General features: G+C 74.3%; 203 protein-coding genes, 2 pseudogenes and 1 riboswitch (1 of these 206 cut by a window edge). Of the genes and pseudogenes, 94 read left to right on the top strand and 111 right to left on the bottom strand.

The features are described from left to right. Window positions 1-210: 210 nt before the first annotated feature. From BMY04_RS13920 to BMY04_RS13930, 3 genes are all read right to left on the bottom strand, one after another. Window positions 211-2217, bottom strand: a complete 2007-nt coding sequence (locus BMY04_RS13920; RefSeq protein WP_091182446.1) for a vWA domain-containing protein — start codon at window positions 2215-2217, stop codon at window positions 211-213. Between the two features lie 93 nt (window positions 2218-2310). After that, window positions 2311-4125, bottom strand: coding sequence for a DNA helicase RecQ (gene recQ / locus BMY04_RS13925; RefSeq protein ID WP_232506400.1), 1815 nt, complete (start codon window positions 4123-4125; stop codon window positions 2311-2313). Between the two features lie 145 nt (window positions 4126-4270). Continuing rightward, window positions 4271-5701 carry a sigma 54-interacting transcriptional regulator gene (locus BMY04_RS13930; RefSeq protein WP_091181824.1) on the bottom strand — a complete coding sequence of 477 codons (1431 nt, stop codon included), beginning with the start codon at window positions 5699-5701 and terminating at the stop codon, window positions 4271-4273. Between the two features lie 60 nt (window positions 5702-5761). On the opposite strand from BMY04_RS13930, the gene BMY04_RS13935 reads away from it, so the two are divergent. Beyond that, the gene (locus BMY04_RS13935) at window positions 5762-6520 is read left to right on the top strand and encodes an alpha/beta fold hydrolase (protein ID WP_170854144.1); all 759 of its coding nucleotides are present in this window, start codon (window positions 5762-5764) and stop codon (window positions 6518-6520) included. Window positions 6521-6588: 68 nt separating this feature from the next. After that, complete coding sequence (sepH, locus tag BMY04_RS13940) at window positions 6589-8241, top strand: septation protein SepH (RefSeq protein WP_091181832.1); 1653 nt, start codon at window positions 6589-6591, stop codon at window positions 8239-8241. A 27-nt stretch (window positions 8242-8268) separates the two neighbouring features. On the opposite strand, the gene BMY04_RS13945 is transcribed toward sepH, so the two are convergent. The 9 genes from BMY04_RS13945 to BMY04_RS13985 all read right to left on the bottom strand — a co-directional run bounded on the left by BMY04_RS13945 (window position 8269) and on the right by BMY04_RS13985 (window position 17520). Beyond that, the gene (locus BMY04_RS13945; RefSeq protein WP_091181835.1) at window positions 8269-9138 is read right to left on the bottom strand and encodes a sulfurtransferase; all 870 of its coding nucleotides are present in this window, start codon (window positions 9136-9138) and stop codon (window positions 8269-8271) included. Beyond that, entirely contained in the window at window positions 9135-9845 is a 711-nt protein-coding gene (locus BMY04_RS13950) for a thymidine kinase (protein WP_091181838.1), read from the bottom strand. Before BMY04_RS13950 ends, BMY04_RS13945 begins: the two co-directional genes overlap by 4 nt. A gap of 24 nt (window positions 9846-9869) precedes the next feature. Continuing rightward, the gene (locus BMY04_RS13955) at window positions 9870-10940 is read right to left on the bottom strand and encodes an isopenicillin N synthase family dioxygenase (RefSeq protein ID WP_091181841.1); all 1071 of its coding nucleotides are present in this window, start codon (window positions 10938-10940) and stop codon (window positions 9870-9872) included. 42 nt (window positions 10941-10982) lie between these two features. Next, window positions 10983-12098, bottom strand: coding sequence for an alkaline phosphatase family protein (locus BMY04_RS13960; protein WP_091181844.1), 1116 nt, complete (start codon window positions 12096-12098; stop codon window positions 10983-10985). 98 nt (window positions 12099-12196) lie between these two features. Further along, complete coding sequence (locus tag BMY04_RS13965; RefSeq protein ID WP_091181847.1) at window positions 12197-12775, bottom strand: DUF5998 family protein; 579 nt, start codon at window positions 12773-12775, stop codon at window positions 12197-12199. A gap of 58 nt (window positions 12776-12833) precedes the next feature. Then, entirely contained in the window at window positions 12834-13073 is a 240-nt protein-coding gene (locus tag BMY04_RS13970) for a hypothetical protein (protein WP_091181850.1), read from the bottom strand. A gap of 2 nt (window positions 13074-13075) precedes the next feature. Beyond that, window positions 13076-13600: a hypothetical protein gene (locus BMY04_RS13975; RefSeq protein ID WP_091181853.1), complete on the bottom strand. Its 525-nt coding sequence runs from the start codon at window positions 13598-13600 to the stop codon at window positions 13076-13078. A gap of 115 nt (window positions 13601-13715) precedes the next feature. Beyond that, window positions 13716-15458, bottom strand: coding sequence for a glycoside hydrolase domain-containing protein (locus tag BMY04_RS13980; protein ID WP_139209863.1), 1743 nt, complete (start codon window positions 15456-15458; stop codon window positions 13716-13718). A gap of 187 nt (window positions 15459-15645) precedes the next feature. Beyond that, entirely contained in the window at window positions 15646-17520 is a 1875-nt protein-coding gene (locus BMY04_RS13985; protein ID WP_139209864.1) for a SpoIVB peptidase S55 domain-containing protein, read from the bottom strand. A gap of 519 nt (window positions 17521-18039) precedes the next feature. Here BMY04_RS13985 and BMY04_RS13990 point away from each other — a divergent pair. Next, complete coding sequence (locus BMY04_RS13990) at window positions 18040-19164, top strand: CDP-glycerol glycerophosphotransferase family protein (protein ID WP_091181864.1); 1125 nt, start codon at window positions 18040-18042, stop codon at window positions 19162-19164. A gap of 9 nt (window positions 19165-19173) precedes the next feature. Here the strand turns inward: BMY04_RS13990 and BMY04_RS13995 are convergent, their stop codons facing one another. Next, on the bottom strand, window positions 19174-20004 hold the full coding sequence (locus BMY04_RS13995) for a hemerythrin domain-containing protein (protein WP_091181868.1): 831 nt from the start codon (window positions 20002-20004) through the stop codon (window positions 19174-19176). A 124-nt stretch (window positions 20005-20128) separates the two neighbouring features. Between BMY04_RS13995 and BMY04_RS14000 the strand changes: the two genes are divergently transcribed. From BMY04_RS14000 to BMY04_RS14010, 3 genes are all read left to right on the top strand, one after another. Then, window positions 20129-21163, top strand: coding sequence for a helix-turn-helix transcriptional regulator (locus BMY04_RS14000; protein WP_198410168.1), 1035 nt, complete (start codon window positions 20129-20131; stop codon window positions 21161-21163). A gap of 67 nt (window positions 21164-21230) precedes the next feature. Continuing rightward, window positions 21231-21680 (top strand): YybH family protein, encoded by a 450-nt coding sequence (locus BMY04_RS14005; protein ID WP_170854146.1) that lies wholly within the window; start codon window positions 21231-21233, stop codon window positions 21678-21680. 125 nt (window positions 21681-21805) lie between these two features. Next, complete coding sequence (locus tag BMY04_RS14010; RefSeq protein WP_091181879.1) at window positions 21806-23503, top strand: ATP-binding protein; 1698 nt, start codon at window positions 21806-21808, stop codon at window positions 23501-23503. Between the two features lie 286 nt (window positions 23504-23789). Here the strand turns inward: BMY04_RS14010 and BMY04_RS14015 are convergent, their stop codons facing one another. Then, window positions 23790-24215: a tetratricopeptide repeat protein gene (locus tag BMY04_RS14015; protein WP_091181882.1), complete on the bottom strand. Its 426-nt coding sequence runs from the start codon at window positions 24213-24215 to the stop codon at window positions 23790-23792. 103 nt (window positions 24216-24318) lie between these two features. Between BMY04_RS14015 and BMY04_RS14020 the strand changes: the two genes are divergently transcribed. After that, entirely contained in the window at window positions 24319-24981 is a 663-nt protein-coding gene (locus BMY04_RS14020) for a phosphotransferase (protein WP_170854147.1), read from the top strand. 22 nt (window positions 24982-25003) lie between these two features. Here BMY04_RS14020 and BMY04_RS14025 read toward each other — a convergent pair whose 3' ends face one another. Further along, window positions 25004-25573 carry a TetR/AcrR family transcriptional regulator gene (locus BMY04_RS14025; RefSeq protein ID WP_198410169.1) on the bottom strand — a complete coding sequence of 190 codons (570 nt, stop codon included), beginning with the start codon at window positions 25571-25573 and terminating at the stop codon, window positions 25004-25006. A 118-nt stretch (window positions 25574-25691) separates the two neighbouring features. On the opposite strand from BMY04_RS14025, the gene BMY04_RS14030 reads away from it, so the two are divergent. After that, window positions 25692-26855, top strand: a complete 1164-nt coding sequence (locus tag BMY04_RS14030) for an epoxide hydrolase family protein (RefSeq protein ID WP_091181892.1) — start codon at window positions 25692-25694, stop codon at window positions 26853-26855. Window positions 26856-26880: 25 nt separating this feature from the next. Here the strand turns inward: BMY04_RS14030 and BMY04_RS14035 are convergent, their stop codons facing one another. Continuing rightward, entirely contained in the window at window positions 26881-28815 is a 1935-nt protein-coding gene (locus BMY04_RS14035) for an FG-GAP-like repeat-containing protein (protein WP_170854148.1), read from the bottom strand. A gap of 154 nt (window positions 28816-28969) precedes the next feature. On the opposite strand from BMY04_RS14035, the gene BMY04_RS14040 reads away from it, so the two are divergent. Both BMY04_RS14040 and BMY04_RS14045 read left to right on the top strand, forming a co-directional pair. Further along, window positions 28970-29272 carry a helix-turn-helix domain-containing protein gene (locus BMY04_RS14040; protein WP_091182448.1) on the top strand — a complete coding sequence of 101 codons (303 nt, stop codon included), beginning with the start codon at window positions 28970-28972 and terminating at the stop codon, window positions 29270-29272. 4 nt (window positions 29273-29276) lie between these two features. Then, window positions 29277-30506, top strand: coding sequence for a type II toxin-antitoxin system HipA family toxin (locus tag BMY04_RS14045; RefSeq protein ID WP_091181901.1), 1230 nt, complete (start codon window positions 29277-29279; stop codon window positions 30504-30506). Window positions 30507-30540: 34 nt separating this feature from the next. Here the strand turns inward: BMY04_RS14045 and BMY04_RS14050 are convergent, their stop codons facing one another. From BMY04_RS14050 to BMY04_RS14085, 8 genes are all read right to left on the bottom strand, one after another. Beyond that, a complete protein-coding gene (locus BMY04_RS14050) occupies window positions 30541-30834 on the bottom strand; it encodes a putative quinol monooxygenase (RefSeq protein ID WP_091181906.1) in 294 nt (97 codons plus the stop codon). A 9-nt stretch (window positions 30835-30843) separates the two neighbouring features. Then, window positions 30844-32019: an LLM class flavin-dependent oxidoreductase gene (locus tag BMY04_RS14055; RefSeq protein ID WP_091181911.1), complete on the bottom strand. Its 1176-nt coding sequence runs from the start codon at window positions 32017-32019 to the stop codon at window positions 30844-30846. Then, the gene (locus BMY04_RS14060; protein ID WP_091181914.1) at window positions 32016-33728 is read right to left on the bottom strand and encodes a dipeptide ABC transporter ATP-binding protein; all 1713 of its coding nucleotides are present in this window, start codon (window positions 33726-33728) and stop codon (window positions 32016-32018) included. Before BMY04_RS14060 ends, BMY04_RS14055 begins: the two co-directional genes overlap by 4 nt. After that, entirely contained in the window at window positions 33725-34597 is an 873-nt protein-coding gene (locus BMY04_RS14065) for an ABC transporter permease (protein ID WP_091181917.1), read from the bottom strand. The genes BMY04_RS14060 and BMY04_RS14065 overlap by 4 nt, the downstream gene beginning before the upstream one ends. Further along, window positions 34594-35613: an ABC transporter permease gene (locus BMY04_RS14070; RefSeq protein ID WP_091181919.1), complete on the bottom strand. Its 1020-nt coding sequence runs from the start codon at window positions 35611-35613 to the stop codon at window positions 34594-34596. Before BMY04_RS14070 ends, BMY04_RS14065 begins: the two co-directional genes overlap by 4 nt. Further along, complete coding sequence (locus BMY04_RS14075) at window positions 35610-37223, bottom strand: ABC transporter substrate-binding protein (protein ID WP_091181923.1); 1614 nt, start codon at window positions 37221-37223, stop codon at window positions 35610-35612. The genes BMY04_RS14070 and BMY04_RS14075 overlap by 4 nt, the downstream gene beginning before the upstream one ends. A gap of 170 nt (window positions 37224-37393) precedes the next feature. After that, window positions 37394-38509 (bottom strand): LLM class flavin-dependent oxidoreductase, encoded by a 1116-nt coding sequence (locus BMY04_RS14080; protein WP_091181927.1) that lies wholly within the window; start codon window positions 38507-38509, stop codon window positions 37394-37396. 11 nt (window positions 38510-38520) lie between these two features. Next, window positions 38521-39648 carry an LLM class flavin-dependent oxidoreductase gene (locus BMY04_RS14085; protein ID WP_091181931.1) on the bottom strand — a complete coding sequence of 376 codons (1128 nt, stop codon included), beginning with the start codon at window positions 39646-39648 and terminating at the stop codon, window positions 38521-38523. 233 nt (window positions 39649-39881) lie between these two features. Further along, window positions 39882-39996: riboswitch (SAM riboswitch) on the bottom strand. 192 nt (window positions 39997-40188) lie between these two features. Here BMY04_RS14085 and BMY04_RS14090 point away from each other — a divergent pair. From BMY04_RS14090 to BMY04_RS14100, 3 genes are all read left to right on the top strand, one after another. After that, window positions 40189-40905, top strand: a complete 717-nt coding sequence (locus tag BMY04_RS14090; protein WP_139209866.1) for a TolB-like translocation protein — start codon at window positions 40189-40191, stop codon at window positions 40903-40905. 141 nt (window positions 40906-41046) lie between these two features. After that, the gene (locus BMY04_RS14095) at window positions 41047-41247 is read left to right on the top strand and encodes a TolB-like translocation protein (protein WP_091181938.1); all 201 of its coding nucleotides are present in this window, start codon (window positions 41047-41049) and stop codon (window positions 41245-41247) included. Window positions 41248-41354: 107 nt separating this feature from the next. Beyond that, window positions 41355-42131 carry an SDR family NAD(P)-dependent oxidoreductase gene (locus BMY04_RS14100; RefSeq protein ID WP_091181943.1) on the top strand — a complete coding sequence of 259 codons (777 nt, stop codon included), beginning with the start codon at window positions 41355-41357 and terminating at the stop codon, window positions 42129-42131. 12 nt (window positions 42132-42143) lie between these two features. On the opposite strand, the gene BMY04_RS14105 is transcribed toward BMY04_RS14100, so the two are convergent. Next, a complete protein-coding gene (locus BMY04_RS14105) occupies window positions 42144-42683 on the bottom strand; it encodes a TetR/AcrR family transcriptional regulator (RefSeq protein WP_091181946.1) in 540 nt (179 codons plus the stop codon). A 131-nt stretch (window positions 42684-42814) separates the two neighbouring features. Between BMY04_RS14105 and BMY04_RS14110 the strand changes: the two genes are divergently transcribed. Beyond that, entirely contained in the window at window positions 42815-43315 is a 501-nt protein-coding gene (locus tag BMY04_RS14110; protein ID WP_091181950.1) for a DUF3291 domain-containing protein, read from the top strand. Between the two features lies 1 nt (window position 43316). Here BMY04_RS14110 and BMY04_RS14115 read toward each other — a convergent pair whose 3' ends face one another. Beyond that, entirely contained in the window at window positions 43317-43907 is a 591-nt protein-coding gene (locus tag BMY04_RS14115) for a TetR/AcrR family transcriptional regulator (RefSeq protein ID WP_091181954.1), read from the bottom strand. A 61-nt stretch (window positions 43908-43968) separates the two neighbouring features. On the opposite strand from BMY04_RS14115, the gene BMY04_RS14120 reads away from it, so the two are divergent. Together BMY04_RS14120 and BMY04_RS14125 are read left to right on the top strand one after the other, a co-directional pair. Continuing rightward, complete coding sequence (locus tag BMY04_RS14120) at window positions 43969-44859, top strand: oxidoreductase (RefSeq protein ID WP_091181957.1); 891 nt, start codon at window positions 43969-43971, stop codon at window positions 44857-44859. Between the two features lie 44 nt (window positions 44860-44903). Beyond that, the gene (locus BMY04_RS14125; RefSeq protein WP_139209867.1) at window positions 44904-45455 is read left to right on the top strand and encodes a hypothetical protein; all 552 of its coding nucleotides are present in this window, start codon (window positions 44904-44906) and stop codon (window positions 45453-45455) included. Between the two features lie 86 nt (window positions 45456-45541). Here the strand turns inward: BMY04_RS14125 and BMY04_RS14130 are convergent, their stop codons facing one another. After that, window positions 45542-46252: a DUF2461 domain-containing protein gene (locus BMY04_RS14130; protein WP_198410170.1), complete on the bottom strand. Its 711-nt coding sequence runs from the start codon at window positions 46250-46252 to the stop codon at window positions 45542-45544. 363 nt (window positions 46253-46615) lie between these two features. On the opposite strand from BMY04_RS14130, the gene BMY04_RS14135 reads away from it, so the two are divergent. The 9 genes from BMY04_RS14135 (at window position 46616) to BMY04_RS14175 (ending at window position 54864) form a co-directional block, all read left to right on the top strand. Continuing rightward, window positions 46616-47389, top strand: coding sequence for an SDR family NAD(P)-dependent oxidoreductase (locus BMY04_RS14135; RefSeq protein ID WP_091181965.1), 774 nt, complete (start codon window positions 46616-46618; stop codon window positions 47387-47389). 123 nt (window positions 47390-47512) lie between these two features. Then, complete coding sequence (locus BMY04_RS14140) at window positions 47513-48088, top strand: TasA family protein (protein WP_198410171.1); 576 nt, start codon at window positions 47513-47515, stop codon at window positions 48086-48088. A gap of 2 nt (window positions 48089-48090) precedes the next feature. Further along, on the top strand, window positions 48091-49542 hold the full coding sequence (locus BMY04_RS14145; protein ID WP_091181971.1) for a LamG-like jellyroll fold domain-containing protein: 1452 nt from the start codon (window positions 48091-48093) through the stop codon (window positions 49540-49542). Between the two features lie 314 nt (window positions 49543-49856). Continuing rightward, entirely contained in the window at window positions 49857-50510 is a 654-nt protein-coding gene (locus tag BMY04_RS14150) for a hypothetical protein (protein WP_091181974.1), read from the top strand. Between the two features lie 224 nt (window positions 50511-50734). Next, window positions 50735-51373 carry a hypothetical protein gene (locus BMY04_RS14155; RefSeq protein ID WP_198410172.1) on the top strand — a complete coding sequence of 213 codons (639 nt, stop codon included), beginning with the start codon at window positions 50735-50737 and terminating at the stop codon, window positions 51371-51373. Between the two features lie 82 nt (window positions 51374-51455). Continuing rightward, the gene (locus BMY04_RS14160) at window positions 51456-51902 is read left to right on the top strand and encodes a hypothetical protein (RefSeq protein WP_232506402.1); all 447 of its coding nucleotides are present in this window, start codon (window positions 51456-51458) and stop codon (window positions 51900-51902) included. A gap of 42 nt (window positions 51903-51944) precedes the next feature. Continuing rightward, window positions 51945-52706 (top strand): helix-turn-helix transcriptional regulator, encoded by a 762-nt coding sequence (locus BMY04_RS14165; protein WP_091181979.1) that lies wholly within the window; start codon window positions 51945-51947, stop codon window positions 52704-52706. Between the two features lie 31 nt (window positions 52707-52737). Continuing rightward, on the top strand, window positions 52738-53127 hold the full coding sequence (locus tag BMY04_RS14170) for a DUF2750 domain-containing protein (protein WP_091181984.1): 390 nt from the start codon (window positions 52738-52740) through the stop codon (window positions 53125-53127). Between the two features lie 171 nt (window positions 53128-53298). Then, on the top strand, window positions 53299-54864 hold the full coding sequence (locus BMY04_RS14175) for a hypothetical protein (protein ID WP_091181988.1): 1566 nt from the start codon (window positions 53299-53301) through the stop codon (window positions 54862-54864). Between the two features lie 21 nt (window positions 54865-54885). On the opposite strand, the gene BMY04_RS14180 is transcribed toward BMY04_RS14175, so the two are convergent. Continuing rightward, the gene (locus tag BMY04_RS14180; RefSeq protein ID WP_091181991.1) at window positions 54886-56151 is read right to left on the bottom strand and encodes a serpin family protein; all 1266 of its coding nucleotides are present in this window, start codon (window positions 56149-56151) and stop codon (window positions 54886-54888) included. A gap of 49 nt (window positions 56152-56200) precedes the next feature. After that, on the bottom strand, window positions 56201-56638 hold the full coding sequence (locus tag BMY04_RS14185; protein WP_091181994.1) for a MarR family winged helix-turn-helix transcriptional regulator: 438 nt from the start codon (window positions 56636-56638) through the stop codon (window positions 56201-56203). 101 nt (window positions 56639-56739) lie between these two features. On the opposite strand from BMY04_RS14185, the gene BMY04_RS14190 reads away from it, so the two are divergent. Next, window positions 56740-57669, top strand: coding sequence for an alpha/beta hydrolase (locus BMY04_RS14190; RefSeq protein WP_091181997.1), 930 nt, complete (start codon window positions 56740-56742; stop codon window positions 57667-57669). Window positions 57670-57742: 73 nt separating this feature from the next. Here BMY04_RS14190 and BMY04_RS23610 read toward each other — a convergent pair. From BMY04_RS23610 to BMY04_RS14205, 4 genes and pseudogenes are all read right to left on the bottom strand, one after another. Continuing rightward, window positions 57743-58138 (bottom strand): annotated as a pseudogene (locus BMY04_RS23610) (zinc-binding dehydrogenase); the annotation flags it as partial. 274 nt (window positions 58139-58412) lie between these two features. Next, window positions 58413-58547, bottom strand: a pseudogene (locus BMY04_RS23700) (alcohol dehydrogenase catalytic domain-containing protein); the annotation flags it as partial. A gap of 451 nt (window positions 58548-58998) precedes the next feature. After that, complete coding sequence (locus BMY04_RS14200; RefSeq protein WP_091182002.1) at window positions 58999-59487, bottom strand: YbaK/EbsC family protein; 489 nt, start codon at window positions 59485-59487, stop codon at window positions 58999-59001. A 138-nt stretch (window positions 59488-59625) separates the two neighbouring features. Beyond that, the gene (locus BMY04_RS14205) at window positions 59626-60240 is read right to left on the bottom strand and encodes an NADPH-dependent F420 reductase (RefSeq protein WP_091182006.1); all 615 of its coding nucleotides are present in this window, start codon (window positions 60238-60240) and stop codon (window positions 59626-59628) included. Between the two features lie 84 nt (window positions 60241-60324). On the opposite strand from BMY04_RS14205, the gene BMY04_RS14210 reads away from it, so the two are divergent. Next, entirely contained in the window at window positions 60325-60927 is a 603-nt protein-coding gene (locus BMY04_RS14210; RefSeq protein ID WP_091182009.1) for a TetR/AcrR family transcriptional regulator, read from the top strand. Here the strand turns inward: BMY04_RS14210 and BMY04_RS14215 are convergent. The 5 genes from BMY04_RS14215 to BMY04_RS14235 all read right to left on the bottom strand — a co-directional run bounded on the left by BMY04_RS14215 (window position 60905) and on the right by BMY04_RS14235 (window position 66594). Next, window positions 60905-61351, bottom strand: a complete 447-nt coding sequence (locus tag BMY04_RS14215; protein WP_232506403.1) for an NUDIX hydrolase — start codon at window positions 61349-61351, stop codon at window positions 60905-60907. The genes BMY04_RS14210 and BMY04_RS14215 overlap by 23 nt on opposite strands. A gap of 51 nt (window positions 61352-61402) precedes the next feature. Continuing rightward, window positions 61403-62206, bottom strand: a complete 804-nt coding sequence (locus tag BMY04_RS14220) for a hypothetical protein (RefSeq protein WP_139209868.1) — start codon at window positions 62204-62206, stop codon at window positions 61403-61405. A gap of 40 nt (window positions 62207-62246) precedes the next feature. Then, window positions 62247-63248, bottom strand: a complete 1002-nt coding sequence (locus BMY04_RS14225) for a dioxygenase family protein (RefSeq protein ID WP_091182016.1) — start codon at window positions 63246-63248, stop codon at window positions 62247-62249. A 97-nt stretch (window positions 63249-63345) separates the two neighbouring features. Next, window positions 63346-66018: a GNAT family N-acetyltransferase gene (locus tag BMY04_RS14230; RefSeq protein ID WP_232506404.1), complete on the bottom strand. Its 2673-nt coding sequence runs from the start codon at window positions 66016-66018 to the stop codon at window positions 63346-63348. A 90-nt stretch (window positions 66019-66108) separates the two neighbouring features. Beyond that, window positions 66109-66594, bottom strand: coding sequence for a GNAT family N-acetyltransferase (locus BMY04_RS14235; protein ID WP_091182021.1), 486 nt, complete (start codon window positions 66592-66594; stop codon window positions 66109-66111). 59 nt (window positions 66595-66653) lie between these two features. Here BMY04_RS14235 and BMY04_RS14240 point away from each other — a divergent pair, with 59 nt between their 5' ends. Continuing rightward, window positions 66654-67499, top strand: coding sequence for a CHAD domain-containing protein (locus BMY04_RS14240; RefSeq protein WP_091182028.1), 846 nt, complete (start codon window positions 66654-66656; stop codon window positions 67497-67499). Here the strand turns inward: BMY04_RS14240 and BMY04_RS14245 are convergent. After that, entirely contained in the window at window positions 67474-69924 is a 2451-nt protein-coding gene (locus BMY04_RS14245) for a beta-mannosidase (RefSeq protein WP_198410173.1), read from the bottom strand. The genes BMY04_RS14240 and BMY04_RS14245 overlap by 26 nt on opposite strands. Window positions 69925-70058: 134 nt before the next feature. Continuing rightward, window positions 70059-71000, bottom strand: coding sequence for an SDR family oxidoreductase (locus tag BMY04_RS14250; RefSeq protein WP_091182034.1), 942 nt, complete (start codon window positions 70998-71000; stop codon window positions 70059-70061). 139 nt (window positions 71001-71139) lie between these two features. Between BMY04_RS14250 and BMY04_RS14255 the strand changes: the two genes are divergently transcribed. Beyond that, window positions 71140-71997 (top strand): helix-turn-helix transcriptional regulator, encoded by an 858-nt coding sequence (locus BMY04_RS14255; protein ID WP_232506405.1) that lies wholly within the window; start codon window positions 71140-71142, stop codon window positions 71995-71997. An 81-nt stretch (window positions 71998-72078) separates the two neighbouring features. Beyond that, a complete protein-coding gene (locus BMY04_RS14260) occupies window positions 72079-72537 on the top strand; it encodes an iron chaperone (protein WP_091182038.1) in 459 nt (152 codons plus the stop codon). Window positions 72538-72608: 71 nt separating this feature from the next. Here BMY04_RS14260 and BMY04_RS14265 read toward each other — a convergent pair whose 3' ends face one another. After that, window positions 72609-73229, bottom strand: coding sequence for a sigma-70 family RNA polymerase sigma factor (locus BMY04_RS14265; protein ID WP_091182041.1), 621 nt, complete (start codon window positions 73227-73229; stop codon window positions 72609-72611). 374 nt (window positions 73230-73603) lie between these two features. Next, complete coding sequence (locus tag BMY04_RS14270; RefSeq protein ID WP_198410174.1) at window positions 73604-74047, bottom strand: GNAT family N-acetyltransferase; 444 nt, start codon at window positions 74045-74047, stop codon at window positions 73604-73606. 151 nt (window positions 74048-74198) lie between these two features. Between BMY04_RS14270 and BMY04_RS14275 the strand changes: the two genes are divergently transcribed. From BMY04_RS14275 to BMY04_RS14305, 7 genes are all read left to right on the top strand, one after another. Further along, the gene (locus BMY04_RS14275) at window positions 74199-76676 is read left to right on the top strand and encodes a DNA gyrase/topoisomerase IV subunit A (protein ID WP_091182045.1); all 2478 of its coding nucleotides are present in this window, start codon (window positions 74199-74201) and stop codon (window positions 76674-76676) included. An 88-nt stretch (window positions 76677-76764) separates the two neighbouring features. Further along, the gene (locus BMY04_RS14280; protein ID WP_170854149.1) at window positions 76765-77670 is read left to right on the top strand and encodes an excalibur calcium-binding domain-containing protein; all 906 of its coding nucleotides are present in this window, start codon (window positions 76765-76767) and stop codon (window positions 77668-77670) included. 94 nt (window positions 77671-77764) lie between these two features. Next, window positions 77765-79450 carry a phospholipase D family protein gene (locus BMY04_RS14285; RefSeq protein WP_170854150.1) on the top strand — a complete coding sequence of 562 codons (1686 nt, stop codon included), beginning with the start codon at window positions 77765-77767 and terminating at the stop codon, window positions 79448-79450. Window positions 79451-79740: 290 nt separating this feature from the next. Continuing rightward, complete coding sequence (locus BMY04_RS14290) at window positions 79741-80241, top strand: beta-class carbonic anhydrase (RefSeq protein WP_232506406.1); 501 nt, start codon at window positions 79741-79743, stop codon at window positions 80239-80241. A gap of 39 nt (window positions 80242-80280) precedes the next feature. Further along, the gene (locus BMY04_RS14295) at window positions 80281-80886 is read left to right on the top strand and encodes a flavin reductase family protein (RefSeq protein WP_091182047.1); all 606 of its coding nucleotides are present in this window, start codon (window positions 80281-80283) and stop codon (window positions 80884-80886) included. Window positions 80887-80945: 59 nt separating this feature from the next. Beyond that, entirely contained in the window at window positions 80946-81893 is a 948-nt protein-coding gene (locus tag BMY04_RS14300) for a lipid kinase (protein ID WP_091182050.1), read from the top strand. A 94-nt stretch (window positions 81894-81987) separates the two neighbouring features. Then, on the top strand, window positions 81988-85170 hold the full coding sequence (locus BMY04_RS14305) for a hypothetical protein (RefSeq protein ID WP_091182053.1): 3183 nt from the start codon (window positions 81988-81990) through the stop codon (window positions 85168-85170). Between the two features lie 26 nt (window positions 85171-85196). Here the strand turns inward: BMY04_RS14305 and BMY04_RS14310 are convergent, their stop codons facing one another. Together BMY04_RS14310 and BMY04_RS14315 are read right to left on the bottom strand one after the other, a co-directional pair. Beyond that, window positions 85197-87017 carry a thiamine pyrophosphate-requiring protein gene (locus BMY04_RS14310; RefSeq protein WP_198410176.1) on the bottom strand — a complete coding sequence of 607 codons (1821 nt, stop codon included), beginning with the start codon at window positions 87015-87017 and terminating at the stop codon, window positions 85197-85199. Window positions 87018-87217: 200 nt separating this feature from the next. Continuing rightward, window positions 87218-89344: a DNA gyrase/topoisomerase IV subunit B gene (locus tag BMY04_RS14315; protein ID WP_170854151.1), complete on the bottom strand. Its 2127-nt coding sequence runs from the start codon at window positions 89342-89344 to the stop codon at window positions 87218-87220. A gap of 298 nt (window positions 89345-89642) precedes the next feature. Between BMY04_RS14315 and BMY04_RS14320 the strand changes: the two genes are divergently transcribed. From BMY04_RS14320 to BMY04_RS14345, 6 genes are all read left to right on the top strand, one after another. Beyond that, window positions 89643-89840: a DUF7455 domain-containing protein gene (locus BMY04_RS14320; protein ID WP_091182060.1), complete on the top strand. Its 198-nt coding sequence runs from the start codon at window positions 89643-89645 to the stop codon at window positions 89838-89840. A 146-nt stretch (window positions 89841-89986) separates the two neighbouring features. Beyond that, entirely contained in the window at window positions 89987-91771 is a 1785-nt protein-coding gene (locus BMY04_RS14325; protein WP_198410177.1) for a cellulase family glycosylhydrolase, read from the top strand. 1 nt (window position 91772) lies between these two features. Further along, window positions 91773-92522, top strand: coding sequence for a YqjF family protein (locus BMY04_RS14330; RefSeq protein ID WP_091182064.1), 750 nt, complete (start codon window positions 91773-91775; stop codon window positions 92520-92522). 79 nt (window positions 92523-92601) lie between these two features. Further along, complete coding sequence (locus BMY04_RS14335) at window positions 92602-93174, top strand: hypothetical protein (protein WP_139209870.1); 573 nt, start codon at window positions 92602-92604, stop codon at window positions 93172-93174. Between the two features lie 157 nt (window positions 93175-93331). Next, window positions 93332-94726, top strand: a complete 1395-nt coding sequence (locus BMY04_RS14340; RefSeq protein ID WP_091182070.1) for a D-arabinono-1,4-lactone oxidase — start codon at window positions 93332-93334, stop codon at window positions 94724-94726. A 52-nt stretch (window positions 94727-94778) separates the two neighbouring features. Beyond that, on the top strand, window positions 94779-95633 hold the full coding sequence (locus BMY04_RS14345; RefSeq protein ID WP_198410178.1) for a glycosyltransferase family 8 protein: 855 nt from the start codon (window positions 94779-94781) through the stop codon (window positions 95631-95633). 14 nt (window positions 95634-95647) lie between these two features. Here the strand turns inward: BMY04_RS14345 and BMY04_RS14350 are convergent, their stop codons facing one another. Next, window positions 95648-96136 carry a universal stress protein gene (locus BMY04_RS14350; RefSeq protein ID WP_091182073.1) on the bottom strand — a complete coding sequence of 163 codons (489 nt, stop codon included), beginning with the start codon at window positions 96134-96136 and terminating at the stop codon, window positions 95648-95650. A 170-nt stretch (window positions 96137-96306) separates the two neighbouring features. On the opposite strand from BMY04_RS14350, the gene BMY04_RS14355 reads away from it, so the two are divergent. Next, entirely contained in the window at window positions 96307-96768 is a 462-nt protein-coding gene (locus tag BMY04_RS14355; protein ID WP_091182076.1) for a pyridoxamine 5'-phosphate oxidase family protein, read from the top strand. A gap of 118 nt (window positions 96769-96886) precedes the next feature. Here the strand turns inward: BMY04_RS14355 and BMY04_RS14360 are convergent, their stop codons facing one another. Both BMY04_RS14360 and BMY04_RS14365 read right to left on the bottom strand, forming a co-directional pair. After that, entirely contained in the window at window positions 96887-97180 is a 294-nt protein-coding gene (locus BMY04_RS14360; RefSeq protein ID WP_091182080.1) for a hypothetical protein, read from the bottom strand. 53 nt (window positions 97181-97233) lie between these two features. Continuing rightward, window positions 97234-97998, bottom strand: a complete 765-nt coding sequence (locus BMY04_RS14365) for a TetR/AcrR family transcriptional regulator (RefSeq protein WP_091182083.1) — start codon at window positions 97996-97998, stop codon at window positions 97234-97236. A gap of 79 nt (window positions 97999-98077) precedes the next feature. Here BMY04_RS14365 and BMY04_RS14370 point away from each other — a divergent pair, with 79 nt between their 5' ends. Continuing rightward, window positions 98078-99562, top strand: coding sequence for an MFS transporter (locus BMY04_RS14370; RefSeq protein WP_091182087.1), 1485 nt, complete (start codon window positions 98078-98080; stop codon window positions 99560-99562). 12 nt (window positions 99563-99574) lie between these two features. On the opposite strand, the gene BMY04_RS14375 is transcribed toward BMY04_RS14370, so the two are convergent. Continuing rightward, a complete protein-coding gene (locus BMY04_RS14375) occupies window positions 99575-100354 on the bottom strand; it encodes an SDR family oxidoreductase (protein WP_091182092.1) in 780 nt (259 codons plus the stop codon). A 146-nt stretch (window positions 100355-100500) separates the two neighbouring features. Here BMY04_RS14375 and BMY04_RS14380 point away from each other — a divergent pair, with 146 nt between their 5' ends. Beyond that, complete coding sequence (locus tag BMY04_RS14380; protein WP_091182094.1) at window positions 100501-100935, top strand: pyridoxamine 5'-phosphate oxidase family protein; 435 nt, start codon at window positions 100501-100503, stop codon at window positions 100933-100935. Window positions 100936-100962: 27 nt separating this feature from the next. Here BMY04_RS14380 and BMY04_RS14385 read toward each other — a convergent pair whose 3' ends face one another. The 5 genes from BMY04_RS14385 to BMY04_RS14405 all read right to left on the bottom strand — a co-directional run bounded on the left by BMY04_RS14385 (window position 100963) and on the right by BMY04_RS14405 (window position 107380). Continuing rightward, complete coding sequence (locus tag BMY04_RS14385; RefSeq protein ID WP_170854152.1) at window positions 100963-101622, bottom strand: response regulator; 660 nt, start codon at window positions 101620-101622, stop codon at window positions 100963-100965. Further along, window positions 101619-103253: a sensor histidine kinase gene (locus BMY04_RS14390; protein ID WP_091182099.1), complete on the bottom strand. Its 1635-nt coding sequence runs from the start codon at window positions 103251-103253 to the stop codon at window positions 101619-101621. The genes BMY04_RS14385 and BMY04_RS14390 overlap by 4 nt, the downstream gene beginning before the upstream one ends. A 674-nt stretch (window positions 103254-103927) precedes the next feature. Next, window positions 103928-105097 (bottom strand): fumarylacetoacetate hydrolase family protein, encoded by a 1170-nt coding sequence (locus BMY04_RS14395; RefSeq protein ID WP_091182105.1) that lies wholly within the window; start codon window positions 105095-105097, stop codon window positions 103928-103930. Between the two features lie 150 nt (window positions 105098-105247). Then, complete coding sequence (locus BMY04_RS14400) at window positions 105248-105661, bottom strand: DUF1304 domain-containing protein (RefSeq protein WP_232506407.1); 414 nt, start codon at window positions 105659-105661, stop codon at window positions 105248-105250. Between the two features lie 42 nt (window positions 105662-105703). Next, window positions 105704-107380 carry a bifunctional 3'-5' exonuclease/DNA polymerase gene (locus BMY04_RS14405; protein WP_198410179.1) on the bottom strand — a complete coding sequence of 559 codons (1677 nt, stop codon included), beginning with the start codon at window positions 107378-107380 and terminating at the stop codon, window positions 105704-105706. A gap of 44 nt (window positions 107381-107424) precedes the next feature. Here BMY04_RS14405 and BMY04_RS14410 point away from each other — a divergent pair, with 44 nt between their 5' ends. Then, window positions 107425-107910, top strand: a complete 486-nt coding sequence (locus BMY04_RS14410; RefSeq protein ID WP_091182109.1) for a VOC family protein — start codon at window positions 107425-107427, stop codon at window positions 107908-107910. Between the two features lie 13 nt (window positions 107911-107923). Here BMY04_RS14410 and BMY04_RS14415 read toward each other — a convergent pair whose 3' ends face one another. Together BMY04_RS14415 and BMY04_RS14420 are read right to left on the bottom strand one after the other, a co-directional pair. Then, window positions 107924-108325, bottom strand: coding sequence for a DUF779 domain-containing protein (locus tag BMY04_RS14415; protein WP_091182112.1), 402 nt, complete (start codon window positions 108323-108325; stop codon window positions 107924-107926). Window positions 108326-108439: 114 nt separating this feature from the next. Next, window positions 108440-109153 carry a hypothetical protein gene (locus BMY04_RS14420; RefSeq protein ID WP_091182116.1) on the bottom strand — a complete coding sequence of 238 codons (714 nt, stop codon included), beginning with the start codon at window positions 109151-109153 and terminating at the stop codon, window positions 108440-108442. A gap of 53 nt (window positions 109154-109206) precedes the next feature. Between BMY04_RS14420 and BMY04_RS14425 the strand changes: the two genes are divergently transcribed. After that, a complete protein-coding gene (locus tag BMY04_RS14425) occupies window positions 109207-110109 on the top strand; it encodes a dihydrodipicolinate synthase family protein (protein WP_091182120.1) in 903 nt (300 codons plus the stop codon). Between the two features lie 263 nt (window positions 110110-110372). On the opposite strand, the gene aqpZ is transcribed toward BMY04_RS14425, so the two are convergent. Further along, on the bottom strand, window positions 110373-111155 hold the full coding sequence (gene aqpZ / locus BMY04_RS14430; protein ID WP_091182499.1) for an aquaporin Z: 783 nt from the start codon (window positions 111153-111155) through the stop codon (window positions 110373-110375). 277 nt (window positions 111156-111432) lie between these two features. On the opposite strand from aqpZ, the gene BMY04_RS14435 reads away from it, so the two are divergent. Further along, entirely contained in the window at window positions 111433-111816 is a 384-nt protein-coding gene (locus BMY04_RS14435) for a nuclear transport factor 2 family protein (RefSeq protein WP_091182124.1), read from the top strand. A 48-nt stretch (window positions 111817-111864) separates the two neighbouring features. On the opposite strand, the gene BMY04_RS14440 is transcribed toward BMY04_RS14435, so the two are convergent. Continuing rightward, complete coding sequence (locus tag BMY04_RS14440) at window positions 111865-113151, bottom strand: nickel-dependent lactate racemase family protein (RefSeq protein ID WP_091182127.1); 1287 nt, start codon at window positions 113149-113151, stop codon at window positions 111865-111867. Between the two features lie 149 nt (window positions 113152-113300). Between BMY04_RS14440 and BMY04_RS22815 the strand changes: the two genes are divergently transcribed. From BMY04_RS22815 to BMY04_RS14460, 4 genes are all read left to right on the top strand, one after another. Further along, window positions 113301-114404, top strand: a complete 1104-nt coding sequence (locus tag BMY04_RS22815; protein ID WP_091182130.1) for a WD40 repeat domain-containing protein — start codon at window positions 113301-113303, stop codon at window positions 114402-114404. A gap of 352 nt (window positions 114405-114756) precedes the next feature. Continuing rightward, window positions 114757-117630: a choice-of-anchor D domain-containing protein gene (locus BMY04_RS14450; protein ID WP_170854153.1), complete on the top strand. Its 2874-nt coding sequence runs from the start codon at window positions 114757-114759 to the stop codon at window positions 117628-117630. A gap of 410 nt (window positions 117631-118040) precedes the next feature. Continuing rightward, window positions 118041-118640, top strand: coding sequence for a response regulator transcription factor (locus BMY04_RS14455; RefSeq protein WP_170854154.1), 600 nt, complete (start codon window positions 118041-118043; stop codon window positions 118638-118640). Further along, window positions 118640-120019, top strand: a complete 1380-nt coding sequence (locus tag BMY04_RS14460; protein WP_232506421.1) for a sensor histidine kinase — start codon at window positions 118640-118642, stop codon at window positions 120017-120019. The genes BMY04_RS14455 and BMY04_RS14460 overlap by 1 nt, the downstream gene beginning before the upstream one ends. Before the next feature lie 16 nt (window positions 120020-120035). Here BMY04_RS14460 and BMY04_RS14465 read toward each other — a convergent pair whose 3' ends face one another. The 3 genes from BMY04_RS14465 to BMY04_RS14475 all read right to left on the bottom strand — a co-directional run bounded on the left by BMY04_RS14465 (window position 120036) and on the right by BMY04_RS14475 (window position 124639). Continuing rightward, a complete protein-coding gene (locus BMY04_RS14465) occupies window positions 120036-121742 on the bottom strand; it encodes a copper resistance CopC/CopD family protein (RefSeq protein ID WP_091182146.1) in 1707 nt (568 codons plus the stop codon). Between the two features lies 1 nt (window position 121743). Then, on the bottom strand, window positions 121744-122535 hold the full coding sequence (locus tag BMY04_RS14470; RefSeq protein WP_091182150.1) for a YcnI family copper-binding membrane protein: 792 nt from the start codon (window positions 122533-122535) through the stop codon (window positions 121744-121746). 169 nt (window positions 122536-122704) lie between these two features. Beyond that, window positions 122705-124639, bottom strand: a complete 1935-nt coding sequence (locus tag BMY04_RS14475) for a hypothetical protein (RefSeq protein WP_091182153.1) — start codon at window positions 124637-124639, stop codon at window positions 122705-122707. Between the two features lie 269 nt (window positions 124640-124908). Here BMY04_RS14475 and BMY04_RS14480 point away from each other — a divergent pair, with 269 nt between their 5' ends. From BMY04_RS14480 to BMY04_RS14510, 7 genes are all read left to right on the top strand, one after another. Then, window positions 124909-125307, top strand: a complete 399-nt coding sequence (locus BMY04_RS14480) for a response regulator (protein ID WP_091182157.1) — start codon at window positions 124909-124911, stop codon at window positions 125305-125307. A 187-nt stretch (window positions 125308-125494) separates the two neighbouring features. Continuing rightward, window positions 125495-127129 carry a multicopper oxidase family protein gene (locus tag BMY04_RS14485; RefSeq protein WP_091182160.1) on the top strand — a complete coding sequence of 545 codons (1635 nt, stop codon included), beginning with the start codon at window positions 125495-125497 and terminating at the stop codon, window positions 127127-127129. Window positions 127130-127133: 4 nt separating this feature from the next. Then, window positions 127134-127619 (top strand): signal peptidase I, encoded by a 486-nt coding sequence (gene lepB / locus BMY04_RS14490; RefSeq protein ID WP_091182163.1) that lies wholly within the window; start codon window positions 127134-127136, stop codon window positions 127617-127619. 31 nt (window positions 127620-127650) lie between these two features. Next, window positions 127651-128625 (top strand): hypothetical protein, encoded by a 975-nt coding sequence (locus tag BMY04_RS14495; protein ID WP_091182166.1) that lies wholly within the window; start codon window positions 127651-127653, stop codon window positions 128623-128625. 93 nt (window positions 128626-128718) lie between these two features. Then, window positions 128719-129384: a response regulator transcription factor gene (locus tag BMY04_RS14500; protein WP_091182171.1), complete on the top strand. Its 666-nt coding sequence runs from the start codon at window positions 128719-128721 to the stop codon at window positions 129382-129384. A 535-nt stretch (window positions 129385-129919) separates the two neighbouring features. Continuing rightward, complete coding sequence (locus tag BMY04_RS14505; RefSeq protein ID WP_091182173.1) at window positions 129920-130360, top strand: ester cyclase; 441 nt, start codon at window positions 129920-129922, stop codon at window positions 130358-130360. Window positions 130361-130882: 522 nt separating this feature from the next. Beyond that, complete coding sequence (locus BMY04_RS14510) at window positions 130883-132067, top strand: MFS transporter (protein ID WP_091182177.1); 1185 nt, start codon at window positions 130883-130885, stop codon at window positions 132065-132067. Window positions 132068-132348: 281 nt separating this feature from the next. Here the strand turns inward: BMY04_RS14510 and BMY04_RS14515 are convergent, their stop codons facing one another. The 3 genes from BMY04_RS14515 to BMY04_RS14525 all read right to left on the bottom strand — a co-directional run bounded on the left by BMY04_RS14515 (window position 132349) and on the right by BMY04_RS14525 (window position 136278). Next, entirely contained in the window at window positions 132349-133761 is a 1413-nt protein-coding gene (locus tag BMY04_RS14515; RefSeq protein WP_091182181.1) for an RNA polymerase sigma factor, read from the bottom strand. 634 nt (window positions 133762-134395) lie between these two features. After that, window positions 134396-134806 (bottom strand): universal stress protein, encoded by a 411-nt coding sequence (locus BMY04_RS14520; RefSeq protein ID WP_232506408.1) that lies wholly within the window; start codon window positions 134804-134806, stop codon window positions 134396-134398. Further along, window positions 134803-136278, bottom strand: a complete 1476-nt coding sequence (locus BMY04_RS14525) for a glutamate-cysteine ligase family protein (protein WP_091182185.1) — start codon at window positions 136276-136278, stop codon at window positions 134803-134805. Before BMY04_RS14525 ends, BMY04_RS14520 begins: the two co-directional genes overlap by 4 nt. 175 nt (window positions 136279-136453) lie before the next feature. Between BMY04_RS14525 and BMY04_RS14530 the strand changes: the two genes are divergently transcribed. Next, window positions 136454-138619, top strand: a complete 2166-nt coding sequence (locus tag BMY04_RS14530) for a S9 family peptidase (protein ID WP_269766226.1) — start codon at window positions 136454-136456, stop codon at window positions 138617-138619. Window positions 138620-138797: 178 nt separating this feature from the next. Continuing rightward, entirely contained in the window at window positions 138798-139748 is a 951-nt protein-coding gene (locus tag BMY04_RS14535; protein ID WP_091182192.1) for a sigma-70 family RNA polymerase sigma factor, read from the top strand. 368 nt (window positions 139749-140116) lie between these two features. On the opposite strand, the gene BMY04_RS14540 is transcribed toward BMY04_RS14535, so the two are convergent. From BMY04_RS14540 to BMY04_RS14560, 5 genes are all read right to left on the bottom strand, one after another. Further along, window positions 140117-140650 (bottom strand): TOPRIM nucleotidyl transferase/hydrolase domain-containing protein, encoded by a 534-nt coding sequence (locus BMY04_RS14540; protein WP_091182195.1) that lies wholly within the window; start codon window positions 140648-140650, stop codon window positions 140117-140119. Between the two features lie 13 nt (window positions 140651-140663). Continuing rightward, window positions 140664-141527: an acyl-CoA thioesterase gene (locus BMY04_RS14545; protein WP_091182199.1), complete on the bottom strand. Its 864-nt coding sequence runs from the start codon at window positions 141525-141527 to the stop codon at window positions 140664-140666. Between the two features lie 72 nt (window positions 141528-141599). Beyond that, on the bottom strand, window positions 141600-142490 hold the full coding sequence (locus BMY04_RS14550) for a proteasome assembly chaperone family protein (protein WP_091182504.1): 891 nt from the start codon (window positions 142488-142490) through the stop codon (window positions 141600-141602). A gap of 70 nt (window positions 142491-142560) precedes the next feature. Next, entirely contained in the window at window positions 142561-146484 is a 3924-nt protein-coding gene (hrpA, locus tag BMY04_RS14555; RefSeq protein ID WP_232506410.1) for an ATP-dependent RNA helicase HrpA, read from the bottom strand. A gap of 190 nt (window positions 146485-146674) precedes the next feature. After that, window positions 146675-147658 (bottom strand): T3SS (YopN, CesT) and YbjN peptide-binding chaperone 1, encoded by a 984-nt coding sequence (locus BMY04_RS14560; RefSeq protein WP_232506411.1) that lies wholly within the window; start codon window positions 147656-147658, stop codon window positions 146675-146677. A 200-nt stretch (window positions 147659-147858) separates the two neighbouring features. On the opposite strand from BMY04_RS14560, the gene BMY04_RS14565 reads away from it, so the two are divergent. The 4 genes from BMY04_RS14565 to BMY04_RS14580 all read left to right on the top strand — a co-directional run bounded on the left by BMY04_RS14565 (window position 147859) and on the right by BMY04_RS14580 (window position 151339). Further along, on the top strand, window positions 147859-149124 hold the full coding sequence (locus BMY04_RS14565; RefSeq protein WP_091182202.1) for a PrsW family intramembrane metalloprotease: 1266 nt from the start codon (window positions 147859-147861) through the stop codon (window positions 149122-149124). After that, the gene (locus BMY04_RS14570; RefSeq protein ID WP_091182204.1) at window positions 149108-150172 is read left to right on the top strand and encodes a molybdopterin-dependent oxidoreductase; all 1065 of its coding nucleotides are present in this window, start codon (window positions 149108-149110) and stop codon (window positions 150170-150172) included. The genes BMY04_RS14565 and BMY04_RS14570 overlap by 17 nt, the downstream gene beginning before the upstream one ends. Before the next feature lie 116 nt (window positions 150173-150288). Beyond that, window positions 150289-150891: a DJ-1/PfpI family protein gene (locus BMY04_RS14575; RefSeq protein WP_091182208.1), complete on the top strand. Its 603-nt coding sequence runs from the start codon at window positions 150289-150291 to the stop codon at window positions 150889-150891. Further along, a complete protein-coding gene (locus BMY04_RS14580; protein WP_170854155.1) occupies window positions 150881-151339 on the top strand; it encodes a MarR family winged helix-turn-helix transcriptional regulator in 459 nt (152 codons plus the stop codon). Before BMY04_RS14575 ends, BMY04_RS14580 begins: the two co-directional genes overlap by 11 nt. Window positions 151340-151355: 16 nt before the next feature. Here BMY04_RS14580 and BMY04_RS14585 read toward each other — a convergent pair whose 3' ends face one another. Then, window positions 151356-152246: an alpha/beta fold hydrolase gene (locus BMY04_RS14585; protein ID WP_091182212.1), complete on the bottom strand. Its 891-nt coding sequence runs from the start codon at window positions 152244-152246 to the stop codon at window positions 151356-151358. A 100-nt stretch (window positions 152247-152346) separates the two neighbouring features. Here BMY04_RS14585 and BMY04_RS14590 point away from each other — a divergent pair, with 100 nt between their 5' ends. Continuing rightward, window positions 152347-152712, top strand: a complete 366-nt coding sequence (locus tag BMY04_RS14590) for a VOC family protein (protein WP_091182214.1) — start codon at window positions 152347-152349, stop codon at window positions 152710-152712. On the opposite strand, the gene BMY04_RS23100 is transcribed toward BMY04_RS14590, so the two are convergent. The 5 genes from BMY04_RS23100 to BMY04_RS14610 form a co-directional block, all read right to left on the bottom strand. Continuing rightward, a complete protein-coding gene (locus tag BMY04_RS23100) occupies window positions 152697-152981 on the bottom strand; it encodes a hypothetical protein (protein WP_198410180.1) in 285 nt (94 codons plus the stop codon). The genes BMY04_RS14590 and BMY04_RS23100 overlap by 16 nt on opposite strands. Then, window positions 152981-153844: a serine hydrolase domain-containing protein gene (locus BMY04_RS14595; protein WP_198410181.1), complete on the bottom strand. Its 864-nt coding sequence runs from the start codon at window positions 153842-153844 to the stop codon at window positions 152981-152983. The genes BMY04_RS23100 and BMY04_RS14595 overlap by 1 nt, the downstream gene beginning before the upstream one ends. 120 nt (window positions 153845-153964) lie before the next feature. Beyond that, entirely contained in the window at window positions 153965-156850 is a 2886-nt protein-coding gene (locus tag BMY04_RS14600) for a vitamin B12-dependent ribonucleotide reductase (RefSeq protein WP_091182219.1), read from the bottom strand. Window positions 156851-157120: 270 nt separating this feature from the next. Further along, window positions 157121-157690: a transcriptional regulator NrdR gene (gene nrdR / locus BMY04_RS14605; protein ID WP_170854156.1), complete on the bottom strand. Its 570-nt coding sequence runs from the start codon at window positions 157688-157690 to the stop codon at window positions 157121-157123. Between the two features lie 409 nt (window positions 157691-158099). Next, complete coding sequence (locus BMY04_RS14610; RefSeq protein WP_198410182.1) at window positions 158100-158567, bottom strand: DUF2752 domain-containing protein; 468 nt, start codon at window positions 158565-158567, stop codon at window positions 158100-158102. A 91-nt stretch (window positions 158568-158658) separates the two neighbouring features. Here BMY04_RS14610 and BMY04_RS23105 point away from each other — a divergent pair, with 91 nt between their 5' ends. Next, the gene (locus BMY04_RS23105; RefSeq protein ID WP_198410183.1) at window positions 158659-159621 is read left to right on the top strand and encodes an RDD family protein; all 963 of its coding nucleotides are present in this window, start codon (window positions 158659-158661) and stop codon (window positions 159619-159621) included. A 28-nt stretch (window positions 159622-159649) separates the two neighbouring features. On the opposite strand, the gene BMY04_RS14620 is transcribed toward BMY04_RS23105, so the two are convergent. Next, window positions 159650-160057 (bottom strand): hypothetical protein, encoded by a 408-nt coding sequence (locus tag BMY04_RS14620; protein ID WP_091182225.1) that lies wholly within the window; start codon window positions 160055-160057, stop codon window positions 159650-159652. Window positions 160058-160439: 382 nt separating this feature from the next. On the opposite strand from BMY04_RS14620, the gene lexA reads away from it, so the two are divergent. Further along, complete coding sequence (gene lexA / locus BMY04_RS14625; RefSeq protein WP_091182521.1) at window positions 160440-161273, top strand: transcriptional repressor LexA; 834 nt, start codon at window positions 160440-160442, stop codon at window positions 161271-161273. A 121-nt stretch (window positions 161274-161394) separates the two neighbouring features. Here the strand turns inward: lexA and BMY04_RS14630 are convergent, their stop codons facing one another. Together BMY04_RS14630 and hflX are read right to left on the bottom strand one after the other, a co-directional pair. Next, window positions 161395-163359: an ATP-dependent DNA helicase gene (locus BMY04_RS14630; protein ID WP_091182524.1), complete on the bottom strand. Its 1965-nt coding sequence runs from the start codon at window positions 163357-163359 to the stop codon at window positions 161395-161397. 118 nt (window positions 163360-163477) lie between these two features. After that, window positions 163478-164998 (bottom strand): GTPase HflX, encoded by a 1521-nt coding sequence (gene hflX / locus BMY04_RS14635; RefSeq protein WP_091182527.1) that lies wholly within the window; start codon window positions 164996-164998, stop codon window positions 163478-163480. Between the two features lie 245 nt (window positions 164999-165243). Between hflX and BMY04_RS22820 the strand changes: the two genes are divergently transcribed. Then, entirely contained in the window at window positions 165244-165414 is a 171-nt protein-coding gene (locus BMY04_RS22820; RefSeq protein WP_170854157.1) for a hypothetical protein, read from the top strand. Between the two features lie 60 nt (window positions 165415-165474). On the opposite strand, the gene dapF is transcribed toward BMY04_RS22820, so the two are convergent. Both dapF and miaA read right to left on the bottom strand, forming a co-directional pair. Then, complete coding sequence (gene dapF / locus BMY04_RS14640) at window positions 165475-166299, bottom strand: diaminopimelate epimerase (protein WP_091182229.1); 825 nt, start codon at window positions 166297-166299, stop codon at window positions 165475-165477. Between the two features lie 48 nt (window positions 166300-166347). Further along, window positions 166348-167283, bottom strand: coding sequence for a tRNA (adenosine(37)-N6)-dimethylallyltransferase MiaA (miaA, locus tag BMY04_RS14645; protein WP_332452330.1), 936 nt, complete (start codon window positions 167281-167283; stop codon window positions 166348-166350). 43 nt (window positions 167284-167326) lie between these two features. Between miaA and BMY04_RS14650 the strand changes: the two genes are divergently transcribed. Next, a complete protein-coding gene (locus tag BMY04_RS14650; RefSeq protein ID WP_091182231.1) occupies window positions 167327-167563 on the top strand; it encodes an antitoxin in 237 nt (78 codons plus the stop codon). Window positions 167564-167645: 82 nt separating this feature from the next. On the opposite strand, the gene BMY04_RS14655 is transcribed toward BMY04_RS14650, so the two are convergent. Together BMY04_RS14655 and miaB are read right to left on the bottom strand one after the other, a co-directional pair. Continuing rightward, on the bottom strand, window positions 167646-169211 hold the full coding sequence (locus tag BMY04_RS14655; protein ID WP_091182234.1) for a hypothetical protein: 1566 nt from the start codon (window positions 169209-169211) through the stop codon (window positions 167646-167648). A 78-nt stretch (window positions 169212-169289) separates the two neighbouring features. Further along, window positions 169290-170858, bottom strand: coding sequence for a tRNA (N6-isopentenyl adenosine(37)-C2)-methylthiotransferase MiaB (gene miaB, locus BMY04_RS14660; RefSeq protein WP_091182236.1), 1569 nt, complete (start codon window positions 170856-170858; stop codon window positions 169290-169292). 42 nt (window positions 170859-170900) lie between these two features. Between miaB and BMY04_RS14665 the strand changes: the two genes are divergently transcribed. From BMY04_RS14665 to BMY04_RS14685, 5 genes are all read left to right on the top strand, one after another. Next, window positions 170901-171803, top strand: coding sequence for an aldose 1-epimerase family protein (locus BMY04_RS14665; RefSeq protein WP_091182239.1), 903 nt, complete (start codon window positions 170901-170903; stop codon window positions 171801-171803). 101 nt (window positions 171804-171904) lie between these two features. Next, window positions 171905-172714, top strand: coding sequence for an amino acid ABC transporter ATP-binding protein (locus BMY04_RS14670; protein WP_091182244.1), 810 nt, complete (start codon window positions 171905-171907; stop codon window positions 172712-172714). Between the two features lie 107 nt (window positions 172715-172821). Further along, window positions 172822-173679: a glutamate ABC transporter substrate-binding protein gene (locus BMY04_RS14675; RefSeq protein WP_232506412.1), complete on the top strand. Its 858-nt coding sequence runs from the start codon at window positions 172822-172824 to the stop codon at window positions 173677-173679. 88 nt (window positions 173680-173767) lie between these two features. Further along, window positions 173768-174457: an amino acid ABC transporter permease gene (locus BMY04_RS14680; RefSeq protein WP_091182249.1), complete on the top strand. Its 690-nt coding sequence runs from the start codon at window positions 173768-173770 to the stop codon at window positions 174455-174457. Continuing rightward, complete coding sequence (locus BMY04_RS14685; RefSeq protein WP_091182252.1) at window positions 174454-175368, top strand: amino acid ABC transporter permease; 915 nt, start codon at window positions 174454-174456, stop codon at window positions 175366-175368. The genes BMY04_RS14680 and BMY04_RS14685 overlap by 4 nt, the downstream gene beginning before the upstream one ends. Window positions 175369-175399: 31 nt before the next feature. Here the strand turns inward: BMY04_RS14685 and rny are convergent, their stop codons facing one another. The 3 genes from rny to recA all read right to left on the bottom strand — a co-directional run bounded on the left by rny (window position 175400) and on the right by recA (window position 179778). After that, on the bottom strand, window positions 175400-177067 hold the full coding sequence (gene rny / locus BMY04_RS14690) for a ribonuclease Y (RefSeq protein ID WP_091182255.1): 1668 nt from the start codon (window positions 177065-177067) through the stop codon (window positions 175400-175402). Window positions 177068-177470: 403 nt separating this feature from the next. After that, entirely contained in the window at window positions 177471-177914 is a 444-nt protein-coding gene (locus BMY04_RS23110; protein WP_198410184.1) for a regulatory protein RecX, read from the bottom strand. A gap of 817 nt (window positions 177915-178731) precedes the next feature. Continuing rightward, window positions 178732-179778 carry a recombinase RecA gene (recA, locus tag BMY04_RS14700; RefSeq protein WP_091182258.1) on the bottom strand — a complete coding sequence of 349 codons (1047 nt, stop codon included), beginning with the start codon at window positions 179776-179778 and terminating at the stop codon, window positions 178732-178734. A 332-nt stretch (window positions 179779-180110) separates the two neighbouring features. Here recA and BMY04_RS14705 point away from each other — a divergent pair, with 332 nt between their 5' ends. After that, window positions 180111-180695 (top strand): TIGR03086 family metal-binding protein, encoded by a 585-nt coding sequence (locus tag BMY04_RS14705; RefSeq protein ID WP_091182260.1) that lies wholly within the window; start codon window positions 180111-180113, stop codon window positions 180693-180695. Window positions 180696-180723: 28 nt separating this feature from the next. Here the strand turns inward: BMY04_RS14705 and BMY04_RS14710 are convergent, their stop codons facing one another. Further along, window positions 180724-180918 (bottom strand): DUF3046 domain-containing protein, encoded by a 195-nt coding sequence (locus BMY04_RS14710; protein WP_091182540.1) that lies wholly within the window; start codon window positions 180916-180918, stop codon window positions 180724-180726. Window positions 180919-181054: 136 nt separating this feature from the next. Here BMY04_RS14710 and BMY04_RS14715 point away from each other — a divergent pair, with 136 nt between their 5' ends. Continuing rightward, the gene (locus BMY04_RS14715) at window positions 181055-185809 is read left to right on the top strand and encodes an Lhr family ATP-dependent helicase (protein WP_091182263.1); all 4755 of its coding nucleotides are present in this window, start codon (window positions 181055-181057) and stop codon (window positions 185807-185809) included. A 75-nt stretch (window positions 185810-185884) separates the two neighbouring features. Here BMY04_RS14715 and BMY04_RS14720 read toward each other — a convergent pair whose 3' ends face one another. The 4 genes from BMY04_RS14720 to rimO all read right to left on the bottom strand — a co-directional run bounded on the left by BMY04_RS14720 (window position 185885) and on the right by rimO (window position 188861). Beyond that, the gene (locus BMY04_RS14720; protein WP_170854158.1) at window positions 185885-186202 is read right to left on the bottom strand and encodes a helix-turn-helix domain-containing protein; all 318 of its coding nucleotides are present in this window, start codon (window positions 186200-186202) and stop codon (window positions 185885-185887) included. A 72-nt stretch (window positions 186203-186274) separates the two neighbouring features. Next, the gene (locus tag BMY04_RS14725; RefSeq protein WP_091182266.1) at window positions 186275-186760 is read right to left on the bottom strand and encodes a CinA family protein; all 486 of its coding nucleotides are present in this window, start codon (window positions 186758-186760) and stop codon (window positions 186275-186277) included. Next, window positions 186757-187365 (bottom strand): CDP-diacylglycerol--glycerol-3-phosphate 3-phosphatidyltransferase, encoded by a 609-nt coding sequence (pgsA, locus tag BMY04_RS14730; RefSeq protein ID WP_091182269.1) that lies wholly within the window; start codon window positions 187363-187365, stop codon window positions 186757-186759. The genes BMY04_RS14725 and pgsA overlap by 4 nt, the downstream gene beginning before the upstream one ends. After that, complete coding sequence (gene rimO, locus BMY04_RS14735) at window positions 187362-188861, bottom strand: 30S ribosomal protein S12 methylthiotransferase RimO (protein ID WP_091182272.1); 1500 nt, start codon at window positions 188859-188861, stop codon at window positions 187362-187364. Before rimO ends, pgsA begins: the two co-directional genes overlap by 4 nt. Before the next feature lie 140 nt (window positions 188862-189001). Here rimO and BMY04_RS14740 point away from each other — a divergent pair, with 140 nt between their 5' ends. Further along, a complete protein-coding gene (locus BMY04_RS14740) occupies window positions 189002-189649 on the top strand; it encodes a DUF4232 domain-containing protein (RefSeq protein WP_091182274.1) in 648 nt (215 codons plus the stop codon). Between the two features lie 55 nt (window positions 189650-189704). On the opposite strand, the gene BMY04_RS14745 is transcribed toward BMY04_RS14740, so the two are convergent. Then, window positions 189705-192386: an FtsK/SpoIIIE family DNA translocase gene (locus tag BMY04_RS14745; RefSeq protein ID WP_091182277.1), complete on the bottom strand. Its 2682-nt coding sequence runs from the start codon at window positions 192384-192386 to the stop codon at window positions 189705-189707. 85 nt (window positions 192387-192471) lie between these two features. Next, entirely contained in the window at window positions 192472-193455 is a 984-nt protein-coding gene (locus BMY04_RS14750; RefSeq protein WP_091182281.1) for a thiamine-phosphate kinase, read from the bottom strand. A gap of 142 nt (window positions 193456-193597) precedes the next feature. Between BMY04_RS14750 and BMY04_RS14755 the strand changes: the two genes are divergently transcribed. Together BMY04_RS14755 and BMY04_RS23705 are read left to right on the top strand one after the other, a co-directional pair. Then, window positions 193598-193834: an Lrp/AsnC family transcriptional regulator gene (locus BMY04_RS14755; protein WP_091182285.1), complete on the top strand. Its 237-nt coding sequence runs from the start codon at window positions 193598-193600 to the stop codon at window positions 193832-193834. Between the two features lie 10 nt (window positions 193835-193844). Then, on the top strand, window positions 193845-194522 hold the full coding sequence (locus tag BMY04_RS23705; protein WP_408630464.1) for a DUF3515 domain-containing protein: 678 nt from the start codon (window positions 193845-193847) through the stop codon (window positions 194520-194522). Window positions 194523-194700: 178 nt separating this feature from the next. Here the strand turns inward: BMY04_RS23705 and BMY04_RS14765 are convergent, their stop codons facing one another. Then, window positions 194701-195879 (bottom strand): D-alanine--D-alanine ligase family protein, encoded by a 1179-nt coding sequence (locus BMY04_RS14765; RefSeq protein ID WP_091182288.1) that lies wholly within the window; start codon window positions 195877-195879, stop codon window positions 194701-194703. A 155-nt stretch (window positions 195880-196034) separates the two neighbouring features. Between BMY04_RS14765 and BMY04_RS14770 the strand changes: the two genes are divergently transcribed. The 3 genes from BMY04_RS14770 (at window position 196035) to BMY04_RS14780 (ending at window position 198706) form a co-directional block, all read left to right on the top strand. Beyond that, window positions 196035-197174: a trans-sulfuration enzyme family protein gene (locus BMY04_RS14770; protein WP_232506415.1), complete on the top strand. Its 1140-nt coding sequence runs from the start codon at window positions 196035-196037 to the stop codon at window positions 197172-197174. A gap of 132 nt (window positions 197175-197306) precedes the next feature. Further along, window positions 197307-197876: an RNA polymerase sigma factor gene (locus BMY04_RS14775; protein ID WP_091182296.1), complete on the top strand. Its 570-nt coding sequence runs from the start codon at window positions 197307-197309 to the stop codon at window positions 197874-197876. Further along, window positions 197873-198706 carry a hypothetical protein gene (locus BMY04_RS14780; RefSeq protein ID WP_091182299.1) on the top strand — a complete coding sequence of 278 codons (834 nt, stop codon included), beginning with the start codon at window positions 197873-197875 and terminating at the stop codon, window positions 198704-198706. Before BMY04_RS14775 ends, BMY04_RS14780 begins: the two co-directional genes overlap by 4 nt. Before the next feature lie 16 nt (window positions 198707-198722). Here the strand turns inward: BMY04_RS14780 and BMY04_RS14785 are convergent, their stop codons facing one another. Together BMY04_RS14785 and BMY04_RS14790 are read right to left on the bottom strand one after the other, a co-directional pair. Further along, window positions 198723-199697 (bottom strand): NAD(P)H-dependent glycerol-3-phosphate dehydrogenase, encoded by a 975-nt coding sequence (locus tag BMY04_RS14785; protein WP_091182552.1) that lies wholly within the window; start codon window positions 199695-199697, stop codon window positions 198723-198725. 11 nt (window positions 199698-199708) lie between these two features. Further along, window positions 199709-200395: a lysophospholipid acyltransferase family protein gene (locus BMY04_RS14790; RefSeq protein WP_198410198.1), complete on the bottom strand. Its 687-nt coding sequence runs from the start codon at window positions 200393-200395 to the stop codon at window positions 199709-199711. Between the two features lie 194 nt (window positions 200396-200589). Between BMY04_RS14790 and cofC the strand changes: the two genes are divergently transcribed. Continuing rightward, a complete protein-coding gene (cofC, locus tag BMY04_RS14795) occupies window positions 200590-201459 on the top strand; it encodes a 2-phospho-L-lactate guanylyltransferase (RefSeq protein ID WP_091182308.1) in 870 nt (289 codons plus the stop codon). Between the two features lie 9 nt (window positions 201460-201468). Here the strand turns inward: cofC and BMY04_RS14800 are convergent, their stop codons facing one another. The 3 genes from BMY04_RS14800 to leuC all read right to left on the bottom strand — a co-directional run bounded on the left by BMY04_RS14800 (window position 201469) and on the right by leuC (window position 204002). Then, window positions 201469-201765, bottom strand: a complete 297-nt coding sequence (locus tag BMY04_RS14800; RefSeq protein ID WP_091182311.1) for an HU family DNA-binding protein — start codon at window positions 201763-201765, stop codon at window positions 201469-201471. Between the two features lie 161 nt (window positions 201766-201926). Then, window positions 201927-202538 carry a 3-isopropylmalate dehydratase small subunit gene (leuD, locus tag BMY04_RS14805; protein WP_091182315.1) on the bottom strand — a complete coding sequence of 204 codons (612 nt, stop codon included), beginning with the start codon at window positions 202536-202538 and terminating at the stop codon, window positions 201927-201929. 30 nt (window positions 202539-202568) lie between these two features. After that, entirely contained in the window at window positions 202569-204002 is a 1434-nt protein-coding gene (gene leuC, locus BMY04_RS14810) for a 3-isopropylmalate dehydratase large subunit (protein ID WP_091182318.1), read from the bottom strand. 136 nt (window positions 204003-204138) lie between these two features. Here leuC and BMY04_RS14815 point away from each other — a divergent pair, with 136 nt between their 5' ends. Further along, window positions 204139-204864: an IclR family transcriptional regulator gene (locus BMY04_RS14815; protein ID WP_091073534.1), complete on the top strand. Its 726-nt coding sequence runs from the start codon at window positions 204139-204141 to the stop codon at window positions 204862-204864. A gap of 132 nt (window positions 204865-204996) precedes the next feature. Here BMY04_RS14815 and BMY04_RS14820 read toward each other — a convergent pair whose 3' ends face one another. After that, window positions 204997-206178 carry a S1C family serine protease gene (locus BMY04_RS14820; protein ID WP_091182321.1) on the bottom strand — a complete coding sequence of 394 codons (1182 nt, stop codon included), beginning with the start codon at window positions 206176-206178 and terminating at the stop codon, window positions 204997-204999. Window positions 206179-206284: 106 nt separating this feature from the next. Between BMY04_RS14820 and BMY04_RS14825 the strand changes: the two genes are divergently transcribed. Beyond that, on the top strand, window positions 206285-207343 hold the full coding sequence (locus BMY04_RS14825) for an App1 family protein phosphatidate phosphatase (RefSeq protein ID WP_198410185.1): 1059 nt from the start codon (window positions 206285-206287) through the stop codon (window positions 207341-207343). Window positions 207344-207395: 52 nt separating this feature from the next. On the opposite strand, the gene BMY04_RS14830 is transcribed toward BMY04_RS14825, so the two are convergent. The 8 genes from BMY04_RS14830 to BMY04_RS14865 form a co-directional block, all read right to left on the bottom strand. Continuing rightward, window positions 207396-208526, bottom strand: coding sequence for a Gfo/Idh/MocA family protein (locus tag BMY04_RS14830; RefSeq protein WP_232506416.1), 1131 nt, complete (start codon window positions 208524-208526; stop codon window positions 207396-207398). After that, window positions 208523-209302, bottom strand: coding sequence for a ThuA domain-containing protein (locus BMY04_RS14835; RefSeq protein WP_091182323.1), 780 nt, complete (start codon window positions 209300-209302; stop codon window positions 208523-208525). Before BMY04_RS14835 ends, BMY04_RS14830 begins: the two co-directional genes overlap by 4 nt. A 69-nt stretch (window positions 209303-209371) precedes the next feature. After that, the gene (locus BMY04_RS14840) at window positions 209372-210577 is read right to left on the bottom strand and encodes a hypothetical protein (protein ID WP_091182325.1); all 1206 of its coding nucleotides are present in this window, start codon (window positions 210575-210577) and stop codon (window positions 209372-209374) included. Then, window positions 210561-211463, bottom strand: coding sequence for a C39 family peptidase (locus tag BMY04_RS14845; protein WP_139209871.1), 903 nt, complete (start codon window positions 211461-211463; stop codon window positions 210561-210563). Before BMY04_RS14845 ends, BMY04_RS14840 begins: the two co-directional genes overlap by 17 nt. Before the next feature lie 130 nt (window positions 211464-211593). Next, window positions 211594-212391, bottom strand: a complete 798-nt coding sequence (locus tag BMY04_RS14850; protein WP_170854159.1) for an inositol monophosphatase family protein — start codon at window positions 212389-212391, stop codon at window positions 211594-211596. A 10-nt stretch (window positions 212392-212401) separates the two neighbouring features. After that, complete coding sequence (locus BMY04_RS14855) at window positions 212402-213403, bottom strand: ROK family protein (RefSeq protein ID WP_091182332.1); 1002 nt, start codon at window positions 213401-213403, stop codon at window positions 212402-212404. Between the two features lie 58 nt (window positions 213404-213461). Continuing rightward, window positions 213462-214691, bottom strand: a complete 1230-nt coding sequence (locus BMY04_RS14860; RefSeq protein ID WP_198410186.1) for a multidrug effflux MFS transporter — start codon at window positions 214689-214691, stop codon at window positions 213462-213464. A 103-nt stretch (window positions 214692-214794) separates the two neighbouring features. Continuing rightward, entirely contained in the window at window positions 214795-216372 is a 1578-nt protein-coding gene (locus BMY04_RS14865; protein ID WP_091182336.1) for an alpha-L-fucosidase, read from the bottom strand. Between the two features lie 88 nt (window positions 216373-216460). Between BMY04_RS14865 and BMY04_RS14870 the strand changes: the two genes are divergently transcribed. Further along, on the top strand, window positions 216461-217042 hold the full coding sequence (locus tag BMY04_RS14870; protein ID WP_091182338.1) for a TetR/AcrR family transcriptional regulator: 582 nt from the start codon (window positions 216461-216463) through the stop codon (window positions 217040-217042). 179 nt (window positions 217043-217221) lie between these two features. Continuing rightward, window positions 217222-218154 carry an NADP-dependent oxidoreductase gene (locus BMY04_RS14875; RefSeq protein ID WP_091182340.1) on the top strand — a complete coding sequence of 311 codons (933 nt, stop codon included), beginning with the start codon at window positions 217222-217224 and terminating at the stop codon, window positions 218152-218154. A gap of 84 nt (window positions 218155-218238) precedes the next feature. Here BMY04_RS14875 and BMY04_RS14880 read toward each other — a convergent pair whose 3' ends face one another. Continuing rightward, entirely contained in the window at window positions 218239-218910 is a 672-nt protein-coding gene (locus BMY04_RS14880; protein WP_091182342.1) for a DUF998 domain-containing protein, read from the bottom strand. 26 nt (window positions 218911-218936) lie between these two features. After that, window positions 218937-219590 carry a DUF998 domain-containing protein gene (locus BMY04_RS14885; RefSeq protein WP_170854160.1) on the bottom strand — a complete coding sequence of 218 codons (654 nt, stop codon included), beginning with the start codon at window positions 219588-219590 and terminating at the stop codon, window positions 218937-218939. Window positions 219591-219648: 58 nt separating this feature from the next. Here BMY04_RS14885 and BMY04_RS14890 point away from each other — a divergent pair, with 58 nt between their 5' ends. Next, on the top strand, window positions 219649-220125 hold the full coding sequence (locus BMY04_RS14890; protein ID WP_232506424.1) for a MarR family transcriptional regulator: 477 nt from the start codon (window positions 219649-219651) through the stop codon (window positions 220123-220125). 70 nt (window positions 220126-220195) lie between these two features. Beyond that, window positions 220196-220930, top strand: a complete 735-nt coding sequence (locus tag BMY04_RS14895; RefSeq protein ID WP_198410188.1) for an SDR family NAD(P)-dependent oxidoreductase — start codon at window positions 220196-220198, stop codon at window positions 220928-220930. Between the two features lie 56 nt (window positions 220931-220986). Here the strand turns inward: BMY04_RS14895 and BMY04_RS14900 are convergent, their stop codons facing one another. Both BMY04_RS14900 and BMY04_RS14905 read right to left on the bottom strand, forming a co-directional pair. Continuing rightward, entirely contained in the window at window positions 220987-221895 is a 909-nt protein-coding gene (locus BMY04_RS14900) for an NAD(P)-dependent oxidoreductase (protein WP_198410189.1), read from the bottom strand. Window positions 221896-221920: 25 nt separating this feature from the next. Then, a complete protein-coding gene (locus BMY04_RS14905; protein WP_091182345.1) occupies window positions 221921-223345 on the bottom strand; it encodes a four-carbon acid sugar kinase family protein in 1425 nt (474 codons plus the stop codon). Between the two features lie 390 nt (window positions 223346-223735). Here BMY04_RS14905 and BMY04_RS14910 point away from each other — a divergent pair, with 390 nt between their 5' ends. The 3 genes from BMY04_RS14910 to BMY04_RS14920 all read left to right on the top strand — a co-directional run bounded on the left by BMY04_RS14910 (window position 223736) and on the right by BMY04_RS14920 (window position 230164). After that, window positions 223736-226849 carry an ATP-binding protein gene (locus BMY04_RS14910; protein WP_170854161.1) on the top strand — a complete coding sequence of 1038 codons (3114 nt, stop codon included), beginning with the start codon at window positions 223736-223738 and terminating at the stop codon, window positions 226847-226849. 276 nt (window positions 226850-227125) lie between these two features. Further along, window positions 227126-227938, top strand: coding sequence for a hypothetical protein (locus BMY04_RS14915; RefSeq protein ID WP_091182351.1), 813 nt, complete (start codon window positions 227126-227128; stop codon window positions 227936-227938). Between the two features lie 114 nt (window positions 227939-228052). Beyond that, window positions 228053-230164 (top strand): MSCRAMM family protein, encoded by a 2112-nt coding sequence (locus tag BMY04_RS14920; RefSeq protein ID WP_091182353.1) that lies wholly within the window; start codon window positions 228053-228055, stop codon window positions 230162-230164. A gap of 127 nt (window positions 230165-230291) precedes the next feature. Here BMY04_RS14920 and BMY04_RS14925 read toward each other — a convergent pair whose 3' ends face one another. Continuing rightward, on the bottom strand, window positions 230292-230686 hold the 3' portion of the coding sequence (locus BMY04_RS14925) for an SDR family oxidoreductase (protein WP_091182355.1). The gene runs 337 nt beyond the window's last position; 395 of the gene's 732 nt are visible here — the last part of the coding sequence; the start codon falls outside the window, past its right edge; its stop codon occupies window positions 230292-230294.

A 230686-nucleotide genomic window follows, 5' to 3' on the forward strand; every position in this document is an offset into this window, starting at 1 on the left:
TCTCGTGGTCGCGCGGAACGCTGACCTCTTCGAGGCCCTTCGACAAGCTCAGGGAGCGTTCCAGGCTTCGACCGACCGCGGGGAACGGACGCTGCGAACGGAGACGCTCCCTGAGCTCGTCGAAGGGCCCGGAACGGGTCGGCGTCCTCCTGGATGAACGCCCACCTGGCTTCGTCCCGATCAGGGAGCGTTCGTGGCCCTCGACAGGCGTCAGCGGCGCCCGCGGCGCGCCTGCAGGTAGTCGCTCACGACGTACTCCCCCAGCCGGCCGATGTCGGGGGTGAAGACGCGTCCCCCGGCACGGCGCGCGATGGCGTCGACGAACCGGGCCAGGCCGGGGTCGTCGCCGAGCATGAACGTGTTGAGCGTGGCGCCGTAGCGGGCGAGCTCGTCGACCTGGGCGACCGTGGCCCGGATCGTCTCCGGGGTGCTCGGCCAGCGGAACGCCGCCCCGCCGTCACCGGTGAGGTGTGCGGTCGGCTCGCCGTCGGTCACCACCAGCACGACCGGCTCGGCGTCGGGGTGGCGGCGCAGGTGACGGGTGGCGAGCAGGAGCGCGTGCTGCAGGTTCGTGCCCTGGATCCACTCCGGCTCGGCCTCGGCCAGCTGCACCGGCGTGAGCCGGCGGGCGAGGCGGTTGAAGCCGATCACCTGCAGCGCGTCCTGGCGGAACCGGGTCTCGATGAGGTGGTTGAGCGCGAGCGCGGTCTGCTTCATCGGGCCCCAGCGCCCGTCCTGCACCATCGAGAAGGACAGGTCCACGCACAGCGCGACCACCGCGGTCGTGCGCCGCTCGGTCTCGGTGACCTCGAAGTCCTCGACGTCGAGGAGCATCCCGCCTCCGCCGCTCCCTGAACCTGTCGAAGAGCGCAGCGCCCGGCGGCGCAGCGAGTTGGCGACCGTCCGGCTCGCGTCGATCGGCAGCTCGTCGCCGAACACCCACGGCCGGGTCAGGCCGGTGGGCTCGTCGGCGGCCCCGGTGCGGTGGTCGGCGTGGTCGCCGTTGCCGCTGGCCGCCAGCTGGTCGAAGACCCGCTTGAGCGCGGACTGGCCCAGCCGGCGTACGGCGCGGGGCGTCAGGCGCATGCCGTCGTCGCCGCGGGTCAGGTAGCCCTGGGCCTCGAGCTCGCGCTCCAGGTCGCGCAGGGCCTGGAAGTCGCGCGCCGCTTCGTTGCCGAGGCGCTGCTCGAGCAGGTCCACGTCCACGTCGTCGAGGGTCGAGCCCCAGCCGGACTGCGACAGCTGCGCCTCCAGCGCCTCGAGGTCGGCCAGCTCGGCGACGGCCTGCACCGCCTCGGAGTAGCCGAGACCCTCGCCGCCGCCCCGCATGCCCGCGTCGGAACCACGGTCGAGACCCGGGCGCAGCGCGCGGAGGTTGTCGCCCAGCTGCGCCATCTCGCTGGCGAGGTCGGCGTCGGCCATGGCCTGCGCCATGAGCTGGCCGAGCTGCTCGCGCTGCTCCGGGCTGAGGGAGTTCATCATCCGCTGGGCCGCCGCCTGCCGGCGCGCGAGCGCGTCGATCAGCTCCTCGACCGTCTCCGGCTGCTCGGGGAAGAACTCTCCATGCTTGTCCATGAACTCGCGGAACGCGTCCGACGTGTCCTCGCTGCGGGCGTGCTTGGCCAGCAGCTGGTTGAGGTCGGCGAGCATGTCCTTGACCCGCTGCATGGCCTCGGGGTCGGGGCTCTCCAGAGCCTGCTTCATGCCCGCGAACTGCGCGTCGAGCACCTCGCGCTGCAGCATCTGCTTGATCTGCTCGTACGTCTGGCGCGCCTCGGGCGAGTGCCAGTCGTACGCGTCCAGCCCCCGCACCGCCCCGGCGACGTCGTCGGGCAGCGTGTCGAGCTCCATCTCGGCGAACCGCGCGTCGTCGCCCTCCTCGCCGGCCAGCGCCTCGCGCTCGGCGGCGAGCGCCTGGTCGAGGGCGGAGCGGACCTGGTCGAGGGTCCCGCCCAGGTCGCCGCGCCGGCGCGCGGCGTTGCGCATCTTGCGGATCTTCTCCGCCAGCCGGTCGAGCCCGCCGCGCCCGTCGAGGCCCTCGCGCAGCAGCTCGCGCAGCGAGTCGCGCACGTTGCCGGCCGAGAGCACGTCGGAACCGATCTTGTCGATCGCCGCCCGCACGTCGTACGGCGCGGCGAGCGGGTCCGGCCCGCCCCGCCACGGCCCGTACCGGAACCGTCCGTGCGGATCGCCTGGCTCGTACCGCTCAGCGCTCACGCGGTTCACCGTAGTCCCGCCCCCTAGCGCTCCCGGCTCTCACCGCCGAGCGGTAGGTTGCCGCGCCAGATCTGGCCGTCGCAGCGCGGCAACCTACCGCTCGGCGGAGGTCGGGGGCTGGTCGGCGACGACGTCGAGGATCGCGGCGCCCCAGCGCTCGAGCTTGTTCGCGCCGACGCCGGAGACGGCGCCGAGCGCCTCGAGGGACGTCGGGGCATCCGAGGCGATCTGGCGGAGCACCGAGTCGTGGAACACCACGTACGGCGGCACTCCGGCCTCCTTGGCGGACGCGGAGCGCCAGGCCCGCAGCCGCTCGAACACGGCCTCGGCAGGTCCGTCGAGGGCGACGGCCGCGGCGGCGACCGAGGACTTGCGCCGCCCCGACGACCGGGCGGTCTTCGGCGCCTCCCGGCGCAGGGCGACGGTGCGCTCGCCGCGCAGCACGGCCGTCGAGCCCGGCGTCAGCATCAGGGTGCCGTAGCCGTCGGCCACCCCGAGCAGCTGCTGCGCCAGGAGCTGGCGCACGACGCTGCGCCACTCGCCGGCGTCGAGCTCGGTGCCGATCCCGAAGACCGTGAGGTCGGTGTGGCCGAGCTGGGTGACCCGCTCGGTGGCCTGCCCCAGCAGGATGTCGACGACGTGGCCGGCGCCGTAGCGCTGCCGGCGGTCGGCGAGCCGCCACACGGCGGACAGCAGCTTCTGCGCGGGGACGGTCCCGTCCCAGGTCTGCGGCGGGCTGGTGCAGGTGTCGCAGTTCCCGCACGGCTCGGCGGCCTGGCCGAAGTAGGCGAGCAGCTGCACGCGGCGGCACTCGACGGTCTCGCAGAGCGCCAGCATCGCGTCGAGGTGCGCCGAGAGGCGTCGGCGGTGGGCCGCGTCGCCCTCGGAGGAGTCGATGAACTTGCGCTGGGAGACCACGTCAGCGAGGCCGTACGCCAGCCAGGCCGTGGCCGGGGCCCCGTCGCGGCCGGCGCGCCCGGTCTCCTGGTAGTAGCCCTCGACCGACTTCGGCAGGTCGAGGTGCGCGACGAAGCGGACGTCGGGCTTGTCGATGCCCATCCCGAACGCGATCGTCGCGACCATGACCAGCCCCGGCTCGCGCAGGAAGCGGCTCTGGTTGCGCGCGCGGACGCCCGCGTCGAGGCCGGCGTGGTACGGCAGCGCCGTGATCCCCTGCTGCTCGAGGAAGGCGGCGGTCTGCTCGACCGACTTGCGGGAGAGGCAGTAGACGATGCCGGCGTCGCCGGCGTGCTCGGTGCGCAGCAGCGTGAGCAGCTGCGTGCGCGGGTTGTCCTTGGCCACGATCCGGTACTCGATGTTCGGCCGGTCGAAGCTCGCGACGAACTGCGCCGCGTCGTCCAGACGGAGCCGGGTGACGATCTCGGCGGCCGTGGCGGCGGTGGCGGTCGCGGTGAGGGCGATCCGCGGCACGTCCGGCCACTGGTCGTGCAGCATCGCCAGGGCGAGGTAGTCGGGCCGGAAGTCGTGGCCCCACGAGGACACGCAGTGGGCTTCGTCGATCGCGAACAGCGAGATCTCCCCGCCCTTGAGGAGCCGCACGGTGTCGGCGACGTTGAGCCGCTCGGGGGCGAGGTAGAGCAGGTCCAGCGCACCGGCCAGGTAGGCGGCCTCGACCTCGCGGCGCTGGTCCAGGCTCTGCGAGGAGTTGAGGAACGCGGCCCGCACACCGAGGGCGGCGAGCGCGTCGACCTGGTCCTGCATCAGGGCGATGAGCGGCGAGACGACCACGCCCGTCCCCGGGCGGACCAGGGCCGGGACCTGGTAGCAGAGCGACTTGCCGCCGCCGGTCGGCATCAGCACCAGGGCGTCGCCGCCGGCGACCACCGTCTCGATGATCTCCGCCTGCTGGCCGCGGAACGCGTCGTAGCCGAACACCTCGCGCAGCACGTCCAGCGGCGCGCGGGCCGTGCCGGCGCCGGCCGGGCCGGTCGGCGGGCGATTCGGCAGGCCGGTCGAGGGCGCGGCGGCGGTGCTGGTGGAGGTCAGGGTCGGACTCGTTCCGGGTGCGGGCGGGTGCCGCCCGGTCGCAGGCTCAGGCGGCGCCGTACACGGTACGGCCGTCGACGGTCGCCTTCTCGATGCGACGCGTCAGGTGGAGCCCCTCGAGGACGAACTCGACGGCCGCGGCGACCTGGCCCCGCGAGGCGGAGTCGCCGTAGCCGAGGCGGTCCAGGACCTTGGCCAGCCCCGGGACCGTGCCCAGCTGGGACAGCACGTCGGAGGCGGGGACGAGCTCGCCGGTCTCGACGACCGCGCCCTCGGCGAACACCGACGTGAACCCGGTCAGGTCGAGCCCGGAGAGCCGCTCGCGGAACGTCGCGGCGATCGCCAGGCGCAGCAGGTGGTCGAGGACCGCGCGCTCGCGCCCCTCCTCGCCCATCTCGAACTCGACCTTGCCGAGCAGCGTGGGCAGCACGGGCGCGAGGTCGCAGACGCGGGCGACCGCGCCCGCGTCGCCGGTCTCCCCCGTCCGTGCCGCCCGCCGCAGCGCGGAGGCCGCGACGCCCTCAGCCGCCGCGATGGCGAAGCGGGCCGAGACGCCGGAGCGCTGGTCGACCGAGGACGACTCGCGCAGCAGGTGGACGAAGCGGGCCAGCACCTCGAGGAGGTGGTCGCCGACCTCGGCGACGACCTCGGCCTCCTGGCGCAGCAGCGCGACCTCGTCGGAGACCTCGGAGAGGTAGTGGGTGCGGATCTCGGCGCCGAAGCGGTCCTTCAGCGGCGTGATGATGCGCCCGCGGTTGGTGTAGTCCTCCGGGTTGGCCGTCGCGATGAGGAAGACGTCGAGCGGCAGCCGCAGCGAGTAGCCGCGCACCTGGATGTCGCGCTCCTCGAGCACGTTGAACAGCGCCACCTGGATGCGCTCGGCCAGGTCGGGCAGCTCGTTGAGCCCGAAGAGGCCGCGGTTGGTGCGCGGCACCAGTCCGTAGTGCACCGTCTCGGGGTCGCCGAGCGTGCGGCCCTGCGCGACCTTGACCGGGTCGACGTCGCCGATCAGGTCGCCGACGGAGGTGTCGGGCGTCGCGAGCTTCTCGGTGTAGCGGTCGTCGCGGTGGCGCCAGGCCACCGGCAGGTCGTCGCCGAGCTCGGCGAGCAGCGTGCGGCAGCGGACGCAGACGGGCGCGTACGGGTCGTCGTGGATCTCGCAGCCGGCGACCTCGGGGCTCCACTCGTCGAGCAGCGTCACGAGGGTGCGCATGATGCGGGTCTTGCCCTGGCCGCGCTCGCCGAGCAGCACCAGGTCGTGACCGGCGAGCAGGGCGGACTCCAGCTCGGGGATCACGGTGTCCTCGAGCCCGACGATGCCGGGGAACGCGTCCTCCCCGGCCCGCAGGCGGGACAGGAGGTTCGCCCGGAGCTCCTCGGCGACGCCGCGGCTCTCGTGGCCGGACGCGCGCAGCTGGCCGAGCGTGGCGGGCGCCGGGTGGCCGGCGGAGGACGGCTGGGAGGACGTCACGGTCATGGCTGGCAACCTACGACCGCGACGCAACTGCTCCGGGCTCCGCTCGTAGCATCCTGCCCCGTGAGCACGCCTCTGACCGCCCTCCTGCTGCACGGCGTCGGTTCGTCGTCCGACACCTGGTGGCGGGTGCGCGAGGACGTCGGCGACCTCGGCTGGGAGACGACGGCGCTCGACCTCGCGGGGCACGGCGACCGGCCGGTGCCCGCGAGCGGCCTGCGGACCGTCGCCGACCTGGCCGAGGACGTCTGGGCCCAGGTCGCGGACCAGCGCTTCGACGTGGTCGTCGGCCACTCGCTCGGAGCCGTCGTGGCCCTCGCGCTGGCCGCCGCCCACCCCGGCCTGGCCGGGCACGTCGTGGTCGTCGACCCGCCGGCGCTCGACGGCGCCCTCGACGTCGGCCAGGTGGCCGACGGCCTCGTCCACGACAGCGCCGCGGCCCTGGAGGACGCGGACGCCGTCGCCCGTGCGCTCGCCGCCGCCAACCCGCGCTGGTCGGGGCGCGACGTGGAGGGCGTCGTCGCGAACCGTCGCCGCTTCGACGTGGCCGTCGCCCGCTGGCTGCGGCACGAGCACTGGGACCTGCCCGCCCTCGTCGTGGACTGCCCCGTGCCGGTCAGCCTGGTCGTGGCCGACGGGCCGGAGACCGCGACGGTCGAGCCCGGGCGTACGCGGGTGCTGGCCGCGCTGGAGCCGTCTTGGGTCGTCGCCATCAAGGGCGGCCACGGCCTGCACCGCGACCGGCCGGCCCTGTTCCTGCGGGCGCTGCTCGAGCTCACCGAGCCGGGCGCGCCCGGCCTCCGCCCGGCGGGCGTCGCCTGACCGTCCCGGCGCCGTCTTGACGGTAGGTTGAGGCGGGGACGACGACCGGAGGGAGCGGGCGCAACGCGATGCGGACCGCGCGACTGGTGGGACCGACGGCCGACGGCACGTCGATGGTGCTGGTGACCGAGGACGGCGAGGAGCTGAGGGTTCCCGTCGACCCCGGCGACCCCGCCGTCCGCTCGGTGCTCGGGCAGCCTCCCGGCGACGCCCGCACCGACGACGCAGCGCCCGCCGGTGGGGACGGACCTCCGCCACCCGCCGCACCCGACCCCGTACGACGCCCGCCCCGCAGACGGGAGACGCCCCCGATGGACACCACCCTCAGCCCGCGCGACATCCAGGCCCGCATCCGCGGCGGGGAGTCGCTGGACGACCTCGTCGCCGGCTCCGGCATGGACGCCGACCGCGTCGAGCGCTTCGCCGCGCCGGTGCTCGCCGAGCGCGAGCACGTGGCCCTGACCGCCCTCGGCGCCTCGATCCGCCGGCGCGGCGAGAGCTCGGGGCACCGCCCGCTGCGGACGGTCGTCGGCGAGCGCCTGCTCGGGCAGGGCGTCGACGTGGACGACGTGGTCTGGGACGCGTGGAAGCGCGAGGACGGCCAGTGGCAGGTCAGCGCCGACTACGAGCTGCTCGAGCAGGAGCGGCACGCCGAGTTCCGCTACGACCCGCAGGGTCGCTTCTCCATGGCCGAGGACGACGACGCCCGCTGGCTCGCCGGCGAGCGCCCCTCCCCGGTCGCGGCCGTGATCGACCGCGACGACGAGCTCGCCCTCGTGCGCGCGACCAGCGGTCCCGGTGACGACGAGGACGCCGGCCGGGACGGCCGGACGAGCGACCGGGCCGACCACGAGGTCACCGAGCAGCTGGAGGTCAGCGAGGACCTGGTCGCGGTCCTCTCCGTGGTGCCGCCGGTCGAGCTCAGCGCCGAGGAGCTCGACGAGCTCGTCGCCCACGACCCGGAGTCCGACCTCGCCGCGGTCGCCCAGGACGCGACCCGAGCCTCGACCCAGGACGACGTCCCGGACGAGACCCGGGACGGGCCGCAGGACGAGGTCGCCGCACACCGGCGCGACGAGGGGGCCGAGCCCACCGTCGCCGTCGTGCGCCACCTGACCAGCGTCAGCGTGGAGGTGGAGGTCGACGCCGAGGGCGACCGCTCCGGCGAGGACGGCGACCCGGGACCCCGCTCGGCCCTGGACACGCTCTACGACATGCTCGGCGGCGACGGCTACGCCGAGGAGGGCACGCGCATCGGCTCGGGCCTGTCCGACGCGGCGGCGGTGCCCGTGGTGGACGAGCACGAGTTCGAGCCGCCGGCCACGGTGCAGGTGCCCGCCGAACCCGGCCCGGACGCCTCCGAGCAGGAGGACGGGAGCCAGGACGCCGGCGGATCGTCCGCGGAGGCCGATCAGCCCGAGGAGCGCGACGAGCGCACCGAGCCGACGCAGGTCGTGGCCCGGGACCTGCGGCGCACGTCCGCGCCCGCCGCTCCCGCCGTCCCGCAGCAGGACGACCTGCTCGACGTCGACGCCGACGCCGATGCCGTCACGGACCCCGGCGAGACCACGCACCACGACGCCGCGGACGCGCCGCCGGTGCCCGACGTCGACGAGCCGCTCATCCCCAGCCCGGGCGCCTCGCGCAAGCCGGGCCGGCGCAAGCGCGCGTCGGTGCCGAGCTGGGACGAGATCATGTTCGGCGGCCCCAAGCCCGGCTGACGCCGAGCCGGGCGGGGGCGCCGCGGGTCACCCGCGGCGCTGGACCGTCTCGTCGCCCTCCGCGCCCGTCGCCACCGCGCGCGTCGGGTCGCTGAGCCAGTCGCTCCACGAGCCGGGGTAGATCCGGCCGCCCTCCAGGCCGGCCGACTCGAGCGCCAGCAGCGCCTGCGCCGCGGTCACCCCGGAACCGCAGTAGAGGACCGGGGCGTCCACCCCCGCGAACGCCGCGGCGATCTCGGCGGCGGGGCGGAAGCGCGAGCGTTCGTCGAGCAGATCGGCCGCCGGGCGGTTCAGCGCGCCGGGGATGTGGCCGGCGACCGGGTCGAAGGGCTCGGTCTCCCCGCGGTACCGGTTCGCGGCGCGCACGTCGACCACCGGCGCGTCCAGGCCGGCGAGGATGTCCTCGGCCCAGACCCGCTCGCGCTGCCCCGGACGGGCGACGAACCTGCCCGGCGCGGCCACCACGACCGGGCCCGTCTCGACCGGCAGGCCCGCGGCGACCCAGCCGGCGTACCCGCCGTCGAGCACCCGGACGTCGGGGTGCCCGGCGTCGGTCAGCAGCCACCACAGCCGGGCGGCGTAGAGCGAGGTGGCCCCGTCGTACGCGACCACGGGCACGTCGCCGTCCACGCCGGCGGCCCGCATCACCGCCTGGAACGCGTCCGGGTCGGGCAGCCGGTGCCGCCCGCCGCCCGGACCGTGCGGCCCGGACAGCTCGGTCTCCAGGTCGACGAACACGGCTCCGGGCAGGTGCCCGGCCTCGTGCTCCGGGCGGCCGGGCGGCCCCGTCATGCTGCCGCGCACGTCGAGCAGCACGACCCGCCCCCCGCGCTCCAGCCGCGCGGCCAGCTCCTCCGGCTCCACCAGCACCCGGTCCCACGCCTCGTCCGTGCTCATTGCTGTCCCTCCCACCCCTCGGTCGTGCCGAACGGCAACGTCTCCGCCAGCCCCGCCTGCGCCGCCGACCGGGTCAGCCGGGCCCGGTGGTGGCGCCGGCACAGGACCTCGTACGCGACCACCGCGGCCTGCGCCACCGGTGCCGGCTCCTCGCCCCCGGGCTCGAGGTCGTGCAGCTGCTCGATGTCCCCGACCACGACCTGGTCGCCCTCGACGACCATCAGCCCGTCGACGGTGCGCGCGTTGTGGGTGGCGCGGCGCCCGCACCAGCACAGCGCCTCGACCTGCAGCACCTCCATCGAGTCGCACAGCTCGACGAGCCGCCGCGAGCCGGGGAAGAGGTGCGTCTGGAAGTCGGTGAGGATGCCCACGGCGAAGACGTCGACGTCGAGCTCGTCGACCAGCCGGGCGAGGTCGTCGACCTGGGCGGGGGTGTAGAACTGCGTCTCGTCGCAGACCACGTAGTCGATGCGGGCGCCCGCGCTCAGCTGGTCGACGACGTAGCCCCAGAAGCTGAAGGCCGGGTGCACCTCGACGGCCGGGCGCCGCAGCCCCAGGCGCGAGGAGATGATCGCCTCGCCCGCCCGGTCGCGGCTGGTGAACAGCCGCCCGCGCCGCCCGCCGGCGGTGTGCGTGTGGTCGATCTGCAGGGCCAGGGTGGACTTGCCGCAGTCCATGGGACCGGTGAAGTAGCGGAACGACGCCATCGTGGGTGGTGGCCCCGCGCCCCGTCAGCCCTGGGAGGCGAGCACCCGGGCCGCCTCCCGCACCGCCGAGGAGTTGATCCGGCCCTGGCGCGACCCGGCGAGCTTGGCGGCGATGTGGTCGCGCACGGTCACCGGCCCGTACGCCTCCCCCGCCTCGCCGCCCCACGCGCTGGCGTCGAGGTGGCTGGGCAGGGTCGCGACGACGGCGTCGACGTTGCCGTCGTGGAAGTAGGCGGCCGACCGGCGCCGCAGGATCCGCCCGTCGACCACCGGCGGCTTCACCCGGTGCAGCGTGGACGTCCAGCGGTCGTTCGTCAGGCGGGCGGTGAGGTCGCCGAGGTTGACCAGCAGCGCGTCGTCGGCCGGGCTGACGTCGTGCCAGCCCCCGTCGGGGTCGAGGACCTGGAGCCCGGCGACCTGGTCGGCCCAGAGCACGGTCACCAGCCCGAAGTCGGTGTGCTCCCCCATGCCCGTCAGCTCGCCGTCGAGGGTGACCTCGCCGGGCGGGAGGGCGTAGTTGTTCATGCGCAGCACGTCGATCGAGTGGTCGGTGAGCCGCGCGAAGAAGCCCGGCTCGAGGTCGAGCGCGGCCTCGAAGACGTCGAGCAGCGTACGGGCCACCCTGCCGGCCTCGGCGAAGTACGTCTCCACGCGCTCACGGAACCCGGGGACGTCGGGCCAGACGTTCAGCCCGTAGTCCGCCTCGTCCAGGTCGAGCCCGGCGAAGGAGCGCGCCTCGACGCCGACGTTGAAGGCCTCGAAGAAGTCGTTCATGCGCGTGGCCGGCTCGACGCCGAGGCTCAGGCTGAGCGACTCGCTCTTCGGGGCGGAGTAGCCGCGGTTGGCCGGCACCTTGTAGGCGAGCTTGTCGGCCGGCGGGAGGGCGAAGAAGTCGTCCATGGCGGCGGCGAGCCCGTCGACCGCCGACCGCGGCACGCCGTGGCCGAGGACCTGCACGAAGCCGACGCTGCTGCACGCCGCGTCGATCTCGCGCGCGACCCGGACCCGTGCCGCGCGGTCGCCGTCGCCCACCCAGGGGCTGATGTCGACGACCGGCACCGCGAACCCGCTGACCGTCCCGGCTGCCTCGCTCACGTCCTCATCCTCCCGTCGGCGGCGGCCCGTGCCGCTCCGTGCTCAGCGTCCGGTCGCGACCACCAGCGGGACGACCATCTCGGCCGCCGTCAGCGACGCGTGCATCCCGACCAGCTCCATCTCCTGCGGGAAGGTACGGGTCATGAACGCCCAGTCCCCGCTCGGGGCCGCGACGACGTCGCCGTAGCGCGGCAGCACCTCGTCCGACACCGGGCCGAACCAGCCCTCGTCGACCGCCTCGTCCCGGGTCCGCACCCAGGCGCCCGCGCCGAGGCGCGACCGCCACCGGCGCGCCACCGCGGCGGGGTCGTCGCGGTCGACGTACAGGTGCCGGAAGCGGGCCTCCCCCGTCACGACGGACACGCCGGCGGCGAGCTCGGGCTCGTCCTCGATGACCAGGCGCTGGTCGGTCGGGACGTCGACCATGCCGTGGTCGCCGGTCACCAGCAGGACGACGTCGCTGGGCAGCGCGTCGCGCAGCCGCGCGATCATCGCGTCGACCCGGGCCAGCTGCTCGCCCCAGGCCGCCGAGCCGCAGCCCTTCGCGTGCCCGGTGTGGTCGAGCTCGCGCTCGTAGGCGTAGACCAGGGTGCGCTGCCCCCGGCTCGCCGCGTCGGCCAGCAGGTCGATGCGCAGCTGGGTGTCCTTCTCCTGCGGGAAGGGCACGAAGTCGGGGCCGCGCAGGGCGGCCTGGGTCAGGCCGGTCCGGGCGAAGCGCTGCAGGCCGACCGAGGTGACCCTGACCCCGGCGGCGGCGGCGCGCTCGAACACGGTCGGGTGCGGCTGGTACGCCTCCGGCACGAGGTCGGACTCCCAGGTCAGCGCGTTGAGCACCTCGCCGGTCGTGGGGACCCGCGACGTGATGCCGACGACGCCGTGGCGCCCGGGCGGCAGGCCCGTCCCCAGGCTGGTGAGGCTGGTGGCGGTCGTCGCCGGCACGCCGGACGTCAGGTGGGTGGTCCCCAGGTGCCCGGCCAGCCAGGGCGCACGGTCGGCCGCGGCCTCGAGCAGCTGCCGGCCGAGGCCGTCGACGAGGAGCACCACGTAGCGGTTCGCGGCGGGCAGCCCGAGCACGTCGGCCTCGTAGCCGTCCACGCCCAGGTGGTGCCCGACCGAGGGCAGCAGGTCGGCGAGCGTCGAGCGCCCGTACGCGGGCACGAGCGGGCTCGGCCGGGCGGCCCCGGTGGCGGGTCGGGCGGCCTGGTCGGTGCCCTCGGGAGCGGCTCCGGGCTCTGCGGGAACCGTTCCCGGCGCCCTCACACCGCCGCCGCGCGCTGCAGCGTGGTGGAGAAGCGGACGAGCCGGGCCACGCGGTCGGAACCGTCGGCGGCCGCGCTCATGCGGACGGTGAGGTCGTCGCCGGCGAACGTCCCGGTGTAGCCGTGGTCGGCCTCGCACTGCGGGTCGTCGCAGCCGGCGGGCTCGAGGTCGACGCGGCGCACGCCGTCCCAGCCGACCGTCAGCCAGGTCTCGCCGACCTCGCCGGAGCCCGCGCGGTAGCGCTCGGGACGGGTGACGACGCGGGTGAGCACGACAGAGTTGATCTTCGACAGCGGCACCGACTCGGTGGACGACGCCGCGTACGTCCCGGTCGCCGGCGGCTCGGCGGGCTGGTCGTCGGTGTGGCCGACGACCAGGCGCGTCGGCGTCAGCGCGAGCACCGTGACGTGGCGGTGGATCTCGTCGTGGTCGAAGGTCGGCTCGTGGTGCACGACGAAGTCGAGGAGCTCCTCCTCGGCCACGGCGAGGGTGATCCCCTCCTCCACCAGCTCCGGGAAGTAACCGGTTGCGTCGATGTCGGCACGCAGGTCTTTCCGCGTGGAGCCCAGCCTCATGCCGTCATCCTGCCACGGGGCGCCGACCCGACCCCGCCACCGCAGGGACTGCTGCCGGTCATGGTCGCCGGGCCCGCCGCGCCCGGAGCCTCGCGCCCGCCCAGAGCGTCAGGCGCGCCACCAGGGCCAGGAGGAACAGCACCCCCACCACGAGCCGGACGCCGCGCCACGGCTGCTGCGACGGCCAGCCGCCGTCGCCGGCCACCGCGCGGGCGAGGTTGAAGAGGAGCCCGACGGTGAGCGTGACGGCCAGCGCGCCGTCCAGCCACCGGGCCGAGGGCGGATGTCGAGGCTCCACGGCTATCTCACCGAGCCCTGGAACTGCGCGTGGTCGCGGTCGGTGCCGAGCGCGACGTCGACCGCCACCGTGCCGCGGCTCTTCGCCGGAATGGTGAAGGTGTAGGTCCCGCTCGCCCTCGTGCGCGGCGCGACCGGGACCGCGACCGGCTTCCCGCCGGGGACCGGCGCGGCGGCCAGGTGCTGCGCGCCGTACGAGGCCTGGACGTCGACGGGCCCGTCGACCGGCTCGCCCGCCTTGTCGTCGACCTCGACGGTGAGCGTGGTGCGGTCGCCGGCGTTGGTGAACTGGGTGATCGTCACCTCGACGTCGTCGTCGTACTGGATGCTGTCGCCGATATTCGCGGCGTCGGCGGGCACGCTGACGCCGGCGCTCGGGCCGGGCGACGCCGACGCGGTCGACGGCGAGTCCGTGCCCACCGGCCCGGTCGGCGCCGACGAGGGCGCCGGGCTCGCCGGCCCACCGCAGGCGGCGAGCAGGAGGACGGCGGCGGTGAGCGTGCCCACGAGGCTGGCGTGCCTGGTCATCGGGTCCTTCGGTCAGGGGTCGGGCGAGGCAGCCTAGGCACGAGCGCCACCCCCGCCGGGCTCCGGAGGATCTTCCGACCCTCCGGAGCCGCGGACCCCGCGCAGCCGGAGCGCGTCAGGCGAGGCCGTCGTTCGTCGCGGTGCCGTGGCCCGGGTCGTTCAGCGCGCCGGTCCAGGTCCAGAGCTTGCCCGAGTCGTTCGCCTTGAACGCGACGGCGAGGCTGCCGCTCGGGAGCACCTTGAGCGAGGGGCTCGTCCCCGCCGCCATCCCGTCGAGCGTGGCCGTGCCGTTGCCCGTCGTGCTGGCGGAGCCGTTCCAGGTCCAGAGCTTGCCCGAGTCGTTCGCGTTGAACGCCACGGCGACCTTGCCGCCGGGAAGCACGGCGAGGGACGGGCTCGTCCCCGCCGCCATCCCGTCGAGCGTGGCCGTGCCGTCGCCGGCCGTGCCGGGCCGCCCCCTCCAGGTCCACAGCTTGCCCGAGTCGTTCGCGTTGAACGCCACGGCGAGGGTGCCGTCGGGCAGCACGCCGAGCGACGGGCTGGTGCCCTTGGCCATGCCGTCGAGGGTGGCCGTCCCGTGCCCGGTCGTGCCCGGGGTGCCGGTCCAGGTCCAGAGCTTGCCGCTGTCGTCGGCGTTGAACGCCACCGAGACCTCTCCGTCGGGCAGCACGGCCAGCGACGGGCTCGTGCCGGCCGCCATCCCGACGCCGGTCGCGGTGCCGTCCCCGGCCGTGCCGGGCTTGCCCTTCCAGACCCAGAGCTTGCCGCTCACGTCCGCGTTGAACGCCACGACGAGGTTCCCGTCGGGCAGCACCGCCAGCGACGGGCTCGTGCCGTCGGCCATCCCGTCGAGGGTCGCCGTGCCGTCACCGGCCGTGCCCGGCTGCCCCACCCAGGTCCACAGCTTGCCGCTGGCCGCGTGGAAGGCCACCGCGTAGCGGCCGTCGGGGAGGACCGCCACGGACGGCGAGGTCCCTGCGGCCATGCCGTCGTAGGTCGCGGTGCCCCCGCCCGCCGACCCGGTCGCTCCCGACCACGTCCAGAGCCGCCCGGTGCCGGCCGCCCGGAAGGCGACCGCCTGCGAACCCGCGCTGGTGAGGGCCAGGGCCGGAGAGCTCTTCGTGGTCGTCGTGCCGCCGCCCGCTCCGCCGCCGCTGCCGACGAGCTGGTTCTGCTTGGTGTCGACGTAGGCGGTGTCCGGGTCGATCGACACCCCGCAGGCGGTCACCGCCGCGCCCTGCGTGACGACGTAGCCCTGGGCCGGGTCGGGAGCGTCGGCGGACACCGACCGCCAGTAGACCTTGACGTCGGGCAGAGTGCCGCTGGAGAGGTCGGCGGACGCCAGCGGCGAGGGCAGCCCGGAGTAGACACCCGGCGTGTACCCGGCGGCGGCGATCCTCGCGGCCCAGGCGTTGATCCAGGAGACCATCTCCGTCCGCGTCACGCCCTTGTAGGTCCCGGTCTCGACGTCGAGGAAGAAGTCGGCCCCGTCGGGGTAGCCGACCGCGTCGGCGTCCTTGATGTTCTGCTGCGCCGTGCTCACCGCTGCAGAGGCGTCGTCGAACATCGCGCCGGTGCCGAAGCCCTGCTGCAGCACCGCCTGCATGCCGCTGCTCTTGAGCGCGGCGTAGGTCGTCTTCCAGTCCGTCGAGGTCTTGTTCGTGTAGAGCATCCCGAACGCGTAGCCCGCGTTCTTGAGGCAGGTCACGTCGGCCTTGGTCACCGCCGAGGACGAGTCGAAGCCCTTGGCCTTGTTGGCGACCGGGGCGGCCGACGCGGTCACGCTCGCCGTCACCCCGGTCAGGGCCATGGCGACCACCACCAGGCCGAGGAGCAGAGGACGTAGACGCTGGTGCACCAGGACTCCCGGGGGTGGGCGCCAGCGCCCGTCGGGCCGGCGGCGAGTTGGTTCGATGCATCATCGAACTAATGACCGCCCAGCGCAAGGGCCCTTGTGCGCCCGGTCCTCGCCGGTAGGGCCGGCGGCACGTGCCAGGCGCGGCTCCCCCGGTCGGAGGAGCCGCGCCCGTCGGGTCGACGCAGGGTCAGCGGATCTCGACGTCCAGCCCGCGTGCACCGGTGACGACCTCGGTCTGGCGCACGTCGCGGCTGGCGAGCGTGAGCGTGTCGCCCTTGCCGTCGCTGCCGTCGCTGCCGTCGCTGCCACCCTCGTCGTCGGAACCGGCCTGCAGCGCGACCAGCAGGTCGTCGTTGCGCGGAGCGGACTCGATGCTCTTGATCGTGGCGCTCAGGCTGCTGTCCTCGTCGGAGTCGCAGCTGTCGTCGAAGAGGCAGGAGCTGTCCTCGAGCCCCTGGCCGTCCAGGGACGCCCCGCCGTACACGGACAGGGTGGCCGGCAGGCCCTTGGCCGACTTCGGGACCTTGACCGTGGTGACCGTCTTGATCTTCTTCGAGCTCCGGTAGGGCTTGACCGTCGTGCGGACGGTGAGCTTCTTGCCGGCCTTCACCCGGACCGAGCCCTTGCTGGCCCAGGTCTTGCCGCCGTCGGTGGACACCTCGAGCTTCGACAGGCGCAGCTGGCGGAACGTCGTGGAGACCGTGGCGTCGTAGGTCACCGAGGTGATGCTGACGTGCTCCTCCTCGGTCTGCGCGAGCGCGTAGACGGCGTCGGCGAGCCCCAGGGCCGGGGAGATGGAGGCGTCGTCCTGGTCGGCCCACTTGTTGTTGCGGTGCACCGTGAACGGCTTGCCGCCGGCCCGCGTGCCGGTGACGGTCCATCCCTCGGTCACCCGGCCGTCGCCGACCTCGTCGAAGGTCGGGTCGAAGTTGGCCAGCAGCGCGTACGGGGTGAGGGCGGGCAGCAGGTCCCGGTCGACCACACCGGTGGTCCCCGTGCGAGAGCGACCGGTGTCGGCGTTGCGGACCGTGGTGGTGATCGGCGTCGTCGTGGGGGTCTGGGTCAGGTTCGCGCGGACGCCGCTGAGCCGGTCGGAGTCGACCACCCCGAACGAGCCACCCACGTTGGCCAGCTTGAAGGAGCCGAAGACGTCGTCCTGCACGATCGCGACGGCGTCCGCGTCGTTGGCGCCGTAGCGTGCCGGCCCGGCGAAGCTGTCGGGGTGCCCGTACGCGAGGGCCTGGTCGCCGCACACGTAGGTGGTGGTGCCGAACGAGGCGCTGGTGACGTCGCCGTAGGACTGGACCGAGGCGAAGTTGCCGCCCGGCACCGGTCGCTCGGTCGGCGCCCCCGACGGCGCCGCGGCGCGACCGCCGGCGAGCACCCGCATGGGCAGGTCGGCCTTGGTCATGTCCTTCTGGAGGCGCTTGAGGCGCGCGCCGGACAGCCCGCTGACCGTGAACGGGCTCGGGAGGCGTTCGAGCGAGCTGGACGGCACCGCGGCCCCCGCCCGGGCCGAGACCGCGCGCCGGGTCGACGCCGACAGCGTGACCGCACGCGTGGCGGCCGGGGCGACGGCCTTGGCCTTGGCGCCTCCGAGGTCGAGCAGCGCGGCCATGTCGGCGGCCGGGGTCAGGCCCCCGATCGGCGACGGGGAGGAGGTGAAGCCGTAGGAGACCGCGCCGAGCAGCTTGCCCCCGACGTACACGGGCGAGCCGGACATGCCGGCCCAGATTCCCGAGCCCTGGTCGACCACGTGGCCGCCGGGCACGTCCGACACCTTGATCAGCACGAGGTCGCGCCCGGCGGCGATGCCGTCCGGCTGCACGCCCAGCACCTCGACCCGGAAGGGCTCCGGCGTCCTGCCCTTGACGACGGTCAGCCCCTGCCCGACCAGCCCCGTGGTGGCCTGGGCCGACGAGAGCGTGGCCGGGCACTCCCCGGGGGCCGCCGCGGGGGCCGCCGAGGCCGGCCCTGCCGTCTGCCCCAGCGCGAGCGCACCGAGCGCCGCCACCCCGAGCACCGCGCCGACGCGCTGCCGGGCTCGCCCTGCTGATGTCATCCGTCCCCCACTCCTGCTCGTCGGCCGCCGTCGGCGGCCCGGCACCCTGCCGTCGAAGCGCTGACGCTAGCGGAGCGCGAGGCCATTCGTGTGAGGAGGATGAGAAATTCCCAGGGCGGTTTCAGGGGCAGGACACTCACCGACCTCAGCGACGCTCCCTGAGCTTGTCGAAGGGCCCGGAACGGGTTGGCGTCGCCTTCCGAAGAACGCCGACCTCTTCGAGGCCCTTCGACAGGCTCAGGCAGCGTCCTCGGCCGTTGCCAGGTCAGGGAGCGTCCTCCGTCCGTTTGACGCGCGCCCTGCGGGGAAGAAGGTGAGTGCCGACCCGAAGCAGCCGGGTCGAGCCGCTGCAGGACGAGCCCACGACGGTCGCGCGGAGCAGGGTCGGACCGCTCGCGCAGCCCTCGTCGCGCACGCCGGCTCGTCACCGTTCGCCCGTGCGCACGCGCTCGTCTCCCCGTCTCGTCGTGAGCCGGACGCAGCGTCCCCACCGCTCCGAGCCCCTCAGGGAGGCACGCCATGAGAGTCGTCTACAACGCGTTCGACGGTCGCTACAGCGACAGCCCCCGGGTGCTCTACGAGACCTACCGCCACACCTACCCCGGCGAGCACGTCTGGCTGGCCGACCCCGACCACCAGCACGGCTTCCCCGCCGACGCCCTGACGGTGCCGATCGACAGCGACGCCGCCGTCGACGCGCTGGAGTCCGCCGACCTCGTCGTGGCCAACACCCACCTGGAGATGGAGTGGCGCAAGTCGCCGCGCACCACCTACCTCCAGACCTGGCACGGGACCCCGCTCAAGCGCATCCACCACGACGTCCTCTGGGCCCCCGAGGGCCGCCTGGCCGAGCTCGACCGCGACGTCGCCCGCTGGGACCTGCTCCTGTCCCCCAACCCGGTCAGCACCCCTCGGCTCCGCGCCGCCTTCGGCTACACGGGGCCCGTGCTCGAGACCGGCTACCCCCGCAACGACCTGCTGGTCTCGCCGCAGGCCCCGGCCGTCCGCGCCCGCGTCCGCGCAGAGCTCGGCCTCCCCGAGGGCGTCACGGCCGTCCTCTACACCCCGACCTGGCGCGACCGCGACTACTTCGAGCCCCCGGCCGGCGGCCTGCGCTACGCCCTGCCGCTGGACGAGCTGGCCGCCGCCCTCGGTCCCGGCTTCCGCCTGCTACCCCGGCTGCACTACAAGGTCACCCACCTGGGCGCGGCGCAGGAGCTCCCCGGCGTCGTCGACGTGTCGCGCTACCCCGACGTCGCCGAGCTCTACCTCGCCGCCGACGTCATGGTCACCGACTACTCCTCGACGATGTTCGACTTCGCCGCCACCGGCAAGCCGATCGCCTTCTACGCCTACGACCTCGACGCCTACCGCGACACGCTGCGCGGCTTCTACTTCGACCTCGAGCCCGTCGCCCCCGGACCCCTCGTCCACGAGCCCGACGAGCTCCTCGACGTGCTCACCGACGTCCGCGCGGGCCGCACCACCCGGCGGCGGCGCTACCGGCGCTTCCGGCAGACGTTCAACCCCCTCGACGACGGCCGCAGCACCGAACGGCTCCACGCCGTGTACGAGGACGCCGCCCGGCGCGCGGCCGGTGGAGCAGGCGCCGTGGCTGCGCACCGCCTCGCCGCGGCCTCCTGAGGCTCCTGGTCAGGGACGGGACGTGCCGTGCACCCGGCGGGCGCGGCGGGCGTACGCGCTCCTCGCCACCGGCGGGATGACGACGCGGGCGAGGCGGGGCGCCGCACCGAGCATCGCCGCGACGACCGCGGGGTCGCCCTCGTAGGCGAACATGCCGAAGACCAGCGGGAGGTGCCGCTTCGCGACGCCGGCGGCCCCGGCCTCGCCGACCGCGCCCCACTCGGCCTGCGTGAGCAGGGCGGCGGCGAGCGGCAGGAGGGCGCGCTCCTCGAGGTCGAGGTGCTCGGCCAGGAGTGCGTGCAGGTGCCCGAGGTGGTGGGCGAGCTGGTCACGCGCTCCCGGTGTGGGCTCGGCGGCCCACGCCACCCGGAACCGCTCGACGCAGCCCAGCTCGAGGTCGAGGCCGGCATGCTGCTCCTCGACCTCGTCGATCAGCGCGACGGCGTCGGCCGAGGCGCGCTCGCGCAGGGGCGGCCACAGCAGCCGGTCCTCGCCCTGGTGGTGGTGGTGGAGCAGGTCGGTGAGGAACAGCACGTGGGCGGCGACCCGCTCGGCGCCCCGCCGGTCACCCGTCCCGACCCGGAGCACGGCGGCCGGCGCGAGGCGGAGCTCACGCAGCAGGGCGGTGTGCACGACGACCATGTCGCGCACGTCCACCAGCGGCCGCTCCGGCTCAGCCGCCGGCGCCGCCGGCGGTGCCAGGTCGAGGCCGGTGGCAGGGCCGCAGGACCACGTGGCGCGGTGCAGGTCCCAGTAGCAGCGCGCCGTGTGGGTGTGGCCGGTCGAGGCGTCGTCGGTGGGCAGGTCGACCGCGTCGCGGTCGGGCAGGTGACTGGTCATGTCCGGAAGCGTGGTCGCGCGACGACCTGCCGGGAATCCCAGCTTTCTGGGGACTTCGTGGGGACTTCGCGGGACTTGGGCCGAGGGCGTCGCGTCCGCGAGCGGCGTCGACCAGGATGGCCGCGTGAGGACGACGACCCGGCCGCTGGCCGAGCGGATCGCCGACGCGACCGCCGGCTCCCCCGACGTGGCGTCGGTCGCCCGCGCGGTGTTCGTCACGGTGGCGCGCGACGTGCCCTTCGCCTTCGCCTGCCTCGCGACGACGGACCCGACGAGCGGGCTGATCACGCGGGCGTACAAGTCGGCGCCGCTGCCGCTGGGCGACGAGGAGTTCACGGCCGCCGAGTACGGCGAGCCCGACCTCAACCAGCTCGTCGACATCGCTGACCGGGACGTCCCGGTCGGGGTCCTCTCGGTCGACACCGACGGCCACCCGGAACGGTGCCGGCGGCTCAGCGCGTACATGACCCCGCAGTTCGGCTTCGTCGACGAGATCCGGCTCGTCTGCCGCTCGGGCGGGACGACCTGGGCGGCCCTCGGTCTCTACCGGCGCCAGGGCGAGCCGTTCTTCACCGCCGCCGAGGGCGCCGTCGTCGGGGCCGTGCACGAGGTCGTCGCCGCGGCGACGCGGAACGCCCTGTTCACCGACGCGGACGCCGGCGCGCAGGGTTCGCGGATCCCCGTCGTCCTGGTGGTCGACGACACCGACCGGGTGACCGGGATGAGCGCCGCGGCCGAGGAGCTCGTCGACGACCTCGGCGGCTGGGACCGGGGATCGCTCCCGGCCGGGGTGCTGGCCGTGGCCGCGTCCGCCCGGGCGCGGGACTCGCTGACGACCGCCCGCGTCCGGGCCCGGTCGGGCTCCTGGGTCGTCGTGCAGGGCCTGCCGCTGGCGGGCACCGCCGGCCAGCGCTCCGTGGTGCTCACCGTCGAGCGGGCGAGCGCGGCCGTCGTCGGCGCCCTGACCATCGCGGCGCGCGGCCTCACCCAGCGCGAGCAGGACGTCGTCGGCCTGGTGCTGAAGGGCGCCTCGACGAAGGCCATCGCGGCCGCCCTGCACCTGTCGCCGCACACGGTGCAGGACCACCTCAAGGCGGTCTTCGCCAAGCTCGGGGTGAGCAGCCGGCGCGACCTGGTGGCCCGGTTCGCCGTCGCCTGAACCCGCCGGCGAGGTTCCCCACAAAGCTGGGATGGCGACGGGGTCCGCGCGGCCCGAGGCTCCATCCATGACCACGCAGACCCAGCCCCAGACCCAGACCACAACGGACGTCCACGCGGACGGTGCCGGCCCGACCGGCACGCGGTCCCCCGTCACCGAGCCCGAGCAGCTGCACCACGCCTTCCTGGGCGCCACGAACGCCCACGACGTCGACGCGCTGCTCGCCCTCTACGACCCCGCCGGCCTCGCCGTCCAGCTCGACGGGGGCCTCGCCCGCGGCGAGGACGAGCTCCGCACCATGGCCGAGGGGCTGGCGTCCGCGATCGCCCGCATCGACGGGAGCACCCGCAAGCTGTACGTCGCCGGCGACGTCGCCCTGAGCTCGGCCTCCTGGACCGCGGACGTCGTGTTGCCCGACGGCACCACCCTGCGCCAGAGCGGCACGACCGCCGAGGTCCTGCGCCGCCAGCCCGACGGCACCTGGCGGATGCTCATCGACGACCCGGTGTTCGGCTGAGCCCGAGGACTCGGCACGTCGTCAGGAGACGTTCAGGTTTCCGGCAGCCGCTCGTCAGGACGCCTCGGTTGGCTGAGGCCGCCGGCGGCGGGGGCCGCCGGCACCCGGCGTACGGAGGACCGTCCATGTCGAGCCTGCTCCACTCCCTCGGCGTCCTGGTCGTCCGGCGCCGGCTGCGGGTGCTGGCCGTCTGGCTGCTCCTGGCGGTGGCCCTCTTCGGGCTCGCGGGCGTCACGGGCGGCAAGCTCGTGGACGACTTCACGATCCCGGGCACGGAGTCGCAGCGCGGCATCGACACCCTGGCCCAACGCTTCCCGCTGGCCTCGGGGACGACCGGCCAGATCGTCTTCGGCAGCACCTCGGGCCCGATCAGCACCCGTCGGTCCGAGGTCGAGGACCGGGTCGAGGCGGTCGAGAAGGTCAAGCACGTCACGAGCGTCGACGACCCGTTCGCGTCCGACGCCGTCGGCACGATCTCGCCCGACGGGCGCTACGCGCTGGTGCAGATCCAGTTCGACGTGAGCGTCACCGCGCTGCCCGCCTCGACCGTCCCGGCCGTCGAGAAGGCCGCCGCGGCCCCGCCCGGCGCCGGCTTCACCTCCACCCTCGGCGGCGCGATGTACACGAGCACCGGGCAGGGCATCAGCACCACCGAGCTCATCGGCGTCGGCGTCGCGCTGCTCGTGCTCGCCGTCACCTTCTCCTCGCTGATCGCGGCAGGCCTGCCGCTGCTGACCGCCGCCCTCGGCGTCGGGGCGACGCTGGCCGGCGTCCTGACCGTGGCGGCCGTCCTGATCGCGGTCGACGACGTACGACCCCTCAGCGTCTCGTCGGGCGGGCGGGTGCGCACGGTCACGACGATCGTGCTCGGCTTCGACACCTCGCGCGGGGAACGGCTGCTGCAGCGGACCGCGCTGCTCGAGATCGCCTTCACGGTCGTCGCCGGCGCGGTCATCGTGCTGCTGCTTCCGCCCACGGTCGACCGGGGCCTCGGGCGCGTACGGGCCATGGCCGACGCCGCGCGGGCCGTCGCGGCCGGCGACTCCGACCGCCGGCTACCGGCCGACCCGGGCATGGCCGAGACCGCGGTGCTCGCCGACGCCGTGAACGACGCGCTCGACGCGCAGCAGGCCGCCGAGGAGCGCCTCCGCCGGTTCGTGGCCGACGCGTCGCACGAGCTGCGGACCCCGCTGACGACCATCCAGGGGTGGGCCGAGCTGCACCGTGAGGGCGGGCTCGACGACCCGGCCACCGCCGCGCGGGCCTTCGAGCGGATCGCCGAGAGCGCGACCCACCTGACCAACCTCGTCGAGGACCTCGCCCTGCTCGCGCGGCTCGACGCCGGGCCGCTCCTCGAGCGCCACCCGGTCGACCTCGGCGTGCTGGCCGAGACGGTCGTGGAGGACCTCCGTGTCATCGACCCCGAGCGGCCGGTCGGCGTGACGACGCCCGCCCCCGGCGAGCCCACCGGCGTGGTGAGCGGCGACGAGCAGCGGCTGCGCCAGGTCCTGCTGAACCTCACCGGCAACGCCCTGCAGCACACCCCGCCCGGCACGCCGATCGACGTGGCCGTGCGTCGCGAGGACGGTTCGGTGGTGCTGGTCGTGAGCGACGCCGGACCGGGCATCCCGGTCGAGCACCAGACCCGCGTCTTCGACCGCTTCTACCGCGGGCCCGCGCACCGCTCCACGGGTGGCACCGGGCTGGGCCTCGCGATCGTCCGCAGCCTCGTCGACGCCCACGGCGGCACGGTCGGGGTGACCTCGAGCAGCGCCGGGACCCGCTTCGAGGTGGTCCTGCCCGCCGAGCCGGAGGTTCCCTGAGCGGGCGATCGGACCCGGAGCCGGCCGACGCTCCCTGAGCTCGTCGAACGGCCCCTGAGATTGTCGAACGCTCGCTGAGCCTGTCGAAGGGCCCGGGACGGGTCGGCGTGGTCCTGAGGCGGAGCACGCCGACCTCTTCGAGGCCCTTCGACAAGCTCAGGGAGCGTTGACCTGCGACCAGCTCCGGGAGCGTTCTCCTTCGAACATCTCAGGGAGCGTTCTCCTTCGAACATCTCGGGGAGCGCTCTTCCTCGAACATCGCAGGGAGCGTTCCTCTTCGGGAGGCTCAGGCCTCGCCGTCGTCGGTGAGGAGGAGCCGCTCGACCCGGAGGACGTCGAGCTCGTGCTCGATGTCGCCGCTCATCACGGCGGCGAGCTTGAGGTGCGGCAGCGCCTCGCGCAGCCGGCTCTGCCGCTCCAGGACGCGGCCGAGCGCGTGCCGGGCCCAGACGTCGTCGGGGGTCTCCTCGACCAGCCCGACCAGCTCGGTCTCGGCCTTCTGCAGCTGGGCGCGCATCAGGAACGCCCAGGCCCGCAGCGACCGCAGCCCGGTGTTGCGCGGGTCCTCCTCGAGAGCCTTCTCGACGAGCGCCAGCGCCTGCTCCGGCGCCCGCCGGGCCAGCAGGTCGTACGCGCTCTGGTAGGCCGACTCCGGCCGGTGCGCGCGGGGGAACTCGATCGTCCGGGTGCTGAGCTCGAAGTCCTCGGCCATGGCGCGACAACGCTTCCCGACGCCCCGCCATTCCTCGAAGAGGCCGCCCTGCAGAGGATGGCCAGGTGCGACAGGGGGCTGTGGGGCACGTCCGGAGGACGACGTGGCACGGCCGGCCCGCGGTCGAGAAGCGCTTCGCGGACCCGCGCGCCAGGCCGTCGAGGTCACCGCCCTCCGGGCGCTGGCCGACCAGGAGCTCCCGGTGCCCGAGCTGCTCGACGAGCGCGCCGACTCCGTCCTGATCACCCTGCTGCCGGGCGAGCGTCTCGACGCCGGCACCGCCGACCTCCGGCTGCGGCGCCTGCTCGCGTCGGGACCCTGGCTGCGACGCCTCCACCGACGCCGACCACCGACGGGGCTTCCTGCGGCGCCGGACGACGCGGGCATCGTCGACCGGTACCGCCGGACCGGCGGGCCTCCCCTGCCCCTCGCGGTCCCTCCGCCGACGCCCGCGGTCTTCTGCCACGGCGACTGGACGGACGGCAACCTGCTCGCCGTCTCCGACGAGATCACCGCCGTCCTCGACTGGGAGGCGGCGCACCTCGGCGACCCGGTACGGGAGCTGGCGCGCGCCGCGTACGGGGCCTCGCTCAAGGACGAGCGGTCGGTCGACGCGCTCGTCGAGGGCTACGGCGCCGACGCCCGCGCCGTGCGGGCCTGGTTCCCGGTCCACGCCGCCGAGCTCTGGTTGTGGTTCGCCGAAGCCGGACCGCCCGCGTACCTGACGCAGCTCACGGAACGCCTCGAGGGCTGGTCGGACGGCTGATCCGGCGCGGACCGCCGGGTCCTCACCCGGTGCGGTCGACCACGTCGCGCGCCCGCGGTGCCGGGACGCCGAGCATGAGCAGGGTCGTCGTGGCCACGCCGGAGGCGCCGAACGCCGTGCCGGTCGGGTCGTCGTCGGCGAGCGTGAACACGGCCGACCAGGCCACCTGGCCCAGGACCTCCGCCGGCAGGTGCCGGCCGAACGCCCCGCCGTCCTGGCCCCGCCGGACGAGGTCGGCGAGCCCGTCCTCGACGGGGCCGAGGAGGGCGTGGATGTCGGGACCCAGCTCCCCGCGGCGCAGCACCACCAGCACGCGGTAGCGGTGGGCCAGGGGCCAGAGCCGGGCGATGAAGGCGGCCCACGCCTCGTCGGCGGGCCGGTCAGGAGCCGCCTCCTCGGCCAGGACGGCGGTCATCTCGGCGACCGCCCGCTGCGTCAGCGCGAGAACGAGGTCGGACCGCGTCGCGAAGTAGCCGTAGACGGTCCGCCGCACCACCCCGGCCGCCGCCGCGACCTCACCCATGCCGGCGTCGGGGTTGCGTCCGAGCACCTCGATCGCCACGTCGAGGATCCGCTCCCGCGTGTCAACCACGGGTCCGCACGTCCTCGGCCGTCGGCACCCGTCCATGGTTGCACAGCCGTGTGCAACGCCGTACGTTGCACACCAGTGTGCAAACGCCACGCGGACACCGTTCGAGGGAGCCACCGTCATGACCACCACCTCCGCCGCCGAGGCACCCGAGGTCCGACCGTTCCGCGTCGCGGTGCCCGACGCCGAGCTCGACGACCTCCGCCAGCGGCTGAGGCGTACGCGGTGGCCGGACCCCGAGACGGTCTCCGACTGGTCGCAGGGCGTCCGCCTCGAGGACGCCCGGTCGCTCGTCGCGCACTGGGAGCAGGCGTACGACTGGCGCGCCTTCGAGGCGCGGCTGAACGCGCTGCCCCAGTTCCTCACCCGGATCGACGGGCTCGACCTCCACTTCCTGCACGTGCGGTCCGCCAACCCGGGCGCGATGCCGCTGCTGCTGACCCACGGCTGGCCGAGCTCGGTCGCCGACTTCCTCGCCATGGTCGGCCCGCTCACCGACCCCGTCGCCCACGGCGGCGACGTGCGCGACTCCTTCGACGTCGTCATCCCCTCGCTGCCGGGCTTCGGGTTCTCGGGCAAGCCGACCGGGACGGGGTGGGACGTCGACCGCGTGGCCCGGGCCTGGGTCGAGCTGATGCGGCGCCTCGGCTACCAGCGCTGGTGCGCGCACGGCGGCGACTGGGGCGCGGCCGTCACGACCGTGCTCGGGGCGGCGAGGCCCGAGGGCCTCCTCGGGATCCACCTGAGCACGCCGTACGCCGTCCCCGCGACGATCCCCGCGACCCTGACCGCGGAGGAGCGCCGCGCCGTGGACGGGCTCGCGCACTACGGCGGTCCACTGGGCGGGTCCAACCACCTGCAGGGCACGAAGCCGGAGACCGTCGGCTTCGCCCTGGCCGACTCGCCGGCCGGCCAGGCGGCGTGGATCTACGAGAAGTACCAGTCCAAGACCGACAACCGCGGGCGGGCCGAGGACGCCCTCGACCGCGACGCCATGCTCGACACGATCGCGCTCTACTGGTTCACGAACAGCGCAGCCTCGTCCGCGCGGATCTACTGGGAGAACCGGTCAGCCACGATGGCCGGTCCGCGGCTGACCCTGCCGGTCGCCGTCACGGTGTTCCCGCGCGACGTCCCGCGGATGCCGCGCAGCTGGGTCGAGGACGCGTACAGCGACCTCGTCCACTGGGGTGAGGCGGACCGGGGCGGGCACTTCGCCGCCCTCGAGCAGCCCCAGATCCTCGTCGACGAGATCCGGACGGGTCTGCGCGGCCTGCGCGCCTGACCCGCCCGGACACGGTCCTCCTCGGTCAGCCCGCGACGTGGCCGAACTGGTCGAGGTCCTCCGGGTTCTCGTCGACGCGGGGCGAGGCCTGCGTCCACAGCTGCGTGCCCGACGGGACGAGGCCCTGCTCGGAGCCCGGGACGACGAGCACGCCGCCCGCGCTCTTGTGGCCGCCGACCGTGATGCCCGGGAGCCCGACGACGAGCGAGTCGCGCTCTGAGGAGAAGCGGCGCGCCGCCAGGCTCATGGCGAAGCCGCCGACCGGCTCCGGGTCGCCCGGCACGCCCGCCGTGGCCTGGGTCAGCACGGAACCGTGCGCCTGCAGGCCCGAGTCCGAACCGTCCAGCACGTACACCGCGCCCGCGCCCGGCTGGTCGTCGACGTCGGCGCCAGGGGCCGCCACGGCGAGGTCGGCCGCGCCGTCCCCGTCGAAGTCGCCGGAGACGAGGCTCTGCCCGAAGTCGTTGGCCCCCGCCGCGTCGCCCGGCAGACCCGGCTGGCCGACGTGCCACACCCGGTTCCCGGCGGTCGTCAGCCCCTGGCCCGATCCGCGCAATATCTGCACCGCGCCCTGGCTGTCGCACTCGTCGCACGGCTGGACCAGCTTGCTCGGGACACCGACGGCGAGGTCGGGGTGGCCGTCGGCGTCGAAGTCGCCGAAGCTCAGCGCGGCACCGAACAGGTCACCGGTCGCCGCAGTGCCGTCCAACCCGGTGGAGTTCTGCGACCAGAGCTCGTCGGAGGAGGCGGTGATGCCCTTCTTGCTGCCTCGCAGCAGCGCCACCGCGCCCGTTCCGGCGTTCTCGCCGGGCACCCCGACGGCCAGGTCGGACCGGCCGTCACCGTCGACGTCGGCCGCGGCCAGCGAGGCGCCGAACCGGTCGTTGCGCTCGCTCGAGCCGCGGACGCCGGAGGAGCTCTGCGCCCAGGACTGGGACCCCTTGCTCCGCAGGCCGGACGTCGACCCGTACAGGACGTGGATCCGTCCGGCGGAGCCGAGGTCCTTCTCCGCCTCCTCGGGCACGCCGACCGCCAGGTCTCCGTAGCCGTCTCCGTTGAAGTCGCCGGTGGCGAGCGCGGATCCGAAGCGGTCGCCGCCCTCTGCCGAGCCGGGGACCCCCTTGGACGCCTGCGACCACTGCTGGTCGTGCGCGGAGGCGAGCCCGGACGACGTGCCGTACAGCACGTTCACCGAGCCGGCCTCGTCCTTGCCGCTGACGGTGTCGGCCGGCACGCCCACCGCGAGGTCGGCGTGGCCGTCGCCGTCGAAGTCGGACGAGGCCACGACCGCCCCGAACCGGTCTCCGAACTCGGCGGTGCCCGCGATGCCGGAGCTGGCCTGCGACCACAGCTGGCTGTCGACGGCCGTCGTCCCCGCCTTGACGCCCCGCAGCACGGTCACGCTGCCGGCGAAGTCCTCGGTGCCCACGCTCTCGCCCGGCGTGCCGACGGCGAGGTCGTCGCGGCCGTCGCCGTCGAAGTCGAACGGGCGGGCCCGGTCGCCGGTGCCCACGACGCCGGTGACCGTCACCTTCTTGTGCACCGGGCCGAAGTCGCCGGGACCGCCCGAGCCCAGGTAGAACGAGAGCTCGCCCTTGCCGTTCTTGGCGGGGCGCTCGTCGTCGGGGAGGTGGGTGCGCGCGTAGGTGACGACCGTGGTCCGCGCGGTGTCGTCACACGTGACGAAGAGGTCCGTGTCGGGGAGGCCGACGGCGTGCCCGTCGACGTGGTCCGGTTGTTCGAGGGAGGTCTGCAGCTCCCTACGCGGGGTGACCGCCTGCGGGTCGAAGCACCGGTAGGCGATGCGAGCCGTCCCCAGCCGGCCCGAGGCGTCGAACCGGACCACGCCTCCGACCACCTCGACGGTGGCCGTCGTGTCGGCCCGGGCGGCCGTCGGGACCACGAGGACGCCTCCGGTGAGGGCCGCGAGGGCCAGGGCGGTCTTGAGCGGACGCAGCACGAGCATCTCCTGAGTACGAGGTCCGCAGACCTTAGCCTGCTTTCAGGTCGACAAACGTGCTTTTTCTGGCTGAGGTCGGGCTCGCTCCGACAATGGTTGTTATTCTGCCCATTAACGGCGACAATGGTTGATGTGCTGACCGTAAGGCGTGACCGTGCCCTCTCGTGAACGCCCGGTGCGGGTGGAGCGCAGCGCCGCTGAGCTGGGGCGTCATCTGCTGACCTGGCGCAAGCTGCAGAACCTGACCGCCGAGCAGGTGGCCGAGCGGGCCCACGTCACCCGCACCACCCTGCGCCGGCTGGAGCACGGCGAGCCGGGCGTGGGCCTCGACGTCTTCCTCGGCGTCGCCCGCGCGCTCGGGCAGCTGGACCGGGTGGTCACCGCACTCGACCCGTACGAGACCGACCTCGGCCGCGCGCGGGCCGAGGAGACGCTGCCGGAGCGGGTGCGGCGGTGACCTCGTGACGTCGGTGCCGGCCTCGCGCCTGCGGGTGGCGGTCGACGTCGACGGCGTCGCGACCCCGGCGGCGACCGCGCACGTCAGCGAACGCCGCGGGGTCGTGTCGACGACGCTGACCTACGAACCCGGCTGGACCCGGTCCAGGGCGGCGTACGCGCTGAGCCCGGAGCTGGCGCTGGTCGCCAGCCGGCACCACGTCGACGGGCTGCCGGGCGCGTTCGCCGACAGTGCGCCCGACCGCTGGGGCCGCAACCTCGTGGCCAAGCGGCTGAGGACGCAGGCGCGGCTGGCGCAGCAGGCGCCGCCCACGATCCGCGAGGTCGACTACCTGCTCGGTGTCGCCGACCAGACCCGGCAGGGTGCCCTGAGGTTCTCCGTGGAGGAGGGCGGGCCGTACCTCGACGTCTCCGCCGACGTCCCCCGGCTGGTCGCCCTGCCCCGGCTGCTGCGGGCGGCGGACGCGGTCGCCGACGACGGCACCGACGACCTGGCCGCGGTGAAGGAGCTGCTGGCGGCCGGGTCGGGGTCGCTCGGCGGTGCCCGGCCCAAGGCGTCGGTGCGCGCCGGGGACCGGCTGCTGATCGCGAAGTTCCCGCACGCCGGCGACCAGTGGGACGTCATGGCGTGGGAGAAGACCGCCCTCGACCTCGCGCAGGCCTGCGGGATCGAGGTGCCGACCGCGCGGCTCGTCGGCGTCGGGCGACGCCGGGCCCTGCTGCTCGACCGCTTCGACCGGCGGGGGCCGGCGCGCCTCGGCTACATCAGCGCGATGACGCTGCTGCGCTCCGCCGACGGCGTGAGCGTCGACTACCTGGAGCTCGCCGAGGCCATGGCCGAGCACGGGGCTGCCGTCGCGGCCGACCTCGCCCGGCTGTGGCGACGCGTCGCGTTCATGCTCGTGATCAACAACGTCGACGACCACATGCGCAACCACGGGTTCCTGCGGGCCTCGTCGGGGTGGACCCTCTCCCCGGCCTTCGACCTCAACCCCGACCCCGACGCGGGCGCCGGCCGCGTCACCACCGTGAACTTCGCCGACGACGCGGAGGGCGCCCTGCGCGAGCTGGTGGCCGGTGCGCGGCAGTTCCGCCTGAGCGCCGCCGCCGCCTCGGCGGTGCTCGACGAGGTCCTGGCCGCCACCCGGAGCTGGCGCCGGACGGCCCGGGCCAACGGGGTGGGCGAGGGCGAGATCCACCGGTTCGCCCCGGCGCTGGACCGGTTCCACCGGTAGCGCTCCGCCGCGGGGGCGTCGCCGTCCGCGACGTTCAGATGCTCGTCGGCTCGTAGCGGACCAGCGCGACGCGACCGCCCGCCAGCTCCCCCAGCTCGCTCGCCCCCTCCGGCGTCGCCCGCCAGGCGCGGTAGGCGTCGTCGGCCTCCACCGACTCCCACAGCTCGACGACGACCAGGTGGCGCGGGTCCTCGAGGTCGCGGACCACCTCGGCCGAGATGATGCCCGGCCGGGCGCGGGTCGCCGCCAGGACCGCGGTGACGCGGGCCTCCACGTCCTCCGGGGCGTCCGGGCGCAGGTGGATGTCGAGCAGGGAGGTGATGGCCATGGCCCGACGTTATCCGGCGGTCGCCGCGGTCCCGGTGGCGCCGGCACCGACCGTCGGAGCCGGTGCCTCCGGCCGGCCGAAGAGCGGCAGCACGCCCTCGCCGACCGCGTACGCCTCCTCGAGGTGCGGGTAGCCGGAGAGGATGAACTCGTCGATCCCGGCGGCGCGGTACTCCTCGATCCGCTCGGCGACCTCGGCGTGGCTGCCGACCAGCGCGGTCCCGGCCCCGCCGCGGACCAGCCCGATGCCGGCCCAGAGGTTCGGGGCGACGAGGAGCCGGCTGCGGTCGCCGCCGTGGAGGTCGAGCATCCGCTGCTGGCCGACCGAGGCCAGCCGCCGCAGCGACGCCTGCCGCGCCCGGACCGTCGCCTCGTCGACACCGGCGAGCAGGCGCTCCGCGTCGGCCCAGGCCTCGGCGGCCGTGTCGCGGGTGATGACGTGCAGCCGGATGCCGAACCAGAGCTCGCGGGCCTGCTCCTCCGCGGCCCGGCGGACGGCGGCGACCTTGGCGGCCACGGCGTCGACGGGCTCGCCCCACGTGAGGAAGACGTCGGCCTCGCGTGCCGCCGTCGCGATCGCGCCCGGAGACGAACCGCCGAGGTAGACCGGCGGGAGCACGGCCGGCGGGCGCCGCAGCCGGCCGCCCTCGACCGCGTAGTGCGGCCCCGCGTGGTCGACCGTCTCCCCGGCCAGCGCCCGGCGCACGACCTCCAGGAACTCGGTGGCCCGCGGGTAGCGCTCCTCGTCGGGGGCCGGGTCCCCGTACGCGCGCCGCTCGGCCGGGTCGCCGCCGACCACGACGTTGAGCATCAGCCGGTCCTGCGACAGCAGCTGGAACGTCGCGGCGAAGTGCGCGGCGAGCACCGGCGACATCAGCCCCGGCCGCAGCGCCACGAGGAACCGCAGCCGCCGGGTCTGCGCGAGCAGCGCCGCGGTGACGAGCCAGGCCTCCTCGCAGTGCGCGCCGGTCGGCGTCAGCACCCCGGCGAAGCCCAGGTCCTCCACGGCCGTCGCGAGCCGCGTGAGGTAGCCCAGGGTCGGCTCGCGGTGACCGGGCGCCAGCGGCGTCGGTGAGCCGGGACCCGGGGCGCCGGTGGCCCCGATGGCCGCGCCGTGGCTGGCCGCGCCGAGGACGCGGTCGTCGCCGCCGGTGGGCAGGAACCAGTGGAAGACCGGCGCGCTCACCGTCGCGCCCCGGCCGGCCCGCCCGAGCCCGGGATCGCGTCCAGCAGCTCGCGCGTGTACGCGGCCTGCGGGTCGGCGAACACGGCCTCCGTCGGCCCGGTCTCCACGACCCGCCCGGACTGCATGACCGCGACCCGGTGCGCGACCTGCCGCACCACGGCGAGGTCGTGGGAGATGAAGAGGTACGCGAGCCCGAGGTCGTCCTGCAGCTCGACCAGCAGCTCGAGGATGCGGGCCTGCACCGAGACGTCCAGCGCCGACACCGGCTCGTCGAGCACGACGAGGTCGGGCTGCAGCGCGAGCGCCCGGGCGATCGCCACCCGCTGCCGCTGGCCGCCGGAGAGCTCGGCCGGTCGACGCTCGGCCACCTCGCCGGGCAGCGCGACGCGGTCGAGGAGACCGGCGACCCGCGCGGCGCGGCCCGCGCGGTCGGCCAGCCCGAAGGCGCGCAACGGCTCGGCGATGCTCGCCCCGACGCGCTGGCGCGGGTCCAGCGAGGCGTACGGGTTCTGGTAGACGAGCTGGAAGCGTCGCCGCAGGCGCCGCAGGCGCTCGCCGCGGACCCCGGTGACGTCCTCGCCGTCGAAGGTCACGGTCCCGGCGTCCGGCGTGAGGAGGCGCGCCGCGATACGCGCCGTCGTCGACTTGCCCGACCCCGACTCCCCCACGAGCCCGAGGGTCTCGCCGCGCACCAGGGTCAGGTCGACGCCGTCGACGGCCGTGAGCACGCGCCGCGGCCCGCCCGCCGGCAGCGCGAACTCCTTGCGCACGCCCCGCAGGGCCAGCAACGGTTCCTGCTCCTGCGACGCGCCGGCCGCCGGGAGCGGCCGCGCCTCGACCAGGGGCCGCGTCGTGAGGCTGGGCGCGGCGGCCAGCAGGGCGCGCGTGTACGGGTGCTCGGCCTCGGCGACCAGCTGTCGTGCCGGACCGCTCTCGACGACCAGGCCGTCCTTCATGACGACGATGCGGTCGGCGCGCTCGACCGCGACCCCGAGGTCGTGGGTGATGAGCAGGACGCCGGTGCCCGTCCGGGCGCCCAGCTCGGCGATCCGGTCGAGGATCCGGCGCTGGACCGTCACGTCGAGCGCGCTCGTCGGCTCGTCGGCGACGAGGAGGGCGGGTTCGGCGACCGTGGCGATCGCGATGAGCACCCGCTGGCGCATGCCGCCGGACAGCTCGTGCGGATGCTGGCGCGCCCGCACCTCGGGCGCGTCCAGGCCGGCCCGGGCCAGGGCCTCGACGGCCCGCTCCCGCGCCTCCGCGGCGTCGGCGAGGCCGTGGATCCGCAGCACCTCGGCCACCTGGTCACCGACCCGCACGACCGGGTTCAGCCCGACCATCGGGTCCTGCGGCACGAGGCCCGTACGCCGCCCCAGCAGCGCGCGACGCCCGCGCTCCGTCGCGGGCAGCAGCGGGTCGTCGCCCAGGACGGCGGTGCCCCCGGTCACCCGGGCGGTCGGCGGCAGCAGCCCCAGGAGGGCGTGCGCCGTCGTCGACTTGCCCGAGCCCGACTCCCCCACCAGCGCCACGGTCTCCCCGGGCGCGACGTCGAGGTCGACCCCGCGCACGGCGGGCACGGTCCGGCGCGCGCGGCGGTAGCCCACCTCGAGCCCGCGCACGGCCAGCAGCCGGTCCTGGCCCGTCCGGGGCTCGGGGGTGCTGCGGTGCCCGTCGTGCTCGGCGGCGGCCCGCGGGGTCGTGAGGGTCATCGGAGGTCTCCTTCCCGCCGGCCCTCGAGGGCGCGGGCGAGGCGGTTGGCGGCCAGCACGGTCGCGACGATCACGAGGCCGGGCAGCGTGGTGAGCCACCAGCCCGAGCCGAGGAAGTCCCGGCCCGACGCGACCAGCGATCCCCACTCCGGCGTCGGCGGCTTGGCCCCGTAGCCGAGGAAGCTCAGCGACGACACGGCGAGCACGGCGGTGCCGAAGTCGAGCGCGGCGAGGACGAGCACCGGGCCGGCGGCGTTCGGCAGGACGTGGCGCAGCAGGACCGTGGGGCGCCGCACGCCGAGCGAGGCCGACGCCTCCACGTACGTGCTGCCGTGCACCCGCAGCACCTCGGCGCGCATGACGCGCGCGCAGGCCGCGACGCTGCCGAAGCCGACGGCGACCGCGACGTTGAGGGTGCCGAAGCCGAGCACGGTGATGATGGCGAGCGACAGCAGCAGGCTCGGGATCGCGAGCAGCACGTCGACCAGCCGCATGAGGACGGCGTCGACCCAGCCACCCGCCGCGCCCGCGACCAGGCCGACGGCCGCGCCGAGGCAGACCCCGACCGCCACGGCGACGAGCGTTGCCCGCAGCGACAACGACGACCCGTGCACGACCCGGCTGTAGAGGTCGCGCCCGATCTGGTCGGTGCCGAACCAGTGGTGCGCCGACGGCGGCTGCAGCAGCGCGCCGGTGTCGGCCGCGTACGGGTCGGTGCCGCTCAGCAGGGTGGGCGCTGCCGCGGCGAGGACGACGAGCACGAGCCACGCGGCGGCGAGGACCACGCCCGGGGCGGGCAGCCGGGCCAGGACCGGGGCCGTCGAGCGTCGGACCGGGTCGACGCGGGGGTCGAGGGTGGCCGCGCTCATCGGGCCGCCTCCGCCACCAGGTCGGCCGACGGCCGGCGAGGCGCCCGTCCGGTCCGGCGCATCCGCGGGTCGAGCACCGGGTAGAGCAGGTCGACCACCAGGCTGACGGTCACCACGACCGTCGCTCCGAGGACGACGACGCCCAGGGCCAGCGGGATGTCCTGCGTACCGACCGCGGTCGCGGTCAGCTGGCCGATCCCGGTCCGGGAGAACACGGTCTCCGTCACCACCGTGCCGGCGAGGAACTGCCCGACCAGCACGCCGGTGATCGTGAACGTCGGCAGCGAGGCGTTGCGGGCCGTGTGGCGCAGGTGCACCCGCGCCCGCGACGCCCCCTTCGCCCGGGCCGTGTCGGCGTACGCCGCGCTCGCCTCGGCCCGCAGGCTGCGGGCGAAGACCTGGGCGATGAGCGCGCTGCCCAGCACGGCGAGGGTGACCGCGGGCAGCACGAGGCTCGAGAAGCCGTCGTTGCCGAACGCCGGGAACCAGCCCAGGCCGAAGGAGAAGCCCTGCAGGAGCAGCAGCCCGACCCAGAAGGTCGGCACCGACACCCCCAGCGGCGGCAGCGACAGCAGCAGCTGGCGCGCCCACCGGGCCCTCACGTACGTCGCGAGCAGGGCCAGCCCGCCGCCGACGACGACCGACAGGACGAGCCCGAGCGCCGCGATCTGGGCCGTGGCCGGCAGCGCCTGCGCCAGCGACGCGGCCACCGGTCCGGTGCGCGGCGAGACGCCGAGGTCGCCGGTCGCCGCGGCGCCGAGGTGGTGCAGGTACTGCACGAGCAGCGGCTGGTCGTAGCCGTACTGCGCCCGCAGCGCCGCCACCTGCTCGGGGGTGGCCGAGCTGTTCGCCGGGTCGCCGCCGGCGGCGATCAGCGCGGCCGGGTCGCCGGGCAGGCCGTAGAGGACTCCGAAGGCCACCGTGTACGCCGCCCACAGGACGAGGACGGCCTGCCCGACCCGGCCGAGGACGTGGCGCGCGGTGCCGTTCGGGACGACGCGGACGAGCGGGTTCACGAGCGCGTCGCCGCCGCGGCCACGAGCTGCAGCCGCGAGTAGGAGTCGAAGCGGACCCCGGTGACGCCGGGCCGCAGGCCGAGGACCGTCGTCAGCTCGAAGACCGGCACGCCGAGCGCCTGGTCGACGATCACCTTCTGGGCCGTCGCGGCGTCGGCCGCGCGGGACCTGGCGTCGACGGTGGTCTGCTGGCCCTTGAGGGCCTTGACCAGCGCGGCGTCGGTGATCCCGTACGGGGCGGTGCCGTCGCGCCAGTAGGTGTTGCGCAGGATGTCGGGGTCGGGGCGGGTGCTGTTGCCCCACGACAGGTCGAAGTCGCCGGTGGCCAGCTTGGCCTGCAGCTCGCCGATCGGCACGCTGTTGAGGTCGATCTCGATCCCGACCTGCCGGGCCTGCTGCTGGATCAGCTCGAGCGCCGCCTGGTTGGGGTTGAAGTTCGTCGCCCAGTAGGTGACGAGCGTCAGGCGCTGCCCGTCCTTCTCCCGGATCCCGTCGGCGCCCGGCACCCAGCCGGCGGCGTCGAGGAGCGTCTTGGCCCGCTCGGGGTCGTACGTGAGCCGGCTGCTCAGGTCCACGTAGCCGGGCGTGGTGCTGGCGACCGGGCTGGTCGCGGGCTTGTAGCTGGGGCTGAGCGCCGCCTTGACCACGCTGGCCCGGTCGACCGCGAGGCTGAGGGCCTGGCGGACCCGCACGTCCTTGAGCGCCGGGCGCCTGACGTTCGGGGTGAGCGTGAAGACCTGGCCGGGGTTCGGCCGGACCTGGAGGGTGACGCCGCCCGCGGTGATCGTCGACTCGTCCTGCGGCGGCACGCCGCCGATCGCGTCGACCTGGCCGGACTTCAGCGACCCGCTGCGCACCGCGGCCTCCGGGATGACCTTGAACTCGAGCCGCGCGGACGCCGCCTCGCCGGTGTGCGTCCACAGCGACGAGCCCCAGGCGTAGCCGGCCCGTCGCGTCTCGACGACCTCGGTGTTGCGGGTGTAGTGGTCGAGGACGAAGGGGCCGGTCCCGACGATGTTCGCGTCGCAGCGGTTGACCGGGTCCACCGCGAGCGACGACGGCGCGAGCAGCCCGAGGAAGTGGCTGGCGGTGGCCTGGAGGAACTGCGCGTTCGGCTGCCCGAACTCGACGCGGGCCGTCGTGTCGTCCACGACGACGGTGCGCTGGTAGCCGGTGAGGAACTGCAGCGACTGGGCCTGCGCCGCCCCGTGGCTGATGATCTCGTCGAAGTTCTGCTTGACCACGTCCGCGGTGAGCGGGGTGCCGTCGCTGAAGGTGACGCCGTCGCGCAGGGTGAAGGTGAACTGCGTCGCGGCCTTGTTCACGGCGAACGACGACGCCAGCCACGGCTTGATCGCGCCGGTCTCGGGGTCCTGGTCGGTGAGGGAGTCGACGAGCTGGCGCGAGGGGTACGCGGCGTCGTTGTTCCCGGAGACGCGCGGGTTGAGGCAGCTCGGGTCCGAGGCCAGGGCGAAGCGGAACGTCCCGCCGTCGTCCCCGCCACCCCCGCCCGCGGCGGCGGTCCCGCCGCAGGCGGCCAGGCCGAGCAGGACGGCGGCCGCCGGTGCAGCCAGGAGCAGGCGTCGGGAGCGACGCGGGGAGCGGGTCATCAGGTGTCCTCGGTGGTTCGTGGTGCTGGGTCGGTCGGGGTTCGAGCGCCCACGGCGGCGGGGACGTCAGGTCGTACGGGGTCGGGCGTGCTGGGAGCCCTGGGAGGGGCGGACGAGGGGCCGGGACGGATCGAGGTCGTCCCCGGGTCTCGGGGTCCGGGTCGGGGTCCTCAGCCGACCGGGACGGGGGCCGCGGCGGCCGGAACCGCCTCGGCGGCGTACGTCGGTGCCGTGCCGCCCGGTGCGTCGGGCCAGGGCGGGTCGGGGATGTGGCGCCGCAGGACCGGGGCGATCTCGGCCTGGAACAGCTCGAGGTTCGCGCGGTGCTGGGGCGGCGTGAGCCCGGCGCCGTCGGCGTGCAGGTGCATGACCGTGTGCCCGAACCGCTCGTGGTAGCGCAGCACCTTCTCGACGATCTGCGCCGGGCTGCCGACCAGGGCCGAGCTGCGCTCGACGTAGTCCTCCAGCGTCTCGAAGGCCGGCACCAGGCCGGCCCGGCGCTGCTGGGCGACCGTCGCCTCGAAGACCGGGCGGTAGCGCTCGACCGCCTCCTGCGTCGTGCGCGCGGCGAGGAAGCCGGCCGTGCCCGCGCCGACCACCGCGTCGGCCGGGTCGCGCCCGTACGCCGCCCAGCGCTCGCGGTAGTGCTCGACCAGCGCGGCGTACGGCTCGATGTCGTGGGTGACGTTCGCGGAGAAGAGCGGGTCGCCGTAGCGGGCGGCAAGGTCGACCGACGCGCGGCTGGTCGCCGAGCCGTGCCAGACCCGGACCGGCTGCTGCAGCGGCCGCGGCCACACCTCGGCGTCGACCAGCGGCGGCCGGAACCGTCCGGACCAGGTGACCTTGTCCTCGCGCCACAGCCGGCGGAACAGCTCGTAGGACTCGGCGTTGCGGTCCCACTGGTCCTCGGGCGTGACGGCGAACAGGTCCCGCTGCGCGGAGCCGTTGCCCTTGCCGATGATCAGCTCGAGCCGGCCCCCGGAGAGGTGGTCGAGCGTGGCGTAGTCCTCGTACGCCCGGACGGGGTCGAGCAGGCTGAGCGTCGTCACCGCGGTGAAGAGGCGGATGCGGCTCGTCCGGGCGGCGACGTGGCTGAGCACGACGGGCGGAGAGGAGGAGATGAACGGGCGCTCGTGGCGCTCGCCCACCCCGTAGCCGTCGAAGCCGAGCTCCTCGCCCAGCACGGCGTCGTCGACGACCTTGCGGAACGTCTCGTTCGTCGTGCGGCGGACGCCGCTGACCGGGTCGGGCAGGTGGGTGATGAGGGTGATCAGGAGGAACTTCACGGCGCGCCTCCTCAGGCCGCCGACGCCGACGCGCTGGACGACGCGCTGGGGCGGGCCGCGTCGCGGCGGGCCACCTCGGCGCGGACGAGCGGGATGACCGTGTCGCCGAACTCCACGGCGTCGGCGAGGGTGTCGTAGCCGCGTGCGGAGATGATGTCGACGCCGAGGTCGACGTAGGCGAGCAGCGCCTCCGCGACCTGCTCGGGCGTGCCGACGAGGGCGTTGGAGTTGCCGGCGCCGCCGGTGGCCTTCGCGGTGCCCGAGTAGAGGATCGTGTCGTGCCGGTCGCCGCGGTCGGCGATGGCCAGCAGCCGCTGCGAGCCGGTGTTCTGCGGAGCGCCCGGGCCGCGGCGGCGGTCGGTGCCCGGCACCCCCTTGCGGGCCTCGATCTGGCGCACGATCCCCTCGGCCTTGGCCCACGCCTCGTCGGGGGTCGCTCCCAGGATCGGTCGGAACGCCACCTGGATCCGCGGCGGCGTCGTGCGGCCCGCGGCCAGCGCCTCCCGACGGACCCGGTCGATCTGCTCACGCGTGTCCGCCAGCGGTTCGCCCCACAGGCAGAAGATGTCGGCCTCGGCCGTCCCCACCGCGTACGCCGCGTCGGACGACCCGCCGAAGCTGATGTCGGGCCGCGGCTGCTGCACCGGGAAGACGTCGGCGACGAAGTCCTCGAAGGAGTAGACCTCGCCGGAGTAGTCGAAGGACTCGTGGCGCGTCCAAGCCTCCTTGAGGATCTGGATGTACTCCCGGGTGCGGGTGTAGCGGGCGTCCTTGGGCAGCCGGTCGCCCTCGCGGGCCTGCTCGTGGTCGCTGCCGCCGGTGATGACGTGGACCGTCGTCCGGCCCGCCGAGATGTGGTCGAGCGTGGCCAGCGTCTTGGCCGCGAACGTCGGGACGGAGACGTTCGGTCGGTGCGCGACCAGCAGCTTCAACGAGTCGGTGGCCGTCGCGATGAGGGCCGCCGCCTGCGCCGGATCGGGCGAGCCGGAGCCGTACGCGGTCAGCACCCGGTCCCAGCCGTGGTCCTGGTGGGCGCGGGCCAGCTCGACGGTGTACCGCGGGTCGAAGCTGCCGCCCGAGCGCGGGTGCGTCTCCGAGCCGTCGTTCGTGGCGCCGATGCCGAGGAACTCGATGGGCATGTGCGTGTCCTCCTGAGGTCGCCGCGGCGACGTCGGGTCGTGGGTACGGGGTGGAGAGAGATCGAGCAGGAGGGCCGTCCCGGCAGGCACGGCCAGGGCGCGTCAGGCCGTGGCGGCCCGGCACGCGCCGGCACAGAAGCCGGCGTCGCGCCGCCGTCCGTGCCGCGTGGCGGTGAGGGAACCTGCTGGGTGCATCGGGGACACCTGTCCGTCGTCCAGGGCCTCCGGTCGGAGACCCGCGCTTACGGGGAGGTCCACCCTCTCCGTCCGGTCGTCACCTGGGGCACCCCACCGCGGAGCGAGGGTTGCCGATCAGCCAGCCAGGGCTTGTCGCTGATGCTCGTGACCTGTCTGCGACGCTACCGCCGAGCCCGCCGCGAGTCAAACCCGGTAGGGATACTAGGGAAGCGTGTCGGGGGTTCTGCCCGCCGGCTCCGTCGCTGGCGTCGCGACCGGCGTCCGACCTGCATCGCGATCGGCTGGGCAGGTCCCCACAAAGCTGGGATGGGCACCGCCGCCGCGCGCCAGCAGGCTCGAGCCATGACCACCACAGCGCTCCGCCCCACCGCACCTCACGCCCCTGAGCCCACCGGCCGCCGGGTCCTCCGGCTCCACCGCTCGCACGTCCTCCGCGGCGCCGGTGCGGCCCTCGCCCTGGCCGCCCTCGGCCTCACCGCCTGGACCGGGGCCCGACCGGCCAGCGCCAGCCCGGTGCTCCCGGCGGCGACCACCGGCACGTCCGGATCGATCGTCTACATCCGCTACGACAACGTCTACGTCGCGCGGGGCGACGGCAGCGCGCCGCGCCGCATCACCAGCGACGGCACCAAGACCTCGCCGTACCACTCGCCCTCGGAGTCCGACAGCGGGACGATCGCGGTCGCCCACGGGACGGTGATCGTGCGGATGACCCAGGCCGGGACGGTGCTCAACCGGATCGACCCGCCCGCCCTGCGCAACAGCGCCGGCGAGTCGATGGACGGAGCGGTGAACGACGTCGCGATCTCCCCCGACGGCACCAAGATCGCCTGGTCGTTCGTGCAGTACAACTGCCCGGTCGGGACCAGCTGCTCGGCGCGCACGGCCACCGGCTACACCAGCTCCACGAGGTACGCGAGCGTCGGGCGGTCCACCTACTACCGGGCCGCGTCCTGGGTGTCGAACAGCCGGACGCTGCAGACCGGTGGGTACGGGTCGCAGGTCATGCTGCACGACCTGAGCGGCACCGCGAAGCACTGGTTCGACGACCGCGACTAGGCCAGCCCCGACACCGACCTCGCCGACGGCGAGCTCTCGAGGGACGGGAGGTGGCTGGCCGAGGTCCGCGGCTACGGGGCCAGCTCGACGATCATCTGGTACCGGGTCAGCGGCGACGCCCGCACCGGCAACCCGCCGGCCGTGCCGGCCTACACGTGCCTCACGGGCGCCGAGGCCCAGCACGCGAGCCCCACCTGGTCGCCCGACTCGACCGCCCTCGCGTGGGCGGGCAAGGACGGCGTCTGGATCAAGCGCAACGCGGCCAGCTGCTCCGCCGACCAGCCCAGGCTGGTCATCGCCGGCGCCTCCTTCCCCGACTGGTCACCCGCCACCCTGCGGTGACCTCATCCGCACCTCGGGTGGGAACCGACCGCGTACGTCGCGAGACGTACGCGGTCGTCGCCCTGCGACGGACGACACGCACAGCCGGCCGGCACGAGGCTGGGGCCATGACGACGACGCACCCCGTCGAGGGCACCGCCACGAGCGCCCCGCTGGTCCTGGTGACGGGCAGCACCCGGGGCATCGGGCTCGGGACCGCGGCGCACCTGGTGCGCGGAGGCAGCCGCGTGGTGGTGCACGGGCGCGACCGGGCGCGGGTCGACGCAGCCCGGGCGTCGGCGGACGGCGGGCCCGGGACGATCGTGGGCGGCGTGGTCGCCGACCTCACGCAGCCCGACCAGGTGGCCGAGCTGGCCGCCGAGGTCGTGACGAGGTGGGGCGTGCCGGACGGCCTGGTGCTCAGCGCGGGTGGCAGCGTCGTCCCGCCCGGCCCCGTCGAGGACCTGGACCCGGCCGACTGGGAACGGGCCCTCCGCGACAACCTGACCTCGGCCTTCCTGACGCTCCGGGCGTTCCTGCCGGCGATGAAGGCGCGCGGCAGCGGCGCGGTGGTCGCGGTGTCGTCGTCCGCGGCCCGCCGCCCGAGCGCCTTCTCGCCGGTCGCGTACACCGCGGCGAAGGGAGGCCTCGAGGCCCTGGTGCGCTGCGTCGCCCAGCAGGCCGGTCCGTACGGCGTGCGCGCGAACTGCGTGGCCCCCGAGACGATCATGACCGAGCGCAACGAGCAGGCGATCCCGCAGGACGTCCGTGAGCGGCTGGTCGCCCAGCACCCGATCCGTCGGCTCGGGACGGTCGACGACGTGGCTGCGGCGGTGGCGTTCCTGCTGTCGCCCGCCGCGGGCTGGACCACCGGCGAGGCGGTCGGCGTCACCGGCGGCGCGTGACGAGGCAGGCGGTCAGGACTCGGGGCGCAGCCCCGCGAGCACGACGCCGAGGATCGGCCGCCGGTGCTCCACGGTTCCGTTGATCTTGGCGACCGCCATGATCAGGTCGAGCACCTGGTCAAGATCGAGATCGTCGCGGACCTCGCCCGCCTCCTGCGCGGCGGCGAGCAGCGGCTGGACCGCCGAGGTCAGGCGGCGCCGCGTGCTGATCTTGAGCCCCGCCGGGTCGGCGCCCTCGAGGACCAGCAGGTCGAGCACGACCGGACGCTTGGTGGTGACGTAGGCGAAGAAGCGCCGCAGCCAGTCGGCGAGGCGCTCGCCCGGGCTACCGGCCTGGACCGTCGCCGCGGTGGCGCAGAGCTCGTCGACCTCGTCGAGCAGAAGGGCCTGGAGCAGCGCCTCGCGCGAGGGGAAGTTCCGGTACAGCGTCGCCGCCCCCACCCCGGAACGCCGGACGACCTCCGCCATCGACGTCGCGACCCCAGAGTCGGCGAAGGCGGCCCGGGCCGCGTCGAGGACCCGCTGCCGGTTCAGCGCCGCGTCAGCGCGCACGACCGACCTCCTCGAACGTTCCGGCGCAGGTGGAGAGGGTGTCCGCTACGATCTGAAGACCCTCTCCGGTTCGGTGCCAGCGTACCGGTGCGGGGACGACCGACGCACCCAGAGCGACCAGGAAGCGACCCATGAGCGCCATCGCCCTCTACACCTTCGGCCTGCTGGACCCGGCGGTCGAGCCGACGAGGCTGGCCGACTTCGTCCGCCGCGGGGGCGACATCATGGCCTCCGCCGACGGCGCCGACGGCTATCTGGGGCGCGCGCACCGGGCGGACGGCGGCGCCGAGACGCACGCCGAGGGCGAGGACCACGGCCCGTGGGGCGCCTACGCGCTCCCGGACCTCGGCGACTTCGCCGGTCACGACCGCCAGGTCCACATCGCCACCCTCAGCCTGTGGCGCGACCTGTCGAGCGCGCGCACCTTCGTCTACGACGGCCTGCACCGCGACGCCCTGCGCCACCGCCGCGACTGGTTCCTTCAGGGGTCGTGGCCCGGCCACGTCCTGTGGCCCGTCGCCGACGGCGCCGTCCCCCGCTGGTCGGACGGCGTGACCCGGTACGAGGCGATGGCGCGCGAGGGCGAGTCGGCCGACCGCTTCACCTTCGGCTCCCGGCGTTACGCCGCCTGAGTCAGGACGGCCCCAGCAGCGCCGCCACGAGGATGCCCGTCCCGTCCTCGACGAGTTCCGCCGCAGTTCCGGGGCTGATGCGACCCGAACCGACCAGGCTGGCCGCGCCCTGGACGACCGTGGCGAACAGCAGGCCGAAGCGCTGCCGGGCCGCCGCGTCGGAGGCGACGTCCGGCCGGTCGGCCTCGAGCACCTCGTCGAAGGTCGCGAACAGCCGACCGGCGGCGTCCCCGACGGCGACCGAGCGCGCCTCGCCCTTGGCCGCGAACATCAGCTCCATGAGCGCCGGCTGCTGCACGGCGAAGTCGAGGTACGCCCGGGCCACGCGGCGTACGCGGCCCTCGAAGGTGCCGCCCTCCGCGGCCGCCGCACGCACCAGCGCCGCGAGCCGTTCGAAGCCGCGCACCGCGAGCGCGTCGAGCAGCGCCTGGCGGTCGACGAAGTGGCTCCGCGGGGCGCCGTGGCTGACCCCCGACCGGCGCGCCAGGTCGCGGAGCGACAGCGCCTCGACGCCGCCCTCGGCGAGCACGGTCTCGGCGTGGTCGAGCAGCTCGGACCGCAGGTTCCCGTGGTGGAACGGCCGCTCGACCATGCGGGTGATCCTACGCAAAGTAGACGTTGACTAGTAACTAGTCACTGACTACATTGGTGGCATGACCTTCTCGCTCCCTCTTCCCGACCTGCACGACCGCACGTTCGTCGTCACCGGCGCCACCAGCGGGATCGGGCAGGCGACCGCGGCCGCGCTGGCCGGCGCCGGCGCCCACGTGGTCCTGGCCGTCCGCGACGCCGCCAAGGGCGAGCGGGTCGCTGCCACCCTCGGCGGCGACACCGAGGTGCGCGCGCTCGACCTCGCCGACCTGTCGTCGGTCCGTTCCTTCGCCGCCGGCTGGGACTTCCCGATCGATGTCCTGATCAACAACGCCGGCGTCTCGGTGCCCGAGCGGCGCGTCAGCGCCGACGGCTACGAGCTCCAGCTCGCGACCAACCACCTCGGGCCGTTCGCCCTCACTAACCTGCTCCTGCCGCACGTGACCGGTCGCGTGGTCACCCTGGCCTCGCTGGCGGAGCGGGCCGCACGCCTCGACCTCGACGACCTGCAGCGGGAGCGCACCCCCTACAAGGAGTTCGGTGTCTACGCCGGCACCAAGCTCGCGAACCTGCTCTTCACCGCGGAGCTGCAGCGCCGGCTCCACGCCGTGGGCTCGCCCGTCCGGGCCATGGCGGCGCACCCCGGGTTCGTGAGCACGAACATCGGCCAGGAAGGTGGGCCGGTGGCGCGGGCGATGACGCGCCTGCTCGCCCAGAGCCCGGCCGACGGCGCCCTACCCGTCCTGCACGCCGCGCTCGCCGACCTACCCGGGGACAGCTTCAGCGGGCCGCAGCACCTCCTTCACATGCGCGGTGGCGCCGAGGTCATCGCGCGCTCCGGCAAGGCCAAGGACGCCGCCGTCGCCGCACGCCTGTGGAGCCTGTCGGAGGAGCTCACCGGCACGCGCTTCCCGCTCGGCGCCACCGAGGAGACCGCGGCCCCGGAGGTCTGAGCCGTACGGGCACGGCGACGGCCGCCGGGTGCGATGCTGCTGCCGTGCAGACCGGGCGTACGCGGCGCCGGTCCGCCTGGCTCCGCTGGGGACTCGTGTGCGGCGTCTACGCCGGGCTGCTCGTGGTGGCCGAGCTGGTGCTCTACGGCGCCTTCCGCCTCGGGGTGGTCTCCTCGTTCAGCGTCTGGCGGGCCCCGGCGCAGCTGCTGCCGACCTGGCTGCTGCTCGGATGGTGGGGCGCACGGCAGGCCGGACGGCCGGTGGTCGCCTGCTCGCTGAGGGCCGCGGCGCAGCCGGACCAGCAGCCCCGCCCCTGGCGGAGCGGTCAGGGACGGCTCGCGGCCGGCCTCCTGACCTTCACCCGCGGTGCCGTCGGTGGGACCGTCCCGGTGCCGCCCGGTCCGGACGAGACGCTGCGGGTCGAGGCGGTCGACCTCGTCCGACCCCCGTCGCTCGACGGGGTCTTCTGGGCCTTGCGGTCCGTGGTCGTCGCACTGCGCGGCCCCGACGGGGACCACGAGCTCAAGATCGCGGCCCAGGACGTCGACAAGGTGCGGACGCTCCTCGTCCCGTCGGTGGGGCCTTCGGGACGCTGAGGCCGGACCGGATCGATCCCACCCGCTTCGACCCTGAACGGTGCGCGCCTGGACCCGAGGCAGGATCACGGCTGCCGCCGGAGCGCTCAGGGCCTCCGGCCCGGACGCGGCTCGGGGTGCTCGGGCGGGCCGACGTGCCGGGCGCACCAGTCGTTCAAGGGCAGGGCCGCGGTCCAGGTCTCGACGACGACGTCGCGCAGCCGGCTGGTGGACCACCAGCCGGACGGTTCCCAGGACCGGCCGACGGTCAGGCTGCGCCGGCGCAGCAGGTCGATGCGCGGGTGGTCGCGCCGGTAGCCCCGCGGAGCCGTCTTCACCGGGTCCCCGTCCGCGAGGTGCAGCCCGCCCCGCTCGGCCTCGACGACGACGGCGTCGAGCTCGACCGCCGGCAGCCCGGCGTCCACGGCCCGCCGGAAGCGGCGCAGCTGGTCGGGAGTCGGGGCGTACAGCCCGGCCGCGAGCAGGAGCTCGTCGGCGCTGATCTGCAGGTAGAGCGCGGTGCCGCCCTCGGCTGCCACGGCCAGCGAGGCGTGCTCGCTGTAGGGCCGCTTGTCCGCGCTGAAGCGGACGTCACGGTGAGGGCGGAAGACCTTGACCTCTCCGAAGCGGGGCGCCAGGTCCGCAGCCAGCGCTTCGAGCGGCGCCCGCACCCCCGCCTCGTACGCCTGCCGGTGCGCCTGCCAGTAGGTGCGGCTGTTGTCCGCGGCGAGCCCCTCGAAGAAGTCCACGAGGTCCGGTCCGAAGCCGGTGAAGGCCGCACCGGCCTTCAGCGACGCGGAGGCCGCCGGTGTCACCACGGCGCGGGGCCCGTCAGCTCGACCAGGCCGTCGACGTCGCGCAAGCACAAGGCGACCGTCGCCCCGACGCCGGCGACCCGGACCATGAACCCGTCCAGCCTCGCCATCTCCGCCTCCGTCCTCCTCGGTCCCCGCTCCGCCGGAACGCAGCGCGGGCCTCCCGGCCAGGGAACACCTCGGCGGGTGTTCCGCCGCCCGGCGTGCGGTCGATGCACCGACGACCCCGCCGCCCGCCGGCTCGGGCCCCGTACGGCGCATCGGACGGTGGGCGCCCGGCGCCGCCGGCTCCTGCTGTGCGAGGGTCGAGGGCCCAGCAGGACCACCCCATCGGCGTCGCCCCTCGACGCGGCAGGAGATGCACCCGTGACCAGGATCTTGGTGACCGGCTCGAGCGACGGCATCGGGCGGCAGACCGCCCTCGAGCTCGTCCGTGACGGCCACGAGGTCGTCCTGCACGCCCGCAACGACGAGCGTGCGCGCCAGGCCCGCGAGGCGGTCCCGGGGGCGGCGGCGGTCGTGGTGGGCGACCTGTCCTCCCTCGCCCAGACCCGCGCGCTCGCCGAGGCCGCGAACGAGGCCGGACCGTACGACGCCGTCATCCACAACGCCGGCGTCGGCGGCGGCGGGGACCGCGTGGTGACCGAGGACGGGTACGAGCGCATCTTCGCCGTCAACGTGCTCGCCCCCTACGTGCTGACGTGCCTGATGCCCGTGCCGGCACGGCTCGTCTACCTCACCTCGGGCCTGCAGGCGCAGGGCGAGGTGCACCTCGAGGACCTGCAGTTCGAGCAGCGGACCTGGGACGGCATGCAGGCCTACTCCGACTCCAAGCTCTGGGACGTCGCGCTGGCCTTCGCGGTCGCGCGCCTCCACCCCGCGACGCTCAGCAACGCCGTCGACCCGGGCTGGATCAAGACCCGCATGGGCGGCCCCGGGGCCACCGAGGAGCTCCCGGCCGGTGCCGAGACCCAGGTCTGGCTGGCGACCTCCGACGATCCCGCCGCGACCGTCGGCGGCCGCTACCTCAACCGGCGCCGCGAGCTGGCCGCCAACCCGGCGGCGCTCGAGGTCGAGGTGCAGGAGCAGCTCCTCGAGGTCGCCGGCCGCCTGACGGGGGTGCAGCTGCCCCGGGGCTGAGGCTTGCCGCCGCGAGCACCGGCCACGCAGGCGTCGCTCCGCTATCCTCGCTGCAGCCGCGGGGGCGGCCGTTCGTGCACGCCGTCCTCTGGAGCCTTGATGAGACCCCCGTCCGCACGCGCCGTGCGTCGAAGCCGCTGGCTGGTCTGGCCCGTCGCCGCACTGGTGACCCTCGGCGTGGTCGGCCAGGCCTCGTACGCGGCCTTCAGCACCAAGGTCAGCAACACGGGCAACACCCTCGCGGCCGGAACCGTCACCCTCAGCGACGACGACAGCGGCTCCGCGCTGCTGGCGCTGTCGAACCTCAAGCCGGGCTCGTCGGGCTCGCGGTGCATCGCGGTGACCTCGACCGGGACCCTGCCGTCGGCGGTCAAGCTGTACGCGACCGACGTGGCCACGACGAAGAGCCTGTCGAGCTACATCACCTGGACCGTCACCCAGGGCAGCGGCGGCACCTACAGCTCGTGCAGCGGGTTCAGCGCGGCGAGCTCGGGCGCGTCGGTCTACTCGGGGACGCTCGCGGGCTTCACCACCTCCGCCACGACGTACGCCAGCGGGCTGGGCAGCTGGACGCCCGGCGGCGTCGGCTCCGAGACCCGCACCTTCCAGTTCGGCTACGCCGTCAGCAGCACGATCCCCGACACAGCCCAGGGCGGGACCGCGTCGTTCGGCCTCACCTGGGAGGCGCAGAACAGCTGACCGTGACCGACGCCCCGTTGTGGACCTGGCGACGCCTGGTCGCGGTCACCCTCGCGAAGTCGCTGCTGGTCGCCCTCGTCGGGCTCGCCGCCTGGGGCGCGCTGCCCGCACTGATCGGGTGGCACCCGACGACGGTGAGCAGCGGCTCGATGATGCCCCGCCTGCACGTCGGCGACGTCGCGGTGTCCCGCCCGATCAAGGGTCAGGTGCCGCCGCTCAGCAGCGTGCTGCTGTTCGACGACCCCGACCACGCCGGCCGGCTGCGGATGCACCGCCTGGTGCGGATCGACGAGAACGGCCTGCTGGTCACCCGCGGCGACGCCAACCCGGCCGACGACTCGACGCCGGTCACCCTCGCCGCCGTCCACGGCATCGGCACCCTCCGCGTGCCCTGGATCGCCCTGCCGATCGTCTGGCTGCGCGAGGGCCAGTGGCTCTTCGTGGGCCTGACGGCGGCCGCCCTCGGGCTGCTGCTCGTGGTGGCGTCCAGCGGCCGCGACCACGAGTTCGGCGACGACGAGCCGCCCGAGGACCCGCACGCCGGCCCGGCCGGTGGCGACGGCGACGGCGACGACGACGCGCCCGCGGAACCGGCCGCACCCTTCGGCGCCTGGCTGACCGCACGGACGGCCCTGCGCCGGGGCGCGGTGGTCCTGGGCGCCGCGCTGCTGGCGGGTGGCCTCGCGTCGCCGGTGCAGGCAGCGTTCCGCGCGACCACCACGAGCACGGCCTCGCTGACCGCGAGCAGCGCGTACACCTGCGCCAGCGTCGTGACCGCGCTCAAGCCGTACCTCTACTACCGGATGGACGAGACCTCCTCCACGACGACGACCGCGACCGACAGCTCGGGCAACGGCCGCACCGGCCTCTACTCCTCCGGCGACAAGACGTCGACGACCAGCAAGGCCTGCCTCCACGACAGCGGCCGGGCGATGACCTTCGGCGGCACGAGCGGCTACCTCAGCTCGCCGGCGGTGGCCGGCGGGTCGCCCAACACGTTCACCCTCGCGATCTGGTTCCGCACCACGACGACCACGGGCGGCAAGCTGATCGGCTTCGGCAGCGCGCAGACCGGCTCGTCGGGCAACTACGACCGCCACCTCTACCTGACCGACTCCGGACGGGTCTACTTCGGCGTGTACTCCAACGCCAACAAGACCCTCTCGACGACGGCCACCTACAACGACGGGGCCTGGCACCTGGCGGTGGCGACGATGTCGACGGCCGGGATGCGGCTCTACGTCGACGGGCAGCTGCTCGGCGTCGACACCACGACGACGACCGGCGAGCCCGGCACGACCTCGTACGTCCGGGTGGCCTTCGACAACGTGAACTTCTGGGAGAACCGGCCGACCAGCCCCTACTTCAAGGGCACGCTCGACGACGCCGCGTTCTTCGCCACCGCCCTCACCGCGGCCCAGGTGCAGTCGATCTACACCGCGGGCACGACCTGAGCGGCGGGTCGGCCGTTCCGCGGTCCTGAACGGCGCACGCGACGACGGCGACGTCCTGGGCGGAGCCGGACGCCGCCCTCAGGGGCGTGGGCAGAGGGGGTGGCAGCGCTCGTCCTGAGGCGGCCTTGAGGCACTGACAGTTGATGATTCAATCTTGCGGTTGTCTTTGGACATCGTTGTCACTCGTACGCGGCTGGCCTTGAGGTGGTCTCGGCAGAGTTCTTCTCACCGGGCCACAAGGGCCCGGGGAGCAAGCGGGGGCTGGCTCGAACGACACCACTCGAGCACGACCACCACCTCAAGGAGCCCCCGAAATGACCGCCGCCGCCACCACCACCGCCGTTCGTACCGCCGGCCGCCGCCCGTCGCGCAAGGTCGCCACGATCGTGTCCCTGCTCGCGGTGCCCACCGCGCTGGCCGTGTCCGGCCTCGTCGTGGCCCAGTCGTCCTACTCGGCCTACTCCGCGACCACGGTCAACCCGACGAGCAACTGGGCCACCGGCACCGTCGCCCTGACCGACGACGACGCGAACACCGCCGCCTTCACCGCCGCCAACCTCAAGCCCGGCTCCACCGGCAGCCGCTGCATCGTGGTGTCCTCCACCGGCACCCTGCCCGCCAACGTCAAGCTCTACGGCACGGGTGCTGCGTCGACGAAGGCGCTGGCCGACAACATCGACCTCACCGTCACCCAGGGCACCGGCGGCTCCTCCGCGGGCGGCTGCGCGAACTTCACCGCCCTGCCCTCCGGGTCGAGCGTCTACTCCGGCACCCTCGCGAACTTCGGCGCCACCGCCACCGGGTACGGCAGCGGGGTGGGCGGCTGGGCCACCGCGGGTGTCGCGGCCGGTGCGCCGGCGGAGTCGCGGACGTACCAGCTGACGTACACGGTCAAGACCGACGCGCCGAACACGACCCAGGGCGGCACCGCCGCGATCGGCTTCACCTGGGAGGCCCAGAACAGCTGAGCCGCAGCACCACCCGCCCTCGCCCCGGACGTGGTCGACGTGCCGGGGCCGCCGGCGTCTCGGGCTTCGTCCGGCCGACACCTTGCGGAGGTCTTGAGCGAGGTCGAGGCCCGGCTTGAGCCTCTCCCGAGGTGACGGCGCCAGAGTTCAGTCATCAGCCCCTCACGGGGCTGAGGGCCAGCGGGGGCTGGCTCGTCGGAGAACCACCGTCTCGAGGAGCCCCCATGTCCACGACCGCCGTCGCCACCCGCACCGCCGCCGCTCGCGCCGGGCGTCCGTCGCGCACCCTCGCCACCGTCGTGAGCCTCGTCGCCGTCCCGGCCGCGCTCGCCGTCTCCGGCCTGGTCGTCGCCCAGTCGTCGTACTCGGCTTACTCCGCCACCACCTCCCGCCCGCAGAACAACTGGTCGTCGGGCACGGTCGCCCTCACCGACGACGACAGCAACGCGGCCGCCTTCAGCGTGGCCAACGCGCGCCCGGGCGCGACCGGCAGCCGCTGCCTGGTGGTCACGAGCAACGGCAGCCTGCCGTCGGAGGTCCGCATCTACGGCGCGAACGGCACGGGGACCACCAGCCTTGCCGCGTACGTCGACCTGACCATCACGCAGGGCACCGGCGGCTCGTTCGGCTCGTGCGACGGGTTCGCGGCGCTGCCCGACGGCGCGGAGGTCTTCCGCGGCAGCCTCATGACCTTCGGCATGGCGCACACCGGCTACGCCAACGGCGTGGGCGGGTGGAGCCCGGCCGGCACGACGCCCGAGTCGCGCACGTACAAGCTCAGCTACGCGATCTCGCCCGACGCGCCGAACGAGACCATGGGCGGCACCGCCGGCGGCGACATCGTCTTCGAGGCGCAGAGCTGACCGTCCGCCTCCTGACGAACCGTCGACCTCGGCGGCGAACTCCGACACGCAGCTGTCGCCTCGCCGTCCGAGGCTGGCGGACATGAGCGCATCCACGCACCCCACGACCACACCCACGACCCCGTCCACCCCGTCGAGCACGACAACCCCGACGACCGCGACCGGCGCCCGCCGCTCGCTCGACGCGTGGCTGACGATGTGGAACACCGACGGCGCCATCGCGCGCCAGATCTGCGCCGACGACTTCCGGATCCACTTCGCGGTCACCGAGCGCGACGGCTCCACGCCGGCCGACGCCATCCGCACCGCCGAGGACTTCGTGGCGTACCTCGGCTGGTGGCACCGGGAGCACGCGGGCGTCGTCTTCAGCCACGTCGCCGACGCGATCGACGCCGACCACGGTCGGCTGCTCTGGGACGTCGAGATGGACGGCGCCGTCTCGGGCGGGGTCGACGTCTTCGACTTCGACCCCGACGGCCGGGTCCGACGGGTGTGGTCGGTCGGCGGCGCGCGGAGCATGCGCTCCTGATGCGGCCCGCGGCCCGGCTGGTCCCCTGCGAGGCTTGAGCTCGTGAAGCGAGCCGAGCGGCAGTACGCCCTCGTCGACCTGCTCCGCGGGGCACGCCGGCCGTGGTCCGCCGCCCGGCTCGCCCGCGAGCTCGAGGTCTCCACGCGGACCATCGAGCGCGACCTCGCCTCGCTGCAGAACGCCGGGGTCCCCCTCTACGCCACCCAGGGGGCGGCGGGCGGCTACGCGATCCTTCGCGAGTACTCCCTGCCGCCGCTGAACCTGGCCGAGGCCGAGTCGCTCGCGGTGCTCGCCGGCCTCGCCCTGCTCGAGTCCTCGCCGTACCAGGGAGCAGCCCGACGGGCGCGCGCCAAGATCGTCGCGGTGATGGACGAGGCGCACCGCGCGCCCGTGCAGGAGAGCCTGGCGGCGGTGCGGGTGGTCGACGCGGTCGCCCCCGCCGCCGGCGCCGTACCGCTCGGCCTCCTCTCCGACGTGATCGCCGCACGCCGCGTGGTGCGGATCGCCTACCTCGGCGAGGCCGAGGACGGCACGCCGGACACCGCGACGAGCACGGTCCGCGAGGTCGAGACGATGGGGCTGCTGAGGGCCGGCGACGCCTGGCTGCTCGCCGGCTGGTGCCGGTTGCGCAACGCGATCCGCGGCTTCCGCATCGAACGGATCACCGCCCTCGAGATCCTCGACGAGACCGCCCCGGACCGCGACCCGGCCCTGCTCGAGGCCGACCTCGCCCGGTGGCCGACCCGGCGACTCTCCGACCCGGGTTCCGCCGTCCTCGACCCCGCGCCGTTCCGTACGCCCTGATCGGCCGGCCGGCCTGCGCGACGATGGCGGGGTGACGGTCAGCGCAGCCCAGGCCGACGCCTTCTACCGCGAGGTCGTCGAGGGGCGAACGGTGTGGACGATCCGGGACGACGCCGGCATCCCGGCCCCGCTCGACCCCTTCTCCGAGCTGCGCGCCATGCCCTTCTGGTCCCGGGAGCCCCGGGCCCGGCGCGTCGTCGACACCGTGGCCGCGTACGCCGGGTTCCGGGTCGACCTGCCGATCACGCTCGACGTGTGGTGCGAGCGGTGGCTGCCCGGTCTCGAGCGGGACGGCCTGCTGGTCGGCGTGAGCTGGAGCGGGGCGCGGGCGACGGGCTACGACACCACGCCCGCGGACATGCTCCGGAACCTGACCGCGCGGATGCCGGATCCCGCCGGCGGCGGATCGACATCAGCCTGACGAGGAGGCGGTCCTCCGGCGCTCCCGCCGGGTCGACGCGCGTCAGGGCCCGTCGCCTGGCCCTCAGGGGGTCCCGGCCCGTCGTCTCCGGTCGAGCTCCCTCACGGAGCGGAGAGGTGGTGACAAGCCCGCGCGAACGGCTCATAGTGGAGTGATCCTGAGAGGATCCCCATGAAGCGGTTGCTGCCTGTCGCTCTCGCCGGTCTCCTGCTCGCGTCGGGTCCCTGGTACGGAGCCGAGGCTCGGGTCGGCAGCTGCGCGTCGAACACCACCGACGTCGACGGCGGGGGTCCGGACGTGGTGCTCGGGCTGCCCTCGTACGACCTGGCCGGCAAGCCCGACGCGGGTGCGCTCGTCGTGTTCTCCGACGTGGCGGCGCCCGGCTCCGACGACCCGCGCAACCCGGTCCGGCGCACCTTGCTGACGATGGACGACATCCCCGGGCTGACGGCTCAGGCCGGTGCCCGCTTCGGTGCCGCGGTCCTCCTCGCCCCCGACTACATCCTCGGCGACGACGGGGACTACTGCTCCGAGCTCGTGGTGGGTGCTCCCGGGCAGACCGTCGACGGCCGGCAGGGCGCCGGACAGGTGTTCCGGCTGCGCGGGTCGACCAGCGGGGCGATCAGGCTGAGCGCCACGTGGGACGAGGCGTCGCTGAGCGGGCTCGGCGGGGCACAGGCCGGCGCGGCGTTCGGCTCGAGCCTGGCCGGGGTCAACGGGGGCAACGTGGTCGTCGGGGCCCCCGGGCGCGACGTCGACGGCGTCGTCGACGCCGGCTGGGTGGTGAGCGCCTCCCTGGATGGGTCCCGCGTGGCCGGACGGACCACGCAGACCGGTTCCGGCGACGGCGCGGCCGAGGCCGGCGACCGGTTCGGGGAGGTGCTGAGGATCCTGCCGACCTGCGTCGGGTCGTTCCTGGTCGTCGGCGTGCCCCACGAGGACGTCGGTCCCCGCTCGGACGCCGGCGCGGTCGTCCTCGTCGGTCCTGCCGGGACGCAGAGCCTCACGCACCAGAGCACGCCGGGTGCCGGGGACGCGGCCGAGGTCGGGGACCGCTACGGGGCTGCCCTGGACGCGTACTTCACCGGCACCGGCAGCACGCGGAGAGGTCTGGTCGCGATCGGGGTCCCCGGTGAGGACGTGGGCACGGCCGCCGACGCCGGCACGGTCTCCTTCGCCTCCTTCCCTGCACCGCCGCAGGCCGTGTTCTCCGGCCTGGTGGGCCTGCCGGCGACCCTCGACCAGGCGTCCCCCGGCGTCGCCGGCTCCGTGGCCGCCGGCGACGCGTACGGCACCGCGGTGGCCACCGGCGGGTTCGGCCCCGGGCCCTCGCTCGACCTGGTGACCAGCAGCCCGCGTGAGGACGTGGGAACGGTCGGCGACGCCGGTCTGGCCGACACGATCAGCCTGCGCGACGACGGCTCGGCGGACCCCGGACGTCCGGGCGCGCCCTGGACGCAGGACTCCCCCGGCGTGCCCGACCGTGCGGAGGCGGGCGACTTGTTCGGGTCCGACGTCGCCGCCGTCGGCCTGCCCCAGGCGACGGACGCCAACCTGGTCGTCGTCACGGTGCCCGGCGAGGACGTCGCCTCCGTGCCCGACGCCGGGGTGGCCCACCTCGGCGCACCACCCGGGGACCGCTCGGTGCTGCTCGTGATGCCCGTCTACCAGGTCGGGGCCGGCCTGGGCATGACGGTGGCCCGGGTGATGCCGGACAGCGTCTTCTGCGGCGCCTGACGCGCCCGCGCCTCGTACGGCTCAGCGCGGGTCGACGACGACGCCCAGCAGCAGCGGCAGCCGCAGCGCGACGTCGTGGAGCACGAAGAGGAACGGGCGGTCGACGACCAGCTCGTGGGCGGGCCCGGCGGACCCGCTCGTGGCTTCGGCGGTGACCACCGTCGCCGCGGCGGCCTCGATGCCGTTCTCGTCGAGGGCGAGGTAGCCCATGTGCTTGGCCGCCTGCAGCTTGAGCTGGTCGGTGGCCGTGAGCCCCGGGAGCTCGGCGGCGTCGGTGAACGCGGTCGTGAGCCCCAGGCCGGTCAGCGGCGGGCGCAGGTCGACGGTGGACCGCACCGTGAACCGCGGCAGCGTCAGCTCGACGCTCTCCTGCGGGTCGCCGCCCAGCACGCCGCCGAGCCCCGACCTCCTCAGCGTGGCGAGCAGCGGGCCGACGTCGCCGTCGGGACGGACGACCGTCAGCGCCAGCTCGTCCCCGAGCAGCGGGACCCGCGCACCCTGCCAGCCCGCGCCGGAGAGGTGGCGGGGCGACGTCGCGCTCCTGATCATGGCGACCGGCACCCGCTCGGCACCACCGACCGCGAACGGGTGGTCGGCGGCCTCGTCGAAGGGGTCGGCCCACGGCGCCTTCGCGTACAGCGCGTTCACGAGCGCGAGGGCCGTGTCGGCGTTGACCACATCCGGGGTGGCGATGCCGGTGATCTTGTCGTGGGTGCGGTCGGCCACCCAGGCGTTGACCGCCTTGCGGGCCCCGACCTCGTCCCCGGCGAAGTCGGTGGCGTGCACGCCGGTGCCGTAGTCGGCGGCCAGCGTGTCCAGGAACGGCTGCTGCCAGGCGTAGCCGTCCTGCCCCCAGACGGCGTTGGCGAGGTCGAGCTGCACCGTGCCCTTGCGCTCCCCGGTGCCGCGCTGGCCCGTCCGCGTCGCCAGCGTCTGGTCGATCACGTTCATGCCGGCGTTCAGCTCGTCCAGCGGCGGCAGCCCGAGCGCACGGTCCATCTCGGCGGCCGTGGCGCCGGCCGCGCCGTTGCGGACCATGGCCAGCGCGACGAGCACCGACAGGGGTGAGCACACGAGGTTCCCGGTGGCGTCGAGGCGCGTCAGGAGGTCGAGGCTGAAGCGCCCGACGGCCTCGACCGTGGCACCCGCGCGCCCGGGCTCGGGGCGGGCCCGGATCACGTCGGCCCGTACGAGGTCGCCGGAGCCTCCGCACCCCGCGAGACCCCCGAGCAGCGCTGCGCCACCGGCGAGGGCGGCGGCCGAGGCGAGCAGGTGACGTCGCTGCACGCGACCACGGTAGGCCGCGACGGGTCCTCCGACGACCCCGACGGGCCGGCTACGTCGCGGAGCCTCGCAGGTCGTGCAGGGCCGCCGCCAGGGTGGCGAGCCGTTCGTCGCCGAGAGGTCGCGCGAGCATCCGCTCGAGCGCCCGGTCGAACACGGGACCCGCCCGACGCAGCGCGGCCGAGCCCGCCCCGGTGAGGGCGAGGACGGACGACCGGCGGTCCGTCGGATGGCTGGTGCGCTCGACCAGGCCCGCCTTCTCCAGCCGGTCCACGGCCTGGCTCGTCCCGCCCACCGTGATGGCCAGCGCCCGGGCGACGTCCTGCACCCGGCACCGGGGCGTGGCCTCGATAACGAGCAGCGCGTTCAGCCCGCCCAGGGAGAGGTCGGCCTCGCGCTGGAGCTCCTCGTCGACGCGGTTCCACAGGATCGTCTCGAAGCGCACGAGGTCGTCGAACACCTGTCGCACCGTTCCGGAACCGCCTGCCATGTGACCGATGCTACTGCGAGCACTAAGTATGTTGCTGCTAATCTAATTACGACTTAACTTCTAGGGGCGAGCACCGAGCGCCCCCGACGAGAGGACCGGACATGACCCAGAAGCAGCGCGAGACCGTCGACACCCTGCTGCGCGAGGCACCTCTCGACCTGGGCGGCGACGTCGCCGTGCAGCGACCGCTGATGGAGCACCTGCTGACGGCGCAGCCGCTGCCCGACGACGTGCGCACCGCGGACGACCACCTCGGCGGCGTCCCGGTCGTCCGGGTCGAGGTTGACGGGCTGGCGACGCGGGGCACGGTCCTGCACCTGCACGGAGGCGGCTTCGCCCTCGGGACCGCGGCCAGCTCGGTCGGGCTCGCGGCCGCGATCGCCCGCCACACCGGGATGCGCGTGGTGTCGGTCGACTACCGACTCGCCCCAGAGCACCCCTACCCCGCCGCCGCGCTGGACGTGGCGGCGGCGTACGCGGCCCTCGTCGCCGAGGTGGGCGACGAGCCCGTGGTGGTGTCGGGCGAGTCGGCGGGCGGCAACCTCGCCCTCACGCTGCTCCTCGAGATCCGCCGGTCCGGTCTGCGTACGCCGGCGGCGGCCGTCCTGCTCTCGCCGATGACCGACCTGACCGTCTCGGGCGACAGCTTCAGGGCCAACGCGGACAAGGACCCGAACCTCACCGCCGCCGCGCTCGGCACCCGGTCGGCGGACTACCTGCGCCACACCGGTGTCGCGGCCGACGACCCCCGGGTCAGCCCGCTGTTCGCCGACCTGCGGGGCCTGCCCCCGCTGCTGGTCCAGGCCGGGTCGAACGAGGTGCTGCTCGACGACGCGACCCGCCTCGCGGCGCGCGCCGCCGCCGCGGGCGTGGAGGTCGTCCTCGACGTCACACCCGACGTGCCGCACGTGTTCCAGGCGTTCGCCGGCATCCTCGACGAGGGCGAGGCCGCCCTGGTCCGCCTGGCCCGCTTCGTGCACGACCACACCGGCGTGCAGACCCCGGTCGACGCCGGGGCTCCGACCGTCTGACCGCTCGGGGCTCGAGGAGGATCTTCCCGGCCAGGCCACCCTGCTCGGCGCGGCGCAGGGCTGCGGCGGCCTGCGCGAGGGGGTAGACGGAGTCGACGGGCGCGCTGATCTCCCCCGCGGCGAGGTGGGCGAACAGGGTCTGCAGGCCGTTCGCGAGCAGGCGCCGGAAGGTGGCGAGGTCGCGGTGCCCGGCCCAGACGTCGAAGGAGGTGGCGTGGCGGCCGTTGGGCAGGAGGTTCCACGCCTGCAGCCTCGAGAAGAGGCGCAGGAAGGGGACCATCGGGTGCTTCGCGTCGACCACGCCGAGGTCGCTGAGGCTGACCAGCCGCCCTCGGCGGGCGAGCATGCGCCAGGAGGTCGTGATGCCCGGACCCCCGACGTGGTCGACGACCCCGGCGACGCCCTGCGGGGCCGAGCTCGCGGACCCGGGCGCCGACGTCCTCGCGCCGGTGGTCGATCGCCACGACACCCAGGTCGCGCAGCCGCTCCTGCTGAGAGGCTCCAGCCGTGCCGATGACCGTCAGGCCGGCCTGCAGCGCCAGCTGCACGAGGATCGAGCCGACGCCGCCGGCCGCGCCCAGCACGACGACCGTCGCCCCGCGCGGGGCGTCGATCAGGCGCAGGACCCGCAGCGCCGTCAGGCCGTTGACGATCACGGTCTCGGCCGCTCGGGCCGCGACGCCGTCGGGGACAGCGACGAGGTCGCCGGCGTCGAGCACGACGCGTTGGGCCCACCCGCCCGTCTTGGTCAGGGCGGCGACCCGCTGACCGACCCGCAGCACCCCGGAGGCGCTGCCGAGCTCCTCGACGAGGCCCACCAGGTCGTAGCCGGGCACGAGCGGGAACGGGGGCTGCTGGTAGTACTTCCCCCTCCGCATCGACTGCTCGGCGAGAGACACCCCGGTGACCTCGACGCGTACGCGGGCCTGGGCGGGCGCGAGCGGCCCGAGCTCCACGAGCCGCGGCTCGATGACACCTCGTCATGTTCGGCGGGCAGTGGGACGTGACCGCCGCGGTCGAGCAGGGGGCGGTCGACGGCCACGCCACCGACGACCTCGGGCACGACGTGACGACGGTGCTCGTCGACGCCGTACGCGGCCCCGACCGCGCGGACGCAGAGCCCGACCCGGAAGACCTCACCGCCGCCGTGGCGACTGGCTGGTCCTGCACGGCTACGCGCACCAGCGCCTCGTCGCGCGCGCCTTCCCCTGGCCGCCGGGGACGACGGAAGCGGTCCTCGACCGGGCGACCGCCCACGTGCTCCCGGATCGTCCGGGGCGGTGAGCGACGCGCCAGGCCCGGGACGAGCCCGGGTGCGACGCGGAGTGGTCAGTCGGACGCAACCGCGAGCTCCCGGGCGTCGGTGAGGGCGACGAGCTGGTCGACGGTCAGCGGGACGATGGTGCGCGGGGTGCCGCCGGCGACCCACACGGTGGCGTGCTCGCGCAGCGCGCGGTCGACCACGGTCCGGACCGGAGCGGGGTGCCCGACGGGCGCCACGCCCCCGATCGCCTGGCCCGTCACCTCCCTGACCTGGGCGGCCGTGGCCATGACGACCGAGCCCGCGCCGACCTGGCCGGCCACGAGGTCGACGTCCACCCGGTGGCGACCGCTGGTCATCACCAGCAGCGGCTCACCGTCGGCCATGAACAGCAGGCTGCTCGCGATCGCGCCCACCGCGCAGCCGAGCGCGGCGGCGGCCTCGGCGGCGGTCCTCGTCGAGGCCGGCAGCTCGCGGACGCGGACGTCCAGCCCGGCGTCGAGCAGGTGCTGCTGCACGACCCTGCTGCGCTCCGGCAGCTCCTCGTGTCCGACCACCAGCGGACTCCTTCCCCTCGGGCGGGCACGGTAGCGCCCGACCTGGCCCGAGCCGCACCCGTGCCCGAGGAGGGCCGCCCAGAACCCTCGTCCGCCACGTCCTCCCAGCCCGACCCGGGCGGACCGACCCCGCACCGCTCAAACGGCGTCGACGCCCAGGGCGACGTCGAAACCGGCGCCGTTGCGCGAGACGCCGACCAGGAGAAGGCCGGCCCACTCGAGGGCGTGGGCCATCTCGAGGCCGCCGGCGTCGAGCGGCCGCATCCCCAGGCTCTCGAGGAACCCGGCGACGAGCGGCTTGACCTCGTCGTCCCCGGCGAAGAACGCCGCCATCGGGGCACCGCTGCTGATCGCACCGCCGTAGACCGTGTTGAACGCCTTGACCACGTGGGCGTCGCCGGGCAGGACGGCGGCGACCCGGTCGGCCACGGAGTCGCCGGGTCCGGTGACGAGCCCGCTGCCGTCGGCGTTGAACGGGTTGGTGATGTCGACGACGACCTTGCCGCTCAGCGCCTCGCCGAACTGACCGACCGCGTCCACCGCACCGGCGTGCAGGACGGCCAGGACGACGAGGTCGCCCGCCGGACGCTCGCCGAACGTGCCGGCGACCGCCCCGTGCCCGAGGCGCTCCGCGAGCGCCCGCGCCCGGTCGGCGTCGCGGCTCATCACCTCGACGGTGTGGCCGGCGCGCGCCGCGCGGCCGCCGATCGCGGCGGCCATGTTGCCGGCTCCAAGGATCGTGATCGTGCTCATCGTGGGTCTCCTCTGGCTGGGGTCGTGCGGGTCACCACGCTAAGCGGGGCGCACCCCGTTTCTTATTCCCTCTAGCGTGGCGGGGTGACCGTCCCGCTCGTGCCCCTCGGCGAGCCCCGCCCGCAGCGCGCGGACGCCGTACGCAACCGCGAGCGCCTCCTGGCGGTCGCCCGTGAGGTGCTCGCCGAGCACGGGGCCGCCGGGATCACGATGGACGGCCTCGCGCAGCGAGCCGGACTGGGCAAGGGCACGGCGTTCCGCGCCTTCGGCACCAGGGCCGGCATCTTCCGGGCCCTGCTCGAGGCCGACGAGCTGGCCTTCCAGACCGCCGTCATGACCGGCGAGCCACCGCTCGGTCCGGGAGCCGACCCGGTGCGACGGCTGGTCGCGTACGGGCGCGCCCGCAGCACGTTCCTGATGGACCACCTGCAGGTCATGCGCGCGACCCTGGATCCCGGTGGGCCCGTGCCCGCCTCGGGCGTGGAGTTCACGCACACGCACATCCGGATGCTGCTCGTGCAGGCCGACCTGGGGATCGCCGACGTCGACAACCTCTCCGTGCAGCTGAGCGTCGCCCTCGACGGACCTCTGCTGCTCGCGCTCCACAACCCGCCGCCCGCCACCGCGCGGCGGGTCGGGTCGCTCGAGGACAGCTGGCAGACCCTCATCGAGCGGCTGTGCCGCTGACCTCCGCGAGCACCCGGGGCAGCCACCGACGGTAGGAGGGGTGGGCGCGCCGCAGCCGCGGCAGGTCGGCGACGCCGAACCAGCGCAGGTCGTCGTGCTCGTCCGGGGCCAGGTTCGTCAGGGTGCCGGGCCAGCTCGTGGCGAGGAACGCGTGGGCGACGAGCGCGGCGTCGTCGAGGTGCACCTCGAGCCGGCGCAGGTCCCCCACGTCGACGCCGACCTCCTCCCGGCACTCGCGACGTGCCGCCTCCTCGGGCGACTCCCCGGCCTCGCAGTGCCCTCCGACGAGGTCCCAGCAGTCCGGGTACCAGCGGCGCCCGGGATGGCGGTGACCGAGCAGCAGCCGCCCGGCCTCGACCAGCGCCACCAGCACCACCAGCGCCACCAGCGCCACCAGCGCGATCAGCGCGATCGTGTCCGTCACCCGAGCATCAGTCCACCGCTGCTCTCGCGGCGCCGTGCGGCCGGGTCCGCGTCAGTGGCCGTAGACGGGCCCGTGGACGAACCGGTCGGGGTTGCAGTCGTCCTCACCGGGTCGGACCCGCGGCGCCTGCGCGACGACGACCTGGCCGCCCGGGCTCTTCGTGCCACCCATGCACGCCGGCTCGTCGCCACCGCGCACCACGACGACGACCCAGGAACCGTCGACCGTGGCCGAGGTGACCGACAGCGCGGGGAACGCCTTCGCCGCGGCCCGCTCGGCGGACGCGAGGCTCGACGACCTCATCGCGGCCCGGAGCTTCGCCGGGTCGAGCCGCGTGGCCTCGGCCGAGCCGGGTGACGGGGTCGGCCTCGGCGGCACCGCCACCGCCGCCCTGCCCGCGCAGTCGATCGTCGTGACGGGGTCGTCGCCGGCCCCCACGTGGAACCGCACGCAGCGTTCCGCGGAACCCGGCCCGTAGCTCGAGCTCCCGATCGAGCTCGAGTCGAAGCCGGGCGTGGTCACCCGCAACCGCAGGTCCACCAGGCCGTCCAGCCCGTCGGTGCTGCCCCACGAGAGGGCCTCCACCGTCCTCGTGAACGACTGCCCGTCGCCGTAGTCGTCCCGGCCGGAGTCGTTCGTGGCCCACCGGGCGAGCTCCACCGGGTCGTCCACCCGCTGGAAGTGGGCCTCGGCCTCGTCGTCGAGCGAGGCCTGGAGCTCCGTCAGCCTCTTGGCGGCCGCACGGTCGCCCGTGGGCAGCTGACCGGACGCGCACCCGGACAGGCCGACCGCGAGCGCCGCGGCCGCCGCGGGGACCAGGCGCCGCCACCGCACACCCGTCCCGGCTCCGCCCACGACGTCCATGGTGCCGGAGGCGGCCGGCGGAGGTCAGCCCTCAGCGCGATGACGGCACCGAGCGGCCGCCGCTCGGCGGCTGGCCACCACCCGGGGCTCCCCCGCCACCCATGGACCCGCTGCTCGGGGTCGTCGAGGTGTCGACGCAGACGGTGAGCGCCACGGCGTAGCCCTCGGCCACCGACCCGGAGACCGTCGCCAGCTGGTGGGCGCCGGAGTCGTCGCCGAAGACGTTGTCGTCGGCCAGGCTGACCTGCGCGAGGTTCGCGACCGACGCCTCGTAGCCCGTGGTCGCGTACACGGTGTCGCACAGGTCCTTGGGCAGCGCGACCTGCGAGGTGGCGACGGCCTTCGTCGCGTCGGTCGTGCTGGCCTGGTCGGGGTAGACCTCGAAGTGGATGTGCGGCCAGCGCCCGGAGTAGCAGGCGGGCACGACGCTGGTGAACGTCACCGTGCCGTCGTCTCCGGCGACCTGCACGCCGCGCAGGAAGTTCTCCTCGGTGATGCCGTCGGAGTAGAGCGAGTAGCCGCCCTCGCGGGTGCAGTGCCAGACGTAGGCCGCGACTCCGGCGAAGGGCACGCCGCCCTGCACCAGGTCCTTGATCGCCAGCGTCAGCGTCATGGGGACGCCGTCCGCGGTGCCGCTCGCGCTGCCGAAGCTGGTGCGGAGGTCGCTGCGGACGATGCCGCTCTGCTCGAGCACGTCGGGCCCGTTCGACCCGTCGCCCGGGTAGGGCCCGGCCGTCTCGTCGGGGATCTCGGCGAGCCCGTCGGCGCTGCTCGAGGCAGACGCCGAACCGCTGGCGCTCGAGGCGCTCGGGGCGCTCGAGGAGGCGGACGAGCCCGACGAGGCCGAGCCGGCGACCCCGCAGGCGGCGAGCCCGGCAACCCCTGCGCCGAGGCCGAGGGCGCGGAACACCCGGCGGCGCGTCATCAGGGTCGTGACGTCGAAGGGCAGGCCCTGGTCGACCAGCTCCTCGTCGGGGTGGTCGTACGGACGGCCCTGGTACGTGGGCGTCGGCGGGGTCGGGCGTCGGGACACGGTGTCCTCCTCGTCGTGGTTCGACCTCCAGGAGAACGGCTCGGCTTGTGCGTCTGCTGTGGGCGGGACGACGCCCGTCCTGTGAACCCGCCGGTGCCTACAGCGTCCGGGCCAGCGGGTCGCGGCGGTCGTCGGTCGGCGCGATGTGCACGCGGGCGCCGAGGACGGAGATCGAGCCGGCCGAGGCGATGACCGGGCTCAGGGTGACCGACGCGAGCTGGGGGTGCTCGTCCGCCAGCTGTGCCACGCGGTGCAGCAGGTCCTCCAGCCGCTCGACGTCGACGCCCGGGCTGCCGTTGCGCCCGAACAGCACCGGCGCGGTCCGCAGGTCGCGGACCATGGCGCCCGCGTCGACGTCGGTGAGCGGCGGCACGCGGTAGACGGTGTCGCCCAGCAGCTCCGAGGCCACGCCCTCGAGCCCGAGGGAGATGATCGGGCCGAAGGCCGCGTCCTCCCGGCTCGTCACGACGAGCGCGACGCCCGGCTGCGCCATCGACTGCACCACCGGCGCGGCGCGGGTCAGCGCGTCGTCGGCGTCGAGGCCCAGGGCGACGAGCAGCTCGTAGAGGTGGTCCCAGGCCTGGGCCATCTCCTCGGGGTCGTCGATGCTGCGGTGCACGCTGGCCAGGTCGGGCCGCCCCCGCACCTCCCGCGCGGTGGCCTTGAGCACCACGTCCCAGCCGAGCGAGTCCGCCACCCGGCACGCCTCCTCGAGGCCGCCGACCGGGTAGCGCGGCAGCACCGGGATCCCGTACGCGGCCAGCAGCTCGGTCGCCTCCGGGAACGTCAGCTCGCGGCCCTGCGGGGCGCTGCGCAGCACCGAGTTGATCAGGCGCCGTGCCCGGTCCCCGTCGAGCTCGAGCATCGGCACCGCGCCCGGGTCGCGCTCGCGCCAGCGGGCGTGGGCGGTGACCGCGGCGAGCGCCCGGACGGCGTCGGTGCCGGAGTCGAAGCGGGGCAGGCTGCCGGGGGTGTCGGGGCCCATCGAGGTGAGCGGGTCGTGGAAGTCGAGGAACACCCCGACGACCGGCTTGTGCGCGTGCCGGGCGACGCCCTCGAGCGCGCTGATCACGTGGTCGACGCCCTCGGAGTAGACGTTGACGGCGGCGCAGACGACCGAGTCGCACGCGGGGTCGGCCAGCGCCTCCTCGACCGCGGAGCTGAAGGCCGCCGGCGGCGCGACGGACGACAGCACCCGGGCCGGCGTCTCGCTCAGCAGCCCGACGGAGTCGATCGTGGAGAGCAGCTGACCGGCGAGCGTCGCGGAGTTGGTGACGAGCTGCACCCGCTCACCGGCCGGCAGCGGCTGGCGGGCCGTGATCTTGGCGATGTCGAACATGGCCGTCCGGCGGTGCGTGACCATGACCCCGGCCTGCCGGAACAGCGCGTCGACGGCCTCGTCGGGGGCGTGGCCGAGCCCGCCGCGCACGCCGAGGTGCTCCGAGCGGTTCGTCCGACCCGGCGCGAACACGACCACCGGCTTGCGCCGCGCCAGGCGGCGGGTGATGCGGGAGAACTTGCGCGGGTTGCCGATGGTGTCGAGCGAGAGCAGGCAGACGCGGGTGGCGTCGTCGTCCTCCCAGTACTGCATGACGTCGTTCGCGGTGACGTCGGCGTAGTCGCCGGTGCTGAGGAACGAGCTGAGCCCGACGTCCTGGCGGGTCGCCGCGTTGAGCAGGCTCACGCCGGTGGCCGCGGACTGGCAGAAGATGCCGACGCCGCCGGTGCGCGGCATCGGCGCGGGGGTGGCGTTCATCTCCGCACCGAGGCGGGTGTTGATCACCCCGAGCGCGTCCGGCCCGAGCGCGCGGACGCCGTACGCACGGGCGAGCTGGACGAGGACGTGGTTCTCCTGCGCGCTGAACTCGGTGCCCGTCAGGACCACGAGCCCGTGCGCACCCTTGTGGGCGGTGTCGATGACGACCGAGCCGAGCTCGGTGGTGTCGATCGACGCGACGACGAGGTCGAAGCGTCCCTGCACCTCGCTGAGCGACGGCGCGTTCGTGACCCCGGGCACGGTGGTGCCGTCGGAGGCCACGGCCAGCACCTCGCCGCGGAAGCCGCCGCGCAGCATCGAGTCGACCAGGCCGCACACGTGCGCCCCGCGGCCGAGGACGACGACGCGCTGCGGGGTGAGCAGCCGGCGTACGGAGGCGGCCTCGGCCCGGTGCTCGCGCCGCTCCATGACCCCGACCGAGGTGTCGGTCGGCATGATCGGGAACTCGACGACGAGGACGCCGTCCTCGACGCCCTTGCGCACCCGGTAGCCGGCGTCGGCGAAGACCTGGGCCATCCGCCGGTTCTCGGGCAGCACCTCGGCGACGAAGCCGGTGATGCCGCGTTCCCGGGCCGCCTCGGCGAGGTGCTCGAGCAGCAGCTGGGCGACGCCGCGGCCCTGGTGGGCGTCCTCGACGAGGAAGGCGATCTCGGCCTTGCCGCCCTCGACGCCGGTCTCGAGCCGGTCCCAGCGACCGACGCCGATCATCTCGTCGCCGAGGGTGAGGATCAGCGCGACGCGGTCGACGTAGTCGACCTGGGTGAAGCGGCGGACGTCGCGCTGGCTCAGCCGCGGGTAGGGCGCGAAGAAGCGCAGGTACTTCGACTCGGGCGAGACGCGGTCGTAGAAGGCGACGAGCAGACCGGCGTCGGAGGGCCGGATCGGGCGCAGCCGGGCGGTCCCGCCGTCGGCCAGCAGGACGTCGGCCTCCCACTCCCTGGGGTAGCCCGGGGGGTCCTCGACCACCTCGAGCGGAGCGGTTCCTGCGGACACCCCTTCAGGCTAACCAGCCGAGGTGACACCGGCGTGACGCACCACTCCGACGCCCTGTGGTGCGCGTCGCACCACGCTCACGCACCCCACTCAGGACCGCCGCCGGTCGACGGCGGCCAGCGGGTCCAGGGCCAGCCGGGCGACGGTCTGGTCGCCGCTGAGCTCCCCCGTCGCGACGAACCCGAGCCGGGCGTAGAACGGCTCCGGCGACCCCGGGCCGCGGTGGTACGTTACGTGGCACGCCGCGGCCCCGCGCCCGCGGAGCTCGTCGCACACGGCCCGCACCGCGAACGTCCCGTAACCGCGGCCCTGGTGGTGCCGGTCGACGTTCAGCCGCCAGACCCCGCTGCGGACGTCGGCCGGGTCGTCGTCCCACGTCGAGTCGACGAACGCCATGACGAACGCGACCACCACCCCGTCGTCGACGACCAGCCGTGGCCAAGCGACGCCGGGGTTCACGTACGCCTCGGCCAGCGACCGGACGACGGGCCGGACGAGGTGCTCCTGCTCGGGCGCCACGCGCACGGCGAGCGCGTCGTCGAGGTTGGCCGCCGTGACGGCTTCGAGCGTGATCACCGCAGGACCCTAGGCGGACCGCTCGGGCAGGGCCGGCCGCACCTAGGCTGGGCAGCCACATGAAGACGCTCCGCGACCTGGTCGCCGCCTACCTCACCGAGCAGCTGACCGTCCTGGTCGACGCCCCCGCCCTGATCCGTGCCGGGGAGGACGTCACCCACCCGACCCGCGTGGCGGTGCGCCGCATCCGCAGCACGCTGCGGGTCTTCCCCGAGCTGTTCGAGGTGCCGAAGGCGGGCCGTCTGGACGACGAGCTGCAGTGGTGGGCCGGGCTGCTGGGCGCGGTGCGCGACCTCGACGTGCAGACCGGGCGGCTGTCGGCCGCCCTCGACACCGTGCCCGACGAGCTGGCCCTCGGACCGGTGCGGCGCCAGCTCGCCGAGCTGCTCGGCGTCCGGCGGGCCGACGCGCTCCGCACGGTGCACGAGACGCTCGACTCCCGGCGCTACCGCACCCTCGACACGCTCCTGCACGCCTGGCGGGTCGAGCCGCCGTTCACCGCGCTCGCCGACCAACCGGCCAAGAAGGCCGCCTCGTACGTCAAGCGCGCCGACCGCAAGACGCACCGCCGGCTGGTGGCGGCGTCGAAGGCGTACCGCCGTGGCGACGAGGGGGCCGACGACCTGCTGCACCGGGCGCGCAAGGCCGGCAAGCGGCACCGCTACGCCGTCGAGCTGGCCGCGCCGGTGCTCGGCAAGAAGGCGGACGCGATCGTGGCCGAGCGCAAGCGGTTCCAGGAGCTGCTCGGCGAGCACCAGGACAGCGTCGTGGCCGAGGGCCTGCTGCGCGAGCTCGGCGTGCAGGCCGGCGCCCGCGGCGAGAACGGCTTCACCTGGGGTCTCCTGCACGCGCGCGAGCAGGAGACCGCCCGGGTGGTCGTCACGAAGCTGCGCCGCTACCTCTGACCGCGTCGAGGAGCTGGTTCGCGCTGCGCACGACCAGCGGCGAGAGCAGCTCCTCGGGCTGCAGCCCGGCGGTGGTCGCGACGCGGACCGTGACCGACTCCCCGGGCAGCAGCGTGACGAGCTGGTCGTCGACCCGGGCGTCGGGGGCGGCCCGGTCGGCGAGGATCGCGAGGTCCTTGACCAGCGCGCGGGCGGTCAGGCGGACCGCGTAGCCGTCGTCGACGCGCGTCACGTCGGCCTCGACGTCGTGCGCGGGCAGCGCGCCGTCGCGGTCCTCGCTGAACCACCACCAGCCGCGCCGGCCGTCGGCCTCGGCCAGCAGCACCTCGCTCGCCGGGTCGGTGGGATAGGTCGTGGCCCCGTCGAGCACGAGCGTCGCGGCCGCCCGGGGCGCCACCGCGAAGGGGATCTCCTGCTCCCCCACGACCGTCCCGTCGTAGCGCAGCCGCCGGACCCGCAGGACGTCCGACCAGGGCTCGGGGCCGTCGTTGACGACCACGGCCGCGATCTCGCCGGTCCGCGGCTGCAGCGTCACCAGCCGGTCGGCGAACGCGCGCCGCAGCGCGTACCAGACCGGCTTGCGGTGCCCGTCGCCGTCGACCACGGCCCAGGAGGTGACCGGCCAGCAGTCGTTCAGCTGCCACCAGACCGCCCCCGAGCAGACCGGCGTCCAGGAGCGCAGGTGCTCGATGCCGAAGGTCAACGCGCGTGCCTGGTTGAGCGACGTCGCCCAGTGCCAGTCGTCGATCCCCTGCGGCTCGGGCAGGTGCGGCGCGAGGCCGCGGGACAGCTTGAGGTCGCCGTCGGCCGCCTTCTGGTGGGCCGCCATGCCCGGTGACGTCGGGGTCAGCGGGTCGTCGTGGACCGCCCGGGTCAGCGTCGACCACGTCGGCGGGCCCTGCCAGCCGAACTCGGCCACGAAGCGCGGCACCGAGTCGCGGTACGCGGTCCAGTCGAGCTGGTTCCAGACCTCCCACAGGTGGGTCGGCCCGTGGTGCGGGTCGTTGGGGTGCAGGTCGGGGCTCATCGCGTACGGGGTGCCCGGGCAGTAGGGCCGGCTCGGGTCGAGCTCGGCGACGACCCCGGGCAGCAGGTCGGTGTAGTAGCCGAGCCCCCAGGTCGCGTCGCCCAGGACCTCCTTCCAGCCCCAGTCCTCGTGGCCCCAGATGTTCTCGTTGTTGCCGTTCCACAGCACCAGGCTCGGGTGCGCGGACAGCCGCGTCACCGCCTCGCGGGCCTCGGCCTCGACCTCCGAGCGCAGCGGCTCCTCTTCGGCGTACGCGGCGCAGGCGAAGAGGAAGTCCTGCCACACCATGAGCCCGAGCGAGTCGCAGGCGGCGTAGAAGTCCTCGCTCTCGTAGAGCCCGCCGCCCCAGACCCGCACGAGGTTGGCGCCGGCCGCGACGGCCTCGCCGAGGCGGGTGCCGTAGCGCTCGGCGCTGATCCGGTGGGGGAAGCAGTCGTCGGGGATCCAGTTGAGGCCGCGGGCGAAGACCGGGGTGCCGTTGACGACGATCCGGAACGGCGTGCCCTCGGCGTCGGCGGTGGTGTCGAGCGCGACGGTGCGGAAGCCGACCTGCCCGTCCCAGGTGTCGAGCTCGCCCTCCTCGACGCTCAGGACGACGGAGACCGGGTAGAGGGGCTGGTCGCCGTGGCCGACCGGCCACCACACGGCGACGTCGTCGACCTCGAGCTCGACGGTCGCCGACGTGGCGCCCGCCTCGAGCACGACCTCGGCGCGGCGGCCGCCCACCTCGGCGGTCACGGTGAGCGCGCTCTGGTCGGCGGGAGCCCGCACGACGTCCACGTGGGCGTGCAGGAGGCCGGTCGGGGCACCGTCGCCGTCGGTGCGGACGTCGACGAGCGGCCGCACCGCGGCCAGGCGGGCCGTGCTCCAGGCGCGCAGGCCCAGGGGCTTCCAGATCCCCGACGTGGCGGTCGTGGGACCCCAGTCCCAGCCGTAGCTGCAGGCCATCTTGCGGATCGCGTTGAACGGGTGCTCGTACGCGCACGGCCGCGGACCGAGCGCCTCGCTGACCCGCTGCGCGGCCGGGATCGGGGCGTCGAACGCCACCGCGAGCCGGTGCTCCCCGACGGCGAGCGCGCCGGTGAGGTCGATCCGGTGGGTGCGGTGCATGTTCGCGGTGCGCGCGACGACGCGGCCGTCGAGCTCGACGGTGGCGACCGTGTCGAGCCCCTCGGCCACCAGCTCGAGGACGTCGTCGCCGGCGGCGGCGTCGGCCTCGGACCAGGTGAACGTGGTCTCGTAGCGCCAGTCCGTCTCACCGATCCAGGCGATCACCGCCTCGTTCTCGTCGAGGTACGGGTCGGGCACGAGCCCGGCGTCGAGCAGGTCGGTGTGGACCACGCCCGGCACCGTCGCCGGCACCCGGGCCGCGAGCGTCGGCTCCAGCTCCGCGGGCACCGGCCCGCTCGTCGGTCGGACGGTCCAGCCTTGGTCCAGCGGTCGGTTCAGCAGTCGGCGCACGAGACGTCAGTCTGCCTGCTGAACCGGTTTCGGCATGCAGGCGGGAGGACCGGCACGCCTCGTGATCGCGCCTACGCCGCCGCGAACGTCACCCCGGCGAGCCGCTCCGAGACGTCCCAGACCTCGCGGGCGGCCTTCTCGTCGCGCAGCGGCGGGTAGAGGCGCTGCTCGGCGGGCGCGCCGCCGAGGTGGCCGAACCCGCTCGGGCCGTACAGGGCGCCGGCCTTCGCCCCGGGTCCGGTGGCCGCGAGCAGCGCCGGCAGCCCGGCGCTCTCGGGCGTCCCGACGAGCCACCCGCGCCGGCCGAGGGCGACGATGAGCCGGCGACCCGGGGCGTCGGAGGCGCGTCCCACCTCCGGGCGGGCGGCGAGCAGGTTCGTGGGCGCGACGCCGGGGTGGGCCAGGTTGCTCGTGATCCCCCACCCGGCGGCGCGGCTGCGGCGGTCCAGCTCGAGCCCGAACAGGCCGAGCGCGATCTTCGACGAGCGGTAGGCGGCCATGCCGTCGTACGAGCGCTCCCACGACAGGTCCTCCAGGTGCACCCGTCCACGGGCGGCGGCGACGCTGACCTGCGAGGTCACCCGCGCCCGCCCCGCGACCAGCAGCGGCAGCAGCTGCGCGACGAGGGCCACGTGGCCGAGGTGGTTGGAGCCGAGCTGCAGCTCGAAGCCGTCGGCCGTCGTCTGCCGCTCGGGCGGCGTCATCACCCCCGCGTTGTTGACCAGCAGGTGCACGGGCCGCCCCTCGGCGCGCAGCGTGGCCCCGAGCGCGGCGACGCTGGCGAGGGAGGACAGGTCGAGGTCGCGCAGCGAGACGTCGGCGCCGGGGGCGACCTGGCGGATCCGGGCGAGGGCGGCCTCGCCCTTGGTCCGGTTGCGCACGGGCAGGACGACCTCCGCCCCGGCGGACGCGAGCCGGGCGGCGACGTGCAGCCCCATCCCGTCGCTGGCGCCGGTGACGACGGCACGGCGCCCCGTCAGGTCGGGGACGATGAGGTCGGGGGTACGGGACATGGTGCGCTCCTCGGGTGGTCGGTGCACCCACCGTCGCCCCACGGCGCGGTGCGCACCAGGACCGCCCGATCCAGGGAGCGGCGGTCCCTGGATGCCGCCGGGACCGCTCGGGAGGATGGGACGAGAAGGAAGGAGCCACGTGGCCGTGACCATCGACCGCGCCGGGCTGGCGGAGTTCCTCCGCCGTCGCCGCAGCGCGCTGCAGCCCGACGACGTGGGCCTGCCCCGGGGCCAGCGGCGCCGGACCACCGGGCTGCGCCGCGAGGAGGTCGCGGGGCTCTGCCACATGTCCACCGACTACTACTCCCGCCTCGAGCAGGAGCGCGGCCCGCAGCCCTCCGAGCAGATGGTGGCGGCGATCGCGCAGGGGCTGCACCTGTCGCTGGCCGAGCGCGACCACCTCTTCCGGCTCGCCGGGCACCGCGCGCCGGTGCCGGGCACGGGGAGCGAGCACGTCAGCCCGGGGCTGCTGCGCATCCTCGACCGGCTCACGGACACGCCCGCCGAGGTCGTCACCGAGCTCGGCGAGACGCTGCGCCAGACGCCGCTCGGCGTGGCGCTCGTCGGGGACCTGACCGCGTACCGGGGCCCGGAGCGAAGCCTCGGCTACCGCTGGTTCAGCGACCCCGCGAGCCGGGCGCGCTACGCACCCGAGGAGCACGCGTTCCTCAGCCGGTTGTTCGCCTCGGGCCTGCGCGAGCTCACCGCGCTGCGCGGCCCGGGATCGCGGGCCGCCCAGCTCGCCGACGACCTGCTGGCCCGCAGCGAGGAGTTCCGCCGGGTGTGGGACGCCCACGAGGTGGGCCTCGCGCCGCGCGACACCAAGCGGTTCCTGCACCCCGAGGTGGGCCTGCTGGAGCTGAGCTGCCAGTCGCTGCTCGACCCGGAGCAGTCGCACCGGCTGCTCGTCTACACCGCGGCGCCGGGCAGCGAGAGCCACGAGCGGCTCCGGCTGCTGTCGGTCATCGGGGAGACGGTCCTGGGCCCCACCGGGTGAGGACGAGGACGTCGGTCACATCCCCGGCTCGCGCGACGTCAACCCAGCAGTAACGTCCGACCCGACCGAGGAGGAGTCCCCATGACCAGCGAGCAGACCGACGCCACGACCAGCGCCGAGACCGGCTTCAGCGAGGCCGAGCGCGCCGCGATGAGGGCCCGCGCCGACGAGCTGCGCGCCTCCGGGCGCGGCGGGGCCAAGAAGGCCGAGGAGGCGCAGGCCTGCCTCGGCGCGATCGCCGCGATGCCCGACGGCGACCGGGCCCTCGCCGAGCGGGTGCACACCCTCGTCAGCGAGGCGGCTCCCGGGCTGCGGCCCAAGACCTGGTACGGCATGCCCGCCTACGTGAACGAGGACGCCAAGGTCGTCTGCTTCTTCAAGCCGGGCTCGAAGTTCGGCACGCGCTACTCGACCCTCGGGTTCAACGACGTCGCCCGGCTCGACGACGGCGACCTGTGGCCGACCGAGTACGCCGTGCACGCCATGTCCGACGCCGTCGCGGCCCGGGTGCAGGAGCTGGTGCGCCGCGCGGTCGGCTGAACCGGCACCCGCCGCACCGACCGTGCCCACGCCCGCCGAGCGGTGCGTGGGCACGGTCCTTCCGCGGGCGGTCAGGCGGCGGCGTGCGCCGCGCTGCGGTCGGCGAACCGCTCGCGGTGGTCCTCGGAGGCCGCGACCAGCTCGCGCAGCCGGGCCAGGCCGCGGTGCTGCGCGACACGGACGGCGTTGGCGGTCATCCCCATGAGCTCGCCGACCTCGTCCGCGCTGCGGCCCTCGGCCTTGAGACGGATGGCCTGGGCCATCTTCGGTGGCAGCTGCTCGAGCAGGGCCAGGGCGGCGGCGACGTCGTCGCGCGCCACGGCCTGCTGCTCCGGGTCGAGCGCGGGCTCGGGCCGCTCGGGCAGCTCCTCGACGGTGTGGAACGGCGTACGGGCGTAGCGGCGCTGGGCGTCGGCGACCTTGTTGGAGGCGATCGCGTAGACGAGGGCCGCGAACGGGGCACCCTGGTCCTGGTAGCGCGGCAGCGCGTCGACGACGGCGAGGCAGACCTCCTGGGTCACGTCCTCGGCCACCTCGGCGCCACCGCTGTAGGTGGCGAGGCGCGACCGGCAGTACCGGTGCACCGTCACCCGGACGGCCTTGATCAGCACGTGCTCGGCGATGGTCTCGCCGGCCTGGGCCCGGGCGACCAGGTCGCGGTCGGCGAGGGCCTGCTTGAGGTCGGTGGTCATCAGAACTCCATCTACTTTCCCCGAGTGGATGGTTGGTGGCACACGCTTTCGTGGCACCCTGTTCCGGCCCCCGCCAGCAGTGGTTTCACGAGCTCCGCGAACGACCCTGTGGGACCGGTTCCGCGGCTGTGAGGGTTTCCTTAACCCCTCACAGGAAATAATTATGGACACCGTTGTCACGGGTCTGCAAGCGGCCGTAGTGTGACTCGCCTCACATGAACCGTCGTAACGGACGGCGGATCGACAGGTGCTTGGCCACGCGATCCTGAGGACGCCTGCCGGTGCTCCGGCCCCGGACAGGCAGCCGCTCGAGCTTCCCGCCCGACATGCTCGGAGGCCGCACGCTCCTCGCGGTGCACCCCGGGGCGGGAGCCTCAGAGCACGAGCGACATGCCGATCGTCCGCGGGGCCTGGTCAGCGAAACCATGGCGGGCGTACAGGCGCTGCCCGGGCCCGTCGGCCATGAGCGTCACGTACGCGCCGGGCGGCACGTCCCGGCGCAGCAGGTCGAGCAGGTGGGTGAGGATCCGGTCCCCCAGCCCGCGCCGCTGGTGGTCGGGCAGGACCGCCATGTCGACGACGTGGAAGTACCAGCCTCCGTCCCCGATCAGCCGCCCCATGCCCACGGTCTGCCCGCTCGGCTCGTGGACGACGTGCACGGCGGCCCACCCGCCCGGCAGGGCCGCCTCCGCCTGCTCGCGCGTCTTGGGGGTCAGGCCGCTGTCGCGCCGCAGGCGGAGGTAGTCCTCGACGCCCGGCACGTCGGGCACGAGCCGGTAGTGGTCCGGCAGGCCGGCGAGCGCTCCCTCTTCTGGCACCCTGCGGAGCCTAGGGGTCGCCGACGCCGGACCACCGGCACGGGCGTCGCCCGGCCACCCCGGGGCGCGCCGGTCGGCCGCGGCACCTCCGGACGGGCAGAATCGCCGGAGCACGGAACGCCCGTCGTACGCAGGGAGACCCAGACACCGCATGGCCCGCCGCAGCAGCCCGCCCAGCCCGCCGGGCGACGACTTCACCGAGCGCATCCTCGACGTCGACGTGTCCTCGGAGATGCAGTCGAGCTTCCTGGAGTACGCGTACTCGGTCATCTACTCCCGTGCGCTGCCCGACGCCCGCGACGGGCTCAAGCCGGTCCAGCGCCGCATCCTCTACTCGATGGAGGAGATGGGCATCCGTCCCGACCGCAGCCACGTCAAGTGCGCCCGCGTCGTCGGGCAGGTGATGGGCCAGTACCACCCCCACGGCGACGGCGCGATCTACGACGCCCTGGTCCGCACCGCGCAGCCGTGGTCGATGCGGCTCAAGCTGGTCGACGGGCACGGCAACTTCGGCTCCCTCGACGACGGCCCCGCCGCCATGCGCTACACCGAGTGCCGCATGGCGCCCGCCGCCACGGCGATGACGGCCGACCTCGACGCCGACACCGTCGACTTCCGCCCGAACTACGACGGCAAGGACGTGGAGCCGGTCGTGCTCCCGGCCGCGTTCCCGAACCTGCTGGTCAACGGCGCGTCCGGCATCGCCGTCGGCATGGCCACCAACTGCGCCCCGCACAACCTCGTCGAGGTGGTGCAGGCGCTGCGGCACCTGATCAAGAACCCGAAGGCCGGCCTCGAGGACCTGATGCGCTTCGTCCCGGGTCCTGATCTTCCCAGCGGCGGCAAGATCATCGGCCTGGACGGGGTGCGCGACGCGTACGCGACCGGGCGCGGGTCGTTCCGCATCCGGGCCACCGCGCGCGTGGAGCAGGTGCACCCGCGCCGCAAGGGCATCGTGATCACCGAGCTGCCCTACCTCGTCGGCCCCGAGCGCGTGATCGAGCAGATCAAGGTCGGCGTGCAGGCCCGCAAGCTGCAGGGCATCCACGACGTCAAGGACCTGTCCGACAGCCGCAACGGGCTGCGGCTGGTCATCGAGGTCAAGAACGGCTTCAACGCCGACGCGCTGCTCGAGCAGCTCTACAAGGCGACCAAGCTCGAGGACAGCTTCGGCATCAACGCCGTCGCCCTCGTCGAGGGCCAGCCACGCACCCTCGGCCTGCGCGAGCTGCTCGACGTCTACCTCCAGCACCGCTACGAGGTGACGACGCGGCGCACCGAGTTCCGCCGGGGCAAGGCCCTCGACCGGCTGCACCTGGTCGAGGGCATGCTGCTCGCCATCGTCGACATCGACGACGTGATCGCGATCGTGCGCTCCAGCGACGACGCCGCGCAGGCGAAGACCCGCCTGATCGAGGCCTTCGACCTGTCCGACGTGCAGGCCACCTACATCCTCGACATGCCGTTGCGGCGCCTGACCCGGCTCAGCGTCATCGAGCTCGAGACCGAGCGCGACCAGCTGCGGGCCGAGATCGCTGCACTGAGCGAGATCCTCGACGACCCCGAGCGCCTGCGCCGCCTGGTCTCCGACGAGCTCGCCGAGGTCGCCAAGACCCACGGAACCCCGCGACGCACCATCCTGCTGGCCGCCGGCGGCACCACGAGCGCGGCCGCGGCCGGTCCGCTCGAGGTCGCCGACGACCCCTGCCGCGTGCTCATGTCGTCGGCCGGGCTGCTGGCGCGCACGCCGCACGCCGAGCCGCTGGCGACCGAGGGCCCGCGCAGCAACCACGACGTCGTCGTCGCGTCGGTGCTGACGACCGCCCGCGCGGACGTCGGGCTGCTCACGAACCGCGGCCGCTGCGTCCGCCTCAACGCGCTGGACCTGCCCACCGTCCCGGCGACGGCGAGCGCGCCCAACCTCCAGGGCGGCACGCACGTCAGCGAGCTGGTCACCCTCGAGCCCGGTGAGCGGGCCCTGGGCCTGACCGCGCTCACGACCGACGGGCCGGGCCTCGCGCTGGGCACCGCGGCCGGCGTGGTCAAGCGCGTCGCGCCCGAGGTCCTCAACCGCGACGCGTGGGAGGTCGTGCGGCTCGACGAGGCCGACGAGGTCGTCGGCGCGGTCGAGCTGACCGAGGACCAGGCCGCCGGCGCGGACCTCGTGTTCGTCACCAGCGACGCCCAGCTGCTGCACTTCCCCGCCAGCGCCGTACGTCCTCAGGGCCGTGGAGGTGGAGGCATGGCCGGCGTGCGCCTGGCGCCCAAGGCGTCGGCGGTCTTCTTCGGCGTGGCCGACCCTTCGACGGGCCCGGGGAACGGGGGCAGCGTCGTGGTCAGCGTGGCCGGGAGCTCGTCGGCCCTGCCGGGCACCGACGCCGGCATGGTGAAGGTGACCCCGTTCGCGGAGTACCCGGCCAAGGGCCGCGCGACCGGCGGCGTGCGCTGCCACCACTTCGTCAAGGGCGTCGACACGCTGCTGCTCGCGTGGGTGGGTCCGGCGCCCGCGGTCGCGTCGGCCGCCAGCGGGGCTCCGGTGGAGCTGCCGCCGGCCGACGGGAAGCGCGATGGTTCGGGGGTGGCCGCCGGTCAGCCGATCGCGGCCGTGGCGAGCCGCCGGGCGGGCTGAACCCGTGAGGACTCGGCGGCGCGGGGTCTGGAACCTGAAGATTCGGATACCGTTCCCGTCGTCCGTCCTCATGAACGCTGGAGCAGCTGTGCGCGCACGACGCCTCACCCTCTCGACCTTCATCGCCGCGATCACCCTCGGGCTGCTCACGCTGGCCACGCCCGCCGTGGCCGCCGGGCCCGCCCCGGCCGCCGGCCAGCCCGAGGCGTACATCCTCATCGACGAGGGCCTGGTGATCTTCGATCCCGCGCTCGCCGTCGTCTCCCTGCGGTACGCGTGCTACGGCGACCCCACGACGATGGACGTCACGGCCACGGTCGGGGGCGTGCAGGCGAGCGGAAGCGTCTCGATCCCCTGCCAGGGCGTCCTCGAGCTCGGGACGCAGGTCCAGCTCAGGGTCCCCGAGAAGGCTCCGCAGTTCCCGCCGGGGACCTACGACGTCGCGGTCCACGCGAGCATCCCGGGCCAGGCCACCCTCGACCGGGTCGTGAACGTGGAAGGCCCCGCCCCGTCGTCGGCGGTCTTCCTCGACTCCTTCGTCTCCCCCACCGAGGTGGCGAAGGGCCGCAAGATCACCATCACCGGCAACGTCCGCACCGGCGGCTTCGAGGCGCCGACCGCGCTGAAGCTGGCGCTCGAGTTCCGGCCGGACGGCGGTGCGTGGGGCAAGCTCAAGACCGTGCGCAGCGACGCGGACGGCCGGGTCGAGACGAAGGTCAGGGCGCGCACGTCCGGAAACTTCCGGCTCCGCTTCGCGGGCAGCGCGACGCTGGACCCGGCGACGTCGTACCCGAACTACGTCCTCGTGCGGCCGAAGCCGAAGAAGTACAAGAGCTGCACCGCGCTCAACAAGGTCTACAAGCACGGCGTCGGCCGGTCGGGGGCGACCGAGGTCGGGCTCGGGGTGAAGAGCTGGACGAGGATCACCCCGACGTACGACAAGAACTCCAAGCTCGACCTCGACAAGGACGGCGTCGCCTGCGAGAAGGTGTAGCCACCCGCTCACGCGCCACGGTCGTGCACCGGGACGACTGCTTGCGGGCACCCTCGCACCTCGTGCTCAGGGCGGTCGGGCAGGGTGGGCCGACGTGTCACCCCGTCCCGACCTCCCCGACTGGCTGATCGGCAAGGCCGAGCGCGCCAACCCGCGCACGGTCCTCGACGACCAGCACCCCGGCGACGAGGCGTGGTCGACCGGCAACATGGTCCGGCCGCTGATCCACGGCGGCGCCTACTTCCCCCACCTGCTCGCGCACGTCGAGGCGGCCCGCCCGGGCGACCTCGTCCTGTTCACGGACTGGCGCGGTGACGGCGACGAGCAGCTCCTCGACCAGGAGGGCAGCGACGTCCTGCGCGTCCTCGGCGAGGCCGACCGACGCGGGGTCGACGTCCGCGGCCTGATCTGGCGCAGCCACCTCGACGCGCTGTCCTTCTCCGCCCACGAGAACCGCACGCTCGGGATCCGCCTGCAGGAGCAGGGCGCCGAGGCGCTGCTCGACATGCGGGTCCGCACCGGCGGCTCGCACCACCAGAAGCTCGTGGTGATCCGCTACCGCGACCGACCGGCCGACGACGTCGCCTACGTCGGCGGCATCGACCTGTCGCACAGCCGCCGCGACGACGCCGGGCACGAGGGCGACCCGCAGGCCCAGCCGATGGCCGCGGCGTACGGGCCGACCCCGGCGTGGCACGACGTGCAGGTCGTCATCTCCGGCCCGGCCGTGCACGACGTGGAGACGGTGTTCCGGGAGCGCTGGACCGACCCCACGCCGCTGAGCCAGAACCCGCTGTTCTGGCTGCACGACAAGCTCACGCGCACCGACCTCTCCCTTGACCCGCTGCCGGACCAGGCGCCGCCGCCCGCCCCCGTCCCCGGCGGGACGCACACGGTCCAGCTGCTCCGCACCTACCCGAACCTGCGCCACGGGCGTGACTACCCCTTCGCCCGCGGCGGCGAGCGCAGCGTCGCGCGCGGCTACGGCAAGGCCCTGAAGCGGGCGCGGCGGCTCGTGTCGATCGAGGACCAGTACCTCTGGTCGCCCGATGTCGCCCGCGCGTTCGAGGAGGCACTGGGCTCGAGCCCGGACCTGCGCGTCGTCGCGGTCCTGCCGCCGGTGCCCGACCAGTCGTCGCCGCTGTCGCGGATCCCGCAGGACTACGCCCGCCAGGAGACGCTCGACCTCCTGCAGGACGCCGGGGGCGACCGCGTCGCGTTCTACAGCCTCGAGAACCACGCTGGCCGCCCTGTCTACGTCCACGCCAAGGTCTGCGTGATGGACGACGTCTGGGCCACCGTCGGCTCGGACAACTTCAACCGCCGCTCCTGGACCCACGACTCCGAGCTGTCTGCCGTGGTGGTCGACGAGGCCGCCCCGGACGGCTCGCCGGGGCTGTCCGCGTACGCACGCCGGCTGCGGCTGACCCTCGCGGCGGAGCACCTCGACCGCGAGGTCGGCGCCGCACGGTTCCGCGGGGACACCGGGCACCTGCTCGACCCGTCGGCCCCGGTCGACGTCGACGACGACGCCCTCGCGAGCGCGATGGCCGACTGCCTGGACCCGCACGCGATGTTCGACGCGTACGCCGCAGCCGCCGACCGGCTCGACGCCTGGTACGCCGGCGGCCAGGTCGGGCCGCGTCCGGCCGGGCGCCTCCGGCGGCTCGTGCCCCCGCAGCTCGGACCCCTCACGCGCCTGTGGGCGAAGCCCATGACCCGCCTGGTGCACGACCCCGACGGGCGTCCGGCGCGGTTGCGGCGGGCGCGGGAGTTCTGACCCCCTCGGTGGGGCTTCGGGTGGTTGCGTCTGGTGCCGGGCGGGTCCAGGACGAGGGCGCTTCGCCACCATCCGCACGGGCGCGTGGTTCCCGCTCCACGACGTCCGCGGTCGCGCCCGTGCTCCCGCCAGACCCGTCCACGCTCAGCGCCCTCGCCCCGGACCCACCCTTCGACGTCGCGGCCGCCCGCACCACGGAGCTTCTCAGGCTCCTCTCCCGCCTCGCGACGCCTGTCCGTCGCGGTGCTGGTGAAGGAGTCAGGCGGGGCCGACTCGTACGATCTGGCCTCGTGAGCGCACCTGATTTCCGCGACCTGCTCGCGGCGAACGCGGAGTACCAGAAGGACTTCGGCCTGACCGGCTTCGACGGCATCGCCCGCGCCGGGGTCGCCATGATCACCTGCATGGACTCGCGCATCGAGCCGCTGGAGATGATCGGCCTGCACACCGGTGACGCCAAGATCATCCGGACCCCGGGTGGGCGGGTCACGCCGGACGCGCTCATCGGGTGCGTCCTCGGCGTCCACCTGCTCGGGGTGGAGCGCATCCTCGTCGTCCCGCACACGCGCTGCGCCATGGCCAGCGGCGAGGACGCCGACGTGATCGCCCGGGTGAAGGAGGAGACGGGCGAGGACCTGTCCGGCCTGACGCTGGGTGCGTCGACCGACCAGCGCGCGCGGCTGCTCGAGGACGTCGACCTGCTCCGCACGCACCCGCACGTCGGCGAGCGGGCGACCGTCGGCGGGTTCCTCTACGACGTCGACAGCGGGGCGCTGGAGCAGCTGTTCTGAGCGCCGGGCCGGCTTGGCGCCGGGTGCTTGGCTGAGCCGGTGAGCGACCACTTCTACCGACCGTCCGAGGGCCACCGCCTGGCCCACGACCCCTTCAACGCGATCGTCGCGCCGCGGCCGATCGGGTGGATCGGGAGCCGGTCGGGCGACGGCGTGCGCAACCTCGCGCCGTACAGCTTCTTCACCGCGCTCGGCTACACGCCGCCGCTCGTCGGGTTCAGCAGCAACGGCTACAAGGACAGCGTCCGCAACGCCGAGCAGACCGGCGTCTTCACCTGGAACCTGGTCACGCGCGAGCTCGCCGAGCGGATGAACGCGACGTCGACCACCGAATCCGTCGACGAGTTCGAGCGGGCCGGCCTGACCGGTCTCGACGGCCACGACGTCGCGGCGCCGCGGGTGGCCGAGGCGCCCGTGAGCTTCGAGTGCCGCACCGCGCAGGTGGTCCGCCTGCTCGCCGCCGACGGCACGCCGACCGACAACTGGTGGTGCACCGGCGAGGTCGTCGGCGTGCACATCGACCCGGCCCTCGTCGACGACGAAGGGATCTACCGCACGGAACGGGCCGAGCCCGTCGTCCGCGGCGGCGGGCCGAGCGCCTACTACGAGCTGGGCGAGCGGTTCGACCTCACCCGGCCGCGCTGAGGGGACCCGGAGAGCCCGAGCACAGGGAGCGCAAAGGGTCGCGCCCTACTCTTCTGGGCATGACGCCGACGACCGAGCAGGCCGCCCTCGTCGTGAACTCGGGCTCGCGCCGGGGTGCCGCGGCGTTCGAGGACGCGCACCGCATGCTCCTCGAGCGCGGCGTCGACGTCGTCGAGGCGTTCGGGGTGTCCGACCCCGCGCGGCTGCGCGAGACGGTCGAGCAGGCCGTCGAGCGGGGCCGTCGGCTGATCGTGGTGGGTGGCGGCGACGGGACGTTCAGCAGCGTCGTCGACGTGCTCGCCGGGACCGACGTGACGCTCGGCGTGCTGCCGCTCGGCACGGCGAACGACCTCGCGCGCACCCTCGAGCTCCCGCTCGACCTCGCCGCCGCCTGCGACACCGTCGCGAACGGCAAGGTCGTCGACATCGACGTGGGACGGATCGGCGGCACGGCGTTCCTGAACGTCGCGTCGTCGGGCCTCTCGGTCGAGGTCGCGCAGGCCATGAGCCCGGTCCTCAAGCGCCGGCTGGGCCCGCTCGCGTACCCGATCGCCGCGGTACCGGCGTACCGGCGCCACACCCCGTTCACCGCCGAGCTGACGTTCCCGCTCGGCGACCACGAGCCCGTCCGGCTCGAGGGTCTCCTCCAGCTGGCGGTCGGCAACGGCCGCTTCTACGGCGGCGGGAACGCGGTCTCGCAGGTGGCGGGCATCGACGACCACCAGCTCGACGTGTACGCGATCCCGGCCGGACGGTTCCGGGAGCACGTGAACATCGCCCGCTTCTTCCGCTCCGGCACCTTCGTCGAGCACCCCGAGGTGCTGCACCTGCGCACCCGCGCGGTCGACCTGGCCACCGACCACCCGGTGCGGGTGAACGTCGACGGCGAGGTCGTGGCGACGACCCCGGTCTCCTTCACGGTCTCGCCGAACGCACTCGACGTGATCGTCCCGCAGCACTCGCGCGCCGCACGCCGAGACAGGCCGGGACCGGCCGGCCGCGACTGAGCGGTATCAGGGGCGCGTCCTCCGCGCTCCGCACCCTCACCCTGGCTGACTGTCAGGGCCGCGGCCTAGAGTCCGGCCGGAGAGGGGGGCGGCCGTGGAGGTTCCGGGGCAGGAGCGGTCGGCGTCGTCGCGCCTCGTCGCCACGCTGCCGTGGCTGCCGCTGGCGTGGGCGACCGTCGTGCTCGCCCTGCTCGTCGCGATGGACCAGGTCAGCCGACTGGCGGCGAACGTCCTCGACGCCCAGGGCAACGCCTGGTCGCTCGCGGAGCTGATGGGTCCCTCGGCCTGGGCGTCGCGCGCGGGCTGGTCCGCCGACTTCGGCGGCGACCCGCTGCGCCGCTCGTGCCTGGTCGTCTACGTCCTGCTCGACCTCGGCCTCGTCGGCGCGTACGTCGGGGCGGCCGTCTGGTACGCCCGGCGCCGGTTCCGGGGCCCGGGTCGTCGGCTCGTGCTCGGCCTCGCCGTCGGGGTCGCCGCGCTCGACCTGGCCGAGGACGCCCTCGCCCTCCTCGTCGCGCGGCGCACCGCGGTCGGGACCGGGCTGGCCGACACGCTGGCGCGGCTCAGCATGGTGCAGTCCGCGCTCGGCCTGGTCCTCGTCGTGACGCTGGCGTGGGGCTGGCTGACCCGGCGCCGCGGGCTCGTGCGCGAGCGAGCGGGGCGGGCGTACGAGGCCGTCCGCCAGCACCGGCTGTCGATCATCCCGGTGCTCGTGCTCGGGCTGCTGCTCGTCGCGCCTGGCGCCGACATCCTCGACCAGGTGCCCGACGTCGTGCGCCGCTGGGCCGACGGCCCGCGGAACTTCTTCCTCGAGGGCGGGCTCGGGGTGGTCGCCCTGCTCGTGCTCGCCGCCGCCCTGCTCCTGCTCGGCCGCGCCCGGACGTCGCTGGCCTGCCGCCGGCCCGCCCCCGAACTCGGCACGCCCGCCTCCGACGCGGCGCCGGTGCCCGAGCCGGGTCCCGGCCCGCGGGGACGGCCGGTGCTGTGGCTCGTGCCGCCCGCGGTGGTCCTCGTCGTGGCCCTCGTCCTCGCGCTGAGCGGCGCGGACGTGCTGTGGGACCGCCTCGTGCGCTTCTGCGCCGTGCCCGTCCTGGTCTGGCTGACGTCGCTGGGCCTGCGCCGCCTGGCCCGCCGCTGGCACGAGCGGCACGGCACGCCGCTGTGGCGTGAGCGGGCGGAGGCGACCTGGACGCCGGACGAGCTCCAGCGCCTCCTCGTCGTCGGCGACGCCGTCGCGCTGGCGCTCGTCGCGCTCGCGGCCGTGGGCGCTGTCCGGGCGATGACGCAGGTGGCGGTGCTGCAGGTCTTCGGCCTGCTGCCGGCGAGCCCGTACGCGGTCGTGATCCTCGTGGTCGGCGCGGTCGTGGTCGTCGGCTGGTGGCCGCTCGCCGCGCTGGCCCTCTGCCGCCTGGACGGGGCCGCCGACCGCGGCACCCGCGTCGGGGCCGTCGTGCGCTGGCTCACCCCGACGCCCGGCGTCACGGAACCCGCCATGCTCACCCGCCTGCCCGCGGTCGTGCTCGGCTCTTCGGTCGTGACCTTCGTCGGGCTCGGCGTGCTGCCCGGCGTGGCGAGCCGCGGCGGCGTGCTCTTCGTGCTCGTCCTCAGCGCGACGGCGCTGACCGGCCTCACCGCCGGAGCCTCCCTCGTCGCGGGCCGCTACCCGGCGGCTGAGGTGTTCCGCGCGGCCCGGCTGCGCTCGACGCCCGTGGTCACGCTGCTGCTCGTGGCGGTCGTCTTCGCCGGCGAGATCGACGCCGGCACGCCGATCCACGCGGTCCGCTCGGCCGGCGTCGCGGCGGGCGCGCCGGCGGGCGCGCAGCGGCCGGACCTGTCGACGACCGTCCGTGCGTGGGCGGACGCCCAGCTCGCCCGCGGCTGCGCCCGCCCCGTCGACGTCGGCGGGCGCACGGTCGGCGTCCTGCCGATGGTCCTGCTCGCGAGCGAGGGCGGTGGCATCCGCGCGGCCTACTGGACCGTGCAGGCGACCCGACCCCTGGCCGACGACGTCTGCGCGGCGCACGCGACCGTGCTGTCGAGCGGGGTCAGCGGCGGCGCCGTCGGGCTGGCCGTGGCCCGCTACGACGCCGACCCCCGGGCCGTGGTGGAGGCCATGTCCAACTCGCGCGCGCTGGCCACCGGGCTCGTCGGGCTCCTGGTCCGCGACTTCACGTACGCGACCACCGGCGTCCCGCTGCCGCTCCTGGACCGGGCCGACCCGACCCCGTTCGTCGACCGGGCCGGGCTGATCGAAGACGTCTGGAACGCCTCCGCGCCCGCGGGCGACGGCTGGCGCGACCGGGCGTTCGCGGCGACCGGCGCGGGGCCCGCGACGGTGCAGCCCGAGGTGGGCGCGGTGGTGCTGAACTCGATGTCGGTCGGCAACGCCTGCCGGGTCTGGGTGAGCGAGGTCGCGCTGCGCCCGGCGACCGAGGACGTGGGCGCCCGCGGTGACGGCAAGATCGACTGCGACGCCGCGGACGTGAGCGGGACACGGTCGGTCGACCTGCTCAGCGCGTACGGGGCGGGCGCGGCGACAGCCGGCGCCCGGCCCTCACCGACGTCGTCGAGCCCCGGCTGCCTGCCCGGCCTGCGGGTCCCGACCGCGGCGATGCTCGCCGCACGGTTCCCGTACGTCACGCCGTCGGGCCGCGTCGGGCCCTGCGCGCTCCCGGGCCGCACGGCGCCGCCCGACCAGCTCGTCGACGGCGGCTACCTCGAGAACACCGGCCTCGGCACGCTCGCCGACACCTCCGACACGTGGCTGCCCGCCGTCCAGCAGTGGAACGCCGAGCACGCGGGCACGCCGGACGGCACCGGCCGGGTGGTGGTCGCGCCCGTGGTCGTCTACCTCGACAACGACACCGGCAACGACCAGCACGCGCCCCAGCGCGACATCACCAGCGAGGCGCTGCTGCCGCCGCTGGCCAAGCTCCGGGCGGGCAGCGGCGCCGTCGCCGACGACGCGACCCTGCAGCGCGCCGTCGACGCCGTGGCCCCGCTGCGCGTCTGCGGCCCGACGGACCGGACCTGCCTGCAGGCGCTCGGCTCGCTCGACCACGCGGTGTTCCGGGTGTTCCCCGGCACCCGACCGCAGGTCGCCGCGCCGCTCGGCTGGATCCTGTCGGCGTCGAGCCGCCGGGCCATGGACGACGCGGTGGCGGAGCAGCTGGCGACGTCCTGCCCGTCCGGGCAGACGTACGTCCCGCGCCGCCCGACCTGCCGCGACGGAGCGGGCACGCTGCAGGACCTGCTCGGCCTCGTGTCGCGGCCCTGACGCGGGGCCCGGGCGCCTGCCGCAGGTCAGTCGGAGGAACCGTGCCGGCCGAGGACGGCCTTGGCCTTGCTGACCACGCTCTCGCGCACCCCCTCGGCGACGATGCCGAAGAACGCCGGGTCGCCACTGAACTCCGCCTTGGCGGTCAGCAGCAGCTGGCTCGCGGTCAGGTGCGGCGGGATGAGCGGGACGTTCGCGTCGACGACGGCGTCGATGACGAAGGGCCGGTCGGCCGCGAAGGCCCGGTCGAGCACCTCGTCGACCTGGTCCGGGTGGTCGATGCGGGCGCCGTCGAGCCCGAGCAGGCGGGCCCAGTCGGCGTACGGCACGTCGGGCAGGGCGGCGATCTCGGGGTCGGGCGGCGCGCCGAGCGTTCCGCGGGTCTCCCACGAGACGTAGGACAGGTCGCGGTTGTTGAGCACCAGGACGACGAACGAGCGGTTGCCCCAGCGTTCCCAGTAGCGCTTGACGGTGATCAGCTCGTTGATGCCGTTCATCTGCATGGCGCCGTCGCCGATCATGGCCAGCAGCGGCCGGTCGGGGTTGGCCATCTTGGCCGCGATCGCGTACGGCATCCCGCCGCCCATCGACAGCAGCAGCCCGGCGAGGCTCCCCTTGTGCGTGGGCCCGAGGTCGAGGTCGCGGGCGTACCAGCTCGTGGCCGTGCCGCAGTCGACCGCCACGACGGCGTCACCCGGCAGGCGGCGGGAGATGCCGCGGACGACGGCCTCCGGGTTGACCGGGTCGGCCTTGGCCGCGGCCCGCTCGGCGGAGTAGTCGTCCCAGCGCCGCTTGTGCCTCGCGATCTCGTCGCGCCAGGCGTCGTCGTGCTGCTCGAGCAGCGGCAGCAGCGCGGCGAGGGTCGCGCCTGCGTCGCCGGTGAGGTTGACCTCGGTCGGGTAGCGCAGGCCCATGGCCGCGCCGTCGAGGTCGATCTGGACCGCCCGCGCCTGCCCGGGCTCCGGGTAGTACTCCGAGTAGGGCATCCGCGACCCGATGATCAGCAGGGTGTCGCAGTGGCGCATCAGGTGCCAGCTGGTGGTCGTGCCCAGCAGCCCGATGGCGCCGGTGACCCACGGCAGCCGGTCGTCCAGGACGGTCTTGCCGAGCAGCGCCTTGGCCGCGCCGGCGCCGAGCCGGTCGGCGACCTGGGCGACGATCTCGCTGTGCCCGAGCGCGCCGGCGCCGACGAGCAGGGCGACCTTGCGGCCGGAGTTCAGCACCTCGGCGGCGCGGGCGACGTCGGCCGCGACCGCGCCCGGCACCGGCGTGCTGGGGACGGTGCTCGTGTGGACGTAGCCGTGCGCGTCCGGCGGGTCGACGACGGCGTCGCGCTCCTGCACGTCGCTGGGCACGATCAGCACGACCGGGCGCCGCTCGGCCAGCGCCGTGCGGCAGGCCCGGTCGACCATGTGCTGCACCTGCGACGCGTCGGTGATCGTCTGCAGGTAGGCGCGGCCGACGTCCTTGTAGACGCTGGCCAGGTCGACCTCCTGGTAGTAGCCGGTGCCGATCGCGGTCGACGCGGTCTGGCCGAGGACGGCGACGACCGGTACACGGTCGAGCAGGGCGTCGTACACGCCGTTCAGCGCGTGGAGGGCGCCCGGCCCGCTGGTCACGACGCAGCAGCCGATCGGGTTGCCGCCGTACTTGACGTCCGCGGTCGCCGCGAAGGCCGCCGTCTCCTCGTGGCGCACCTGCACGAGGTCGATGTGGCCGGGGCCCTCGTCCTCGTGCCGCGGCGCGAGGGCGGCGAGCACGCCGCCGATCCCGTCCCCGGCGTAGCCGTAGACCCGACCCACGCCCCAGGCGTGCAGACGTTCGACGATGTGCTCGCTGACGTTCACCGGCTCAGCGTCGCACGCGCGCACCAGGCGCCCACCGTCGGAACCGCCTCCCCCGCAGCCCTCGCCCACGCCCCGCCCCACCCCATCCCCTCGCGAACCGCTGAGGAACGACGGCGAGGAGGCCGAGAACGCTGTCGTCCGTCAGCGGTTCGCCGCGGCGAGGGTGTCGCGAGAGTTCGCGGAAGGTCGGGGCCGGATTGCTAGACGTCGATCGCGGAGGCGTCGAGGGCGTACGCGCCGTCGATGATGAACGTCTTGCGGGGGGCGACGTCGTTGCCCATCAGCATCTCGAACGTCGTCTCGGCGATGAGGCCGTCGTCGACGGTCATCCGGCGCAGCGTGCGGTGGCGCGGGTCCATCGTCGTCTGCGCGAGCTGGTCGGCGTCCATCTCCCCCAGGCCCTTGTAGCGCTGGGGCTCCTTGAACCGCACCCCGCGCTTCGTGAGCTCCGCCGCGGTGCGCTGGTACTCCGCGTCGGTGTAGGTGTAGATGAACTTCTCCTGGCCCTTCTTGGGGTTCGTCAGCTCGAAGCGGTGCAGCGGCGGCACGGCGGTGAAGACGCGGCCGGCGTCGACGAGCGGACGCATGTAGCGGAAGAAGAGCGTGGCCAGCAGGCAGCGGATGTGCGCGCCGTCGGAGTCGGCGTCCGCCATGAAGATGATCTTGCCGTAGCGCGCGGCGTCGAGGTCGAAGGTGCGTCCCGACCCGGCGCCGACGACCTGGATGATCGAGGCGCACTCGACGTTCTTGAGCATGTCGCCCGTCGACGCCTTCTGCGTGTTGAGGATCTTGCCGCGGATCGGCAGCAGCGCCTGGAACTCCGAGCTGCGCGCCTCCTTGGCCGTGCCGAGCGCGGAGTTGCCCTCGACGATGAACAGCTCCGACCGGTCGCCGATGGCGCGGCAGTCCACGAGCTTGGTCGGCAGCGAGGACGACTCGAGCGCGTTCTTGCGGCGCTGGTTCTCGCGCTGCTGCCGGGCGGCGACGCGGGCGCGCGAGGCGCTGACGACCTTCTCCAGCACCGAGCGGGCCTGCTGCTTGCCGACCCCGCTCTTGCTCTCCAGGAACGTGCCGAGCTCGGTCTCCACGACCTTGGCGACGAGCCGGGACACGGCCGGGGTGCCCAGCACCTCCTTGGTCTGACCCTCGAACTGCGGCTCCGCGAGCCGGACCGTGACGACCGCGGTGAGGCCCTCGAGGACGTCGTCCTTGACGACCTCCTCCCCGGTCTTGAGCAGCCGGGTCGGCGCCAGCGCACCGGTCACCGCGCGCACCAGCGCGCGCTCGAAGCCGGCCACGTGGGTGCCGCCCTTGGGGGTGGCGATGATGTTGACGTACGAGCGGACCGTCGTGTCGTAGCCCGTGCCCCAGCGGACGGCGACGTCCACCTCGAGCTCGCGGTCGACGTCGGTCGGCTCCATGTGGCCGGCGTCGTCGAGCATCGGCACCGTCTCGGTGAACTGCCCGGTCCCCTGCAGGCGCAGCACGTCGGTCACGGCCGCGTCGGGCGCGAGGTACTCGCAGAACTCGCCGATGCCGCCCTCGTGCTTGAACACCTCGACGGCCGGACCGTCGGCCGCCGCGGCGCCGTCGCGTGCGTCGGTGACCGTGATGGCCAGGCCCGGCACCAGGAAGCTGGTCTGGCGGGCCCGGTTGTGCAGGTCCTCGATCGACAGGCCGGCCTCGGCCAGGAAGATCTGGCGGTCGGGCCAGTAGGTGACGCGCGTCCCCGTACGGCCCTTGGCGACCCGCCCGACCTTGGTCAGCGGACCGCCCGGGGTGAAGGGCGCGGTCGGGCCGGCCCCGTCGAACGTCCCCGGCACCCCGCGGCGGAAGGACATCGCCCAGGTGGCGCCGTCGCGGTCGACCTCGACGTCGAGGCGCGCCGACAGCGCGTTGACCACCGACGAGCCGACGCCGTGCAGGCCGCCCGTCGCGTTGTAGGAGCCCGCCCCGAACTTGCCGCCCGCGTGCAGCTTGGTGAACACGACCTCGACGCCCGAGAGCCCGGTGCGGGGCTCCTTGTCCACGGGGATGCCGCGGCCCTGGTCGGTCACCGTGATGCCGCCGTCGTCGCGCAGGGTCACCTCGATCGCCCGCCCGAAGCCGCCGAGCGCCTCGTCGACGGAGTTGTCGATGATCTCCCACAGGCAGTGCATGAGGCCGCGGGTGTCGGTCGAGCCGATGTACATCGCCGGGCGCTTGCGCACCGCCTCGAGCCCCTCGAGGACCAGCAGGTGGCGGGCCTCGTAGTCGCGGCTCTCCAGCTCCGGCCCGGCGTTGCGGGCGGCGCCCCGACGGGTGCTCGCCACGGGGGTCGCTGTCACGAGCGCGAGGCTACCTGCCGCGGGCCCTTGGCCCGGGCACGTACGGTGAACGCTCCGGTGGGTGTCGCCTCCCCCGGTCGAGGTATCGACCAGGGGTGTGGATCCCTCCGGAAGTGGTAACAGAACAGCCTGCGAAACCGTTACACAGAAGACACGGCCCCGAGACCGCGAACCGGAAGAATTTGGGCCTGGTTGGATGTTGACTGACACGTAGGACGCGGAAGAAGTCGTCGAGGAAAGTCGGCCGGCAGGCACCGTGAGCACACCGAGAGCACGACCCAAGGAAGCGAGGCCGACCGTGAGCACATCCGTCATCGAAGGCGCCGCGCTCAACGCTGCCGATCGTTGTGATCGCTGCGGAGCCCAGGCGTACGTCCGCGTCACCCTGAGCAGCGGGTTCGACCTCCTCTTCTGCGCGCACCACAGCAAGGAGCACGCCGACAAGCTCAAGCAGGTCGCGCTCGAGATCCACGACGAGTCGGAGCGGATCCACTAGGACCGCCACCCAGGCTGACGTCCACGGCCCCTCGCTCCGCACCGGAGCGAGGGGCCGTGTCGTCTTCCTCTGGTTCTGACGACCTCCAGGTAATTTTCTGCTCAACCACCCAGCGGCGGTGTGAATCCGTCCCTAGCGTTCTCGTCGTGCTTCGATCGACGTGGCGGTCCGTGCGGACCGGCGGACCCGCCCTGCTCCTGCTGCCCCTGCTCCTGGTGACCCTGATGGCGACCTCTGTGCTGCCGGCGACCGCCGCGGCCCCGACCGGCTGGCTCCACACCAAGGGTTCCCGGATCCTCGACTCCACCGGCAAGGACCACGTGATCCGGGCCACGAGCTGGTTCGGCATGGAGACCTCCGGCTGCGCCCCCCACGGGCTGTGGCAGATCAGCCTCGACCAGGGCCTGGCGCAGATCGCGTCGATGGGCTTCAACACCATCCGGCTCCCGTTCTCCAACGAGTGCCTCGCCGCCGGCAGCCCGACCGGCATCGACTTCGCCAAGAACCCGGCGCTCGCCGGCAAGAAGCCGATCGAGATCATGGACGCCGTCGTCACCCGCGCCAAGCTGTACGGCCTGTCGGTCATCCTCGACCGGCACCGCCCGGACTCGGCCGCGCAGTCGGCCCTCTGGTACACGCCCACCTGGTCCGAGGCCCGCTGGATCAGCGACTGGACCATGCTCGCCCAGCGCTACGCGAAGAACCCCACCGTCATCGGCGTAGACCTGCACAACGAGCCCCGCGGCGACGCCTGCTGGGGCTGCGGCGACGCCAAGCGCGACTGGGCCGCCGCCGCGACCCGTGCCGGCAACGCCGTCCTGAAGGTCAACCCCAAGCTCCTCGTCGTCGTCGAGGGCGTCGAGAAGCAGAAGGCCGGCCCCGTCACCTGGTGGGGCGGCGGCCTGGCCGACGCCAAGAAGCGCCCGATCACGCTGAGCGTCAAGAACCAGCTCGTCTACTCCACCCACGACTACCCGGCGTCGGTGTTCAACCAGACGTGGTTCCGGGCGACGGACTACCCCAGGAACCTGCCCGCCGTCTGGCGCGCCAGCTGGGGCTACCTGCAGGAGTCGGGCACCGCCCCGGTGCTGCTCGGCGAGTTCGGCACCAAGCTCCAGACGACCTCCGACCGGCAGTGGCTGACCGCGCTCGTCGACTACGTGCGCAAGAACCAGATGAGCTTCGCCTACTGGTCGTTCAACCCCAACAGCGGCGACACCGGCGGCCTCGTCGCCGACGACTGGACCACGCCGCAGACCGACAAGCTCGCGTCCCTGCGCCCCATCCTCGGCACGCCGCGCACGGTGACCCCGGTCCCCTACCCGGGCCCGACGCCGACCCCGACGCCGACCGGCTCGCCGACCGCCAGCCCCACCGCGACGCCTACCACCACGCCGACCACCACGCCGACCACCACGCCGACCACCAGCCCGACCACCAGCCCGACCACCAGCCCGACCACCAGCCCGACCACCGCGCCGACGGCCAGCCCGACCGCGACGCCCAGCGAGACACCCGGCACGACCGGGACGCCCACGTCCGCCCCCACCGGCGGCCCGAGCCCCAGCACCTCCACGAGCCCCACCACCGCGCCCAGCCCGAGCAGCACCTCGACCACGGTCCCCACGGGCTCCGGCTCGACGACCAGCGTCACCTGGCTGCGCCAGAGCGCGTGGCAGGGTGGGTACGTGGTCGGCCTGACGGTGAGCAGCACGCAGGCCCGTACGGGCTGGACGGTCCGGTGGTCCGACCCGTCGGCCACCGCCGTCAGCAACGCCTGGGGCATGCGCTGCTCGGTGGCGTCGGGGACCGTGACGTGCACCGGCGCCGACTACGGCGTCCCGCTCAAGGCGGGCCAGCCCGTCTCGGCCGGTCTGCAGGTCGTCACCGCCGCCGCGGCCCCGGCCACCCCGCGGCTGACCGTCTCCTGACGTGCCGGCCGGACCCGTCCCCGTCTCCCCCGACGCCCCGCCGCTGCGCGGGCCCGGGCTGCTCGACCAGGTGTGGCGCGACCTGTCGTTCCTCCACTGGCGCGTGGACCCGACCCGCGTGGCGCCTCTGCTCCCGCCCGGGGTGGCGCCCGACACGTACGACGGCACCTCCTGGGTCGGGCTCATCCCCTTCCGGCTGACCGACGCGCGTTTCGGCAGCGGGCCGGTGCTGCCCTACGTCGGGTCGTTCGCCGAGACGAACGTCCGGCTCTACGGCGTCGACGCCACCGGCCGGCGCGGCGTGGTCTTCGCCTCGCTCGAGGCGCAGCGCCTGGCCTTCGTCCTCGGCGCCCGCGCGGCGCTCAACATCCCCTACACGTGGGCACGGATGCGGGCCGGGCAGGAGGGCGACCGCTACACCTACGCCAGCCGGCGTCGCTGGCCCGGGCCGCGCGGCGTCGGCGGGCGCGTCGAGGTCGAGGTGCTGCCCGACGAGGTCCACGGGGACCCCCTGGCCGACTTCCTCACCGCGCGCTGGGGGCTCTTCACCCGCCACCTCGGCGGCACCTGGTACCTGCCGAACGAGCACGCCCGCTGGCCGCTGCGCCGCCTGCGGCTGCTGCACCTCGAGGACACGCTCGTCGCGGCCGCCGGCCTGCGCGGCGTGACGGACCGCGCACCCGACTCGGCGCTGTTCTCCGCCGGGGTGCGGACCCGGTTCGGCGGCCCGCAGCGCGTGCCCGTCGACTGATCAGGACCATCACCCGCGCACCGGTGGCGGGTCTTCGGTTCAGGCCCCGCGCAGCGTCCCGGTCTGCGATCCTGGCGCGGTGCCCGATGGCGAGGTGGCGGACGGCGGGCCGCTCGCGGTGCGGCTGGCGCCGGTCCCGCTCCGGCCGTGGGCCGCGGCGCTCGTCCCCCTCCTGCTCCTCACGGCCGCGGGCCTGGTCACGCGGAACGTGGTGCTGTCCATCGTCGGGCTCGTCGGTCTGGTCGCCGGCCTCGGGATCCAGCTCGGCTTCAGCTGGTCGCGCAACCGCCGAGGCCCGGTCATGGTCCTCGACCAGGAGGGTCTGCTGGTCCGGGGGCACCCGCGCGTCGCCTGGTCCGACGTCGACAAGGTGGTGGTGAGCCCCATCCACGTCGGGGGAAGTCGGGCGCTGAGCCTGCTGACCACGCTGCAGTACGGCGACGTCGTGGCCTTCGTCCCGAAGGCCGGGGTGGCGATGCCGCCACCGCCCGGCGGGCTGACCCGCGAGCTGAACGGCTGGGAGAAGACCCGGCAGAGCCGCTACGGGACGAACCTGACGGTCGTCGCCAGCCTCTTCGACGTCTCACCTCGGCAGCTGGCGCGGGCGGCCCACCGCCTGGGCGCCGTCCCCGTCGAGGGCGCCGACGCCTAGCAGCGCCGGGCCGGACGGATGCACCTCGTCCCGTCGGAAGTCTCACACCGTCTGAGACGAATCAGAAGGGGTAAGCGCGCGCGGGCGCGAGGCACAGTGGTGGATGACAGGCGTGGTCCCCCGACCGCCGCTGCGACGAAAGAGCAGGAGCACGCCCATGAGCACCACCGACCTCACCGCGCCGCCCGGCGCCGACTACCCGCGCCAGGAGCTCGGCGCGGACGGCGACCGCGTCCGCAACTGGGCCCGCAACGCCACCCTCGCCCGGACCCGCTCCGTCAGCGCCCCGGAGGACGAGGACGCGCTGCGCCGTCTCCTCGCGACCACGACCGGGCCGGTGCGCATGATCGGCAGCCGCATGTCGCCGGGCCGGATGCTCGCCGCCGGCGGGGACGCCGGCACACTGCTCGACCTCGGCCGCCTCACCGGGCTGGTCGCGCTGGACGCGGCCACCGCCACCTTCGCCGGTGCCACGACGCTGGGCGAGGTGTACGCGACGCTCGCCCGGGAGGGCCGTACGCTCGCCGCCGCCCCCGGCGTGATCTCGGAGCAGACGCTGGCCGGGGCGCTGTCCACCGGCACCCACGGCCAGGGCCTGCGGCAGAGCTGCATCGCCGACGCGGCCACGCGGATCCGGATGGTGCTCGCCGACGGCTCGACCAGCGAGCTGCGCCGCGGCGACGCGTGGTTCGGCGCGGCCAAGGTCGGCCTGGGCGTGCTCGGCGTCATCACCGAGGTCACGCTGCGCACGGTCCCGTCCCTGCTCTACACCTGCCGCAAGGACGCGCTCGACGCCTCCGGCCTGGCCGACGACCTCGTCGCCTGGAACACCGACCACCTGATGACGAAGGCCTGGTGGTTCCCCGACGAGCGGCAGGTGCACGTCTGGCGCGCCGACGAGGCGAGCGCCGCCGAGGCCGAGCGCTACCACGCCGGGGGCGACCAGCTGCTCGAGCAGGCGACGACCAGCGACGCGCTGAACGACGCCGTCGAGGCCGCGCTGCACCACATGCGCGGCGACACCCGCATCCTCGACGCCGACGGCAAGCCCTTCCAGACCGTCAACCGGTTCAAGGACTTCTCCGACGTGACCGGCGACGTCTACCAGGTCTTCACCCGCGGCATCGCGACACCGCAGATCAACGTCGAGATCGGGGTCCCGCTGGACCGCGCCGGCGAGGTCGTCCGGGCGATCGAGGCGTGGCACGCCGCGACCCGCCCGCACATGCACTACCCGGTCATCCTGCGCTGCACGGGCGGCTCGGACTCGTGGCTGAGCCCGGCGTACGGCACGCCGACCTGCTACTTCGGCTTCGTCGTCTACTACGCCGAGGACGGCACCCTCGCCCCCGACGGCGTCGCGTTCCTGCGCGAGGTCGAGCGGCTGCTGGCCGTGCACGGCGGGCGCCCGCACTGGGGCAAGTACTACGACGAGTCGCTCTACGACTGGCCGACGCTCTACCCGCGGTGGGCCTCGTTCCAGGGCGTGCGCGAGGCGCTCGACCCGGGCCACCGCTTCGACAACGCCTTCACCGCGGCGCTGCTCGCGTGAGCGCCCCGACCGCGACCCGCGCGACCCGCACCCCACGACGAGGAGACCGGCGATGACCCGTCCGACGAGCATGGCCTGGGCGGCGCTGCTGACCCAGCAGACCTACCTGACCGGCGTACGGGTCCTGCGCGCCTCGCTCGCGCGGGCCGGCAGCCCGTACCCCTTCGTCGTGGTCGTCACCCCGACCATCACCGCCGAGGACCGGGCGCTGCTCGAGGCCGACGGCTGCCTGGTGCGCGAGGTCCAGCCGATCCGGCCGCCGGCGGGGCTGCAGGACCACTACGCCAACGCCCGCTTCGCCGAGGTGTGGACCAAGCTGGCGGTCTGGTCGCTGACCGAGTTCGACCGGCTCGTCGTCCTCGACGCCGACATGCTCGCCGTGCAGAACATGGACGAGCTCTTCGACCTCGAGCTCGCCCCCGGCCAGGTGGCGGCCTGCCACGCGTGCCGCTGCAACCCGAACAAGATCGCGACCTACCCGGCCAGCTGGACGCCCCAGCACTGCGCCTACACCCACGTCGAGGCCGGGGAACCCTCGGTCGCCGAGGCAGACCCGTACGTCAACGGCGGCACGCTCGTCCTCCAGCCGGACCGCGCCGTCTACGAGGAGCTGCTGCGCGAGCTCGCCGCCGTGCAGGACCTGGGGCGCTACGTCTTCGCGGAGCAGGACTTCCTCAACGAGCACTTCCGCGGCCGGTGGGTGGTGCTGCCCTACGTCTACAACGCGCTCAAGACGCTGCCGTTCCAGCACCCGCGGCTGTGGGACCCGGCCGCGGTGAAGAACCTGCACTTCATCATCGACAAGCCGTGGGAGGTCGCGCTCGACCCGGCCAGCCGCTACCACGCGATGGAGCTGCTCTGGTGGGACGTCGCGACGGACCTGGCGCTGGAGCCGGTCGCCGGCTGAGGCCCGGCGACAGCTCAGCGCCCGGCGGCGAGCGGCCGCCCGCGGCCGGGGTGGCGCCGCTGCGAGGACCCGCACGGCACCGCGACCAGCGGGCACTCGACGTGGTTGAGGCAGTAGTGCCCGGTCGAGCCGTTGAGCAGCCGCATCACCCCGGTGTGCTCGCAGGCGCCGAGCACGAGCATCCGCGCGTCGCGGGAGGCGTCGACGAGGACGTGCCCGGCGTGGCCCTCCGCGAAGGTCAGCGTCCAGCCGGGCTCGGGGTCGACCTCGGCGAACACCTCCTGGCTGGGCACCCGGTAGCAGGACTCGAGGTCGGCCGCGTCGGGCAGGACCTGGTCGGCGCCGACCGAGTAGCCGTAGAGGTCGTTGGCCCGCGGCCACTCGAGCACGTGGATCCCGTGCAGGGCGCAGCCCGTGCTGCGCGCCTGGGCCGCGGCCCACGCGAGGGCTGCCCGGGCCTGCCGGGAGTCGTCCACGCCGACGACGATCGTGCCCTGCTCCATCGGAACCCTCCTCGCCCGGCGCGCGGGCGCACCGTCTCCGACCCCAGCGTCGCGTCGGCGGAGGGGGTCCGGGCAGGGCCGCTCGGGCACGGACGGCAGGACCTTGGTCCCGTCCTCGGGTCCCCAACGCCCCTGGCCAGGCCCTCCTCCGGGGCGGCACGCTGACGGGCATGCAGATCCCCCGATCGCACCCACCGACCACCCGCGCCCACGAGCACCCCGCGCACGGAGAGCACCTCAGCCGGGAGGAGTGCTGGAGCCACCTGCGTCGCCACCACCAGGGCCGGCTCGGCTACGAGTCCGGGCGCGGCCCGCGGCACGTCGTGCTCCCGTACGCGGTGTGGGACGACCGGGTGGTCGTCCGGGTCCCGGCGTACTCGGAGGCGGCCCAGCACGCCGCCGACCGCGTGGTCACCTTCGACGTCGTCGAACCGCTCGCGCCCGGCACGGCCGGCCGCGTCGAGGTGCACGGCCACGCGCGGCTCTCTGCGCCGGAGGGTGCGGTGCTCGGCGCCCTGCCCGACGAGCACTGGCCGGCCGACCTGCCGAGCCGGCTGGTCTGGCTCCAGGTCGAGGACCTGCACGGCGAGGCCGAGCCCGTGGGGCACCCGGGGGTCCCGGCGACCTGCTGACCGTCCCGGTCCGACCCGGGTACGCGTCGAACCCGCCGAGCGGTAGGTTGCCGCGCCGACACGCCGTGCCGAGGGAGCGGCAACCTACCGCTCGGCCGGGTGCTGCGAGCAGCGTCGCTCAGGCCGACCAGGCCCGGTAGCCCTCGTCGGTCATCGCCGTCACCCGCTCCAGGCTGCCGACGGCCGGCGTACGGGCACCCGCCTCGGCGAGCTCGGCCCGAGCCGCGTCGAGCGCGCCCTCGTAGCCGTCCGCGTCGACCTCGAAGGCGACCATCAGGACGTGCGGGTCGTCCGGGCTGATCCAGACGCACACGGACGCGTCGGCGGGGCGGAAGGCGCCCGCGAACGCGCCCTCGACGTCCTGCGTCAGCTCCGTCGCGCTGCGCCACTCCGCGTAGACCACGAGCTCCATGCCCCCAGCCAACCAGCCGGACGCGCGTGGTTCCAGCGTGTTCGCACGCGGCGTCAGGCCGGCGTCGACGACCCTGGCGCCGCGCTCCCGCCGGCCTGCAGGCGGAGCCCGGCCAGCAGCAGGTCGAGGCCGGAGCGGAAGACGTCGAGGTCGTCGTGCGTGGCGAACTCCTCCGCGACGTGGTGCGCGAACGGGTACTCCCGCCCGTCGAGCGCACGCCAGCGGTCGGCGTACATCGCCAGGAACTCCGCGGGCTCCATCCCGCTCTCCAGGAACTCCTTCGGAGGTGGTTCCGCGAGGTCGACGGCGACCCCGACGACGTAGCTGACGATCGACGACACCGCGTGGAAGCGCTGCCGCGGCGTCAGGTGCTCCAGCTTCATGAGCTGCTGGCCGAGCCGGTCGAACATCAGCATCGAGTTCGGCTGCAGCCCGTTGTTCCGCAGCATGAACTGCCCGAACCACGGTCGGCGCACGAACTCGTCGAACAGCGCGAGCGCGAGCGCCCGGACGTTCGCGATGGGGTCCGGCCCTCGGGTGAGCGGCTCGGAGGCGGCGAGGACCCGGCCCATCACCTCCTCGGTCACCCGCTCGAGCAGCTCGTCGCGGCTGGAGACGTACCAGTAGATGCTCGCCACCCCGCCGCCAAGCCGCGCGGCGAGGGCCCGGAACGTCAGGGCGGGCTCCCCCGACTCGTCGAGGATCGCGATCGCCTCGCCGAGCACGGTGTCGAGCGAGTGCGAGGCCCGCTGGCGACCGCGGCCCCGGGCCTCGGCCGCACCCGGGCGGCGGGTCGTCGTGGGGCGATCTACAGACATGGCTTGCATCCTACCGAACACCGTTCTATGGTCTAGAACGTCGTTCGATAGTCGTACGGCGTTCGATAGGAAGGTCGCCATGAGCACCACCGTCGCCCCGCCTGCCCCGGCCCCCACGTACGCGTCCCTGCGCGCGGCCGCCGTCCCGCTCGCCGCCCTCTGCCTGGCCTTCTTCGTCGAGATGGTCGACAACACGCTGCTCTCCATCGCGCTGCCGACGATCGGCCGGTCGTTCGGCAGCGGGACGACGGCGCTGCAGTGGGTGACGGGCGCCTACTCGCTCACCTTCGGCGGGCTGCTGCTGACCGCCGGGTCGGCCGCCGACCGGTTCGGTCGCCGGCGCGTCCTGCTGACCGGCCTCGCCGCGTTCGGCCTGATCAGCCTGGCCGTCGTCCTCGTCACCGGCATCGGGCAGCTCATCGCGCTGCGCGCGGCCCTCGGGATCGCGGCCGCCGCGATGGCGCCCGTCACGATGTCGCTGATCTTCCGGCTCTTCGACGACGACAAGCTCCGGATGCGCTCGATCACCGTCGTGATGATCGTCGGCATGTCCGGCTTCGTCCTCGGTCCGCTCCTGGGCGGGACGGTCCTCTCCCACCTCAGCTGGCAGTGGCTGCTCGTCGTGAACGCGCCCATCGCCCTGATCGCCTGGATCGGCGTCCGGATCGGCGTCCCGGCCGACCGGCGCGCCGACCTCACGTCCGAGCGCCTCGACCTGCCCGGCACCGCGCTCACCATCGCCGCGATCGGCCTCGGCTGCTACACCCTCACCAGCGGCGTCGAGCACGGCTGGCTGGCGCCGGTGACCCTGGCCTGCGCGGTCGGCACGGTGGCCGCCGTCGTCGGCTTCGTCCTGCGCGAACGTCGCGCGGCCTCGCCGATGATCGACCTGACGATCTTCCGCACCGGACCCGCCCGCGGCGCCGCGATCACGCAGCTCGGCGCCTCGGTCACGATGGCCAGCGTCCTGTTCGGGCTGATCCTGCACTTCCAGTACGCGTACGGCTGGAGCCCGATGCGCGCCGGCCTCGCCAACCTGCCCCTGATCCTCACGATGGTCGCGGCGACCCCGGTCGCCGAGCAGCTCGCCGCCCGCCTCGGCCACCGCTGGGCCTGCCTCGTCGGCACCGGGCTCCTGGTGGCGTCGCTGCTCGGCATGGCCTGGTCGGTCGAGCACGGCTACCTCGCCATCGCCGTCTGCATGGTCGTGCTGACGACCGGGCTGCGGACGATCATGACCATCTGCGCCGTCGCCCTCGTCGAGGCGATGCCCGAGAACCGCACCTCGATCGGTGCTGCGCTCAACGACACCTCCCAGGAGATCGGGACGAGCCTGGGCACGGCGGTCGTCGGCACCCTGATCGCCGCTCTCGTCACGAGCACGCTCCCGGCGGGCGCGTGGAGCTCCGACCTCGTGCACGCCTACTTCGCGGGCGAGCGGATCACCTACCTGGTCGTGGCCGGCGTGGTCGGCGTGATCGCGACCTTCGGCTCGCTGTCGCTGACCGACTCGCACGCTACCGACGAGCACGCGCCCGCCGAGGCCGAGCCGGTCACCGTCTGAGCGACGCCGGGCTCAGGCACCCAGGGTCGACCAGCCGCCGTCCGACGCGACGACCTGGCCCGTGACCCAGGCGGCCTCGTCGCTCACCAGCCAGCCGACGAGGCGAGCCGTGTCCTCGGGGGTGCTGGCCCGACCTCCGGGGTTGCGACCAGCCACCCACGCCCAGGCCGCCTCGTCGGAGTACCCGGTGTCGTTGGGTCCGGGGTTGACGCAGTTGACCGTGATCCCCCGCCCGGCCAGGTGGGCGGCCAGCGTCGGCGTCAGCTCCCGCAGGGCCGCCTTCGAGGCGATGTACGGCAGCTCCTGCGGCATCACGCCGTGGTACTGCCCGGACGTGAAGAGCACCACCCGACCGCCCGAGCCCGCGTCGAACTGGCCGGCGAAGGAGCGGACGAGCAGCAGGGTCGCCCGCGTGTTGACCGCGTGGGTCAGATCGACCTCGGCCGCGGTGAGCTCCTCCAGCGACTGGCGGACGCTGCGGGCGTGGTTGGCGACGACCACGTCGAGCCGTCCGAAGGCGTCGCGGGCAGCGGCGACCAGCCGGGCGGGCGCCTCGTGGTCGGCGAGGTCGGCGCTGACCTGCACGACGTCGCCGCCCGCCGCGCGCAGCTCCTCGGCGAGGAGCGCGGCCCCGCCCGGGTCCGCCCGCTCGCCGTCGGCCGGCTCCCACCCGTGCAGCACGACGGCCGCCCCGTCGGCCACGAGCCGGCGAGCGAGCGCGGCTCCGATCGCGGTCCGGCGGCTCGCGCCGGTCACCAGCGCGACGCGGCCGGCGAGCGGAAGAGTCGGCACGCACGAACCCTAGGCAACGACCTGCGGGCGGTGCGTCCGACCTCGGGCGGCCCGCCGACGGCAGGATCGGGACCTTCGACCGTGGTCCTGCGCGTCGGCGGGCGTCAGGCTCGGAGGGACCGTCTCCCCGCCCCGAAGGACACGCCATGACGACGCAGCACGCCGAGACCGACCTCGCCATCCGCACGCTCTCGCGCGAGTCCTGCCTGGAGCTGCTCGCGGCCGAGGCCGTCGGGCGGGTCGGGTTCGTGGGGCGGGAAGGGGTCGAGATCCTGCCGGTGGCGTACCGGCTCGGGCAGGGGCCCCGTATCTTCGTGAGCACCCGCACCTGGGGCGTGGTCGGCCAGCTCGCGGAGTGCGGCGGTGCGTGCACGTTCGAGGTCGACCACCACGGCGCGACCTCGCGGGACGGCTGGAGCGTGCTCATGCACGGCACCCTCGGACGCCTCGACCGGGCCGGTCAGGTCGCGTACGCCGCCCTCGACCGTTCGCTCGAGGCGTGGCCCGGCTACCGCGACGCGCGGCCGGTGCAGTTCCTGCCCCGGTCCTTCAGCGGCCGGTCGGTGATGCGCCCCTCCTGAGGCCGGCGCCTCCCGGGCCAGGCCGAGTCACACCGGGGTGGGCCGGTCCCGGCGGATCTCGGCGGCGAGCACCGCGGCCTGGGTGCGGCGCTGCAGGTTGAGCTTGGCCAGCAGGCTGGAGACGTAGTTCTTGACGGTCTTCTCGGCGAGGAACAGCCGCTGGCCGATCTCGCGGTTGGACAGGCCGTCGGCGATGAGGTCGAGGATCTCGCGCTCGCGCTCGGTCAGGCCGCTCACCCGGCTGTCGGGCTGAGGCGGCTGCCGCAGCCGTTCCAGCAGCTTGCCGGTCACCGACGGGTCGAGCAGCGACTGACCGGCGGCCACGGCCCGGATGGCCTCGGTGAGCGAGGAGCTGCGGACCTGCTTGAGCAGGTAGCCCGACGCGCCCGCCATGACGGCCGCGAAGAGCGCCTCGTCGTCGTCGTAGGAGGTGAGGATCAGGCAGCGGACCTCCGGGTCGCGGGAGCGGATCTCGCGGCACACGTCGATCCCGCTGCCGTCGGGGAGGCGGGCGTCGAGGACGGCGACGTCGGGACGGCACGCCGGGATGCGGGCCAACGCCTGGGCCACGGTGGCCGCCTCGCCGACGACCTCGATGTCGGGCACGCTGCCGAGCAGGTCGGCGAACCCGCGCCGCACGATCTCGTGGTCGTCGAGCAGGAACAGCCGCACGACGTCCCTCGTCACAGCGGCACCGACCAGCGCAGCTCGGCCCCGCCGCCCGGCAGGCCGACGAGGGTGCAGCCACCGCCGTGGCGCCGGGCGCGCTCCTCCAGGTTCCGCAGGCCGCTGCGCCGGGCGTCCGGTCCCAGACCTCGCCCGTCGTCGGCGACGACCACCGCCAGCGCTCCCGCGCCGGCCGTGACCGAGACCCGGACGTGGCGGGCTCCGGCGTGGCGGACGACGTTGGTGAGGGCCTCCCGCGCGACCGCCGCCACGTCGTCGACGAGGTCGGGGTCGGCGACGGTGTCCACCGGCCCCTCGAACGTGACGTCCGGCTCCGTGCCCAGCACCGGCGCGACCTCCTGCGCCGCCTCGATCACGACCGAACGCACGCTCCGCGCCGCCCCCGACGTCTGCAGCCGGAAAATCAGCGTGCGGATCTGCTGGATCGCCAGGTCCAGGTCGTCGACGACCGGCCCCAGGCGTGCGGCCGTGGCCGGTTCCGACGACCCGGCGACGCCCTCGAGGGTCAGGCCCGAGGCGAAGAGCCGCTGGATGACGTGGTCGTGCAGGTCGCGGGCGATGCGCTCGCGGTCCTCCAGGACGGCCAGCCGCTGCTGGTCGGCCCGCGCGGCGGCGAGCTCGAGGGCGATCGCGGCCTGGGCCGCGAAGGACTCGCTCAGCTCGAGGTCGGTCTCGTCGAACGGTGCCCGGCCGCGCTCGCGGGCCACGACGAGGACGCCGTGCGACCCGAGCGAGCCGTGCAGCGGCAGCGCCAGCGCCGCCCCGACGTCGAGCACGCGCTGCACGTGCACGGTGAAGCGCGGCTGCTCCTCCAGCCGCGCCACGCGGACCCCCCGACCGGTCGACAGCGCGAGACCGGCGATGGTCGCCTTGGCGTCGTACTCGAGGTCCTCCAGCTCGGGGGCACGCCGTCCCCGGGCCAGCAGCACCCGGAACGTCGCGTGCCCGGTCGGGACGACGACCGAGACCACGTCCGCCGAGGTCAGCCGCAGGACGGTGTCGGCGATCAGGCCGACCGGCTCGCCGCCCAGCCCGGGGTCGAGCAGCGACGAGCTGACCTCGGCGGCCGCCTCTGCCCACCGCTCGCGCCGGCGCGCGGTCTCGTAGAGCCGGGCGTTCTCGATGGCGATCCCCGCCGTCGCGGCGAGCGCCAGCAGCGTGGTCTCGTCGTCGTCGGTGAAGGCGCCGCCCGCGGCGCGCTCGGTCAGGTAGAGGTTGCCGTAGACCTCGCCGCGCACCTCGATGGGCACGCCCAGGAACGACTCCATCGCGGGGTGGCCCGGCGGCGTACCGGTGCTGAGCGGGTGCTCCGACATCCGCTCGAGGCGCAGCGGCCTCGGGTCGGCGACCAGGACGCCGAGCAGCCCCTCGCCCCTCGGCAGGTCGCCGACCGCGCAGACGTGCTGGCCGTCGAACCCGTCGTGGATGAACTGCTCGAGCGACCCGTCGGCGGCCAGCACCCCGAGGGCCGCGTACCGGGCCCCGACCAGCTCGCGCGCCGCGACGACGATGCGGCGCAGGACCGCCTCCGGCGACAGCTCGGCCAGGATGGCCCGGTTGGCCTCCATCAGCAGCTCGAGCGTCCGCTGGGTCTGGGCGATCCGGTTGGCCCGGTCCACGAGCTCGCTCACGAGCCGTCCGGTGCCGAGGCCCGCAGGCCGCCGCCCACCCTCCACATCCCGACAGATAGCACGAGACGACGCACACCACCAGTCCGAATTCGTGGGGCCGGGGACATGGGTGGAGGGCGGCCTTCCGGCCACCCTCCACCCGGGTTGCAGCAGCGCAGTGCTGGCGACCCCCCGGGCGCCCCCCAGCTCCCTCTCGCCTGCGATCGCTGCCGCGATAGGCCAAGACAACTCCGCTCGGGGCAGCGGCGGAAGGGACCTAAGTCCCCAGCCGCGCGCCCCGGAGGGCGGTCGGGTCGGAGGTCCTCGGACGACGGGACCGAGGTCCTGCTGGCCGGCTCCCGTCCGGCACGGGGCCCGCCCAGGTCAAACCGGCGCGGGAGAGAACCGTCATGGCTACCGACGCCCGGGTCGGGCAGACGGGAGCGGCGGCGGCCCCGGCGGCGCACGACGCAGCCGGGCCGGGCCAGGACCGCCGGCGGGCGTCACGAGCGCCGAGGGGGGACGGCGACCCGTGCGCCGACGCGAGCCCGCTCCCGCCTGCTGCGTCGAGGGTGCGCCTCGATCCGGGGGTCGGCCAGGGTCGGAAGTCCTGTCCCTGCAGGGTTCTTCGCGTTCCGGTGCCGCCCGGAGCAGGGTCTGCGGTGCCGCGCAGCGGGCGTACGCGGCCCGGCGGCTCAGCCCAGCAGTCCCCGCCCGGCGAGGTTGCGGACCAGCGCCCGTACGCCGGTCGTCCACGGCGGCGCCTGCTCCGAGGACGTCACGGTGTTGACCAGCGTGCCCAGGGCCGGGGTCGAGATGGCGACCCGGTCGCCCTCCTTGTGCGTGAAGCCCAGGCCCGGGGTGTCGCGGTCGTCGACGGGCGCGAACATCGTGCCGGTGAAGAGCGCGAAGCCGTCGGGGTACTGGTGGTGGCGCCCGTGCGCGTGCTGCACCAGCTCCAGCGGGTCACGGCTCATCTCGCTCATCGAGCTGACCGCCTCGAGCACGTAGCCGTCGGTCCCCTCGATGCGCAGCGTGACGTCGAGCCCGCGGACGTCGTCGAGCGAGAAGCCCTCGTCGAAGAGCCGGACGAAGGGACCGATCGCGCAGGAGCCGTTGTTGTCCTTGGCCTCGGTCAGGAGCAGCGCGCTGCGGCCCTCGAAGTCGCGCAGGTTGACGTCGTTGCCGAGGGTCGCGCCCACGACCTCGCCGGCGCTGGTGACGGCCAGGACCACCTCGGGCTCCGGGTTGTTCCACGTCGAGCGCGCCAGCACGCCGATCTGGGCGCCGGTGCCGACCGCCGACAGCACCGGGGCCTTGGTGAAGATCTCCGGGTCGGGCCCGATGCCCACCTCGAGGTACTGCGACCAGAGGCCCTCGCCCGTGAGGACCTCCTTGAGCCGGGCCGCCTCGTCCGAACCGGGACGCACCGACCGGATCGCCCCGCCGACGACGTCGGAGATGCGCTCGCGGATCTCGGCCGCCCGCGACGAGTCGCCCTTGGCGTTCTCCTCGATGACCCGCTCGAGCATGCTCTTGGCGAAGGTGACGCCCGCCGCCTTGAGGACCTGCAGGTCGAACGGCGCCAGCAGCCGCGGCTGCCCGTCCGCCCCCGCGAGCGTCGCCTCCAGCACCGCGTCGAGCGGCCAGGTGCGACCCGTCGCGGTGCGAGCCAGGCGCACGCGGTCGGGGTCGTCGAGCAGGTCGGCCACCGTGGCCGCGCTCGCGGTGAGGTCGACGAGGTCGTCGCCGCGCACCGCGACCACGCAGGGACCCACCTGCGGGTCCAGGAGGCGCCCGACGAGCAACGCCTCGGCCCGGTCGGTGGGCAGCACCGCCTGCAGCTGGTCGGCTGGCACGCTCATGGGGTCTCGGTCTCCTCGTCTGGGTGCGGGGCGACGGCGCGTGGTCGCGCCGGCCGTCAGCCATCATCGGCCAGCCCCGTCGGCGTGGCGGGGGCGGGGCCGAGGGACCGTCGGGTGGTGGCCCTACGTCGCGTGCCGTCCGGGTGCGCCTCAGGCGAGCGCGGCGACGAGCAGCGCGAGGAGGGCGAGCAGCGGGAGGGTGCCCTGCAGGGTCGCCGCCCGCGCCTTGGTCCGGTCGGCCAGCACCAGGACGAGCGCGGCCGCGAGCATCGACCCGGTACCGGCAACGACGAGGGCGGGACCGGCCGAGGAACCGTCGATCCGGGTGCCGCCGGCGAGCACGAGGGCCACGCCGACGACGGTGACGACGGCGAGGAAGAGGTTGTAGAAGCCCTGGTTGAACGCCAGCGCCCTGGTGTGCTCGGCCTGCGCGTCGCTGGTGACGCCGAAGGTCGCCCGCACCCGCGGGGTCGTCCAGAGCAGCGCCTCCATCACGAAGACGTACACGTGCAGCAGGGCCACCAGCACGGCGGCGACGAGGGCGACGACCAGGGCTGCGGTCACGGCCCGACCCTAGGGCCTCGGGCCGGGCCGGGCACCTGCGCCTCAGCCCGCCTCGGAGTAGCGCTGCACGACCTGCACGTCCAGGGCGAACTCGACCGGGAAGGTGCCGAACAGCAAGCGGCCCGCCCGGCGCGCCGAGAGGCGTACGGCGTCGACCACCGCAGCGGCCAGACCGACCGGCGCCTCGACCATCACCTCGTCGTGGAGGAAGTAGACGAGCCGGGCGTCCTCCGCACCCGTCCCGCCGCCGCCACCGAGCGCGGCGAGCTCGCGCCGCAGGTCGGCCAGCCAGCACAGGGCCCACTCCGCGGCCGTTCCCTGGACGACGAAGTTGCGGGTGAACCGGCCCCACTCGCGCGCCTGCGTCCGGGCCGTACGCCGCTCGTCGGGGTCGGCCTCGGGCTGCGCGGACCAGCGCTGCGCGTCCTGCCAGGCCTCCGACGGCGCGGGCGAGCTGCGCCCGAGCCAGGTGGTGACGACCTCACCCGCCTCGCCCGCCCGCGCCGCCGCCTCGACGTAGCCGGTCGCGGCCGGGTAGCTGCGCTGCAGACGCGGCAGCAGCCGGCCCGACTCCCCCGACGTGGCCCCGTAGAGCGCGCCGAGCATCGCCACCTTGGCGTGCGCCCGGGTGTCGACGACCTTGTCGTCGACGAGCGCCTGGTAGAGGTCGCCGCGCCGCGAGGCCGCCGCCATCGCCTCGTCGCGGGCCATCGCCGCCAGCACCCGCGGCTCGAGCTGCGCCGCGTCCGCGACGACGAGGACCCGTCCCGGCCCGGCGACGACCGCGCCGCGGACCTGCTTGGGCAGCTGCAGGGCGCCTCCGCCGCGCGCCGCCCAGCGTCCGGTGACGACGCCGCTGGGCACGTAGCCCGGCCGGAAGCGGCCCCCGGACACCCAGGCCGACAACCAGGCCCAGCCGTTGGCGCCGTGCAGGCGGGCGAGCTTCTTGTACTCCAGCAGCGGGGCCACGGCCGGGTGGTCGCTGCGGGACAGCTCCCACTGGCGGGTGCTCTCGACGTCGACGCCGGCGCTGCGCAGCGCCCGGAGCAGGTCGGGCGCGGAGTCGGGGTTGAGCGCGGGGGCGTCCAGCGCCGTACGCACCTGCTCGGCGAGCTCCTCCATCACCGGCGGCCGCTGGCCGGGCAGCGGGCGGGGGCCGAGCAGGTCGGTGAGGAGCCGGTCGTGCTCGGCGGCGTCGAAGGGCAGGCCCACGTGGGTCAGCTCGGCGGCGGCGAGGGTGCCGGCCGACTCGGCGGCGAGCAGGAGCCGCAGCCGGGCCGGGTGCGCCGACGCCTCCACGGCCTCCTGCTGGGCCCGGTGCTCGGCGAGCACGTCGCTCAGCTCGAGCGGCACCTCGGCGTCGACGACGTCGAGCAGCGTGGGCGCGACATCCTCCGCCGCGGCCTCGCGGGGAGCCCACCGCTCGTCCCCCGCCGAGGGGAGCGGACCGGCCGCGTACGTCGAGCGCGTCAGGATCGCGTGGCCACGACGCAGGTCGTGACAGCGCCCGACGCGCACCCCGGCGCTCAGCAGGCGCGGGTAGACGTCGTCGGTGGCCGCCCACACCCAGCGCGGCCCCTGCCGCTCCAGCCGGGCCACGTGCCGCGCCAGGTCCGCCGCGTCGAGCCGCTGCACGCGGACCGTCCGCCCGTCGTCGTCGAGCTCGGCCACCTCCACGCCGCCGGAACGTTCCCCGCTGGGGGCGAGGGCGACGTCCACGCGACGACCCTAGGCCGCTCCGGGCACGGTGAGACGATGGCCGCGTGAGCGACCCCGGACGCCCGGCCCTGGCCGGCGTGCACCACCTCAAGCTGGCCGTCTCCGACCTCGCCGCGAGCCTGGAGTTCTACGAGCGGGCGCTCGGCGCGGTGCGCATCCCCGCGGCGGACCACCGTCGCACCGCCGACGGGAGCCTGTACGCCGTCCTGTGCCAGGTCGAAGGCCTCGGTCCGCTGCTGGAGCTCCGGCTGGACCCGGCGCGGGCCCGGGCGCACCGGGGCTTCGACCCGGTCACGGTCGCCGTGCCGGACCGGGCGGCGCTGGAGGCCTGGACGGCCTACCTCGACGCCCACGACGTCCCGCACTCCGGGGTGGTCACGGCCATCCGGTCCTGGCTCGTCGCCTTCGACGACCCGGACGGCAACCGGATGCGCCTCTACAGCCTCGAGGAGCACGGGCCCGAGCTGGCGCCCGACGAGACCAACCCGTGGGTGGCCGGCCAGGACCCGGCGGAGCAGCCCCGACCCTGACGCCGGGCGCGGGTCAGGCGCCGGCGACGTTCCCGAGGGGGCGCGCGACGAAGTGGTGGGTACCGTCCGGAGCGAGGGTGGCCTCGGGCGCGGCCCCCGCCACGACGTCGAGCAGGTAGACCGGCCGGTGGGCGCCGTCGTCGGCGTCCGCGTCGAGGTAGACCGGGCAGCGGTCGACCGTTCCGACGTGGCGGTCCGCCACGGCGACGGCGAAGTCACGCTCGGTCAGGCACTCCAGCCGCCGACCGTCGGGTCCACCCGGACCCACCTCGACGAGCACCACGGGCCCGCGCAGGGCGTGCAGCCGGACCAGCGCCTGCCAGGCGTCACGAGTGGTCGCGACCCGCGACCCCTCGCCGTGCGCGGTGGGGTGCTGGTCCGCGCGGAACGCCTCGGTCGTGGTTGCCGTCAGCATGGTGCTGCTCCTTCTCGAGCGACGCCGTCGGTGCGGGGTCGGTCGACCTGCGGCACGGGCGTACGAGCACCGTCGCCGCGCCCGCTGAGCACGACCTGTGCGGGCCGAGATCGGTCAGCCGGTGACCGAGCGCACCAGCGCCCAGCCGGTGAGGCCCAGACCGAGCGCCGCCACGGCCACCGCCTCGGGGCGACGCAGGTCGAGCCGGCCGAACGCCGTCAGCCGGCGCGACAGCGCGCTCTCCAGGCGCGGCACCCGGACCAGCAGCACGGCCAGCACCACGTACGGCAGCGCGGCCCCGACGAGGAAGGCCAGGTAGCCGACCGGCCACAGCAGGAGCGGCATGGTCCCGACCGTGCGGACCACGAGGTACATGGTGGCCGGCCCGGTGGTGCTGACCAGGCAGTTCAGCCCGACGACCGTCGCGAGCACCCCGGGCCGGTCGAGGCGGTCCGGTGGCTTCGGCGTGCGAGGGTGCCGCGCTGCGCGCCAGCGCCGCACGGCGAACAGGACGAGCGCGACGCCGACCGCGACGTCGAACCAGCGCTGCGCGACCACCGGCTCGACCCGGCCGGTCCACAGGGCGTGCAGGGTGTTGGGGCTGACCGCCGTCAGCAGCAGCGCCAGCAGCAGGGAGACGGTCCAGATCGCCGCGACGATCACGACCACCCGCCTCCGTGCTCCAGCGCGGACGCCGAGGACGCTGACCTCCACGCCGGCGGTGGTCGGGCTGGACGCCATGACGACGCCGAGGCCCAGCAGCAGGCCGACCTTGCCGAGCAGGACGCCGAGGTGCCAGCCGGCACCGGTCAGCTCGAGCGGGGTCACCGCCGTCGACCCGGCGGACGCCCGGCTCCGGCAGCACGCCGTACGGTGACGCCATGACCGCACCGGACGACCCCCAGGCCCGACCCGAACGCATCGTGGCTGCGGTTCCCACCCCGTTCGACGACGGCCTCGCCCTCGACCGGGACGCCTTCCGGGCCCTGCTGGTCGAGCTCGAGCCCCACCTGGACGCCGTGCTCGTGGCGGGGACCACCGGAGAGTTCATCGCCCTCGACGACGGCGAGCGGCTGGCGCTGTTCACCGACGCCCTGGAGGTCTTCGGGCCCGCCCGCACCATCGGCCACGTCGGTGCGGCCACGCGGACCGGCGTGGACCGGCTCCTCGACTCCGCGACCGACCTCGGCCTGGAGCGGCTGGCGCTGCTCACGCCCTACTACGTGCCGCTGGACCAGACCGCGCTGCTGGCGTGGTTCGCGGCGGCCGCCGGACGGCTCGGTGGACGGCAGCTGTACGCGTACCTGTTCGCCGAGCGCACCGGCGTCACGACCGAGGTCGCGACGCTGGGCGACGTGCTGGCCCTCGACGGCATGGCCGGGGTGAAGGTGTCGGGGGCCGAGGCCAAGCACCTCGACCGCTGGGTGGCCGCCGCGCGACCCGGTCAGTCCTGCTGGTCGGGGCTCGACGCCGGGCTCGACGGCACCCTCGCGCAGGGCGGCACGGGCATCATCTCCGCCAGCTCCACCGCGTTCCCCGCGCTCTACGGCCGCCTCCGGGAGGCGGCGGACGAGTCCGGGACCGCGGCGCGGCGGGAGGTCGACGAGCAGGTCGAGGAGGCCTTCGCCGTGACGGGGCCGTCCCTCGAGCTGCTGCACGCGGCCCTGGCCCGCCGCACCGGACGCCCCTGGGCGACCCGGCTCCCCGCGCCCGTAGCCACCGCGCCCCAGCTGGCTCGACTCGCGCAGTTCCTTGAGGCGCACCTCAGTCAGGACGCCGCCTGACCTGGTTCGCACAGCAGCACTCTCCCCGAGCTCGTCGAAGGGCAAGAACGGCCCCTGAGCTCGTTGGCGGGTGAGAACGCTCCCCGAGCTCGTCGAAGGGCGAGAACGCTCCCCGAGCTCGTCGAAGGGCGAGAACGCTCCCTGAGCTCGTCGAAGGGCCCGGAACGGGTTGGCGTCGTGCCCCACCCAAGGACGCCGACCTCTTCGAGGCCCTTCGACAGGCTCAGGGAGCGCCCTGGTGCGTGCACCGTGAGGAGCGCGGGTCAGGCCTTCTCGGCCGTGCCGACCTGCGGGTTGTTCGCGACGCCGACGTCGACCGCGCTCGGCCGGGCGCCGGTGATGGTGGCGTAGCTGGCGCCGGCGATGACCGCGCCGACGATCGGCGCGACGATGAACAACCACAGCTGCGACAACGCCGCACCACCGGCGAACCACGCCACCGCGATCGAGCGCGCCGGGTTCACCGACGTGTTCGTCACCGGGATCGAGATCAGGTGGATCAACGTCAACGCCAACCCGATCGCGATCGGCGCGAACCCCTTCGGCGCCCGGTCGTCGGTCGCCCCCAAGATCACGTACAAGAACGCCGCCGTCATCACGATCTCGCACAGCAACGCCGCCCCCAACCCGTACCCACCCGGGGAGTGCGCGCCGTACCCGTTCGAGGCGAACCCGCTCTCGCTCGCGCTGAACCCCGCCTTGCCGCTGGCGATCACGAACAGCACCAACGCCGCCAGCGTCCCGGCCACGACCTGGGTGACGACGTAGGGCAGCACACCCTTCCACGCGAACCGCTTCGCCACCGCCAGCCCGATCGTCACCGCCGGGTTGAAGTGGCCACCCGACACGTGACCGAACGCGTACGCCCCGGTCAGCACCGTCAACCCGAACGCCAGCGCGACACCGACGAAGCCGATGCCGAGCTGGACCCCGTCGTCGGTGAGGAACTTCGCGGCCAGCACCGCACTGCCGCAACCGCCGAACACCAGGCCAAAGGTTCCGAGGGCCTCGGCACCGAGACGCGCGCCGAGCTGAGGTTCTGCCATGAGCATTCCTTTCTCCGCTGTCCGTGAGATCGGCACCAGTCTCACGGAAGGACCGCGCCGGGGCGAGACCCAGCCGGGTGCTGTCGTGTGACGACTCGGCGTCAGTCCTGCTGCGGTGAGGGCACGGGAGGCGCCCGGCGCATCGGCGCAGCGCGGCCGGCGGGAAGGCTGGGGGCCGGGACGGACGCCGCGCGCCGACGTCCGGACCTCCCCGGCACCGCCCCGCACCGCCCCACCGCGCGCGCACCTGCCGCGTACGACACCCCAGGAGACGACCATGACCGGACCCGCGCAGGACTTCGCCGACCGCCTGACCACCTTCGAGCGGGACCGGGACGTCGACGCCTTCGTCGCGGCCGCCTTCTCCCCCGACGTGGTGCTGCTGCGGCCGGAGACGGGCCAGGAGCTCCAGGGCCACGACGGTGCCCGGACCTTCTGGTCGGAGTACCTCACGACGTTCGAGCAGGTCCGCTCGACCTTCAGCCGCGTGCAGGACGGCGCGGTCGGCGTGCTCGAGTGGACGAGCGAGGCCCGCCTCGCCGGCGGGCGCGACATCACCTACCGGGGCGCGAGCCTCCTCGACGTCGGCGAGCAGGGCCTGGTCACGCGCTTCGCGACCTACTACGACACCCGCCTCTTCCAGCCCGAGCCCACCGCGTAGCCCGCTCGCCCGCGGTCGAGCCCGAGCGACGGGCCGGAATCATCCGGCTCAGGGGACGTGCACGGGGACGGTGTACGGCCCGTCCGGGACGACGGCCACGTGCGGGTCCCCGGTCCGGCGGATGCTGGCGGCGACGGCGGCCGCGAGGTCGGCGGCGGGCTCGACTCCGGTCGACCGACGCTGCGCGGCGTCGAGCCCTGAGCAGAAGAGCTCGACGCGCCCGACGACCTGCGAGCGCAGCTGCATCTGGGTCTGCCACTCGTCCACGTCGGCGAGGGCCTTGCCCCCGAGCTCGGCCAGGAAGGCCGCCGGGCCCAGCCGGAGCAGCCGGGCCTGGGCGTCGGCGAACTCGGGCGACCCGAAGCCCTCGGAGCACTCGGAGGCGACGACGAGCGTCCCGCCCGGGGTCAGCACGTCCAGCGGCGTCACCATCGACTTCACCGTCTGGTAGTAGGTCTTGTCGAGCGGGTAGCCCCCGGCCGAGGTGAGCACCGTGCCGAACCGTCGCGGCGAGGAGACCTTCGACGCGCCCTCGGCGAAGGTCACGGCCGCCGCGTGGGACGCGACGACCTCGCCGAACGTCACCTGCAGCAGCCGCCGGTCCTCGTCGAGGACGGTGTTGAGCGCATACGTCTCCCCCACCATGGCCACGATCTGCAGCTGCTCCTCGTGGAGCGGGTTGTCGACGAGGTTGCACTGGGTCGCGAACGGGTCGGCCATGAACGCGTACGAGTGGAACGTGCGGATCGTGCGGTGCCCGGCGACCCCGGGGGCGACGACCTTGCGCCCGCCCGACCAGCCCGCCATGAAGTGCGGCTCGACCAGGCCGGTCACGATGCGCAGGTCGGCCTCGACGAACCGCCGGGCGAGCGTGACCGGCGTGCCGCGGGTCGGCGTCCGACCCAGGTCGACGAGCTGCGTCTCGTCGCGCGCGTCGTGGTTCTCGACGCGCACGTGCTCGAGCACCCACGCGTCACCGACCAGCTCGGCCAGCTCCGCACCCACGTTGGGCCGGTGCAGCCCCGTGGCGACGAGCACCGTGATGCTCTCGAGGGCCAGGCCCGCCCTGACCAGGGTCTCGATCATCGGCCGCAGGAACAACCCGTTGGGCACCGGCCGGGTGATGTCGCAGATGACGATGCAGGCGCTGCGACGGTCGCGGGCCAGCTCGGCGAGCGGCGCCGACCCGACGGGCTGCATCAGGGCCGTGGTCACCGCGGCCGCCGGGTCGGGCAGCGGCGGGAGCGCGGCCTTGCGGAACACGGTGACCTCGGCCGGCGCCGCGAGCTCGACCTCGAGCTGGCCGCGCCCGTACGCGAGCTCGACGCGGGTCATCGCACGCCGGCCACCGTCGGGATCTCCCTCACGCCCGCGACGCTACCCGGACCGGTGCGTGGGCCGTCGCACGCCGACCTCGACAACGGCGGACCGCGGATGCCGCCGGGTGCAGGTGCCGCCGCGCGGGCTTCGTCGATACTCGGCGGGTGACCGGACCCGAGCACCTCGAGGTCGGAGGCGCCCGCCGCCGCCCGTCCTGGTGGGTCCTGCTCGTCGTGGTCGCGCTCTTCGGGGGTCTCCTGGTGGTACGGCTGCACTCCGCGCAGGACCAGGCGCCGGACGCCGTGAGACCCCCGGGCGCCACGGCGCCGCCCACGGCCCCTCCGACCCCGGCGACCACGCCCTGGCCGGCCGGTCGAGGCCTCCCGTCGGGGACCCTCTACCTCGTCGCCGGCGACGAGGTCTACGGCATCGACGTGGCCGGCGGCCTCGTGCAGCCGCTCGGGCTCCATCCCGTCGATCCCGATCAGGCGCTCCTCACCGCCATGGCGCCCGGGGTCCTCGTCTCCTCCGCCGAGGGCCGGCCGAGGACGCGGATCTGGTTCCCCGGGGGTCTGCTGGGGCAGACGGCGGGCCGGGTGCGCTCGGCCGAGTCGGTCCTGCCCGCCTCGGGCGGAGACGTGTGGACCAGGACGCGGCAGGACTGGAGGCCGTCGGTGGGCGCGACCTGGGTCCGGGCGGGCGACGACGGCGCGCCGGGACCGCGGCTCCGGGTGCGCGGCCTCGCGGTCCCCGACGGCGCCGGCGGCCTGCTCGACGTCGACCGTTCGGGGGTGCGGGTCGCCTCCCCCGACGCCGACGGTGAGGTCGTCGGCACCTCCCTGATCGGGGTCGGGCCCGACGGGCTGGTCGTGGCCGCCTGCGCAGCCGGGTCCTGCACCCTCGAGCTGCACGACCGTGCGTCCGGCCGCACGACCGCTCTCGGCCCGTCCGAGGCGCCGAGCGTCGACTGGGTCAGCGCTGCCCTCGACCCCGAGGCGCTGTCGCCCGGAAGCCGGTTCCTCGCCGCCTCAGGCTCGGACCAGGCCGGCGCGTTCGAGGTGCGCATCACCGGAACGACGGCACCAGGCGTGGTCCGCCGCACGATCCCGGTGGGAAGCCGGCCCGCCGACCTCGCGTGGCTGTCCGACCGGTGGCTGGCCGTCACCAGCGCCGACGGCCTCCTGCTCTACGACGCCGACGCCGACGCCGTGGTCGCCCCGTCGCTCCCCCTCCAGCGGCCGACGCAGCTCGTCTTCGATCCGGCGTGAGAGGGAACTCCTCACCTCAGGCGGCGAAGGGCGCACCGCCCGGGGCGACGGTCGTCGAGGACCGCGTCGCCCACGCCTGGCCACCCTGCCGCGGCGACTTCGCCGAGCTGTGCTCCGCCCGCCGAGGTAGTCCGACGCGTCGCCGTGGCGTCGAGAACTGAGCTGGTCGAACACCGAGGGCGCCTGGACATCAGGACCTGCAGCACGGTCGGGGGCTGGACGTTCACGCAACCGTGTCCAGATGTTCTTCCGGGACGTCGTCGGATGGAGGGCCGGATCCCCCTGTCGGCGTCGACGATGGGCCAGCGCCAGGTCCGGCGCTCGTGGACTCGTCACCGTTGGGAGCATCGTCGTGCCCTTCGCCCTCCTGAAGCCGACCAGGCTGCTGGCCGGGATGCTGCTCGCAGCGCTCGCCTCCGCCGGGCTGTCGCCTGCATCGCCTGCGGCGGCCGACGTGACGACGGTGTCCGTCGACAACCTGCGCACCGGGTGGGACTCCCACGAGCCCGGCCTGACCCCGGCGGACGCGTCCGCACCCGACTTCGGTCAGCTCTTCGCGACCAAGCTGGACGGGCAGATCTACGCCCAGCCCGTCGTCGCGAAGGGCGTGCTGCTCGCGGTGACCGAGAAGGACAAGGCCTACGGGCTGGACCCGGTCACGGGCGCCATCAGGTGGAAGCGTGACGTCGAGCCCGAGTGGGCTGCGTCGAACATCGGCTGCGGCGACCTGGTCCCCACCGTCGGGATCACCTCGACCCCGGTCGTCGACCCCGCGACGGGGACGGCGTACTTCACCGCCAAGGTGGACGACGGCAAGGACGGCGACCACCCGCACTGGTACCTGCACGCGGTCGACATCACGAACGGCAAGGAGCGGGCCGGCTTCCCGACCACCATCAAGGGCTCCGCCGACAACGACGAGGACCTCGACTTCAACCCCAGGACCGCCATGCAGCGGCCCGGCCTCCTGCTCCTCGACGGCGTGGTCTACGCGGGCTTCGCGAGCCACTGCGACAAGCAGCCCTACGTCGGCTACGTCGTCGGCGTGGACGCCACGACCGGCAAGCGCACGGCGATGTTCGCGACCGAGACCGGCAGCTCGAAGGCGGGCGCAGGCATCTGGCAGTCCGGGGGCGGGCTCGTCTCCGACGGGAAGGGCCAGATCCTGTTCGCCACCGGCAACGGGGTCTCGCCGTCGCCGCGACCGGGCAAGAAGCCGCCGCACCAGCTCGCCGAGTCCGTCGTCCGCGTGACGGTCCAGAAGAACCGCACGCTCAAGGCGACCGACTTCTTCTCCCCGGTCAACAACACCCACCTCGACACCGACGACTCCGACCTCGGCTCCGGTGGGCCCCTCGCCATCCCCGACGGGTACGGCACCAAGGACCACCCGCACCTCCTCGTCCAGGTCGGCAAGGAAGGACGCGTCTTCCTGCTCGACCGTGACGACCTGGGCGGCAACGGCCAGCGGTCGGGCAGGAAGGACGACGTGCTCCAGAGCATCGGCCCGCTGCACGGCGTCTGGGGCTACCCGTCGTTCTGGGGTGGTGGTAGCGGGTACGTGTACATGACCAACAACCGCGGACCGTTGTCGGCGTTCAAGCTGAGCGTCTCGGGCTCCGGCAAGCCGTCGCTCAGCCGTGTCGGCACGAGCTCCGCGCGGTTCGGCTACACCTCCGGCTCCCCGATGGTGACCTCCACCGGGACGAACGCGGGCTCCGCGCTCGTCTGGGTCGTCTTCAGCGAGGGACCGACCGGCGACGGCGGCCAGCTGCGCGCGTACGACGCCGTGCCGGTCAAGGGTCGACTGAAGCTGCGGTACTCGGCTCCCATCGGCACGGCCACCAAGTTCGCCGTCCCCGCGACCACCGGCGGGCGCGTGTACGTCGCGAACCGCTCGGGTCAGGTCTACGGCTTCGGCCGTCCGTCGACGACCGCGCTGGCGAGCACGCCCACCGACTTCGGGATGGTCGCGGTCAAGAAGAGCGTGACCAAGCAGGTCACGGTGACCGCGAAGCGGAAGGTGAAGCTCACCAAGATCAAGACCAAGGCCCCCTTCTCGACCGGCAAGGTCAAGCTGCCGGTGACCCTCAAGGCCGGCCGGTCCCTGACGGTCCCGGTCACCTACCGGCCGAAGGCCGCGGGTTCGGACTCCGGCGCGCTCGCCTTCGTGACCACGACGGGGACCTTCGCCTTCGACCTGCACGGAGCCGGGACCAAGGACGGCCTGCTCTCCGACCCCTCGACCCTGGACTTCGGCGAGGTGCCGTCGGGCGGCACCGTGACCCTCGACGCCAGCATCACCAACAGCGGCTCGACGAGCACCACCATCACGGGTGCGACCAGGCCGAAGGCACCCTTCAGCACCGACGCGCTCACCGCGACGGGCACGACGCTGGAGGCCGGCGGCTCGGTGTCGGTGCCGATCACCTTCGAACCGTCCCGGGCGGGCACGTTCAAGAGCACGCTCGTGGTCAGGTCCTCCACCGGTGACGTCAGCCTGCCGATCGAGGGGACGTCGGTCACGGGGGTGTCGCGGCTGAACATCACCCCCGGCGCCGTCCAGTTCGGCTCGGTGCCCCTCGGGACGACGGCGACGAAGACCTTCGACATCACGAACACCGGCAACCTGCTCCTGACCCTCACCAAGGCAGCTCCTCCGACGGCGCCCTTCCAGGTGCCCGATCCCGTCTCCGAAGGCCAGCAGATCGAGCCCGGTGACGTCATCCACCAGTCCGTCACCTTCCGCCCGACCCGGGTCGGCTCGTTCGACGGCACCTACTCGATCACTGGCAACGACGGGAAGGGTGCCCACCTGATCAGCGTCCACGGCACCGCCGTGGCGCAGCCCGTCTCTCACGCCATCACGGGCATGGGAAAGTGCGTCGACGTTCGCAAGAGCAGGACGAAAAACGGCACCGCCGTCCAGCTGTACACCTGCAACCAGACCAAGGCGCAGGCCTGGGCCCACGACGGCACCACGTTCCGCTCCCTCGGCAAGTGCCTCGACGTCAAGAAGAGCGGGACGAAGAACAAGACCAAGGTCCAGCTCTGGGGCTGCAACGGCACTGACGCCCAAGACTGGACCATCGGAGAGAACGGCTCCCTGGTCAACGCCGGCTCCGGCCGGTGCCTCGACATCCCGCACAGCGCCGCCAAGAACAAGGTCCAGCTGCAGATCTACGCCTGCAACGGTTCCGAAGCCCAGCGCTGGTCGTTCGGCTGAGCGGGCGCCGCAGCCGGGCGCGGCGAGGCGGCGAGCCGGTGAGTCATGCCGACCCGGAGGGAGCGGTCGACGGCGGCGGCGACCTCGGGAGCCAGCGGAACGATGCCGCGCCGCGCCGCGCCGGTGGCCGGGCCCGCAGGGCGCCGAAGCCGACTCGGCGCGTTGACCGGACCACCGCCCGCCGCGAGGCCAGCGCCCTCGGACACCGAGTTCGACCTCGCTCCGCCGCCCCCTCCGACCGGCCTCGCGCCCGCTCGGAATCGCTGACCTCAGTCACTCCCACGGCCGCGAGAACTGCCCTATCTTGATGGGCGACACGAGCTCGGGGGGGAACGATGTCACCAGTTCACGGCTGCGTCGAGCAGGCGGGCGAGGCTCAGAAGGAATCGACCGAGACGACGGTGCTGGTCGTGGACGACCACCAGTGCTTCGCCGATCTGCTGGCGGCGTCTTTGGACTACGTCGACGGGATGCGGTGCGTCGGCACCGCGTCGGACGCGGACGAAGCCGTGGAGAAGGTCAGACGGTTACGGCCCTCCGTCGTCGTGATGGACATCCAGATGCCGGGCACCGACGGCCTCGCCGCCACCCGCGCGGTCCGGCTCGCGAGCCCGGAGACCGCCGTGGCCGTGGTGACGGCCCACCAGGACCGCGAGTGGGTGGTCCGCGCGGCACGCGCCGGCGCCTCGGCCTTCATCCCCAAGGACGGCTCCCTGGCCGAGATGATCTCGCTGCTCAAGGGCGCCCGGCCGGGCACGATGCAGGTCGCTCCGTCCGCCCGCGGGTCGGCGCACCAGGATCCTCCCGAGGACCACGGCCTGACCGCTCGCGAGCGCGAGGTGCTGGGCTACATCGCGCAGGGCCTCGAGGTCAAGAGCATCGCGAAGGTCATGGGGATCACCGTCCACACGTGCCGGAGCTACATCAAGTCCGTCTACGCGACCCTGCAGGTCAGCAGCCGGATCGCGGCGGTCAACCGAGCACGTGAGCTCCGACTGATCGCACCGTGATGCCGCGGCGGCGGGCGGGGTCGCGCACGGTCCGCTCCGGTGCGCGTCGCGAGCTGGTGGTGGTCATCGGCTTCGGCCTCGTCGCGATGCTCGCGATCGGCCTCGGGGCGGCGTTCGCGAGCAGGTCGGTGGCGCAGTCCCAGGCGTTGGACGACTCGGAGCGGATGACGCAGCGGCTGGCCGACCTCGTGGTCGGACCTCTGCTGGCCGGCTACCTCGAGGGGGACGCCGAGGGCGTCAGGACGCTCGAGCAGGCCGTGCGCAACCGCATGGCCGACGGGTACCTGACGGAGGTGGTCGTGTGGTCGAGGGACGGCCTGGTGCTCTACAGCGACAAGCCCGGGGAGGTGGGGACCAGGGCGCCGCTCTCCCCCGACGTGCTCGCCGCGATCGACGGCCGCATCGTCTCCGCCTTCGAGGACGACGCACCCGAGGCGGACGCGGCGTCCGGCGGTGCCGTGGACCCGCGTGCGGACGACGCCCGCTACGTCGAGGTGTACGTCCCGCTGCGGCTGGACGGGCGGCCGCCGATGGCCTTCGAGGCGTACTACGACTACCAGCGCGTCGACGAGGTCGCGAACAGCCTGCTGTCCCAGACGCTGCCGCTGGTCCTGGTGCCGCTGCTGCTCCTCCAGCTCATCCAGGTCCCGATCGTGCTGTCGCTCGCACGCCGCCTGCAGAGCCACGAGCACGACCGGGCCCGGCTGCTCGAGCAGGCCCTGACGGCGTCGGACCGCGAGCGCGTCCGGTTCGCCGCCGACCTGCACGACGGTCCGATCCAGGACCTGGCCGCCATCAGCTACGTCCTCGGCGCTCTCACGCCAGGGGCCCCCGAGCGCGAGACCGCGCTCATGACGCGGGCCCAGGAGGCGCTGCAGCGGTCCATCGAGAGCCTGCGCACGCTGATGACCGACCTCTACCCGCCCGACCTGGGCAGCGCCGACCTCGGCGACACGGTCACCGCCCTCGCCTCCGAGCTGCGGACCGAGGGCCTGGACGTGACCCTCGACGTGTCCCCGGTGGGACCGCTGGACACCGACACCGCCACCGCGCTCTACCGGGTGGCCCGGGAGTCGTTGGTCAACGTGACCAAGCACGCCGGTGCGGGGACGGTGTCGGTCCGGCTGGGTCTCGTCGACCCGGCCCGCCCCGGCGGCGGTCCCACCGTGGAGCTGGAGATCAGCGACGACGGACGGGGCATCGCCCCCGACCGGCTGGACCGGCGCGGCGAGGGCCACCTCGGGCTGCGGCTGCTGGCGGACCGCGTCGACGCCCTCGGTGGGCGCCTCACCGTGACGACGACCCCGGACCACGGGACCACCGTGCGGGCCGTCCTCCCGGCGACCACGGCCGAGACCTCCGGGTCGTCGAGGTCCTGATCCTGCGCCCTGGTCCTCAGCGGGCCACGTCGACGGCGAGCAGGGCGGTCGGTTCGCTGTAGCGGTCGGTCCGCACCGACACCTGGACCTGCCAGCGTCCCGCCTCGGGCAGGGTCACGTCGGCCCGGTAGCGGCCGGCGCCCTCCAGACGCGTCACCCGGGCCGGCAGCGGACCCAGGGAGCCGTCGGCGAGACGCGCCGACACGGTCGGCATCGCCTCCGTCGCGAGCGGCGCACCATCGGCGTCGCGCAGGCTCAGCTCGACGCCGTTCGCCCCCACCCGGGCCGGCGCCAGCCTGACCTGCACGCTGCCCGTCCCGAGCGGGAGCCGCTGCGTGCTCGAGGCCGACGACGTCGCCGCCGGGCGGGCGCCCTCCGGCGCCCCTGGGTCCTGCATGGTCAGCAGGCCGGTGACCGCCAGGACCACGACGAGGAGCACCGCCTCGTCGACCACCGCCGAACGGAGCCGGCGCCACCGGCTCTCGTCGTCGGGACGGCGCCCGACCACACGCAGGAGGTGCACCTTGTTCCACACCGCGAGCACCGCCACGACGCCGACGACCGCCAGCTTGGTCGCCAGGGCGCGCCCGTACGTCGTGGCCCACAGCGACCGCGGCGCGTCCAGCACCAGCACACCCATGGCGGCACCGCTGATCCCGAGGAGCACCACCAGCACCCCGGCCAGGGCGGAGAACCGCACGACGACGGCGGCGACCTCCACCGGGTCCGTACCCGTCCGCCGGGAACGGCGGAGGTGCAGGACCAGCCCGAGGAGCCCGCCGAACCAGACCGCCGCCGCCGACGCGTGCACCAGGTCGAGCACGTTCATGAGCCAGAGAGGATGCGTCGTCCGGGTGTGGCCGCCCGGGAGCACGGCGCCCACGGCCACCAGCGCGCCGACGAGGGTGGCGACCCGGGCGGCTCGACCGTGCGCGCGCTCGCCCACGAGCAGCAGCACACCTCCACCCACCACCAGGCCGAGTGCCACGGCGGCCGGGCTCGCCGCAGCCCGGCTCCAGGTGCCGGGCGAGGCCAGCTCCGGCAACGTCCCGGCCCGGTCGCGGACCGCTCCCAGGCCGGCGACGAGGGCGGACGACACGACCGCGAGCACGAGTGCGCCGCGCGCGAGGCCGGCGCGGGCGTCACGCCCGCGGGGCCCGCGTAGCAGCAGGTCGAAGACGCGGAGACCCACCGCCCCCAGCAGACCCACGTACGCCAGGACCTGGACGAGCACCAGGGCGCCCCGCACCGGGTCCGACGAGGAGTCGGCGTCGGGCGGAGCCGTCGGCGCCGCGGACGTCTCGCCGACCGCGAACGCGAGCACGCCGCTCACGGGGTGCGAGTCCGGGGAGACGACCCGCCAGCCCAGCAGGTAGCTGCCGCGCGGCAGGTCGGCTGGCAGGTCGACCGTCACGACGGTGTCCAGCGCGACCGCGGACAGCGAACCGTCGCCGCCCGGGCGGTAGCGGCCCTCGCTCGTGTAGAGGGCGAAGCCGCCCTCGACCGGGTCGACCGGCTCGGTGAAGCTCAGCCGTACGGCGCTGGGGGCCACGTCGAGGACCGACCCGGCTGCCGGGTCGGAGCTGGCCAGCCCCGCGTGAGCGTCGGCGGGCAGCGCGGTGCCGAGGGCGAGGAACGCGGCCAGCACCAGCAGGGCGGCCAGGCGGCGCCGCAGGGGACGACGACGGGCGGCCGGACCCACGCGGCGGTGGTGGGTGCGCACCTCAGGACCGCGGGGCCCGTGCGGGCGCCCGCCGGGAGGACCACAGCGCAGCCGAACCCGCCGCCAGCCCGAGGGCCCCGAGCGCCAGGCCCGCGGGACCCGTCCACGAGGTCCCGGTCGGCCGGGCGGCGGTCACCTCCGCGCCGGCGCCGGAGCCCGTCGACAGGTCCGCGTCGGCCGCGCCGGCGTGGTGGTCGCCCGAGCCGCCGGCCGCCCCGTGGTCGTCCGGCTCGGCGGCCGTCACGAGCACCACCGGTGCCGGGTGGTCGAGGTCGTCGTGGTCCTGGCCGGCGGCCGGGACCTGCGTCCATGCGGTCTCGCCCTCGACGCAGGTCTGCAGCGTCGGGAACGCCAGCTGCTGCCCCGCCGCCTCGGCGGGCAGCGCGACCTGCAGCGACAGGCTGTCGCGGAAGCCGTCCGGCAGCGGCCGGCGAGCCGTCCAGACGACCTCGGCCACCCGGCTCGTGATCTGGTCGCCGTCGTCGGCGGTGACCGGTGGGTCGAGCTTCTCCTCGACCTTGCGCACCTGCCAGCCGGGGTTGACGGCCGGCACGACGTCGTCGATCCCGGCCGGGACCTGCACCGAGATCCTGGTCGTCGGCGAGCCCTCGCAGCCGTGCGGGACGGCGAGCGTGAGCAGGGCGTGGGAGCCCGCCGCCGTGCTATCGGCCGTCATCCCGACGTGGGCCTGGGCGCTGCCCGGGACCAGCACGACCAGGGCGGCCGCCCCGAGCGCCGTCGCCACGACGCGGACGGGACGGCCGGGGAGCGGGTGGCGGACGGTGCTGCTCATGGTGGTCTCCTTCGGGGTGCGCGCGGCGCGCGAGTAAGGGTGCGGACGACGGGCCGGGACGGACGGCGTACGGACGGACGGACGGACTACGGACTGCGGACGGCGTACGCGGGAGGACGTACGGGGGCGGGTGGGAGGCCGGGTGCGTCCGCGACCTCCCACCCGCGACTCAGCGGCCGACCGTTGCGGTGGTGCTGCCGCCCCGCGTGCTCTGCACCAGGACCGACGTCACCTGACGTGTCGGGCCGGGCTTCTGCCGCAGCGGCCAGGCGCCGAGCGTGTCGACCGGTGCCGTGCCGAGCTTGACCGGGGCCGCCGGGTTCGTGGTGTCCCAGACGACGACCGTCGTCGCCGGCGTGCGCACCCCTGCCTGCCCGTCGACCAGCGAGGTCCCGTCGATGCGGAGCTCGGTCCCGAGCCGGTGGCGGGCTCCGGCGAGCACGGTGACGACGTCCTGCTTGACGGGCACGGTCACCTGGGTCTCCGAGCTGCCCGCCGCGTTCGTGGCGACCACCTTCAGCACCACGGGGGCCCACGGCTGGGCCGGGGCGGTCGCCGCGGTGGTCGTCGCGAAGGGCAGCGTCAGCGTGGGCTTCGACGTCGTGGCTCCCGCGAGGGACGCGCCGGTGGGCGCGCTGACGGTGGTCCAGGCGTAGCTGGTCGCCCCCGTGGTCCCGCTCGCGTCGAGGGTCACGGTGCCGCCCGGGAGCGTCGGCGTCGGCGCCGCCACGGCGACGACCGGGGCCGAGGGGGCCGGGTTGTTGCCGGTGTTGTCGTCCTGCGGACCGGGGTCGGGAGCGGGCGGCACCGGCGGCAGGCCGGGCGGCGTGACCGCCCCACCGGTGACCGTCACCGGGAACGTGACCGGGGACCCCGTGCTGGACCTCACGCTCACCGTCGCGGGTGGTGCGGTCACGCCGAACTCGACCGGCGCCTTGCTGGGCAGGGAGCCGATGCCGACCACCGTCAGCGGGTAGCTCGCGTCGTCGCCGTCGGCGGCGACCGTCAGGGTGGTGCCGTCGTAGTCGGCCCGGGTGACGGTCACGTCGGCGAGCTTGACGACCGACGTGCTGACCGGTTTGTCGGCGATGTTGCGCACCGTCACCGAGGCGGGCTTCGCCCCGGCGGCGAGCGCGATCCGCGCGTAGTGGCGGCTGCTGCCCGCGTCGTTGGTCATCGGCGTGCGCGCGTACTGCCCGTCGACCCCGGCCACCTCCAGCTGGGCCCCGGTGCTGGTCGCGAAGACGTCCAGGAAGCCCCCGTGGACCTGCGCGAGGTCGGCCGTCACGCCGGTGTTGGTGGCCAGCTTGCCGGAGACCGAGAACTGGTCGGTCGAGGCGATCCGGCTGCCGTCGGTCGCGAAGGCACCGAACTGGTTGACGCCGTTCCGGCCGCCCACGACCGTGTGGGTCTGGGCGGGGTCGCCGAGGTAGCCGGCCGGCGCGGCCGGCGCGACCGCCGGGTCCCACCGGAGGAACGGGCCGAAGTTGCTCTTCAGCGCGGTGCTGAAGTTGCCGACCGCCGGCGAGATGTCCTGCACCAGGCGTCCGGCACCTGTCGCGTCGGTGTCGACGGTGGCCTCGCCGAAGGGGTGCTTGAAGGTCACGGTGGTGCTGCGCTGCGCGCCCTTGACGACGATGCGGGTCCGCGCGAACGTCAGCTGGTCGCCGGCGATCGGGTCGTCGTTGGCGAAGGCCGCCTCCAGGCCGAGGGTCAGCGTCGCGCTGCCGCCGCCCGGCAGGGTGAGGCTGCTGTCCACCAGCTGGTAGAAGAACTCCCCGGGGAAGTTGTCGGGGAACGCGACCGGGACGTCGGGGTCCGGGATGTCGCCCGGCAGGAACCCGCAGAGCGGGTCGTCCCCGTCCAGGCAGGGCTCGACGCGGGTGCCCGCGCTGTCGCCGTACCAGGCGGGGAAGCCGTGGTCGGTGTTGACCGGTCCGACCGCGGTCAGGCCGCCCGGGTTCGTGACCGTGACGCGCGTGACGGCCTCGGAGGTCGTCGCGACCCCGACCACCAGGAGGACGGTCGCCGCCGCACCGGTGAGGCGCCGGGCACGCCGGCTTCGTCGGGCAGCGCCGCTGCGGGTCTGGGAGGGGTTCGTCACCCCTCGCGAGTAGTGCTCCATCGTCGGCTCCCCCTGTCTCAGGTGCCCGTTCGCCGGGACGCGGCGCAGGCAGGTGCGATCAGGCTCCGTCGGCGCCGGGGTCGCGAGGAACCCTCGATGAGGGGGGCGGCGCACCCACAGATGAGGGGGCAGCGCTCGACCCCCGCGTCGGTGGGGACGGGCCGCACCCACGTGCGGGTGGCCCTTTGCCGTGCCGTGCCACATGCTGGGTCGCGAGGTAGGACGACGTCTGCGGCAGGAGGTGGAGCATGACCCGGGTGCTGGTCGTCGACGACCACGACTTCTTCCGCACGTGCATGGTGGACCTCGTCGCCTCCACCGCCGACCTCCGCGCGGTCGGGGAGTGCCGCGACGGCACCGAGGTGCTGGACGCCGTCCGCGTGCTGCGGCCCGACGTCGTCCTGATGGACGTCCGGATGCGGACGCGGACGGGGCTGGAAGCGGCCGCCGACCTGCGCCGCGCCGGCGACGGCGCCCGCGTGATCCTGCTCAGCTCCGACCCGGTGCACCGGCACCGACGCGCGGCCGAGCGCGAGGGCGTGGCGGGCTACCTCATGAAGGACGCGGACGCCTCACGGGTCCTCGAGGCGATCCGGCGGGTGGCGTCCGGGGGCACCGCGTGGCCGGAAGAGCGCCTCGCCGGCTGATCGGGCCGGGCGGCGCCCCCGCATTTGTGGGGGGACGCACCCCCACTCGTGAGGGTTCTGCCAGCACCTCGGATTCGCGAAGGTTGGGTCTCGAACGGGGATCCAGCCTTCAGCACCCGAGCAGCGCCGGCACCGGCACCTCGACGCACCTGGTCCCCGAGCCACAGATTCCCGGGGGGGACCACACATGAACGTCACACGACGCGACGCGCTCAAGCTCGGCGGACTGGCCGCCGTCGGCACGGCGGCCTTCGGGCTGCCGCTCGGCCGTTCGGTCAGCGGCGGCACGCCCAGCCTGCTGGCCAGCAAGAACTTCCCGCCGCGCTACACCAACGCCTTCCGGCCGCTCGAGAAGCTGGTGCCGACGGTCACGTACGACGCGGACGGACCGATCCACAACTACGACATCTGGGCCAAGCCCGGGCTCGCCGGCATCGTGCCGGGCCTGCAGACGCCGGTGCTGGGCTACGGCGGCGTGGTGCCGGCGAAGCGCATCGACGTGGACCAGGGCACGCGCATCACGATGACGATGCACAACCGACTGCCCGCCACCCACCCGGTCTTCGGCACGCCCGTGTCGATCTCGACCCACCTGCACGGCTCGGCCTCGCTGCCCCAGTACGACGGCTACGCCAGCGACCTGACCGAGTCGCAGCAGAAGAAGGTGTACCACTACCCGAACTTCCAGCCGGCCCGGACGCTGTGGTACCACGACCACGGCGTGCACTACACCGCCCAGAACGCGTACTCGGGGCTGGCGTCGCAGTACCACCTGCACGACCCCGACGAGCGGCGCCTGCTGCCCCAGGGCGAGTTCGACGTGGCCCTGACGCTGTCGGACATGATGTTCCAGGCCAACGGCTCCCAGCTGTACGACGACCGCTCGCACTCCGGGCTCTGGGGCGACGTCATCCTCGTCAACGGCACGCCCTGGCCGGTCATGAAGGTCAAGAAGCGGGTCTACCGGTTCCGGCTCCTGAACGCCTCGCTGTCGCGCTCCTACCGGCCCACGCTGTCCACGGGGGACCCCGTGTACATGGTGGCCACCGACGGCGGCCTGATGCCCGCGGTCGTGCCGGTCTCCGAGTGGCGCCACGGCAGCGCGGAGCGCTACGAGTTCCTCGTCGACTTCCGCAAGTACGCCACGGGTCAGCGCGTCGAGCTGAAGAACCTGAGCAACCCGAACAACCGCGACTTCGACTTCACGGGCAAGATCATGGCCTTCGACGTGGTCGGCGACTCCTTCGACAAGACCGACCCCACCTGGGACCGGCCCAAGCCGGTCATGGCGCGACCCAACGGCGACCCCCTCGCGAGCAAGGAGGTCATGGGTCTGACCGAGACCAAGGACATGAAGGTCGTCACCATCCGGGTGCAGCGCGACGACACGACCAACGAGTGGAACCTCAACGGCGAGACCTGGCACGACGTCGTCGACTCGGAGTACAAGAAGGTGCTGGCCAGCCCCGACCTCGGCGAGACCCAGGTGTGGGAGATCCAGAACAACTCGGGCGGCTGGTTCCACCCGGTGCACATCCACCTGATCGACTTCAAGATCCTCAGCCGCAACGGGCGAGCGCCCTTCGCCTACGAGCAGGGGCCCAAGGACGTCGTGTACGTCGGCGAGGGCGAGAAGGTGCGCCTGATCATGAAGTTCGGTCCGCACCGCGGCAAGTACATGGTGCACTGCCACAACCTGCCGCACGAGGACCACGACATGATGCACCAGTTCAGCGTGGGCCTGAAGAGCGACGACGTCGACGACAACGACCCGATCCACGCCGACCCGGCCGTCGACGACGACTCCCCCACGGGCGCCTGAGCCGGTGCGCGTCCGGGTCCTCGTCGCCGGAGCCCTGGCCGTGGCCGGGCTCGTCGCCGCACGGTTCACGGTGTGCGACGCGGTGCGGGTGTCCTCGGGCAGCATGGCGCCCACCGTGTGCACCGGGGACGTGGTCGTGGTCGACCACCTCGCCCCGGCGCGCGGGCTCGAGGTCGGCGACATCGTCACCTTTCCCCGGCCCGGCGACGGGGCCGAGCAGATCAAGCGTGTGGTCGCCACCGCACGGCAGACGGTGGCCATCGCCGACGCCGTGCTGCTGGTGGACGGACGTCGCGTCGACGAGCCGTACGTCGACCTCGCCACCATCGACGGCGTCTACTTCGGTCCCGTGACCGTGCCCGAGGGCGGCGTCTTCGTCATGGGTGACGACCGAGAGCTCTCGATCGACTCCCGCTCCTTCGGCCCCGTGCCCGAGAAGGACGTCGACGGTCGCCTGGTCGGCACCCTCTGGACCGCCTGCCCCGCCTGAGGCGGGATCCCGCTCGAGCCAAGGAGCACCGATGTCCACCCTCGTCCAGCGCACCGCGCCCAGCGTGCGAAGCGGGCCGCACGACCTGGCCCGGACGCGGCCCGACGTCATCGGCACGGCCGTCCTGGCGGTGCTCGCGCTCCTCCTCGGCGTGCGCTGGTGGCAGCACGCGGACGGCGTGCCCCTGTCCTGGGGACCTCCGCCCGCCGAGGCGCTCTTCCTGCTGCCGGCCGCCCCCGTCCTGGCGCTCCTCGGCCTGCGCAGCGCCACTCGCGGAGGCGGCGCACCGCCCGGTCACGTCGCGCGCGCCGCCGCCCGCTGGGCCGCCGTCTGGGCCGCCGTCGGCACGGCCTGGCTGCTCACCACCGTCACCCGTCTCTACGGCACAGGCCTCGCGGGCCTGCTCCAGGTCGACAACCTGGTCGCGGTCCTCAGCGCCAGCGACGTGGTGCTCCCCCGCCTGGCCGCCGTCTGGGTCGCCCTGCTGGTCGCCCTCTTCGCCCGGAGTCTCGATCGTGCGCAGTCGCTAGCCGCCCTCGCCCTCGTGGGTGCCGCTCTGCTCGCCGTCGCACCGGCCGGCGGCTCCGGCCACGCGCACGCCGAGCAGGCCCACCCCCTCGTGCAGGCAGCGGCAGGGGCCGAGCTGCTCGCGCTGGCACTCTGGTCGGGCTCGATCGTCGCGGCGTTCCACCTGCGCACACCGATCCTGCGGACGCGAGGCCATCTCGAGCGTTGGGGTCTTCTCGTCTCGGGCGCCGCACTCGCCCTCGGCGCGGCGCTCGTCCTCGCCGGTCTGGCTCGCCCGGAGCAGCCGGCTCCGGCCGCGTTCGCGGCAGGCCGGCTCGCCGCGGTCGCGGCGGTCGTCGGGGTCGGCCTGCGGCACCGACGGCGCACCCTCGAAGCGGTCAGCGCGGGCCCCGCCGGGCTGATGGGAGCCCTGGTCGGCGCCGAGCTCACCGTCCTCGCGGCGGCCGTCGCCCTCACGCTGGTCCTCGAGCTCGCCTGACCGCCACGCCGTGACCCAGCCGAGCCACCCTCGCAGGAGGGCCGTACCCGAGGCTTGCGTGCAGGACCGGTCCCCCGGGGGTAGGACCGAGACGTGAGCACCGACGACGCGTCGCCGACCAGCACCGTGCTGGTGGTGGACGACCACCGGGCCTTCGCGGAGATGCTGGCGACCGCCCTCGACATGGTCCCCGGCCTGCGGTGCATCGGCACCGCCTTCACCGCCGCCGACGGCATCGCCCTCGCGGCCCGGCTGCAGCCCGACCTCGTGGTCATGGACATCCAGATGCCGGACGAGGACGGGCTCGCGGCGACGGCCCGGCTCCGTGCCGCCGCACCGGCGGCCATGGTCGCCGTCGTCACCGCCCACACGTCGCCGGAGTGGGTGGGCCGCGCCGCCCAGGCGGGGGCGTCCGCCTTCATCCCGAAGAACGGCTCGCTCCGGGAGATGATCAGCGTCCTCACCCGGGTGCACGCCGGGCACATGTCCGTGGCGCCCTCGACCTACCTGGTCCCGCCCTCTCCTCCGCCCGCTCCACCGCCCGCCGCCCTGAACCAGCGGGAGCTCGACGTGCTGCGGCTGCTCGCCACCGGGACACCCGTGAAGGATCTGGCCGTCACCCTCGGCATCACCGTCAGCACGTGCCGGAGCTACGTGAAGTCGCTCCGGCAGAAGCTCGGGGCCAAGAGCCAGCTGGACGCCGTCCTCAAGGCCCGGGAGCAGGGCCTGCTCGGCACGGACCCCCCTGAATTGGGGTAGCCCGACCCCTCATCTGAGGATGTCGCCCACACGCTGCCCCGCGCCACGATGACCACGACGCGCAGGTCCGCGACCGGGGGCGACCAGCCCACCGGCCGCCCCGGCTGCCGTCACCGCGCACGCGGCCACCGACCACACGCCCCTGGTCGGTGGGTCCCGCGTCGTCGAGGGTCCGCCGCGATCCCGCCGCGGCGGACCCTTCTGGTCCCCGGTCGCGAGCGAGGCCCGGGCGTGCCGTGGTTCCGACCGCCTCGCCCACGCGCCGTGCCCTGCTCGACCCTCGACCACGCCGACGGGTGCGTCGTCGTGGCAGTGCTCTGCGCCTTGCGCCGGACGGCGCCCGCGACTCTCCTGATCGCGACGAGGTTCGAGGTCCGCCCGCGGGACGGCCGGCGATCTCCGCCTCGTCGCCGTGCCTGGTCGTGGCTCGACCCTCCGCCGACCGAGTTCTTGACTGGTTCGTCCAGAATGCCTAGTGTTCTGGAACGAACAGTCAACAACGGGCGGCGCCCGTCGTCCACGAAAGGAAGCCCTCATGTCCGACGACCAGAAGATCCAGGCGAACGTCGCCCTGGCCCGCGAGTACGTCGAGAAGGTCTTCAACGACCACCGCCCCGACCTCGCCGTCGACTACGTCACGCCGGACGTCAGGTGGCACGGCGGCACGCTGGGAACCGTCGAAGGCGCGGACGACGTGACCGGTCTGCTCACCGCCTTCATCGGCGGCCTCGACGGCTTGCACGCCGTGGAGCAGGACATCATCGCGAACGAGGACACGGTGGTCCTGCGGCTCGTCGTCACGGCGACCCACAGCTCGGACCTCCTGGGGATCCCCAAGACGGGCCTGCCGCTGCGGTGGGACGCGATCGACGTCTACCGGATCCGAGACGGGAAGATCAGCGAGGAGTGGGCGGCAGACGACCTGGCCGCCTTCCTCGACCAGCTCGACGTGGTCGAGCTGCCCTGGAAGGCCTGACCGGGCGGACACGTCACCGCCCGCCTGCGCGAGGGCCCCTCTCGGACCGGCAGCGCGGTCCCCGTCCAGGCAGGGGGCCGCCTCGACCAGCTCCCGAGCCGTCCAGCCGCTGAGGACCAGAGCGGGCTGAAGCAGGCGCTGGGCAGCCAGGGGTCGGGGGTGGGGGTCGGGGTCGGGGCGTCCAGCGCACGACCGTCGAGTCCCTGGCTGCCCGGTCCAGGGCCGCGACGACGACCGACCACCGGGGAGCCGCCCGGAGTCGGGGTCCCTGCAGCATCCCGATCACGTCGGTCGTCGAGAGCGAGCAGAACGCCCAGGTTCGAGGGGCCGACGCCGAGCCGGCCGCTCGAGCATCGCGGCCTTGGCTCGCCACCGGTCACGGCGACCGCGGCCCGTGGTCCGCGCAGATCCTCATGCGCCGCCCGACCGAGGACGGCGTACGCGCCCCCGAGCACCACCGACGACCGCCGGCCGGCGCAGGCCCCCTGTCCGAGCACCGCCACCAGGAAAGAAGCAACGACCATGACACGCACTCCACGCAACGGCTGGTTCGGGATCGCCGCGGTCGCCGTGGGTTCCTTCGGAACCGTCCTCTCCGAGTTCCTCCCCATCGGGCTCCTCCCCTCGATCGCCGCCGACCTCGGCGTCTCGATCGGGGTCGCCGGGCTGATGGTCGTCGTGACCGGCCTGGCGGCCGCCGTCGCCGCGCCCGTCGTGACCGTCGCGACCTCGCGCCTCGACCGACGCACCGTCCTCGTCGGCCTCAGTGCGGTGCTCGTCCTCGCCGACGTCGTCGCCGCTGCTGCCGGAACGTTCCCGGTCCTGCTGCTGGCGCGGGTCCTGCTCGGCGTCGCGCTCGGCGGGTTCTGGGCCGTGGGCCCCAGCACCGCACCGCGGCTCGTCGACGCGACGGAGGCCATCCGCGCGACGTCGCTCGTCACCGCGGGCATCTCGGTCGCGGCCGTCGTCAGCCTGCCCCTCGGCGCCTTCGTCGCCGCGACGTCGACCTGGCGCCTCGCGTTCGTCATCGGCGCCGCGCTCGGCGTGATCGCCGTCGTGCTGCAGCTGGTCGCGCTCCCCGCGATCCCCTCCCTGCAACGCGTCAAGCCCGTCGCGCTCACGGCCCTGTTCCGCGTGCCCCTCGCCCGGGTCGGTCTGGCCGTCGCGGCGCTGCTGTTCGCGGCGCAGTTCGCCGCGTACACCTACGTCAGCCCGTTCCTCCAGGACACCGCGAGGATCAGCCCCGAGGTCGTCTCCGTCGCGCTGCTCGTGTTCGGCGTCTCCGGGATCGTCGGCAACTTCGTCACCGGCGCCGCGCTCGCCCGCTCCGTGCCGACCACGCTGGCGACCGGTGGCCTCGTGCTCGCCGCCGCCGCGGCGCTGCTCCCGTTCCTCGCGCACCGGTCCGTCGCCGTGTTCGCGCTCCTCGTGGTCTGGGGGCTCGTGTGGGGCGGGCTGCCGCTCGGCCTGCAGACCTGGATGGTCGGCGCGACACCGCAGGGAGCCCAAGCGGGCCTGGCGATGTTCGTCACGACGAACCAGATCGCCCTCGCGGTCGGCTCCACCCTCGGCGGGGTCGTCGTGACCGTGTCGGGGATCGCCGTCGACTTCCGGTTCGCCGCGGTCCTCGCGCTCCTCGGCACGGCCGTGCTGGTCCTGCTCGGCCTGCCCGCCCTGCGGGCCCGCGTCGCCGGCGCCCACGACTGACACCGACAGCGGCACACACGGACGCGCGGGACGCGGTGAACGACCCGTGTCGGGCGTGAGCCCGCGGAGGACGAGGACCGAGTTCTCGACGTCAGCCGACAGGGCTCGATGCGCCGGTCCGGCTCCCACGAACCAGCAACCCGACGAGGTCCGCGACGGGCCCGCGATGTCCCCTGGCACGCTCGATTAGCGATGACACTTTGGAGACAGCACTGTGCGGCCCTGAACCAAGGGGAGAATCAGGCGTTTCCCCTGGTCAGAGCCGCACAGCGCTCAGATCGTCAGTCCAGGTAGTCGCGCAGGACCTGGGAGCGCGACGGGTGGCGCAGCTTGCTCATCGTCTTCGACTCGATCTGGCGGATCCGCTCGCGGGTCACGCCGTAGACCTTGCCGATCTCATCGAGGGTCTTCGGCTGGCCGTCGGTCAGGCCGAAGCGCATCGACACGACGCCGGCCTCGCGCTCGCTGAGCGTGTCGAGGACGTCGTGCAGCTGCTCCTGCAGGAGCGTGAAGCTCACCGCGTCGGCCGGCACGACCGCCTCGGAGTCCTCGATCAGGTCGCCGAACTCGGAGTCGCCGTCCTCGCCCAGGGGCGTGTGCAGCGAGATGGGCTCGCGGCCGTACTTCTGGACCTCGACGACCTTCTCCGGGGTCATGTCGAGCTCCTTGGCGAGCTCCTCCGGGGTGGGCTCGCGACCCAGGTCCTGCAGCATCTGGCGCTGCACGCGGGCGAGCTTGTTGATGACCTCGACCATGTGCACCGGGATGCGGATGGTGCGGGCCTGGTCGGCCATGGCGCGGGTGATGGCCTGACGGATCCACCACGTCGCGTACGTCGAGAACTTGTAGCCCTTGGTGTAGTCGAACTTCTCGACCGCACGGATCAGACCGAGGTTGCCCTCCTGGATCAGGTCGAGGAAGAGCATGCCGCGACCGGTGTAGCGCTTGGCCAGGCTCACCACGAGGCGCAGGTTGGCCTCGAGCAGGTGGTTCTTGGCGCGGCGGCCGTCCTCGGCGATCCAGTCGTAGTCGTCGGCCTCCTTCGGCTTGATCTTGACCGAGGCGTCGGCGATCTTCTCGTCGGCGAACAGGCCGGCCTCGATGCGCTTGGCGAGCTCGACCTCCTGCTCGGCGTTCAGCAGGGCGACCTTGCCGATCTGCTTGAGGTAGTCCTTGACCGGGTCGGCGGTGGCGCCGGCGACCATGACCTGCTGCTCGGGCTCGTCGGCGTCGTCGGCGGTCGAGAGCGTGAAGCCCTGGTCCTCGACGAGCTTGGTCTCGAGCTCGGCCTCCTTGGCCGGCTCGAACTTGGCCTCGTCCACGTCGTCGAGCGAGCGCTTCTTGCCGACGGTGACGACGACCTCGTCGCCCTCCAGGTCGACCTGGACGTCGGCGGGCAGGTCGCCGGTCACGACGTCGGCGACCGCGATCTCCTCGGCGTCGTCGGTCTCGTCGACCTCGAGGTCCGTCAGCTCGCTGGGGTCGACGTCGGCGTCGTCTGCGTCCTCGGCGTCACCCTTGGGCGCTGCCTTGACCTTGGCCTTCGCGCCCTCACCCGTGCCGTTCACGGCCTTCAGCGCCGTCTTCTTCGCCGCGGGTCGTCGGGCCGGAGCCTTCTTGGCCGTGGCGGTGCGGCTGCTGCCGGCGCCGTTGGCGTCGGCAGCGATGGCCTCGTCGTCGGTCAGATCCGACACGGCAGCCGGGGCGTGGGCTTTGGAAGGCGGCGTCACGAAGAAAGACCTCTCGACTGCTCTGGGCGTTTACGGGCAGGGCTCGGCCAGTGGATGTCAACAGCCGCTCCAAGAAGCATTCTGGCACGGGCATCCAAAGACACAAGGGCAGCCGAAGGGAAGTTTCTCAGGGTCGTTCAGGATGTTCGCTGGGCGAGGGCGCGTGGGACCGTGCCCACCGCCTTCCCGCCGTACCGAGCGCGAGCTCGGCGCGGCGCCCCATGGACGGTGGCGTCTGCTGCTGGATCGCGAAAGCCCTTGGCTCCTGGAGGACGCCGACCTCTTCGAGGCCCTTCGACAGGCTCAGGGAGCGTCCCCACGCCCACCTCGTCGAGGCCCTTCGACAGGCTCGGGCAGCGTCCCCACGCCCACCTCTTCGAGGCCCTTCGACAGGCTCAGGGAGCGTCCCCACGCCCACCTCTTCGAGGCCCTTCGACAGGCCCAGGGAGCGTCCCCACGCCCACCTCTTCGAGCCCTTCGACAGGCCCAGGGAGCGTCCCCACGCCGACCTCTTCGAGGCCCTTCGACAGGCTCAGGGAGCGTTCCTGCGCCGACCTCTTGGACCCTTCGACAGGGCGAGATCAGGAAGCGAGCCGGGTCAGGGCTGCTCGGCCTTGACGGCCAGGACGGGGCAGGCGGCGTCCAGCAGGACGCGCTGGGCGTTGCTGCCGAGCAGGAGCTTGCCCACCGGTGAGCGGCGCCGCAGGCCAATCACGATGAACGCGGCCGACGTGGACTCGGCCAGGTCGAGCAGGTCCTCGGCGAGGTCGCCGCCGTCGGCCGAGCTCTCGAGCCGGTGGGCCACCCCCGAGGTCTGCAGCTCCGACTCCAGCTCGGTGACGTCGTCCTCCGGCCCGTGCAGGACCACCAGGGACGCACTGCGCAGCGTCGCCTCCGCGACCGCGCGCCGCAGCGCGGCCCGGCCCTCCGGGCGCGAGCTGTAGCCGACGACGATCTGCGCCGCGTCGGGGCGCACGTCCTCGCGGCTCGTCTCGTCGACGACGGTCACGCGACCTCCCAGGTGTGGACGGGCTCGTTGCTGTGCATGAGCTCGGTGTAGCGGGCCAGCATGCCGTGCAGCGCCTCGTCGCGCGAGGCGCCGCCCTTCTCGAGCGCGGCCACCTGGTCGCTCTGCCACGTCGCCCCGTTGCGGCCGGTCAGGCAGCGCTGCTCCACGATGCCCAGCAGCCGGGTGATCTCGGACTCCTCGACCTCCCACTGGCGCAGGCCGTTGGCGGCCAGCGGGACCAGGCGGCGCACGACCAGCTCGGTGACCGGGCACTGCCCCACCCCGGGCCAGTAGACCTCCGCGTCGAGACCGTTGCGCACGCCGGCGGCGAAGTTGTCCGCCGCGGCCGCGAAGCTCATCTGCGACCAGACCGGGCGGTCCTGGCCGGCCAGCGCGCGGACCAGGCCGGCGAAGAAGGCCGCGTTGGCCATCGTGTCGACGACCGTCGGCCCGGCTGGCAGCACGCGGTTCTCCACCCGCAGGTGCGGAGCCCCGTCGTGGGTGTCGTAGACGGGCCGGTTCCAGCGGTAGACGGTGCCGTTGTGCAGCTTGAGCTCGGACAGCTCGGGCACGCCGCCGGACTCGAGGACGGCGACCGGGTCCTCCTCCGAGCTGACCGGGAGGAGCACGCCGAAGTAGCGCGCGTTCTCCTCGAACAGGTCGAAGATCGAGGTGATCCAGCGCTCGCCGAACCAGACCCGGGGCCGTACGCCCTGGTTCTTGAGCTCCTCCGCGCGGGTGTCGGTGGCCTGCTCGAACAGCGGGATGCGCGACTCGGCCACGAGCCGCTTGCCGAACAGGAACGGGGAGTTCGCGCCGACCGCCACTTGGATGCCGGCGATCGCCTGCGCGGCGTTCCAGTAGCCGGCGAAGTCGTCGGGGCTGACCTGCAGGTGCACCTGGGTCGAGGTGCACGCGGCCTCCGGCATGATCGTGTCGGTCACCACGTGCAGGCGCTCGACGCCGTCGATGACGATCTCGATGTCCTCGCCCCGGGTCTCGAGGATCTGCCGGTCGAGCAGCGAGTAGCGCGGGTTCTCGCTGGTGGCGGCGGCGGTCACGTGCTCGGGCCGCAGCGTCGGCAGGATCCCGATCATCACGGTGCTCGCCCCGGCCTCCTCGGCCCGCGGGTCGGCGTCGTTGAGCGACTGGCGCACCGACTGCTCGAAGGAGGAGAAGCCGAAGTCGGCCAGGCGGCGCGGGTCGACGTTGATCTCGATGTTGAAACGGCCGAGCTCGGTCTGGAACGACGGGTCGGCGATCTTGGCCAGCACCTCGGCGTTGCGCAGCGCCGGCTCGAAGTCGGCGTCGACCAGGTTCAGCTCGATCTCCAGCCCGGCCATCGGCCGCTCGAAGTCGAAGCGAGACTCCGTGAGCATCCGCGCGAGCACGTCGAGGCCGCGACGGACCTTCTGCCGGTGCTGCTTGCGGTCCTCGCGCGTGAACTGCGCGGCCTCGACCTCGGCTCCCATGGCGACATCCTGGCCCATCGCGCGCCAGCCCCGCACCCCCGTGCCCACGACCGCGCACCGAGGGCCGCCCGCGGGCCGGCACCGGCGCGTCGTCGGGTGCGCGCAGCCTGAGAAGTGCGCGGGACTTTGGGCAGAAACGGTCCACCGAAACCGCGTCCGACTAGGGTCGTCGGTCGTGAGTTCAGACGTATCGACCACACGCGACGACCTCCGACGACCACCCGTCGCCGATCGGCGGCCCACCGTGCGCGAGCACCACGGCGACGTGTTCACCGACCCGTACGAGTGGCTGCGCGACAAGTCCGACCCCGACGTGATCGCCTACCTCGAGGCGGAGAACGCCTACACGGCCGCGCTCACCGAGCACCTCGAACCCCTGACCGAGACGCTGTTCACCGAGCTGAAGGAGCGTACGCAGGAGACCGACCTGTCGGTCCCCGTCTACGCCCGTCACAGCGGGCCGGAGGGCGACTCTGCCTGGTGGTACTACACCCGTACGCAGGAGGGCGCGGAGTACGCGCGCTACTGCCGGGCGCCCGCGACCGACCGGTTGGCCCCGCCGTCGCTGGACGCGCCCATCGAGGGCGAGACCGTCTACCTCGACGCGAACGTGGAGGCCGACGGGCACGAGTTCTTCGACCTCGGCGCGCTCGCGGTCTCTCCCGGCGGTCACCTGCTCGCCTACTCCACCGACGTCACCGGCGCCGAGCGCTACACGCTGCGGGTCCGCGACCTGCGGACCGGCGAGGACCTGCCCGACACGGTCCTCGACGTCGCGCACGGTGCCTGCTGGGCCGGCGACGGCCACGTCTTCTACACCCGCTGCGACGAGGCCTGGCGGCCCTACGTCGTGCTGCGCCACCGCCTCGGCACGCCGGCCGACGACGACGCCGTGGTCCTCACCGAGACCGACGAGCGCTTCTGGCTCGGGGTCGACTCCAGCCGCGACGACCGCTGGCTCGTCTTCGGCTCCGGCAGCAAGCTGACCTCGGAGTACCGCCTGCTCGCCACCGACGACCCGGAGGGCACGCCGCGCGTCGTCGCGCCCCGCCGCCAGGGCGTCGAGTACACCGTCGAGCCGGCCGGCGACCGGCTGCTGGTCGTGCACAACGACGGCGCCGAGGACTTCGCGCTCGCGCAGGCCCCGCTCGACGCCACCAGCCACACCCAGTGGGAGCCGGTGCTGCCCGGCCAGGCCGGGGTGCGCCTGCTGGAGGTCGACGCGTACGCCTCCCACGTCGTCGTCAGCCTGCGCCGCGACGGACTGAGCGGGCTGCACGTGATCCCCCGCGCCGAGGACGGCGCCCTGCTGCCGGGCGCCGACGTCGGGTTCGACGAGCCGCTGTTCACCGTCGGTTCCTCCGGTTCCCCGGAGTACGTCACGCCGAGCATCCGCGTCGAGTACACCTCGATGCTCACCCCGCCGTCGGTCTACGACTACGACCTCGCGTCCGGCGGGCTGACCCTGCTCAAGCGCACCGCGGTGCTGCCCTCGGCGACGCAGGGGCCGTACGACCCCTCGGCGTACGTCCAGGAGCGGACCTGGGCGACCGCGCCCGACGGGGCCCGCGTGCCGATGTCGGTCGTGCGGCGGGCCGACGTCGCGCTCGACGGCTCCGCGCCGGCGCTGCTCTACGGCTACGGCTCCTACGAGATCCCCGTCGACCCGACGTTCTCGATCTCGCGGCTGTCGCTGCTCGACCGCGGCGTGGTCTACGCCGTCGCCCACGTCCGCGGGGGCGGCGAGCTCGGCCGCGCCTGGTACGACCAGGGCAAGGTGCTGGCCAAGGAGAACACCTTCACCGACTTCGCCGCGTGCGCGCAGCACCTCGTCGACGCGGGCTACACCAGCGCTGACCGCCTCGCCGCGCGTGGCGGCAGCGCCGGCGGCCTGCTCATGGGCGTGGTGGCCAACCGCTGGCCGGAACGGTTCGCGGCGATCCACGCGCAGGTGCCGTTCGTCGACGCGCTGACGACGATCCTGGACCCCGAGCTCCCGCTCACCGTGACCGAGTGGGAGGAGTGGGGCGACCCGCTGCACGACCCCGAGGTCTACCGCTACATGAAGGCGTACACGCCGTACGAGAACGTGACCCACGCCGACCACCCGGCCATCCTCGCCACCACGAGCCTCAACGACACCCGCGTCTACTACGTCGAGCCGGCCAAGTGGGTCGCTGCGCTGCGCGCGACGGCCGGCGCCACGGCCACCCGGCCGGTGCTGCTCAAGACCGAGATGGTCGCCGGGCACGGGGGCGTCAGCGGGCGCTACGCGAGCTGGCGCGAGATCGCCTTCGAGAACGCGTGGGTCCTCGACCAGATCGTGGGCAGGACTGGGTAGTAGACGTCTGGCACGTAAGTTCGGACGTTCCTGCATCCACCGGCGCGTCGCAGGAGAAATTACTTCCTAGGCACCCCTTGACACCGACCCTCATCAGGGTTTCTTCAGGGCTGGCCAGGAATCCTTCGGCCCCTCTCACACGTTGAAGAGGTCGAAGGCAACGATAAAGGAGGCCCACGTGGCCATTTCTGCTCGAAGCAGAGTGTCCGACGGCATCGATGGCAAGGACGCGGTCGGTCTATATCTCGAAGGCATTGCCAAGACGCCTCTCCTCACGGCCGAGGAGGAGGTCATGCTCGCCCGCCAGATCGAGCTCGGCCTCTACGCCGAGCACATCCTCTCGGGTGACGTGACGTCGGCCGAGCGCGGCAAGCACGCCAAGCGCCCGACCAAGGACGAGCTGGAGATCATCGTCGCCGAGGGCCAGGCGGCGATGCAGCGCTTCGTCACGGCCAACCTGCGCCTCGTGGTGTCGGTCGCCCGCAAGTACGGGCGCTCGCAGATGCCGCTGCTCGACCTGGTGCAGGAGGGCAACACGGGCCTGATCCGTGCGGTCGAGAAGTTCGACTACACCAAGGGCTTCAAGTTCTCGACCTACGGCACCTGGTGGGTCCGTCAGTCCATCAGCCGGGGCATCGCCCAGCAGGGGCGCATCGTCCGGCTGCCGGTGCACGTCGCCGAGCAGGTCAACCAGGTCGGCGCCGTGCGGCGCACCCTGGAGCGCCGCCTGGGCCGCGACCCCGAGATCGAGGAGATCGCGGCGGAGATGGACCTGGAGCCCGACCGGGTCCTCGACCTGATCCGGTACGGCCGCGACCACGTCAGCCTCGACGCCCCCGTCGAGGAGGGTGGGGACACGGCGCTCGGCGACCTCATCGCCCGCGAGCCGATGCCCGGCCCGGACGAGGTGTTCCTGGACGCCGAGGAGCACGCGCGGCTCGAGGAGATGCTCTCCACGCTCGACGAGCGGTCCGCCGACGTGGTCCGTCGTCGCTATGGCCTCGTCGACGGGCGCCAGGCTAAACTCGCCGACATCGGCGCCCTGTGGGGCATCACGGCCGAACGTGTCCGCCAGATCGAGCGGCACGCCATCGCCAAGCTGCGAGGAAAGTCGGTGCTGGCCGCGTAGCCCCAACGCACAGCACGCTCGACGACCATCCCGTAGCTCTCCCGAGGCGACCCGGACCCCCCTCCGGGTCGCCTCGTTCTTTGTTCCTCGCACCCGGTCGTGGCCCTTGCCCGTCGGGTCTTCCTCCTCGCTCGTCAGCCGCAGCCCCTCTTGCGCTGCCGCGATCTGGGCTGGGCTGACTCACTCGTCGTCCAGACTCGAGGACGGGCCGCTCCCTACCCGATGCTCGGAACGGCCGCTGCGCGTCGGGTGCGGGCCACGCTCCCTCAGCTGTCGAAGTGCTGGAACGCACCCTGAGCCCGTCGAGCCGCGGAACGCTCCCTGAGCTTGTCGAAGGGCCTCGAAGAGGTTGGCGTTTCTCCTGCAGCTCAGAGGTCCGCGAGGAGGCGCGCCAGGGGTTCCGGGGTCGCGCCGGGCGGGAGGGCCTCGACGAGCAGGCGGGCGTAGGTGATCTTGTGGCCGCTCCGGCCGGCGAGGAACCGGCGCAGCTGATGGACCAGCGGCCGGTCGCGCAGAGCCGGCTGGTGCTGCAGGCGGCGGAACGACGTCAGCTCGCCCTGGGCCTCCACGACCGCGAGCACCGCGCCCGGGCCGAGCGCGCGGATCAGCTCGTCCTCGAGGTCCGCGCGGCAGACCTGGAACCCCCGCTCCGCGAGCCCACCCGCACCCGCACCCACGCCCGCCCGGTCCAGGGCCCGCAGGATCCCCGGCGCCTCCGCCTCGTCGCAGAGGCCGAGGACGCGCTCGTCCGGTCCGACGAGCAGGTGGTGGACGATGCTCGTGGCCCCGCCCATCGCGACCACGTGGACCGCTGCGCCTGCGAGGTCGAGCCCCGCCGCGCCGGCGAGCGTCTCGACGGCGACCCGGTCGCTCTCCCCCTCGACGAGGACGGTCGTCGGCACGGCGCCGCCGAGGTCAGGACCGCGGACGCTGCGGGCGGATCAGCCCCTCCTGCGCCACGGTCGCGACGAGCCGCCCGTCCTGGAACAGCCGCCCCGTCGACAGCCCGAGGGCACCCGACGCGGAGGGCGAGACCTGGTCGTACAGCAGCCAGCGGTCGGCGCGGAACGGTCGGTGGAACCACATCGCGTGGTCCAGCGACGCCGCCTGCACGGTGTAGCCGACGACGACGCCGTGCGGCACCGTGCTGACGCCGAGCAGGGTCAGGTCGCTGGTGTACGCGAGCGCCGCCTGGTGCAGCAGCGGGTCGTCGGGCAGCGCGCCGGCCACACGGACCCAGGCCCGCGCCCGCGCGGGGTGCGCCGGGTCCGCGATGGCCCCGCCGGGGCGCGAGTCGCCGACGTAGCGCACGTCGATCGCCCCCCACTCGTGCAGCCACCCCGACGCCGGTCGCCCGGTGAGGCCGGCGAGCACGTCGGACAGCGGCGCGGTGTCTTCGGGGGCGGGCGCCTCGGGCATCACGTCGGCGTGCTCGAAGCCGTCCTCGTGCACGTGGAAGGACGCCGACAGGTAGAACATCACCTGCCCGCCCTGGCGGGCCACCACCCGGCGCGAGGAGAACGAGCCGCCGTCGCGGACCTGCTCGACGTCGTACACGATCGGCAGGTCGGTGCGCCCGGCGACGAGGAAGTAGCCGTGCAGCGAGTGCACGACCCGCTCGGCCGGCACCGTACGGGTCGCCGCCGTCAGCGCCTGCGCGAGGACCTGGCCGCCGAAGACGCGCTGCAGCGCCGTCCGCGGCTGCCGCGCCCGGAACAGCCCGACCTCGATCTCCTCGAGGTCGAGCAGCGACACCAGCTCGTCGACCGACTCGGGCATGGGCGCGAGCCTACGCAAGCCGCACGGGGCGCGAGTCGCGTCCCTGGCCGCGACGCGGAGCGAGCAGCGCGCCTAGTCGTCGTCCTTGGTCTCGCGCTCGGCGAGGAAGCGCTCGAACTCGGCCGCGATCTCCTCGGCGCTGGGGACGCCCTGGTGCTCGACCTGGAGGGCGTCGTACTGCTGCTCGAGGCTGGCGACCAGCTCCTGGACCTCCTGCGAGCCCTGCATCTCCCCGGCGATGTCCTCGAGGTTGCTGGCCGAGGCCTTCTCGAGGGGTTCCAGCGGCACGGCGAGGCCGGTGGCCGCGTTGATCGAGCGGGTCAGCGACAGCGTCGCCTCCGGGAACGTCGCCTGCGCCAGGTAGTGCGGCACGTGCGCGGCGAAGCCCATCGCGCGCCGGTCGGCCTGCCCGAGGCGGTACTCGAGCAGCCCGGTGAAGCTGGCGGGCACCTCGACGCGGTCGATCCAGCTGCGGTAGCCGGTGACGAGCGACGCGTCCGTCGCGTGCGCGGTCATGGTGATGGGCCGCGTGTGCGGAACGGCCATCGGGATGCCGTGCGCGGTGATCGTGAGCCGCACGCCGAGCTGCTCGATCAGGCCCATGACGGCCGCGGCGAAGCGCTCCCACTGCACGTCGGGCTCGGGCCCGGACAGGAGCAGGAACACCTCACCCTGCTCGTCGACGACGCGGTGCAGGCGCAGGTGGAGGTCGGCGTACGACTTCCACTGGTTGGTGTCGAAGACCATGATCGGGCGCCGGCTGCGGTAGTCGTGCAGCTGGTCGTGGTCGAAGGTCGCGACGACCTGGTGCTCGAGGTGCTCGAGGACGTGGCTCGTGAGCAGCCGTCCGGCGCCGCCGGCGTCGACGAACCCGTCGAGCTGGTGGATCAGCACGGGGTGCGCGTCCTGCAGGCTGGCCACGACCTCCTCGTCCAGCGTGTACAGCAGACGTGGATCCAGCATGCGGCCCAATCTACCCGCGGCCGCTGACGGCGCACTCCGTCGTGGACGGCAGTGGCTGCGGGGCCCCGGCTCAGCCCAGCCGGGCCCGCGCCGCCTCGACCGCGCTGCGCACGCGCTTCTCCGACACCGGGACCTTCGTGCGCAGGCCCTGGGCGAACAGGCTCACGCGGAGCTCCTCGAGCAGCCAGCCGACCTCGGCGACGACGGGCGGCAACGGGCCCGGCGGCACCTCGGCGACGAGCGCGGCGTACGCGTCCTCGCAGCGCAGCACCGTCTCCAGCGCGGGCCGGTCGCGGGTCGGCTGGGTCTGCAGGGTGGTGACGCGCTGCTGGGCCGCCTGCAGGTAGCGGGGCAGGTCGACCAGGTGCTCGTACGGCGTGGCCGACAGGAAGCCGGTGAAGACGAGGTTCGCCAGCTGCTCGCGCAGGTCGTCCGCGGCCTCCTGGCTGCGCGCTGCCACCTGCGGCAGCCCGCTCTGCAACGGGCCCCAGGCCCGCAGCACCTCGGCGGCCAGGGCCACGACGCTGCGCATCAGGTCGGGGTTGTCCTGCCGCACGGCGTCGCAGAGCCGGGTGAAGGCGTCGGCGTCTTGGACGGGGACCTGCTGATGACGCCGGACCAGCTCCCCGACCGACGCCAGCCGGGCGTCGGCGAGCAGGGCCGGGACGCCGGCGTACGGGCTGGAGCCGAGCGCCAGCTTGTCGAGGTTCGACAGGTGGCCGACGACCCAGCGGGTCGGGTCGGGCGTGCCGAGCAGGACGAGGCGCCGCAGGCCCGCCGCGGTCGCGTGGGCCTGGCGCGCCGGCGTGTCCAGGAGGCGGAGCGTCACGCTGGTCTGCTCGTCGACGAGGCTCGGGTAGCCGACGACGCTGCGCCCGTCCCGGGTCACGGTCAGCTCGGGCTCCAGGCGCCCGAAGTCCCAGCGGGTGATCCCGGTCCGGGTGAACGTGTCCGCCGTTGCCGCGAGCGCCGCGTTGACCTGCGCGCTGAGCTCGGTCTTGAGCGCGGCGAGGTCCTTGCCCTCGGCGAGCACCTCCCCGGCGGCGTCGACGACCACGAAGGTCACGCGGAGGTGGGCAGGGACGGCCTCGAGGTCCCAGGCGTCCGCCGGCACCGTCTCGCCGGTGAGCACCCGGACGGCCCGGCCGAGCGCCGCGGTGAAGCCCTCGCCGAACGGTCCCGGGTGGTCGCGCACCCAGGCGAGCGCCCGCTCCGCGTTCTCCGGGGCGGGCACGAGCAGGCGCCGGACCGCGCGCGGCAGCGAGCGCACCAGCTCGGTGGCCAGCTCGAGCCGGAGGCCCGGCACCTGCCAGCCGAACGGCGCCGGCCCGACCTGGTTGAGCACGTCGACGGGCACCGTCACGCTGACGCCGTCACGTGGGTCACCCGGGGAGAAGCGGTAGGCGACGGGCAGGCGGTGGCCGGCGACGTCCCAGTGGTCGGGGTAGGCCTCGGCGGTGGCGAGGCCGGACGGCCCGGTCGTGAGGTCGGCCAGGCTCAGGTCGAGCAGCTCGGGCGTCTCGTGGCGCGCGGTCTTCCACCACGCGTCGAAGGCCGCGCCGGAGGTGGCGTCGGCGGGGACGCGGGCGTCGTAGAAGGCGAAGATCGTCTCGTCGTCGACGGCGAGGTCCCGGCGCCGGGTGCGCTCCTCGAGCTCCTCGACCTCGGCCCGGACCTCGGCGTTGTGCTTGAGGAACCGGTGCCGCGTGTGCCAGCGGCCCTCGACCAGCGCCGCGCGCAGGAAGATCTCGCGGGCCTCCGCGGGGTTGACCCGCGCATAGCCGACCCGGCGGCGCGAGACGACCGGGACGCCGTAGAGGGTGACCTGCTCGTACGCCATCACCGAGCCCGCTCGCGAGGACCAGTGCGGCTCGGAGTAGGTGCGGTGCAGCAGGTGCTGCCCGACCTCCTCCACCTGCGCCGGGGTGATCCCGGCGACCGTGCGGGCGAACAGCCGGCTGGTCTCGACGATCTCGGCGGCGACCACGAGCTGCGGCGGGCGGGCGGCGGCGGCGGACCCGGGGTTGATGACGAACCGGGTCCCGCGGGCGCCGAGGTACTCGCGGCTGACCCGCCGCCTGCTGCGCGGCGCGGGCTTGGCGCCCCGACCCGTACGGGCCTCCTCGCGCTCGTCGAGGAGCCCGACGTGCGACAGCAGGCCGGCCAGCGCGGCGGCGTGCACGCGGTCGGCCCCGGCCGGTTCCTCGTTGCTGCTCATGCCGAGGTCCTTGCAGACCTGCTTCAGCTGGGTGTGCAGGTCCTGCCACTCGCGGATGCGCAGGTAGTGCAGGAACTCCTCCCGCACCCGGCGCCGGAACGCGTTGCCCGACAGCTCCTTGCGCGAGGCGCGCAGGTAGTCCCACAGCCGCAGCAGCGCGAGGAAGTCGCTGCCGTCGTTGACGGGAGGCTCGGGCTCCTGCGCGGCCGTCGAGCCGGCCGGCGCGGCGTCCTTCTGGCCCTCGGCGCCGCTCGTGCGGTCGCTCGGCATGGCGGCCCAGAAGCGGCGGTGGAGGGCGTCGGCCCGCTCGCGCTGCTCGGCCGGGCGTTCGCGCGGGTCGGGGATGGAGAGCCCGGCGACGACGACGAGCATCTCGCGCAGGCAGCCCTGACGTTCCGCGGCGAGCAGCATCCGGCCCATCCGCGGGTCGACCGGGATGGCGGCGAGTCGCTGCCCGACCTTGGTCAGCCGGACCGCGCCCTCGACGCGCTGCGGGCGCGACCCGTCCCGCTCGTCGCCGCGGATCGCCCCCAGCTCGGCGAGCAGGCGCAGGCCGTCGCTCACCTGGCTGCGGTCGGGCGCCTCGACGAACGGGAAGGACGCGATGTCGCCGAGCTCGGCCGCGGCCATCTGGAGGATGACCGAGGCGAGGTTGGTGCGCAGGATCTCGGGCTCGGTGAACAGCGGCCGGGCGGCGAAGTCCTCCTCGCTGTAGAGGCGGATGCAGACGCCGGGGGCGACGCGGCCGCAGCGACCGGCGCGCTGGTTGGCCGAGGCCTGCGACACGGGCTCGATCGGCAGGCGCTGCACCTTGGTGCGCGCCGAGTAGCGCGAGATGCGCGCGGTGCCGACGTCGACGACGTAACGGATGCCCGGGACCGTCAACGAGGTCTCGGCGACGTTCGTGGCGAGGACGACCCGACGGCCGGGGTGCGGCGCGAAGACGCGGTGCTGCTCGGCGGTCGACAGCCGGGCGAACAGCGGCAGGACCTCCGTGGAGCGCAGCCCCGCGCCGTTCAGCGCGTCAGCGGCGTCGCGGATCTCCCGCTCGCCGGAGAGGAAGACGAGGACGTCGCCACCGCCCAGCGCGCTCAGCTCCTTCACCGCCTCGACGACGGCCGCGTTCTGGTCGGCGGTGCCCGCACCCTCGTCCAGGATCGGGCGGTAACGCATCTCCACCGGGTACGTGCGCCCCGAGACCTCGACGACGGGCGCCGGCGTGCCGTCCGGGCCGGCGAAGTGCTCGGCGAACCGTGCGGTGTCGATCGTGGCGGAGGTGATGATCACCCGCAGGTCGTCGCGGCGGGTCAGCAGCTGCTTGAGGTAGCCGAGCAGGAAGTCGATGTTCAGCGAGCGCTCGTGCGCCTCGTCGACGATGATCGTGTCGTAGCGGCGCAGGTCGCGGTCGCGGCCGATCTCGGCGAGCAGGACGCCGTCGGTCATGATCTTGAGCAGGGTCGCGCGCGAGGTCTGGCGGGTGAACCGCACCTGGTAGCCCACGACGTCGCCGAGCGTGGTCTCCATCTCGTCGGCGACGCGCTGCGCGACGGTCCGGGCGGCGAGCCGCCGGGGCTGAGTGTGCGCGATCGAGCGTCGGCCCAGCTCCAGGCAGATCTTGGGCAGCTGGGTCGTCTTGCCCGACCCGGTCTCCCCCGCCACGACCACCACCGGGTGGTCCCGCACGAGCCCGGCGATCTCGTCGTGCCACGCCGTGATCGGCAGCGCCTCGTCGTACGTGAGGTGCAGCGGTTCCTCGACCACCGCCACGTCACTCACTGGACCCAGGCTAGTCGCAGCGCGCGGCCCGGCCCTGAGCCTGGCCAGGGGCGCTCGACCGAGGACGCACCCTGAGCCTGTCGAAGGGCCACGAAGTGGTCGGCGTCCCAGCAGGAGTGCCAACCTCTGACGAGGCCCTTCGACAAGCTCAGGGAGCGCTCGACGAGCTCAGGGAGCGTCCCCGGTCCACCTAGAACGTGGTTCTGCCGTCCAGCTTGGCGGCCAGGTCCTCGTCGATGCCGTCGGCGACGTCGGAGAGGACGCGTACGGCCTGGTGCAGGTGCGCGGGCACGAAGGGCTGGGCGAGGACCGAGATGCTGGCGAACACGCGGTCGCGCACCAGCTGGAACTTGACCCAGCGCGACTCGACGTTGAGGTCGTTGACGACCTCCGCGGCGCGGGAGCGGCCCGAGACGTCGTGCACGACCGCGGCGAAGACGGTGACCTCCTTGCCGTCGGCGCTGGTGCGGAGGAAGAGCATCGTCGACCCGACCCGGATCGCCACGTCGCCCTCGTTGTCGCGGTAGGGCGGGTGGCCGTACATGTCGGTGAGCTCGGCGTCGACGAGCCGGTTCAGGTGGCCGGGCCCGTCGGGCAGGGTGGCGGTCAGGTCCTCGGGGTCGATCTCGACCGCGCTGCCGCGCACGGGGAGGTTCGCGGGCTCGAGGACGGGCCCGCTCGAACCGTTGGTCCGGGGCGGTGCGACCTCGGTCGGCTCGGGGACCACGTCGGGCTGCAGGACCTCGGCGAGCTGGTCGGGGGCGAGGAACACGGGGTGCTGGACCCCGAACACGTCCCGCAGGGCCCGGACGGCCTGCTCGGCGAGGGTCTCGCAGTGCTCCTGCGGGCACTCGGCGGCGACCAGGACGACTCCGGCGGCACCCCCGTGGTCCCCGGTGGTGCGCTCCCAGCCGTCGGTCACCAGCGCCTCGACCTGCTCGGCCTGCGTCCGACCGGCCGCGACGCCGGCCACCGCCCGTACGCGGTCGCGTGCGGGGCCGGAGAACCGGACGTAGCTGTCGGGCGCCCCGTCACCCTTGGGCGTGCCGATGGTCAGGTCACCGGACTCGTCGACCATCGAGAGCACCTCGGCGAGCCGGGCGCCGAAGTCGGTCCAGGCCTGCTCGATGGCACGGTCGATGTCGAAGTCGTCGATCCCGTCGACTCCGCTCAATCGGCCCACCTCCCCTCGCGCTCGAACCTAGCGCACAGGTCGGGTCCTGGCCCCGACCCGGACCCGCCCCCTGCGCGTCGGCCCCTGGCGGCGAGCTCCCGGTCCGCACCGCTGCGCGGGCGCCGTCCCATCGGACGCCGAACTTTTCTAGGCTGGCCCCGGCGCACCCGGAACCACCCTGCGTCGAGAAGGAGTCGAGCATGAGTGGTCCGTCGCCGGTGCCCGTGCCGGTCGGCCAGCCCGTCGTCCCCCCGGCGCTCCTGCGCCACCCGCGCTCGGCGCTGACCTGGGTGACGACGGTGGTGCTCGGGCTGGGCGCCCTGGTGATCGCCGGCGTGTTCGTCGCGTTCGGCGGTCTCGGCCCGGTCGCGCTCGTGACGTTCCTCGCGGCGCTCGCCTTCCCCGTCATCCTGCTGGTGATCTTCTGGCTCGACCGCTACGAGCCGGAACCGGCCCGCTACCGCCTGGCCGCCCTCGGCTGGGGCGGTGTCGTCGCGGTCATCCTCAGCTTCGTCGTCGAGTCGGCCGCGTCGTTCGTGACGGGGCAGGAGTCGTTCGTCTCGTTCGCGGTCGTGGCGCCCGTCGTCGAGGAGACCGGCAAGGGGCTGTTCCTCGTCGCGGTCGTGCTGCTGCGGCGCCAGCAGATCCACGGCCTGCTGGACGGCGTCGTCTACGGCGCGCTCGTGGGCGTCGGCTTCGCCTTCGTCGAGGACATCCTCTACTACCTCTCGGCCCTGCAGCAGGAAGGCCCGGCCGGCCTCACGGCCACGGTGGTGCTGCGTGGGGTGATGAGCCCCTTCGCCCACCCGCTGTTCACGTCGGCGACCGGGCTCGGCTTCGGCATCGGCCTGACGTCGCGGTCGAGGGCCAAGCAGGTCGTGGCCCCCGTGCTCGGCTTCCTCACCGCGGTCGCGCTGCACGGCATCTGGAACGGCAGCGCCGGCTTCGGCACGCGCAACTTCCTCATCGCCTACGGGGTCGTCATGCTCCCGCTGCTCCTCGTCGTCGTGGGCGTGGCCATCTGGGCGCGGTCACGCGAAGGCCGGATGCTCGTCGCCGCCCTGCAGCAGACCGTGCAGATGGGCTGGACGCGGCCCGAGGAGGTCCGCTGGGTCGCGCGCCTGTCCGACCGCGTCTCCGCGCGCCACTACGCGGGCGCGCGGGGTGGCAAGCCCGGGGCGCGGGCGATGCGCGCGTTCCAGCAGACGATGATCGAGATCGCGTTCCTGCACAACCGCTTCGTCAACGGCACCGCGCCGCGCGACGTGAACCAGCGCATGCTCGGCCTCCTCGACCGGGCCGCCGCGCTGCGCCCGTACGTGATCCTGCCGCCGGAGGTCCCCAGACCGGGCTACGGCGGCGGTCCGCAGCCGCCGGCGACGGTGCCCGCCTGGGTGCCGCCGGGGCTGCCCGAGTGGTACGGGCCCGGCGCGGGGACGCGTCCGTCCGGTGCCGGCTGGTCCTGACGCGGGCACGGCGCCCCCACGGGCGCCGGCCCGCCGCGCTCGCGCCGCCGCCCTGCTGCGGCGGGCCGGCCGCCGGACGAACGCCGGTCTGCTGCTCCTCCTGGTCGGCAGCCTGGCGACCGGCGGGCTGGCCTTCGCCACGGCGGGCCCGGTCTCGGCGCGCGCGGCGGCGGTCGCCCACGGCGTCGTCGGGCTGGGCCTGGTCGTGCTCGCGCCCTGGAAGGTCGTCGTGGCGCGGCGGGCACCCCGGCTGACCGCGACCAGCCTGACGCTGGCCGGCCTCGTCGTGGTCTGCCTCGTGGCCGGAGTCGTGGAGGTCCTCGCCGGGCCCGACCTCACGGCCCCGCTGACCCCGATCCAGGTGCACGTCGGCGCGGCGGTCGGGATCGTGGTCCTGCTCGTCGTGCACGTCACCCGCCACTGGCGCCCCCGCCTGGTCCGGCGCACCGACGCCGGGCGACGCCAGCTGCTGCGCACCGCCACGTTCGGCGCCGCGGCCGCCGGGGCGTACGTGGTCGTCGAGGGTGTCGCCACCGCGACCGGCGTCGCGCGCGAGCGCACTGCGACCGGGTCGCACCCGATCGCCGCGAGCGCGATCCCCGCGACCATCTGGCTGCTCGACCGCGTCCCGGGGCCGAGCGACCGCGCCCAGCGGGTGCTGGTCGACGGTGTCGGCGTCGACGCGGCTGAGCTCGACGCACGCGGGACGCCCGTCCGGGCGCGGCTGGACTGCACCACCGGCTGGTACGCCGACGCCACCTGGACCGGTGTCGCGCTGGCCGACCTGCTCCCGGCTGCGGCCGTCGCGCAGGCGCGCAGCGTGGTGGTCACGAGCGTGACCGGCTACCGGCGGCGGTTCAACGTGCAGGCGCTGGCCGAGCTGCACCTCTGCACGCGCGTCGAGGGCGAGCGCCTCAGCCCCGGCACCGGCGCACCCGTCCGCCTCGTCGCCCCCGGGCACCGCGGCTTCTGGTGGGTCAAGTGGGTCGCCTCCGTCGAGCTCAGCCCCCTTCCCGCGGCAGCCCAGTCGCCGTTCCCGCTGCAGTGATCCGCTTCCGGCCGGGGTCGGTTCCCGTGCCTCTGGTCCTCCCCCGGTCGACCTCCGTTCTTGACAGCACGCTGTCGTTCTTGCGATGATGACAGCACACTGTCAAAGGAGCAGCGATGAGCGACGTGGTGCTGTACGCGACGGACACGATCGCCGACTGGGAGTACGCCTACCTCACGACCGGGCTGGCGTGGGCCGAGGGCGGGCCGTACCGGCTCCGGGTCCTCGGCGACGGGCCCGAGGTCGTGACCACCAAGGGAGGGCTGCACCTCCAGACCGACGGTTCCCTCGCCGAGCTCGCGGAGGACGACGTTGCGATGCTCGTGCTGCCCGGCGCCGACACCTGGGGCACGGGCCACGCGGCAACCCTCGCCCTGGCCGCCCGGCTCCTGACGCGCCGCGTCCCGGTGGCGGCGATCTGCGGGGCGACGTTCGGGCTCGCGCGGGCCGGGCTGCTGGACGACCGGGCGCACACCAGCAACGCGCGGGACTTCCTCACCCCCTCGGGCTACGCGGGCGCCGACCGTTACCGGGAGGCCGCGGTGGTCGAGGACCGCGACGTCATCACGGCTCCGGCCACGAAGCCCGTCGACTTCAGCGCCGCGGTGTTCCGCCGGCTGGGCGTCTTCCCGCCGGCGGTGGTCGACGCCTGGTACGGCCTCTACACGACCGGCGAGCGGCGCTACTTCGACCAGCTGGCGGGTGCCGGTGCCGCGTAGGACCCCGGCCGGGGACGCGCTGACGGCGCTCGTGCTGCCGGCCTTCGAGCTGAACGGCGAGCTCCTCGCGGCTGCGGAGGACATGACCCGTCCGGTGGGTCTGACGCCGGCCTGGTGGCAGGTGCTCGGCGCGACGCTCGACGAGGCGCTGCCCGTCGCGGAGATCGCTCGCCGGGTGGGCCTCGGCCTCGCGCGCCAGAGCGTGCAGCGTGTCGCCGACCTGCTGGTCGAGCGGGGGTGGGCGCGCTACGGCGACAACCCCGCGCACCGCCGCGCCAAGCTGCTCGAACCCACCGAGGCCGGTCGCGAGGCCGTGGGCCGACTGGCGGACGCCCAGCACGCGTGGGCCGACGCGGTCGGGGCGGAGGTCGGCGAGGACGAGCTGCGGCGGACGCTCGAGAGCCTGCGCCGCATCGTCGCCGCCTCGCGCGCTTACCGCGCCGGATGACGCCGGGCCGGAGGGTTCAGCGGTCGAGCACCGCGTGCAGGCGGGCCGCGAATCCGTCCGGGTCGCCGTGCTGCCCGAACTCGTCCCCGAGGAACCCGCCGTGGTGGCTGGGGAAGTCGGTCACCGCCAGCCCGAGCGTGCGGGCCACCTGCCGGCCGCCGCGCGCCGCCATGGTGTCGCCGGACTCGACGCCGACGGCGATGACGACGCGGTCGCCCAGCGGACCCAGCCGCGCGGGGTCGACCGCGAGCGCGTTGCACGCAGGGCCGTTACGGAACAGCGCCTGGGTGCGGTCGCCGTCGTCCTCGGTCGGCAGGCCGAAGGCGGCGGGATCCGGTGCGGGCCGGGCGAGCCAGTCGTCCGGCAGCGGCCCGTCGTGCATCACGAGGGCCATGAACTTCGCCATCGCGGGTCCCTGGCCCGAGGACGCGTACGTGGCGGCCAGGTCGGCGCAGGCGTCGAGCAGGACGTCCTGGTCGGGCAGCCCCATCGCGGTCGGGGGTTCGTGCGCCACCACGCGTCGCACGTCCTCGGGGTGCGCTGCGGCGAGCGCGAGGGCGTTGACCGCCCCCCCGCTGCTGCCCATCAGGTCGACCGGGCCGGCCTCGAGCGCGGTGATCACCCGGTGCAGGTCCTCGGCGTGCTGCTCCGGCGTCACCGGGGTGGTGCCCTTCGGGTTGCGGCCCGTCCCGCGTGGGTCGTACGTCACGACGGGTCGGTCGGTGAACCGCGCGGCCAGCGGACCGAACCCGCCCGCGTCCATCGGCGAGCCGAACATCACGAGCACGGGCCGCGCGGGCGTCGCGTCGGCGAGGTCGCCGCGGACGTCGTACGTGATCAGGTCCTCACCCTCCCCCACCGTGCGCGTCACGGTCGGGACCTGGGTGGTCGGGCTGCTGGTGGTCATGTCTGGTCAGACCGTTGGCGCCTCGCCGAGTCATCGGCCGCCGACCACAAGCCCGTACCCCCGTGCTGGTCCGTGCGCGCGCCACGCGGGAGGCTGCGCCATGACCTCTTCCTCGCACGGGTGGATCTGCTACCTCGAGATCCCTGCGGTCGACGTCGCGCAGTCGTCCGCGTTCTACCGCGACGCGTTCGGCTGGCGGCTGCGCCAGCACGACGACGGCACCACCGCCTTCGACGACGGCAGCGACGGTCGCGTCGTCAGCGGCATGTGGGTGACCGACCGGCCGCCGATGACCGAGCCCGGCATCGTCATCTCGATCATGGTCGACGACGTCGTTGCCGCCTCGGACCGCATCGAAGCGTCCGGGGGCACGGTCGTGCGCCCGTACGACCCGGACGGCCCCGAGAAGATCGCGTGGTTCCGTGACCCGGGCGGCAACGTGATGGGCGTCTACGCGGAGCCCTGAGCGTCGGCGGGCTGGGGTCGCAGGGCCTGGAACTCCTCGACCAACGGCCAGACGTGCTCGCCGAGCTCGACCTGCGTGAGCAGCACACCGATGGTTCCGTCGGGGTCGACGAAGAAGTCGGTGCCCTGCCCGCCCGACCAGCCGAAGCGGCCCCGCCGGGGTCCCCCGGTCTGCACGCCGACGCCGAAGCCCCAGCCCATCTGGTTCCAGAAGCCCGGGAAGAAGCTCTCGGGAGTCTTGGACGCGGCCGGGACCTGGTCCGTCGTCATCAGGCGGCGGTGCTCCCGTGAGACCAGCGGTGCGCCCGCTGCGCCGTCGTCGGTGAGGGCGCGCAGGAAGCGGTGGTAGTCGCGCACGTCGACACCAGCTCGCCGTGGCTGACGTCCACGGCCGGCGGACCGGCGTACGGTCCGCCACCCGCCGGTTCCGTCTCCAGGAAGCGCCCGTCGTCGAACCGGTACGCCGCGGGCAGCCGGTCGAGCGCCGTCTCGGGCACCCAGAAGCCGGTGTCGACCATCCCGAGCGGGCCGAAGAGGTCCTCGGCGAGGTGCTCCGCGAGCGGGCGACCCGTGAGCCGGGCGAGGAGGATCCCGAGCACGGCGAAGGAGTGGTGGTAGCGCCACCCCTCCCCCGGCTGGAAGGTCAGCGGCAGCTCGGCCAGCCGGGCCAGCCAGGCGTCCGCGCCGAGCGGGGACGGTTCCGGGCCGGCCTCCGTGCCGTTGGCCGCCATCGCCCGCGTGAGCGGGGACTCGTCGAGCGCCATGCCGTAGCCGGAGGCGTTCGTGAGCAGGTGGCGCAGCGTGATCGGCCGGACGGCGGCCACGGTGTCGTCGAGCGCCGCGTCCGGACGCACGAGCACCCGACGGTGCGACAGCTCGGGCAGCCAGGGCTCGACGCCGTCGTCGAGCCCGATCCGCCCGGCCTCGACCTCCCGCAGCGCCGCGACCGCGGTCACGGCCTTGGTCATCGACTGGATGCGCACGACGGCGTCGGCCCCGAGGGGGCGACCGCCCACGCTCGCCACGCCCGCGGCGACCACCTCGGGCTCGTCCGTGCCGAGCAGCCCGACGGCGCCGGGCACCGTGCCCGCCTCGACGTGGCGACGCAGCAGGTCCTCCAGCGCACCGGTCACGACGTCGATCGTGGCAGGCGACGGGCCCACGAACCAGACCGGCCCGGCCCCTAGACGGGGACCGGGCCGGTCGGTGCTCAGCGTGCGGTGATCAGCACGCGCTGGTCAGCGAACCGTCGATCAGCTGCAGCCACTGGTCGAGCCGCAGCCCTCGCAGACGTAGCAGCTGCCGCTCGGGCGCATCTTGGTCCCGCAGGTGAGGCAGAGCGGGGCGTCGACGCTGGTGCCGGTGAGCCGCTCGAACAGCTCCGACGTGGTGTGCGCGGTGCTCGGCGCCGGCTTGGCCGCCGCGACCGGCACCTCGACCTCGACCGCGTCGGTGTCGACCGTGTCGCCCGCATCGCTCTTCAGCGACTCCGACTCGATCTCGAGCTCCGGCTCGGGGAGGTAGGACCCCGTCTCGACCTGGCGGGCCCGCTCCGTCGCCGTGTAGATGCCGAGCTCGGCCCGGTCGTCGAAGGTGAGGTACTCCAGGGCGAGGCGCCGGAAGATGTAGTCCATGATCGACTGCGCCATCCGGATGTCGGAGTCGTCGGTCAGACCGGCCGGCTCGAACTTGAGGTTCGTGAACTTCTGCACGAAGGTCTCCAGCGGCACGCCGTACTGCAGGCCGATCGACACCGCGATGGAGAAGGCGTCCATCACCCCGGCCAGGGTCGAGCCCTGCTTGCCGAGCTTGAGGAAGACCTCGCCCAGGCCGCCGTCCTCGTACGCGCCCGAGGTCATGTAGCCCTCGGCCCCGCCGACGGAGAACGACCGCGTCAGGCTCGAGCGCGACTTCGGCATGCGCTTGCGCTGCGGCTTGTAGACGACCTTCTCGACCACGGTCGGCTCGGCCGCGGCGACCGGCGTCTCGTCGGCCTTCTTCTCCGCCTTGCCGTCGCTCAGCGGCTGGCCGACCTTGCAGTTGTCGCGGTAGACCGCGAGCGCCTTGAGCCCGTAGTGCCAGCCCTGCAGGTAGACGTCGGCGATCTCCTCGACCGTCGCGGTCTCCGGGAGGTTGACCGTCTTGGAGATCGCGCCGGACAGGAACGGCTGCGCCGCCGCCATCATCCGCACGTGGCCCATCGGCTTGATCGCCCGGCGGCCCATGGCCGTGTCGAACACCTCGTAGTGCTCCGGCTTGAGGCCGGGGGCGTCGACGACGTGACCGTTCTCGGCGATGTACTCGACGATCGCCTCGACCGTCTCGTCGGCGTAGCCGAGCTTGGCCAGCGCCCGCGGGATCGTCTGGTTGACGATCTGCATCGAGCCGCCGCCGACGAGCTTCTTGAACTTGACCAGCGAGAAGTCCGGCTCGATGCCGGTCGTGTCGCAGTCCATCATGAAGCCGATGGTGCCGGTCGGCGCGAGCACCGAGGCCTGCGCGTTGCGGAAGCCGTTGGCCTCACCGGTCTTGATCACGCCGTCCCAGGCCTTGGTCGCCCGGGCGTGGATCGAGGCACCCATCGCGTCGACGTCGCGCAGCGAGTCGTCGGCGGCTTGGTGCTTGCGCATGACGCGGCGGTGCGCGTCGGCGTTGCGGGCGAAGCCGGCGTACGGGCCCACGATCCCCGCGAGCTCGGCCGAGCGGCGGTAGGAGACGCCGGTCATCAGCGAGGTGATCGCGCCGGCCAGCGCACGGCCGCCGTCGGAGTCGTACCCGTGGCCGGTGGCCATGAGCAGCGCGCCGAGGTTGGCGTAGCCGATGCCGAGCTGGCGGAAGTCGCGCGTCGTGGCGCCGATCGACTCGGTCGGGAAGTCCGCGAAGCAGATCGAGATGTCCATCGCGGTGATGATCAGCTCGACGGCCTTCTCGAAGCGCTCGGGGTCGAAGGTGTCGTCGTCGCGGAGGAACTTGAGCAGGTTGAGGCTGGCCAGGTTGCAGGAGCTGTTGTCCAGGCTCATGTACTCCGAGCACGGGTTGGACGCGTTGATGCGGCCCGACTCGGGGTTGGTGTGCCAGTCGTTGATCGTGTCGTCGTACTGGATGCCCGGGTCGGCGCACTCCCAGGCCGCCTTGGCGATCTTGCCCCACAGGTCACGCGCGTCGACGGTCTCGATGACCTCGCCGGTCGTGCGCGAGCGCAGCCCGAACGGCGTGCCGTTCTCGACCGCCCGCATGAACTCGTCGTTCACCCGGACCGAGTTGTTGGCGTTCTGGTACTGCACCGAGGTGATGTCGCGCCCGCCGAGGTCCATGTCGAAGCCGGCGTCGCGCAGCGCGCGGATCTTGTCCTCCTCGCGCGCCTTGGTCTCGACGAACTCCTCGATGTCGGGGTGGTCGACGTCGAGCACGACCATCTTGGCCGCGCGACGCGTGGCGCCACCCGACTTGATCGTGCCCGCGCTGGCGTCCGCGCCGCGCATGAAGGAGACGGGGCCCGAGGCGGTGCCGCCCGAGGTCAGCAGCTCCTTGCTGGAGCGGATGCGGGAGAGGTTGAGGCCGGCGCCGGAGCCGCCCTTGAAGATGAAGCCCTCCTCGCGGTACCAGTTGAGGATCGAGTCCATCGAGTCGTCGACCGAGAGGATGAAGCAGGCGCTGACCTGCTGCGGCGACTGGGTCCCGACGTTGAACCACACCGGCGAGTTGAACGAGAAGTGCTGGTGCAGCAGCAGCCAGGTCAGCTCGTGCTCGAAGATCTCCGCGGACTCGGCGTCGGCGAAGTAGCCGTAGTCCTCGCCCGCCTTGCGGTAGGTGAGCACGACGCGGTCGATGAGCTGCTTGAGGCCCTGCTCGCGGGCGGCGGTGCCGAGCGCGCCGCGGAAGTACTTGGTCGTGACGATGGTGGAGGCGTTGACGCTCCAGAAGTCGGGGAACTCCACGTTCTTCTGCTCGAAGACCGTCTCGCCGGTCTTCCAGTTCGTCTGGACGACGTCGCGACGCTCCCAGGTGACCTCGTCGTAGGGGTGTACGCCGCTGCTGAAGACGCGCTCGAGCACGAGCCCGGCGCTCTTGCGGCCGTTCTTCGCACCGTTCTTCGCGGTCTCGCCGCGGCCGTTGGCCGCACGGGTGGTCTCGGTCATCTGTCCTTCTTCCTGACGTGCATCCCGTCCCCTCTAGAACGGTCTGCGCTGGGCTGGTAGTCCCCGGGTCGTGCTCGGTGGTGCTCTGGTTCACTGCCCGGGCCTGGGGCGCCCGGGGTGGTGCTCCGACCCGTCAGGACCGGCCGTGCTCGGCGGGACGCGGTCTCGTCACCCGGGGGTGGTGACGGTGCCCGCGTCGGGCTGGGACCGGGGCTGAGAGCGCGCTGCCTTCCCCAGCGACGCGCTCCCAGCCCCGGAGACTGGGGCCGCTCAGGGCGGCGGCTCCCCCGCGCCGCCGGCAGGGCGGCGTCGGGGGGTCAGGCGGTGGGGCTGGAAGGTGCCGACCTTCGCGTCGGCGACCGGGTCGGGGATCAGCGGCTCGATGCCCGCCGGCTCCCCCTCCGCCCGCAGCAGCGCGATCTCGGACTCGAAGTCGTCGACCGAGCGGAACTGCCGGTAGACGCTCGCGAACCGCAGGTAGGCGACCTGGTCGAGCTCACGGAGCGGGCCGAGGATCGCGACCCCGACCTCGTCGGCCGGGACCTCGGGCTGCCCGGAGGCCCGCAGCGAGTCCTCCACCAGCTGCCCGAGCCGCGCGAGCTGCGTCTCGGTGACCGGCCGGCCCTTGCAGGCCTTGCGCACCCCGGAGACGACCTTGTCGCGGCTGAAGGGCTCGACGACGCCGCTGCGCTTGACCACCACGAGCTGCATCTGCTCGATCGTGGTGAAGCGCCGCTCGCACGCCGGGCACTGCCGCCGGCGGCGGATGCTGCCGCCGTCCTCGGCCGTGCGCGAGTCGAGCACCTTGGAGTCGCCGTGACGGCAGTACGGGCAGTGCACGGACAGCTCCTCTCGTCGGCCTCGCGATGGTTCCGGACCCCGTCCGCCCCGCTCCCTGGGGACAACCCTGGGGATCAGGTGTGGACCGGGCTGTGGACTTCTGTGGGTAACCGACCACTAGTTGTGGATGAACTACAGCCGTGTAACCACTAGATGTAGTGACCTTACGACTGGGATCCAGCATGCGCAAGAGGTCTGACACTTTCCGCGTGGCGCGTGCCGCGACACGCCGGGACGCAGCACGCGACGACGTCGGCGACCGGTCAGGCGGACCGCTGGCAGGGCGTACCCGCGGGACGGTGGACGTCGGCGGAGCCGCGCCGCACCGGGGCGGACCCGGCTCGAGCCCGTGCCGACGGCGCGCCGGGCCCCGGCGACGGGAGCGGCAGCGTTCGGCCGGGCCGGGACCTCAGAGGAGGTTGCGGAGGACCGTCCACACGGCGGCCACGGCGAGGAACGCGACGAGACGCTGCGTCGTCGTGGTGCGGCCCCACAGCCGGCGGAGGGCGAGGGGCGGCCGCACGGCCGGGCCGCCGAGCGCCTCGAGCACCCAGAGCACACCCGAGACGCCCAGCAGGGCGATCCCGACGAGGGCGAGCGCGTTGTCGGCGAAGGCCGTCCCGACGTCACCGTGGAGCAGCGCGCTGCCCATGCGCGTCCCGCCGCAGAGGGGGCAGTCCCAGCCGGTGACCACGCGGAATGGGCACGGGAGCCCGACACCCGTCGTCGCGTAGAGGGCGCTCAGACCCAGACCGGCGGCGAAGAACCCGGCCAGCGGACGCAGCGCCTCCTGCGGACGGAACCCGTGCTCGGCCCGGGCGGCGACCCCGGCCGGCCCCACCCCGCTCGGGATGCCTCGGCCGGGTCGACTCGCCACGCCCGTCATTCTGCCCCGGAACCGGCTCGTCCGAGCTCACGACGCCCTAACCTGACGTCCGGCCCGAGGGGCGACCGTGGCAGGGGGACAGGTGGACGAGCAGGGGTCCGAGCGGCAGGGGTCCGAGCGGCAGCGGTTCGAGCGGCAGCGGTTCGAGGAGCTGGACTCCCGGCCGCCGGCGCAGCGGCACCAGGACGCCGGCGGTCGCCCGGCCCCGCCCGGTTACCTCGACGCTGCACGCGATCCCCAGGCCCAGCCCCAGGTCCCCGACGCCCAGCGACGCCAGACGACGCCCGACCCGGTCTACGGACGCGTGACGCGCTTCGGCGCGCCCGCCGACCAGGGTGCGCAGATCGGTTCCGCGCCACTCAGCGGATCGTGGCCCGCACCGTACGGGCCGCCCGTCCCGGGCCCGGTCCCCCCGCCGTACGCACCGGCGCCGTACGCACCGGAGCCGTACGCACCCCCCGCGCCACCCGGACCTCCCGGCGACCGGTCCGCCTGGGCGTACGGCCCTGCCGGCTGGGGACCTCCGCCGGGGGGCTGGCCACCGCCGGCACCGCGCTGGCGACGCGAGGAGCACGCCTCCTGGTGGAACCGTGTGGGCAGCGACGTCATCGACCGCGTCCCCGCCTACGTCGGGCTGGTCTTCCTGGTCGTGGGCTACCTCCCCCTGTACGCCGGCCTGCTGCATGGCGACCTGACCGCGCGGCCGACCTGGTGGGCGCTCGTCGTGGGGGTGCTGCTGAGCTTCGCCGCGACCGGCTGGACCGTCTACAACCGCTGGGTGGTCGCGGGCCGCACGGGCCAGTCGCTGGGCAAGAGGGTCACCCGCACGTGGCTCGTCGGCGTCGACGACGGGCGGCCGATCGGCGTGCTCAACGCCTTCCTGCGCGACCTGCTGCACGTCGTGGACGGCATCGCCTACGTCGGCTACCTCTGGCCGCTCTGGGACGAGCAGCGCCAGACGCTGGCCGACAAGATCATCCGGACCGTCGTCGTGCGCACCCCGGTGCCGCCCCTCACCGACCGGGAACGCGTCACCAGGGTCTGAGGTCTCCCCCGGCGCCGGTCCTCGACGCTCAGGGCTGCGCGACGACCGGCGCGGCGGCGCTGTGCGCCGGGTGGTAGCTCTCGCCCGTCACGCGCAGCGCGGTCAGGGCGACCACCGCGACGCTGGCCGCGACGAGCGCGGCGGCGACGACGAGCACCAGGGCCAGGCCCCGCTCCGTCAGGTGGCCCGATCGCGGGGCCTCGGGGACGACCGGGGCGGGCACGCGGCACGCGGCCGGGGTCGCCGGCGCGGCGGGTGCGGTGAACCGCAGGCGGCGCGGCCGGGCGACGGGCCCGACACCCGGACCCGACCGGCGCGGACGGGTGCGCGTCGGGGTCGCCGTCGGCACGAGGTCGGTGTCCGGGACCAGGGTCAGGACCGGCCGCGACCGCTCCGGAACGGGTGCGGCGGTGGGCTCGGCGAGCGCGAGACTCATGACGGTGCTCCTTGACGGGTCGGGCGTGCGGTCGAACGTCCGTTCGATCGAACGCGTGTTCGATGTGTACCGCACCGCGCGACCGAGCGCAAGCACATTCGAATCGGTGTTCGAGAAGTTCATGGACCTGAGTCCAGCAGGAGGGTCTGACAAAAAGCGTCGGCCGACACCGCCGGCACCGGCACGCCACCCCGACGACCTCGGGCCCGACGTCCGACGGCCGACCGCGGCGGGAGCGGCGCCGCGCCGGACCACGTCAGGCCCGTCGCGCTCGGCGGGCGGGTCCTCCCCGGGCCCGCTCTCCCACGGACGTTCGAACGCCTGCGCGACACGCTCGAACAGGTGTTTGAATGTCTCGGGCGTCTTTCCTACAGTGCCGTTCATGGCCCACGACGACACGCCTGACAGCCCTGCCGACCCCGCTCGCCCGGCGCGCCGACGCGGCCGGCCGACCAAGGCCGAGATCGCTGCGCAGCTCGGCGAGTCGGCCTCGGTGAGCTCGTTGCCCGACGGGCCGGCCGACAGCTCGGGCCTCACGCCGCGGCAGCGGCGCATCCTCGAGGTCATCCGCGACACCGTGGAGTCGCGGGGCTACCCGCCGAGCATCCGGGAGATGGGCGAGGCCGTCGGGCTCGCCAGCTCGTCGAGCGTGTCGCACCAGCTGCGGGCCCTCGAGCAGAAGGGCTTCCTGCGCCGCGACCCCAACCGGCCGCGCGCGCTCGAGGTGCTGCTGCCGGGCGAGGACCGGCGCGCGGTCGACGCGGCGCCCGCCACCCGCTCGTCGGCACCCGTCCGACCCCCGCTGGTGGAGGTCGACGACAACGGCGTCAACGCGTTCCCCGAGCCCGTGCACGTGCCTGTGCTCGGGCGCATCGCCGCCGGCGGCCCGATCCTGGCCGAGGAGCGGATCGAGGACGTCTTCGCGCTCCCCCGCCAGCTGGTCGGCGAGGGCACGATGTTCACCCTCGAGGTCCGTGGCGACTCGATGATCGACGCAGCCATCTGCGACGGCGACTGGGTCGTCGTGCGGCAGCAGCCGACGGCGAACAACGGCGACATCGTCGCGGCGCTGCTCGACAACGAGGCGACGGTCAAGACGTTCAAGCGCGAGCCCGGCCAGCTCTGGCTGATGCCGCACAACCCGGCGTACGACCCGATCGACGGCAACCACGCGACGATCCTCGGCAAGGTCGTCGCCGTCCTGCGCCGCCTTTAGGCGTCCGCCGGTCCGCCTGCGGTCGGCGGGAGCCGGTCGCCCACCCGGACAGCAGGTTGCGCTCCCGCGACGGGAGCGGGGCCCGCGCCGGAGCCGCGGGCCACGAGCCACGAGCCGTGGTTCAGTTCTGGCCGGAGGGCTCCTCGGCCAGCCGACGCAGGGCGCCGATCACGGTCTCGCGGTCGGTGGTCTGCCACATGTCCGGCATCGAGGCGCGCAGGAACGACCCGTAGCGCGCGGTCACCAGGCGTGGGTCGAGGACCGCGACGACTCCCCGGTCGCTGCTGCGCCGCACGAGTCGCCCGGAACCCTGGGCGAGCAGCAGCGCGGCGTGCGTGGCCGCGACGCTCATGAAGCCGTTCCCGCCGGCGTCGGCGACGGCCTTCTGCCGGGCCAGCGTGAGCGGGTCGTCCGGGCGCGGGAACGGGATCCGGTCGATGATCACCAGCTGGCAGGTGGCGCCGGGGACGTCGACGCCCTGCCACAGCGACAGCGTGCCGAACAGGCTCGTCGTCTCCTCGCTCGTGAAGCGTCGCGTGAGCTCCGACAGCTGGGCGTCGCCCTGGCACAGCACGGTCAGCCTGGGCAGCTGCTTGCGCACGTGGACGGCCGCGGCCTCCGCCGCCCGGCGGCTCGAGAACAGCCCGAGGGTCCGCCCACCGGCCGCCCAGACCAGCTCGGCGATCTCGTCGAGGACCTCCTTGGACATGCCGTCGCGCCCGGGGGCCGGCAGCGTCCTGGCGACGTAGCGGATGCCCTGCCGCTGGTAGTCGAACGGCGACCCGACGTCGAGGGCGCGCCACGCGACGGGCGGGTCGTCGGGTGCGTCCTCGTCGCCCGCCGGCTCGTACGGCTCCGGCGAGTCGTCGCGGTCGCGGGCACGCAGCCCGAGCGCCGCGGCCGAGGGCCCGAAGTCGTCGCCCAGCTTGAGCGTCGCCGAGGTCAGGACCACGGTGCGGTCGGCGAAGACCGAGGAGCGCATCAGCCCGGCGACCGACAGCGGCGCCACCCGCGCCTCCCGCCCCGAACGCTCGCGCTCGGTCACCCAGACGACGTCGTACGCCGACAGGCCGGCCATCCGCTCGGCGACGTCGAGGACCTCGCCGACGGCGGCGGCCGCCTGCCGCTGCTCGGGGCTCGGCTTCTCGGTGCCGCTCGTGAGCCCGGACACGGCGGCCCGGGCGGCCGCCCGCACGCGCTGGGCGGCGACGACGAAGGGCGAGCCCGGGTCCTCGACCCGTTCGAGGGGCATCTCGTCGAGGGCCGTGCGCAGCTCGTCGGCCGACTCGAGCAGGTCGAGGGCCGTCTCGTCGGACAGGAACGTCAGCGCCCGCCGGGCGACCCGCTCGACCTGCTGCGGGCTCAGCTCGGCCGACGCCGCGCCGGTGACCCGCGCGACGAGCTCGTGGGCCTCGTCGACGACGACCGCGTGGTGCTCGGGGAGGGCCGTGCCCCCGTGCATCGCGTCGATGGCGAGCAGGGCGTGGTTGGTGACGACGAGGCCCGCGGCGCGGGCCCGGTCCCGCGACTTCTCGACCAGGCAGACGTCGCCGTACGGGCAGCGCTGCGCGCCGAGGCACTCCCGCACCGGCACCGACACCTGCTGCCAGGCCCGGTCGCCGTGGGACGGGGCGTCGTCGCGGTCGGCCACGCCGCCGCTCGAGGCCTCCTCCTCGGCCCACTCGCGCAGGGCGAGGACCTCGGTGCCCAGCGCCGACTCCGGCGTGGCGCTGGTCCGGGCCGTGGCCGCGAGGTCGCCGGCGGAGATGAGGGTGCCCTGCTCCGAGACCCCGCCGTCGCGGACCCGCAGCAGGCAGGCGTAGTTGCTGCGCCCCTTGAGCACGGAGAACTCGGGCCGCCGGCCGGTCACCCGCTCGACCGCGTCCAGCGCCGCCGGGATGTCGGAGTGGGCGAGCTGCGACTGCAGGGCGAGGGTCGCGGTGGCGACGACGACGCGCTCACCGGGGTGCTCGCTCAGCCAGACCAGGGCCGGGGCGAGGTAGCCGAGCGACTTGCCCGTCCCCGTCCCCGCCTGCACCAGCACGTGGCGCCCGTCGTCGAACGCCTGCGCGACGGCGTCGGCCATCGCGTGCTGGCCGGGGCGGTCGGCGCCGCCGATCCCGGCGACCGCGTCGTCGAGGACACGTCGGTGCCCGGGCGCCGAGCGGTCCTGCCCGGGGGCCCGTGGGGGTGCGAGGGTCTGCTCAGCCACCGTGCACGGGGGCACCGACCGCGGCGCTGCCCTGCTCGAACGGCGCCAGCTCGCCGGCCAGGTCGCCGTGCACGCGGGCCACCACGAGCGTGCCGTCGGCCGTGTGCTCGGTGGTGAGGAGCTCGCCCTCCTGGTGGATGCGGTTCAGCAGGTCGCCGCGCTCGTACGGGACGAGGGCCCGCACGTCGACCTCCGGGCGCGGCAGCCGCGCCTCGGTGGTGCGGTGCAGCTCGTCGAGCCCCGCCCCGGTGCGCGCCGAGACCACGACCGCGTCGCGGTAGCGGCTGCGCAGGGTCGCGATCGCCTCCGGCGTCGCGGCGTCCGCCTTGTTGATGACGATCAGCTCCGGGACCTTGCCCGCCCCGATCTCCGCGAGGACGTCGTGCACCGCGCGGATCTGGCCCTCCGGGTCGGGATCGGACCCGTCGACCACGTGCAGCAGGAGGTCGGCCTGCGCCGACTCCTCCAGCGTCGAGGCGAAGGCCTCGACCAGGTCGTGCGGCAGGTGCCGGACGAACCCCACGGTGTCGGTGAGGGTGTAGAAGCGCCCGTCGGCGGTCGTCGAGCGGCGCACCGTCGGGTCGAGCGTGGCGAACAGCGCGTCCTCGACGAGCACGCCCGCACCGGTCAGCCGGTTGAGCAGGCTGGACTTGCCGGCGTTGGTGTAGCCGACGATGGCGACCGACGGGACCTGGTTGCGACGGCGCTCGGCGCGCTTGGTCTCGCGCGTGCCGTCCATCTCGCGCAGCGCGCTGCGCAGCCGGGCGATCCGGCTGTTGATGCGACGCCGGTCGGTCTCGAGCTTGGTCTCACCCGGTCCGCGACCACCGATGCCCGCACCGCCCGCGGCCCGTCCACCGGCCTGCCGGGACAGGTTGCCGCCCCAGCCGCGCAGGCGCTGCTTGAGGTAGTTCAGCTGGGCGAGCTCGACCTGCGCCTTGCCCTCCGCGCTCTTGGCGTGCTGGGCGAAGATGTCGAGGATCAGGGCGGTCCGGTCGATGACCTTGACCTTGACCCGGTCCTCCAGGTTGCGCAGCTGCGCCGGGCTCAGCTCGCCGTCGCAGATGACGGTGTCGGCGCCGGTCGCGACGACGACGTCGCGCAGCTCGGCCACCTTGCCGGACCCGATGTAGGTGGCGGGGTCGGGCACCGGGCGGCGCTGCACCAGCCCGTCGAGCACCTCCGAGCCCGCCGTCTCGGCGAGCAGCTTGAGCTCGGCGAGCGAGTTGTCGGCGTCGACCTGGCTGCCCGTCGTCCAGACGCTGACCAGCACGACGCGCTCGAGGAGCAGCTGGCGGTACTCGACCTCGGTGATGTCGGACAGCTCGGTCGACATGCCGCCCACGCGGCGCAGCGACTGCCGGTCGGCGAGGTCCAGCTGGTCGCCGTCAACCGGGTCGGGTGCAGCGGGCGCGCTCGGCCGGGACCGTTGGAGGGTCTCGACGACGAGCTCGTCGTCGGGGGCGGGGCTGGTGTCGTGCAGCGTGGCGGCGTCGGGTCGAGGAAGACTCATCGTGCTTCCCAGGTTCTCACGCGACACCAAGCATCAGCACGTGCTTTCGGGGTTGTCCACAGGCCGTTCCGTACGCGGGCGGGAGCGGGCCTCCCCGTCCTCCCCCGGGCCCGGAGCGCTGCGGCCGCGTCGACGACTGACATCGAGACATCTCAGCGCCGTCGGTCGTCCTGTGGCGGGGCGCTTGCTACGCTTGGCGGTGACATCGTTGTCAGTTCCTGAACCCGAACGGAAAGACAACGCTCATGACCACTCTGGTCCCCGTCCTGCTCCTGGTCGTCGCCGTCACCTGCGTGGCCATCCCGCTGACCGCCGTCGCCGCCGTCTACCGCGACGAGCTGCGCCCCCTGGGGAACGCGGTGCGCCGCGCCGTGGCCTTCGACCCCCGCCATCCGGCGTTCGGCCACCTCGGCTGATCTCGTCGTCGCGGTTCCGCGCGGTGCGCGGACCCGGCGCGACCCCGGGCTGCCCCGGCCTCAGTGGCCCGGGAGCGTCACCTCGCCGTGCGCGACGAGCACGGCCGGCCCGGTGAGGGTCGCCTCGTCCCCGGACAGCTCGACCTCGACCCGTCCTCCGGGCACGTCGACCGTCCAGACGCCGTCGCCCCCGCCGAGGCGTTCCCGGGCCGCTGCGGCGACCGCGACCGTCCCCGTCCCGCACGAGCGGGTCTCCCCCACCCCGCGCTCGAAGACGCGCATCGCGACGTGCCGTTCACCCCGGGGTTCGACGAACTCGAGGTTGACGCCCTCGGGGAAGGCGTCGGCGGGCTCCCAGCGCGGGGCGTGCGTCAGGTCCAGCGCCTCGATGCCGGTGGTGAGGGCGACGGCGTGCGGGTTGCCGACGTCGGCGGGGGTGGCGTCGAACGCCGCTCCGTCGGCCGTCGTCACGCGGACGCTGCCGGCTCCCACCGCCACCTGCCCCATGCCCACCCGGATCCTGCCGTCGGGCAGGACGGTCGCGGGCCTGAGGCCCGCGCGGGTGGCGACGGGGACCTCGGGGCCGGTCGCCAGCCCCTCGTCGAGGAGGTAGCGCACGAACACGCGGACGCCGTTGCCGCACATCTGCGCGACGGAACCGTCGGCGTTGCGGTAGTCCATGAACCACACGGACGGGTCCCCGTCCCACTCGGGCACGTGCCGCGCGAGGACCGCCCGCAGCAGGCCGTCGCCGCCGATCCCGGCGCGCCGGTCGCACAGCCAGCGCACGTCCTCCACCGTCGGCTGGAGCGTGTTGTCCCGGTCCAGCAGGACGACGAAGTCGTTCTGCGTCCCGTGCCCCTTGCTGAACCGCCACCGCCGCACCCGACGATGATCCCACCGCCGCACCAGCCCGCCCGACGGAGCCACCGCTCAGGCGGCGACGCGGCCCCGGCCCTGCGGTCCGGCGACGACGAGCGCGGCCGCGACCAGGTCGGGCCGGTCGTGGTCGAGCCAGGTGATGCGGTCGTCCTTGCGGAACCACGAGTCCTGGCGGCGGGCGAAGCGGCGCGTCGCGACCACCGTCGCCTCGCGTGCGGCGTCCTCGTCGACCTCGCCGTCGAGGAGCTGGAGCACCTGGCGGTAGCCGAGCGCCCGCGAGGCCGTCAGCCCCTCCCGCAGCCCCGCGGCCTCCAGCAGCCGGACCTCGTCGACCAGCCCCGCCGCCCACATCGCGTCCACCCGTGCGCGGATGCGCCGGTCGAGCACGTCGCGCGGCACGTCGAGCCCGATCTGCACGACGTCGGGCAGGGCGTAGCGCCGCTCGGGCAGCTCGGCGGCGTACGGGCGGCCGGTCAGCTCGACGACCTCGAGCGCCCGGACGACGCGTCGCGCGTTGCCCGGCAGGATCACCGCGGCGGCGGCGGGGTCCCGCTCGGCGAGCCGCGCGTGCATCGCCTCCGCCCCCACCGCCTCCAGGTCGGCCTCCAGGCTGGCTCGCAGGGCGGCGTCCGTGCCCGGGAACTCGAACGCGTCCACCACGGCGCGGACGTACAGCGCCGACCCGCCGGCCAGGACCGGGACCACGCCGCGGGCGAGGCAGTCGGCGACCGCGGCCCGGGCCATCGCCTGGAACTGCGCCACCGTCGCCGTCTCGCGCACGTCGAGCACGTCCACGAGGTGGTGCACGACGCCCGCCCGCTCGCGGGACGTCGGCTTGGCGGTCCCGACGTCCATGCCGCGGTAGACGAGCATCGAGTCGGCGCTGACGACCTCGGCCGGCTGGCCGCGCTCCGCGTACGCCCGCGCCAGTGCCACCGCGAGGCCGGACTTGCCGGAGGCGGTGGGGCCCGCGAGCACGACGGTCACGCGACCAGTCTGCCTGCCGCGGGGCCCTCGCTACCCTTCCTGCATGGGCATCTTCGACAAGGCACGAGACGCGCTCCAGCAGCACGCCGACAAGATCGACGGTGTCGTCGACCGCGTGGCCGAGGAGGCCGACCGCCGCACCGGGGGCCAGCACGGCGCCCAGATCGACAAGGGCGCGGCGCTCGCGAAGGACAAGCTCGGCGACTACGCCCGGCGCGACGGGGCGCCCGACGCGGGTGCCCCGGGGACCGGTGCACCGGAGAGCGGCCGCCCGGCCTGAGCACGACCCGGCGCCGGACCCCGGCGGGCTGAGCCCGCCGTCAGGCCCTGACCCTCAGGCCAGCACGGTCAGAGCAGGGCGGTCAGGACAGGGCCGGCGCCGCCGCTGCGGCCGGGACCGACGGCGCCTCGCCGGTGACGGTCCGGGCGAGCGCCGCGACCTCGGCCTGGGTCGCGCGGGCCTCGGACTCGTCGGCGGCGGCCGCGGCACGCCCGTCCTCCACGCGCTTGCGGGTACGCGCCCGGACGGCCTCGAGCTCGGTCCGGGCGCCGCGGGCGTGCAGCACCGCCCGCACCGCGACGCCGCCCAGCACGAGGGCCACGACGAGCAGCAGGGCGGCCCAGCCCGGGCGACCCACCGCGAGCAGCACGACGCCCACGAGCAGCGCCGCGGCCGCCGCGGCGCCGGGGACGACCACCGCGGAGCGCGGCGACGCGGCCCGCTCGACCGCCTGCGCGTCCAGGGCGGCGAGCCTGCCCGCGTCGGCGCCGGCGCCGGTCACCTCGACCGGGCCCAGCTCCGTGTGCACGGTGCGCGGACCCGGCCGGCGGGCGGCGACCGAGGCCGCGACGCCCGTGACCGCCGCGTCCAGCCCCGGGCGCACCCAGGTGACGAGCTCCTGGCGCACCTCGGGCGCCACCTCCTCCTCGAGCAGGGCCTGCTGGACGAGCTCGGTGACCGGGGTGCGCGGGGGTTCACGCTGGGGGTCCGGCTCCGGCGCGCCCGGGTCCTCGATGCGGGCCCGCAGGACCCGCGCCCGTTCGAGCAGGGCGCGCTCCGACCCGATGCCCATCCCGACCAGGGCCTCGACGAGGCGACGCAGGGCGGTGCGGTCGTCGGTCGGCCCCCCGCCCGTGGCGACCGCCGGTCCGGACGACGTCCCGTCGCCCGACCGGACCGGCTCCGGAGAGTCCGGCCGGGTCGGCGACCAGCGGCCCTCCACGAGCGCCTGCACCCAGCGCAGCGTCTGCACGGGGCCGTCGGCGTGCGAGCCCGTCGCGGCGAACCGGTCCCAGGTGGCCGCCTGCAGGTCGAGGTCGCGCGCCCACACGTCGCGCACCGAGGGCAGCGCGCCGGGGAAGCACCCGTGGGTGAGCGCGCGCCACAGCACGACCTGGGGGGCGGCGAGCACGCCGTCGCCGACCAGCAGCGGGGCGACGCGGTCACGCACGACCTCGCCCCGTCCGAGCCAGCCGAGCGCCGCGACCACGAAGGTCTCGTGCTCCTGGTCCGGCCGTCCCTCCGACCCGCCGTGCGGCGCGGCCGGCCCGCCGCTCGCGAGGGCGATGACCTCGTGCGTCGCCCGGACCAGCCAGTAGTCCACGTCCGGCGCCTCGAGCGGCTCGGGGACCCCACCCTGCTCGAGGACGGTCAGCGCGGCCAGCGCCTCGCGACGGACGGCGCTGGTGTCGGGGTGGCCCGCCAGCTGCTCACGCACGTCCCCCAGCTCGACGTAGGCGTCGAACGCGGTGGAGAGCGCCTGCAGCCGGGACTCGATCGAGCCCTGCAGCGTCCGCAGCTGGCTGCTCAGCCGCGCCGACTGGGCCGAGGCCGCGTACGCGGTGCTCTGCAGGCCCTCGATCTCCTCGCGCAGGAGGTTGTCGCGGCCGTTCTCGCCGGCCCAGAACCAGCTCCAGTCGTCAGGCATGGCAGCAGGATCGCAGCCCAGGGGCTCAGCGGGGCCGGTTCCGCCGCGGTCGCCCCGCCGTCGTGGGTGGCGCGGCGGTCAGCCGCAGACGGGCGCCGCGGGCAGCGGCGCGGGGACCCCGACCGTCGGCAGCCCGAGCCCGACCACCGGCCGGGCGGCCGTGGCTCCGGCCTGCCGCGCGGCCCAGGCGTCGCCGCCCCGGGTGCGGCGCAGGGCGAGCAGGCCGTCGTCGGCGGTGAGGTGGTGCGGGGCTGCGTAGGTCACGACGACGTCGACCAGGTCGCCGGGCCGTGGCCGCAGCGCCGGGTCCTCGGGGACCCGCACGTGGACCAGCCGGTTGTCGCGGGCCCGGCCCGACATGCGCGCGGTGGCGGCGTCCTTGCGGCCCTCGCCGTCGGCGAGCATGACATCGACGGTGCGGCCGACCTGGGCTCGGTTCTCCGTCCAGGCGACGTCCTCGACGAGCGCGACGAGGCGCTCGTAGCGCTCCTGCACCACGGTGCGCGGCACCTGGTCGGGCATCGTCGCCGCCGGCGTACCGGGGCGGATCGAGTACTGGAACGTGAAGGCGGCGGCGAAGCGGGACGCCGCGGCGACGTCGAGCGTGGCCTGGAAGTCCTCCTCGGTCTCGCCGGGGAAGCCGACGATGATGTCGGTGGTGATCGCGGCGTGCGGCAGCGCGGCGCGCACGTCGTCGATGATGCGCAGGTACTTGTCGCGGCGGTAGGAGCGGCGCATCGCGCGGAGCACGCGGTCCGAGCCCGACTGCAGCGGCATGTGCAGCTGCGGCATCACGTTGGGCGTCTCGGCCATGGCGGCGATGACGTCGGGGGTGAAGTCGCGCGGGTGCGGCGACGTGAAGCGCACGCGCTCCAGCCCCTCGACCTCCCCGCAGGCGCGCAGCAGCTTGGCGAACGCGCCCCGGTCGCCGAACTCGACGCCGTACGCGTTGACGTTCTGCCCCAGCAGGGTGATCTCCTGCACGCCCTCGGCCACGAGCATCTCGATCTCGGCGAGGATGTCGCCGGGCCGGCGGTCCTCCTCGCGCCCGCGCAGCGCGGGCACGATGCAGAACGTGCAGGTGTTGTTGCAGCCCACGCTCACCGACACCCACGCGGCGTACGCCGAGTCGCGCCGGGTGGGCAGCGTCGACGGGAAGCGCTCGAGGGACTCCGCGATCTCGACCTGGGCGGCCTCCTCGACGCGGGCCCGCTCGAGCAGCGTCGGCAGCGCGCCGATGTTGTGGGTGCCGAAGACGACGTCGACCCACGGCGCCCGGCGGGTGATCTCGCCGCGGTCCTTCTGGGCCAGGCAGCCGCCCACCGCGATCTGCATGCCGGGCCGTGCGGCCTTGTCCTTGGCCAGGTGGCCGAGGTTGCCGTAGAGCTTGTTGTCGGCGTTCTCGCGCACGGCGCAGGTGTTGAAGACGACGACGTCGGCGGTCCCCGTCCCGTCGCCCTCGGCGCGGGCGTACCCGGCGTCCTCCAGCAGCCCGGCCAGCCGCTCGGAGTCGTGGACGTTCATCTGGCAGCCGTGCGTGCGGATCGCGTAGGTGCGCGGCGCGGACGGCTCGGTCCCCGGGACGGCCGACGGGGCGGCTGACGGGGCGGGCGGCGGTGCGGGCGGCGGTGCGGTGGTGAGCGACATGGCCGGGCCAGCGTAGTTCCGCCCGGCCCTAGAGTTCGACGCGTGACCCACCCCACCGGGACCCAGCTCGACATCACGCTGGGCGACCAGTCCGCCACCGTCACCGGGCTCGGCGCCGGCCTGCGGCGCTACGCGGTCGAGGGCCGCGACGTGGTCAAGGGCTTCGGCGCCGACGAGCCGGTCTCCGGCGGCCGCGGGCAGCAGCTCGTCCCCTGGCCCAACCGGATCCGCGACGGCCGCTACCCCTGGGGCGGCACCACGCAGCAGCTGTGGCTCACCGAGCCGGCGCGGCACAACGCCAGCCACGGTCTCGCCCGCTACGTGCCGTGGACGGTCACCGAGCACGGCGACTCCCACGTCGTCTGCACGCTGACGATCTACCCGCAGCCGGGCTGGCCCGGGATCCTGCACGTCCGGCTCCGGTACGCCCTCACCGACGACGGCCTGCACGTCACCGTGGAGGCCCGCAACGACGGCGACGCCGACGTCCCCTTCGGCTACGGCGCCCACCCCTACCTCACGGTCGGCGAGAGCAGCGTCGACGAGGTCGAGGTGACGCTGCCCGCCGCGAGCCGGCTCGAGGTCGACGACCGGCTGCTGCCCGTCGCCGTGTCGCCCGTCGAGGGCACCGGCCTGGACCTGCGCGAACGGTCGCGCGTCGGCGACCGCGTGCTCGACACCGCCTACACCGACCTCGCCCGCGAGGCCGACGGCGGCTGGACGGCCACCCTGTCCCGCGAGGACCGGACCGCCGAGCTGTGGGCCGACTCCTCCTTCGGGTGGGCCCAGGTCTTCACCGGCGAGAAGCGCCGCGACGTCGGGCTCGCGGTCGAGCCGATGACCTGCGGCCCCGACGCCTTCAACCCGGGCCCGACGCACGACGGGATGCGCACCCTGGCGCCGGGCCAAAGCCTGCGGCTGCGATGGGGCATCCGCGGTAGTTAGACGATGTATATGCCGCTGACGCGGTAACAATTGCGGTTCAACCACGTCACCGCGTGCGTCCCGGAGGTGCTCTCCCGCGGTTTCCGCACTAGGTTCGGACGATGGCGGACCGAGAACAGGCGGAGCACGGTGCCACGACGGACGTCCACCCGGGGTCCGCGCCGCAGGCGGTCGGCCCACCGCTGCTCGTCCTGAGGGGCGTCGACAAGCACTTCGGCGAGCTGCACGTCCTGCAGGACGTCGACCTCACCGTCGGCAAGGGCGAGGTGGTGGTCGTGCTCGGGCCGTCCGGGTCCGGCAAGTCGACGCTGTGCCGGGTGATCAACCGGCTCGAGACCATCGGCTCGGGCTCGATCACCATCGACGGCCAGGAGCTGCCCGAGGAGGGCAAGGGGCTCGCCCAGCTCCGGGCGGACGTCGGGATGGTCTTCCAGTCGTTCAACCTGTTCGCCCACAAGACCGTGCTCGAGAACGTGACGCTGGGCCCGATGAAGGTTCGCAAGGTGCCGGCGTCCCAGGCGCGTGAGCGGGCCCGCGAGCTGCTGCGCCGCGTGGGCGTCGAGTCGCAGGCCGACAAGTACCCCGCCCAGCTCTCGGGCGGGCAGCAGCAGCGGGTCGCCATCGCGCGGGCGCTGGCGATGGAGCCGAAGATCATCCTGTTCGACGAGCCGACCTCGGCCCTCGACCCGGAGATGGTCACCGAGGTGCTCGACGTGATGGTCTCCCTCGCCCGCGCCGGCATGACGATGGTCGTCGTCACCCACGAGATGGGCTTCGCCCGCCGGGCGGCGAACCGGGTCGTCTTCATGGCCGACGGCAAGGTCGTCGAGGAGGGCGACCCCGAGTCGTTCTTCACCGCCCCGCGCACGGCGCGGGCGCAGGACTTCCTGAGCAAGATCCTCACCCACTGAGCGACTCGGGGCGTCCCGTGGCGGCTCCCACCAGCGCGCCACCGGCGCGGCAGGACCGACGACAGCGGGGCCGGCGGACCGTCGGCTCCCGGAACAAGCGGAGGCAGATGATGACACCCACCCAGAAGATCCTCGGCGTCGCCGCGGCGACAGGGCTGGCGCTGGCGATGGGCGCGTGCGCCCGGGCCGAGAACGCCGTCCCGGAGGGCGGCGCCGGCGGCGACGCGGGCTCCGGCGGGCCGGTGACGATCGGCATCAAGTTCGACCAGCCGGGCCTCGGCCAGCAGGTCGGCAGCGACTTCAAGGGCTTCGACGTCGAGGTCGCCAGGTACGTGGCCAAGGAGCTCGGCTACACCGACGTCACCTTCAAGGAGGCGCCGTCGGCCCAGCGCGAGACGCTGCTGCAGAGCGGGCAGGTCAAGATGATCTTCGCGACGTACTCGATCACCGACGACCGCAAGCAGAAGGTCTCGTTCGGCGGCCCGTACTTCGTCGCCGGCCAGGACCTGCTGGTCAAGGCCGACGACACCGCGATCACGGGCCCGGACTCGCTGAACGGCAAGAAGCTGTGCTCGGTCACCGGCTCCACCTCGGCCAAGAAGGTCAAGGACCAGTTCGCGAGCTCGGTGCAGCTGCAGGAGTACGACACGTACTCCAAGTGCGTCGAGGCCCTCAACAGCGGCCGGATCGACGCGGTCACCACCGACGACGTCATCCTCGCGGGCTTTGCCGCGCAGCCGCAGTACCAGGGCAAGCTCAAGGTCGTCGGCCAGACGTTCTCGACCGAGAAGTACGGCGTCGGGCTCGCCAAGGGCGACACCGCGACGTGCGAGAAGGTCAACGCCGCCATCACCAAGATGGTCGACGACGGTTCCTGGCAGAAGGCCCTCGACGACACCGTCGGCGCGGCGGACTTCAAGCCGGACACGAGCACCAACCCGCCGAAGCCCGAGCCGTGCTCGTGACCCGCTGCCCCTGAACCACTCCTGACCCAGCGTCCGGCGGGCGTCGCGCGACGCCCGCCGGGCCACGTCCGCCCGACCCGGAGGTGCGATGGACGCGATCACGACCCTGCTCCAGAACTACGACGTCCCGGCGGCGTTCTGGATGACGGTCAAGCTGACCGTGCTGTCCGCGATCGGGGCGCTCGTCCTCGGCACCGTCGTCGCCGTCTGCCGGGTCTCCCCGGTCGGCGTGCTGCGCGGGTTCGGGACGGCCTACGTGACCCTGGTCCGCAACACGCCGCTCACGCTGATCGTCTTCTTCTGCGCCTTCGGCCTGCTGAACACGCTCAACCTGAGCCTCGCGTCCGCCGGCTCCCCCACCGAGGTGATCGACAACAACTTCCGCTACGGCGTCGTGGCCCTGTCGGTCTACCACGCGTCGTTCGTCGCCGAGGCGCTGCGCAGCGGCATCAACACCGTTCCGCAGGGCCAGGCCGAGGCGGCGCGGGCGATCGGGCTGGGCTTCGGGGCGTCGCTGCGCGAGGTGATCCTGCCGCAGGCGTTCCGCGGGGCCGTCGCGCCGCTCGGCAACACGCTGATCGCGCTCACCAAGAACACGACGGTCGTCGCCACCATCGGCGTGGCCGAGCTCGCCTACCTGATGCGCGGGATGATCGAGTTCAACCCGTCGCTGCTCTACGCGATCTTCCTGCTCGTCGCCGCCTGCTTCGTGCTGCTCACCCTGCCGACCGGGCTGCTCTTCACCGCGCTGTCGCGCCGGCTGGTGGTGCAGCGGTGAGCGCGCCGACCGTCCTCTTCGACGCCGCCGGGCCCCGGGCCCGCGCACGGCACCGACTGCTGGGCGTCGTCGGCGCCCTCGTCATCGCGGGCCTGCTGGTGCTCGTCGTCCGCGGCCTGGCCAACCCGGAGAACAACCAGCTGACCGCGGAGAAGTGGGCGCCGTTCCTCGACGGCGAGACCTGGACCGCGTACCTCCTGCCCGGCCTCGCGGCGACCCTGAAGGCCGCCGGGGTGGCCGTCGTCCTGTCCGGCGTGCTGGGCGTCCTGCTCGGTCTCGGCCGGCTGTCCCAGGCGCGCGTCGTCCGGGGCGTGTGCGGGGCGCTCGTCGAGTTCCTGCGCTCGGTGCCGGTCCTCGTGATGATGCTGTTCGTCTACTACTTCTGCATCTTCGTGCTCGGCGTGCTCGGCGACACCTCGACGTTCGTCGGGGTGGTCGGCGGCCTGACGCTCTACAACTCGGCCGTCATCGCGGAGCTGATCCGTTCCGGGGTCTTCGCACTGCCCCGGGGCCAGCGCGAGGCGGGGCTCGCCATCGGGCTCACGCCGCGCCAGACGCTCGTCACGGTCCTGCTGCCTCAGGCGGTGACCGCCATGCTGCCGTCGCTGATCAGCCAGCTCGTCGTCATCCTCAAGGACACCGCGCTCGGCTACATCATCAGCTTCACCGACCTGCTGCGCTCCGGCACGACCCTGTCGTCGGCCTACGGCAACCTCATCCCGACCCTGATCGTCGTGGCCGCGATGTTCGTCGCCATCAACTACGCGCTGAGCCTGGCCGCACGCCTCGTCGAACGCCGCCTGCAGCAGTCGCGACGCGGCGCGGGCTCCGTCCCGGGCGCGTCGGCCGGTGTGGAGGTCGCCGCCCCCGGGCCGACCGCGCTGGTCGCGGACGGCGCCCCCGAGCGCTGACCGGCGCTGACCGGCGCCGACGGAGCCGGGCTCAGCGGGCGGTCTCGGTCGCCCGCGACTCGCGGACGACCACGACCTTGATCTGACCGGGGTAGGTGAGGTCCTCCTCGATCTGCTTGGCGATGTCGCGGGCCAGGACCTGCGCCGCGATGTCGTCGATCTCCTCGGGCGCGACCATCACCCGGATCTCGCGACCGGCCTGCATGGCGAAGACCTTCTCCACGCCCTCGTGGACGCCGGCGATCTGCTCGAGCTTTTCCAGGCGCTGCACGTACGCCTCGAGCGTCTCGCGCCGCGCCCCCGGACGCCCGCCGCTGATGGCGTCGGCGGCCTGGGTGAGGACGGCCTCGACCGTGCGGACCTCGACCTCGTTGTGGTGGGCCTCGATGGCGTGGACCACGTCCGGGTTCTCGCCGTAGCGGCGGGCCAGGTCGGCCCCGACGAGCGCGTGCGACCCCTCGACCTCGTGGGTCAGCGCCTTGCCGATGTCGTGCAGGAAGGCCGAGCGCTTGCACTGCGCGACGTCGAGGCCCAGCTCGCCGGCCATGAGCCCCGCGATGTGGGCGCTCTCGACGAGGTGCTTGAGGACGTTCTGCCCGTAGGAGGTGCGGTAGCGCAGCGTGCCCAGGATCGGCACGAGCGCGGGATGGAGGTCGGTGATGCCCACCTCGGCCATCGCGTCCTCGGCGGCCTGGAGGCACAGCGCCTCGATCTGGCTGCGGCTGCGCTCGTGGACCTCCTCGATGCGCGCCGGGTGGATCCGGCCGTCCTTGACCAGCTCGCTGAGGGTGAGCCGGGCGGTCTCGCGCCGGACCGGGTCGAAGCAGGAGAGCAGGACGGACTCCGGGGTGTCGTCGATCATGACGTTGACCCCGGTCACCTGCTCGAAGGCGCGGATGTTGCGGCCCTCGCGACCGATGATGCGGCCCTTCATCTCGTCGCCCGGCAGGTGCACCGCCGACACCACCGACTCCGAGGTCTGGTCCGAGGCCACCCGCTGGATGGCTCCCACGACGATGTTGCGGGCCCGCTCGTCGGCCTCGCGCAGCGCCTTGCGCTCGATCTCGCGCGCGACCAGCACCGCCTGCCGCTTCGCGTCGTGCTCGACGCCCGCCACGAGCTCGGCCTTCGCCTGCTCCGTGGTCAGGCCCGCGACGCGCTCGAGGGCCGCCAGCCGCTCGGCCTCGGCCTCCTCGAGCCGGGTGCGCCGGTCGGCCAGCTCGGCCTTGGTGCGGTCCACCGCACCCAGCTGGTCGTTCAGCGTGCGCAGCTCGACGTCCAGCCGCTCCTCGCGCTCGGTGAGCCGGTGCTCGCGGCGCTCGACGTCGGAGCGCTGGGCACGCAGCTCCTCGCGCCGCGCCTGCATCTGCTCCTCGAACGCGGCACGGGCCTGGGTGACGGAGGCCATCAGCTCGGCGGCGCGCTCCGACTCCTGCGCCACGACCCGCGACCGTTCCGCGTCCGCCTCCGCAGCAGCCGTCGACCGGGCCGCGGCCTCCTCCTCCTGAACGCGTCGCGCCTCGGCCGCCGCCTCCTCGCTCTCGCGCACCAGGGCGCTGCGGGTCTCATCGGCCTCCGCGTGCGGAGCCGGCGTCGGGGTCCTCGGACGTCGCAGCAGGGCGGCCGCGACGACCACCACCACGATCACGACGACCAGCAGCAGGACGAGGACGAGGGCTTGGAACGCTCCACCCGTCATGGTGACTCCCTCCTCACGCGCGTACGCGCACCACCGAGGGATTCACCAGCGCCCACCGCGCCACCTCACCCTGGGAGCACCTCTCCCGGGCGGGCACCACGGTGCCGTCACCTATCGCAGTCCGCCGCAGCGGGACATCGTCACTCCGACAGGTTCCTTCCCGGAACCCGCGGCCACACACAAAAATATCGAGCAAGCGTTGCAGAACACCTCGTCTTGGCAGGTTAGGTCTGGGCCCCGAACCGGTCAAGCACCGAGCGTCCGAACACCCTGACGGGTCGCCCGCGGGTCCGACAGGTGGACGCGCAGGCCCCGCCTGCGGGCCGCGGCCCGCGGTTCGCCGTGCCGGTCCGTCCACCCTCGATCCGCTGCGCTCCCTCGGCCGCCCTCGATCCGCCGAGCGTCAGTCCGTCGACCACCCGTCGAGGACCTCGCCCAGCACCTGCGCCGTGACCGAGCCGGAGAACCCGCGTCGCGCCAGCGCGCCGCCCAGGCGGCGGTAGGCCACCTCGCGCTCCAGGCCGGCCATCGTGCGGGCCTTCCGTTGCGCGAGGTCGAGGGCCGCCCGGTGCTCGTCTCCCCCGTCGACGGCCTCCAGCGCCTCCTCGATCACGTCGCGGTCGACCCCCTTGGTCTGCAGCTCGCGCCGCAGCGCCGTACGGCTCAGGTGCCGACGCTGCTGCCGCGAGGCCACCCAGTCGCGCGAGAACGCGACGTCGTCGACCAGGCCGACCTCCGTCATGCGGTCGAGGACGGCGCTCGCCGCCTCCTCCGGCACCTCCCGGCTCGTCAGCGCACGCGCCAGCTCGGTCCTCGTCCGCGCCGACGCCGCCAGCTTGCGCAGCACGATCGTCCGGGCGACCTCCTCGGGGTCGGCGTCCGGGTCGAGGCCGGCCGGTGCCGACCCACGGCCGGGGCCAGGGCTCCCCCCGCTCGCGACACCCGACCGTCGCGACCCCTCGCGCCGACCACGACGCCCTCGGCCACCCCGACGCTCGCCGCGGTCTCCGTCGTCGTCCTGCTCGACGTCGTCGCCGACCCCGAGATCCGCGAAAGACCCGGCCGCTGAGACTCTGACGGGCTCACCCTCGACCTCGACCTCAGGCTCGGTCGAACTCTCGACCTCTCCTCGAGACCTGGACCGTCGCCGACCAGCCGCGACCGTCGAGCGCCGTCCAGCCGTAGGAAGGACCGTCTCGACCTCCGGAGCCTCGACGCCGTGACCCCTCAGCCAGGCGCGGGCCACGTCGACCTGGTCGGCCGGTCCGGTCGACTCAGTTGCGGCCGCCTCAGCCGGTGCGTCGCCGTCAGCGCCCTCGCGCCGCTCGGTCGCGTCCACGCCGCGCCTCCTCCTGCTGTGGGACTCGTCGCTGGTCTCGCCGCCGCCCGTGGCCGTGACCGCCAAGGTCCCCACCCGTCACGCGTCGCGCGTCGAGGTCGGGTGGGCGGTTCCCGAGGTCGGCGAGCCTCCCGGCCAATGAACCAGTGACTCCGCACGCGCGACCCCGACCCCAGTTGTGCTGGGGCCGCGACCGCTCGCGGTCGCCGCACCCGACGGGTCAGCCGCGAGCAGCCGGAACCTTTCCCGCCAGGGGAGCGTCCCGACCACCCTCGGTCAGACCGGAAGCCGGACGCGGCGGGCGCATCCGTCCGCCGCCGGCGACCTAGAAGTCGACCTCGCCGGTCACCGGGTCGACCCCGGCCGGGGCGTCGACCCGCGGGCCGATCCCCATCTTCTCCTTGATCTTCTTCTCGAGCTCGTCGGCGAGGTCGGGGTTGGTCTTGAGGTAGGTGCGGGCGTTCTCCTTGCCCTGCCCCAGCTGGTCGGCCTCGTAGGTGAACCACGCGCCGGCCTTGCGGACGATGCCGCAGTCGACGCCCAGGTCGATCAGGCTGCCCTCGCGGCTGATGCCACGGCCGTACAGGATGTCGAACTCGGCCTGCTTGAAGGGCGGGGCCACCTTGTTCTTGACGACCTTGACCCGGGTGCGGTTGCCGACCATCTCCTGGCCGTCCTTGAGCGTCTCGATGCGGCGGACGTCAAGGCGGATCGAGGAGTAGAACTTCAGCGCGCGACCACCCGTGGTGGTCTCGGGCGAGCCGAACATGACGCCGATCTTCTCGCGCAGCTGGTTGATGAAGATGGCCGTCGTGCCGGCGCCGCTGAGCGCACCGGTCATCTTGCGCAGCGCCTGGCTCATCAGCCGGGCCTGGAGGCCGACATGGCTGTCGCCCATCTCGCCCTCGATCTCCGCGCGCGGGGTCAGCGCGGCGACCGAGTCGATGACGATGAGCGCCAGCGCACCGGACCGCACCAGCATGTCGGCGATCTCGAGGGCCTGCTCGCCGTTGTCCGGCTGGCTCACGAGCAGCGAGTCGGTGTCGACGCCGAGCCGGGCGGCGTAGTCGGGGTCGAGCGCGTGCTCGGCGTCGATGAAGGCGCAGATGCCGCCCGCCGCCTGCGCGTTGGCGATCGCGTGCAGCGCGACCGTCGTCTTTCCGCTGGACTCGGGGCCGTAGATCTCGATCACGCGTCCGCGGGGCAGCCCGCCGATGCCGAGCGCGACGTCGAGCGCGATCGAGCCCGTGGGGATCACCTCGATCGGGGCGCGCACCTCGTCCCCGAGGCGCATCACCGAACCCTTGCCGTACTGCTTGTCGATCTGCGCGAGTGCTGACTCGAGTGCCTTGTCGCGGTCACCTGCGGCCATCGTGGTCCTCTTCCTTCGCCCGTGGGGCCTCGTGTCGTCGCCTCGCGGCGTGACTGCTGTGGTCGTTGTCAGGGACTGTAGGGACGGGCACTGACAACCGGCCGCCCTCGGCACCCGACCTGTGGAGAACTCCGGTCGCGGCGCCGAACGGTGGACAACTTACCGAACACGTGTTCGACAGGCTAGGCGACACGCCACGTCCGGCGAGCCTTCTGCGAGCGGGCTCCGGACAGGGCCGGCGACGGCACGCCTCCCGCCCCGGGACGGACGCAGGGGACGTCAGAGCGGCCGCGGCACTGGTCGCGCGGGTCGCCCTGGTCCACGATGGGGCGATGAGCACCAGCCTGCCCGACGCCGTCGTCGGCGCCTGCGACGCGGTCGACGCCGCGCTCGCCGACCTGCCCGCCACCGACCTGGACGCGCGCACGCCGTGCGCCGACTTCGCGCTGCGGGCGCTCGTCGAGCACTTCGTCGGCACGAGCGGTGCGATGGCGAGGCTCGGCGTCGGCGAGCCGCTGGACCCCGAGGACCCGTGGGGCGGCGGCGACCACGCGACCGAGGGCGACTGGGTGGGACGGCTGCGCGAGAACCTCGCCCGCATCGCCGAGGGCTGGGGCCGGCCCGAGGCGTGGGAGGGCGAGGCGCAGGTGGGCGGCAACGCCATGCCGCGCCCGATGCTGGGTCAGATGGCCCTGATCGAGGTGGCCACCCACGGCTGGGACGTCGCCCGCTCGGCCGGTCGCGACGTCCGGCTCGACCCCGGTGTCGCGGACGCGCTGGACGACGCGGCGGCGCAGACGGCAGAGCTCGGCCGCCGGATGGGGGCGTACGGGCCGGAGGTCCACGTCGGCCCCGACGCCGACGGCCTCGCGCGGGCGCTGGGCCGGACGGGCCGGGACCCCGCCTGGCGCGGCTGAGCGCCCGCGGGTGGCCCGCCGCCCCGGCTCAGCGCTCGCGGGCCGGCAGCTCGAGGGCGGCCCAGGCGGCGCGCCAGATGTCCTTGCTCGCCACGCCGGCGGCGAGGGCCTCGACGACCGTCCGTCCGCCGAGGTCGCCCAGGCTCTGCTCGGCGGCCCACACGCGGTAGTAGCCCGCGCCGAGGTGCTGCTGCAGTCGCGCCCAGAGCTCGGTCTCCTTCACGCCCACCACCCCGCCGCTCGTCCGGGCGCGCGGTGCGCCCGGCACGCCACCGTAGCCCCCGCGCGCCCCGCGACCCACGGCCCGTGGACCCGGTCACCGTCCGCTGCGGGCACAACTGTCGGACCACGCGGGCAAGATGGACGACGTGACCACGACCGCCGCGCCCGCCCACCCGCTGGACGGCTTCACGCCGGCGACGGCGACGTGGTTCCGGGAGGTGTTCGCGGAGCCCACCGGGGCGCAGCGGGGCGCGTGGGACAGCATCGCCGCCGGCCGCAACGCCCTCGTCGTCGCCCCGACCGGCTCGGGCAAGACGCTCGCGGCCTTCCTGTGGGCGCTGGACGAGCTGACGCGGGAGCCGGTGCCGGCACCCAAGGAGCGGTGCCGCGTCCTCTACGTCTCCCCGCTCAAGGCGCTCGCGGTCGACGTGGAGCGCAACCTGAGGGCACCCCTGACCGGGATCACCCAGACCGCGCTGCGGCTCGGTCAGACCCCGCCCAGCGTGACCGTCGGCGTGCGCTCCGGCGACACCAGCCCGGCCGAGCGGCGCGCCATCGCCAGCCGCCCGCCGGACATCCTCATCACGACACCCGAGTCGCTGTTCCTCATGCTGACCTCGTCGGCGCGCGAGGTGCTGCGCTCGGTCCGCACCGTCATCGTCGACGAGGTCCACGCGCTGGCCGGCAGCAAGCGCGGCGCGCACCTCGCCGTCTCCATCGAGCGCCTCGAGGCCCTCGTGCAGGAGTCCGGGTCCGGGCGGCCGCTGCAGCGGATCGGCCTGTCGGCGACGGTCCGGCCGGCCTCCCGGGTCGCCGCGTACCTGGGTGGTCCCTACGACGTCGACGTCGTCGCGCCGCCGGCGGAGAAGCGCTGGGACCTCGACATCGTCGTGCCGGTCGAGGACATGAGCGACCTCGGGGCGTCCTCCGCGCCGGGAGCGGTCACCCTCGACTCCGAGCAGCCGGCCCGGGCGCCGTCGATCTGGCCCCACGTGGAGAACCGGATCCTGGACGTCATCGAGCAGCACCGCTCGACCATCGTCTTCGCCAACTCGCGTCGGCTGGCGGAGCGCCTCACCTCCCACCTCAACGAGCTGCACGCCGAACGCCTGCAGGCGACGGCCGAGGCAGACGCCGCCGCCCAGGCGGAGGTGGACGCTGACGCTGACGCTGACGACGTCGACCCCCACGACACCGACGCCGACGACGCCGATGACTCCGAGGACGCCGAGGACCGGCTCGCGGACGTCGGGGCGCCGTCCCTGGCCGCCCCGCCCCGCCCGACGCGGCCGCCGGCGCAGGTGATGGCGCAGTCGGGCGCGTCGAGCGGTCACGACGGCACCTGGTCGCCCGTCGTCGCCCGCGCGCACCACGGCTCGGTGAGCAAGGAGCAGCGTGCCCAGATCGAGGCCGACCTCAAGTCGGGTCAGCTGCCGTGCGTGGTCGCGACGTCCTCCCTCGAGCTGGGCATCGACATGGGCGCCGTGGACGTCGTCGTCCAGGTCGAGGCGCCGCCCTCGGTGGCGAGCGGCCTGCAGCGCGTCGGCCGCGCCGGCCACCAGGTCGGCGCGGTCTCGCGCGGCGTCTTCTTCCCCAACCACCGCGGCGACCTGATCGAGTCGGCGGTCGTCGTCGAGCGCATGCGCGCCGGGGCGATCGAGGAGGTCGCGGAGCTGCGCAACCCGCTCGACGTCCTGGCCCAGCAGGTCGTGGCGTCCGTCGCGATGGAGGAGACCAAGGTCGACGAGCTGTACGCGCTCGTGCGGCGCGCCGGGGTGTTCCGCGACCTGCCGTGGAGCGCGTACGAGTCCGTCCTCGACATGCTCAGCGGGCGCTACCCGTCGGAGGACTTCGCCGAGCTGCGGCCCCGCATCGTCTGGCAGCGCGACACCGGTGTGCTCACCTCCCGCCCCGGGGCGCAGCGGCTCGCCGTCACCTCGGGCGGCACCATCCCCGACCGCGGCATGTTCGGCGTGTTCCTCGTCGGCGAGGGCAACGCCTCCGGGCGCCACGAGGCCGGCCGCCGGGTGGGCGAGCTCGACGAGGAGATGGTCTACGAGACCCGCGTCAGCGACGTCTTCACCCTCGGCACGACCAGCTGGCGGGTCGAGGCCATCACCCACGACCAGGTCCTGGTCTCCCCCGCCCCGGGCGTGCCCGGGCGGCTGCCCTTCTGGAAGGGCGACGCCCCCGGGCGCCCCCTGGAGCTCGGCCGGGCCTTCGGGTCGTTCGTCCGCGAGGTCGGGAGCCTGGCGCCGGAGCAGGCGGAGGCGCGGCTGGCCGAGGCGGGGCTCGACGACTTCGCCGCCGGCAACCTGCTCACCTACCTGCGCGAGCAGCAGGCCGCGACCGGCTCGCTGCCGACCGACTCCACCATCGTGTTCGAACGCTTCCGTGACGAGCTGGGCGACTGGCGCGTCTGCGTGCACTCCGCGCTGGGCACCGGCGTCCTCACGCCGTGGGCCCTCGCCGTCGAGCGCGCGGCCCGCGAGCGCTACGGCCTCGAGGTCCAGGCGACCGCCACCAACGACGGCATGGTGCTGCGCGTCCCCGACACCGAGTCGGCTCCGCCCGGAGCGGACCTCATCGTGCTCGACCCCGAGACGATCGAGAGCGTCGTGACCGACGAGGTCGGCGGCTCCGCGCTGTTCGCCTCGCGGTTCCGCGAGTGCGCCGCCCGGGCCCTGCTGCTGCCCCGCCGCGACCCCAAGTCGCGCTCGCCGCTGTGGCAGCAGCGGATGCGGTCGGCCCAGCTGCTGAGCGTCGCGGCGCAGTACCCGGAGTTCCCCATCGTCCTGGAGACGATGCGCGAGTGCCTGACCGACGTCTTCGACCTCGACGGGCTGCTCGACGTGCAGCGCCAGATGGCCTCGCGCGCCGTCCGGGTCATCGAGGTGGAGACCTCGGAGGCGTCGCCCTTCGCCCGCTCGCTGCTCTTCGGCTACGTCGGCGCCTTCGTCTACGAGGGGGACGTCCCGCTCGCGGAGAAGAAGGCGGCCGCGCTCTCGCTCGACGCCACCCTGCTCGCCGAGCTGCTCGGCAAGGACGGCCTCAAGCAGCTGCTCGACGGCGACGTCATCGCCAGCACCGAGGCCGACCTCCAGGGTCTCAGCGCCGAACGGCAGGCGACCGACGCCGAGCGGCTCTACGACCTCGTCCGCACGGCCGGACCGTTCACACGTCCCGAGCTGCGGCTGCGCTCGGCCGAGGGCTTCGACCCCGGGCCGGCCGTGGAGACCCTCCTCCTGGACCGCCGCCTGGTCGAGGTGCGCATCGCCGGCCAGCCGATGGTCGCCGTCGCCGAGGACGTCCCGCGGCTGCGCGACGGGCTCGGCGTGCCCGTCCCGCCCGGCGTGGCCGCGAGCTTCACGGAACCGTCGGCGCACCCCATCGAAGACCTCGTCCTGCGCTGGGCCCGCACCCACGGACCCTTCCTCGCCGCGACCGTCGCCACGCGCTACGGGCTCGGCCGGGCGGTCGTCGAGGCGGCCTGCGACAGCCTGGTCGCGGCGGGCACCGTGGTCGCCGGGTCGTTCGTCGAGCTCGGCGACGCCGAGGCGGACCGCCGCCAGTACTGCCACGGCAAGGTCCTGGCGCTCGTCAAGCGCCGGACGCTGGCGGCGCTGCGCCGCGAGGTCGAGCCGGTGGAGCAGGTGGCGTACAGCCGCTTCCTCACCGACTGGCAGGGCGTCGGTTCGGGCACCCGCGGCACCGACGCCGTCCTGGCCGTGCTCGAGCAGCTCGACGGCTGCGCCGTGCCCGCCAGCGCCGTGGAGACGCTGATCCTGCCGGCGCGGGTCGCCGACTACCGCCCGGCGATGCTCGACGAGCTGATGACGGCCGGCGAGATCGGCTGGGTGGGCGACGGGGCGATCGGCGACAACGACGGGTGGGTGCGCTTCGTCGTGTCCGGCAGCGAGCCGCCCCGGGCCGGCGCGGAACCGTCGCACTACCGCGGCCAGGAGCTGCTGGCCGCGCTGGACGCGGGAGGGGCGCGGTTCTTCGACGCGATCCTGCCCGTCGGCGTGACCGACCGCGAGGAGTACGTCGCGGCCCTGTGGGACCTCGCGTGGGCGGGGCTGGTCACCTCCGACACGTTCAACCCCGTACGGGCGCTCGTGGGCGGCGGCGGTGCGCACCGCAAGTCGTCACGTCCGACGGTCCGCACCCACCGGGCGCGGCTCAGCGGCCAGGGGCTGCGGCGCCCGACCCGGACGCCCCGGATCAGCTCCCCCGCCACGGCGGGCCGGTGGTCCCTCGTCGAACGTTCGCCGGGGACGCCCGCCGAAGAGCTGGCGGGTCACGTCTTCGGCCTGCTCGACCGCTACGGCGTCGTCACGCGCGGGACGGTGCTGACCGAGGACGTCGACGGCGGCTTCGGCGCGGCCTACCGCGCGATGGCCACGATGGAGGAGACCGGCCAGTGCCGGCGCGGCTACTTCGTCGAGGGCCTGGGCGCCGCGCAGTTCGCCCTCAGCGGCGCCGTGGACCGGCTGCGCGGGCAGCAGGGCGAGCCGGACGTGCCGACCGCCCTGGTCCTGGCGGCGTGCGACCCGGCCAACGCGTACGGCGCCGGGCTGCCCTGGCCCGAGCGGGAGGGGCACCGGCCCGGGCGCAAGGCGGGAGCGCTGGTCGTCCTCGTCGACGGCGCCCTGGTCTTCTACGTCGAGCGGGGCGGCAAGACCCTGCTGTCCTTCACCGAGGACGAGCAGCGGCTGCGGCCGGCCGCGGTGGCGCTGGCCACGGCGGTCCAGCAGGGCCACCTGGGCAAGCTGACCGTCGAGCGGGCCGACGGCGGGCACGTCTTCGGTTCGGCGGGCGTGAGCACCGCGCTGCAGGAGGCCGGGTTCCGGATGACCCCGCAGGGGCTCCGGCTGCGTCCCTCGGTGTGAGGTCCGGCTGGGCCCTCGGGCCCGGCAGGACGGCGCCCGTCGGCCCGGGGCTCGGGCCCGGGCGTCACACGGGGATCAGGCCGCGGCGGCCATCGCGCGGACGCGCGGCAGGGCGGTGACGCGGCTGTCGAGGCTCTCGACGGCCGCCATCTTCTCGCTCGTCAGGTTGAGGACGACCGAGAGCGGCAGGTCGAGGGCCGCGCAGATGGAGGCGAGCAGCTCGCTCGACGCCTCCTTCTGGCCCCGCTCGACCTCGGACAGGTAGCCCAGGCTGACCCGGGCGGCCTTGGAGACCTCGCGCAGCGTGCGTCCCTGGTCGATGCGCGCCTCGCGCAGCGACTCCCCGATCAGCTCACGGACCAGCACCTGCTTGATCGGCGTCGGAGAGGACATGGAGAAACTGTACCCACCGGGTGGTCAGCGCCAGAGCGCACCACGCTCAACCGCGGACGGACGCGGTCCGCGTCAGCCCAGGGCGGACGACGAGGCCGCCAGCGCGTCCAGCGCGAGGGCGAGCACGGCGTCCACGGTCTGCGCGCGGATCGCGTCGCGCGAGCCGGACAGGTGCAGCCGGCGGACCTCAGGCTCGGCACCGGGCAGCGCGACGGCGACGTAGACCTCGCCGACCGGGTGGCCGTCCTGCGGGCTCGGTCCGGCCACGCCGGTCGTCGCCAGGCCGACGTCCGCCCCGCAGGCCCCGGCGACGCCACGGGCCAGGGCCGCCGCCGTCTCGGGGGCCACCGGGCCGTGCTCGGCGAGCAGGGCCTCGGGCACGCGGGCAAGCGTGGCCTTGAGGTCGGTGGCGTAGCAGACGACGCCCCCGCGGTAGACGTCGGAGGAACCCGCGACGGCGGTCAGGCCGGCGCCCACCAGGCCGCCGGTGAGCGACTCCGCCGTCGCCAGCGTGAGGCCCCGGCCCCGCAGGGTCTGGAGGACCTGGGCCGCGCTCACGCCGCCGGCCGGGCCGAACGGCGCAGACGCAGGGCGGAGCGGACGTAGTTGGCGCCGGTCAGGACCGTGAGGACCAGGGCGGCGACCATGACCACCCAGCCGACGACGTGGAGCCAGCCCAGGCCGGCGACCATCGTCAGGGGCAGCAGGAACAGGGTCAGGGCGACCGCCTGCAGCAGCGTCTTGAGCTTGCCGCCCCGGTCGGCGGCGATGACGCCGTAGCGGATCACCACGAACCGCAGCACGGTGATCCCCCACTCGCGCACCAGGATCACGATCGTGATCCACCACGGCAGCTCGCCGAGGACGGACAGCCCGATGAAGGCCATCCCGGTGAGCGCCTTGTCGGCGATCGGGTCGGCCAGCTTGCCGAAGCTGGTGACGAGGTCGTACTTGCGGGCCAGCTTGCCGTCGAGGGCGTCGGTGAGGATGGCGACCACGAAGATCACCGTCGAGGCGACGCGCCACCCGACCGACTCCGGGTGCGCCAGCAGCGCCCAGGCGAACACGGGCACCATGACCAGCCGCAGGACGGTCAGCGCGTTGGGGACGTTCCAGGAGCTGACCTTGCGCGGCGCGGTCGGGGTGCCGGCCGTCGCGCTCATGCGACCGGGCGGGCGACCAGGTCCACCCCGTCGCTGGCGACCACCAGCGCGTCCACGAACTCGCCCACGGCTCCAGCATGCCCCAGCGGCAGCGTCGTCGAACCGTCGACCTCCGGCCCCTGGTGCGCCGCCCGGCCGACGGTCTCGTCGCCGTCCTCGCCGCCGACCTCCTCGACCAGCACCCGGACCCGCTCCCCCACGCGCTCCTCGGCGCGCTGGGCCACGAGCTCCTCGACCAGGTCGGACACGGCCGAACGCCGGGCCTCGACCTGGTCGGGGTCGATCTGCCCCTCGAGCCGGGCCGCCTCGGTGCCGTCCTCGTCGGAGTAGCCGAACACGCCGACGACGTCGAGCCGCGCGGCGACCAGGAAGTCCTGGAGCACCGCCACGTCGGCGTCGGTCTCACCGGGGAAGCCGCAGATGACGTTGCTGCGGATGCCGGCCGTCGGGGCCGCGGCGCGGATGCTCTCGACCAGGCCCAGGAACGCGTCCGGGTCGCCGAAGCGGCGCATCCGCCGCAGCACCGTCGGCGAGGCGTGCTGGAACGACAGGTCGAAGTACGGCGCCACGTGCGGCAGCGAGGTCATCACCTCGACGAGGCCGGGCCGCATCTCGGCGGGCTGGAGGTAGGACACCCGGACCCGCTCCAGCCCGTCCACGGCGCCGAGGTCGGTCAGCAGCGACTCCAGCAGGCGGATGTCGCCGAGGTCCTTGCCGTAGGAGGAGGTGTTCTCGGACACGAGCATCACCTCGCGCACGCCCTGCTCGACCAGCCAGCGCGCCTCGGCGACGACGTCGGCCGGCGGGCGCGAGACGTACGCGCCGCGGAACGCCGGGATCGCGCAGAAGGCGCAGCGCCGGTCGCAGCCGGAGGCGATCTTGAGCGGGGCGTACGGGCTGCCGTTCAGCCGGCGCCGGAAGGCGCGGGGCCCGCTGGCCGGGGCGACCCCGTCGGGCAGCGGGAGGGGCGGGCTGGCCGGCACCGCCGGCACGGGCGTGCTGGGGACGCCGGGGATGGCGGTGGTGCGAGCCGCCGCGCGCCGGGCGGCGGGCGCCAGGGGCAGCAGCGTGCGCCGGTCGCGCGGCACGTGGGTCTCGTGCCGACCGCCCGCGAGGATGTGCTGCAGCCGGCCGGCGACGTCGGCGTAGTCGTCGAAGCCGAGCACCGCGTCGGCCTCCGGCAGCGCCTCGGCCAGCTCGGAGCCGTACCGCTCCGCGAGGCAGCCGACGGCCACGACCGCCTGCGTCCTGCCGGACCCCTTGAGGTCGGCGGCCTGCAGCAGCGTGTCGACCGAGTCCTTCTTGGCCGCCTCGACGAAGCCGCAGGTGTTCACCATGACCGCGTCGGCGTCCTCGGGGTCGTCGACCAGGCGGAACCCGCCGTCCTCCAGCCGGGCGGCGAGCTCCTCGGAGTCGACCTCGTTGCGCGCGCACCCGAGGGTGACGAGGTGGACCGCGGTGAGCGGGGCGGACGTGGTCGCGAGGGGGGATGCCATGACCTCCCCAGTATGGCGGCTCCGGCCACCGCGGCTCGCCGCGCGGCCAGCCGGGCGCGACACGCGGCGCTGCGCGAGCGCGCGCTCAGCCGGATGGGCTTCACTGACATCTCGTCGGTCGCCTACGCTCAGGAGCACGCATGACCCGCCGCCCGCCCACGTCCGCCGCCGTCCCGCTGGCGCTCGTTGCGGGGGCCGTGCTCCTCACCGCCGGCGCCTGCGGCACGGGCAGCGACCAGGGCGGCGCCGGCGCCGCACCCACAGTCACGGTGACGACGACCGCGACGCCGAGCGCGGCCGCGTCCAGCCCGGACGCGCCGCCGGCGACGAGCAGCCCGCGGGCGACCTCGCCGAGCGGGGGTGGTTCCGGTGACGGCACGTGCGCCACGTCGGCGCTGCGCGTGGCGTACGCCGACGACCCCGGCGGGGCCGGCGCGGGCAGCGTCAACGGGACGCTCACGTTCACCAACACGGGCTCGGCGCCCTGCACGCTGCGCGGCTTCCCGGGCGTCTCCTTCGTCGGCGGCGGCAACGGCACCCAGGTCGGCCAGGCGGCCACCCGGACCGACGACTCCGTGACGACCAAGACCGTCAAGGGCGGTGGCAGCGTCGAGGCGGCGCTGCGCCGCTCCCAGCCCGGGAACTACGGCAGCTCCTGCGACCAGACGAAGGTCGACGGGTTCCGCGTCTACCCGCCCGGCTCGACCGAGGCCGTCTTCGTGACGTTCCCGACGACGGGCTGCCGGAGCACCAGCGCGGCGCTGCTCCAGGTCGGACCGGTCCGCTAGACGACGCCTCGCGGAGCCCGGGGCCCGAGCCCGGCAGGGCTGCGTCCCGCGCGCCTCAGCCGAGCCGCAGGTTGTCCATCACCTCGTCGAGCTCGTCGGGCTTGACCAGCACCTCGCGCGGCTTGGACCCCTCGGACGGGCCCACGACACCACGGGTCTCGAGGATGTCCATCAGGCGCCCCGCCTTGGCGAACCCGACCCGCAGCTTGCGCTGCAGCATGGAGGTCGAGCCCAGCTGGAGCGTGACGACGAGCTCCACCGCCTGCAGGACCAGGTCGAGGTCGTCGCCGATGTCCTCGGCCACCTTGTTCGAGGCCTCCGGCGCCGCCGTGACGTCCTCGCGGTAGGTCGGCTTGAGCTGCTCGGTGACGTGCGTGACGACCGCGCGCACCTCCTGCTCGGTGACCCACGCGCCCTGGATGCGGATGGCCTTGCTGGAACCCATCGGCAGGAACAGCCCGTCACCCTGACCGACGAGCTTCTCCGCGCCCGGCTGGTCGAGGATGACGCGGGAGTCGGTCATCGACGACGTCGCGAACGCCAGCCGGCTCGGCACGTTGGCCTTGATGAGCCCCGTGACCACGTCGGTCGACGGCCGCTGGGTGGCCAGCACCAGGTGGATGCCCGCGGCGCGCGCGAGCTGGGTGATGCGGACGATCGAGTCCTCGACGTCGCGCGGCGCGACCATCATCAGGTCGGCGAGCTCGTCGACGATGACCAGCAGGTACGGGTAGGGCTCGAGCACACGCTCGGAGCCGGGCAGCGGCTTGACCCCGCCGCCCCGCACCGCCTTGTTGAAGTCGTCGATGTGGCGGAACCCGAACGCCGCCAGGTCGTCGTAGCGCATGTCCATCTCGCGCACGACCCACTGCAGGGCCTCGGCCGCCTTCTTGGCGTTGGTGATGATCGGCGTGACCAGGTGCGGCACGCCCTCGTAGATCGTCAGCTCCACGCGCTTCGGGTCGACCATGAGCATCCGGACCTCGTCCGGCGTCGACCGCATGAGGATCGAGGTGATCATGGAGTTCACGAAGCTCGACTTGCCCGAGCCGGTGGCGCCGGCGACGAGCAGGTGGGGCATCTTGGCCAGGTTCGCGACGACGAAGCCGCCCTCGACGTCCTTGCCCAGACCGACAGTCATCGGGTGGTGGTCGCTGCGCGCCTTGGCCGACCGGATGACGTCGCCGAGCGAGACGACCTCCTTGTCGGTGTTCGGGATCTCGATGCCGATCGCCGACTTGCCGGGGATGGGCGAGAGGATCCGCACGTCGGCGCTGGCGACGGCGTACGCGATGTTCTTCGAGAGCGCCGTGACCTTCTCGACCTTGACCGCCGGGCCGAGCTCTACCTCGTAGCGGGTGACGGTCGGGCCGCGGCTGTAGCCGGTGACCCGTGCGTCGATCTCGAACTGGCGCAGCACCTCGGTCAGCCGGCCGACCACGGCGTCGGACGCCTCGGTGCGCGACTTGTGCACGCTGCCCGGCTTGAGGGTCTCGGAGTCCGGCAGCAGGTAGGTCACGTCGCCGGAGAGCTGCAGCTGCTCCTCGCGCTGCGGGATCGGGCTGTGCATCGGGGCCTCGAGCTCGGGGCTCTCGTGGATGACGAAGTCGTCGGGGACGGCGGGTGCCGTCGGGGCCGCGCCCGGTGCCGCGCTCGACCCGTGCGCCTTGGGCAGGCCCGCGGTCGTCGGCTTCTTGAGGACCTCGGTGGGTTCGACGTCGGGGTCGCCGCGGTGGTTGCGGTCGACGTCCAGCTCGTCCAGGTCGACGACCGGCGCGATGGGCTCCGGCGGCCCGAGCTCCTTGCGGCCGCGGCCCTTGCGCCGCCCGGTCGCCGGGGCGTCGTCGCCGCGCTCCTCGATGACCGGCGTCTCGTACGCCTCGTCGACGCCGTAGGTGAGGTCGTCGTCGTCGAGGACACGGCCCTCGACGGCCTCGGGCTCGGCCGTGAGCCGCGCGGTCGCCGTCCGGACCTGCTCGGCGAGCTCGTGCAGCGGGATGCCGACGACGACGAGGACGCCGAACGCCAGCATGAGGACGAGCAGCGGCACGGCCGCGTACACGGTGACGAGGTCGGCGAGGATCGAGCTCGACAGGTAGCCGAGGATGCCGCCGGCCTCGCGCAGCCGTTCCGGCTGATCGGTGAGCGGCAGTCCCTTGGCGATGTTGATCAGGCCGAGCAGGCCGAAGAGGATCGCGCCCCAGCCCACGACCTGACGGCCCGCGGGACCGTTGTGGTCGGGGTGGCGCAGCGTCCGCCAGGCCATGGCGGCCAGCAGGATCGGGGCGAGCGCGGAGAGCGCGCCGATGATCGTCGAGACCCCGACGTGCACCACGTGGCCGAACCGGCCCGGCAGCCCGAACCAGAACTCGCCCGCGATGACGACCGCGACGCCGAGGACGAACAGGCCGGCCCCGTCACGGCGCAGCGCCGGGTCGAGGTCGCGGGCGCCGTGCCCGATCGCCCGGACCGCGCCGCCCACGGCGTGGGCCAGACCGTTCCACAGCACGGCGACCCCGTGCAGCAGCGTGCCGAGCGTGGACCGCTGCGGGGCACGGCCCCGCGGGGCGGGACGACGGTTCGCGGGGCGCGCCGAGCTGGTGCGCCCCGTCGTGGACCGGGGTCGGGAGGACGTGCTCTTGCTTCCGGACGCGCGCGGACGTGAGCTGGTGCTGCCCGAGGAGCTCGAGCCGGACCGGCTGGTCGTCCGCGCGGGGGAAGACGCGCGGGTCGCCATGCCCGCACTCTAGGCGAAGACCACTCGCGTCACAGGTGCCACACGCGGCCCGTCGGTGGCGGGTCTGGGGCGCGTGGGGCCGGCGTCAGCGGCGGGCGCCGGGGCGGAAGTGGTCGAAGCCGGGGACGCCGGCGAAGGGCGCGCCGTCCACGGTGACGCCCGGCCCGTCGTCCTGGCGGGCCCCCACCGCACCGATCACGGTCCATCCCGGCGGCACCCGACCGGGCGGGAACGTCGCGGCGAGCGCGTGGTCCTCGCCGCCGGTCAGCACGAGCAGCAGGGGGTCCACGCGGGTCGCGGCACCGACGGTCTGGAGGGGTTCGTCGATCGCGACGGCACCGGTCCGCACGTCGATCACGACGCCGGACGCCCGGGCCACGTGCCCGAGGTCGGCCAGCAGGCCGTCGGACACGTCGACCATCGACGTCGCGCCGGCCCGCGCGGCGACCGCGCCCTGCCCGTACGGCACCTGCGGCACGCGCTGCACGTCGACCACGGCGCGCGGCGAGCGGAACCCACGGCTGAGGACCAGCAGACCGGCCGCGGCCCAGCCGAGCCGCCCGACCACCGCCAGCTCGTCGCCCGGCCGGGCACCGTCGCGGCGCACGGGAGCACGGCCGTCGAGGGTGCCGAGGGCCGTCACCGACAGGGTGACGTCGCGTCCGCGGGTGGTGTCGCCGCCGAGGAGGTTCACGCGGGCGGCGTCGCACTCCGCCCGTAGGCCCGCGGCGAGGTCGAGCACCCAGCGCACCTCCGTGTCGCCCGGCGCCGAGAAGCCCACGACGATCCCCTGCGGGCGGGCACCCATGGCCTCGACGTCGGCCACGTTCACGGCCACGGCCTTGCGCCCGACGTCAGCGGGTCCGCTCCAGTCGCGGCGGAAGTGCACGCCCTCGACGAGCACGTCGGTCGACACCACGACCGAGCCGCCGACGTCCAGCACGGCCCCGTCGTCACCGGGGCCGAGCAGCACGTCGTCGGAGGCGGGGAGGTCGCGGACGAGCTCGGCGATGAGGGCGAACTCGCCCAGCTGCGCCAGCGTCGTCGGCCCGGTGCCGCCGGGGCTCACGGACGGTCGACGTGCGTCAGGCGACCGTGGCGACCTGTAGGTTGACGCACACCGGTGAGCGTACGTGGTCGGCCGCCGGGCCGGGCAGCGGTGCTTCCTCGCTCCCGGACGCGTGGCCGCGAGAAGTGCGAGGTCCACCGCCGTGGTCGTTCAGGCCTACATCCTGGTCCAGACGGCCGTCGGCAAGGCGACCGAGGTCACCTCGGCGATCCGGGGCATCTCGGGCGTCACCCTCGCCGAGGACGTCACCGGTCCGTACGACGTCGTCGTCCGCGCCGAGGCCTCCACCATGGACGAGCTGGGGGCGCTGGTGATCAAGCGCGTCCAGAGCGTTCCCGGCATCACCCGCACGGTGACCTGCCCGGTGGTGCACGTCTAGGTCGTTGTTCGTGGGTCGGCTGCGGGCTGAGGCGCCAGACCGCGGCGCTTCACACCCATCCGCACGGGCGCAGTGCCGTCTGAGCTCAGGTCACGTCGCGCCGCGCCCGTGCTCCCGCCAGGCCCATCCACGTTCAGCGCCGCGGTCTGGCGCCCCAGCCCTCCGCCTCGCCTGGCCCTCCCGTAGTCCTGCCCCCGGCAGGTCGCCGTCCGGGCGACTTGACCACGCTCCTCGCGGGCAACGGGGGTGGCTGGCTCTGACGGTCGCCGTGGTCGTCCTGGTCCTCGCGGGGTGCGGGAAGGTCGCGGTCGAGGAGCCCACGCCTGACGCAGCCACGGCACAGGTGTGCGGGGCGGTGATGGCGGCGCTGCCCGAGCGGGTGCTCGACCAGGGGCGGCGGAGCGTCGAGCCGGGCGTGCTGTCGGCCGCGTGGGGCAAGCCCGCGATCGTGCTGCGCTGCGGGGTGCCCGCTCCTCCGGGACTGGGGCCGTACAGCGACTGCGTCGAGGTGAACGGCGTCGGCTGGTACTCCGAGGACGCCCAGGGCGGGACGATCTTCACGACGATCGGGCGCCCTGCGTTCGTCGAGCTGTCGGTGCCCACGGCGTACGCCCCGGAGTCCGGCGCGCTGGCGGACCTCTCCGCCGCGGTGTCCGCGCACGACCCGGTCACCCGACCCTGCTCCTAGTCGACGCCCCGACCACTCTGCGCGTCCCGCCCGCGGCGCACCATCCCGTCTGCTCGATCTTCGTCAGCCCGCGCGCTCTGCTGAGCGCGCAGACTCACGAAGATCGAGCAGACGTACGGGAGCAGGGCCTGTCCCGGGACGCGAGCAGGCGGGCGGAGCCGCGGAGGTCGCGGAAGCGTCAGCGCAGGCCGACGGGGCGGGCCAGGGCGAGGGCGACGAGGCGGTCGACGAGGGCCGGGTAGTCGAGCCCGCTCGCGGCCCACATCCGCGGGAACATCGAGTGCGCGGTGAAGCCGGGCATAGTGTTGATCTCGTTGACCACCACACGTCCCTCGCGGGTCCAGAAGACGTCGACGCGGGCCAGGCCCTCGCAGCCCACGGCCTCGAACGTGCGGACGGCGAGCGCGCGGACCTCGTCGGCCACGGCCGCGTCGACCAGGGCGGGCACGTCGAGGTCGACCTGCTCCTCGGGCAGGTACTTGGCCTCGAAGTCGTAGAAGCCCGACGCGCTGTGCACGCGGATCTCGGCGACGGCGCTCGCCTGCGGGCGGCCGCCGTCGAGGTCGGACAGCACGCCGCACTCGAGCTCGCGGGCCCCGACGAAGCCCTCCTCCACGACGACCTTGGGGTCGAAGCGCTGGGCCTCCTCGATCGCGGCGACCAGGTCCGCGTCATCGTCGACCCGGGAGATGCCCAGGCTGGAACCACCGCGGGCCGGCTTGACGAACACCGGTAGGCGCAGGGTGGCGACGGAGTCGAGGCAGGCGTCGCGGTCGTGCGCCCACGCGGCGGGGGTGATGGTGACGAACGGCCCGACGGGCAGCCCCGAGGCGGAGAGCACGAGCTTCATGAAGTGCTTGTCCATGCCGACCGCGCTGGCCAGCACGCCGGCGCCGACGTAACGGGTGCCCATCATCTCGAACAGGCCCTGGATGGTGCCGTCTTCGCCGTACGGGCCGTGCAGCAGGCTGAGCGCCACGTCGACCGGGCCCAGCCAGGACAGGGCGGAGTGCTTGTCGACGCCGCCGTACGACACGTCGTCGCGCACGGCCAGCCGGCTGCCGGGGCCGTGCGTCATCAGGACGGCGTCGGGCGCGTCCTCGCTCAGCTCGGGCAGGTGGCCGTCGACGACCTCGAGGCCGCGCACCGTGTCGTCGTCGACGAGGACCCAGCGTCCGCTGCGGGTGATGCCGACGCCGAGCACCTCGTAGCGCTCCGGGTCGAGCGCGGAGAAGACGCCGGCGGCGGTGAGGCAGGAGACGCCGTGCTCGCTGCTGACCCCGCCGAAGACCAGGGCCACCCGGACGCGGCGGGCGGCGTCGGGGCGTGCGCCGGGGTCGACCGGCTCTGTCGTCACCCGCGTCTCCCGTCGTCCCTGCTCGGCCTGCGCAGCCCTGCGCGACTGCGTGCGTCGTCTGCGCTGCGCCTCGCCCGGACGCTCCCGCCCGGGCGTCGCCGACCCTACCGGCGGGCGCGCCGCGCAGCCGTCCGCCGCGCGCGAGGATGGAGCGTGTGAGCTCCCACGCCGACCTGCACCGTGACACCCTGGCCGTCGCCCTCGGCCGCCCTCCCCGTACGCCCGGCGCGCCCCTGAACGTCTCGCCGGCCCTCGCCTCCACCTACGTCGGCGCGCACGACACGAGCGGGCCCGCGCTCGGCTACGGCCGCGACGGCAACGCGACGTGGACGGCGCTCGAGGAGGTCCTCGGCCGGCTGGAGGGCGGGCGCTGCGTGACGTTCGCCAGCGGGATGGCGGCGGCGAGCGCGGTGCTGGACCTGCTCGCGCCCGGCGACACGGTCGTGCTGCCGACCAGCTGCTACCTCGGCGTGTCGGCTCTGGTGCGCTCGAGGGCGGAGAAGTTCGGCTGGGTGCTGCGCGAGGTCGACGTCGCCGACACCGACGCGGTCCTGGCCGCCGCGGAGGGCGCGGACCTGGTGTGGCTGGAGTCGCCGACGAACCCGCTCATGGAGGTCGCCGACCTCCCGCGCATCGGCGCCGAGCTGCGCGGCCGGGTCCGCACCGTCGTGGACAACACCTTCGCCTCGGCGCTGCTGCAGCGCCCGCTGGAGCAGGGCTTCGACGTCGTGCTGGAGTCGGGGACCAAGTTCGTCGGCGGGCACTCGGACCTGCTGCTCGGGGCGCTCACCGTCCGCGCCGACGGCGACGGGGCCGCCGAGCTGTACGAGGCGCTGGCCGCCGTGCGCCACGACAGCGGCGCCGTGCCCGGCCCGATGGAGGCCTGGCTCGCGCTGCGCGGGATCCGCACCATGCCGCTGCGCGTCCGCGCGGCGGTGGCAAACGCCGAGGCCCTCGCCGCCCGTCTCACCGCCCACCCGGCCGTCCGGCGGGTCCGCTACCCCGGCCTGCCCGACGACCCAGGGCACGCGCGGGCCGCGGCGACCATGGACGGGTTCGGCTCGTTGCTGTCGGTCGAGCTGGCCGACGGGCCCACGGCCGAGCGGTTCGTCGACGGCTGCGACCTCTGGGTCCACGCGACCAGCCTCGGCGGGGTCGAGTCGACCCTGGAACGTCGCCGCCGTTGGTCCGGCGAGCTCGCGGTCGTGCCCGAGGGCCTCGTCCGCCTGTCGGTCGGCGTGGAGCACGTCGAGGACCTCTGGGCCGACCTGGAACGTTCGCTCGACGCGCTCTGAGGGGCGCTCGGGGCGCGCAGCCCTCGTCGGCGACCGCCTCGAAGCCACGTCCCGTACGGCATCCGGGCCCCGTCCCGAGAAGAATCCCGTCGGACGGCGACACACCTGGGCCGACGTCGACAAGAAGAGGTCATGAACCCCACCACGGCGGGCGGGCACCGCGAGCAGCGCTTCCGCGCGCTGCACGACGCCGTCTACGTCGACCTGCTCCGGTTCGTCCGGAGGCGGGTCCACACGTCGCAGGCCGAGGACGTGGTCGGGGACGTGATGCTGGTGGCCTGGCGCCGGCTGGACGACGTCCCCGCCGACCTGTCCGCGGCGCGCGCCTGGCTGTTCGGCGTGGCCCGCAGGACCCTGCTGAGCACCCGGCGCCGGGAGGGCCGCCAGGACGCGGTCGCCGTGCGCCTCGCGGAGACGGGTCAGGCCGCGGCGAGCGCGAGCGAGACCACGGAGTCGGTCACCGACCGGCTCGCCGTCGCCGCCGTCTGGCCACGGCTCAGCGCCGTGCACCAGGAGGCGATCGCCCTCGCCGTGCTCGACGGGCTGAGCGCGCCCGAAGCGGCCTCGGTGCTCGGCATCTCCCCGGTCGCCTTCCGCCTCCGCCTGTCGCGGGCCAGGAGAGCGCTGCGGCACCAGCTCGGACCCACCCACCCGGACGGTCGGCCGTCGGCCGACCTCGCGTCCGCGAGGAGCCCACGATGACGAAGTGCGCCGACGCCGAACGGACCGCCGCCGCCCTGCGCGGACTGGACCCCGCGGCCACGACCACCCTGTCCGAGGACGAGCGCCGGCGCGCCGACGCGGCCCTCGCCCGGATCGTCGCCACCCCTGACCACGAGGCGGGCTCGACGCCGGGCGACCGGCCGCGCCGGCGGATCCGCGGTCTCGGGCCCGCCGCCCTCCTCGCGGCGGGTGTCGTCGCCCTGTCGATGGTCCTGACCGGCGGTCCGGCCTTCGCGGACTGGACGGCCACGCCGACGCCGCTCACCCTCCGAGCAGCGGCGACCGCCGCCGAGACGTGCCGCTCAGGCCTGGCCGTCCCGCTCGAGGACCCGCACGTCGTGCTCGCCGAACGCCGGGGCGGCTGGACCTCCGTCCTGCTCGACGCCCCCACCGGTGAGGCGGCCTGCCTCATGCCCGACGACCTCGTCGGGACGAGCGGCGCGGCGGCTCGCGGACGACGGTTCTTCGGCTCCTACGACCCCGAGCACGTCGAGGTGCCGCCACCGGCGTCCGATGGCCTCGTCGAGACCGAGAGCATGAGCGGCACCGTGGCGGTGCCCCGGCGGCTCCACCTCGGCACCGTCGACGGCCTCTTCATCTGGGTCACCGGCTACGCGGGCAGCGACGTCACCCGGGTCACGGTCCACCCGCCCGTGGGCCCTGACGTGGTGGCCTCCCTCGTGGACGGCCGCTTCGCCGCGTGGTGGCCGGCGGGTGCGGCACGGGTCGACAACCCGGGCCTGAGCGAGGCGTGGACCTACACCGTGACCCTCGACGACGGCACGACGCGTCAGGTGCAGGCGCGGTAGCCGCCCGGGCGGACGCTCAGCGCTCGCGCCCCGGCGCCCGGCTCATCAGGGCGCGGACGCCCTCGGCCGGCGTGAGCTCGCCGGCGACGACGGCGGCGACGTGGTCGACGATCGGCACGTCGACGCCGTGCTCGTGGGCGAGCTGCTGCACCGAGGCGCAGGACAGGACGCCCTCGGCGACCTGGCGGGTGGCGTGGCTGATCTCGGCCACGGAACGTCCGCGGCCCAGCTCCTCGCCGAAGGTCCGGTTGCGCGACAGCGGCGACTGGCAGGTGGCGACGAGGTCGCCGAGACCCGCCAGCCCGGCGAACGTGTACGGGTCGGCGCCCAGCGCCGCGCCGAGCCGCGCGGTCTCGGCCAGGCCCCGGGTGATCAGCGACGCGGTCGCGTTGGCGCCGAAGCCGAGCCCCACGGCCATCCCGACGCCGAGCGCGATGACGTTCTTCGTCGCCCCGGCCAGCTCGCAGCCGACGACGTCGCCGTTGGTGTAGACGCGGAAGGACGGCGTGTGGCAGATACGCTGCACGTCCTGCGCGGTCGCCTCCAGCACGCTCGCGGCCACGCTCGCCGAGGGCTGGCGGGCCGCGATCTCGCGGGCGAGGTTCGGCCCGGTGACGACCGCGAGCCGCTCGGGCTCCACGCCGGCCACCTCGGTGACCACCTCGCTCATCCGGCGCCCGGTGCCGAGCTCGATGCCCTTGGCCAGGCTGACGACGTGGGCGTCGGCCGGCACGCTCCACCCCTCGAGGGTGCGGCGAAGCAGCTGGGAGGGCACGGCCAGCACGACCGCGTACGCGCCGTCCATCGCCTCCTCGGGGTCGCTGACGGCTCGAAGACCCGGCGGCAGCTCGACGTCGGGCAGGTAGTCGGGGTTGCGCCGCGTCGCGTTGATCGCCGCGGCCAGCTCGGGGCGGCGCGCCCACAGCGTCACCTCGTGACCCGTGTCGCCCACGACGAGTCCGAACGTGGTGCCCCAGGAGCCGGCACCCATGACCGCGACCTTCACGGTGCGCCGACGCCCGGGCGGCCGCCCGGCCGCGGGTCGAACCGCACGGCAGGGGCGGGTTCGCCGCGCAGGTCCTCCAGCAGCCCGGTGAGCGCGGCCATGATCCGTTCCGTCGCCTCGGCGAGCAGCGCCGCGTCCAGGGGCCGGCCGCGCAGGTCGCCGAGGTCCACGGGCGGCCCCACGCGCATCCGCAGCGTCGGGCGCGCCCAGAGGCGCGGCAGGCCGAGCCGCGGCCCGCGCAGGAACTCCTCCGCGCCCCACTGCGCGACGGGCACCACCGGGTACGCCGTCGCCAGCGCGAGGCGGGCCGCACCCGTACGCCCTCGCATCGGCCACAGGTCGGGGTCGCGGGTGATCGTGCCCTCGGGGTAGACGACCACCGCCTGACCGTCCTCGAGAGCCGCCCGGGCCGCGGCGAGCGCGTCGGACGAGCGGCTGCTGCCGCGCTCGACCGGGATCTGCTGGACCCTGCGCAGCAGCCGCCCGAGGCCGGGCACGCCGAACAGCGAGCTCTTGGCCAGGAACCGGGGCCACCGGCCGGAGTAGGCCAGGAACTGCCCGAGCGCGAGCGGGTCGGCGTTCGAGATGTGGTTGGCCACGACGATGACCCCGCCCGTGGCCGGCAGCCGGTCCTGGCCCTGCCAGTCGCGCCGGCTGAGGGGCTCGAGGACGGCGTTCAGCACCTTGATCAACGGCCGGATGGTCGCGTCACCCGGCTCGTGGTTGACCACGTCCAGGCGTGGGACCGGTGTGCTGCCGTCGCCCCGCGTCTCCCCAGCCAGTGCCGCACTCCTCGCGCTCCGCCGCACGGGGCCGCTGCCCCGCGGTGCCGGTCACCCTAGTGCGCGGGACCGGTGTGGCAGCATCGACGCCGCCCATGACCACGACTCCCCCAGCGCCCGCCTCCGCCCACCCGGAGGTCGCGGGCGACGTCGGCGCGGTGGTCGCGCTCAAGGCGGGCGAGCTCGTGAAGTCGCGGCTCGCGCCCCTGCCGCAGCCGGTGCGCCGCCGCCTGGCCTGGACCATGGCCGTGGACACGCTCACCGCGCTCCGGTCCGCGCTCGCGGTGGTCTGCGTCGTCAGCGACCAGCCGGCGCTGCAGCAGCGCCTCGCCCGGGCCGGCCTCGCCGACGTCGCCGTGGTCGCGGAGGGCCGGCCCGCGGGCATGAACGCCGCCCTGCGTCTCGGCACCGACCACCTGCGCGCGACGGGGGTGGGCGCCGTGCTCGCCTGCGTCGGCGACCTGCCCGCGCTGCGCCCGTCCTCGGTGCGCTCGGTGGTCGCGGCGGCCGCGGCGTACGAGCGGTCGTTCCTCGCCGACGCGACGGGCGTGGGCACGGCGATGCTGCTGGCCGGTGCCGGCTCCGCGCTCGGCCCGCACTTCCAGGGACGCTCGGCCGCCGCGCACCACAGCTCGGGCGCGGTGTCGCTCACCGACGAGCGTCTCGGCACCCGGGTGCCCGACGCGCGCCGCGACGTGGACACGGAGGTGGACCTCGTCGACGCCGTGGGCCTCGGTCTCGGCCCGGCCAGCCGCACGCTGCTCGACCCGCAGACCGGTCTCCTCGGCACCTACGCCGTGGTGACGACGACCGTCGTCGGTGCGCAGGGGCAGGCGGTCACGTCCGACGGCGTCCGCGTGACGCTGCCGGAGGACCGCCTCGCCGACGGGCTGCGCGCTCCCCGCCCCCGCCAGCGGCTGCACGCGGTGCTCGCCGGCACCTCCGTGCTGTCGGCCTGGCTCTGAGGCCGGCTCTCAGGCCTCCGCCAGGCCCTCGCCGTCGGCCACCGAGGCCTTGAGGTCGGTGCCCGGACGGAACCGCACGACCGAGGTCGGCGGCGCCTCCTTGCGCTCCCCCGTCCGCGGGTTGCGGACGGTGCGCGCCGGGCGGTCGATCTTCTCGAACACCCCGAAGCCCGTCACCGAGACCTTCTCCCCCGTCGCGACGGTGGTCGTGATGGTGTCGACCACGGCGTTCAACGCCCGGGCCGCCTCACGCTTGCTGCCGTCGAAGTGCGTCGACAGCTCCTGGATCAGCTGCGCCTTGTTCACTGGACCTCCCCGCACGCGAGGACGGGCGCAGGGGCCCGCCGCCGCAGCCCCACTGCGACGTGCCCGGCTCACGCTAGAAGATCGTCTAACTGTGGGACAAATACCCTTTGGGGTGAAACGCCCTTTCGTGATGAATCTCTCGTCCCCCGGACGAATTCGGCTCAGCCGACCGGAGCGGTCCGCTCGGGCAGCGTCGCCGGCTTGAAGGCCGGACGGCGACCCTCGTACGCCTCGACGGCGTCGACCTGGCGCAGGGTCAGGCCGATGTCGTCGAGACCCTCGAGCAGGCGCCAGCGGGTGTAGTCGTCGATCTCGAAGTCGGTCTCGAAGCCGTCCGCCACGATCGTGCGGGCCTCGAGGTCGACCGTGATCGGCGCCTGCGGGTGCTCCTCGACGTAGTCCCACAGCTCGTCGACGATCTTCTGGTCGATCCGGGCGACGAGCAGGCCGGCCTTGCCGGCGTTGCTGCGGAAGATGTCGCCGAAGCGCGCGCCGATGACGACCCGGAAGCCGTAGTTCTGCAGGGCCCAGACGGCGTGCTCGCGCGACGAGCCGGTGCCGAAGTCCGGCCCGGGGACGATGATCGTCGCGCCCGCGTACTGCGGCTGGTTGAGGACGAAGTCCGGGTCCTTGCGCCAGGCCGCGAACAGCCCGTCCTCGAAGCCGGTCTTGGTGACCCGCTTGAGGTAGACCGCGGGGATGATCTGGTCGGTGTCGACGTTGCTGCGCCGCAGCGGCAGCGCCGTGCCGGTGTGGGTGGTGAAGGCGTCCATGTCAGCTCCTGGTCGGCTCGGTCGTGCGGCTCAGCGCTGGTCGGCGCCGACGAGGGCGTCGCTGCGGTCGAGGTCGGCGGGCGAGCTCAGCGTGCCGCGCACCGCGGTGGCGGCAGCGACGAGCGGGCTGACCAGGTGCGTACGGCCACCCTTGCCCTGCCGGCCCTCGAAGTTGCGGTTCGAGGTCGACGCCGAGCGCTCGCCGGGGGCGAGCTGGTCGGGGTTCATGCCCAGGCACATCGAGCAGCCGGCCGCGCGCCACTCGGCGCCGGCCTCCTTGAACACGACGTCCAGGCCCTCCGACTCGGCCTGCAGCCGGACCCGCGCCGAGCCCGGCACGACGAGCATCCGGACCGAGTCCGCGACGTGGTGGCCCTGGATCACGGCGGCCGCGGCGCGCAGGTCCTCGATGCGGCCGTTGGTGCACGAGCCGAGGAAGACGGTGTCGACGGCGATCTCGCGCATCGGCGTGCCCGCGGTCAGCGCCATGTACTCGAGCGCCTTGGTGGCCGCGGTGCGGTCGCTGGGCTCGGCGAAGACCTCGGGGTCGGGGACGCTCGCCCCCAGCGGCACGCCCTGGCCCGGGTTGGTGCCCCAGGTGACGAACGGCGTCAGCTGCGTCGCGTCGAGGTCGACCTCGACGTCGAAGACGGCGTCCTGGTCGCTCTTCAGGGTCGACCAGTACGCGACGGCGGCGTCCCAGTCGGCGCCGGTCGGGGCGTGCGGGCGGCCCTGGAGGTAGGCGAACGTCTTCTCGTCGGGCGCCATCAGCCCGGCCTTGGCGCCCCACTCGATGCTCATGTTGCAGATCGTCATGCGCCCCTCCATGGACAGCGCCTCGATCGCGGAGCCGCGGTACTCGACCACGTAGCCCTGGCCGCCACCGGTGCCGACCTTGGCGATGAGGGCCAGGACGATGTCCTTGGCGGTGACGCCGGGCGGCAGCTCGCCGTCGACGTTGACCGCCATGGTCTTGGGCTTCGACTGCGGCAGCGTCTGCGTCGCGAGGACGTGCTCGACCTCGGAGGTGCCGATGCCGAAGGCGATCGAGCCGAAGGCGCCGTGCGTGGAGGTGTGCGAGTCGCCGCACACGATCGTCATGCCCGGCTGGGTCAGCCCCAGCTGCGGGCCGATGATGTGGACGATGCCCTGGTCGAGGTCGCCGAGGCTGTGGATCCGCACGCCGAACTCGGCGGCGTTGCGGCGCAGCGTGTCGACCTGCGTGCGCGACACCGGGTCGGCGATCGGCTGGTCGATGTTCAGCGTCGGGGTGTTGTGGTCCTCGGTCGCCAGCGTCAGGTCGGGGCGGCGTACCGGGCGGCCGGCCTGGCGCAGGCCGTCGAAGGCCTGCGGGCTGGTGACCTCGTGGACGAGGTGGAGGTCGATGTAGAGCAGGTCCGGCTCGCCCTCGCTGCTGCGGACGACGTGGTCGTCCCAGACCTTCTCGCTCAGCGTCCTACCCATGGACCAGGCTCCTCTTGGCTGCGGATCGGCGGCGCCGGGATGGTCCCCGGCTGTCCCTCGGACTCTCGTCCGGACTCTCGTCCTGCTGCTGCGCGTCCGGTTTGCGTTCCAGCATCCGAGACGGCAGTATCAAGGCATGGACAACTCTAGCGGTGTCGGCGTGCTGGACAAAGCCGCCATGGTGCTCGGTGCGCTGGAGACCGGTCCGACCACCCTCGCGGGGCTCGTGTCGGCGACCGGGCTCGCACGGCCGACGGCCCACCGGCTCGCGGTGGCGCTCGAGCACCACCGGCTCGTGAGCCGCGACCTCCAGGGCCGCTTCGTGCTCGGGCCCCGCCTCGGCGAGCTCGCCTCAGCCGCGGGCGAGGACCGCCTGCTCGCGACGGCCGGCCCCGTGCTCGCCCGGCTGCGCGACATCACCGGCGAGTCGGCGCAGATGTTCCGTCGCCAGGGCGACTTCCGCGTCTGCGTGGCGACGGCCGAGCGCATGTCCGGCCTGCGCGACAGCGTTCCGGTCGGCACCCAGCTCACCATGCAGGCCGGTTCCGCCGCCCAGGTGCTGCTCGCCTGGGAGGAGCCCGACCGCATGCAGCGCGGGCTGCGCGGCAGCCGCTACTCCGCGGTCGCCCTCGCCGCCGTACGCCGTCGCGGCTGGGCGCACTCGGTGGGCGAGCGCGAGGCCGGCGTCGCGTCGGTCTCGGCGCCGGTCCGCTCCCCCTCCGGCAAGGTCATCGCCGCGGTCAGCGTCTCCGGCCCGATCGAGCGCCTCTCGCGCCAGCCCGGCCGCCTGCACGCCCCCGCCGTCATCGCCGCGGCGGAGCGGCTGAGCGACGTGCTGCGCCGCAGCGGTTCCGAGGGCTGAGCCCGCTCGAGCAGCGGCGCGGACGCACCCTCTCCACGAACCGCTGACTCCCGTCACCTCGGTCGCCAGATCGGGTGTCGGGAGTCAGCGGTTCGTCGCTCTCGAGGCTGGTGGACGGGCCGCGTCGGGGCGTCAGTTGACCGGGCTCGCGTCCAGGGTCACCGACGCCGACTGCTGCGCGCCGCCCGCGGTGGTCCAGGTGACCGTCACCTTGTCGCCCGGCTCCATGGCGGCGAGGGCCTTGGTCAGGCCGGCCGCGTCGGTGACGGTCGTCGAGCCGACCTGCGTGATGGTGTCGCCGGCCGCCAGCCCGGCCTTGTCCGCGGCGTCGCCGTCGACCACGCCCGCGATCGTGGCGCCTGCGGCGTCGCTACCTCCGCCGTCGCCGTAGCCCCGGCGCCCGTAGCCGTACGCCGAGTCGCTGACGAAGGTCGGGGCGACCTCCACCCCGAGGAACGCGGCGGGCCCGATGCGGACCGCCGAGGTCTCGTCCCCGCTGCGGATCTGCGTGACGACCGCCAGCGCGGTGTCGATCGGTACCGCGTAACCGTCGATGTCCTGCCCGCTCGACGCCGCCGTGTCGATGCCCACGACCTCGCCCTCGGCGTCGAGCAGCGGGCCGCCGGAGTCACCAGGAACCACGTCGGAGGTCGTCTCGATCAGCTTCGTGAGCCGCTCGCCCGCGACGGTGCCCTCCGACTGCGTGGTGATCGAGGCGGACAGGTCGCTGACCCTCCCGTCCGCCGCCGTGAGGGCACCGGTGCCGCCCGCGTTCCCGACCGCGGTGACGTCGTCGCCCACCGCCAGGGTGTCGTCGTCGATGCGCGCGGCCGTGAGCCCCCTCGCGCCATGCAGCTGCAGCAGCGCGACGTCGGCCGCCCGGTCGGCCCCGACCACCGTCGCCGTGTAGGTCCTGCCGGCGCGCGAGCCGCTGCCGGGCAGCGTGACCCTGATGCTCGTCGACCCCTCGACCACGTGGTAGTTCGTCAGCACCTCGCCGTCGGAGGTGAGCACGACGCCCGTCCCGGCGGCCTCCCCGTCGCTCAGCACCGTGTCGACCAGCACCACGCCGCGCGACTCGGCCGCGCTCGCGGGGTCGGAGTCGACGGTGCTCGACGCCGTGGTGCGACCCGAGCCGGACGACCCGTACGCGTCCACGAGCCGCACGCCCGCCGACGCCGGTGCGGCGGCGCCGAGCACCGTGGTCAGCAGGCCGCCGGCGGCGAGCACGGCGCCGGCCCGCCTTGCCCGGTGGGCGTGGACCGGAGGAACGGCAGCGGGAACGGTCACGGTGACGGGGGTCGAGGTGGTCATGACCTCACGGAACCGTCGCGTCCCGTGACCCGCCTCGGGCCCTCCTGGGCGTGGCCTGTGAGTCGCCGACCATGCCCAGGCCTGCTGCGCCCGTTAGGTTGAGGCCGTGCCCGACAGCCCCTTGCCGGAACCCGCCCTGCACCTCGCCGCCCGCCTGGAGAACCGTCTGATCGGCTGGCGCGCGGAGCGGGCCCGGTCCAACGGCTTCATCCCGCTGGTCATCCCGTACACCGGCTACGGGGGCGACGGCTGGGTCCGGGTGCTCGGTCGCGTGATGCTCAACCGCGGCACGCACCGCCTCACCGGCGAGCCGATGGGCGCGCGCGGCTGGCGCAGCTTCACCAGCGTCCCGGTCCAGGGGGCCCGGGTCCGGGTCGAGGTCAGCGGGGAGACCGCGGAGGTCACCGCCGACCGTTCCGGGCTGATCGACGCGACCGTCGACATCGCCCTCACGCCGGGCTGGCACCGTCTCGAGTACCGCGTGGAGGACTCCGAGCCGACGCACGGCCTGGTGTTCGTCGTCGACCCGGCCACACGCTTCGGGCTGGTGTCCGACATCGACGACACGGTGATGGTGACCGCGCTGCCGCGTCCGTTCCTCGCCGCGTGGCACACGTTCGTGGTCAACGAGCACGCCCGCACGACGACGCCGGGCATGCCGGTCCTCTACGAGCGCATCACCGACAGCCACGCCGGCGCGCCGGTGGTCTACCTCTCGACGGGCGCCTGGAACGTCGCGCCCACGCTCACCCGCTTCCTGTCGCGCAACCTCTACCCGGCCGGCGCGCTGCTCCTGACCGACTGGGGACCGACGCCGGACGCGTGGTTCCGCGACGGCACGCGCCACAAGCGCGATGCGCTTAAGCGGCTCGCGCGCGAGTTCCCCGACGTGCGCTGGCTGCTGGTGGGCGACGACGGGCAGCACGACCCGGAGACGTACGCGCTGTTCTGCGAGGAGCACCCCGACCAGGTCGTCGCGGTCTGCATCCGCCAGCTGACGCCCGGCGAGGCCGTGCTGGCCGGCAGCGGGAGCCGGCGCCACGTGCGCGGCGACGGCAGCAAGGTGCCGTGGTTCTACGCCTACGACGGCGCCGGCCTGGCCGAGCAGCTCGAGGAGGCCGGGCTGCTCGCCGACTCCGCGCAGCAGCCCGAGGTCGAGGCCTGAGCACCGGGCCCGCGACGACGCGGGCCCGGCCTCCGGGTGATCCCCGGGCGCGTCAGTCGAGCCGGATCTCGCGCTGCTCCTCGGCGGAGCGGTACGCGGCGTCGACGACCAGGGCGCGCGTCAGGGCGTCCTCGCCGTGGAAACCCGACCAGTCCGGCGCGAGCACCTTGGCCAGGAAGTCGTCCACGGCCTCGCCGTGGCGCCCGTCCGGGCCCAGCACCGGGAAGAGCTCGGCGGGCACGCCGTGCATCTCGGTGAGCACGTCGAGGCGCGACTGGTTCCACACGCCGGGGGTGCCCAGGACCGCCCCGCCCTCGGAGCCGTAGAGCACGACGTAGAGCTCGTCGGCCTTGATGTAGGACGCCCAGCTCGCCTCGAGCAGCAGCGTCGCGCCGCCGGAGAGCCGCACGAACGCGGTCGAGAGGTCCTCGACCTCGAACGGCACGGTCCCGTCCGCGCCGGGCGCCACCGTCGGCCGGTCCACCGAACCGCCCCGCCCGCGCGGGCCGAACTTCGCGTACGTCGACGCGCTGACCGCTTGCGCCGCCGGCTCGCCCATGAGGTGCAGCGCCATGTCGAGCATGTGCACGCCGATGTCCATCAGCGGCCCGCCGCCGGCCAGCGCCTTGCGGGTGAACCAGGTGCCGAGCCCGGGGATGCCGGAACGGCGCAGCCAGCCCGCCTTGGCGTAGTAGATCTCACCCAGCGCGCCGTCGTCGACGAGCTTCTTCAGCGCCTTGACGTCGCCGCGGCGGCGGTGGTTGAAGGACACGTCGAGCACCCGGTCGGCCGACCGGGCGGCCTCGACCATGGCCGCGCCGCGCTCGGCGTCCTCGGCCAGCGGCTTCTCCGACAGCACGTGCACGCCGGCGGCCAGCGCCGCGAGCGCGACGGGGGCGTGCAGCGCGGTCGGCGTCGCCACGCTGATCACGTCGAGGTCGGCCTGCGCGATCATCTCGTCGTAGCCGCGGAACAGCCCCGACCCCGGCAGGCCGTAGAGCTCGCCGAGCCGCACGCGCGGCTCGTCCTCGAGGCCGGCGATCGCCACCAGCTCGACGTCGGGTCGCAGCGCGTACGCGTCCATGTGCTGCTGGCCCGCCCAGCCGAGGCCGACGACCCCGGCGCGCAGCGGCGACCGGGTCCGGCCGCCGGCGGCCACGCCGCCCGTCACGTCGGCGCTCACGCGCCCGCCTCCGGGTTCAGGCTCGCGCCGGTGAAGTCGGGCACCTTCATGTTCACCAGGCCGGGCGCGGTGCGCCCGGAGCGCTGCTCGGGGGCGGCCCAGCGGACGGCGTTCGCCAGCACGCGCTGGACGTCGGGGTGGTGGTAGACGGGAAAGTCCTGGTCGCCCGGGGAGAAGTAGAAGACCCGCCCGCGGCCGCGGCGGAAGGTGGCGCCGGAGCGGAACACCTCGCCGCCGGTGAAGCTGGAGACGAAGACCAGCTCGTCGGGCTCGGGGATGTCGAAGTACTCGCCGTACATCTCCTGCTCGGGGATGCGGATCGGGTGGGGCACGCCCTCCGCGATCGGGTGGCCGGGGGCGACGGTCCAGACGAGCTCGGCGTCGTCCTTGCTGCGCCAGGCCAGCGCGCAGGAGGTGCCCATGAGGCGCTTGAAGATCTTGGAGAAGTGCCCGGAGTGGAGCACCAGCAGCCCCATGCCGCCGAGCACGGCCTCGTGCACCTTGGCCACGACCGCGTCGTCGACGTCGCCGTGCTTGATGTGGCCCCACCAGGTCAGCACGTCGGTGCTCGCCAGGACCTCGTCGGTCAGGCCGTGCTCGGGCTGGTCGAGGGTCGCGGTCCGCGTCTCGACCTGCTCGCCGAGGGAGTCGCGCAGGCCGCGGGCGATGGCGCCGTGGATCCCCTCCGGGTAGCGCTGCGCCATGTCGGCGCGGTACTTCTCGTCGGTCTCGTGGAAGTTCTCGTTCCACACGGTCACCCTGATCGGCTCGCTCATGCGCCTCATGCTGCCAGCCGGGACCGACAGCATCGGGGTGCGTCCGTCGGCGGTGCGAACCGCGGCGCGTCAGCAGCCGGCGCGACCCAGCGGCCCGACGGAGGTGGTGTCCAGCAGCGCCTGGACCGAGGGCCCGCCCTTCTCCTGCGGCGCGAACGCCACGGTGACGACCGGGCCGCCGTCGGCCCAGACGCCGCCGTAGGACGGGGTCAGCCGCGCCGCGGACCAGCTCCGCAGGTCGCCCACCCAGGTCGCGTCGTCACCGGTCCAGACCACCGTGTCGCCGGCGACCCGCGGGAACTGCGCGCCGGTGGCGTGCGCGGCCAGCAGCCGGGCCGCCGGCCAGCCCGCGCGCCACACCCAGACCTCGTCGCCCTGAGCCCCACCCACCCACGCGAAGGTGTCCTCGTCGGCCGCCAGGTAGTACGGCCCCCGCACCGAGGCGAGCGGCGCGGGCAGGCCGGCCGGCCGGTGGCCGGCGAGGTCGAGGGCGCGCAGGCTCGAGGTCTGGGCGGCCTTCGCGCTGTCCGCCCGCACCAGCAGGTCGCCGAACCGCACCGGCGCCCGGCTGAACCCGCGTGCCAGGCGCTCGACGTGGCCGTCGGCGAGCCGGTAGCCCGACACCACGGTGCGGCCGGGGTCGGCGTCGCGGGTCTGCGTCCAGTAGAGCCAGCCGTCGGCGAGCACGGGGTCGACGAACGGCGTCTGCATGAGCTTGCCGTCGGCGTCGCGCTCGCCATGGGCGACCTCGACGGGGCGGCGGCCGCCCTGGCTGTCCCAGACGTACAGCGCGAAGTCCTCGAAGTCCGCGTACGACCGGTCGACCCGGTAGGCGAGGTGGCGCCCGTCCCAGGTCGCGCCGAGGACCTGCCACTCGGGGTGGTCGAGCCCGAGGTCCTGGACGACCACGTCGGAGCCGGGGTCCTCCCCCGCCGAGGCTCCGTGCCGCCGGACGAGGGCGTGCCGGACGCCGGGCACGTCAGAGACCGCGAACGCCGACCCGTCACCAAGCCCGAGCGCGACCGTCAGCGTCTCGCCGGCCTGCGGGGCCACGACACCCGCGTGCAGGGCGGCGTCCCAGGACGCCGGGAGCGCGACCGTGCACGGTGGACCGTCCCCGTCCCCGACCGCGGCCGTCGGCCCAGCCGTCGACGGGGTGCCCGTCGGGGCGGCGTCGCCGCCCGCCGGTCCCGAGCAGGCCGTGCCCCCGAGGAGGACAGCCGTCGCGAGACCGGCCAGCAGGCGGACGAGCCTCAGGTCACCAGACGTAGCCACGCGCTCCGAAGATCGTCACGATCTTGTCGGTGTCAATCTCGTTGTAGCGCGGCACCGGCGCGGCCCAGGAGATGCTCGACCCCGCGACGGAGTCGGCGTAGCGCGTCGTGTCGCCGTCGTCGTCGTAGCCGCGCACCGCCACCCAGTGGTAGATCGTGCGGTTCGGGTGGCCGTTGAGGTGCGGGCCGTTGCGCACCTCGACCGCGTTGCCCGCGATGCCCTGGCGTTGCACGGCGATGTCGGCGACCAGGCGGTCGCGGAACGTCGCGACGTCGGCGTCGCTCGGGGTGTACGCGAGGTTCTGCGGGGTGTAGTCGAAGCCGTCGGAGTAGCGCTCGAGGGCGCGCTCCATGGGGTAGTTCCCGGCGCCGCTGTACCAGTTGGTCCCGCTGCTCGTGGTCTTCAACCGCTTGGCCGCGGTCTTCTGCGAGATCTTCGCGCCGTCGGCCAGGGCGAGCATCTGCAGGGTCGCCGGCCCGCACCAGTAGGAGCGCGACTGCGCCTTCTGCTTGACGGCCTTGATCGAGCGGTGGCTGGGCAGCGGGTCGTCGGCCTCGGAGCGGGCCCCGGCCAGCCGGGCGGCGCCCGCGCGGCGGCTGGAGGCGAGCACGCGGGCCACGGCGGCGTCCTTGGCGGCCACGGACGCCTGCTGGTCGGCCGTGAGCGTGGGGACGCCGACGACCAGCGAACGCTCGGGCCCGGTCACCGCGGACACGCTGCGCGCCGCGGAGCGGAAGGCGTCCGTCGTGGCGGCAGGAGCCGCACCGCCCGCGGGGCTGCTCGTCGGCGGGCCGCCGGCGAAGGCCGGCTGGGCACCGAGCAGCACCGCGGCTCCCGTCACGCCCAGCACCATCAGTCGGCGTACGGTCCGCGCTCGTGGAGCCACGTGAAGTCCTCTCGTCCGGCCCCGAGCCGCTGCCCGAGCAGGCAACGCGGAGACACTAAGGTCCGTCGCGGCGACCCGCAACGGTCGTGATCAAGTCGTTCCCCCCGAGCCGCTTCACGGGGCCCGAAGCTCAACCCAAGATCGAGACCAGCTCGTCGAACACGGCCGGCGTGGCCGCGACGATCTTGTTGCCGGCGAGGAGCGTCTCCGGGGTCAGGTAGTCGCTGACGCGGGCGCCGGCGGCGTCGAGCACGGCGACGGCGCCGAGGCAGTCCCAGGCGTTGATGTGGGGCTCGACGTAGCCGACCAGCCGGCCGCAGGCGACGTCGCAGAGCCCGAGCGCCCCGGAGCCGTTGCGCACGAACATCCCGTGGCGGCGCATCAGGCGGTCCAGGACGGGGACGACGTCCTCCGGCCCGACCCGCGCCGAGCACCCCAGGAACGTCAGCCCCTCGCTCACCGACGTCGCCGTGCTCGGGCTGATCGGCGCGCCGTTCAGCGTGGCCGGCCGGTCGGTCGCCCCGACGAACAGCTCGCCCGCCGCCGGGTTGTTCACCAGGCCGAGGCGCACCCGGCCGTCGCGCACGTACGCGATCGAGACGCACCACGTGCGCAGGCCGCTGACGAAGGGCTGGGTCCCGTCGATGGGGTCGACGACCCAGATGCCCTCGCTCCCCGGGAAGTCGGCGTGGCCGGTCTCCTCGCCGAGGAAGGCGTCGTGGGGGAAGGCCTGAGCGAGCCGTTCCTTGACCAGCTCCTCGACCGCCACGTCGGCCTCGCTGACGACGTCCTGCACCCCCTTGCTCCGCACGGTGAGCTCGCCCAGCCGGTCGAAGTAGCCCAGCGCCACGGCGCCGGCGTCGCGGATGATCTCCTCCGCCACCCGCGCCCGTTCCTCGAGCCAGGTCTCGGCGGTCTCCTGCGTCACGGTCGTCTCCTCAGCGGGGGGTGGGGTTCGGGATCGCGGCCGCCGGGGTCGCGGGGTCGCGCCACAGCCAGGCGGCACCGCGGACGCCGCTGCTGTCGCCGTGCGCGGCCCTGACCACCGGCGTGTAGAAGCAGGGCGAGAAGGTCTGGTCGGCCAGGGCGGGCGGGAGGTCGTCGTAGAGCTCGGGGACGTTCGCCATCCCGCCGCCCATGACCAGCACGTCGGGGTCGAGGACGTTGACGACCGTCGCCAGGCCGCGCGCGAGGCGGTCGACGTAGCGCTGCCAGACCAGGCGGGCCAGGCGGTCCCCGGCCCGCACCCGCTCCATGACGTCGCGCGGGGTGACCTGGCTGGGCGCGGCCAGGTCGAGGTCGGCGTGGACGGCGTACGAGCGCGCGAACGCCCGCCCCGACACCCACTGCTCCATGCAGCCGTGCCGGCCGCAGTAGCAGGGCGGGCCGGGGACCTCGGTCACGTCGGGGACGGGCAGCGGGCTGTGGCCCCACTCCCCCGCGCTGTGGTTCGGCCCGTGGTGCGCCCGGCCGTCGACGGCGATGCCGGCCCCGGCCCCGGTGCCGAGGATGACCGCGAAGACGACGCGGTGCCCGGCCCCGGCGCCGTCGGTCGCCTCCGACACCGCGAAGCAGTCGGCGTCGTTGGCCGTCCGGACCTCGCGTCCCAGCGCCCTCCGGAGGTCGTCCTCGACGCGCCGCCCGATCAGCCAGGTCGAGCTCGCGCCCTTGGCCACGCCCGTGCGCGGGTCCAGCGACCCGGGCAGGCCGACGCCGACGGTTCCGGTGACCCCGAGCGCGGCCTCGGCCTCGTCGACGAGCCGGGCGATCGCCTCGAGGCAGGCGGCGTAGTCGCCGCGCGGGGTGTCGACACGGTGCCGCAGCAGCTGCCGGTCGTCGCCGTCGAGCGCGACGACCTCGATCTTGGTCCCGCCCCAGTCCACGCCGAGGCGGACGACCCGGTCCGGGTCCTGGTGCTGCCGGTCGCGCGGGGAGTCCATGTCGCAGGCACCGTACCGGTGCCCGCTGTCCGCTCCGCCGGCCCGTCCGAGCCCCGCGTCAGCCCGCCGACGCCACCCGCCGGGCGACGACGGTCTGCAGCAGCGCGCCGACCCCGAGCCCGAGGAGCATCACGGTCCCCATCGCGACGGCCGTGCCGCCGAGGAGGCCGGCGAGCGGCGTGCCCAGCCCGCCGACGCCGAAGGCCAGCCCGCCGGACAGGGCCGCGGCGGTGCCGGGCATCGCGTGACCGAGCGCCTGCGTCCGCGTCGCCGACCCGGTGATCACGAGACCCTGCGCCCCGGTGACGACGGCGAGCGCGGCCCACAGCGCCCCGCCCGGCGCGGACGTGAGCGCGAGCACGAGGACGGCCGCCGAGCCGGCGGTCGCGACGAGGAGGCCGACGGACAGCAGGCGGTCCTCCGAGACCCGGCCGACCAGGCGGCTGAAGAGCAGGGTCGAGACGATCATGGCCGACGCGTTCGTGGCGAAGACCAGCGTGTAGCGCGACTCGGAGTAGCCGTACAGCTCCTGGAAGACGAACGAGCTGGTCGCGATGTAGGCGAAGAAGCCGACGGTGGCCACGCAGGACGTCACCAGGTAGAGCACGAACCGGGGCATCCGCAGCAGCACCCCCATGCGTCGCAGGCTGGCGCTCACCCCGGCGCCGTGCGACCGCCGCTCGGCCGGCAGCGTCTCGGGGAACGTGGTGAGCACGAGGACCAGCAGCAGCGTCCCCGTCACGGCGAGCGCCCAGAACGTGAGCCGCCAGGTCCCGAACCGGAGCAGCAGGCCGCCGAGCAGCGGCGCGACGACGGGCGCCACCGCGTTGATGGCCGACAGCAGGCCGATCACCCGGGCCCGGCGGTCCCCGTCGAGCACGTCGGTGACCATGGCCCGCCCGACCACGGCGCCGGCCGCGCCGGCCAGGCCCTGCAGCAGGCGCGCCACGAGCAGCACGCTCGCGTCCGGCGCGAGCGCGCACGCCACCGACGTGAGCACGAACAGCGCGGTGCCGACGACCATGATCCGGCGCCGGCCCAGCCCGTCGCTGACCGGGCCGACGACGAGCATGCCGAGCGCGAAGGCCACGAGGAACGCCGTCAGCGACAGCTGCGCGACCGCGGGTGTCGTGCCGAGGTCGACGGCCATGCCCGGCAGGCCCGGGATGTACATGTCGGTCGCGAGCGGCGAGATGCCGGTGACCACCGCGAGGGGCACGAGGGGCGGCAGGGCCCGCACGGCGGTGCGGCCCCCGGCGGGACCGGCGAGAGTACGGGTGGCGGGCACGGGGTCCTTCGCGGCTCGGGGTCCTCCCATCCTCACCCCGGACCGGGCCCGGCACGGCGGGCGTCTCGGCCGGCGCGGCCGCCGCGCGCCGGCCCGGCGGGCCTCAGAGGGTGAGCTCGAACGGCAGCCGCGGGTGCCCCTCGACCGCCTCGCGCGTCACCCGGATCACCGCGCCGACGGCGCTGGGCCGCTCGGCGGGCAGCGTCACCTCGAGGGCGTCGGCCCCCTGGTGCCACTCGACCTCGCCGTGACCCAGCAGGTCGACCGAGGCGATCGGCCGCTCGAGCCGGTTCGCCGCCGTCCCGAAGGCCTCGATGCGCGCCACCCCGTCGGCCGGCCAGTCGAGCAGCGTGGCGTAGACGCGGACGTTGCCGTAGCGCTCCTGGGTCGTGAAGCGGACGTCGCGCGCGGTGAATCGGCGCTCCTCGGCGTCGATGAACGACCCCTCGACCTCGACCGTCGGCCCCTCGGAGGGCACGACCCAGGGCCGGGACCCGTACACGGCCTGGCCGTTGACCCGCAGCCAGTCGCCGATCCCGGTGAGCAGCTCGCGCTCGGTGTCGGCGATGGTGCCGTCGGCCTTGGGGCCGATGTTCAGCAGCAGGACGCCGTTCTTGGCCACGACGTCGACGAGCTCGGCGACCAGCTCGGGCAGCGTCTTGTAGCGGTGGTCGGGGATCCAGCTCCACGACGTGCGGGCGATCGAGGTGTCGTTCTGCCAGACGTCGGGGTGCGTCGAGGCCATGGCGCCGCGCTCGAGGTCGAGGACGGCGGTGCCCGGGGCGAAGGCGTCCCACTTGTACTGGATGACGACCTCCCGGCCCCAGCGCGCGGCCTCGTTGTAGTAGTACGCGGCCAGCCGGCGCAGCCACGGCTTGAAGACCGGCTGCTCGATCCACCAGTCGAACCACAGCACCTGCGGCCGGTGGCGGTCGATGAGCTCGACCGTGCGCAGGAACCAGTCGATGAGGTGCTCCTCGTTCGGCGCCAGCTCCTCGCGCTGGGCCGGGCCGTAGAAGTCGCTGAACTCCGGGTCGGTCACGTCGGAGGGGAAGGTCGTGCCGCCGTTCATGAAGAACCAGTGCTCCGCGCGGTGCGACGAGACGCCCAGCACCATCCACTGGTCGCGCACGGCCGCGCCCAGCTCGCCGACGACGTCGCGGTGCGGGCCGATGGTCGTGGAGTTCCAGCGCGAGCGGGCCGTCTCGTACATCGCGAAGCCGTCGTGGTGCTCGGCCACGGGCACGACGAACTGCGCCCCGGCCTGCCGGAAGAGGCTCGCCCAGTCGACCGGGTCCCAGTGCTCCGCGGTGAAGCGGGGCAGGAAGTCCTTGTAGCCGAAGGCGGTGTGCTCGCCGTACGTCGCGCGGTGGTGCTCGAACTCCGGCGTGCCGGGCAGGTACATGTTCCGCGCGTACCACTCGTTGCCGAAGGCGGGCACCGCGTACGCGCCCCAGTGCAGGAAGACGCCGAACTTCGCGTCGCGGAACCAGTCCGGGACGGTGTAGGCGGCGAGCGACTCCCAGGTGTCGTCGTAGGGCCCGGCGTCGATCACGGCCTGCACGCGGGCCAGCTCCGCCACGTCGTCCAGGGGCGCCGGGCGTTCCGGCCACCTGACGTCCGTGGTGGTGGGCGGGCTGGTCGGAGCGGTGGGCTGAGCGGGAGGAACGTCGTCGGACATGCCGTCAGGATGTCAGACATCGGATGTTTGCCGGGGTGGGGTCACGTCGGTCGTTGGCAACGACGACGAAGCGCGGCAGGGTGGCGCCATGGACGAGCAGCCGCGCGCGCCGCGCAGGCTCCGCGCCGACGCGGCGCAGAACGCGGACCGGCTGCTGGCCGCCGCCGTCCGAGCCGGCCTCGGGGAGGGCAAGCACGTGCCGCTCGAGCAGATCGCGGCCGAGGCCGGCGTCGGGATCGGCACGCTCTACCGCCGCTTCCCGAGCCGGGCCGCGCTCCTGGAGGCCCTCGAGGTGCGCGCCTACGGCCTGCTCATCGCCGAGGCCGAGGGCGCGCTGCGCGACGGTCCCACCGGGCTGGAGGCGATCGGGCACTACCTGCGCCGGACGTTCGAGCACCGCGACGAGCTGGTCCTCCCCCTCCACGGGGCGCCGCTGACCGAGGGCTCGGAGTCGGGCGCCCTGCGCGGACGCCTCAAGGGGCTGATGAGCGCGATGGTCGACCGAGGGCACGAGGACGGCTCGGTCCGGCCGGAGGTCTCCGCGTGGACGGTGGTGCGCTTCGGCTCGATGCTCGCGCAGCCCATGACCGACGTCGAGGGCTGGGCGGAGTCAGCCGAGGACCAGCGCGTCGTCTTCCTGCGCGGCATCGCCGGCGACGCCCAGCGCTGAGGAGCTGGCGCCCGCCCTGCTCACCGAGGACCCCTAAGCGGAGGTAAACCTCCGTTACTCGTACAGTGGGCACGCGCTCCTCGGAGGGCTCCGGCACGCGTCCGGCCCCGGGCGGCGCACCGTCGAGGAACCCCCTCGACGTCGAGGCACCCCGGTGCGACGCAGAGAGGACCACACCCATGAAGGCAGTCCGTTTCCACGAGGTCGGCGGGCCCGAGGTGCTCCGCTACGAGGACGTCGAGCAGCCCACGCCAGGTCCGGGCGAGGTGCGCCTGCGGGTGGCCGCGTCGGCCTTCAACGCGGCGGACAACGGGATGCGCGCCGGGTTCCTGCCGATCCCGGTCGTGCTGCCGCACGTACCCGGCTACGACGTGTCCGGCGTGGTCGACGCGGTCGGGGACGGGGTCGAGGAGCCGGGCGTCGGGGACACGGTGTTCGGGTTCCTGCCGATGGAGCGCGACGGCGGTGCGGCCGAGTACGTCGTCGCGCCGGCCGACGCGGTCGTCGCGGCGCCCACGTCCATCCCGCTCGCCGACGCGGCCGCGCTGCCCTCGGTGGCCCTGACCGCGTGGCAGGCCCTGTTCGACGACGGCCGGCTGGAGGCCGGCCAGCGCGTGCTGGTCGTCGGCGCGGGCGGCGTCGTGGGCAAGTACGCCGTCCGCCTCGCGAAGCGGGCCGGCGTCGCGGTGGTCGCCACGGCCAGCCCCCGGAGCATCGACGCCGTGCGCGCCGCGGGCGCGGACGAGGTGGTCGACCACACCACCACCGACCTGCTCGGTGCGGTCCAGGGGCAGGTGGACGTGCTGCTCAACCTGGCCCCGATCGAGCCGGCGGCGTTCGCGGCGCTCGTCGCGCTGGTCCGCGACGGCGGTGCGGTCGTGAGCACCACGGCGTGGATCCCCACCCCGGACGACGCGTCGCGCGGCGTGCGGTCGGCGACCGTGTTCGTGCTCCCGAACCGCGACCGGCTCGCCCGGCTCGCGGCGCTCGTCGACTCCGGCGACCTGCCGGTCGAGGTCACCCGCCGCATCCCGCTCACCGAGCTGCCGGCGCTGCACGCCGAGGCGGCGCAGCACCCGGTCACCGGGAAGGTCATCGTGCTGCCGGCCTGACCCGGGTCGCGACGGAGGGACAGGTCCCGGAGCCGCGACCAGAGGCCTCGTCCTCGACGACTCGACGACCCGACGGCCCGTCGGTCACGGGGTCGCGGCGCCCCTGCCGGCCTCGCGGAACGCCCGCAGCGACGCGGTCGTGAGCCACACGTCGGACAGGACCACCCCCACCGTGAGGCCGACGACCGCCGCCGGGCTGGACGAGCCGCTCGCGACGCCGGCGAACCCCGCCAGCAGCACGACGGCGGCGACCAGCGACCACGCGGCCCAGCCGCGGGCGCCCTGGCGCGCGAACCGTCGGGCCGACGCGACCGCGGCGACGACGAAGGCCACGAACCCCAGCCCGCCGGCCGCGAGGTGGAGGACGCCGTGCACCGTCGTCCCGGCTCCCGGCGCGTCGGGGAGCGCCAGCCCGGCGACGACGAGCAGGGCTCCGTACGCGACCAGCGCGGGCCCGGCGACCCCACGGCCGCGGAACCGGAGGCCGAGCCCGGCGGCGATCACCAGCAGCCCCGTCACGAGGAACACGACCACGTGCACCCAGCCGTACGGGCCGAGGGACAGCAGGCTCCAGCTGTCCCGCAGCAGGTCGACGTCCTCGGACAGCCAGCCGTGCACCAGCGAGGCGAGCACGTAGAAGGGGCCCGCGAGCACGCCGCCGACGAGCAGGGCCCGGGCGGTGCGGTCCCGGGCTGCGGAGGGCTGGGGCGCGGAGGCCTGGGGCGCGGAGGGCTGGGGCGCGGAGGGCTGGGGCACGGTGGGCTCCGATCGGTGGGTAGGGGTCAACCGACGCTGAGCCGGTCCGCGGTGGTGGCGCCGGCGGCGGCCGCCGGCGGCCGGGACACCGCGACGACGAGCACGGAGACGGCCGCCATGACCGTCAGGACGAGGGCGCGCTGGACGAGCCCGGAGACGCCCTCGTTGCCGCCGGCGCCCGAGGCGTCGAAGGTGGCCTGGAAGACGACGAAGAGCACCAGCGTCACCAGGCCCCCGACGATCCCGACGGCCGACAGCCGCGTCGACGAGCCGCGGAGGTGGACGCCGGCCAGGACGAGGCCGAGCGCCGGCAGCGGAACGGCGATCACGAAGCCCAGCAGGTGGAGCATGATCGACTCCAGGGTGAACAGGCCGCACACGACCATCCCCACCCCCAGCAGCGCGAGCAGCACGCACGCCGCCCGGCCCAGCCGGCCGTGCCACGACCGTGCGCCGGACAGCACGCCCACCGCGACCAGGACACCGCTGACCACGAAGGCGGTGTTCATCCACGGTCCCGTCACCCCGAGACCGAGGCCGCTGATCGGCTGACTGACCCAGGAGTAGGGCGCGATCGTGTGCCCGAACAGGGTGTAGCCGGGGCTGACGGCGCCGAGGACCAGCCAGGCCAGCGTGAACAGTCCCGACCCGACGGGGACGAGGAGGGCGGAGCGCGTCACAATGGTTCCTCGACTGTCTCTTGTTCCGGGTGTCTCTATTTTAGAGGGATCGTAGGTGATGATGGGTCCCCGCGCAACGGCGGCGCACCTCGAGGCGCAGGCGCTGGCCATGCGGGAGCACAACGCGTACGTCGTGCTCCTCCAGGACGCGATCGCGCGCTCGGCCGGCCTCAACGGCGTGGACCTGCAGGTGGTGGGAGTGCTCATGGCGAGCGGGGCGAGGACGCCGGGCGACCTCGCCGCCGAGGTGGGGGTCAGCGCCGGCGGAGCGATCACCGCCCTCGTCGACCGGCTGGAACGCGCGGGGTACGTGACCCGCCGGCGCGACGACGCCGACCGGCGCCGGGTGCTTGTCGAGGCCGTCCCGGAGCGGGTGCTGGCAGAGGTCGGCCCGGTCTACGGGCGCCTCGCCGCTCGGTGGGGCGCCTACCTCGAGACCCTGTCGGACGACCAGGTCGAGCTGCTCACGACGGCCCTGGCCACCGCGACCGCCATCAACCGCGACGAGGTCGCGCGGCTGCGGGCGTCCCGGTAGGAGGCGTCCCGCGAGCACGGTCACGCCGCCGGCGTGGACGGCGGTGGCGCTGCGCTGGAAGGATCGGGCCGTGCACTCCTTCGTGGTGACCGGCGGCGCCGACGGCGTCGGCCGCGCCGTGGCCGAGCGGCTGGCGCGCGACGGCGCCGTCGTCGTCCTCGACGTGGCCACCGGGTTGGGCTGGGACCACGAGCGGGTCCGGCTGGTCAGCGGTGACGCCGGTGACCCCGCGGTGGCCCGAGCCGCAGCCGCGGCGGCCGAGTCCCTCGCTCCCCTGTCGGGCTGGGTCAACAACGCCGCCGTGTTCCGCGACGCCGGCCTCACCTCGGCGAGCGCGCCGGAGGTCCTGCAGCTCATCACCGCGAACCTCGGCCTGGCCGTCACGGGGTGCCACACCGCCGTGCGCCACTTCCTCGACCACGGGCGTCCGGGCGCCATCGTCAACGTCTCGTCCCACCAGGCCCAGCGGGCCGTGCGCGGCGCCCTGCCCTACGCCACGGCCAAGGCCGCGGTCGAGGGACTGACCCGCGCGGTCGCGGTCGACCACGGACCCCAGGGCGTCCGGACCAACGCGGTGGCCCTGGGCTCGATCAGCACGGGCCGGTTCGAGCAGTACCGGGGCGAGCACCCCGAGGTCGACGCCCCGATGGCGGCCCTGCACCCGCTGGGCCGGGTCGGCACCACCGCCGAGGTGGCCGAGGCGGTCGCCTTCCTCCTCTCCCCGGCCGCCGGGTTCGTCAACGGTGCCGTGCTCCCCGTCGACGGCGGCCGCGCCGCGCACGGCGCCGACCCCGAGGCCCGCTGATCACGGCGGCGAGGATGTGGCGGCTCTCCTCCTGACGAAGGGGCGCCGCACCGGTCTCAGGCCTCGCGCCGGCTCGGCGCGACGACCCTGATCACGGCCGAGTCGTCCTCGGCGGCCAGCCCCTGCGCCTGGCCGAGGAGGTACAGCTGCTCGGCGGCCGCAGCCACCGGGGCCGGCAGACCCGCTCCGCGGGCGGCACGGCCGACGATCCCCATGTCCTTGACGAAGATGTCGAGCCGGCTGAGCACCTCCGCACCGTCGTCGTCGTAGGCCTGCAGCATCCGCGGTCCGCGGTTGGACAGCATGAAGGAGCCCGCCGCGCCGGCCTCCAGCGCGGCCAGGGTCTTCTCCTGGTCGAGCCCGAGCGCGCCGGCCAGCGCGAGCGCCTCGGCCGCCGCGGCGATGTGCACGCCGCAGAGCAGCTGGTTCACGGTCTTGAGCGCCTGGCCGTCGCCCGGCCGGTCGCCGACCACGGTGAGGGTCGAGGCCAGCAGGTCGAGCACGGGCCGGGCCCGCTCCAGGGCCGCGGGCTGCGCGCCGACGACGATCAGCAGGTCGCCGGCCCGTGCGCGCACCGGGCCGCCCGAGAGCGGGGCGTCCACCAGGTCGACGCCCAGCTCGGCCAGCCGTCCTGCCGTCGCCGGGACCGCCTCGGTGCCGACGGTGCTCCCCAGCACGACGACCGTCCGAGGACGCAGCACCGGCGCCACGCCGGCCTCGCCGAACAGCACCTGGTCCAGCTGTGCCCCGTCGCGCACCACCAGGAGCACCACGTCCGCGTCGGCGACGGCCTCGCGGGCGGACTCGAAGGCCCGGACCCCCGCCTCCTCGGCCAGGGCCCGCCGCTCCGCGACCGGGTCGTAGCCGCGCACGGCCAGCCCTTCGGCGAGCCGGGCGGCCATGGGCAGGCCCATGGCCCCCAGGCCCAGCACGGTCACCTGGTACGCGGGCGTCTCGCTCGGCACGGCTGCTCCTCGAGGTCGGTGGTGGTCAGGACGCGGTGCTGAGCACGCGGACGACGTCGAGCAGGGAGCGGTCGTCGCCCACGTTGCCGGCGAAGACCACGAAGGGGATGCCTGCTGCGGCGCCGCCGACCGGCTGCCACAGCGAGACGATGCCCGGGAGCATCGGTCCCCGCACGACGGCACGACGGATGCCCAGGCCGGACGTGGCGACGTCGGAGGACGTGATCCCGCCCTTGGCGACGACGAAGCGGGGCGGGTGGGCGGCGAGCGTCCGGCGGACGACCTCGACGACGGCGCCCGACACCGTCCGGGCGATCCGCAGGCTCTCGGCCGGGTCGTCACGCCGCACCAGCAGCCGGCTCGTGTGGACCACGACGTCCTGCTCGGCCAGCGCCGCGCTCACCGCCGCGACGACCCGGTCGAGCTCGGCCGCGGCGTCGGCGCCGCTCAGCAGCCGGTCGACGCCGACCTCCACGACGACGGCCGGGTGCCCGGCGACCAGGGCCTTGAGCTGGCGGGTGGTCTGCGCGACGTGCGACCCGACGACGACCAGGCCCCCGCCCGGCGCCGGGCTGGTCCCGGCGAACGCCTCGTCCGCGGTCAGCGGCGCGCGGACCTCCTGCCCCACGCGGGCACGGACGAAGGGTGGGCCCACGCGGTAGAGCAGGGACCGCCCGCGACGCTCGGACTCGGCCAGCCCGAGCGCGAGCGAGCGCAGGTCGTCCTCGGTGACCGCGTCGACGACCACCGGGGTCATGCCGGTCGCCCGGTCCAGGACGTCGGCGATCGCCTCGGCGGGGCCGCGCACCAGGGCGAGGTCGAGGACGAGCACGTCGGCGGCGGCGTACCGGCCGGCGGACTTCTCCTCGACGTACTCGGCGAGGGCCGAGGAGTGGAAGCCGAAGGTCGCGTCCCGCGCGAACTCGGTCTCCGCGACCGGGACCACCGTGCCGCCCGCGGCGCGGGTGTAGTGCACGCCGCCGACCGTGATCCGCCCCGCGTCGGGGAAGGCCGGCACCACCACCACGGCGTCGGTACGCCGGCCGGCGTGCCGCTCGAGCACGTCGGCGATGACGGTCGGCTCCAGCGGGAAGTGCCCGCGCAGCGTCGAGTCGCTGCGGCTGACGAAGCCCACGTCCACGCCCGCGGCGGACGCCGCGTCGAGAGCGTTCGTCACCACCTCGCGGTTGCGCTGCTCGGCGTCGGCCGGGTCGAGGCTGCGGGTGTTGGTGAGCACGTAGAGCGCGGGCGCCCCCTGCTCCAGCGCCCAGCGCAGGTCCTCGACCGCCCACCGCGTGAGCACGGGCAGGTCGGCCACCGACTGGGTCCCGGTGGGGTCGTCGTCGAGGACGACGAGCACCCGGCCCGACCGAGCCACGGCCGCCGCGACCGTGGCAGCAGGCACCGCGACCTCGTCGGGGAAGGGCGCGAGCAGGTCCGCCTCCAGCACCGCCCCTCCTTCCGCACCGCGTGGTGAGCCCGAGCTCGGAGGCCCGGGGACGTACGAGCCGCGGCTGTGCCCGCCACATCGTCCCCCAACCGGGTCCGACCGGACGCGGCAGGTGGAGGACCGGGTGCCCGCAGCCGGTCCCGGCCCAGGACCTGGACGCTCTCGAGCGCCGGGCACGGTCGGTGTCGCTGCTGCCTGGCTCAGGGTGCCGACGACGACCGCCCGCACCTCGCGGGGTGCACAGCGGACGCGCGACCGCCGAGGGCGGAGGCGAGAAGCGTCGTGGCGACGCGTCACCTCTCACCGTGCGGCGAGCGGGCGCTACCATCAGGCGCTCCCGGCGCCTGCGTCCACGAGGGACCAGAGCTGCGGGGAGAGAGGCCGGCCGCGGTGCGGATCTCGGTGCTGGGACCGGTGACGCTGCTCGCCGGACCCGAGGCCGTCGACCTCGGACCGCCGCGGCACCGGGCGCTGTTCGCGGCGCTGGTGGTCGACGCCGGCCACGTCGTCGCCGCCGAGGTCCTGCAGGAACGGGTCTGGGGCCTCGGCCCGTCGACCGCGCCGGGGACGCTGCACAGCGCCGTGTCGCACCTGCGCCGCCGCCTCCGCCCCCATCCGGAGCTCACGCTGCAGACGCGGGCACCGGGCTACCTGCTGCGCACCGGCGCGACGAGCGTGGACGCCGTCGAGTTCTCGGCGCTGCTCGTCCGCTCCCGCACCCAGGCCGGCTCGGGCAACCCGGTCGCGGCCCGGGCGTGCATCGACGAGGCGCTCGGCCTCTGGCGGGGGCAGCCGTACGCGGACGTGGACGCGGACTTCGCCCGCGCCGAGGCCGACCGGTTGACGGCCCTCCGGCTGGCCGCCGTGGAGCTGGGCGCCGAGCTCGACCTCGTCCTGGGCCGTCACGCCGAGCTGGCCACCACCCTGCCCGCGATCGTCGCGGAGCACCCGCTGCGTGAGGGGCTGCGGGCGTCGCTGGTGCTGGCGCTGTACCGCTCGGGGCGGCAGGGCGACGCCCTCCGCGCGTACGCCGAAGGCCGGGAGATCCTCTCCGACGAGCTGGGCGTCGACCCCGGACCCGCGCTGCGGCGCCTGCACGCGGGCGTCCTCGCCCAGGACCCCGCGCTCGACCTGCCGGCACCCGCGTCCACCGAGGCGGCCCGGGCACGAACCGTCCACCGGCCGAGCGTGACACCCGAGGAACCGGCCGACGGGCTCGTCGGTCGGACCGAGGAGAGGACCCGGCTCGCGGCGCTGCTCACGCTGTCGTCCCCGCAGGTGCGAGCAGCCGTCGTCGTCGGCGAGGCGGGGGTGGGCAAGACCGCGCTCGTGGAGGCCGTGGTCGCCGGGCTGCCCGGGTCGGTGGAGGTCGAGTGGGGCCGTTGCTGGGACCACGACAGCACGGCGGGCCTGTGGCTCTGGAGCCAGGCGCTCGGTGCGCTCGCGCGCAGGCGGGGTCCGACCGAGACCGCGGTCCTCGTCTCCGAGTCGGGTCCCGAGGTCGAGGGCCTCCTCGGTCGTGGCGCCGTGCCCGACCCTTCGGCGGGCGGGGAGGTCAACCGGGCCCGGCTGTTCATGGCCGTCGCCGGCTTCCTCGGTGCGGCTGCCCGCCGGCGCCCGCTGGTGGTGGTCCTCGAGGACCTGCACTGGGCCGACCAGGACTCCGCCGACCTCCTCGGCTTCGTCCTGGAGACGGTGCGTGACGTCCCGCTGCGGATCGTCGGGACCGTCCGCTCCCCCTCCGACACCGCGACCGACCGCGGTCCCGGGCTGCTGGCCGACCTGGCCCGACGGAGCGCGGTCGTCCGCCTCGACCTCGCAGGGCTGGACGTGGGCGAGGTCGCGGAGCTGGCCGAGACGCAGCTGGGGCGCCCGGTGCGACCCGAGCAGGCGGCGGCGCTCCACGAACGCACGAACGGCAACCCCTTCTTCATCTCCGAGCTGGTCCGGCTGCGCCAGCACGAGACCGAGGCCCCCGGACGCGCCGGTGGCCCCGTGCCGGACAACGTCCGGACGGTGGTCGAGCGCCGGCTGACCCACCTGCCCGCGGGGACGGTGGACCTCCTGGGCGTCGCCGCGGTGCTGGGACGCGAGCTCTCGCTGTCCCTGCTCGCCCGGGTGCTCGGCCGCCGGGCCGTCGACCTGGCCGAGGACGTCGACGCCGCCGTCGCCCACGGCATCGTCGCCCCCGTCGAGGACCTGGAGCGGCTTCGGTTCTCCCACGCGCTCGTGCAGGAGACGTTGGTGGCCGGCCTGGGGCCGATGCGGCGGGCGGGCTTGCACGCGGCGGCCGCGGCCACCCTCGAGGAGCTGCCGGGCGACCGACGCGAGCGGGCCGCCCAGATCGCCTCCCACTGGGCCGCAGCCGGCCTGATGGGCGACGTCGACCGCGCGGTGGCGGCGACCCTGCTCGCGGCGGAGGTCGACCTGGCCGCGTCGGCCCCCAGCGAGGCCGAGCGCCACCTCCGCCGCGCGCTCGACCTGGCGCGGCAGGCCCCGGGGGCGACGGCGGAGGTGCTGGAGCTGGAGGTGCGCACACGGCTGGCCACGCTGCTCACCCTGGTCCGCGGCTACAACGACGACGCCGTCGCGCTCGAGCGGCGCCGCAGCTTCGAGCTCGCCGAGCGGCTCGGGTCGGCGCCGCACCTGCTGCCGGCCCTGTGGGGACGCTGGGGCATCGCCCTGGTCTCCGGCGACTTCGACCAGGCGTACGCCGACGCCGACGCCCTCGAGGAAGCCGGTCGGCGGGCCGGGGACGCCATGCTCGGCGCCGCCGCCCACCTGGCCCGCGGACAGACGCACTGGCACCGAGGCCGGCTCGGTTCGGCGCGCCAAGAGCTCGAGCAGGCCGTCGAGGCGTTCGCCGGCCACGCCGGCCAGGTCCGGCTCGACGTCTTCCTCCAGCACCCCGAACCGACCGCTGCCGTCTGGCTGTCCCTGGTGCTCGCCCAGCTCGGGGAGCAGCAGGAGTCCGACGCCGCCGCGGCCCGGGCTGCCGCCCATCCGGCCGTCACGCACCACCCCTTCACCTCGATCTACCGCTGGGTCACGCAGGGCTTCCGGTGGGCCGTGCGAGGTGAGCCCGACCAGGCGTTGCGGTCCGAGGTCGGCCTCGCGGACGCCGTGCGGCTCGGCTTCGACCAGCTCGCGGTCTTCTCGCTGCTCCCGGTCGGCTGGGGGCACGGCTCGTCCGGACAGCTGGACCGCGGGCTCACCGAGCTCCGCACCGCACGCGAGGCGCTGGGCTCGGTCGCTGAACGACCCGCGTTCGTCACGATGATCTGGTGGCTGGTGGCCGACCTGCACCACCGGGTCGGTGACGAGCGCGCGGCCCTGGCCGCCCTCGTCGAAGCCGAGCGGGCCGGCTCGGACATCGGGGAGCATGCGGTGCTGGTGGAGCGGCTCGCTCTCGAGGCCCAGGTCCTACGTCGGCTCGGGCGCCTCGACGACGCCGTCGAGCGCGAGGGTCGCCTCGAGCGGGCTCGCCGGGAGCGGCTGCTCTGACCCCGGTCCGCCTTCGGTCGGACCATCCGGCTCCTCCTCGCCGAACAGGTCCTCCAGGGTCATCAGCGGCGGTGGGACGTCGACCATCAGGCCTCCTCGGGACGCGGGCGCCGCCATCGTGCACCGGTGACCTTGCGGTCGGCTGGTGCCCGGTGGCCCGGGCGTCCCCGCCGTGCTCCCGCGGAGCGGCGCTTGCGTCCGGCTTGGGTCGGCCCGGGTCCAGCGCGATCCGCCGGCGCAAGCCGACGCCAAGGACGCTCCCCCAGGCTCGTCTCCATGACCGATCTCGACCAGGCCCACCGGCCCACCACGCCCACCACGCCCAGAAGGACCACGACCACCCAGCAGCACCTCGTCGCCACCGCCCTCGCCGGCCTCGTCCTGACCGGCGGCGTCGCCGCACTCGCACCCCCCGCCAGCGCGTCCGACTTCGACTGCGACGACGCAGCCCACCCGATCAACGTGGGCCGCGGCCTCGAGGTCGTCGTCGGCACGAAGAAGGCGCGGACCGGCTACCTCGTCGTCTACACCGACCGCGGCTGCGCGGTCGACGGCGCCGTCGCCGTCATCACCTCCCCCAGCACGACGTTCCGCGTCCCCCTGGAGAAGAGCGCGACCGACGACGACGACCCCTACACCGCCTGGCGCGGGGCGGTGCGGATCAAGCCCTCCGAGCTGCGCAACTCCGACGCCGGCGTCTGGACCGTCCGCTACGAGGTCGACGGCGGGTCTCACGGGACGTCCGAGACCACCACCGTCGAGGGCCACGTCCGGCGGGCCACCCGAGCCACCTTCAACGCCGGCCCCGAGCCCGTGCGCCACGGCAGGCTGACCTTCACGGGCACCCTCGAGCGCGCCGACTGGAACACCCACCGCTACCGGCGGGTCAGCAAGCCCGTCGTCGTGCAGACCCTCGGCGGGGCCGACGGCTCACCGACGACCGACGTCGTGAGGCTGACGACGAAGAAGGACGGCACGTTCCGCACGACCGTCGCCTTCCCGGGCCCGGGCGCGTACCGGGTGGCCTTCGAGGGCGGGTCGGTGAGCGCTCCGACGACCTCCCGCGTGGACCGGGTCGCCGCCCCCTGACCGGTGGACCGCGCCGTCACCGGACGGCGGTGCGGTCCGCCAACGGCCTCGGTCCCGTGCACGACCGAGCGAGCGTACGAGCCCTGCAGGACCCCGAGACGAGGGAGACGGCCGATGAGGACAGCGACGTCGCGGCGTGGATGGACCGCGGTGCTGGTCGGTGCGGTGCTGCTGAGCACCGCGCTGCCCGGTTCCGACCGGCCGGCGGCGGCCGGTCAGCCGCACAGCCCGCGGTCGGCCGAGGTGCAGGTCGGGGGGCGGTACTGGTCCCAGCCCCCGAAGCTCCTCGACACCTCGGCGGCGCGGGCCCAGGGTGCGTCGCACCCGACGACGGGCGCCCCTGAGCGGGAGCAGCCGCCGTCCGCACCCACCCGGGGCACCGTGACGGGTCGGTTGGTCGACCGGGCAGGTCGACCGCTGGCCGGGGTGCTCGTGACCGGGGTGCGGTTCTCCGACCTCGGAGAGGGCATCGACTTCGAGGAGGAGACGCCCGTCGTGACCCGCACGGGAACCGATGGACGCTTCCGGCTGCCGCAGCTCACCGAGCGCTACCTCGTGAGGGCCTGCGACGCGGGTGAGGAGGCCGTGGAGTGCACGAGCGACCCCGAGGCGAAGCGGTTCGCCCCCACCTACGTCGGTCCTGACGGCACCAGCAGCAGCTGGCTGACGCAGACGCGGATGTTCAGGCCGGCGAAGGGCACGCGCGCGCTCGGCGTCATCAGGGCCCGTGCTTCCGCCGTGCTCACCGGGACCTTCGCCGACGGCCCCCACCGATCGGTCCGGCTGCTGAGGGGCGACGGCAGCACCGCGCAGACCGCCCGGACCGACGACGACGGTCGGTACCGGTTCGAGGTCGCCCCGGGCCGCTACCGGGTCGAGGTCGACCGCATCGAGAACGTGCGCACGGTCGCCACCGTGCCGGGCTTCCGGTCCCGCGTGCTGCGCCTCGGCACCGGGAGAGCGACCAGGCTCGACCTCGCGTCGACGGGCGCCGCCACCCTCGAGGGGCGGGTGACCGCCCACGGCGAACCCGTGGCCGAGCAGTTCGTCGCCATCACCGACGACCGTGGGCGCTTCGCGGCCGGGGTGGTCACCGACGCCGACGGCCGCTACGGCCTGGACGCCCTGAAGCCGGGGCGCTACACGCTCAGCACGCCCGCCGCTGCCACGACGTTCGTCCCGGTGAGCCGCTCGTTCACCCTCGACGCGCGCACACCGACCCGGGCCGACCTGGAGCTCCGCGACGGCGCGCGGATCGTGCTCGCTCCGACCGACGTCGGGTCACCGGCTCCCGGGGCGGACGTCGTGGTGGAGCTCCGCGACGCGACGGGCGCGATCACCAAGGCCGCCGGCGCCTCGCCGGGCGACGTGGTCTCGTTCTCCGGTCTCGCGCCCGGTCGCTACCAGGTGGTGGCCAGGCGCTCGGCCGACGACGGCTCGGGGGAGGTCGTCACCGAGCTCCCGTGGGCCGAACGCGTCGTGCAGGTCGGCGGCACACGAACCGTCGACCTGGGAGCCGTGGCGCTCGACCGGGCGACGCTGAACCTGTCGGGCACGCTGCCCCGGGGCTCGCGGATCCGGATCACGCCGCTGCCCGACGTGCCCTACCTGCGTCCCGACTTCGTCGAGGGCACCGGCGTCACCGGGCTGTCCGCGAGCTGGACGACCGACGCAGAACCGTCCGGGCGCTACCTGGCTCGAGGGCTGGTTCCCGGGCGCTACCTCGTGGCCGTCACCGCGCAGTACCTCCAGCCGAACGACGGTCCCACCGTCTACCGCGGCGACGTGGCGGTCACCCACCGGTGGCTGACGGTGACCGCGACCACCACGACGGCGAGCTTCACCGCACCGCGGGGCGGGAGGGTGACCGGCAGGTTCCGCCACGCCGGCACGCACCGTCCCGCCATCGCCCCCTTCGCCTACCAGGTGCGCGACGGAGGTGACCAGGCCCGCCTGCTGCCCCTGGTGTCCCGGCCGCAGACCTACCGCAGCGGCTTCACCGTCGACCGGCTGCACGCAGGACGCGGGCACGGCACCGTGGTCGACCTCCAGCAGGTGCTGGATCTCGCCGACGCCCAGGGTGAGGAGCTGCCCACCAACCTCACGGACTCCGCCTCGACCGAACCCGGGACGCCGTACTGGTTCACGGCCACGCCGGGGAGGTTCCGCATCCGCTACGGGCGGACGACCGACCTGGGCCTCGTCGACCTGCACGTCCGTGGATGAGAGGGGGTGTCCCCGCCGGCGGCTCCGGGCGGCACCTCGTCCCGGCGGGCGGGTTTCACGACCGCGGCGACGCGTGGACGGGCCGGGCCTCGCCGAGGCCCGCCCCTGTCCAGGCCTGGGGCGGGGCTCAGCTCTCCTCGGCCATCGCGCGCAGCACCCACTGCTGGGTACGGAGCCGGCGCGACTGACGCAGCACGGTGACGATCGCGTCGGCGACGTCCTCGGGGGCGAGCACGTGCTCGAGCCACTCGTCGCCGGCGTTGCGGCCCGTGCCGATGGCGAACTCCGTCGACACGGCGGCGGGGCAGATGGTCGTCACGCGGATCCCGTGCTCGCGCAGCTCGCGGTCCAGCGAGCCCGCCAGCCCGACCTGGGCGTGCTTCGTCCCGGCGTAGACGGCCTCCCACGGACCGCCGCGCAGCCCGGCGACCGAGCTGACGACGACGACGTCCCCGCCGGACTGCTCGCGGAAGGTCGGCACGACGGCCCGCACGCTGAAGACCGTGCCGAGGAAGTTCGTCG

The sequence above is a fragment of the Microlunatus flavus genome (assembly GCF_900110855.1).
In the GTDB taxonomy this organism is placed as follows: Bacteria; Actinomycetota; Actinomycetes; order Propionibacteriales; family Propionibacteriaceae; genus Microlunatus; species Microlunatus flavus.

Coding starts and splice junctions, on each gene's coding strand:
- BMY04_RS13930 (WP_091181824.1), bottom strand. CDS start 5,701: ATGACCGTGACGTCCTCCCAGCCGTCCTCCGCCGGCCACCCGGCGCCC.
- sepH (WP_091181832.1), top strand. CDS start 6,589: ATGCGGACCGCGCGACTGGTGGGACCGACGGCCGACGGCACGTCGATG.
- BMY04_RS13945 (WP_091181835.1), bottom strand. CDS start 9,138: ATGAGCACGGACGAGGCGTGGGACCGGGTGCTGGTGGAGCCGGAGGAG.
- BMY04_RS13950 (WP_091181838.1), bottom strand. CDS start 9,845: ATGGCGTCGTTCCGCTACTTCACCGGTCCCATGGACTGCGGCAAGTCC.
- BMY04_RS13965 (WP_091181847.1), bottom strand. CDS start 12,775: ATGAGGCTGGGCTCCACGCGGAAAGACCTGCGTGCCGACATCGACGCA.
- BMY04_RS13975 (WP_091181853.1), bottom strand. CDS start 13,600: ATGACCAGGCACGCCAGCCTCGTGGGCACGCTCACCGCCGCCGTCCTC.
- BMY04_RS13985 (WP_139209864.1), bottom strand. CDS start 17,520: ATGACATCAGCAGGGCGAGCCCGGCAGCGCGTCGGCGCGGTGCTCGGG.
- BMY04_RS13990 (WP_091181864.1), top strand. CDS start 18,040: ATGAGAGTCGTCTACAACGCGTTCGACGGTCGCTACAGCGACAGCCCC.
- BMY04_RS13995 (WP_091181868.1), bottom strand. CDS start 20,004: ATGACCAGTCACCTGCCCGACCGCGACGCGGTCGACCTGCCCACCGAC.
- BMY04_RS14005 (WP_170854146.1), top strand. CDS start 21,231: ATGACCACGCAGACCCAGCCCCAGACCCAGACCACAACGGACGTCCAC.
- BMY04_RS14010 (WP_091181879.1), top strand. CDS start 21,806: ATGTCGAGCCTGCTCCACTCCCTCGGCGTCCTGGTCGTCCGGCGCCGG.
- BMY04_RS14015 (WP_091181882.1), bottom strand. CDS start 24,215: ATGGCCGAGGACTTCGAGCTCAGCACCCGGACGATCGAGTTCCCCCGC.
- BMY04_RS14030 (WP_091181892.1), top strand. CDS start 25,692: ATGACCACCACCTCCGCCGCCGAGGCACCCGAGGTCCGACCGTTCCGC.
- BMY04_RS14050 (WP_091181906.1), bottom strand. CDS start 30,834: ATGGCCATCACCTCCCTGCTCGACATCCACCTGCGCCCGGACGCCCCG.
- BMY04_RS14060 (WP_091181914.1), bottom strand. CDS start 33,728: ATGACCCTCACGACCCCGCGGGCCGCCGCCGAGCACGACGGGCACCGC.
- BMY04_RS14065 (WP_091181917.1), bottom strand. CDS start 34,597: ATGAGCGCGGCCACCCTCGACCCCCGCGTCGACCCGGTCCGACGCTCG.
- BMY04_RS14075 (WP_091181923.1), bottom strand. CDS start 37,223: ATGACCCGCTCCCCGCGTCGCTCCCGACGCCTGCTCCTGGCTGCACCG.
- BMY04_RS14085 (WP_091181931.1), bottom strand. CDS start 39,648: ATGCCCATCGAGTTCCTCGGCATCGGCGCCACGAACGACGGCTCGGAG.
- BMY04_RS14090 (WP_139209866.1), top strand. CDS start 40,189: ATGACCACCACAGCGCTCCGCCCCACCGCACCTCACGCCCCTGAGCCC.
- BMY04_RS14100 (WP_091181943.1), top strand. CDS start 41,355: ATGACGACGACGCACCCCGTCGAGGGCACCGCCACGAGCGCCCCGCTG.
- BMY04_RS14110 (WP_091181950.1), top strand. CDS start 42,815: ATGAGCGCCATCGCCCTCTACACCTTCGGCCTGCTGGACCCGGCGGTC.
- BMY04_RS14115 (WP_091181954.1), bottom strand. CDS start 43,907: ATGGTCGAGCGGCCGTTCCACCACGGGAACCTGCGGTCCGAGCTGCTC.
- BMY04_RS14120 (WP_091181957.1), top strand. CDS start 43,969: ATGACCTTCTCGCTCCCTCTTCCCGACCTGCACGACCGCACGTTCGTC.
- BMY04_RS14150 (WP_091181974.1), top strand. CDS start 49,857: ATGACCGCCGCCGCCACCACCACCGCCGTTCGTACCGCCGGCCGCCGC.
- BMY04_RS14155 (WP_198410172.1), top strand. CDS start 50,735: ATGTCCACGACCGCCGTCGCCACCCGCACCGCCGCCGCTCGCGCCGGG.
- BMY04_RS14160 (WP_232506402.1), top strand. CDS start 51,456: ATGAGCGCATCCACGCACCCCACGACCACACCCACGACCCCGTCCACC.
- BMY04_RS14175 (WP_091181988.1), top strand. CDS start 53,299: ATGAAGCGGTTGCTGCCTGTCGCTCTCGCCGGTCTCCTGCTCGCGTCG.
- BMY04_RS14185 (WP_091181994.1), bottom strand. CDS start 56,638: ATGGCAGGCGGTTCCGGAACGGTGCGACAGGTGTTCGACGACCTCGTG.
- BMY04_RS14190 (WP_091181997.1), top strand. CDS start 56,740: ATGACCCAGAAGCAGCGCGAGACCGTCGACACCCTGCTGCGCGAGGCA.
- BMY04_RS14205 (WP_091182006.1), bottom strand. CDS start 60,240: ATGAGCACGATCACGATCCTTGGAGCCGGCAACATGGCCGCCGCGATC.
- BMY04_RS14240 (WP_091182028.1), top strand. CDS start 66,654: ATGAAGACGCTCCGCGACCTGGTCGCCGCCTACCTCACCGAGCAGCTG.
- BMY04_RS14250 (WP_091182034.1), bottom strand. CDS start 71,000: ATGTCCCGTACCCCCGACCTCATCGTCCCCGACCTGACGGGGCGCCGT.
- BMY04_RS14260 (WP_091182038.1), top strand. CDS start 72,079: ATGACCAGCGAGCAGACCGACGCCACGACCAGCGCCGAGACCGGCTTC.
- BMY04_RS14265 (WP_091182041.1), bottom strand. CDS start 73,229: ATGACCACCGACCTCAAGCAGGCCCTCGCCGACCGCGACCTGGTCGCC.
- BMY04_RS14275 (WP_091182045.1), top strand. CDS start 74,199: ATGGCCCGCCGCAGCAGCCCGCCCAGCCCGCCGGGCGACGACTTCACC.
- BMY04_RS14300 (WP_091182050.1), top strand. CDS start 80,946: ATGACGCCGACGACCGAGCAGGCCGCCCTCGTCGTGAACTCGGGCTCG.
- BMY04_RS14340 (WP_091182070.1), top strand. CDS start 93,332: ATGAGCACCACCGACCTCACCGCGCCGCCCGGCGCCGACTACCCGCGC.
- BMY04_RS14345 (WP_198410178.1), top strand. CDS start 94,779: ATGACCCGTCCGACGAGCATGGCCTGGGCGGCGCTGCTGACCCAGCAG.
- BMY04_RS14350 (WP_091182073.1), bottom strand. CDS start 96,136: ATGGAGCAGGGCACGATCGTCGTCGGCGTGGACGACTCCCGGCAGGCC.
- BMY04_RS14355 (WP_091182076.1), top strand. CDS start 96,307: ATGCAGATCCCCCGATCGCACCCACCGACCACCCGCGCCCACGAGCAC.
- BMY04_RS14360 (WP_091182080.1), bottom strand. CDS start 97,180: ATGGAGCTCGTGGTCTACGCGGAGTGGCGCAGCGCGACGGAGCTGACG.
- BMY04_RS14365 (WP_091182083.1), bottom strand. CDS start 97,998: ATGTCTGTAGATCGCCCCACGACGACCCGCCGCCCGGGTGCGGCCGAG.
- BMY04_RS14370 (WP_091182087.1), top strand. CDS start 98,078: ATGAGCACCACCGTCGCCCCGCCTGCCCCGGCCCCCACGTACGCGTCC.
- BMY04_RS14380 (WP_091182094.1), top strand. CDS start 100,501: ATGACGACGCAGCACGCCGAGACCGACCTCGCCATCCGCACGCTCTCG.
- BMY04_RS14395 (WP_091182105.1), bottom strand. CDS start 105,097: ATGAGCGTGCCAGCCGACCAGCTGCAGGCGGTGCTGCCCACCGACCGG.
- BMY04_RS14415 (WP_091182112.1), bottom strand. CDS start 108,325: ATGCTGACGGCAACCACGACCGAGGCGTTCCGCGCGGACCAGCACCCC.
- BMY04_RS14425 (WP_091182120.1), top strand. CDS start 109,207: ATGACCGCACCGGACGACCCCCAGGCCCGACCCGAACGCATCGTGGCT.
- aqpZ (WP_091182499.1), bottom strand. CDS start 111,155: ATGGCAGAACCTCAGCTCGGCGCGCGTCTCGGTGCCGAGGCCCTCGGA.
- BMY04_RS14435 (WP_091182124.1), top strand. CDS start 111,433: ATGACCGGACCCGCGCAGGACTTCGCCGACCGCCTGACCACCTTCGAG.
- BMY04_RS14440 (WP_091182127.1), bottom strand. CDS start 113,151: ATGACCCGCGTCGAGCTCGCGTACGGGCGCGGCCAGCTCGAGGTCGAG.
- BMY04_RS14460 (WP_232506421.1), top strand. CDS start 118,640: ATGCCGCGGCGGCGGGCGGGGTCGCGCACGGTCCGCTCCGGTGCGCGT.
- BMY04_RS14470 (WP_091182150.1), bottom strand. CDS start 122,535: ATGAGCAGCACCGTCCGCCACCCGCTCCCCGGCCGTCCCGTCCGCGTC.
- BMY04_RS14480 (WP_091182157.1), top strand. CDS start 124,909: ATGACCCGGGTGCTGGTCGTCGACGACCACGACTTCTTCCGCACGTGC.
- BMY04_RS14485 (WP_091182160.1), top strand. CDS start 125,495: ATGAACGTCACACGACGCGACGCGCTCAAGCTCGGCGGACTGGCCGCC.
- BMY04_RS14495 (WP_091182166.1), top strand. CDS start 127,651: ATGTCCACCCTCGTCCAGCGCACCGCGCCCAGCGTGCGAAGCGGGCCG.
- BMY04_RS14505 (WP_091182173.1), top strand. CDS start 129,920: ATGTCCGACGACCAGAAGATCCAGGCGAACGTCGCCCTGGCCCGCGAG.
- BMY04_RS14510 (WP_091182177.1), top strand. CDS start 130,883: ATGACACGCACTCCACGCAACGGCTGGTTCGGGATCGCCGCGGTCGCC.
- BMY04_RS14525 (WP_091182185.1), bottom strand. CDS start 136,278: ATGGGAGCCGAGGTCGAGGCCGCGCAGTTCACGCGCGAGGACCGCAAG.
- BMY04_RS14545 (WP_091182199.1), bottom strand. CDS start 141,527: ATGCCCGAGTCGGTCGACGAGCTGGTGTCGCTGCTCGACCTCGAGGAG.
- BMY04_RS14550 (WP_091182504.1), bottom strand. CDS start 142,490: ATGCTGGATCCACGTCTGCTGTACACGCTGGACGAGGAGGTCGTGGCC.
- BMY04_RS14565 (WP_091182202.1), top strand. CDS start 147,859: ATGAGTGGTCCGTCGCCGGTGCCCGTGCCGGTCGGCCAGCCCGTCGTC.
- BMY04_RS14575 (WP_091182208.1), top strand. CDS start 150,289: ATGAGCGACGTGGTGCTGTACGCGACGGACACGATCGCCGACTGGGAG.
- BMY04_RS14585 (WP_091182212.1), bottom strand. CDS start 152,246: ATGACCACCAGCAGCCCGACCACCCAGGTCCCGACCGTGACGCGCACG.
- BMY04_RS14590 (WP_091182214.1), top strand. CDS start 152,347: ATGACCTCTTCCTCGCACGGGTGGATCTGCTACCTCGAGATCCCTGCG.
- BMY04_RS23100 (WP_198410180.1), bottom strand. CDS start 152,981: ATGACGACGGACCAGGTCCCGGCCGCGTCCAAGACTCCCGAGAGCTTC.
- BMY04_RS14600 (WP_091182219.1), bottom strand. CDS start 156,850: ATGACCGAGACCACCCGTGCGGCCAACGGCCGCGGCGAGACCGCGAAG.
- BMY04_RS14620 (WP_091182225.1), bottom strand. CDS start 160,057: ATGAGTCTCGCGCTCGCCGAGCCCACCGCCGCACCCGTTCCGGAGCGG.
- lexA (WP_091182521.1), top strand. CDS start 160,440: ATGGCCCACGACGACACGCCTGACAGCCCTGCCGACCCCGCTCGCCCG.
- BMY04_RS14630 (WP_091182524.1), bottom strand. CDS start 163,359: ATGGCCGACGCCGTCGCGCAGGCGTTCGACGACGGGCGCCACGTGCTG.
- hflX (WP_091182527.1), bottom strand. CDS start 164,998: ATGAGTCTTCCTCGACCCGACGCCGCCACGCTGCACGACACCAGCCCC.
- BMY04_RS22820 (WP_170854157.1), top strand. CDS start 165,244: ATGACCACTCTGGTCCCCGTCCTGCTCCTGGTCGTCGCCGTCACCTGC.
- BMY04_RS14650 (WP_091182231.1), top strand. CDS start 167,327: ATGGGCATCTTCGACAAGGCACGAGACGCGCTCCAGCAGCACGCCGAC.
- BMY04_RS14655 (WP_091182234.1), bottom strand. CDS start 169,211: ATGCCTGACGACTGGAGCTGGTTCTGGGCCGGCGAGAACGGCCGCGAC.
- miaB (WP_091182236.1), bottom strand. CDS start 170,858: ATGTCGCTCACCACCGCACCGCCGCCCGCACCGCCGCCCGCCCCGTCA.
- BMY04_RS14670 (WP_091182244.1), top strand. CDS start 171,905: ATGGCGGACCGAGAACAGGCGGAGCACGGTGCCACGACGGACGTCCAC.
- BMY04_RS14675 (WP_232506412.1), top strand. CDS start 172,822: ATGATGACACCCACCCAGAAGATCCTCGGCGTCGCCGCGGCGACAGGG.
- BMY04_RS14680 (WP_091182249.1), top strand. CDS start 173,768: ATGGACGCGATCACGACCCTGCTCCAGAACTACGACGTCCCGGCGGCG.
- rny (WP_091182255.1), bottom strand. CDS start 177,067: ATGACGGGTGGAGCGTTCCAAGCCCTCGTCCTCGTCCTGCTGCTGGTC.
- recA (WP_091182258.1), bottom strand. CDS start 179,778: ATGGCCGCAGGTGACCGCGACAAGGCACTCGAGTCAGCACTCGCGCAG.
- BMY04_RS14705 (WP_091182260.1), top strand. CDS start 180,111: ATGAGCACCAGCCTGCCCGACGCCGTCGTCGGCGCCTGCGACGCGGTC.
- BMY04_RS14715 (WP_091182263.1), top strand. CDS start 181,055: ATGGACGACGTGACCACGACCGCCGCGCCCGCCCACCCGCTGGACGGC.
- BMY04_RS14720 (WP_170854158.1), bottom strand. CDS start 186,202: ATGTCCTCTCCGACGCCGATCAAGCAGGTGCTGGTCCGTGAGCTGATC.
- pgsA (WP_091182269.1), bottom strand. CDS start 187,365: ATGAGCGCGACGGCCGGCACCCCGACCGCGCCGCGCAAGGTCAGCTCC.
- rimO (WP_091182272.1), bottom strand. CDS start 188,861: ATGGCATCCCCCCTCGCGACCACGTCCGCCCCGCTCACCGCGGTCCAC.
- BMY04_RS14740 (WP_091182274.1), top strand. CDS start 189,002: ATGACCCGCCGCCCGCCCACGTCCGCCGCCGTCCCGCTGGCGCTCGTT.
- BMY04_RS14745 (WP_091182277.1), bottom strand. CDS start 192,386: ATGGCGACCCGCGCGTCTTCCCCCGCGCGGACGACCAGCCGGTCCGGC.
- BMY04_RS14775 (WP_091182296.1), top strand. CDS start 197,307: ATGAACCCCACCACGGCGGGCGGGCACCGCGAGCAGCGCTTCCGCGCG.
- BMY04_RS14780 (WP_091182299.1), top strand. CDS start 197,873: ATGACGAAGTGCGCCGACGCCGAACGGACCGCCGCCGCCCTGCGCGGA.
- BMY04_RS14785 (WP_091182552.1), bottom strand. CDS start 199,697: ATGGGTGCCGGCTCCTGGGGCACCACGTTCGGACTCGTCGTGGGCGAC.
- cofC (WP_091182308.1), top strand. CDS start 200,590: ATGACCACGACTCCCCCAGCGCCCGCCTCCGCCCACCCGGAGGTCGCG.
- leuD (WP_091182315.1), bottom strand. CDS start 202,538: ATGGACGCCTTCACCACCCACACCGGCACGGCGCTGCCGCTGCGGCGC.
- leuC (WP_091182318.1), bottom strand. CDS start 204,002: ATGGGTAGGACGCTGAGCGAGAAGGTCTGGGACGACCACGTCGTCCGC.
- BMY04_RS14815 (WP_091073534.1), top strand. CDS start 204,139: ATGGACAACTCTAGCGGTGTCGGCGTGCTGGACAAAGCCGCCATGGTG.
- BMY04_RS14820 (WP_091182321.1), bottom strand. CDS start 206,178: ATGACCACCTCGACCCCCGTCACCGTGACCGTTCCCGCTGCCGTTCCT.
- BMY04_RS14835 (WP_091182323.1), bottom strand. CDS start 209,302: ATGAGCGAGCCGATCAGGGTGACCGTGTGGAACGAGAACTTCCACGAG.
- BMY04_RS14855 (WP_091182332.1), bottom strand. CDS start 213,403: ATGGACTCCCCGCGCGACCGGCAGCACCAGGACCCGGACCGGGTCGTC.
- BMY04_RS14865 (WP_091182336.1), bottom strand. CDS start 216,372: ATGTCCGACGACGTTCCTCCCGCTCAGCCCACCGCTCCGACCAGCCCG.
- BMY04_RS14870 (WP_091182338.1), top strand. CDS start 216,461: ATGGACGAGCAGCCGCGCGCGCCGCGCAGGCTCCGCGCCGACGCGGCG.
- BMY04_RS14875 (WP_091182340.1), top strand. CDS start 217,222: ATGAAGGCAGTCCGTTTCCACGAGGTCGGCGGGCCCGAGGTGCTCCGC.
- BMY04_RS14890 (WP_232506424.1), top strand. CDS start 219,649: ATGATGGGTCCCCGCGCAACGGCGGCGCACCTCGAGGCGCAGGCGCTG.
- BMY04_RS14915 (WP_091182351.1), top strand. CDS start 227,126: ATGACCGATCTCGACCAGGCCCACCGGCCCACCACGCCCACCACGCCC.
- BMY04_RS14920 (WP_091182353.1), top strand. CDS start 228,053: ATGAGGACAGCGACGTCGCGGCGTGGATGGACCGCGGTGCTGGTCGGT.